The 223,751-nt window shown below is 69.5% G+C and carries 223 protein-coding genes, 1 tRNA gene, 7 pseudogenes and 3 riboswitches (2 of these 234 running past the window's edge); of the genes and pseudogenes, 85 read left to right on the top strand and 146 right to left on the bottom strand.

Annotated features, from left to right (window positions below; translation table 11 throughout):
• From atpD to argS, 20 genes and pseudogenes are all read right to left on the bottom strand, one after another.
• On the bottom strand, positions 1-1,333 hold the 5' portion of the coding sequence (gene atpD, locus G7071_RS11130; RefSeq protein ID WP_166318600.1) for a F0F1 ATP synthase subunit beta. 125 nt of this gene lie to the left of the window's left edge; 1,333 of the gene's 1,458 nt are visible here — the first part of the coding sequence; the start codon lies at positions 1,331-1,333; its stop codon lies beyond the left edge, outside the window.
• Positions 1,334-1,335: 2 nt separating this feature from the next.
• Entirely contained in the window at positions 1,336-2,268 is a 933-nt protein-coding gene (locus G7071_RS11125; protein WP_166318597.1) for a F0F1 ATP synthase subunit gamma, read from the bottom strand.
• A 3-nt stretch (positions 2,269-2,271) separates the two neighbouring features.
• The gene (atpA, locus tag G7071_RS11120) at positions 2,272-3,912 is read right to left on the bottom strand and encodes a F0F1 ATP synthase subunit alpha (protein ID WP_166318594.1); all 1,641 of its coding nucleotides are present in this window, start codon (positions 3,910-3,912) and stop codon (positions 2,272-2,274) included.
• Between the two features lie 56 nt (positions 3,913-3,968).
• Complete coding sequence (locus G7071_RS11115; protein ID WP_166318591.1) at positions 3,969-4,778, bottom strand: F0F1 ATP synthase subunit delta; 810 nt, start codon at positions 4,776-4,778, stop codon at positions 3,969-3,971.
• Positions 4,778-5,314 carry a F0F1 ATP synthase subunit B gene (locus tag G7071_RS11110; RefSeq protein WP_246210638.1) on the bottom strand — a complete coding sequence of 179 codons (537 nt, stop codon included), beginning with the start codon at positions 5,312-5,314 and terminating at the stop codon, positions 4,778-4,780. The genes G7071_RS11115 and G7071_RS11110 overlap by 1 nt, the downstream gene beginning before the upstream one ends.
• 41 nt (positions 5,315-5,355) lie before the next feature.
• Entirely contained in the window at positions 5,356-5,547 is a 192-nt protein-coding gene (gene atpE, locus G7071_RS11105) for an ATP synthase F0 subunit C (RefSeq protein ID WP_166318585.1), read from the bottom strand.
• 80 nt (positions 5,548-5,627) lie between these two features.
• Positions 5,628-6,449, bottom strand: a complete 822-nt coding sequence (gene atpB, locus G7071_RS11100; RefSeq protein ID WP_246209955.1) for a F0F1 ATP synthase subunit A — start codon at positions 6,447-6,449, stop codon at positions 5,628-5,630.
• On the bottom strand, positions 6,424-6,726 hold the full coding sequence (locus tag G7071_RS11095) for an AtpZ/AtpI family protein (RefSeq protein ID WP_166313525.1): 303 nt from the start codon (positions 6,724-6,726) through the stop codon (positions 6,424-6,426). Before G7071_RS11095 ends, atpB begins: the two co-directional genes overlap by 26 nt.
• 30 nt (positions 6,727-6,756) lie before the next feature.
• A complete protein-coding gene (locus G7071_RS11090; protein ID WP_166318582.1) occupies positions 6,757-7,200 on the bottom strand; it encodes a hypothetical protein in 444 nt (147 codons plus the stop codon).
• An 89-nt stretch (positions 7,201-7,289) separates the two neighbouring features.
• Positions 7,290-8,435, bottom strand: a complete 1,146-nt coding sequence (locus tag G7071_RS11085) for an MraY family glycosyltransferase (RefSeq protein WP_166318579.1) — start codon at positions 8,433-8,435, stop codon at positions 7,290-7,292.
• 9 nt (positions 8,436-8,444) lie between these two features.
• A pseudogene (locus G7071_RS11080) lies at positions 8,445-9,040 on the bottom strand (L-threonylcarbamoyladenylate synthase).
• A 64-nt stretch (positions 9,041-9,104) separates the two neighbouring features.
• Entirely contained in the window at positions 9,105-9,950 is an 846-nt protein-coding gene (prmC, locus tag G7071_RS11075; RefSeq protein ID WP_166321054.1) for a peptide chain release factor N(5)-glutamine methyltransferase, read from the bottom strand.
• Entirely contained in the window at positions 9,950-11,023 is a 1,074-nt protein-coding gene (gene prfA, locus G7071_RS11070) for a peptide chain release factor 1 (RefSeq protein ID WP_166318576.1), read from the bottom strand. Before prfA ends, prmC begins: the two co-directional genes overlap by 1 nt.
• Positions 11,024-11,107: 84 nt before the next feature.
• Positions 11,108-11,350: a 50S ribosomal protein L31 gene (gene rpmE, locus G7071_RS11065; protein WP_166318573.1), complete on the bottom strand. Its 243-nt coding sequence runs from the start codon at positions 11,348-11,350 to the stop codon at positions 11,108-11,110.
• Between the two features lie 91 nt (positions 11,351-11,441).
• On the bottom strand, positions 11,442-13,343 hold the full coding sequence (rho, locus tag G7071_RS11060; protein WP_166318566.1) for a transcription termination factor Rho: 1,902 nt from the start codon (positions 13,341-13,343) through the stop codon (positions 11,442-11,444).
• Positions 13,344-13,464: 121 nt separating this feature from the next.
• The gene (gene thrB, locus G7071_RS11055) at positions 13,465-14,376 is read right to left on the bottom strand and encodes a homoserine kinase (protein ID WP_166318563.1); all 912 of its coding nucleotides are present in this window, start codon (positions 14,374-14,376) and stop codon (positions 13,465-13,467) included.
• Between the two features lie 2 nt (positions 14,377-14,378).
• The gene (thrC, locus tag G7071_RS11050; protein WP_166318560.1) at positions 14,379-15,467 is read right to left on the bottom strand and encodes a threonine synthase; all 1,089 of its coding nucleotides are present in this window, start codon (positions 15,465-15,467) and stop codon (positions 14,379-14,381) included.
• Complete coding sequence (locus G7071_RS11045; RefSeq protein WP_166318557.1) at positions 15,464-16,756, bottom strand: homoserine dehydrogenase; 1,293 nt, start codon at positions 16,754-16,756, stop codon at positions 15,464-15,466. The genes thrC and G7071_RS11045 overlap by 4 nt, the downstream gene beginning before the upstream one ends.
• Positions 16,756-18,156: a diaminopimelate decarboxylase gene (gene lysA / locus G7071_RS11040; RefSeq protein ID WP_166318554.1), complete on the bottom strand. Its 1,401-nt coding sequence runs from the start codon at positions 18,154-18,156 to the stop codon at positions 16,756-16,758. The genes G7071_RS11045 and lysA overlap by 1 nt, the downstream gene beginning before the upstream one ends.
• 4 nt (positions 18,157-18,160) lie before the next feature.
• Positions 18,161-19,816, bottom strand: coding sequence for an arginine--tRNA ligase (gene argS / locus G7071_RS11035; RefSeq protein ID WP_166318551.1), 1,656 nt, complete (start codon positions 19,814-19,816; stop codon positions 18,161-18,163).
• An 85-nt stretch (positions 19,817-19,901) separates the two neighbouring features.
• On the opposite strand from argS, the gene G7071_RS11030 reads away from it, so the two are divergent.
• Positions 19,902-19,974: transfer RNA gene (locus tag G7071_RS11030), tRNA-Arg, on the top strand.
• A gap of 60 nt (positions 19,975-20,034) precedes the next feature.
• Here G7071_RS11030 and G7071_RS11025 read toward each other — a convergent pair.
• Both G7071_RS11025 and G7071_RS11020 read right to left on the bottom strand, forming a co-directional pair.
• Positions 20,035-20,952 carry an LCP family protein gene (locus tag G7071_RS11025; RefSeq protein ID WP_166318548.1) on the bottom strand — a complete coding sequence of 306 codons (918 nt, stop codon included), beginning with the start codon at positions 20,950-20,952 and terminating at the stop codon, positions 20,035-20,037.
• Positions 20,952-21,584, bottom strand: a complete 633-nt coding sequence (locus G7071_RS11020; RefSeq protein WP_166318545.1) for a hypothetical protein — start codon at positions 21,582-21,584, stop codon at positions 20,952-20,954. The genes G7071_RS11025 and G7071_RS11020 overlap by 1 nt, the downstream gene beginning before the upstream one ends.
• A 148-nt stretch (positions 21,585-21,732) precedes the next feature.
• On the opposite strand from G7071_RS11020, the gene G7071_RS11015 reads away from it, so the two are divergent.
• Together G7071_RS11015 and G7071_RS11010 are read left to right on the top strand one after the other, a co-directional pair.
• Complete coding sequence (locus G7071_RS11015; RefSeq protein WP_166318542.1) at positions 21,733-25,560, top strand: multifunctional oxoglutarate decarboxylase/oxoglutarate dehydrogenase thiamine pyrophosphate-binding subunit/dihydrolipoyllysine-residue succinyltransferase subunit; 3,828 nt, start codon at positions 21,733-21,735, stop codon at positions 25,558-25,560.
• 9 nt (positions 25,561-25,569) lie between these two features.
• Complete coding sequence (locus G7071_RS11010; RefSeq protein WP_166318522.1) at positions 25,570-25,746, top strand: DUF6104 family protein; 177 nt, start codon at positions 25,570-25,572, stop codon at positions 25,744-25,746.
• Between the two features lie 9 nt (positions 25,747-25,755).
• Here the strand turns inward: G7071_RS11010 and G7071_RS11005 are convergent, their stop codons facing one another.
• Positions 25,756-25,953 (bottom strand): hypothetical protein, encoded by a 198-nt coding sequence (locus tag G7071_RS11005; RefSeq protein WP_166318519.1) that lies wholly within the window; start codon positions 25,951-25,953, stop codon positions 25,756-25,758.
• Positions 25,954-26,031: 78 nt separating this feature from the next.
• On the opposite strand from G7071_RS11005, the gene G7071_RS11000 reads away from it, so the two are divergent.
• Complete coding sequence (locus G7071_RS11000; protein ID WP_166321053.1) at positions 26,032-26,643, top strand: TetR family transcriptional regulator; 612 nt, start codon at positions 26,032-26,034, stop codon at positions 26,641-26,643.
• A 51-nt stretch (positions 26,644-26,694) separates the two neighbouring features.
• On the top strand, positions 26,695-27,213 hold the full coding sequence (locus G7071_RS10995) for a nitroreductase family deazaflavin-dependent oxidoreductase (protein ID WP_166318516.1): 519 nt from the start codon (positions 26,695-26,697) through the stop codon (positions 27,211-27,213).
• Here G7071_RS10995 and G7071_RS10990 read toward each other — a convergent pair.
• From G7071_RS10990 to G7071_RS10970, 5 genes are read right to left on the bottom strand one after another with little or no spacing between them, the layout of a single operon-like run.
• Positions 27,185-27,889 (bottom strand): SDR family oxidoreductase, encoded by a 705-nt coding sequence (locus tag G7071_RS10990; RefSeq protein WP_166318513.1) that lies wholly within the window; start codon positions 27,887-27,889, stop codon positions 27,185-27,187. The genes G7071_RS10995 and G7071_RS10990 overlap by 29 nt on opposite strands.
• Positions 27,886-28,854, bottom strand: coding sequence for a zinc-binding dehydrogenase (locus G7071_RS10985; RefSeq protein ID WP_166318510.1), 969 nt, complete (start codon positions 28,852-28,854; stop codon positions 27,886-27,888). Before G7071_RS10985 ends, G7071_RS10990 begins: the two co-directional genes overlap by 4 nt.
• Before the next feature lie 9 nt (positions 28,855-28,863).
• Entirely contained in the window at positions 28,864-29,877 is a 1,014-nt protein-coding gene (locus G7071_RS10980; protein WP_166318507.1) for a serine hydrolase domain-containing protein, read from the bottom strand.
• A 25-nt stretch (positions 29,878-29,902) separates the two neighbouring features.
• On the bottom strand, positions 29,903-31,081 hold the full coding sequence (locus G7071_RS10975; protein WP_166318504.1) for an NAD(P)-dependent malic enzyme: 1,179 nt from the start codon (positions 31,079-31,081) through the stop codon (positions 29,903-29,905).
• Between the two features lie 19 nt (positions 31,082-31,100).
• The gene (locus tag G7071_RS10970) at positions 31,101-31,469 is read right to left on the bottom strand and encodes a S24 family peptidase (protein WP_246209954.1); all 369 of its coding nucleotides are present in this window, start codon (positions 31,467-31,469) and stop codon (positions 31,101-31,103) included.
• Positions 31,470-31,522: 53 nt separating this feature from the next.
• On the opposite strand from G7071_RS10970, the gene sodN reads away from it, so the two are divergent.
• Entirely contained in the window at positions 31,523-31,924 is a 402-nt protein-coding gene (gene sodN, locus G7071_RS10965) for a superoxide dismutase, Ni (RefSeq protein ID WP_166318501.1), read from the top strand.
• Between the two features lie 137 nt (positions 31,925-32,061).
• On the opposite strand, the gene G7071_RS10960 is transcribed toward sodN, so the two are convergent.
• The gene (locus tag G7071_RS10960; protein WP_166318498.1) at positions 32,062-33,174 is read right to left on the bottom strand and encodes a cysteine--tRNA ligase; all 1,113 of its coding nucleotides are present in this window, start codon (positions 33,172-33,174) and stop codon (positions 32,062-32,064) included.
• 238 nt (positions 33,175-33,412) lie between these two features.
• Here G7071_RS10960 and G7071_RS10955 point away from each other — a divergent pair, with 238 nt between their 5' ends.
• The 5 genes from G7071_RS10955 to G7071_RS10935 all read left to right on the top strand — a co-directional run bounded on the left by G7071_RS10955 (position 33,413) and on the right by G7071_RS10935 (position 37,998).
• Positions 33,413-34,057: a DUF2238 domain-containing protein gene (locus tag G7071_RS10955; RefSeq protein ID WP_166318495.1), complete on the top strand. Its 645-nt coding sequence runs from the start codon at positions 33,413-33,415 to the stop codon at positions 34,055-34,057.
• A gap of 126 nt (positions 34,058-34,183) precedes the next feature.
• Entirely contained in the window at positions 34,184-35,530 is a 1,347-nt protein-coding gene (locus tag G7071_RS10950; protein WP_166318492.1) for a hemolysin family protein, read from the top strand.
• A complete protein-coding gene (locus G7071_RS10945; RefSeq protein ID WP_166318489.1) occupies positions 35,527-36,561 on the top strand; it encodes a hemolysin family protein in 1,035 nt (344 codons plus the stop codon). Before G7071_RS10950 ends, G7071_RS10945 begins: the two co-directional genes overlap by 4 nt.
• Positions 36,562-36,704: 143 nt before the next feature.
• Positions 36,705-37,157, top strand: a complete 453-nt coding sequence (locus G7071_RS10940; protein ID WP_166318486.1) for an ATP-binding protein — start codon at positions 36,705-36,707, stop codon at positions 37,155-37,157.
• Between the two features lies 1 nt (position 37,158).
• Positions 37,159-37,998: an RNA polymerase sigma factor SigF gene (locus tag G7071_RS10935; protein ID WP_166318483.1), complete on the top strand. Its 840-nt coding sequence runs from the start codon at positions 37,159-37,161 to the stop codon at positions 37,996-37,998.
• On the opposite strand, the gene G7071_RS10930 is transcribed toward G7071_RS10935, so the two are convergent.
• Positions 37,995-38,387 carry a hypothetical protein gene (locus G7071_RS10930; protein ID WP_166318480.1) on the bottom strand — a complete coding sequence of 131 codons (393 nt, stop codon included), beginning with the start codon at positions 38,385-38,387 and terminating at the stop codon, positions 37,995-37,997. The genes G7071_RS10935 and G7071_RS10930 overlap by 4 nt on opposite strands.
• Positions 38,388-38,586: 199 nt before the next feature.
• On the opposite strand from G7071_RS10930, the gene G7071_RS10925 reads away from it, so the two are divergent.
• Positions 38,587-38,838, top strand: coding sequence for a WhiB family transcriptional regulator (locus tag G7071_RS10925; protein ID WP_010832364.1), 252 nt, complete (start codon positions 38,587-38,589; stop codon positions 38,836-38,838).
• 27 nt (positions 38,839-38,865) lie between these two features.
• On the opposite strand, the gene G7071_RS10920 is transcribed toward G7071_RS10925, so the two are convergent.
• Positions 38,866-40,347, bottom strand: a complete 1,482-nt coding sequence (locus tag G7071_RS10920) for a sensor histidine kinase (RefSeq protein WP_166318477.1) — start codon at positions 40,345-40,347, stop codon at positions 38,866-38,868.
• Positions 40,348-40,380: 33 nt separating this feature from the next.
• On the opposite strand from G7071_RS10920, the gene G7071_RS10915 reads away from it, so the two are divergent.
• From G7071_RS10915 to G7071_RS10905, 3 genes are all read left to right on the top strand, one after another.
• A complete protein-coding gene (locus tag G7071_RS10915) occupies positions 40,381-41,238 on the top strand; it encodes a DUF2785 domain-containing protein (protein WP_166318474.1) in 858 nt (285 codons plus the stop codon).
• Positions 41,239-41,421: 183 nt separating this feature from the next.
• Positions 41,422-42,939, top strand: a complete 1,518-nt coding sequence (locus tag G7071_RS10910; RefSeq protein ID WP_246209952.1) for an acetolactate synthase — start codon at positions 41,422-41,424, stop codon at positions 42,937-42,939.
• Between the two features lie 53 nt (positions 42,940-42,992).
• Positions 42,993-43,427: a GNAT family N-acetyltransferase gene (locus tag G7071_RS10905; protein WP_246209950.1), complete on the top strand. Its 435-nt coding sequence runs from the start codon at positions 42,993-42,995 to the stop codon at positions 43,425-43,427.
• Between the two features lie 13 nt (positions 43,428-43,440).
• On the opposite strand, the gene G7071_RS10900 is transcribed toward G7071_RS10905, so the two are convergent.
• Positions 43,441-44,883 (bottom strand): hypothetical protein, encoded by a 1,443-nt coding sequence (locus G7071_RS10900; protein ID WP_166318471.1) that lies wholly within the window; start codon positions 44,881-44,883, stop codon positions 43,441-43,443.
• Positions 44,880-45,401: a SigE family RNA polymerase sigma factor gene (locus tag G7071_RS10895; RefSeq protein ID WP_246209949.1), complete on the bottom strand. Its 522-nt coding sequence runs from the start codon at positions 45,399-45,401 to the stop codon at positions 44,880-44,882. Before G7071_RS10895 ends, G7071_RS10900 begins: the two co-directional genes overlap by 4 nt.
• A gap of 74 nt (positions 45,402-45,475) precedes the next feature.
• On the opposite strand from G7071_RS10895, the gene G7071_RS10890 reads away from it, so the two are divergent.
• A complete protein-coding gene (locus tag G7071_RS10890) occupies positions 45,476-45,859 on the top strand; it encodes a thioesterase family protein (protein WP_166318465.1) in 384 nt (127 codons plus the stop codon).
• A gap of 108 nt (positions 45,860-45,967) precedes the next feature.
• On the opposite strand, the gene G7071_RS20025 is transcribed toward G7071_RS10890, so the two are convergent.
• The 5 genes from G7071_RS20025 to G7071_RS10870 all read right to left on the bottom strand — a co-directional run bounded on the left by G7071_RS20025 (position 45,968) and on the right by G7071_RS10870 (position 48,559).
• On the bottom strand, positions 45,968-46,042 hold the full coding sequence (locus G7071_RS20025; RefSeq protein ID WP_369759046.1) for a 50S ribosomal protein bL37: 75 nt from the start codon (positions 46,040-46,042) through the stop codon (positions 45,968-45,970).
• Between the two features lie 102 nt (positions 46,043-46,144).
• Positions 46,145-46,405, bottom strand: coding sequence for a mycothiol system anti-sigma-R factor (rsrA, locus tag G7071_RS10885; RefSeq protein ID WP_166318462.1), 261 nt, complete (start codon positions 46,403-46,405; stop codon positions 46,145-46,147).
• Positions 46,405-47,034 carry a sigma-70 family RNA polymerase sigma factor gene (locus G7071_RS10880; protein ID WP_206063016.1) on the bottom strand — a complete coding sequence of 210 codons (630 nt, stop codon included), beginning with the start codon at positions 47,032-47,034 and terminating at the stop codon, positions 46,405-46,407. The genes rsrA and G7071_RS10880 overlap by 1 nt, the downstream gene beginning before the upstream one ends.
• Positions 47,035-47,145: 111 nt before the next feature.
• Positions 47,146-47,799: an alpha/beta hydrolase family protein gene (locus G7071_RS10875; RefSeq protein ID WP_166318456.1), complete on the bottom strand. Its 654-nt coding sequence runs from the start codon at positions 47,797-47,799 to the stop codon at positions 47,146-47,148.
• Between the two features lie 13 nt (positions 47,800-47,812).
• Positions 47,813-48,559 (bottom strand): SOS response-associated peptidase, encoded by a 747-nt coding sequence (locus G7071_RS10870; RefSeq protein ID WP_166318453.1) that lies wholly within the window; start codon positions 48,557-48,559, stop codon positions 47,813-47,815.
• Between the two features lie 114 nt (positions 48,560-48,673).
• Here G7071_RS10870 and G7071_RS10865 point away from each other — a divergent pair, with 114 nt between their 5' ends.
• From G7071_RS10865 to rsgA, 3 genes are read left to right on the top strand one after another with little or no spacing between them, the layout of a single operon-like run.
• On the top strand, positions 48,674-49,204 hold the full coding sequence (locus G7071_RS10865; RefSeq protein ID WP_166318450.1) for a DoxX family protein: 531 nt from the start codon (positions 48,674-48,676) through the stop codon (positions 49,202-49,204).
• A complete protein-coding gene (aroA, locus tag G7071_RS10860) occupies positions 49,204-50,505 on the top strand; it encodes a 3-phosphoshikimate 1-carboxyvinyltransferase (protein ID WP_166318447.1) in 1,302 nt (433 codons plus the stop codon). The genes G7071_RS10865 and aroA overlap by 1 nt, the downstream gene beginning before the upstream one ends.
• Positions 50,502-51,506: a ribosome small subunit-dependent GTPase A gene (rsgA, locus tag G7071_RS10855; RefSeq protein WP_166318444.1), complete on the top strand. Its 1,005-nt coding sequence runs from the start codon at positions 50,502-50,504 to the stop codon at positions 51,504-51,506. Before aroA ends, rsgA begins: the two co-directional genes overlap by 4 nt.
• A 3-nt stretch (positions 51,507-51,509) precedes the next feature.
• Here the strand turns inward: rsgA and G7071_RS10850 are convergent, their stop codons facing one another.
• Positions 51,510-51,977 (bottom strand): DUF2231 domain-containing protein, encoded by a 468-nt coding sequence (locus G7071_RS10850; protein ID WP_166318441.1) that lies wholly within the window; start codon positions 51,975-51,977, stop codon positions 51,510-51,512.
• 43 nt (positions 51,978-52,020) lie between these two features.
• Between G7071_RS10850 and hisN the strand changes: the two genes are divergently transcribed.
• The 3 genes from hisN to G7071_RS10835 all read left to right on the top strand — a co-directional run bounded on the left by hisN (position 52,021) and on the right by G7071_RS10835 (position 53,822).
• Positions 52,021-52,926, top strand: a complete 906-nt coding sequence (gene hisN, locus G7071_RS10845) for a histidinol-phosphatase (RefSeq protein WP_166318438.1) — start codon at positions 52,021-52,023, stop codon at positions 52,924-52,926.
• Between the two features lie 74 nt (positions 52,927-53,000).
• Entirely contained in the window at positions 53,001-53,432 is a 432-nt protein-coding gene (locus G7071_RS10840) for a CBS domain-containing protein (protein WP_166318435.1), read from the top strand.
• A 21-nt stretch (positions 53,433-53,453) separates the two neighbouring features.
• Entirely contained in the window at positions 53,454-53,822 is a 369-nt protein-coding gene (locus G7071_RS10835) for an FKBP-type peptidyl-prolyl cis-trans isomerase (RefSeq protein ID WP_166318432.1), read from the top strand.
• A 9-nt stretch (positions 53,823-53,831) separates the two neighbouring features.
• Here G7071_RS10835 and G7071_RS10830 read toward each other — a convergent pair whose 3' ends face one another.
• Entirely contained in the window at positions 53,832-54,077 is a 246-nt protein-coding gene (locus tag G7071_RS10830; RefSeq protein WP_246209948.1) for an RNA-binding S4 domain-containing protein, read from the bottom strand.
• An 11-nt stretch (positions 54,078-54,088) separates the two neighbouring features.
• Positions 54,089-55,360, bottom strand: coding sequence for a DUF445 domain-containing protein (locus G7071_RS10825; RefSeq protein WP_246209947.1), 1,272 nt, complete (start codon positions 55,358-55,360; stop codon positions 54,089-54,091).
• Positions 55,361-55,401: 41 nt separating this feature from the next.
• On the opposite strand from G7071_RS10825, the gene G7071_RS10820 reads away from it, so the two are divergent.
• Genes G7071_RS10820 through G7071_RS10810 form a run of 3 tightly spaced genes read left to right on the top strand, consistent with a single transcriptional unit; the run spans position 55,402 to position 58,854 of the window.
• A complete protein-coding gene (locus G7071_RS10820) occupies positions 55,402-55,797 on the top strand; it encodes an FAD synthase family protein (protein ID WP_166318429.1) in 396 nt (131 codons plus the stop codon).
• Positions 55,797-57,281: an MXAN_6640 family putative metalloprotease gene (locus G7071_RS10815; RefSeq protein ID WP_166318426.1), complete on the top strand. Its 1,485-nt coding sequence runs from the start codon at positions 55,797-55,799 to the stop codon at positions 57,279-57,281. The genes G7071_RS10820 and G7071_RS10815 overlap by 1 nt, the downstream gene beginning before the upstream one ends.
• A 49-nt stretch (positions 57,282-57,330) precedes the next feature.
• Positions 57,331-58,854 (top strand): MXAN_6640 family putative metalloprotease, encoded by a 1,524-nt coding sequence (locus G7071_RS10810; RefSeq protein ID WP_166318423.1) that lies wholly within the window; start codon positions 57,331-57,333, stop codon positions 58,852-58,854.
• Here the strand turns inward: G7071_RS10810 and G7071_RS10805 are convergent.
• A complete protein-coding gene (locus G7071_RS10805; RefSeq protein WP_206062769.1) occupies positions 58,832-59,428 on the bottom strand; it encodes a TetR/AcrR family transcriptional regulator in 597 nt (198 codons plus the stop codon). The genes G7071_RS10810 and G7071_RS10805 overlap by 23 nt on opposite strands.
• A 40-nt stretch (positions 59,429-59,468) precedes the next feature.
• On the opposite strand from G7071_RS10805, the gene G7071_RS10800 reads away from it, so the two are divergent.
• The 6 genes and pseudogenes from G7071_RS10800 (at position 59,469) to G7071_RS10775 (ending at position 63,977) form a co-directional block, all read left to right on the top strand.
• The gene (locus G7071_RS10800; protein WP_166318420.1) at positions 59,469-60,734 is read left to right on the top strand and encodes an acyl-CoA dehydrogenase family protein; all 1,266 of its coding nucleotides are present in this window, start codon (positions 59,469-59,471) and stop codon (positions 60,732-60,734) included.
• Positions 60,731-61,501 (top strand): SDR family NAD(P)-dependent oxidoreductase, encoded by a 771-nt coding sequence (locus G7071_RS10795; RefSeq protein WP_166318417.1) that lies wholly within the window; start codon positions 60,731-60,733, stop codon positions 61,499-61,501. Before G7071_RS10800 ends, G7071_RS10795 begins: the two co-directional genes overlap by 4 nt.
• Positions 61,498-62,574 carry a phosphotransferase family protein gene (locus G7071_RS10790; RefSeq protein WP_166318414.1) on the top strand — a complete coding sequence of 359 codons (1,077 nt, stop codon included), beginning with the start codon at positions 61,498-61,500 and terminating at the stop codon, positions 62,572-62,574. The genes G7071_RS10795 and G7071_RS10790 overlap by 4 nt, the downstream gene beginning before the upstream one ends.
• Positions 62,571-62,762: pseudogene (locus tag G7071_RS20020) on the top strand (histidine phosphatase family protein); the annotation flags it as partial. The gene G7071_RS10790 and the pseudogene G7071_RS20020, both read left to right, overlap by 4 nt.
• A 98-nt stretch (positions 62,763-62,860) precedes the next feature.
• Positions 62,861-63,235, top strand: coding sequence for a histidine phosphatase family protein (locus G7071_RS19675; protein ID WP_166318411.1), 375 nt, complete (start codon positions 62,861-62,863; stop codon positions 63,233-63,235).
• A gap of 7 nt (positions 63,236-63,242) precedes the next feature.
• Complete coding sequence (locus G7071_RS10775) at positions 63,243-63,977, top strand: SDR family oxidoreductase (RefSeq protein WP_166318408.1); 735 nt, start codon at positions 63,243-63,245, stop codon at positions 63,975-63,977.
• Positions 63,978-64,051: 74 nt separating this feature from the next.
• Here G7071_RS10775 and G7071_RS10770 read toward each other — a convergent pair whose 3' ends face one another.
• Positions 64,052-66,166 (bottom strand): DEAD/DEAH box helicase, encoded by a 2,115-nt coding sequence (locus G7071_RS10770; protein WP_166318405.1) that lies wholly within the window; start codon positions 66,164-66,166, stop codon positions 64,052-64,054.
• Between the two features lie 251 nt (positions 66,167-66,417).
• On the opposite strand from G7071_RS10770, the gene G7071_RS10765 reads away from it, so the two are divergent.
• Positions 66,418-67,035, top strand: a complete 618-nt coding sequence (locus G7071_RS10765; protein ID WP_166318402.1) for a TetR/AcrR family transcriptional regulator — start codon at positions 66,418-66,420, stop codon at positions 67,033-67,035.
• A 3-nt stretch (positions 67,036-67,038) separates the two neighbouring features.
• On the opposite strand, the gene G7071_RS10760 is transcribed toward G7071_RS10765, so the two are convergent.
• From G7071_RS10760 to paaA, 7 genes are all read right to left on the bottom strand, one after another.
• Positions 67,039-67,944, bottom strand: a complete 906-nt coding sequence (locus tag G7071_RS10760; RefSeq protein WP_166318399.1) for an AMIN-like domain-containing (lipo)protein — start codon at positions 67,942-67,944, stop codon at positions 67,039-67,041.
• Positions 67,945-68,069: 125 nt separating this feature from the next.
• Positions 68,070-68,336, bottom strand: coding sequence for a 2Fe-2S iron-sulfur cluster-binding protein (locus tag G7071_RS19265; RefSeq protein ID WP_246209946.1), 267 nt, complete (start codon positions 68,334-68,336; stop codon positions 68,070-68,072).
• Positions 68,337-68,341: 5 nt separating this feature from the next.
• Positions 68,342-69,133, bottom strand: coding sequence for an FAD-binding oxidoreductase (locus tag G7071_RS10755; RefSeq protein ID WP_246209945.1), 792 nt, complete (start codon positions 69,131-69,133; stop codon positions 68,342-68,344).
• 4 nt (positions 69,134-69,137) lie between these two features.
• Positions 69,138-69,635, bottom strand: coding sequence for a 1,2-phenylacetyl-CoA epoxidase subunit PaaD (gene paaD / locus G7071_RS10750; protein WP_246209944.1), 498 nt, complete (start codon positions 69,633-69,635; stop codon positions 69,138-69,140).
• Positions 69,632-70,558 carry a 1,2-phenylacetyl-CoA epoxidase subunit PaaC gene (gene paaC / locus G7071_RS10745; protein ID WP_166318393.1) on the bottom strand — a complete coding sequence of 309 codons (927 nt, stop codon included), beginning with the start codon at positions 70,556-70,558 and terminating at the stop codon, positions 69,632-69,634. Before paaC ends, paaD begins: the two co-directional genes overlap by 4 nt.
• Complete coding sequence (paaB, locus tag G7071_RS10740; RefSeq protein WP_166318390.1) at positions 70,558-70,851, bottom strand: 1,2-phenylacetyl-CoA epoxidase subunit PaaB; 294 nt, start codon at positions 70,849-70,851, stop codon at positions 70,558-70,560. The genes paaC and paaB overlap by 1 nt, the downstream gene beginning before the upstream one ends.
• The gene (gene paaA / locus G7071_RS10735) at positions 70,848-71,798 is read right to left on the bottom strand and encodes a 1,2-phenylacetyl-CoA epoxidase subunit PaaA (RefSeq protein ID WP_166318387.1); all 951 of its coding nucleotides are present in this window, start codon (positions 71,796-71,798) and stop codon (positions 70,848-70,850) included. The genes paaB and paaA overlap by 4 nt, the downstream gene beginning before the upstream one ends.
• A 60-nt stretch (positions 71,799-71,858) precedes the next feature.
• Here paaA and paaZ point away from each other — a divergent pair, with 60 nt between their 5' ends.
• Genes paaZ through G7071_RS19670 form a run of 3 tightly spaced genes read left to right on the top strand, consistent with a single transcriptional unit; the run spans position 71,859 to position 74,260 of the window.
• Positions 71,859-73,907, top strand: a complete 2,049-nt coding sequence (gene paaZ, locus G7071_RS10730; protein WP_215727620.1) for a phenylacetic acid degradation bifunctional protein PaaZ — start codon at positions 71,859-71,861, stop codon at positions 73,905-73,907.
• 24 nt (positions 73,908-73,931) lie between these two features.
• Entirely contained in the window at positions 73,932-74,147 is a 216-nt protein-coding gene (locus tag G7071_RS10725; RefSeq protein ID WP_166318384.1) for a PLDc N-terminal domain-containing protein, read from the top strand.
• Complete coding sequence (locus G7071_RS19670) at positions 74,129-74,260, top strand: hypothetical protein (RefSeq protein ID WP_281351655.1); 132 nt, start codon at positions 74,129-74,131, stop codon at positions 74,258-74,260. The genes G7071_RS10725 and G7071_RS19670 overlap by 19 nt, the downstream gene beginning before the upstream one ends.
• A gap of 29 nt (positions 74,261-74,289) precedes the next feature.
• Here the strand turns inward: G7071_RS19670 and G7071_RS10720 are convergent, their stop codons facing one another.
• From G7071_RS10720 to G7071_RS10640, 19 genes are all read right to left on the bottom strand, one after another.
• Positions 74,290-74,952 (bottom strand): cation efflux transmembrane domain-containing protein, encoded by a 663-nt coding sequence (locus G7071_RS10720; protein ID WP_166318381.1) that lies wholly within the window; start codon positions 74,950-74,952, stop codon positions 74,290-74,292.
• Complete coding sequence (locus tag G7071_RS10715; protein ID WP_166318378.1) at positions 74,949-75,287, bottom strand: ArsR/SmtB family transcription factor; 339 nt, start codon at positions 75,285-75,287, stop codon at positions 74,949-74,951. Before G7071_RS10715 ends, G7071_RS10720 begins: the two co-directional genes overlap by 4 nt.
• 86 nt (positions 75,288-75,373) lie before the next feature.
• Positions 75,374-75,619 (bottom strand): hypothetical protein, encoded by a 246-nt coding sequence (locus G7071_RS10710; protein ID WP_166318375.1) that lies wholly within the window; start codon positions 75,617-75,619, stop codon positions 75,374-75,376.
• The gene (locus G7071_RS10705) at positions 75,612-76,166 is read right to left on the bottom strand and encodes a VanZ family protein (protein ID WP_166318372.1); all 555 of its coding nucleotides are present in this window, start codon (positions 76,164-76,166) and stop codon (positions 75,612-75,614) included. The genes G7071_RS10710 and G7071_RS10705 overlap by 8 nt, the downstream gene beginning before the upstream one ends.
• 30 nt (positions 76,167-76,196) lie before the next feature.
• Complete coding sequence (locus G7071_RS19260) at positions 76,197-76,514, bottom strand: beta/alpha barrel domain-containing protein (RefSeq protein ID WP_246209943.1); 318 nt, start codon at positions 76,512-76,514, stop codon at positions 76,197-76,199.
• Positions 76,511-77,371: an NADH:flavin oxidoreductase gene (locus G7071_RS10700; RefSeq protein WP_246209942.1), complete on the bottom strand. Its 861-nt coding sequence runs from the start codon at positions 77,369-77,371 to the stop codon at positions 76,511-76,513. Before G7071_RS10700 ends, G7071_RS19260 begins: the two co-directional genes overlap by 4 nt.
• On the bottom strand, positions 77,368-78,033 hold the full coding sequence (locus G7071_RS10695) for a YdeI/OmpD-associated family protein (RefSeq protein ID WP_206062768.1): 666 nt from the start codon (positions 78,031-78,033) through the stop codon (positions 77,368-77,370). The genes G7071_RS10700 and G7071_RS10695 overlap by 4 nt, the downstream gene beginning before the upstream one ends.
• A 29-nt stretch (positions 78,034-78,062) precedes the next feature.
• A complete protein-coding gene (locus G7071_RS19255; RefSeq protein WP_246209941.1) occupies positions 78,063-78,785 on the bottom strand; it encodes a hypothetical protein in 723 nt (240 codons plus the stop codon).
• Positions 78,782-79,294, bottom strand: a complete 513-nt coding sequence (locus G7071_RS19250) for a hypothetical protein (RefSeq protein WP_246209940.1) — start codon at positions 79,292-79,294, stop codon at positions 78,782-78,784. Before G7071_RS19250 ends, G7071_RS19255 begins: the two co-directional genes overlap by 4 nt.
• Before the next feature lies 1 nt (position 79,295).
• Entirely contained in the window at positions 79,296-79,676 is a 381-nt protein-coding gene (locus G7071_RS10685) for a carboxymuconolactone decarboxylase family protein (RefSeq protein WP_166318366.1), read from the bottom strand.
• Positions 79,676-80,566 (bottom strand): NAD(P)-dependent oxidoreductase, encoded by an 891-nt coding sequence (locus G7071_RS10680; protein WP_166318363.1) that lies wholly within the window; start codon positions 80,564-80,566, stop codon positions 79,676-79,678. Before G7071_RS10680 ends, G7071_RS10685 begins: the two co-directional genes overlap by 1 nt.
• On the bottom strand, positions 80,563-81,321 hold the full coding sequence (locus G7071_RS10675) for an SDR family oxidoreductase (RefSeq protein WP_166318360.1): 759 nt from the start codon (positions 81,319-81,321) through the stop codon (positions 80,563-80,565). The genes G7071_RS10680 and G7071_RS10675 overlap by 4 nt, the downstream gene beginning before the upstream one ends.
• A complete protein-coding gene (locus G7071_RS10670; RefSeq protein ID WP_166318357.1) occupies positions 81,318-82,793 on the bottom strand; it encodes an aldehyde dehydrogenase in 1,476 nt (491 codons plus the stop codon). Before G7071_RS10670 ends, G7071_RS10675 begins: the two co-directional genes overlap by 4 nt.
• Complete coding sequence (locus tag G7071_RS10665; protein WP_166318354.1) at positions 82,786-83,388, bottom strand: nuclear transport factor 2-like protein; 603 nt, start codon at positions 83,386-83,388, stop codon at positions 82,786-82,788. Before G7071_RS10665 ends, G7071_RS10670 begins: the two co-directional genes overlap by 8 nt.
• Positions 83,385-83,597 (bottom strand): ferredoxin, encoded by a 213-nt coding sequence (locus tag G7071_RS10660; protein WP_166318351.1) that lies wholly within the window; start codon positions 83,595-83,597, stop codon positions 83,385-83,387. The genes G7071_RS10665 and G7071_RS10660 overlap by 4 nt, the downstream gene beginning before the upstream one ends.
• The gene (locus G7071_RS10655) at positions 83,594-84,931 is read right to left on the bottom strand and encodes a cytochrome P450 (RefSeq protein ID WP_166318348.1); all 1,338 of its coding nucleotides are present in this window, start codon (positions 84,929-84,931) and stop codon (positions 83,594-83,596) included. Before G7071_RS10655 ends, G7071_RS10660 begins: the two co-directional genes overlap by 4 nt.
• Entirely contained in the window at positions 84,928-85,707 is a 780-nt protein-coding gene (locus tag G7071_RS10650) for an SDR family oxidoreductase (RefSeq protein ID WP_166318345.1), read from the bottom strand. The genes G7071_RS10655 and G7071_RS10650 overlap by 4 nt, the downstream gene beginning before the upstream one ends.
• A complete protein-coding gene (locus tag G7071_RS10645) occupies positions 85,704-86,900 on the bottom strand; it encodes a cytochrome P450 (RefSeq protein ID WP_166318341.1) in 1,197 nt (398 codons plus the stop codon). Before G7071_RS10645 ends, G7071_RS10650 begins: the two co-directional genes overlap by 4 nt.
• Positions 86,897-87,469 (bottom strand): TetR/AcrR family transcriptional regulator, encoded by a 573-nt coding sequence (locus tag G7071_RS10640; RefSeq protein WP_166318338.1) that lies wholly within the window; start codon positions 87,467-87,469, stop codon positions 86,897-86,899. The genes G7071_RS10645 and G7071_RS10640 overlap by 4 nt, the downstream gene beginning before the upstream one ends.
• A gap of 56 nt (positions 87,470-87,525) precedes the next feature.
• On the opposite strand from G7071_RS10640, the gene G7071_RS10635 reads away from it, so the two are divergent.
• From G7071_RS10635 to icmF, 3 genes are read left to right on the top strand one after another with little or no spacing between them, the layout of a single operon-like run.
• Positions 87,526-88,275: a helical backbone metal receptor gene (locus G7071_RS10635; protein ID WP_166318335.1), complete on the top strand. Its 750-nt coding sequence runs from the start codon at positions 87,526-87,528 to the stop codon at positions 88,273-88,275.
• Positions 88,272-88,763 (top strand): MarR family winged helix-turn-helix transcriptional regulator, encoded by a 492-nt coding sequence (locus G7071_RS10630; protein WP_166318332.1) that lies wholly within the window; start codon positions 88,272-88,274, stop codon positions 88,761-88,763. Before G7071_RS10635 ends, G7071_RS10630 begins: the two co-directional genes overlap by 4 nt.
• A 45-nt stretch (positions 88,764-88,808) precedes the next feature.
• Positions 88,809-92,033, top strand: coding sequence for a fused isobutyryl-CoA mutase/GTPase IcmF (gene icmF, locus G7071_RS10625; RefSeq protein WP_166318330.1), 3,225 nt, complete (start codon positions 88,809-88,811; stop codon positions 92,031-92,033).
• 26 nt (positions 92,034-92,059) lie between these two features.
• Here icmF and G7071_RS10620 read toward each other — a convergent pair whose 3' ends face one another.
• The 8 genes and pseudogenes from G7071_RS10620 to G7071_RS10590 all read right to left on the bottom strand — a co-directional run bounded on the left by G7071_RS10620 (position 92,060) and on the right by G7071_RS10590 (position 100,672).
• A complete protein-coding gene (locus G7071_RS10620; protein ID WP_166318327.1) occupies positions 92,060-93,319 on the bottom strand; it encodes a saccharopine dehydrogenase family protein in 1,260 nt (419 codons plus the stop codon).
• Positions 93,320-93,323: 4 nt separating this feature from the next.
• Positions 93,324-94,760 (bottom strand): gamma-aminobutyraldehyde dehydrogenase, encoded by a 1,437-nt coding sequence (locus G7071_RS10615; RefSeq protein ID WP_166318323.1) that lies wholly within the window; start codon positions 94,758-94,760, stop codon positions 93,324-93,326.
• A 104-nt stretch (positions 94,761-94,864) separates the two neighbouring features.
• Positions 94,865-96,547 carry an amidohydrolase gene (locus G7071_RS10610; RefSeq protein WP_166318320.1) on the bottom strand — a complete coding sequence of 561 codons (1,683 nt, stop codon included), beginning with the start codon at positions 96,545-96,547 and terminating at the stop codon, positions 94,865-94,867.
• Positions 96,548-96,552: 5 nt separating this feature from the next.
• Positions 96,553-97,365, bottom strand: a complete 813-nt coding sequence (locus G7071_RS10605) for an ABC transporter permease (protein WP_166318317.1) — start codon at positions 97,363-97,365, stop codon at positions 96,553-96,555.
• Positions 97,362-98,276, bottom strand: a complete 915-nt coding sequence (locus tag G7071_RS10600; RefSeq protein ID WP_246209939.1) for an ABC transporter permease — start codon at positions 98,274-98,276, stop codon at positions 97,362-97,364. Before G7071_RS10600 ends, G7071_RS10605 begins: the two co-directional genes overlap by 4 nt.
• On the bottom strand, positions 98,273-98,983 hold the full coding sequence (locus G7071_RS19245) for an ABC transporter ATP-binding protein (protein ID WP_246210637.1): 711 nt from the start codon (positions 98,981-98,983) through the stop codon (positions 98,273-98,275). The genes G7071_RS10600 and G7071_RS19245 overlap by 4 nt, the downstream gene beginning before the upstream one ends.
• A pseudogene (locus G7071_RS19240) lies at positions 98,984-99,405 on the bottom strand (ABC transporter ATP-binding protein); the annotation flags it as partial.
• Between the two features lie 4 nt (positions 99,406-99,409).
• On the bottom strand, positions 99,410-100,672 hold the full coding sequence (locus G7071_RS10590; protein WP_246209937.1) for an ABC transporter substrate-binding protein: 1,263 nt from the start codon (positions 100,670-100,672) through the stop codon (positions 99,410-99,412).
• 158 nt (positions 100,673-100,830) lie between these two features.
• Between G7071_RS10590 and G7071_RS10585 the strand changes: the two genes are divergently transcribed.
• On the top strand, positions 100,831-101,307 hold the full coding sequence (locus G7071_RS10585) for an Lrp/AsnC family transcriptional regulator (protein ID WP_166318314.1): 477 nt from the start codon (positions 100,831-100,833) through the stop codon (positions 101,305-101,307).
• Complete coding sequence (locus tag G7071_RS10580; RefSeq protein WP_166318311.1) at positions 101,292-102,668, top strand: NAD(P)/FAD-dependent oxidoreductase; 1,377 nt, start codon at positions 101,292-101,294, stop codon at positions 102,666-102,668. Before G7071_RS10585 ends, G7071_RS10580 begins: the two co-directional genes overlap by 16 nt.
• A 175-nt stretch (positions 102,669-102,843) precedes the next feature.
• Here the strand turns inward: G7071_RS10580 and G7071_RS10575 are convergent, their stop codons facing one another.
• Positions 102,844-104,130, bottom strand: coding sequence for an HNH endonuclease signature motif containing protein (locus G7071_RS10575; RefSeq protein ID WP_166318308.1), 1,287 nt, complete (start codon positions 104,128-104,130; stop codon positions 102,844-102,846).
• A gap of 304 nt (positions 104,131-104,434) precedes the next feature.
• Here G7071_RS10575 and G7071_RS10570 point away from each other — a divergent pair, with 304 nt between their 5' ends.
• Both G7071_RS10570 and G7071_RS10565 read left to right on the top strand, forming a co-directional pair.
• A complete protein-coding gene (locus G7071_RS10570; protein WP_166318305.1) occupies positions 104,435-104,683 on the top strand; it encodes a hypothetical protein in 249 nt (82 codons plus the stop codon).
• A 147-nt stretch (positions 104,684-104,830) separates the two neighbouring features.
• Entirely contained in the window at positions 104,831-105,847 is a 1,017-nt protein-coding gene (locus tag G7071_RS10565) for an Atu2307/SP_0267 family LLM class monooxygenase (RefSeq protein ID WP_206062767.1), read from the top strand.
• A 119-nt stretch (positions 105,848-105,966) separates the two neighbouring features.
• Here G7071_RS10565 and G7071_RS10560 read toward each other — a convergent pair whose 3' ends face one another.
• Both G7071_RS10560 and G7071_RS10555 read right to left on the bottom strand, forming a co-directional pair.
• On the bottom strand, positions 105,967-106,821 hold the full coding sequence (locus G7071_RS10560) for an SCO6745 family protein (RefSeq protein ID WP_166318299.1): 855 nt from the start codon (positions 106,819-106,821) through the stop codon (positions 105,967-105,969).
• A 19-nt stretch (positions 106,822-106,840) separates the two neighbouring features.
• On the bottom strand, positions 106,841-107,092 hold the full coding sequence (locus tag G7071_RS10555; RefSeq protein ID WP_166318296.1) for a hypothetical protein: 252 nt from the start codon (positions 107,090-107,092) through the stop codon (positions 106,841-106,843).
• Positions 107,093-107,228: 136 nt separating this feature from the next.
• Here G7071_RS10555 and G7071_RS10550 point away from each other — a divergent pair, with 136 nt between their 5' ends.
• Complete coding sequence (locus tag G7071_RS10550) at positions 107,229-107,369, top strand: hypothetical protein (protein ID WP_166318293.1); 141 nt, start codon at positions 107,229-107,231, stop codon at positions 107,367-107,369.
• A gap of 34 nt (positions 107,370-107,403) precedes the next feature.
• On the opposite strand, the gene G7071_RS10545 is transcribed toward G7071_RS10550, so the two are convergent.
• The 3 genes from G7071_RS10545 to G7071_RS10535 all read right to left on the bottom strand — a co-directional run bounded on the left by G7071_RS10545 (position 107,404) and on the right by G7071_RS10535 (position 111,461).
• Positions 107,404-108,291 carry an alpha/beta fold hydrolase gene (locus G7071_RS10545; RefSeq protein ID WP_206062766.1) on the bottom strand — a complete coding sequence of 296 codons (888 nt, stop codon included), beginning with the start codon at positions 108,289-108,291 and terminating at the stop codon, positions 107,404-107,406.
• 192 nt (positions 108,292-108,483) lie between these two features.
• The gene (locus tag G7071_RS10540) at positions 108,484-109,908 is read right to left on the bottom strand and encodes an NAD(P)/FAD-dependent oxidoreductase (RefSeq protein ID WP_166318290.1); all 1,425 of its coding nucleotides are present in this window, start codon (positions 109,906-109,908) and stop codon (positions 108,484-108,486) included.
• An 8-nt stretch (positions 109,909-109,916) separates the two neighbouring features.
• Positions 109,917-111,461 carry a CoA-acylating methylmalonate-semialdehyde dehydrogenase gene (locus G7071_RS10535; RefSeq protein WP_166318287.1) on the bottom strand — a complete coding sequence of 515 codons (1,545 nt, stop codon included), beginning with the start codon at positions 111,459-111,461 and terminating at the stop codon, positions 109,917-109,919.
• A gap of 165 nt (positions 111,462-111,626) precedes the next feature.
• Between G7071_RS10535 and G7071_RS10530 the strand changes: the two genes are divergently transcribed.
• Positions 111,627-113,009 (top strand): aspartate aminotransferase family protein, encoded by a 1,383-nt coding sequence (locus G7071_RS10530; RefSeq protein ID WP_166318284.1) that lies wholly within the window; start codon positions 111,627-111,629, stop codon positions 113,007-113,009.
• Positions 113,010-113,022: 13 nt separating this feature from the next.
• Here the strand turns inward: G7071_RS10530 and G7071_RS10525 are convergent, their stop codons facing one another.
• Together G7071_RS10525 and G7071_RS10520 are read right to left on the bottom strand one after the other, a co-directional pair.
• On the bottom strand, positions 113,023-115,269 hold the full coding sequence (locus G7071_RS10525; protein WP_166318281.1) for an aminotransferase class III-fold pyridoxal phosphate-dependent enzyme: 2,247 nt from the start codon (positions 115,267-115,269) through the stop codon (positions 113,023-113,025).
• A gap of 30 nt (positions 115,270-115,299) precedes the next feature.
• On the bottom strand, positions 115,300-116,181 hold the full coding sequence (locus G7071_RS10520; protein ID WP_166318278.1) for a LysR family transcriptional regulator: 882 nt from the start codon (positions 116,179-116,181) through the stop codon (positions 115,300-115,302).
• A gap of 95 nt (positions 116,182-116,276) precedes the next feature.
• Here G7071_RS10520 and gabT point away from each other — a divergent pair, with 95 nt between their 5' ends.
• A complete protein-coding gene (gene gabT, locus G7071_RS10515; RefSeq protein WP_166318275.1) occupies positions 116,277-117,647 on the top strand; it encodes a 4-aminobutyrate--2-oxoglutarate transaminase in 1,371 nt (456 codons plus the stop codon).
• 35 nt (positions 117,648-117,682) lie between these two features.
• Positions 117,683-119,137, top strand: a complete 1,455-nt coding sequence (locus tag G7071_RS10510) for an NAD-dependent succinate-semialdehyde dehydrogenase (protein WP_206062765.1) — start codon at positions 117,683-117,685, stop codon at positions 119,135-119,137.
• Between the two features lie 14 nt (positions 119,138-119,151).
• On the opposite strand, the gene G7071_RS10505 is transcribed toward G7071_RS10510, so the two are convergent.
• Both G7071_RS10505 and G7071_RS10500 read right to left on the bottom strand, forming a co-directional pair.
• On the bottom strand, positions 119,152-119,535 hold the full coding sequence (locus G7071_RS10505; RefSeq protein ID WP_166318272.1) for a hypothetical protein: 384 nt from the start codon (positions 119,533-119,535) through the stop codon (positions 119,152-119,154).
• Between the two features lie 50 nt (positions 119,536-119,585).
• On the bottom strand, positions 119,586-120,773 hold the full coding sequence (locus tag G7071_RS10500; protein WP_206062764.1) for a YibE/F family protein: 1,188 nt from the start codon (positions 120,771-120,773) through the stop codon (positions 119,586-119,588).
• 180 nt (positions 120,774-120,953) lie between these two features.
• On the opposite strand from G7071_RS10500, the gene G7071_RS10495 reads away from it, so the two are divergent.
• Positions 120,954-121,382, top strand: coding sequence for a CBS domain-containing protein (locus G7071_RS10495; RefSeq protein WP_166318269.1), 429 nt, complete (start codon positions 120,954-120,956; stop codon positions 121,380-121,382).
• Between the two features lie 65 nt (positions 121,383-121,447).
• Here the strand turns inward: G7071_RS10495 and G7071_RS10490 are convergent, their stop codons facing one another.
• On the bottom strand, positions 121,448-122,683 hold the full coding sequence (locus G7071_RS10490) for a beta propeller repeat protein (protein ID WP_166318266.1): 1,236 nt from the start codon (positions 122,681-122,683) through the stop codon (positions 121,448-121,450).
• Between the two features lie 283 nt (positions 122,684-122,966).
• Here G7071_RS10490 and G7071_RS10485 point away from each other — a divergent pair, with 283 nt between their 5' ends.
• The 3 genes from G7071_RS10485 (at position 122,967) to G7071_RS10475 (ending at position 124,690) form a co-directional block, all read left to right on the top strand.
• Positions 122,967-123,464 carry a MarR family winged helix-turn-helix transcriptional regulator gene (locus G7071_RS10485; RefSeq protein WP_166318263.1) on the top strand — a complete coding sequence of 166 codons (498 nt, stop codon included), beginning with the start codon at positions 122,967-122,969 and terminating at the stop codon, positions 123,462-123,464.
• Positions 123,465-123,525: 61 nt separating this feature from the next.
• Positions 123,526-124,428, top strand: a complete 903-nt coding sequence (locus G7071_RS10480; protein WP_166318260.1) for a DMT family transporter — start codon at positions 123,526-123,528, stop codon at positions 124,426-124,428.
• A 76-nt stretch (positions 124,429-124,504) separates the two neighbouring features.
• The gene (locus G7071_RS10475; RefSeq protein WP_166318257.1) at positions 124,505-124,690 is read left to right on the top strand and encodes a hypothetical protein; all 186 of its coding nucleotides are present in this window, start codon (positions 124,505-124,507) and stop codon (positions 124,688-124,690) included.
• On the opposite strand, the gene G7071_RS10470 is transcribed toward G7071_RS10475, so the two are convergent.
• The 4 genes from G7071_RS10470 to G7071_RS10455 all read right to left on the bottom strand — a co-directional run bounded on the left by G7071_RS10470 (position 124,679) and on the right by G7071_RS10455 (position 128,707).
• Positions 124,679-125,524 carry a DUF72 domain-containing protein gene (locus G7071_RS10470; RefSeq protein WP_166318254.1) on the bottom strand — a complete coding sequence of 282 codons (846 nt, stop codon included), beginning with the start codon at positions 125,522-125,524 and terminating at the stop codon, positions 124,679-124,681. The two genes, G7071_RS10475 and G7071_RS10470, sit on opposite strands and share 12 nt — an antisense overlap.
• 109 nt (positions 125,525-125,633) lie before the next feature.
• Positions 125,634-127,439, bottom strand: a complete 1,806-nt coding sequence (locus G7071_RS10465; RefSeq protein WP_166318251.1) for an Ig-like domain-containing protein — start codon at positions 127,437-127,439, stop codon at positions 125,634-125,636.
• A 5-nt stretch (positions 127,440-127,444) separates the two neighbouring features.
• On the bottom strand, positions 127,445-128,035 hold the full coding sequence (locus tag G7071_RS10460; RefSeq protein ID WP_166318248.1) for a signal peptidase I: 591 nt from the start codon (positions 128,033-128,035) through the stop codon (positions 127,445-127,447).
• A 93-nt stretch (positions 128,036-128,128) separates the two neighbouring features.
• Entirely contained in the window at positions 128,129-128,707 is a 579-nt protein-coding gene (locus G7071_RS10455) for a TasA family protein (RefSeq protein ID WP_166318236.1), read from the bottom strand.
• Between the two features lie 185 nt (positions 128,708-128,892).
• On the opposite strand from G7071_RS10455, the gene G7071_RS10450 reads away from it, so the two are divergent.
• From G7071_RS10450 to G7071_RS10430, 5 genes are all read left to right on the top strand, one after another.
• A complete protein-coding gene (locus tag G7071_RS10450) occupies positions 128,893-129,615 on the top strand; it encodes a response regulator transcription factor (protein ID WP_166318245.1) in 723 nt (240 codons plus the stop codon).
• Positions 129,608-130,846 carry an ATP-binding protein gene (locus tag G7071_RS10445; protein WP_166318242.1) on the top strand — a complete coding sequence of 413 codons (1,239 nt, stop codon included), beginning with the start codon at positions 129,608-129,610 and terminating at the stop codon, positions 130,844-130,846. Before G7071_RS10450 ends, G7071_RS10445 begins: the two co-directional genes overlap by 8 nt.
• A complete protein-coding gene (locus G7071_RS10440) occupies positions 130,843-132,111 on the top strand; it encodes a GAF domain-containing sensor histidine kinase (protein ID WP_166318239.1) in 1,269 nt (422 codons plus the stop codon). Before G7071_RS10445 ends, G7071_RS10440 begins: the two co-directional genes overlap by 4 nt.
• Before the next feature lie 105 nt (positions 132,112-132,216).
• On the top strand, positions 132,217-132,795 hold the full coding sequence (locus G7071_RS10435; RefSeq protein ID WP_166318236.1) for a TasA family protein: 579 nt from the start codon (positions 132,217-132,219) through the stop codon (positions 132,793-132,795).
• A gap of 141 nt (positions 132,796-132,936) precedes the next feature.
• Positions 132,937-133,299: a response regulator transcription factor gene (locus G7071_RS10430; protein WP_166318233.1), complete on the top strand. Its 363-nt coding sequence runs from the start codon at positions 132,937-132,939 to the stop codon at positions 133,297-133,299.
• A 103-nt stretch (positions 133,300-133,402) separates the two neighbouring features.
• Here the strand turns inward: G7071_RS10430 and G7071_RS10425 are convergent, their stop codons facing one another.
• Positions 133,403-133,738 (bottom strand): cupin domain-containing protein, encoded by a 336-nt coding sequence (locus tag G7071_RS10425; protein WP_166318230.1) that lies wholly within the window; start codon positions 133,736-133,738, stop codon positions 133,403-133,405.
• A gap of 129 nt (positions 133,739-133,867) precedes the next feature.
• Here G7071_RS10425 and G7071_RS10420 point away from each other — a divergent pair, with 129 nt between their 5' ends.
• Positions 133,868-134,737 (top strand): F510_1955 family glycosylhydrolase, encoded by an 870-nt coding sequence (locus tag G7071_RS10420; RefSeq protein ID WP_166318227.1) that lies wholly within the window; start codon positions 133,868-133,870, stop codon positions 134,735-134,737.
• A 53-nt stretch (positions 134,738-134,790) separates the two neighbouring features.
• Here the strand turns inward: G7071_RS10420 and G7071_RS10415 are convergent, their stop codons facing one another.
• From G7071_RS10415 to G7071_RS10405, 3 genes are all read right to left on the bottom strand, one after another.
• Positions 134,791-135,384 (bottom strand): hypothetical protein, encoded by a 594-nt coding sequence (locus G7071_RS10415; RefSeq protein WP_166318224.1) that lies wholly within the window; start codon positions 135,382-135,384, stop codon positions 134,791-134,793.
• A 95-nt stretch (positions 135,385-135,479) separates the two neighbouring features.
• Positions 135,480-136,274 (bottom strand): phosphoadenylyl-sulfate reductase, encoded by a 795-nt coding sequence (locus tag G7071_RS10410; RefSeq protein ID WP_166318221.1) that lies wholly within the window; start codon positions 136,272-136,274, stop codon positions 135,480-135,482.
• A gap of 49 nt (positions 136,275-136,323) precedes the next feature.
• On the bottom strand, positions 136,324-138,288 hold the full coding sequence (locus tag G7071_RS10405) for a MoaD/ThiS family protein (RefSeq protein WP_166318218.1): 1,965 nt from the start codon (positions 138,286-138,288) through the stop codon (positions 136,324-136,326).
• A gap of 358 nt (positions 138,289-138,646) precedes the next feature.
• On the opposite strand from G7071_RS10405, the gene hemG reads away from it, so the two are divergent.
• Together hemG and G7071_RS10395 are read left to right on the top strand one after the other, a co-directional pair.
• The gene (hemG, locus tag G7071_RS10400; protein ID WP_166318215.1) at positions 138,647-140,020 is read left to right on the top strand and encodes a protoporphyrinogen oxidase; all 1,374 of its coding nucleotides are present in this window, start codon (positions 138,647-138,649) and stop codon (positions 140,018-140,020) included.
• Positions 140,017-141,168: a TIGR04053 family radical SAM/SPASM domain-containing protein gene (locus tag G7071_RS10395; RefSeq protein WP_166318212.1), complete on the top strand. Its 1,152-nt coding sequence runs from the start codon at positions 140,017-140,019 to the stop codon at positions 141,166-141,168. Before hemG ends, G7071_RS10395 begins: the two co-directional genes overlap by 4 nt.
• Here G7071_RS10395 and G7071_RS10390 read toward each other — a convergent pair.
• From G7071_RS10390 to G7071_RS10345, 11 genes and pseudogenes are all read right to left on the bottom strand, one after another.
• Positions 141,165-142,709: an alpha/beta hydrolase family protein gene (locus G7071_RS10390; RefSeq protein ID WP_166318209.1), complete on the bottom strand. Its 1,545-nt coding sequence runs from the start codon at positions 142,707-142,709 to the stop codon at positions 141,165-141,167. The genes G7071_RS10395 and G7071_RS10390 overlap by 4 nt on opposite strands.
• A 107-nt stretch (positions 142,710-142,816) precedes the next feature.
• Positions 142,817-145,024 carry a S8 family serine peptidase gene (locus G7071_RS10385; RefSeq protein ID WP_246210636.1) on the bottom strand — a complete coding sequence of 736 codons (2,208 nt, stop codon included), beginning with the start codon at positions 145,022-145,024 and terminating at the stop codon, positions 142,817-142,819.
• A complete protein-coding gene (locus G7071_RS19235; protein WP_246209935.1) occupies positions 144,946-145,779 on the bottom strand; it encodes a protease inhibitor I9 family protein in 834 nt (277 codons plus the stop codon). Before G7071_RS19235 ends, G7071_RS10385 begins: the two co-directional genes overlap by 79 nt.
• Positions 145,780-146,072: 293 nt before the next feature.
• Positions 146,073-146,504, bottom strand: coding sequence for a class F sortase (locus tag G7071_RS10380; protein WP_166318202.1), 432 nt, complete (start codon positions 146,502-146,504; stop codon positions 146,073-146,075).
• 34 nt (positions 146,505-146,538) lie between these two features.
• Complete coding sequence (locus tag G7071_RS18710) at positions 146,539-147,351, bottom strand: hypothetical protein (RefSeq protein WP_206062762.1); 813 nt, start codon at positions 147,349-147,351, stop codon at positions 146,539-146,541.
• A 335-nt stretch (positions 147,352-147,686) separates the two neighbouring features.
• Positions 147,687-149,657 (bottom strand): CBM96 family carbohydrate-binding protein, encoded by a 1,971-nt coding sequence (locus tag G7071_RS10370; RefSeq protein ID WP_166318199.1) that lies wholly within the window; start codon positions 149,655-149,657, stop codon positions 147,687-147,689.
• Between the two features lie 341 nt (positions 149,658-149,998).
• Positions 149,999-150,328, bottom strand: coding sequence for a PepSY domain-containing protein (locus G7071_RS10365; protein WP_166318196.1), 330 nt, complete (start codon positions 150,326-150,328; stop codon positions 149,999-150,001).
• 65 nt (positions 150,329-150,393) lie between these two features.
• Complete coding sequence (locus G7071_RS10360) at positions 150,394-150,978, bottom strand: DapH/DapD/GlmU-related protein (protein ID WP_166318193.1); 585 nt, start codon at positions 150,976-150,978, stop codon at positions 150,394-150,396.
• A 2-nt stretch (positions 150,979-150,980) separates the two neighbouring features.
• Complete coding sequence (locus G7071_RS10355; protein WP_246209932.1) at positions 150,981-151,394, bottom strand: cyclophilin-like fold protein; 414 nt, start codon at positions 151,392-151,394, stop codon at positions 150,981-150,983.
• Positions 151,395-151,565: 171 nt separating this feature from the next.
• Positions 151,566-152,567 (bottom strand): annotated as a pseudogene (locus G7071_RS10350) (NAD(P)-dependent alcohol dehydrogenase); the annotation flags it as partial.
• A gap of 149 nt (positions 152,568-152,716) precedes the next feature.
• Positions 152,717-153,175 (bottom strand): MerR family transcriptional regulator, encoded by a 459-nt coding sequence (locus G7071_RS10345; RefSeq protein ID WP_166318187.1) that lies wholly within the window; start codon positions 153,173-153,175, stop codon positions 152,717-152,719.
• Between the two features lie 195 nt (positions 153,176-153,370).
• Between G7071_RS10345 and G7071_RS10340 the strand changes: the two genes are divergently transcribed.
• A complete protein-coding gene (locus tag G7071_RS10340) occupies positions 153,371-154,579 on the top strand; it encodes an IS481 family transposase (RefSeq protein WP_166318184.1) in 1,209 nt (402 codons plus the stop codon).
• A 648-nt stretch (positions 154,580-155,227) separates the two neighbouring features.
• Here G7071_RS10340 and G7071_RS10335 read toward each other — a convergent pair.
• The 5 genes from G7071_RS10335 to G7071_RS10315 form a co-directional block, all read right to left on the bottom strand.
• Entirely contained in the window at positions 155,228-155,890 is a 663-nt protein-coding gene (locus tag G7071_RS10335) for a VldE C-terminal domain-containing protein (protein ID WP_010832281.1), read from the bottom strand.
• 563 nt (positions 155,891-156,453) lie between these two features.
• Positions 156,454-157,581: a CHAP domain-containing protein gene (locus G7071_RS10330; RefSeq protein ID WP_166318181.1), complete on the bottom strand. Its 1,128-nt coding sequence runs from the start codon at positions 157,579-157,581 to the stop codon at positions 156,454-156,456.
• Positions 157,582-158,210: 629 nt separating this feature from the next.
• Positions 158,211-159,800 carry an apolipoprotein N-acyltransferase gene (gene lnt, locus G7071_RS10325; RefSeq protein WP_246209931.1) on the bottom strand — a complete coding sequence of 530 codons (1,590 nt, stop codon included), beginning with the start codon at positions 159,798-159,800 and terminating at the stop codon, positions 158,211-158,213.
• Between the two features lie 121 nt (positions 159,801-159,921).
• Positions 159,922-160,347, bottom strand: a complete 426-nt coding sequence (locus G7071_RS20015; protein ID WP_425489428.1) for a GNAT family N-acetyltransferase — start codon at positions 160,345-160,347, stop codon at positions 159,922-159,924.
• Positions 160,348-160,858: 511 nt separating this feature from the next.
• Positions 160,859-162,349, bottom strand: coding sequence for an N-acetylmuramoyl-L-alanine amidase (locus G7071_RS10315; protein WP_166318172.1), 1,491 nt, complete (start codon positions 162,347-162,349; stop codon positions 160,859-160,861).
• Positions 162,350-162,794: 445 nt separating this feature from the next.
• Here G7071_RS10315 and G7071_RS10310 point away from each other — a divergent pair, with 445 nt between their 5' ends.
• The 3 genes from G7071_RS10310 (at position 162,795) to murJ (ending at position 166,051) form a co-directional block, all read left to right on the top strand.
• On the top strand, positions 162,795-163,229 hold the full coding sequence (locus G7071_RS10310) for a BlaI/MecI/CopY family transcriptional regulator (RefSeq protein WP_051204135.1): 435 nt from the start codon (positions 162,795-162,797) through the stop codon (positions 163,227-163,229).
• Entirely contained in the window at positions 163,226-164,173 is a 948-nt protein-coding gene (locus tag G7071_RS10305; RefSeq protein WP_051204134.1) for a M56 family metallopeptidase, read from the top strand. The genes G7071_RS10310 and G7071_RS10305 overlap by 4 nt, the downstream gene beginning before the upstream one ends.
• A gap of 237 nt (positions 164,174-164,410) precedes the next feature.
• Positions 164,411-166,051, top strand: a complete 1,641-nt coding sequence (gene murJ, locus G7071_RS10300) for a murein biosynthesis integral membrane protein MurJ (RefSeq protein ID WP_010832275.1) — start codon at positions 164,411-164,413, stop codon at positions 166,049-166,051.
• A 78-nt stretch (positions 166,052-166,129) separates the two neighbouring features.
• Here murJ and G7071_RS10295 read toward each other — a convergent pair whose 3' ends face one another.
• Both G7071_RS10295 and G7071_RS10290 read right to left on the bottom strand, forming a co-directional pair.
• Positions 166,130-166,858 (bottom strand): M15 family metallopeptidase, encoded by a 729-nt coding sequence (locus G7071_RS10295; RefSeq protein WP_232211584.1) that lies wholly within the window; start codon positions 166,856-166,858, stop codon positions 166,130-166,132.
• A 52-nt stretch (positions 166,859-166,910) separates the two neighbouring features.
• Entirely contained in the window at positions 166,911-167,534 is a 624-nt protein-coding gene (locus G7071_RS10290; RefSeq protein WP_051204131.1) for a GNAT family N-acetyltransferase, read from the bottom strand.
• Positions 167,535-167,823: 289 nt separating this feature from the next.
• Here G7071_RS10290 and G7071_RS20010 point away from each other — a divergent pair, with 289 nt between their 5' ends.
• Positions 167,824-168,678: a M23 family metallopeptidase gene (locus tag G7071_RS20010; RefSeq protein WP_084622800.1), complete on the top strand. Its 855-nt coding sequence runs from the start codon at positions 167,824-167,826 to the stop codon at positions 168,676-168,678.
• 57 nt (positions 168,679-168,735) lie between these two features.
• Here G7071_RS20010 and G7071_RS10280 read toward each other — a convergent pair whose 3' ends face one another.
• From G7071_RS10280 to G7071_RS10270, 3 genes are read right to left on the bottom strand one after another with little or no spacing between them, the layout of a single operon-like run.
• Positions 168,736-169,581 (bottom strand): F510_1955 family glycosylhydrolase, encoded by an 846-nt coding sequence (locus G7071_RS10280; RefSeq protein ID WP_156887163.1) that lies wholly within the window; start codon positions 169,579-169,581, stop codon positions 168,736-168,738.
• 41 nt (positions 169,582-169,622) lie between these two features.
• Complete coding sequence (locus tag G7071_RS10275) at positions 169,623-170,174, bottom strand: hypothetical protein (RefSeq protein WP_010832271.1); 552 nt, start codon at positions 170,172-170,174, stop codon at positions 169,623-169,625.
• The gene (locus G7071_RS10270) at positions 170,171-170,398 is read right to left on the bottom strand and encodes a hypothetical protein (protein ID WP_036490395.1); all 228 of its coding nucleotides are present in this window, start codon (positions 170,396-170,398) and stop codon (positions 170,171-170,173) included. Before G7071_RS10270 ends, G7071_RS10275 begins: the two co-directional genes overlap by 4 nt.
• A 357-nt stretch (positions 170,399-170,755) precedes the next feature.
• Between G7071_RS10270 and G7071_RS10265 the strand changes: the two genes are divergently transcribed.
• Both G7071_RS10265 and G7071_RS10260 read left to right on the top strand, forming a co-directional pair.
• Positions 170,756-171,010 carry a DUF2933 domain-containing protein gene (locus tag G7071_RS10265; RefSeq protein ID WP_166318169.1) on the top strand — a complete coding sequence of 85 codons (255 nt, stop codon included), beginning with the start codon at positions 170,756-170,758 and terminating at the stop codon, positions 171,008-171,010.
• A gap of 155 nt (positions 171,011-171,165) precedes the next feature.
• Positions 171,166-172,722: an MFS transporter gene (locus G7071_RS10260; RefSeq protein WP_281351651.1), complete on the top strand. Its 1,557-nt coding sequence runs from the start codon at positions 171,166-171,168 to the stop codon at positions 172,720-172,722.
• Positions 172,723-172,916: 194 nt separating this feature from the next.
• Here the strand turns inward: G7071_RS10260 and G7071_RS10255 are convergent, their stop codons facing one another.
• The 10 genes from G7071_RS10255 to G7071_RS10210 form a co-directional block, all read right to left on the bottom strand.
• A complete protein-coding gene (locus G7071_RS10255) occupies positions 172,917-173,363 on the bottom strand; it encodes a class I SAM-dependent methyltransferase (RefSeq protein ID WP_246209930.1) in 447 nt (148 codons plus the stop codon).
• 352 nt (positions 173,364-173,715) lie between these two features.
• Positions 173,716-174,318, bottom strand: a complete 603-nt coding sequence (locus G7071_RS10250; protein WP_036493841.1) for a DUF305 domain-containing protein — start codon at positions 174,316-174,318, stop codon at positions 173,716-173,718.
• A gap of 167 nt (positions 174,319-174,485) precedes the next feature.
• On the bottom strand, positions 174,486-177,260 hold the full coding sequence (locus G7071_RS10245) for a heavy metal translocating P-type ATPase (RefSeq protein WP_010834719.1): 2,775 nt from the start codon (positions 177,258-177,260) through the stop codon (positions 174,486-174,488).
• Positions 177,261-177,557: 297 nt separating this feature from the next.
• Positions 177,558-180,017, bottom strand: coding sequence for a heavy metal translocating P-type ATPase (locus G7071_RS10240; protein ID WP_206062761.1), 2,460 nt, complete (start codon positions 180,015-180,017; stop codon positions 177,558-177,560).
• Positions 180,014-182,362 (bottom strand): heavy metal translocating P-type ATPase, encoded by a 2,349-nt coding sequence (locus tag G7071_RS10235; protein WP_206062760.1) that lies wholly within the window; start codon positions 182,360-182,362, stop codon positions 180,014-180,016. Before G7071_RS10235 ends, G7071_RS10240 begins: the two co-directional genes overlap by 4 nt.
• Positions 182,363-182,422: 60 nt before the next feature.
• The gene (locus G7071_RS19665) at positions 182,423-182,812 is read right to left on the bottom strand and encodes a heavy-metal-associated domain-containing protein (protein ID WP_281351650.1); all 390 of its coding nucleotides are present in this window, start codon (positions 182,810-182,812) and stop codon (positions 182,423-182,425) included.
• A gap of 29 nt (positions 182,813-182,841) precedes the next feature.
• The gene (locus G7071_RS10225; RefSeq protein WP_010834715.1) at positions 182,842-183,126 is read right to left on the bottom strand and encodes a metal-sensitive transcriptional regulator; all 285 of its coding nucleotides are present in this window, start codon (positions 183,124-183,126) and stop codon (positions 182,842-182,844) included.
• Between the two features lie 150 nt (positions 183,127-183,276).
• The gene (locus tag G7071_RS10220; protein ID WP_010834714.1) at positions 183,277-184,473 is read right to left on the bottom strand and encodes a YVTN family beta-propeller repeat protein; all 1,197 of its coding nucleotides are present in this window, start codon (positions 184,471-184,473) and stop codon (positions 183,277-183,279) included.
• Positions 184,474-184,623: 150 nt separating this feature from the next.
• Positions 184,624-185,733 carry a sensor histidine kinase gene (locus G7071_RS10215; RefSeq protein WP_107706271.1) on the bottom strand — a complete coding sequence of 370 codons (1,110 nt, stop codon included), beginning with the start codon at positions 185,731-185,733 and terminating at the stop codon, positions 184,624-184,626.
• A complete protein-coding gene (locus tag G7071_RS10210) occupies positions 185,730-186,494 on the bottom strand; it encodes a response regulator transcription factor (protein WP_010834855.1) in 765 nt (254 codons plus the stop codon). The genes G7071_RS10215 and G7071_RS10210 overlap by 4 nt, the downstream gene beginning before the upstream one ends.
• A gap of 140 nt (positions 186,495-186,634) precedes the next feature.
• On the opposite strand from G7071_RS10210, the gene G7071_RS10205 reads away from it, so the two are divergent.
• The 9 genes and pseudogenes from G7071_RS10205 to G7071_RS10165 all read left to right on the top strand — a co-directional run bounded on the left by G7071_RS10205 (position 186,635) and on the right by G7071_RS10165 (position 193,528).
• Positions 186,635-186,895, top strand: a complete 261-nt coding sequence (locus G7071_RS10205; protein WP_166318163.1) for an SHOCT domain-containing protein — start codon at positions 186,635-186,637, stop codon at positions 186,893-186,895.
• A 22-nt stretch (positions 186,896-186,917) separates the two neighbouring features.
• Complete coding sequence (locus tag G7071_RS10200) at positions 186,918-188,465, top strand: multicopper oxidase family protein (RefSeq protein ID WP_010834853.1); 1,548 nt, start codon at positions 186,918-186,920, stop codon at positions 188,463-188,465.
• A gap of 2 nt (positions 188,466-188,467) precedes the next feature.
• Positions 188,468-188,911, top strand: coding sequence for a hypothetical protein (locus G7071_RS10195; RefSeq protein WP_198016896.1), 444 nt, complete (start codon positions 188,468-188,470; stop codon positions 188,909-188,911).
• Between the two features lie 169 nt (positions 188,912-189,080).
• On the top strand, positions 189,081-189,326 hold the full coding sequence (locus G7071_RS10190) for a YgaP family membrane protein (RefSeq protein WP_010834851.1): 246 nt from the start codon (positions 189,081-189,083) through the stop codon (positions 189,324-189,326).
• A complete protein-coding gene (locus G7071_RS10185) occupies positions 189,323-189,601 on the top strand; it encodes a hypothetical protein (protein ID WP_156887283.1) in 279 nt (92 codons plus the stop codon). The genes G7071_RS10190 and G7071_RS10185 overlap by 4 nt, the downstream gene beginning before the upstream one ends.
• Positions 189,602-189,650: 49 nt before the next feature.
• Positions 189,651-190,372, top strand: a pseudogene (locus G7071_RS19230) (ATP-binding cassette domain-containing protein).
• Entirely contained in the window at positions 190,369-191,895 is a 1,527-nt protein-coding gene (locus G7071_RS10175; RefSeq protein ID WP_166318158.1) for an ABC transporter permease, read from the top strand. Before G7071_RS19230 ends, G7071_RS10175 begins: the two are co-directional and overlap by 4 nt.
• Positions 191,896-192,347: 452 nt before the next feature.
• Positions 192,348-192,764, top strand: coding sequence for a DUF6153 family protein (locus G7071_RS10170; RefSeq protein ID WP_036491578.1), 417 nt, complete (start codon positions 192,348-192,350; stop codon positions 192,762-192,764).
• 125 nt (positions 192,765-192,889) lie between these two features.
• Complete coding sequence (locus G7071_RS10165; protein ID WP_166318155.1) at positions 192,890-193,528, top strand: hypothetical protein; 639 nt, start codon at positions 192,890-192,892, stop codon at positions 193,526-193,528.
• 184 nt (positions 193,529-193,712) lie between these two features.
• Here G7071_RS10165 and G7071_RS10160 read toward each other — a convergent pair whose 3' ends face one another.
• The 3 genes from G7071_RS10160 to G7071_RS10150 all read right to left on the bottom strand — a co-directional run bounded on the left by G7071_RS10160 (position 193,713) and on the right by G7071_RS10150 (position 195,751).
• Positions 193,713-194,726, bottom strand: coding sequence for a site-specific integrase (locus G7071_RS10160; protein ID WP_010834846.1), 1,014 nt, complete (start codon positions 194,724-194,726; stop codon positions 193,713-193,715).
• Positions 194,727-195,152: 426 nt separating this feature from the next.
• The gene (locus tag G7071_RS20005; RefSeq protein WP_166318152.1) at positions 195,153-195,368 is read right to left on the bottom strand and encodes a histidine phosphatase family protein; all 216 of its coding nucleotides are present in this window, start codon (positions 195,366-195,368) and stop codon (positions 195,153-195,155) included.
• Positions 195,308-195,751, bottom strand: coding sequence for a histidine phosphatase family protein (locus tag G7071_RS10150; protein ID WP_166318149.1), 444 nt, complete (start codon positions 195,749-195,751; stop codon positions 195,308-195,310). Before G7071_RS10150 ends, G7071_RS20005 begins: the two co-directional genes overlap by 61 nt.
• A 16-nt stretch (positions 195,752-195,767) precedes the next feature.
• Positions 195,768-195,896: riboswitch (cobalamin riboswitch) on the top strand.
• Positions 195,897-196,037: 141 nt separating this feature from the next.
• On the opposite strand from G7071_RS10150, the pseudogene cobN reads away from it, so the two are divergent.
• The 6 genes and pseudogenes from cobN (at position 196,038) to G7071_RS10120 (ending at position 203,662) form a co-directional block, all read left to right on the top strand.
• Positions 196,038-199,537, top strand: a pseudogene (gene cobN / locus G7071_RS20000) (cobaltochelatase subunit CobN).
• Positions 199,534-200,265 carry a precorrin-6A synthase (deacetylating) gene (cobF, locus tag G7071_RS10140; RefSeq protein WP_246209928.1) on the top strand — a complete coding sequence of 244 codons (732 nt, stop codon included), beginning with the start codon at positions 199,534-199,536 and terminating at the stop codon, positions 200,263-200,265. Before cobN ends, cobF begins: the two are co-directional and overlap by 4 nt.
• Positions 200,266-200,272: 7 nt before the next feature.
• Positions 200,273-201,751 carry a cobyric acid synthase gene (locus tag G7071_RS10135; RefSeq protein WP_166318146.1) on the top strand — a complete coding sequence of 493 codons (1,479 nt, stop codon included), beginning with the start codon at positions 200,273-200,275 and terminating at the stop codon, positions 201,749-201,751.
• Positions 201,748-202,467, top strand: coding sequence for a cobalt-precorrin-6A reductase (locus tag G7071_RS10130; RefSeq protein ID WP_166318143.1), 720 nt, complete (start codon positions 201,748-201,750; stop codon positions 202,465-202,467). Before G7071_RS10135 ends, G7071_RS10130 begins: the two co-directional genes overlap by 4 nt.
• Positions 202,464-202,988 (top strand): bifunctional adenosylcobinamide kinase/adenosylcobinamide-phosphate guanylyltransferase, encoded by a 525-nt coding sequence (locus G7071_RS10125; protein ID WP_166318140.1) that lies wholly within the window; start codon positions 202,464-202,466, stop codon positions 202,986-202,988. Before G7071_RS10130 ends, G7071_RS10125 begins: the two co-directional genes overlap by 4 nt.
• Complete coding sequence (locus tag G7071_RS10120; RefSeq protein ID WP_246209927.1) at positions 202,985-203,662, top strand: (2Fe-2S) ferredoxin domain-containing protein; 678 nt, start codon at positions 202,985-202,987, stop codon at positions 203,660-203,662. The genes G7071_RS10125 and G7071_RS10120 overlap by 4 nt, the downstream gene beginning before the upstream one ends.
• 4 nt (positions 203,663-203,666) lie before the next feature.
• Here the strand turns inward: G7071_RS10120 and G7071_RS10115 are convergent, their stop codons facing one another.
• From G7071_RS10115 to G7071_RS10080, 8 genes are all read right to left on the bottom strand, one after another.
• Positions 203,667-204,479, bottom strand: a complete 813-nt coding sequence (locus G7071_RS10115; RefSeq protein WP_246209925.1) for a CbtA family protein — start codon at positions 204,477-204,479, stop codon at positions 203,667-203,669.
• Between the two features lie 75 nt (positions 204,480-204,554).
• A complete protein-coding gene (locus G7071_RS10110; protein ID WP_166318137.1) occupies positions 204,555-204,773 on the bottom strand; it encodes a CbtB domain-containing protein in 219 nt (72 codons plus the stop codon).
• Between the two features lie 149 nt (positions 204,774-204,922).
• Positions 204,923-205,864: a cobalamin biosynthesis protein gene (locus G7071_RS10105; RefSeq protein WP_166318134.1), complete on the bottom strand. Its 942-nt coding sequence runs from the start codon at positions 205,862-205,864 to the stop codon at positions 204,923-204,925.
• Entirely contained in the window at positions 205,861-206,625 is a 765-nt protein-coding gene (locus G7071_RS10100) for an adenosylcobinamide-GDP ribazoletransferase (RefSeq protein ID WP_166318131.1), read from the bottom strand. The genes G7071_RS10105 and G7071_RS10100 overlap by 4 nt, the downstream gene beginning before the upstream one ends.
• Positions 206,625-207,665: a nicotinate-nucleotide--dimethylbenzimidazole phosphoribosyltransferase gene (gene cobT / locus G7071_RS10095; RefSeq protein ID WP_166318128.1), complete on the bottom strand. Its 1,041-nt coding sequence runs from the start codon at positions 207,663-207,665 to the stop codon at positions 206,625-206,627. Before cobT ends, G7071_RS10100 begins: the two co-directional genes overlap by 1 nt.
• An 11-nt stretch (positions 207,666-207,676) precedes the next feature.
• On the bottom strand, positions 207,677-210,031 hold the full coding sequence (cobBC, locus tag G7071_RS10090; protein WP_206062758.1) for a bifunctional hydrogenobyrinic acid a,c-diamide synthase/histidinol phosphate aminotransferase CobBC: 2,355 nt from the start codon (positions 210,029-210,031) through the stop codon (positions 207,677-207,679).
• On the bottom strand, positions 210,028-210,642 hold the full coding sequence (gene cobO, locus G7071_RS10085; protein ID WP_166318125.1) for a cob(I)yrinic acid a,c-diamide adenosyltransferase: 615 nt from the start codon (positions 210,640-210,642) through the stop codon (positions 210,028-210,030). The genes cobBC and cobO overlap by 4 nt, the downstream gene beginning before the upstream one ends.
• Entirely contained in the window at positions 210,642-212,720 is a 2,079-nt protein-coding gene (locus tag G7071_RS10080) for a VWA domain-containing protein (protein WP_166318122.1), read from the bottom strand. Before G7071_RS10080 ends, cobO begins: the two co-directional genes overlap by 1 nt.
• A 40-nt stretch (positions 212,721-212,760) precedes the next feature.
• Positions 212,761-212,900, bottom strand: a riboswitch (cobalamin riboswitch).
• A gap of 53 nt (positions 212,901-212,953) precedes the next feature.
• Between G7071_RS10080 and cbiE the strand changes: the two genes are divergently transcribed.
• Positions 212,954-214,186 (top strand): precorrin-6y C5,15-methyltransferase (decarboxylating) subunit CbiE, encoded by a 1,233-nt coding sequence (cbiE, locus tag G7071_RS10075; RefSeq protein ID WP_246209923.1) that lies wholly within the window; start codon positions 212,954-212,956, stop codon positions 214,184-214,186.
• On the opposite strand, the gene bluB is transcribed toward cbiE, so the two are convergent.
• The 7 genes from bluB to G7071_RS10040 all read right to left on the bottom strand — a co-directional run bounded on the left by bluB (position 214,171) and on the right by G7071_RS10040 (position 220,550).
• Positions 214,171-214,800, bottom strand: coding sequence for a 5,6-dimethylbenzimidazole synthase (gene bluB / locus G7071_RS10070; protein WP_166318116.1), 630 nt, complete (start codon positions 214,798-214,800; stop codon positions 214,171-214,173). The two genes, cbiE and bluB, sit on opposite strands and share 16 nt — an antisense overlap.
• The gene (cobM, locus tag G7071_RS10065; protein WP_166318113.1) at positions 214,797-215,549 is read right to left on the bottom strand and encodes a precorrin-4 C(11)-methyltransferase; all 753 of its coding nucleotides are present in this window, start codon (positions 215,547-215,549) and stop codon (positions 214,797-214,799) included. Before cobM ends, bluB begins: the two co-directional genes overlap by 4 nt.
• On the bottom strand, positions 215,549-217,063 hold the full coding sequence (locus G7071_RS10060; protein ID WP_166318110.1) for a precorrin-2 C(20)-methyltransferase: 1,515 nt from the start codon (positions 217,061-217,063) through the stop codon (positions 215,549-215,551). The genes cobM and G7071_RS10060 overlap by 1 nt, the downstream gene beginning before the upstream one ends.
• Entirely contained in the window at positions 217,060-217,737 is a 678-nt protein-coding gene (locus G7071_RS10055; protein WP_166318107.1) for a precorrin-8X methylmutase, read from the bottom strand. The genes G7071_RS10060 and G7071_RS10055 overlap by 4 nt, the downstream gene beginning before the upstream one ends.
• Positions 217,734-218,534 carry a nitrite reductase gene (locus G7071_RS10050; RefSeq protein WP_166318104.1) on the bottom strand — a complete coding sequence of 267 codons (801 nt, stop codon included), beginning with the start codon at positions 218,532-218,534 and terminating at the stop codon, positions 217,734-217,736. The genes G7071_RS10055 and G7071_RS10050 overlap by 4 nt, the downstream gene beginning before the upstream one ends.
• Before the next feature lie 96 nt (positions 218,535-218,630).
• Positions 218,631-218,836, bottom strand: a riboswitch (cobalamin riboswitch).
• A 147-nt stretch (positions 218,837-218,983) separates the two neighbouring features.
• A complete protein-coding gene (locus G7071_RS10045; RefSeq protein WP_246209922.1) occupies positions 218,984-219,994 on the bottom strand; it encodes a tyrosine-type recombinase/integrase in 1,011 nt (336 codons plus the stop codon).
• A 361-nt stretch (positions 219,995-220,355) separates the two neighbouring features.
• Entirely contained in the window at positions 220,356-220,550 is a 195-nt protein-coding gene (locus tag G7071_RS10040; protein WP_135268400.1) for a hypothetical protein, read from the bottom strand.
• A gap of 305 nt (positions 220,551-220,855) precedes the next feature.
• Here G7071_RS10040 and G7071_RS19215 point away from each other — a divergent pair.
• Both G7071_RS19215 and G7071_RS19210 read left to right on the top strand, forming a co-directional pair.
• Positions 220,856-221,269 (top strand): annotated as a pseudogene (locus G7071_RS19215) (transglutaminase-like domain-containing protein); the annotation flags it as partial.
• 169 nt (positions 221,270-221,438) lie between these two features.
• On the top strand, positions 221,439-221,627 hold the full coding sequence (locus G7071_RS19210; protein ID WP_227492395.1) for a hypothetical protein: 189 nt from the start codon (positions 221,439-221,441) through the stop codon (positions 221,625-221,627).
• A gap of 11 nt (positions 221,628-221,638) precedes the next feature.
• On the opposite strand, the gene G7071_RS10030 is transcribed toward G7071_RS19210, so the two are convergent.
• Complete coding sequence (locus tag G7071_RS10030) at positions 221,639-222,649, bottom strand: AraC family transcriptional regulator (RefSeq protein WP_068111730.1); 1,011 nt, start codon at positions 222,647-222,649, stop codon at positions 221,639-221,641.
• A 125-nt stretch (positions 222,650-222,774) separates the two neighbouring features.
• On the opposite strand from G7071_RS10030, the gene G7071_RS10025 reads away from it, so the two are divergent.
• Positions 222,775-223,095, top strand: coding sequence for a 2Fe-2S iron-sulfur cluster-binding protein (locus G7071_RS10025; protein ID WP_068111727.1), 321 nt, complete (start codon positions 222,775-222,777; stop codon positions 223,093-223,095).
• 17 nt (positions 223,096-223,112) lie between these two features.
• On the top strand, positions 223,113-223,751 hold the 5' end (the start) of the coding sequence (locus G7071_RS10020; RefSeq protein WP_068111724.1) for a cytochrome P450. Its footprint extends 768 nt past the window's final position; only the first 639 of its 1,407 coding nucleotides appear in the window; it begins with the start codon at positions 223,113-223,115; its stop codon lies beyond the right edge, outside the window.

Genomic DNA, 223,751 nt, shown 5'->3' with positions numbered 1-223,751 from the left:
TGTCGGCCACCGGGACGGTCGAACCCTCGATGCCGGTGAACTGCTTGGCGACGTAGGTGTTCTGCGACAGGAAGCGCTGGATACGACGGGCGCGGGACACGATGATCTTGTCCTCTTCGGAGAGCTCGTCGACACCGAGGATCGCGATGATGTCCTGGAGCTCCTTGTTGCGCTGCAGGATCTGCTTGATCCGCACGGCGCAGCGGTAGTGCTCCTCGCCGATGTACTGCGGGTCGAGGATGCGCGAGGTCGAGGTCAGCGGGTCGACGGCCGGGTAGATGCCGAGCGACGCGATCTCACGCGACAGCTCGGTCGTGGCGTCGAGGTGGGCGAACGTCGTGGCCGGCGCGGGGTCGGTGTAGTCGTCGGCCGGGACGTAGATCGCCTGCATCGAGGTGATCGAGTGACCACGCGTCGAGGTGATGCGCTCCTGGAGCTGACCCATCTCGTCGGCCAGGTTGGGCTGGTAGCCCACCGCGGACGGCATGCGACCGAGCAGGGTGGAGACCTCGGAGCCCGCCTGGGTGAAGCGGAAGATGTTGTCGATGAACAGGAGCACGTCCTGCTGCTGGACGTCGCGGAAGTATTCCGCCATCGTCAGCGCAGCGAGGGCGACGCGCAGACGCGTGCCCGGCGGCTCGTCCATCTGGCCGAAGACCAGGGCGGTCTGGCCGATGACGCCGGCCTCCTCCATCTCGACGATGAGGTCGTTGCCCTCACGGGTGCGCTCGCCGACACCGGCGAACACCGACACACCACCGTGGTCCTTGGCGACGCGCGCGATCATCTCCTGGATGAGCACGGTCTTGCCGACGCCGGCACCACCGAACAGGCCGATCTTGCCGCCCTGGACGTAGGGGGTGAGCAGGTCGATGACCTTGATGCCGGTCTCGAACATCTGCGTCTTCGACTCGAGCTGGTCGAACGCGGGCGCCTTGCGGTGGATGCCCCAGCGCTCGGTCACCTCGAGGGTCTCGCCCTCGGCGAGGTTGAGGCAGTCACCCGTGGTGTTGAACACCTTGCCCAGGGTGATGTCGCCGACGGGGACCGTGATCGGGCCGCCGGTGTCGCGCACCTGGGCACCGCGGACGAGTCCGTCGGTGGGCTTCATCGAGATGGCGCGGACCATGCCGTCGCCGATGTGCTGGGCGACCTCGAGGGTGATCTCGTTGGTCTCGCCCATCAGGGTCAGCTCGACCTTGAGGGCGTTGTAGATCGCGGGCATGCCGTCGGACGGGAACTCGATGTCCACGACCGGGCCGATGATCCGCGCGATGCGGCCCACCGAGCCGCCTTCGCTCTTGGTCTTCGTCTCTTCAACAGTGGCAGTCATGTTCACTCACTCCCGGCTTGTGCGTCGGCAAGGGCATTGACGCCACCGACGATCTCGCTGATTTCCTGGGTAATGCCAGCCTGGCGTGCCTGGTTGGCGATGCGCTTGTACTTCTTGATGAGCTCGTCGGCGTTGTCCGTCGCGGACTTCATCGCCTTCTGTCGTGCGGCCAGCTCGGAGGCGGCCGCCTGCAGGAGGGCGAAGAAGATCCGGCTCTGGACGTAGCGCGGAAGCAGCGAGTCCAGCACCTCGGAGGGTGACGGCTCGAACTCGTAGAGCGGCAGGAGGTCGGCCTCTGCAGGCTTCTCCTCGCCCTCCACGACCTCCAACGGCAGCAGGCGAACGGCGGTCGGCTCCTGGCTGAGCATCGACTTGAACCGCGTGTAGATCACGTGGACCTCGTCGACGCCTGGCGCCGTGCCTTCCTCGGGCTCCTCGTCGGTCTCGTTGAGGAACGCCGAGATCAGCGTCGCCCCGATGTCGGAGGCGACGTCGTAGGTGGGCTGGTCGGAGAACCCGGTCCAGCTCTGCACGACGGGGCGCTGACGGAACTTGAAGTAGGCCTCGGCCTTGCGCCCGGAGGCGTAGAGGTCGACCTGCTTCCCCTCGCCCTTCAGCTTCTCGACGAGGCGCTCGGCCTCCTTGAGAACGTTGGAGGAGTAGGCGCCCGCGAGCCCGCGGTCGGAGGTGATCACCAGGATCGCCGCCTTCTTCGGGTCCTCGGGCTCCACCGTCAACGCGTGGTCGACGTTGGAGAAGGTCGCGACCGCCGAGACCGCGCGGGTGAGCTCGCGGGCATACGGCGCGGCCGCCTGGGCCCGCTGCTGCGCCTTGATGATCCGGGACGCGGCAATGAGCTCCATGGCACGCGTGATCTTCTTCATCGACTCCGTCGACTTGATCCGCGCGCGGTACTCACGTACCGAGAGAGCCATGCTTCAGCCCCGCTTCTGCTTGACGATCTGCTCCTGCTCGACGTCCTCGTCCTCGAGAGCGACGTGCTCTTCCCTGCCGGCCTTGATGCTCTGGCCGTCAGAGGTCTCGAACTGGTCGAGGAAGGAGTTGTAGGCGCTCTCCATCTCCGTGGCGGTCGAGTCCTCGAACTTCTGCGTCTCGCGGATGCCGGCGAGGATGCCTTCGTGGCTGCGGCGCAGGTAGTCGAGGAACTCGTGCTCGAAGCGAAGCACGTCGTCGGTCGGGACCTTGTCGAGGCGGCCGGTGGTGCCGAGCCACAGCGAGGCGGTCATCTCCTCGAGCGGGTACGGCGAGTACTGCGGCTGCTTCAGCAGGGCCATCAGGCGCTGACCGCGGTCGAGCTGCTGGCGCGACGCGGCGTCGAGGTCGGAGGCGAACATCGCGAACGCCTCCATGGCGCGGAACTGGGCCAGGTCGACCTTGAGCGAACCGGTCACGGCCTTCATCGCCTTGGTCATCGCCGAACCACCCACGCGCGAGACCGAGACACCCACGTCGATGGCGGGGCGCTGGTTGGCCGCGAACAGGTCGGACTGCAAGAAGATCTGACCGTCGGTGATCGAGATGACGTTGGTCGGGATGAACGCCGAGACGTCGTTGGCCTTGGTCTCGATGATCGGCAGGCCCGTCATCGAGCCCTTGCCCATCTCGTCGGAGAGCTTGGCGCACCGCTCGAGCAGCCGGCTGTGGAGGTAGAAGACGTCACCCGGGTAGGCCTCACGCCCCGGCGGGCGGCGCAGCAGCAGCGACACGGCGCGGTAGGCCTCGGCCTGCTTGGTCAGGTCGTCGAAGACGATCAGGACGTGCTTGCCGCCGTACATCCAGTGCTGGCCGATGGCCGAACCGGTGTAGGGGGCGAGGTACTTGAAGCCGGCGGAGTCGGAGGCGGGAGACGCGACGATGGTCGTGTATTCCAGCGCACCCGCCTCTTCCAGGGCGCCCCGCACGGCGGCGATGGTCGAGCCCTTCTGGCCGATCGCGACATAGATGCAGCGCACCTGCTTGTCCGGGTCTCCGGACTCCCAGTTGGCCTTCTGGTTGATGATCGTGTCGATGGCGATCGTGGTCTTGCCGGTCGAGCGGTCGCCGATGATCAGCTGGCGCTGTCCACGACCGATCGGCGTCAACGCGTCGATCGCCTTGATGCCGGTCGCGAGGGGCTCGTGCACCGACTTGCGCACCATGACGCCGGGCGCCTGGAGCTCGAGGGCGCGACGCTCGTCCGACTGGATCTCGCCGAGGCCGTCGATCGGGGTGCCGAGCGGGTCGACCACGCGGCCGAGGTAGTTGTCCCCCACAGGAACCGAGAGGATCTCCCCCGTACGGCGGACGGTCTGGCCCTCTTCGATCTTGTCGAAGTCACCGAGGACCACGACACCGACCTCGCGGGTGTCGAGGTTGAGGGCGATGCCCAGGGTGCCGTCCTCGAACTCGAGCAGCTCGTTGGCCATCACGGAGGGCAGGCCGCTGACGCGGGCGATGCCGTCAGCCGCCTCGGCGACCGTGCCGACCTCTTCCTTGCTGGCCGACTCGGGCTTGTAGTCGGACACGAAGCGCTGGAGCGCGTCGCGGATCTCGTCTGGACGAATCGAAAGCTCCGTCATTTTCCTTGTCCTCTGCTTCTGTGCTGCTCGAAAGTTCTCGGGTTGGTTGGGACGACTCAGCCGGCCAGCTTGCGGCGCGCCTCGTCGAGACGGTTGGCCACGGTGCCGTCGATGACGTCGTCGCCGATCTCCACGCGGATCCCGCCGATGACGTCGGGGTCGATCACCACGTTGAGGTGCAGCTGGCGGTCGTACTGACGCGACAGGGCGTCGGTCAGTCGCTGCCGATCGGCCTCGGCGAGCGGGTGCGCGACCCGGACCGTGGCGACCCGCTGGCCGTGCACGGTGGCGGCGACCTGCTGATAGGTCGTCAGCGCAGTCGACACGGTGCGATAGGTGCCGGCCAGGGACTGCTGGGCGAGCCGGACGGTGGCGGGAAGTGCCTTGTCCTCCAGCAACGACGCCACGAGGGCGGCCTTGTCGTCGCGCGACCGGGCCGGGTCCGACAGCGCGTCACGCAACGACGGGTTGTCGCTGACGACGGAGGCGAACGCGAACAGCTCGTCGGACAGGCGCGATGAGTCGCTGCCTGCGGACTTCACGATCGACACCTCGCTGAGGTGCTCGAGCGAGTCGGGCAGGTCGCGAGACACGGTCCAGCGTCGGGCGACCGCCTCGGTGAGGATGTCCAGCGAGGCCGCGTCGACCTTGTCCGCGAAGATCTCGCGAATCAGGCCCTGCTTGGCACTCGCGTCGACCGACACGTCGGTGGCGACCCGGCGCAGACCGGGCTCGGCCCGGAGCAGACCGGCCACGGTGAACAGGTCGTCACCGACCCGGGCCGCGTCCGTGCCGCCCTGGAGCTTGCTCTCCAAGACCTCGGAGAGGGCTGCCAGGGCGTCAGCGGAAGCACCACGCAACTGCATCAGTTGACCCCGCTCGTCTGGCCGTCGGCCTCGAGGTCAGCCAGGAAGCGCTCGACGACGCGGCTCTGACGAGCCTCGTCGTCCAGGCTCTCCCCGACGATCCGACCGGCGAGACCGGTCGCCAGGGCGCCGACCTCGGCACGCAGGGAAGTGACCGCCTGCTGGCGCTCCGCCTCGATCTGGGTCTTGCCGTGCTCGACGATGCGCGAGGACTCGGCCTGGGCCTGCTCGCGCATCTCGGCGACGATCTGGGCGCCCTGCTCACGCGCTTCCTCACGGATGCGCGCAGCCTCGTGCCGGGCGTCGGCCAGCTGCTTCTCGAGCTCGGCGAGCTTGGCGTCTGCCTCCGCCTGCTTGCTCTCGGCCGCGCTGAGGCCTCCCTCGATCGCCTGGGTGCGCTCGGCGAACGTCTTCTCGAAGTTCGGCACGACGAACTTCTTGATCGCGAAGAACAAGATGGCGAAGACGATCAGCGCCAGCACGATCTCCGACACGATCGGGACCAGAGGATTGTGTGCTTCCTCGGCCGCCCGGATAGCGGTTGTCACAGGTGAACTCCCTACTGCGGGGACGGTCGTCAGATGGGCAGGACGAACGCGAGCGCGACGGTGATGATGAAGAGCGCCTCAGCAAGAACGAAGCCAAGGATGGCGATCGACTGCAGGCGGCTCTGAGCCTCGGGCTGACGGGCAACGCCACTGATGAACGCGGCGAAGATCAGACCGATACCGACACCGGGACCGATGGCGGAGAGGCCGAGGCCGATCATGTTGATAGAGCCTTCCACGGCTTTTCCTTTCGTCGGCGACGCGATTCTCGCGCCGCTGTTTGGCGAAACTAGGGGTTGGGTCAGTGCTCGTCTGCGAGCGCTTCGCCGATGTACATCGAGCTGAGCAGGGTGAAGACGTAGGCCTGGAGGAACATCACCAGCATCTCCAGGAAGCTGACACCGATGCCGAGGACGAAGGAGAGGACTCCCACACCGGCATAGAGGAGGTTTCCGCTCTGGAGGAGCGCTGCACCACCGGTGGCGAACAGGATGAGCAGCAGGTGGCCGGCGAACATGTTGCCGAACAGACGCAAGGTGAGCGTGACCGGGCGGACCAGGATGTTGGAGAAGAACTCCAGCGGGACCAGGAGCAGCAGGATCGGCCCGTTGACCCCCGCGGGCATCGTCGCGTGCTTGAGGTATCCGAGCGGGCCGTGCTTCCAGATGCCGGTGCCGACGTAGATGAGCCACGAGATGATCGCCAGCGGGATCACGAAGCCGATGCGCGACATCGTCGGGAACTGGAGCAGCGGGAAGATGCCGTAGTAGTTGTTGACGAGGATGAACATGAACAGCGAGAAGAGGTAGGGCACGAACTTCATGAAGTGCTCGCTGCCGATGTTGTCGCGCGCCAGCGTGTTGCGGACGAAGCCGTAGACGGCCTCACCGGTGTACTGGAGCCGACCCGGCACCATCGCGCGCTTGCGGGAGGCCGCGATCGTGTAGGCCAGGATCAGCGCCGCCGAGAGGACCAGGAGCAGCATCGGCTTGGTGACCCCGAAGCCAGCCACCTCGAACACGGGGGGAAGCTCGAAGCTGCCCGGTCCGGGAGCGTGGAACTCGCCGCCCTCGGCCCTGATCGCACCTTCGGTGACCTCACTCAGGTTCACGTGGAAGCTCACTCTCTCTCCTGCCTTGGCTCTTCTTGTCGGGCTTGTCGCATCGCTTGTCCTGACGCGCAGCAAGCCCGCCGAACCGACCAAAAGTCATGTAGATCGCCAGTGCGACCCCGGTGAGGATTCCGATCACGACCAGGAACTTCGTTCCCAGCCACTGGTCGAGACCCCAGCCGAGGAGCCCGTAGATCGTTGCACCCGAGACGAGGTAAGAGAACGCCAACCAGGGGTCGCCGTAGGGGGGTCCGTCTGAATGCTCCGAGGGGGGCTGCTGCTGAGCCATCGCGTCCCGGACAATAGCAGGCTGGATCGGTCATCGCGCACCCGCCTCGGGGAGGTCGTAGAGCGGGATGCGGGCACGCATGGCGCCGACGATCTGGGCGATCATCCAGACCAGCGCGGCGAGCGCGACTCCCCCGCCGAGCCAGCGGCGGTCGAGGCTGCCGTCGAGCATTCCGCTGCGGGCCAGCCCGAGGACCACGGCGGCCATGACGACCAGCTGGAGGGCGTAGGTCACGAGGGCGACCAGCACGGTGGCGCTGGGCATGATCGAGGCGACCGTGTTGACGACGAACACCCCGAAGCTGACGACGGACACGACCAGCCCCACGCCGATGGCAGCGCTCAGCGCCGCGGTCGCCCCGGCCAGCACGGCTGCGACTCCGACGAGCACCAGCCCCACGGCGACTGTGGCGGCGGCCGACCAGAGGAGCACTGCGACACCCTGGCGGGTGGCCTGCTTCGACTCGGTCGTCATGATGGCGGCCGTCCTGTGGAGGGGCTGTCAGTGGGTGGATCGGCGTCCGGGAACGCTCGTGAAAACTATCACAAGGTCCTCGTGTCGCTCTAACCCGGAGGATCCGCGGGCGGCGCGAGCGCCGGGGCGGGCACCCCGGGCCGGTGGAGCTTGGGGACGACGAACGTCATCACCACGGCGAACACGAAGAGCACCCCCAGGCCGACCCAGGTGGTGTCACCGCCGTACAGGCTGACCAGCACCGATCCCCCGGCGACCAGCGCGGCCCACATCCACATGATGTAGACGGCCCGGCGCTGTGAGTGACCGATCTCCAGGAGTCGGTGGTGGAGGTGCTGCTTGTCGGGGGCGAACGGAGAGCGGCCCGCTCGTGTTCGGCGTACGACCGCGAGCACCAGGTCGGCCACCGGCACCATCAGCAGCGAGACCGGCAGCAGGACCGGGAGCACGGCGACCAGGATGCTGCCGCCACCGTCGATCTCGTGCCCGGCGAACTGGCCGCTGAGCGTCAGCGCACTCGCCGAGAGCACCAGGCCGATCAGCATGGAGCCGGAGTCGCCCATGAAGAGCCGGGCAGGGTGGAAGTTGTGGGGCAGGAAGCCGGCGCAGGCTCCTGCGAGGCCCGCACTGAGCAGAGCCCCGGTGGTCGCCAGCGTGAGGTTGTTCTGACTGGCCTGGAAGTAACAGAAGAGGAAGTAGGCGACCGCCCCGATGCCGACGACTCCCGCCGCCAGCCCGTCCAGCCCGTCGACGAAGTTGACGGCGTTGATCGTCGCGATGACCACCAGGACGCTGAGCAGGGCACCTTGGGCGTTGTCGAGGATGAACTGCTCGCCGTCGCCGATCGGGAAGTAGTAGAACCGCAGCCCGAAGACGACGAGCAGCGCGGCGGCCAGCACCTGCCCGCCCAGCTTGGTCAGGGCATCGATGTCGAAGATGTCGTCGAGCACCCCGACCGCACACACCAGCGCCCCGGCGAGCAGGACCACGCCGGCATCGCGGAAGACGAATCCCTCGCTGCGAGAGAGGAACGGCAGCTCGCGCGCCACGACATAGGCGGCCGTCAGCCCGCCGAGCATCGCGATTCCTCCGAGGTAGGGGATCGGCTCGGTGTGGACGTCGCGGTCCCGGACCTGGGCGACAGCGCCAGTGCGCAGGGCGATCTCGCGGGCGATGACGGTCAGCAGGTAGCTGACGACGGCGGCAACGAGGAAGACCAGCAGGTATTCGCGCACCGGGTCCTCTCAGCCCTCGTCGGTGAGGCTTGCCCCGAGCGGCTCCAGCACAGCGTTGAGCTGGGTCAGCGAGAGGGCTCCGGTCCGCAGGATGCGGCCCTGGCTGCCGGTGCAGTCGACGATGGTCGAGGCCTCGCCACCGGCGCAGGGACCGGCGTCGACGATGACCTCGACGCTGGCCGCCAGCATCCCCTCGGCAGCGTCGGCGTCGCGGGCAGCAGGGCGACCGGACAGGTTGGCGGAGCTGACGGCCAGCGGGCCGGTCCGCTCGAGGATCGCGAGCGCGACCTCGTCGTCGGGCATGCGCACCGCCACGGTGCCGCGCGTCTCACCCAGGTCCCACTGCAGCGAGTTCTGCTGGCGGCACACGATCGTCAGTGGCCCGGGCCAGAACTCCTCGACCAGGGCGCGCGCATATCCGGGTATGCCGACGGCCAGCGCATCGAGGGTCGTCGCGCTGCTGACCAGGACCGGCGGAGGCATCTCACGACCACGCCCTTGGCCGCCAGCAGGGCCGAGACGGCCTCCGGGGAGAAGGCGTCGGCGGCGATCCCGTAGACGGTGTCGGTGGGCAGCACGACCAGCTGACCACTGCGGATCGCCATCGTCGCGGCCTCGATCGTCGCGTTCCGCTCGTCCTCGGTCGTCACTGCCAGCCGTTGCACCCGCCTATCGTGCCAGTCGGGCCGTCGTGAAGCGCGGCCGACCTGCCAGATCCCGGTGGTCGAGGATCTCCACCCAGTGGCCGGTGACGGCAAACACCTCCGGCGCCGACGCGCCCTGGAGGTCGGCGTGCTCGGCTCCCACGACTCCCCCGGGCTTGAGCAGCCTGCTGGCGCGCTGTGCGAGGACCCGCATCGCGTCGAGGCCGTCGTCGCCGGAGAACAGAGCCAGGTGCGGGTCGTGGTCGCGCGCCTCGACGGCGACCGACTCCCAGGCCTCGAGCGGGATGTATGGCGGGTTGCAGACCACGACGTCGACGGTGCCGAGCAGGTCGTCGAACGCGTCCGCCATGTCGCCCTGCCGCAGGTCGACACCCGTGCCCGCCAGGTTGCGCTCTGCCCACGTGTGGGCGTCCACGTCGAGCTCGACGGCGTGCACGTCCGCGCCCGGGACCTCGTCCGCGATCGCCTTGGCGATGGCACCCGAGCCCGTGCACAGGTCGACCACGACCGGCCGCGTCAGCGACGAGGCGTGCTCGATGGCCCAGCCTGCGAGCAGCTCGGTCTCCGGGCGCGGGGTGAACACGCCGGGGCCCACCGCCAGCTCGACGTGCCGGAAGAACGCGGACCCGGTCAGGTGCTGCAGCGGCTCGCGCGCCGCCCGGCGGGCCACCAGGGCCTCGAAGCGGACTCCGAGCTCCTCGGTCACGGTCTCGACGCGGAAGAGGTCGCGGCGCTCGATGCCGTGCACGTGCGCCAGCAGCTGCGCTGCGTCGTGCTCCGGACTGGCGACACCGGCGTCGCGGAGACGCTCGACCGCAGTGGCCAGGGCGACGCTGCGGCGTACGCCGATCACGACTCGAGGGCCTCGAGCCGTGCCGCGAGATCGGCGTCGACACAGGACTGGAGGACGGGCCCGAGGGCGCCGTCGAGGACGGTGTCGAGGTTGTAGGACTTGTAGCCGGTCCGGTGGTCGGAGATCCGGTTCTCTGCGTAGTTGTAGGTGCGGATCCGCTCGGAGCGGTCGACGGTGCGGATCTGGCTCTTGCGCGCGGCACTGGCCTGGGCGTTGGCCTCCTCCTCGGCCGCCGCCAGCAGCCGGGCGCGCAGGATCCGCATCGCGGACTCCTTGTTCTGCAGCTGGCTCTTCTCGTTCTGGCAGCTCGCCACGATGCCCGTCGGCACGTGGGTGATGCGCACGGCCGAGTCGGTCGTGTTGACGCTCTGCCCACCGGGCCCTGAGGACCGATAGACGTCGATGCGAAGGTCAGCGTCGTGGATCTCGACGTCGACGTCCTCCGCCTCGGGCATGACCAGGACACCCGCGGCGCTGGTGTGGACCCGCCCCTGCGACTCGGTCACCGGGACCCGCTGGACGCGGTGCACGCCACCTTCGAACTTCAGCAGTGCGTAGGGCGCCTCACCGGGCTCACTCACCCCGCGGGCCTTCACCGCGACCGTCACCGACTTGTAGCCGCCGAGGTCGGACTCGGTGGCGTCGAGGACCTCGGTCTGCCAGCCACGCTGCTCGGCGAAGCGGGTGTACATCCGCAGCAGGTCGCCCGCGAACAGCGCGGACTCCTCACCGCCCTCCCCCGACTTGACCTCCAGCAACGCATCTGAACTGTCGGTCTCCTCGCGCGGGACCAACAGGTGCCGGAGCCGCTCCTGGGTCTTGTCCCGCTGTGCTGCAAGCTCGTCGGCCTCGGCGGCGAAGGCAGCATCCTCGGCGGCCAGCTCACGCGCGGCCTCGATGTCCTCGCCCAGCTGGATCCAGGCGCGCCACGTGTTGACGATGGCCGTCAGCTCGGCGTAGCGCTGGTTGAGGCGCTTCGCCAGACGCTGGTCGGCGTGCGTCTCCGGCTCGCCGAGCCGGCTCTCGAGTGCAGCATGCTCCGCGACGAGCCCTTCGACAGCCTCGAACACAGCGTCTCCTAGGTAGAACCGTTGCCGGGACAGACGACGAGGCGCCGGCCGCTCGCAGTGCGAGCAACCGGCGCCTCGGTCTGACTACTTGGTCTCGGCGCTCTCAGCCGGCTTGGCGGCCGACTTCTTGGCGTAGCGAGCCTCGAAGCGGGCGACGCGGCCGCCGGTGTCGAGGATCTTCTGCTTGCCGGTGTAGAACGGGTGGCACTGCGAGCAGACGTCGGCCTTCAGCGTGCCGGAGGTCGCAGTGCTGCGCGTGGTGAAGCTTGCACCGCAGGTGCAGGTGACCTGGGTCTCCACGTATGCGGGGTGGATGTCCTTCTTCATGGGGTGTCGTCCTTTCAAACGATGCACCGGGTCGCCGTCGCGTGGATGCGCAGGCGTGAACCGGGGCCAGCACTCAAGTGTGCCACTGCGGTCAACGGCGGCGCGAATCCAGACTGCTCAGGAACGAGATGTTGTTCTGGGCCTTGCCGAGCCGGGTGAGGACGTCGCGAACGGCGGCCACCCGGTCCCCGGACATGCTGGCCCGCAGCGATGCGACGATCCCGACCTCCTGCTCGCTGGAGAGGAGCGCATCGTGCCGGGTGCCCGAGGCGACGAAGTCGATCGCCGGGAAGACCCCCTGCTCGGCCAGCTCCCGGCTCAGGCGCAGCTCCATGTTCGCCGTACCCCCGAACTCCTCGAAGATGGCGGCGTCGGTGGCCGAGCCCGTCTCGACGAGCAGGGTCGCCAGGACGGTCAGCGAGCCCCCGCCCTCGACGTTGCGCGCGGCGCCGAAGAGTCGCTTGGGCGGGTGTACGGCGGCGGCGTCGACGCCCCCGGCCAGGGTCCGGCCGCTGGGCGGCACCGACAGGTTGTAGGCACGCCCCAGGCTGGTCAGCGAGTCGAGCAGCAGGACCACGTCGTGCCCGAGCTCCACGAGGCGCTTGGCCCGCTCGATGGCCAGCTCGGCCACCATCGTGTGGTCGCCGGCGGGTCGGTCGAAGGTGGAGGCGATCACCTCGCCCTTGATCTCGCGCTGGAAGTCGGTGACCTCCTCGGGGCGCGCGTCGAGCAGGACCACCATCAGGTGGGCGTCGGGGTCGTTGCGCGAGATGGACTGGGCGATGGAGCGGAGCACGGTGGTGCGGCCCGTCTTCGGCGGCGCGATCAGCAGGCCGCGCTGGCCCTTGCCGATCGGGGCGGCGATGTCGATGGCACGCCCCACCAGCTCGGTCGTCGTGGTCTCCTGGCGCAGCCGCTCGGTGGGGTGCACCGGTGTGAACGTCTCGAAGTCGAGCCGCTCGCGAGCGGCCTCCGGGTCGGTGCCGTTGACGCTGTCGATGCGCACCATGGGGTTGAACTTCTCCTTGCGCTCGCCCTCCCTGGGCTGGCGCACCTGCCCCACGACGGCGTCGCCGCGACGGAGCCCGAACTTGCGCACCATCGACAGCGAGAGATAGACGTCATCGGTCCCGGGCAGATAGCCCGAGGTCCGGACGAACGCGTAGTTGTCGAGGACGTCGAGGATGCCGGCTGCGGGCACCAGGACGTCGTCCTCCAGCACCGTGGTGTCCGGCTCGTTGCGATCGCCGCCCAGCGGACGGACCCCCTGACGGTCGCGGTCGCGATCACGGCCCCGGCGGCGGCGGTTGCGGCGGCTGCCGCCCTCACCGTCGTCGTCGTGGTCGGCCGGCCGCTGCTCGGTCCTGCCCTGCTGGCCCTGCTGCTTGTCGCCCTGCTTGCCCTGCTGGTCCGGCTGCTTGTCGCCCTGCTTGCCCTGTTGCTCCGGCTGCGACTTGCCCTGTTGCTCCGGCTGCGACTTGCCCTGCTGCTTGTCAGCCTGCTGACCCTGCTGGCGGTTCCGGGTCCGCTGTCGCGACTGACCCTCGTCCGAGGTGTCCCCACCCGGCCCGCCGTCGCCCCCACGATCGGGCTCGGTCCTGGACTCCGACTCAGGTTTGGCCGTGGCCTCGCTGGCCGAGGACTCGGCCTTGGGCTGGTTGCGGGTCCTGGTCCGGACCACCGGCGCGGACTGCGCGGCCTGCGGCTGGCCGTCGCGCTGGGTCTCGCGCTCGGTCTCGCGCGCCGTCTCGGTCCGGGCCTCGCGCGGTGCAGTGGGCTCGGTCCTGGGCTCCGGGGTGGCCTCGGCCTTGGCCGGCCTGGCCCCGCCCTGCGCGCTCTTGATCGCGTCGACGAGCTGGGCCTTCTTCATCGATCCCGCGCCAGCAATGCCCAGCCCACCGGCCATCGACTTGAGGTCGGCGAGCAGCATGGAGCTGAGACCGCCCTTCTTGGCGGGCTTCTTGGCGGTCGGGGAGTCAGTTGATTCAGTCACGTGGGTCCAAGTCGGGTTGTGGCGCCGACGCCATGGAGTCGGGCGGCGCGTGTCGTCAGGACAAAGATCCGGCCACCAACGGGTGAGAGCGCGAGAGGTGCCCGCACCGGAGGGCCTGAGCCTAGCGGCTGTCTTCTGGGCCGAGGACGACGCCCGCGGCCTCGATGTCGAGCTCGTGGCAGGCCCAGCCCGCGGGCACCCGCCCGGCCAGGTCCAGATGGTTGCCGCCCGAGAAGGCCAGCACCGTCGGACCCGCGCCGCTGATCACCGCGGCGATGCCCTCGGCGCGCAGCGCATGCATCAGGGCGAGCGACTCCGGCATGGCGGGCGTCCGCTGCTCCTGGTGCAGGAAGTCGCGAGTGGCGGCGAACAGGTGTTCCGGGCGTCCGGCCAGGGCTGCGACGAGCAGCGCGGCCCGACCTGAGTTGGCAGCCGCCTCGGCATGTGGAACGGCGTCGGGGAGCAGTCCCCGCGCGACCTCGGTCGCCACCGGCGTGGGCGGCACGAAGACCACGGCGCGCACGCGGGGATCGACACCGGCCGGCACGGCGTACCACTGCCCTCCCTCCTGCCCGGAGATGACGAAGCCGCCGTAGAACGCGGGCGCCACGTTGTCGGGGTGCCCCTCGAGCTCTGCAGCCAGACGGAACAGCGCATCGTCGTCGAGCAGCAGCTGGCCGCCCGCGACCAGCGCACGCGCGAGCGCGAGGCCCGCCACGATCGCCGCAGACGACGAGCCCAGACCGCGGCTGTGCGGGATGACGTTGTGGCAGCGCAGCCTGAGGCCCGGAGGATCGGCCTCCATCTCCGCGAACGCAGCTCGCATCGCGCGAACCACGAGGTGCGACTCGTCGCGCGGCACGTCGTCCGCACCGGCCCCCTCGACCTCGACGACCAGTCCGGCGGCGGTCACCTGCGCCTCGAGCGAGTCGCGCAGCGACAGGGCCAGGCCCAGGGAGTCGAAGCCCGGACCGAGGTTGGCCGAGGTGGCGGGAACGGTGACGTGCACCCGGCCACTGACGAACGTGGCCATCCTCAGGCGAGACCGGCCGCGGCCGCGGCCGCTTCCACGTCGGCATCGACGACCGTGTCGACGATGTCGGTGAAGGACTCGAGCGCCGTCGCAGTGTCCTTGAGCCCGTGCCCGGTGACGGTGATCGCCACCGTCCTGCCGGCATAGCTCTCCCCGGCAGCGAGCTCGGCGAGCAGTCCGGCGACGCCGGCCGCCGACGCCGGCTCGACGAAGACACCGTCGCGCCTGGCCAGCTCGGCCTGGGCGGCGAGGATCTGCGCGTCCGAGACCGCCGCGAAACGACCCTCCGATTCCTTGGCCGCCATCTCGGCCAGGTGCCACGAGGCCGGGTTGCCCACCCGGATCGCGGTGGCCTTCGTCTCGGGGTCGGGGAACGGCTCGCCCGTCACGAGGGGTGCGGCGCCCTCCGCCTGGAAGCCGCGCATGACCGGCAGCCGGCTGCTGCGTCCGAGGCCGGAGTACTGCTGGTAGCCCATCCAGTAGGCGGCGATGTTGCCGGCGTTGCCGACCGGCAGCAGGTGGTAGTCCGGGGCGTCGCCCAGGAAGTCGCAGATCTCGAACGAGGCCGTCTTCTGCCCCTGCAGCCGGACCGGGTTGACGGAGTTGACCAGCGCGACGGGGTAGTCGCGGGCCAGCCCGCGCGCGATGTCGAGGCAGTGGTCGAAGTTGCCGCGCACCATGATGATCTGCGCCCCGTGCACGACTGCCTGCGCCATCTTGCCCGCCGCGATCTTGCCCTCCGGGATGAGCACGAGCGGCTTCAGGCCGGCCTTGGCGGCGTATGCCGCCATCGACGCGGAGGTGTTGCCGGTCGACGCGCACACCACGGCCTGGTCGCCCTCGTGCTTGGCGACGGAGATGGCTGCGGTCATCCCCCGGTCCTTGAAGGAGCCGGTGGGGTTGTTGGCCTCGACCTTGAGCCACACCTCGGCACCCGTCAGGCCGCTCAGCCACTCCGAGTGCACCAGCGGGGTCCCGCCCTCGCGCAGCGTGACGGCCTGCAGCCCCTCGGGGAGGTCGAGCAGGTCGCGGTATTCCTCGATGACCCCCAACCATTGACGGCGCGGCCACTGTCCGTGGGTCGTGCTCATTCGTCGCCCCCTTCGACACGCATCACCGAGGTGACGTCACGCACGATGTCCATCCCGCGCAGCTGCTGCACGGTCGAGCTCAGCGCGGCATCCGTGGCGCCGTGGCTGACCACGACGAGCTGGGCATCGGCGCCACGGCCCTCCTGGCGGACGGTCTGGATCGAGACACCGTTGTCGGCGAAGGTCGTCGCGACCGCGGCGAGCACCCCTGAGCGGTCGTCGACGTCGAGCGCGACGTGGTAGCGGGTCCGGGTCTCCCCCATCGGCAGCACCGCACGATCGGCGTATGCCGACTCGCCGGCCCCGCGGGTGTCGGCGAGCCGGTTGCGCGCGACCGTGACCAGGTCACCGAGCACGGCGCTGGCAGTCGGCGAACCACCGGCGCCGGGACCGTAGAACATCAGCTGGCCGGCGGCCTCGGACTCCACGAAGACGGCGTTGTAGGCGCCGTGCACGCTGGCGAGCGGGTGGCTGCGCGGGATCATCGCAGGATGCACCCTCGCCGCGACCTGGTCGCCGCGGAGCTCGCAGATGGCCAGCAGCTTCACGACCGCGCCCATCTCGCGCGCGGACTGGACGTCGGCAGCGGTGACCTCGGAGATGCCTTCGCGATAGACGTCGGAGGCAGTCACCCGGGAGTGGAAGGCCAGGCTGGCCAGGATCGCGGCCTTGGCCGCGGCGTCGAAGCCCTCGACGTCGGCCGTGGGGTCCGCCTCGGCATACCCGAGGGCCTGGGCCTCCTCCAGCGCCTCGGAGAAGCCGCTGCCCGCGGTGTCCATCTTGTCGAGGATGAAGTTGGTGGTGCCGTTGACGATGCCGAGCACGCGGGTGACCTTGTCGCCGGCCAGGGACTCCCGCAGCGGACGCAGGATGGGGATGGCGCCGGCGACGGCCGCCTCGTAGTAGAGGTCGCGCTCGGCCTTGGTCGCAGCCTCGAACAGCGTCGGACCGTCCTCGGCGAGCAGCGCCTTGTTGGCCGTGACGACGCTGGCGCCGTTCTCCAGGGCGCTGAGGATCAGCGACCGGGCCGGCTCGATGCCGCCGATCACCTCGACCACCACGTCGACGTCGTCGCGGGCGACGAGCCCGGCCGCGTCCGTGGTCAGGAGGCCCTCGGGGACCTCGATGTCGCGGGGTGCGTCGAGTCGGCGTACGGCGACGCCCACGAGCTCGACCGGAGCTCCGACGCGTGCCGCCAGGTCGTCAGCCTGCTCGGTCAGCAGCCGGACGACCTGCGAACCGACGGACCCACAACCCAGCACTGCGACGTTCAGTCGCTTCTCTTCCATCACGCACCCACGTCTGTAGCCAACAGGTCGTCCTCAGTCTCCCTGCGCAGGACGACGGAAATCTTCCCGTCCCGCACAGCGATCACCGCAGGGCGCAGGACGTGGTTGTAGTTGGAGGCCATCGAGCGGCAGTAGGCACCTGTTCCGGGCACGGCCAGGAGGTCGCCAGGGGCCACGTCGGCGGGGAGGAACTCGTCCTTCACGACGATGTCGCCGGCCTCGCAGTGCTTGCCGACGACCCGGGACAGGACAGCCGGCGCGTCCGAGCGCCGCGACGCCAAGGTCGCGGAGTAGTCCGCGTCATACAGGGCGGTGCGGATGTTGTCGCTCATCCCGCCGTCGACCGAGACGTAGGCCCTCACCTGCCCGCCGTCCAGTGCGACCTCCTTGACGGTGCCGACGGTGTAGACGGTGCACATGGACGGGCCGACGATGGCACGACCGGGCTCGATGCTCAGCCGGGGCTCGGCGATGCCGAGCGCCTTGCACTCGTGCTCGACGATCTTGGACATCTCTCCGGCCAGCTGCGCGGGGTCACTGGGGTCGTCCTGCGTCGTGTAGGCGATGCCGAAACCCCCGCCGAGGTCCATCTCCGGCATGTCGACGCCGATCTCCTCGCTCACCCGGGCGTGCAGGGCCAGCACCCGACGAGCGGCGACCTCGAAGCCCGAGGAGTCGAAGATCTGGCTGCCGATGTGGCTGTGCAGCCCGAGGAGCTCCAGTCCGGCGGCATCATGCACCCGGCGTGCGGCCTCGAAGGCGTCACCGCTCGTGATCGAGAACCCGAACTTCTGGTCCTCGTGCGCGGTGGCGATGTATTCGTGGGTGTGGGCCTCGACGCCGGCAGTGACGCGGATCATCACCCGGGCGGTCCGGCCGCCGGCGGCGGTGAGTCGCTCGAGCCGCTCGATCTCGTGGAACGAGTCGACGATGATCCTGCCGACACCGAGGTGGAGGGCCCGGGCCAGCTCGGACTCGGTCTTGTTGTTGCCGTGATAGCCCACACGCTCCATCGGGAACCCCGCGCGCTGCGCCACGCTGAGCTCCCCGCCGGAGCAGACGTCGAGGTGCAGGCCCTCCTCGTCGAGCCAGCGCACCGTGGTGGTGGACAGGAAGGCCTTGCCGGCATAGAAGACGTCGTAGGTGTCGAAGGCCTGCTTGAACGCCCGGGCTCGGGACCGGAAGTCCACCTCGTCCAGGACATAGGCCGGGCTGCCCTCCTGGCGGACGAGGTCGGTCACCGCCACTCCGCCGACACTGAGGACTCCCCCGTCCTTCTCGGCCGTCGTCGACCACAGCAGCGGCACGATCTCGTTGGCATCGGTGGGCTGGCGCAGCCAGGACGGTCCCCGCAGCGCGCCGTCCGCGTGCGCCCAGCCGGACGGGTGCGACGTGGGCACGTCCTCACATCCTCTCGGGAGCGGTCACGCCGAGCAGCCCGAGCCCGTTGGCCAGGACGATGCGTGTCGCGTCCACCAGTAGGAGACGGGCCCGGTGCAGGTCGCTCGTCTCCTCGTCGCCGCGGGGCAGGACCCGGCAGCTGTCGTAGAAGCGGTGGTAGGTGCCGGCCAGGCCCTCGAGGTAGCGGGCGACGCGGTGGGGCTCACGCAGCTCGGCGGCCGCCTTGACCACCCGCGGGAACTCCGCCAGCGACCGGAGCAGCTCGCCCTCCTTCTCGTGGGCGAGCAGGGCGGGGTGGGAGGTCGCCTCGACGCCGAGGTCGGCCGCGTTGCGCATCAGGCTCGACACCCGGGCGTGGGCGTATTGCACGGTGTAGACCGGGTTGTCGTTGCTGGCCCTGGACCAGAGGTCCAGGTCGATGTCGATCGGGCTGTCGGAGTGGTAGCGGGCCAGGGCGTAGCGGGAGGCATCCACGCCGATGGCCTCGACCAGGTCGTCGATCGTGACCACGGTCCCGGCGCGCTTCGACATCCGCAGCGGCTCGCCGTCTCGCAGGAGGTTGACCATCTGGCCGATCAGGATCTCGAGGTTGACGTGGGGCTGGTCGCCGAACGCCGCACACATCGCCATCATCCGGGCGACGTAGCCGTGGTGGTCGGCCCCGAGCATGATGAAGCAGCGGTCGAAGCCGCGCTCCCTCTTGTCGAGGTAGTAGGCCAGGTCTCCCGACAGGTAGGCACCCTTGCCGTCGGACTTGATGATGACCCGGTCCTTGTCGTCGCCGAACTTCTCGGTCGCCAGCCAGGTGGCGCCGTCCTCGACATAGGTGTTGCCGAGCTCGGTGAGCCGCTCGATCGCTCGACCGACGGCTCCGCTCCGGTGCAGGTCGTCCTCGTGGAAGAAGACGTCGAAGTCCACGCCGAAGTCGTGGAGCGACTGCTTGATCTCGGCGAACATCATGTCCACGCCGACCTCGCGGAAGACCTCCCTGGCCGCCTCGTCGTCGAGCTCGAGCACCTCCGGCCGCTTCTCGACGACCGCAGCAGCGATGTCGTGGATGTACTGCCCGCCGTACCCGTCCTCGGGGACCGGCCGCTGACGAGCGCTCGCCAGCAGCGAGCCGCTGAACCGGTCGATCTGGGCCCCGTGGTCGTTGAAGTAGTACTCCCGGGTGACGTCGGCGCCGGTCATCGTGAAGATGCGACCGAGGGCGTCGCCGACGGCCGCCCACCTGACGCCACCCAGGTGCAGGGGGCCGGTCGGGTTGGCCGAGACGAACTCGAGGTTGATCCTCTCCCCGGCGAAGGCGTCCGAGGCGCCATACGTCTCGCCTGCGCTGACGATGTCGGCGGCAACCGTCCCTTGGGCTCCCGCGTCGACGGTGATGTTGAGGAAGCCGGGCCCGGCGACCTCCACCCCCGCCACACCTTCGGCGTCGCCCAGCCGCGCCGCCACCAGCTCGGCGAAGGCCCGCGGGTTGGAGCCCGCCTTCTTCGCCAGCTGCAGGGCGACGTTGGTGGCGTAGTCGCCGTGACCCTTCTGGCGGGGTCGCTCCACCGTCACCGTGCTGGGCAGGCCGTCGGCGAGCGACAGCGCCCCCTCGGCCTGCAGGGCCGCCAGGGTGTCGACGATGATGCGCGATAGATCCTCAGGAGTCACCGGCGAAGCCTATCCGCGGGCACCGGTTTCACTCGCGTCGATATCAGCGGCTAGTCTTCCCACGCTGCGTCGCTGTGCGGGGCATGCCTCCGTAGCTCAGGGGATAGAGCACTGGTTTCCGGTACCAGGTGCCGCAGGTTCGAATCCTGCCGGAGGCACACTCGTTCTTTCCGGTCCACCGACCAGGACGTTTGCGTCCTGGTGTGAGGATCGTGCTCCTAGCAGCCCTTCAGGGTGGCGTCGCGACGCGCGTCGTCACCGAGCCGTCGCGCCTGGGCGACGTCCGGGAAGACCACGCTCTGGCCGGCCGCTGATCCGATCCGGCCACGGATCACGCAGGTGGTGATCCGGGCGGGCTCGACCTGGGCCACCGCCTGGGCCAGGACGTAGAGGTCGGCCGGTCCGACGTTGGTCGACATGTGCTTGAGCACGGTCATCACCCCCCGCTCGATGAAGCCGGGCCGGTCGGCCTGCGACCTGATGCGCGCGTGGATGCCGCGCAGCGTCCGCTGCTGGTTGGCCGAGCGGTCGAAGTCGCCCCCGGCCAGGCCCTTGCGGATGCGGGAGAACGCCATCGCGTCATAGCCACCGAGGCGGATCCGGCCCGGCCGGAACCCGTCCTTCTTGAGGTAGGGGTCGCTGAAGGCCCGCGGGTTGTCGACCTCGATGCCGCCGATCGAGTCCACCATGTCCTCGAAGAACGGGAAGCGGGTGACCATGACGTATTCGGGGCGGATGCCGATCAGGCGGGTCATCGCCTCCGCCATGGCCTTGGGACCGCCGAAGTAGAGGGCGGAGTTGATCTTCTGCCGTCCGTGGCCGGGGAGGTCGACCCACGAGTCGCGCGGCACCCCGATCGCCGTGGCTGCGCGCGTGCGGGTGTTGATGCCGACGAGCTGGAGCGCGTCACCGCGGCTGCGCAGCATGTCCTGGCCGCGCCGGGCATCCGAGCCGACGGCCAGGATCCAGACGACGTCGGGTCCCACCGAGACCCCGCCTGCCTGCTGGATCTTGACCAGCTCGACGTCAGCAGGCTGGACCGATGCGTCGGGCACGACGAGTGCGGTCGCCGCCAGGACGCAGCCGAGCAGGCCGGTGCGCAGCCTGCGTCCGATGTGCAGGGGCAGGGGCCTCATCACATCCACCCCTTCGCGACGTCGTAGCCGAAGACCCGCCAGCCGGCCGGCCTGTGGACGAGGAACAGTCGACCGTTCATCCGCAGCCGCCCCTCCCGCTCGCCCGAGGTGCGCAGGCGCAGGTCGAACCGCGCCGTGACCGACCGCGCGCGGCCGTTCACGGCCAGCAGGTCGAGCCGCACCTTGCGCATGAGGGGGGTCACCGACTCGGCGCGCAGGTCGGCGCTGGTCATCAGGGCCCGGTCGAAGCGAGCACGACGCTGGGCTCCGGGGGTGAATCCCGCGAACACCCTGGTGGCATCGATGCGCGCGTGCCCGGTCGTGAGATAGGCCCGCTGCCACCAACGGTCGATGACCGCTTCCACCTGCTGGCGGACGGCCTTGCGCCGGGTGCCCGGCAGCCGGCCGATGACGTGGGCGACCTTGGCGTCGGTCTTCACCTCGGAGGGTATGGCGGCGCTCACCTGGCTCGCGCTGGCAGCGCCCGCGCGGGGCGTCCTGCCCGAGCGCGGCTCCTCGTCGCTGCTGCAGCCCGCGAGCAGCGCGCCGGGGACGACCAGGACGAGGAACGCGACCAGGGTGCGGGCGCGCGCCCGGGTCGGCAGGGGGCGACCCGAGGGGGAAGTAGGCATTGAGTCTCCAGAGGTGCGCATGTGGTGCTCGTGACACCTTCTCCCAAAGACCCCCTCCCGCCCTGCATTTGCGCGCGTGTGCGACTAGCCTTGACGACTGATCGCACATCCATCCCCCGTGCCCCATCCGGAAGAGGCGAAGCAAGCCGTGCCGCAGTCCCCCACCGATCAGTCCGGCAACTCAGGGGTTGCCCCGTCCTCCGACCTGGGAGCCAACGCCTGGCTCGTGGACGAGATGCGCGAGAGGTTCGCCGCGGATCCCGGCAGCGTGGGTGCCGAGTGGGCCGCCTACTTCAAGGGCTCGGAGAAGTCCTCGTCGACCGAACCGGCCAAGGATTCCGTCACGGATTCCGCCAAGGCCCCGGCCAAGGGGCCCGCGAAGGCCCCGGCCCAGGCGCCCGCGAAGTCATCGGCCGCGGAGCCTACCAAGGCACCGGCGACCAGTGACAACGGTTCGTCCCCCAACGCGGACACCACCAAGGCACCGGCCGCCCAGGCCAAGCCTCAGCCCGCCGCCGCGGCCGCGGAGCCGGCCCAGGGCACCAGCAGCCCGGTGGCCAAGGACCCGAAGCCGGCTGCTCCCGCCGAGGCCGGCGACGAGCCGACCTACACCGTGCTGCGCGGCATCCCGGCTGCGACCGCCAAGAACATGGACCTGTCCCTCAGCGTCCCCACCGCGACCTCGGTCCGCTCGCTGCCGGTCAAGCTGCTCTGGGACAACCGCACCGTCATCAACAACCACCTCGCTCGTGCGCGCGGCGGCAAGGTCTCCTTCACCCACCTGATCGGCTATGCGCTCGTCCAGGCACTCAAGGCGATGCCGGAGATGAACAACTCCTTCGCCGAGAAGGACGGCAAGCCCACCATGGTGGCGCCGGCGCACATCAACCTCGGCCTCGCCGTGGACCAGCAGAAGAAGGACGGCACCCGCCAGCTCGTCGTGCCCTCGATCAAGGGCTGCGAGTCGATGGACTTCGCCGGGTTCTGGACGGCCTACGAAGAGGTCATCCGCCGGGCCCGCGACAACAAGCTGACGATGGATGACTACTCCGGCACCACCATCAGCCTCACCAACGTGGGCGGCCTCGGCACCAGCCACTCGGTCCCGCGGCTGATGCCCGGTCAGGCCGCCATCATCGGCGTCGGAGCCATGGAATACCCCGCCGAGTGGCAGGGCGCCTCGGAGGAGGCACTCAACCGCAACGGCATCAGCAAGGTCATGACCATCACCTCGACGTACGACCACCGGGTCATCCAGGGTGCGCAGTCGGGTGAATACCTCAAGCGCGTGCATGCCCTGCTGCTCGGCGCCGACGACTTCTACGACGACATCTTCCGGTCGCTGCGCATCCCCTACGAGCCCATCCGCTGGGCCAAGGACGTCGTGGCCTCCCACGACGACGACATCGTCAAGCAGGCGCGCATCCTCGAGCTCATCCACGCCTACCGGGTGCGCGGTCACATGATGGCCGACACCGACCCGCTCGAATACCGCCAGCGCAGCCACCCCGACCTGGAGGTCGAGTCCCACGGCCTGACGTTGTGGGACCTCGACCGCGAGTTCGCGACCGGCTCCTTCGGTGGCGAGGGCCGCCGGTTCATGAAGCTGCGCAACATCCTGGGGATCCTCCGCGACTCCTACTGCCGCACCACCGGCATCGAATACATGCACATCATGGATCCCGACCAGCGCAAGTGGATCCAGCAGCGCGTGGAGCAGCCGCACACCAAGCCCCCGCGCGAGGAGCAGCTGCGCATCCTGCTCAAGCTCAACCAGGCCGAGGCGTTCGAGACGTTCCTGCAGACCAAGTTCGTCGGCCAGAAGCGCTTCTCCCTCGAGGGCGGCGAGACCACGATCCCGCTGATCGACGAGATCTGTGAGGCGGCAGCCGAGATCGGCCTCGACGAGGTCACGATCGGGATGGCCCACCGCGGCCGGCTCAACGTCCTGGCCAACATCGTCGGCAAGAAGTACAGCCAGATCTTCCGCGAGTTCGAGGGCAACATCGACCCGCGCACCGTGCAGGGCTCGGGCGACGTGAAGTACCACCTCGGCGCCGAGGGCGAGTTCGTCGCCGGCTCCGGCGACAAGATCAAGGTCTCCGTCGCTGCCAACCCCTCGCACCTCGAGGCGGTCGACCCGGTCCTGGAGGGCATCGCGCGCGCCAAGCAGGACGTGCTCAACCGGGGCGCCGAATACCCCGTCCTCCCGCTGCTCGTCCACGGTGACGCTGCCTTCGCCGGCCAGGGCGTCGTGGCCGAGACGCTCAACCTCTCGCAGCTGCGCGGCTATCGCACCGGCGGCACGATCCACGTCGTGGTCAACAACCAGGTCGGCTTCACCACCTCCCCCGGCTCCTCGCGGTCCTCGCTCTACTGCACCGACGTGGCCCGGATGGTCCAGGCTCCGATCTTCCACGTCAACGGCGACGACCCCGAAGCCTGCATCCGGGTGGCGCGCCTCGCCTTCGAATACCGCCAGGCATTCAACAAGGACGTGGTCATCGACCTGGTCTGCTACCGACGCCGCGGGCACAACGAGGGCGACGACCCCTCCTACACCCAGCCGTTGATGTATGACCTGATCGAGCAGAAGCGCTCGGTGCGCAAGCTCTACACCGAGTCCCTGATCGGCCGTGGCGACATCACCGTCGAGGAGGCCGAGCAGGTCCTCAAGGACTACCAGCAGCAGCTGGAGCGGGTCTTCACCGAGGTCCGCGAGGCCAGCAACGACACGGTCTCGGAGTGGACCACCGTCCCTGACTACCCCGACAAGCCGGCGGGTGAGTTCAGCACCGCTGTCGTCCCCGAGGTGCTCAAGCGGATCGCGGACGCCTACGTCACCCCACCCGACGGTTTCACCGTGCACCCGAAGGTGATGCCGCAGCTGCAGCGCCGGGCCAACGCCATCACCAGCGGACCGATCGACTGGGGCACGGGCGAGATCCTGGCGTTCGGCTCCCTGCTGATGGACGGTCGTCCCGTCCGGCTCGCCGGTCAGGACTCGCGGCGTGGCACCTTCGTGCAGCGGTTCGCCACCATCATCGACCGCACCAACGCCGACGAGTGGACCCCGCTGACCAACCTCACCGAGGACCAGGCGAAGTTCCACATCTATGACTCGCTGCTGTCCGAATATGCGGCGCTGGGCTTCGAATACGGCTACTCCGTGGCCCGGCCGGAGGCCCTGGTGCTGTGGGAGGCGCAGTTCGGCGACTTCGTCAACGGCGCCCAGACGATCATCGACGAGTTCATCTCCGCCGGTGAGACCAAGTGGCGCCAGCAGTCCGGTGTGGTGCTCCTGCTTCCGCACGGCTACGAGGGCCAGGGCCCCGACCACAGCTCGGCCCGCATCGAGCGGTTCCTCACGATGGCCGCCGAGGACGCGATGGTGGTCGCCCAGCCGTCGACCCCGGCCTCCTACTTCCACCTGCTGCGCCGGCACTCGCTCGGTGAGGAGCACCGTCCGTTGGTGGTCTTCACCCCCAAGTCGATGCTCAAGCGCAAGGAGGCCGCCTCCCAGCCGGACGACTTCGTCGGCGACACCACCTTCCGCTCGTTCATCGGCGACGAGTTGACCGACGCGTCGAAGGTCGAGACCCTCCTGCTCTGCTCGGGTCGCGTCACCTGGGACCTGATGGTGGAGCGCTCCAAGCGCGAGGACGGCGACAGCTTCGCCATCGGGCGGATCGAGTGCCTCTATCCACGACCGGTGGCGGACATCAAGGCGGAGATCGCGAAGTACCCCAACCTCAAGGCGATCCGCTGGGTGCAGGACGAGCCCCGCAACATGGGCCCGTGGCCGCACTACCAGCTCAACGTGTGGCCCGACCTCGACATCACGGTCGAGCCCGTCACCCGCACCGCCTCGGCGTCCCCGTCGGTCGGCACCATCAAGCGACACACCGAGGAGCAGAAGTCGCTCCTCGACCTCGCCTTCAGCCCACCCGCGTCCGCGACCGGGCGAGACTACTGAGCCACGGCGATGTATTTCACCGATCGGGGCCTGGAGGAGCTCGAGAGGCGGCGAGGTGACGAGGAGGTCACCTTGGCCTGGCTCGCCGAGCAGCTCCAGGCCTTCGTCGACACCTATCCCGAGTTCGAGACACCGGTCGAGCGCTTCGCCACCTGGCTGGCGCGCCTCGACGACCCGGAGGACTGAGCCGGGAGCTCAGGCGTCGTCCTCGCTGGCGCGACGGACCGAGTCACCGATCTCGAAGAGCTCGGTGGCCAGGCCACCGACGACTCCGGCGATGTCCCGCACGGCGTGGGTGAGGATGGTGGACACCTGCCCGACGGTGGTGGCGGTGGCGACCACGGTGTCCTGGACTGCGTCCTTGCCGATCTCGAGCTTGCTCAACCGCGTCATGCCCTCAGTCTCACGTGGCCGCAGGTCCCTCGGCAACCGGCCCGAACCGGGCTGGATACGATCGACGGCGTGAGCGAGATGGCGCCGTCGCGCGCCGAGCGCAAGGAGCAGACCCGGACGGCCATCCTCGAAGCCGCCCTGCGGCTGACCGTCGACTCGAGCCTGGTCGCGATCTCGCTGCGCCAGGTCGCCAAGGAGGTCGGCATCGTCCCGACCGCGTTCTATCGTCACTTCGACTCCATCGAGTCACTCGGCGTGGCGCTGGTCGACGAGAGCTTCATCCCGCTCCGGGCGCTGCTCCGCGACGTATGGCGACAGGCACCCCAGCTCACCGACCTCGTCGACGGCTCGCTGTCCGTGGTCGCGGTCGACGTGCGCAGGCACGCAGCGAGCTATGCGTTCATCGTCCGCGAGCGCTCGGCAGGACCGCCGCGGGTGCGGGCAGCGGTCCGCCACGAGATCGAGCTGATCAGCCAGGAGCTCGCTGCGGACGTCAGTGGGCTGCAGGGCAGCGAGGCACTCTCGGCCAAGGACCTCGAGCTCGTCGCCGACCTGATCGTGTCGTTCGTGGTGACCACGGTCGAGCGCCTGACCGAGGATCCCGCAGCCGAGGTGCAGATCCTGGCCAGGACCCGCACACAGATCCTGATGCTCCTCGTCGGGGCACTCAACTGGCGTTCGCGCGACTGAGTCCCGAAGAGTCCGCGACTCGCTCACGACGCCGTGTGCCAGAGTCTGCCCATGGGACTCGCTGCCGACCTCGGCTATCAGCACGGCCGGGCCAATCCGCTGCGACGCGGGGTGAGATGGCTGGGCGGCACCAAGGCGGGTGGCTGGCTCTTCTCACGCACCCTGCGGCACCTCGACACGGCCATCGCCCGGCTCTCGCGCGGGCGGCACAGCGCGCCCGGGCTGCTCACCGGGCTTGCGGTGCTCCAGGTGACGACGACCGGCCGCAAGTCCGGGCAACCTCGAAGCAGCCACCTCATCGCGACGCCGTACGGCGACACCCTGGCGCTGCTCGGCACCAACTTCGGACAGGCCGGCACCCCCGCGTGGGTCCTCAACCTCGAGGCCGACCCGCGAGCAGTCGTCACCTACCGCGGCGCGCGGGTGGACGCGGTGGCGCGACCGGCGACCCCCTCGGAGGCGGCTGAGATCTTCGAGATCGCGACCGGCTTCTATGCCGGCTACCGCAACTACCGCGAGCGGGTCGGCGCCCAGCGGCGGATCAGGGTGTTCGTGCTCGAAAGGGCCTGACCGTCACGTCGGGGAGCGTGGCGTCGGCGGGCAGGTCGAGCACGTGCAGGATCGTGCCGGCCACTGTCTGGGGACTGATCCACTCAGAAGCGTCGTAGTGGCGGCCCTCCTGCTCGTGGACCTTCTCCTGCATCGGGGTCGCCGTGCGGCTCGGGAAGAGCGACGTGACCCGGACGCCGTGCTCGGCCTCCTCCGCCCGGAGAGCGTCCGCGAAGGCTCGCAGCCCGGCCTTGGAGGCGGCATAGGCCGACCAGTCGGCGCTCGCCGAGAGACCGGAGGTGGAGTTGACGAAGACGACGCTGCCTCCGCCCTGCCGCAGGTGGGGCAGCAGCTCACGCGTCAGGACGGCCGGTGCGGTCAGGTTGACCGCGAGCTGCTCCTCGAGGTCGACGAGCCTCAGCCTCGAGACGGGCGCGAGCTCGACAACGCCTGCCGCGTGCACGAGCGAGTGCACGGGTCCGTCGACCTGGCGGCCCAGGCCGTTGAGGGTCCCGGGCTCCGCGAGGTCGGCGACGAGGACCTGCGCCTGCGGAAGCTCGACACACAGCGTCGCCGCCTTCTCCTCGTCGCGGGCGAGGAGCACCAACGCGTCGCCCCGCTCGGCCAGGGCTCGCGCCAGGGCCGCACCGATCCCCGAGGTGGCCCCCGTCAGGACGTGCGTCCGGACGGTGCTCATCGGGTCAGGACGAGCTTGCCGAAGACGTCACCTGCGGCCATGGCAGCGAAGGCGTCGTGTGCCTGCTCCATCGGCACGACCCGGTCGATCAGGGGACGCAGGCCGGATGCGTCGAGCAGGGTGACCAGCGAGGCGAGCTCGGAACGCGTGCCCATGGTGGACCCGATGACCTGCAGCTGGAGGAAGAAGATGCGGGTCAGCTCGGCGTCCTGGAGGTCGGGGCCACTGGTCGCGCCGCTGATGACGATCTTGCCGCCGGGGCGCAGGGCCCGGATCGAGTGCGACCAGGTCGCCCGGCCCACCGTCTCCATCACGGCATCCACCTTGACCGGAAGTCGTGCGCCCGACTCGAACACCTCGTGCGCGCCGATCTCCAGCGCCCGGTGGCGCTTGGACTCGTCGCGGCTGGTGGCGAACACCTTGAGGCCACCGGCGCGGGCGAGGGTGATCAGGGCGGTCGCGACGCCGCCACCGGCGCCCTGCACCAGGACCGTGTCGCCGGCCTTGAGCCCGCCCTGGGTGAACAGCATCCGGTAGGCGGTGAGCCATGCCGTCGGCAGGCAGGCTGCCTCCTCGAAGCTCATCGACGCAGGCTTCGCGATCACGTTGCTCCGGGGCACCACGACCTTGTCGGCGAAGGTGCCCTGGTGGCGCTCCGAGAGGAGCGACCGCTTGGGGTCGAGGGTCTCGTCACCCGACCAGGCGGGGTCGCTGATCACGGCGTGGACGACGACCTCGTTGCCCTCCTCGTCGAGACCCGCTGCGTCGCAACCCAGGATCATCGGGAGTGACTCCTGCTTGAGACCGACCCCGCGCAGCGACCACAGGTCGTGGTGGTTGAGGCTCGCAGCCTTGACCGTGACCGTGGTCCAGCCATCAGGCGCGACCGGGTCGGGTCGCTCGCCCACCACCAGGCCGGAGAGCGGGTCGTCGGAGGAGAAGGCGTCGGCATACACGGCGAACATGTGCCGACCCTAGCGAGCACCCCCGTCGAGCGCGCGAAGCACCCGGAGACCGACGAGGTCGACGCTGCGCGCCTGGTTGCTCAGCACGACGACCGCATCACCGCGCTCGGGCCGGAACCCGGCGAATGACCTGTAGCCGCCCGTCCCACCGTTGTGCCACCAGAGCAGGTGCGGCTTGTCGACGCGCATCCAGCCCAGGCCGACGGCGGGCGCACCATCAGCGCGACGGACCTGGGTGAGGCGGATCGTCTCACCGAGCGGGGTGTCGTCCGGACGCAGCTGGGCGGCGAGGAAGCGCAGGAGGTCGTCGGCGGTCGACCGGAGGGCGCCGGCGCCGGGCATTCCCGCCAGCGGCCAGGCCGGCGCCGCCCTGCCGCGCGCGCGGACGCCGGGCACCAGCCGCGAGCGCTGGACGGCGTCGAGACGCGCGTCGACGGTGGTGTCGACGAGGCCGAGGGGTTCACAGATGCGTACGGCGACGAGGTCCTCCCACGACCGGCCCGCGGCGTGCGCCATCGCAGCCCCGAGCACGCCAGCCCCCAGGTTGGAGTAGTGCATCTTGCCGGTGCCCGGCGTGCGCTTGAGCCTTGCGGCGCCGAGGGCCGTCAGGAGGGCTTCGGAGGTCAGGGCGGCGTAGGGGTCGCGGCCGCGCATCATGGCGATGGAACCGCCCACGATCGGCAACGGAGCGTTGGGGAGACCGGACGTGTGGGTCGCGAGGTGCTCCAGGGTGATCTCGACGCCGCTGAGCGTGGGCACCGTTGTCCCGGCCGGCAGCAGCTCGCGCACCGGGGTCGTCAGGGACCAGTCACCACGCACGACGCCGTCGGCGAGCAGGATCGCGTTGAAGGTCTTGGTGATCGAGCCGATCTCGAAGAGGCTCCGACCGTCGAGCGCCCCACCGTCGACCGAGCGACCCCGGACGAGGCTCTCTGTGCCGCGGCGCACCCCGACGACCAGACCGGCGCGTCGCCGTACGCCGCGTTCGACCTCGGCCTGGACATTCGATTCCCACTCCCCCATGGGGCCAAGCGTAGGAAACGGCCGGTCAGCGGCGCGCGACCCCGTCGGCGCGGGCCGCCGCTGCCACCGCGGAGCTGACGGCGCCGGGCACGCGCGGATCGAACGGCGAGGGGATGATCAGGTCCTCGGACAGGTCGTCGCCGACGAGGTCGGCCAGCGCTGTGGCTGCGGCCAGCTTCATGTTCTCGGTGATCGCCGTCGCGTGCACGTCGAAGGCACCGCGGAAGATGCCCGGGAACGCCAGGACGTTGTTGATCTGGTTGGGGAAGTCGGAGCGTCCGGTCGCGACCACGCGAGCATATTTGTGTGCGACGTCGGGGTGGACCTCGGGCGTGGGGTTGGCCAGGCCGAAGATGATCGCGTCCGGGGCCATCGTGGCCACGATCTCCTCAGGCACCGTGCCACCGGACACGCCGATGTAGACATCGGCGCCGGCCATGGCATCTGCCAGCGTCCCGCGGCGACCGAAGTTGTCGGCCGTCGCCGCGGCCAACGCAGCCTTGACGGGGGTGAGGTCGGACCGCTCGGAGTTGACGACGCCCTGGCGGTCGATGACGGCGAGGTCGCGGACACCCGCACCGAGGAGGATCTTCGCCACGGCGACGCCGGCAGCGCCTGCGCCGGAGATGACCACGCGGGTGCCGTCGGCGGTGCGGCCCGTGAGGCGCAGCGCATTGGTCAGGGCAGCCAGCGCGACCACCGCAGTGCCGTGCTGGTCGTCGTGGAAGACGGGGATGTCGAGGCTCGCCTTGAGACGCTCCTCGATCTCGAAGCACCGGGGCGCGGAGATGTCCTCGAGGTTGATGCCGCCGAAGCTGGGAGCGAGCCGCTGGACGGTCTCGATGATCTCCTCGACGTCGGTGGTGGCCAGGCAGATCGGCACCGCGTCCACGCCACCGAACTGCTTGAACAGCACGGCCTTGCCCTCCATCACTGGCATGGCGGCTGCGGGGCCGATGTCGCCGAGCCCCAGCACGGCGGTCCCGTCGGTGACGACGGCGACGGTGTTGGGCACCCAGGTGTAGTGCTGGGTCATGCTCGGGTCGGCCGCGATCGCCTCGCAGACGCGGGCGACGCCGGGCGTGTATGCCAGTGACAACTCGTCCCGGCCGGTCAGTGCGACCGTCGAGACCGTCTCCATCTTTCCGCCGACGTGCAGGTCGAAGACGGGGTCACCGGCGTGCGGGTGCAGCTCCGGTTCCATGACTCGATCCTTCCACAGCTCAGCGCCCGGCCAGCATTCGTCCCGGGCGTGGGGAAGGCCACATTCGCAGGAGCACGACGCCGAGGACCGCGTCGCTGTCCACCGGCCCACGGTGTCTGGAGTCGACGCCCTCGCTCGGGTTGTCGCTCAGCAGCCACCAGCCGGGCGCTCCTGAGCGCAGCAGGCGCTGCTCGGTGGCCCGCTTGACTGCGACCGTGCCGTCGACGAACCGGGCGACCACCAGCGATCCGGGTGCCGGCCGCGCCCGGTAGGAGCCCAGCAGGCGATCCCCGTCGGACAAGGTGGGCTCCATCGACTGCCCGCGCACGACGGCCACCCCGAAACGGCCGGTCGCGTGCGCGGGACCCCGCTCCATGCCCCTCTTCACGCGGAGTAGTGTCGCAGTGATCCACGAGACATCACCTACCCGAGAGGACTGCGATGTTCTTGCAGCTCATTGCTCCCACCATCGACGTATCGGCGCACTGCGACCTCCCCTGCGGTGTCTATGACCCCGCTCAGGCGCGCATCGAGGCCGAGTCGATCAAGGCGCTCATCGCCAAGGTCGCCGACAACGACGACGCCGACTTCCGCACCCGTGCCATCGTGATCAAGGAGCAGCGCTCCGAGCTGGTCAAGCACCACCTGTGGGTGCTGTGGACCGACTACTTCAAGCGCCCGCACTTCGAGAAGTACCCGCAGCTCCACACCCTGGTCAACGAGGCCACCAAGCTGGCCGGCGCCGCCGGCACGAAGGGTGAGTTCGACGCCGCCAAGGCCGACGAGCTGCTGGCGAAGATCGACGAGATCGCCGAGATCTTCTGGGAGACCAAGAAGGCCTAACCAGAGCGGCGAAGCCTGACGACCTCCCCGGGCTGCTGCCTGCCAGCGCGATCACTGGACGCCGCCTCGGTCCGCACAGCCCGCAAGGGCGGCGGGACCGAGCGCGGCGTCCGGTGCGCCGGGGTGTTCATCGACGCTCAGGACACAGCAACATCGCGCAGCTTGAGGGTCTGGATCAAGAAGCGGGCCGCCTGACCGCCCTCGTCGAGCGCCAGGGCCAGTGCACCGGGGACGTCGAGCTCGTTCACGAGCAGGCCCAGGACCTCCTCGATCGCTGCGGTCGTGTCGGCCGTCGACCCCGCAGCCGCGTGGAGCCGGTCCAGGACCGCCGCCGCACCCGCGAACTCGTTGTCGGCGCACTCCCAGGGTTGGTCCCAAGGGCGGTTCAACAGGGCCAGCCGCACGGCGGCGCCGGGGTGGCGCTCAAGCAGATCGCTGACCAGCACGAGGTTCTGTGTCGACTTGGCCATCTTCACCCCGTCGAGACGGACCTCCCCGATGTGGACGGCGGTCCGGGCGAACGGGACCACCCCGGAGGCGGTCTCGGCGATCGCCGACTGGTATTCGTGATGGGGGAAGGCCAGGTCCACGCCGCCGAGCAGCACGTCCACCGAGTTGCCCACACAGGCCATCGCCATCGCGGCGCACTCTGCGTGCCATCCCGGCCGGCCCCATCCCCAGGGACTTGGCCACGCCGGGTGCCCGTCCGGGGAGGGCCTCCAGATGGCGACGTCGAAGGGTGAGTCGCGATCAGGCGCATCGGTCTGGTCACCGAACTGACGCGACGCCTCGAGTGCAGCCTCGTCCGAGAGGCCTGCGCGCGCGGGCAGCCCCTCTCCGCGGAAGTAGACGAACCCGCTGCGCTCGTAGGCGGCACCGGACGCGAGCAGGGCCGCGGCCAGCCGCTGGACGTCCCTGATGTGCCCCCTGGCATGCGGGCCCATGTCCGGCCTCGCGACGCCGAGGGCGCGCATGTCGCGGTCGAACAGGAACTCCTGGGTCAGCGCGAAGTCGTCGTAGGGCTCGCCCCGTCGTCGGGCTGCGGCCGTCAGGACATCGTCGACGTCCGTCACGTTGCGGCACACGATCGCGTCCACGCCGGTCGCGTGAGCGAGCGAGGCGATCAGGTCCGCCCACACGAACGTGGAGGCGTGGCCCACGTGCGTGACGTCGTACGGCGTTATCCCGCAGGTGTAGATACGAAGCGGACCTGGAGTGAGGACCCGACGCCCGGCGAGAACGAGAGGCATCGCCAACGGGACTTCGACTGGAAAGCGGCCGGCCGCTCCAACGACGCCGGGCAGATAGGTGGCAGATCGAGTCGTTGCGGGGTCCACGGTCCAAGTCTGCCCTACGAGGGGGCCCAGAGGCCTTCGCGCCAGTCGCCCGGTAAGGCCGAACGAATCGCGCCGACATGGCACACTGACGCCTCGATGCGCTTGACCGACCGCCGGGGCGCCAGGGTCCTCGAGAGGTGTGGAGGAGCGAATGAGTGAAGTCATTGCCGTCACCCATCCGGTCACCCCTCCCCTCGCCAAGACGGCGAACGTGGCGGCCAAGGCCTCGCTCGTGGTGCTTCTGCTCCTGGCGCTGCTCTATCCCGACCAGGGAAACCTGCGCGACAAGGCGGCCGGGATGCGCGCAGTCGGCTATCCGCTGGTGTCGTTCACGCTGCCGCTCCTGTGGTGGACGATGTGGCGAGAGCGGATGTCGTTTCCCTGGCTGGCGGACCTGCTGATCACCATCACGTGCTTCACCGACATCCTGGGCAACCGGTTGGACCTCTACGACCACGTGGTCTGGTTCGACGACTGGATGCACTTCATGAACACCGGCCTGCTCGCCGTCGCCTTCATCCTCCTCACCCTGCCTCGCAGCAGCGGGCTGCTGCGAACCGTGGAGCGGGCCCTGGCCTTCGGCGCCACGTCGGCCATCGCCTGGGAGCTGGCCGAATACTTCGCTTTCATCAGCCGGACGTCGGCGCGGGCCTTCGCCTACGGAGACACCCTGGGCGACCTTGCCCTCGGCACCCTCGGCGCCGTGGTCGGCGCCGTCATCGTGTACCGCCTCTGGCAGCGCGACCGGCTCTGTGATTCCACCGTGACCCTGCCTCGCGAGCGTGTCCGGGCCTGACGTCACCCGTGGGGTCGCTTCTGGGGCCGTGGCTAGGGTTGGGGGCACCATGGATGACCTCCCCCGAAGTCCGATCCCTCCTGACACACACGTCCTCGATCCCAGGACAGTCAGGAGGTGGATCCGATGAACGAGTTCGTCATGCTGGGCATCGGCCTGGTCCTCACCGTCGGGACCGGGCTCTTCGTCGCTTCCGAGTTCGCGCTGGTCAATCTGGACCGACACGACCTGGAGACCCGCGAAGCGGGCGGGGAGAAGCGCCTGGGTCCCACGATCAAGGCGCTGCGGATCACGTCCACCCACTTGTCCAGTGCCCAGCTCGGGATCACGCTGACGACCCTGCTGACGGGTTACACCTTCGAGCCGGCCGTGAGCTCGATGCTCGCGGAGCCACTGGCCGGTGCCGGGATCTCCGGGGGTGCCGCCACCGCCATCGGGTCGGTCGTGGGCATCCTCCTCGCCACGTTGTTCTCGATGGTGATCGGCGAGCTGGTCCCCAAGAACTTTGCCCTCGCCGTCCCGCTGGCGACCGCCAAGCTCGTCATCCCGTTCCAGGCGATGTTCACGGCCGTCTTCAAGCCGGTGGTGCTCCTGCTCAACAACACCGCCAACTCACTGATCCGTGCCATGGGTGTCGAGCCCAAGGAAGAGATCACCGCAGCCCGGAGCGCGGACGAGCTGACCTACTTGATCCGTCACTCCGCACTGGCCGGCCTCCTGGAGCAGGACGACGCGACACTGCTCGACCGCACTCTTCGCTTCACGCAGCGTGACGCCTCGGAGGTCATGACTCCCCGCATCCGGATGACGTCGGTGCAGCAGCACGACACCGCTGACGCCGTCATCGCCGCTGCCGCAGCCAGCGGTCACTCGCGGCTCCCCGTCGTCGACGACGGTCCCGATGACATCGTGGGTCTCGTCCACGTCAAGCAGGCCTTCGCCGTCCCCCTGAGCGAGCGCACGAAGACGACTGCGGCCGACCTGATGATCGATCCCATGCGCGTGCCCGAGACCATCGGCGCGTCCGCGCTCCTCGACCAGCTGCGTGGTGTTGGTCTGCAGATCGCCGTGGTCACCGACGAATACGGGGGCACGGCCGGCATCGTGACCCTCGAGGACCTCGTCGAGGAGATCATCGGCGAGCTCGAGGACGAGCACGACAGATACCACTCGGCCCTCACCCGGCGAGGCAGGTCGATCTCGTTCGACGCCACCTGGCGGCCCGACGAGGCCCGTGACCGCACCGGCGTCGACGTGCCGGAGGACGATGACTGGGACACGGTCGCCGGCTACCTGTCCACCCAGCTGGGTCGTATCCCCGAGGTCGGTGACGAGCTGTCCGTGCCGGGCGGACGGTTGCGCGTCGAGCGCACCGAGGGTCACAGCGTGAGCCGTGTGCAGTTCATCCCTGAGGACCCCGCCAGCACGCATCCTGACTCGAGCACTCCGGCGGCGAGGAGGAGCAACGCATGAGCGAGTATCTTCCCGGGCTGGTGTGGCTGGTCGTCCTGCTCGCCGCAAACGCGTTCTTCGTGGGCGCAGAGTTTGCCGTGATCTCGGCACGCCGGTCCCAGATCGAGCCTCGGGCCGCGCAGGGCAGCCGGGCCGCCAGGACGACGCTCTGGGCGATGGAGCACGCCACCCTGATGCTGGCCACGAGCCAGCTCGGCATCACGATCTGTTCCCTGCTGATCCTCAATGTCTCCGAGCCGGCCATCCATCACCTGTTGGAATATCCGCTCGGACTCACCCCGCTGAGCGCCGACATGATCAGTGTCCTGGCCTTCGTGGTGGCGCTGCTGCTGGTGACCTACCTGCACGTCGTGTTCGGCGAGATGGTCCCCAAGAACATGGCTTTCTCGGTGCCCGACCGGGCCGCACTGCTCCTCGCGCCGCCCCTTGTCCTCGTCTCGCGCGCCTTCAAGCCGGTGATCTGGGTCCTCAACGGGATGGCCAACGCCGTCCTGCGGGTCTTCGGGGTGCAGCCGAAGGAAGAAGCCACCAGCACCTACACCCTTGAACAGGTCGCCGGCATCGTGGAGCAGTCCCGCCGTGAGGGCACCCTGGGTGACTCCGGCCCGCTGACCGGGGCCTTCGAGTTCACCGACCGGGTCGCCCAGGACATCGAGGTCGCCCTGGGCGAGGTCGTGCTCCTGGCGGCGGGGGCGACCCCTGCCGACGTCCAGCGCGCGGTCGTCGAACACGGCTTCTCCCGACACGTGATCGCCGACGAGGAGGGTGAGCCGGTCGGCTACGTCCACATGAAGGACGTGATGGAGCTGACCGGTGACGACTTCCTGCGCCCACTGCCCGCCAAGCGGATCCGCCGCCTCATCGCCATTCCGCGCACGCTGGAGCTCGAGGACAGTCTCGCCCGCATGCGTCAGCACGGCTCGCACGTGGCGAAGTCGGTGGACGAGGCAGGAGCCACCCGGGGACTGCTGTTCCTGGAGGACGCCATCGAGGTGCTCGTCGGCGAGATCCATGACGCCACAGGCGCCTGACCACCCCCGTCCTGACTCGCGCACCCCGTCCACGACCGACGAGTTGATCGCGGTGCCGCACGCGAGAAGGACGACGCAGTCCGACCCGGCTAGTGTGTGCACGGCCATCTGGCTCCGACGCACACGAGGACGGGACGCACGCGATGAGTGCCGCTAGCAGTGACGAGAGCGTGATCGGCGAGCCCGCCCGTGCCGACGTCGAGCTGAGGCTGCCGTGCGACCGGGCCTACGCGTCCGTCCTGCGCACCACCACCGCGGGACTGGCCGCGCGCCTCGACTTCACCATCGATGACATCGAGGACCTGCGCATCGCCGTCGCGGAGGCCAGCGCACTGGTGCTGCCGGTGGCCGACCCCGGAGCCGACCTGCGGGCCAGGTTCTACCTGGGGGCGGGTCGGATGACGGTCGAGGTCGAGGCCGCCGCGATGGACGGACCGGCCCCGGATCGCGAGAGCTTCGCCTGGCAGGTGCTGGACACGCTCGCCATCAACGCCGCCGTGGAGTCCGAGCAAGGGGTCTTCCGGGTGCGGTTCACGATCGCATCCCCACTCGCTGTGGGGGCCAGCGACACCGACCCACCAGGTGCAGAGCTCTGAGATGACTCAGGACGCCACGGGGGACGGCGCGATCACGGACGACACGGACGACACCGACGACGCGCTGGCGGCACCGACCAGGACCGAGGTCACGCGCAGGCGCAGCGCGGCGCTCTTCGTCGCCCTGCGCGACGCGGATGGCTCCGCGGTCGCTCAGGGCACGGCTCGCGACGACCTCGTGCACCTCCATCTGCCGCTGGTGGAGCACTGCGCTCGCCGGTTCCGCCACCGGGGCGAGCCCTACGAAGACCTGGTCCAGGTCGGGACGATCGGCCTGATCAAGGCGATCGACCGGTTCGAGACCGACCGCGAGGTGGAGTTCTCGACCTTTGCCACCCCGACGATCATCGGCGAGATCAAGCGCCACTTCAGGGACAAGGGCTGGGCCATCCGGGTGCCGCGCCGCCTGCAGGAGCTGAGGATGCAGATCACCGCGGCCACGGCTGACCTCAACCAGAAGCTCGGCCGCTCCCCCACTCCCCGCGAGCTGGCAGAGCTGATCGGCTGCAGCGTCGAGGAGATCATCGAGGGGATGGAGTCGAGCAACGCCTACTCCACGCTGAGTCTCGACGCCAGCGACGGCTCCGAGGACGGTCCGCCCAGCATGCTCGACATGCTCGGGGTGGACGACCACAACCTCGAGCACGTCGAGCTCCGCGAATCGCTCAAGCCACTGCTCGACGTGCTCGATCCCCGCGAGAAGCGCATCCTGCTGCTGCGCTTCTTCAAGAACATGACCCAGTCGCAGATCGCGGACGAGATCGGGGTCTCCCAGATGCACGTGTCGCGCCTGCTCACCAAGACCCTCAAGCAGCTGCGGGTCTCGCTCGAGCAGGACTAGGACCGCGAGTCGGGGTCGAGCGCCTCGATGCTCGTGGGGTGCAGCAGGCCAGCGATGACGATGAGTGCCACCACCGCCAGTCCGGCTGCCAGCACCACGGTCTCCCCGGTCCTCATGTTCCACGCCAGGCCGAGCGCGATGAGCTGGGCGAGCAGGATCGGACCTCTCGGCCAGGTCTGCCCGTGGGTGATGAGCCAGGCGCTGACCAGAAGCAGCCCCCCGAAGGCGGCGAAGAAGACGGCCGTCGTCAGCCCCATGGTCAGCCGGCCACCCGTCACGTCAGCGAGCTCGAGCACGGCGAGCGCGAGCAGGAGCACTCCTTCGACGGCGCTGAGGGAAGCCGCGGTCACCAGCGGAGGCGGGACGGAGCCGCCGATGTCGTTGTCCACGAGGCCCAGCCTATGCGTGGTGCAGGAAGGGCGTTTGTGACGGAAGTGACCCTGTCGGGGGGTTGTTTATCGACCGACTTCTTGCGACTCTTGGCAGGCGCTCGTGAATGCGTTCACGTGTCTGCTCTCTGAGCACAGCGCCCGGGCTCCGCTGACTGCCCGCACACAGCCCGTAGAACTGAAAGAGGACCCCCCAGCCATGGATTGGCGCTCACGCTCTGCTTGCCTCGACGAGGACCCGGAGCTGTTCTTCCCGATCGGCAACACCGGTCCGGCCATCCTCCAGATAGAGGAGGCCAAGCAGGTGTGCCGACGCTGCGAGGTGCGCGAACAGTGCCTCGCGTGGGCACTGGAGGCCGGGCAGGACCACGGCGTCTGGGGTGGACTGAGCGAGGACGAGCGCCGTTCGCTCAAGAGGCGCAACGCCAGGGCCCGCGTCCGCACCGCCTGACCCATCATCCAGGGCGGACTCGGGCCATCAGTCCAGCGGGACGTCGACCTGGACCCGCGCCCCGTCGCCGCTCCTGGCGGCGCCCATCTCGAGGATGCCTGCGAGCTCTGACTCGACCAGGGTTCGCACGATCGACAGTCCGAGACTGGTCGTCGAGTCCAGCTCGAACCCCGGGGGCAGGCCCACCCCGTCGTCCTCGACGCTGACATGGAGCCGACCGACGATCCGGTTGGCGGTGACCAGGATGCGACCTGCACTCTCCCCGGAGTCGTCCGCCTGGGGATAGCCGTGCTCGACGGCGTTCTGCACGATCTCGGTCAGGACCATCGACAGGGCGGTCGCGGTCTCCGAGGAGAGCACGCCGAACGACCCCTCGCGCACGATCTGCACCCGACCACCCACAGCACCCACGTCGGTGACCATCCGGCACAGGCGGTCGGCGACGTCGTCGAACTCGACGTTCTCCTCGACCGCCTGACTGAGCGTCTCGTGCACGATCGCGATGGATCCCACGCGACGGACCGCTTCCTCGAGCGCCGCCCGGGCCTCCGGCTGCCCGATCCGGCGTGCCTGGAGGCGCAGCAGGGCAGCCACGGTCTGGAGGTTGTTCTTGACCCGGTGGTGGATCTCGCGGATGGTCGCGTCCTTCGTGACCAGCTCCCGGTCCCGGCGCCGCAGGTCGGTGACGTCCCTCAGCAGCACGACCGCCCCGATCCGCTCGCCGTGCGGGCGCAACGGGATGCTGCGGACGATGAGAGCGGCCTCCTCGGTCGCGATCTCGGTGTCGCGATCCGTGCGGCCACCCAGGACGGCGCTGAGGGTCTCCTCGTCGGGCCGCCGGCGCGGCGGGACGAGCTCGCGGGTCAGGTCGGCGAGGACGAGATTGGTCATGTCCCCGTGCAGCCCCAGCCGTCGATAGACCGAGAGCGCGTTGGGGCTTGCGTAGGCCACGCGCCCGGCGAGGTCGAGGCGCAGGAACCCGTCACCGACGCGTGGCGAATCGGCGTGATCACTGCGCTGACCCTCGTAGGGGAACCAGCCGCCGGCGATCATCTGGGTGAGATCGGCGGCCGTCTGCAGGTAGGACAGCTCCAGCCGGCTCGGTGTGCGCACCCCGAGAAGGTTGGTGTTGCGGGCCACCAGCGCGATGATCCGGCCTGCTCGGCGTACGGGAATGACCTCCACCCGCACCGGGACGTCGTCTCGCCACTCCGGGTCACCTTCGCGGACCAGTCGGCCCGTCGCGTGTGCCTCGTCCAGCATCCGGCGCCGTCCGCTCGGCACGAAGGTCCCGACCAGGTCGTCCGCCAGGGCCGTCGGGCCGGTGGTGGGGCGCATCTGGCCCCCGGCCCAGAACCCGCCACCGTCCCGGTCGGGCAACCAGAGCACGAGGTCCGCGAAGGACAGGTCGGCGATGATCTGCCAGTCGGCCATCAATCGGTGCAGCCAGGCGAGGTCGTGGTCGTCGAGGTCGGTGTGCGCGCGGACGAGCTCGATGAGGGACGGCACGAGGCCCACCCTAGAGTCTGGCAAGATGCCCCCATGGTCATCGGGTATTGGCGGGGGGTCCTCAAGACGGGTCTCGAGGTTCCCGTCGACAGACCTCTGGACGACCTCACGGCCGAGCTGACCACCATGCTCGGTTCCCCCGACCCCGAGCAGCGCGACGGCACCGCGTTCCCGGCCCTCTCGACCTGGATCGAGCGAGGGGTGTACGACGACCTGCTGGCCGGCCTGGGCGACGGCATGGCCGCCGGCCTCGCCGTCGGGATCGGCGAGCGTGACACCGACACCGTGTTCCGACGCAGCTTCTCGGTCCTGGCGCTGGCGGAGTGCCTCGCGCGCGACAACCAGCAATACCTCCTGCCGGGCACGAAGATCTTCGAGTGGGGTGACCGCATCGCCTCCTGGTTCCTGCGTGAGCAGGACACCCGCGGCTACGTCCCCGGGAAGGGCTGGGCCCACGCCCTCGCCCACGGGTCGGACGCGATCGGGACGCTCGCACACTCCCCGCACTTCGCCACCAATGAGCTGACCGTGCTGCTCGACGTGCTGGCCGACCGGCTCCTGATGCAGGAGTCCGAGCTGCTGGTGGCCGGCGAGACCGACCGCATGGCCGCGGCGACGATGCAGATCCTGCGGCGCAACGTCGTCAGCCTCAAGGTGCTGGAGCCATGGGTCATGCGGATCGCCCAGGCGGCCAACCCGTTCGCCCACAGCGGCGACCTCGACCCCTACCTCGTGACGGGCAACGCGCAGGCCTTCCTCCGCTCGCTGCACCTGCAGCTCCAGCTGGCGGCAAGTCCACCCCAGGTGCGGCCCGACCTGATCCTGGTCCTGGTCGAAGCGCTCAAAGAAACCAATTCACCGTTTCTTACGTCACAGGGCACCCACAACTGATCGAAGGCCCCGTCACAGCCTTTCGCCATGCTCTAGCGTTCGCCGCATGACTGAGGACATCAAAGGGCACAGCGGCGAGCTCGCCGTCTCCGTAGCCCGCGCTCACGGAGTCGAGACCATGTTCACCCTCTCGGGAGCGCATGTCTTCCCCATGTACGACGGCGCCGTGAAGGCCGACCCCCGATGCGGCTCCTCGACGTCCGCCACGAGCAGACGGCTGCCTTCGCTGCAGAGGCCACCGGCAAGCTGACCCGGGTGCCGGGACTTGCTGTGCTCACAGCGGGCCCCGGTGTCACCAACGGTCTCTCGGCGATCGCCCAGGCGCAGTTCGCCGGCTCGCCGATGGTGGTCGTCGGGGGGCGCGCCCCGAGCAACCGCTGGGGCACCGGCGCCCTGCAGGAGATCGACCACCTGCCGATCGTCGCCCCGGTGTCCAAGCAGGCCCGCACCCTCCACACGCCCGACGACGTGGCGGCCGGCTTCGACGACGCGTTCACCGTCGCGCGCTCATCGCACCGCGGACCAGTGTTCGTCGACGTACCCATGGACGCGTTCTTCGGCGTCGGCTCCGGTTCTGCAGGCGCTGGGGTGGCCGTCGCGGCCGTCGAGCCCGACGGCGACGACATCTCGCGCATCGCCGACCTGCTCGCGCAGTCACGGCACCCGCTGATGGTGCTCGGGACCGACGTGTGGGGCGACCACGCCGAGGAGGCGGCCCTGCGGATGGTGGAGTCCCTCGGCATCCCGGCGCTCACCAACGGCATGGGCCGCGGGATCCTGCCGGGTGGACACCCGCTCCTGGTCACCAAGGCGCGAGGCGTCGCGCTCAACAGCGCCGACCTCGTCATCGTCGTCGGCACGCCCCTCGACTTCCGCCTCGGCTACGGCGCCTTCGGCGGCAAGGACGGGGCCACGCCCGCCAAGGTCGTGCACGTCGCCGACTCACCCGGCCAGCTGGCCCAGCACGCCCAGCTCGAGGCCACGGCGGCAGGCGACCTCACGTCGGTCTTCGACGGTCTGGTCACGGCCGTCCAGGGCGGGCGCAGCACTCCCGACTGGTCGGGCTGGACAGCTGAGCTGGCCGACGTGGTCAAGGCCAACGCCGCCAAGGACAACGAGCTCCTCACCGCCGAGGCCGACCCGATCCACCCCGCCCGCATCTATGGCGAGCTGGTCCCCCGGTTGGCCGACGACGCTGTCGTCATCGGCGACGGTGGCGACTTCGTCAGCTTCGCCGGGAAGTTCGTCGAGCCCAAGCGGCCCGGCAGCTGGCTCGACCCCGGCCCCTACGGCTGCCTCGGTGCCGGCCTGGGCGCTGCGATCGCGGCGCGGGTCGCTCGACCTTCCGCCCAGGTGACGCTGCTGCTCGGCGACGGCGCGGCAGGGTTCTCGCTGATGGACGTCGACACGCTCGTCCGCCACAACCTGCCGGTCGTCATGGTGATGGGCAACAACTCGGCCTGGGGCCTGGAGAAGGGACCCATGCAGATGATCTATGGCTACGACGTCATCGCCGACCTGGCCCAGCAGACTCCCTACCACCAGGTCGTCACCGCGCTGGGCGGCGCCGGCGAGCAGGTCACCGACCCCAAGGAGATCGGTCCGGCCCTGGACCGGGCCTATGCCTCGGGCGTGCCCTACCTCGTCAACGTGATCACCGACGTCGAGGCGGCCTACCCACGCAACACCCTGGGCATCTGAAGAGCCTGCGGATCCGCCGCATCCGCCCCGGGGAGCACCTCGGGGCGGGAGCGGTGTGCCTGGCGGCATACGAACCCTTCTTCACCGGGGCCGAGGACTTCTATCGCGAGCGGGTGGGCGACGTGGCGCGCCGCGACGCCGAGGCGGAGGTCTGGGTCGCGGTCGACGGCGACGAGGTGCTCGGTTGCGTGACCTACTGTCCGCCGGGCTCGGTGTGGCGGGAGATCAGCAGGGACGACGAGGGCGAGTTCCGGATGCTGTCGGTGGCCCCGAGCGCCCGGGGCAGGGGCGTCGGTATGGCGCTGGCCCGCACCTGCGAGGAGCGGGCGCGGTCGCACGGTGCCGTGGCGATGGTGCTCTCGTCGCTGGCCGTGATGACCGCGGCGCACGCCGTCTATGCGCGACTGGGCTACGAGCGCCTGCCGGAGCGCGACTGGAGTCCTGCCCCTGACGTGCACCTGATCGCGTTCGGGAAGCAGCTCGACTGAGCTCCGCTGCCGATCAGCAGGTGCGCGCCGTGTCCGGGTCCGCGATGTCGTCGAAGCACACGGTGCCGCGGGGTATCGCGCCCATCTTGTGACCGCGGAAGCCGGTCCAGGTGAAGACGTCCCACGCATCGCCGTCCCCGGTGTGGACCGCGGTGACCAGGCTCCCGCCGGTGGTCAGCCAGGTCCGCAGACCAGCGCCTCCGGCGGTCACACCGGAGCCGAGCTCGATGTCACCGACGACCTCGTAGGGCACCATCCGGTCGCGGTCCTGACCGAACACCGTCATCCTCGAGCTCACCGCGTCGTCGGCGGCGGCGACCACGGACGCCCCGTCGGAGAGCACACCGAGTGGCTGCTGGGTGAAGACCACCGGATCGGGACCCAGGTCGAGCGGCTGTTCGACACGTCGGCCGTCCTCGTTCGCGACCACGAGGGTGGGGTCGCCGCCGCCGGCCTCGACCCGGACGTCGTAGCGGTAGCCGACCCGCGAGGAGAAGGTCCCGCCCACGCGGACGACCTCGTCGGCGACCGGCGCGACCCTGGGCGGGGCGTCCCGCTCCCCCGGCTCACAGGCGCGCCCCTTCGCCGGGCCGCCGAGCTCGACGACCCGGCACGGCTCGTCGGCCGGCATCGGCTCGAGGACCCCGTCGTCGCGCAGGACCCACTCGACGAGACTGACGACCAGGCGCTCCGGGCGTGCCACGTTCATGCCGCCCATGTATTCGGCGAAGGCGTTGTGCGAGCTGCTGGAGAACAGCCGGCCGTCCTCGATCCAGTAGTCGCGGATCTGGACCAGCTGGTAGTAGTCGCCGACCGGGGCGTCGTCGGGGACCGGCGCGGTGCCGCGCATCAGCAGCCCCGGGGAGCTCTGTGGCGCCTCGACCAGCAGGCCGTCGCGCAGGTCCAGCACGACCACCAGCTGGTCCATCACGTCGTCGGTCGCCTCGTGGTAGATCACCAGCTCCTGGTCGCCGTCGCGGTCGGCGTCGATCGGCGCCAGCGCATCGACCCCGATCGAGGTGCCGATGTCGATCACGCCGAAGGCACGGTCCCCCGACCCGCTCAGCGTGGTCTGCAGCCGCACACGACCGTCGAAGTCCTCGCTCGGCTCAGCCAGGAGCTGCACCGTCTCGACGGTGCCGTCGCCGTCGAGGTCGAGTCGAGGCCGGGCGGACGCCTTCGCCCGGGGCCAGTCGACGCCCACGTCGGTCGGCAGCACGACCTGGGGCGTCGGGCCAGCCGGCCGGGGCCCCTCGTGCCTCTGGGGCAGGCCGGCCAGCACGACCGCGGAGGTCGCGACGACGGCCAGACAGGCGGCAGCAGCCATCAGGACAGGGGTCCGCCGCCACAACGGCACGATCGACGCGGGCAGGGGCCGGTCGGACAGGTCCTCGGACTGGACCGAGCCGGCGCGCGCCGAGAACGCCTCGGCGAGACGGGCTTCGAGATCGTTCATGACCTGTCCTCCTTGTCCCCGAGGATTCGTTCGAGCACGTCGAGCGCGCGACTGGCGGTCGACTTCACCGTCCCGGGGCTGATGCCGAGAGCGTGGGCGATCTCCGCCTCGGAGAGCCCCGACCAGTAGCGCAGCACCAGCACCTCGCGCTGTCGCGGCGCGAGAGCCTTGACCGCGTCGAGCAGCTCGCGGTGCTCCTCCGCCACGACGGCACGGTCTTCTGGTCCTTCCGGTTCGAGCGGCCTGGGCGGCACGTAACCGCGGACGGTGCGCCGCCGGCGCAGCATCGACCGCGCTCCGTTGACCACCGAGACCCGCAGGTAGCCGACCGCCGCGGACGGGTCCCGCAGTCCCCCACTGCGCCGGGCGAGCGCGGTGAAGGCGTCCTGGACGACGTCCTCGGCGCTGGCGAGGTCATCGACCAGGAGCACGGCCAGGCGAACCAGACCGAGCCGGTGCGCGGCATACAGCTCCGCGAGCTCCACCTGCCGTACCGGCTCCTGCACCTCGATCGTCACACCCCCTATGACGTCGCAGCCACCCCGAGGTTGCTCGACGCGCCCGACTTCTCGGCCCAACCTAGGATCTGCCCATGACCGAGCAGCACGCGACACTCACGTTCACCGTGACCGACGACGACACCGCCCTGGCCGTGGGGAGCGGCTCGTTGCCGGTCCTGGGCACTCCGCGGGTGCTCGCGTGGTGCGAGGCAGCGACCTGCGCAGCGATCGAGTCGGCGCTGCCCGACGGGTCCACGAGCGTCGGCACCCGTGTCTCGCTCGAGCACGTCGGCGCCAGTCCCGTGGGCGCCGTGCTCGAGGTCACCGCGACGAGCGTCCACGTCGATGGCCGCCTCCACCGGTTCTCCGTCGCCGCCCGGCACGCCGGCGGGACCGCCAAGGACACCAAGGTGGTGGCCACCGGGGAGGTCACCCGGGTGGTCGTCGACGCGGAGCGGTTCCTCTCCCGGGTCTGACCCGGGCCGGCGGCGACGTCCCCGCTCAGGCGGGGAAGTCGCCGCTTCGTGCCTGCACAAAGCGAAGGAGTCCCCGCCTGGGCGGGGACTCCGACAGAAAAACTTCGCTCAGGCGTTGGGGCGCTTGCCGTGGTTCGCGCCCTTCTTCTTGCGAGCGCGGCGCTTGCGTCCGGTCTTGCCCATAATGACCTCCGTGGATCGATGTGCCCTGGACTGAGTGCCCGTACAGGGCATCGGTCATCCTCCCAGACGCGAGCGCCAAGAGCGAATCAGACCGCTCGCCGATCAGCTCTCGTTGAGGCGGAACTGCACCTGGCGGATCTGGACCCGCACCCGGTCGCGCAGCTCGTCGGGGGCCCGCTCGGAGCAGGACCGGGCGACGATCTGCTTGACGGTGCGCTGGAGGTCGTACTTCTCCAGGCAGGGGCCGCACTCGTCGAGGTGCACCTGCACCTGGGCGCAGTCGGCGTCGTCGAGCTCGTTGTCGAGGAAGAAGACGATCCGCTCGAGGTAGTCGGCGCAACCGTCGCCGGAGTCGTGGGTCATCAGCTGACCTCCGTCGGTGCGGAGTCGGTGCGGGGTAGCAGGTCGTTGGCTCGCACGTGGTCGGCGAGCATGTCGCGCAGCTGGCGTCGTCCGCGGTGCAGGCGGGACATCACGGTGCCGATGGGGGTGTTCATGATCTCGGCGATCTCCTTGTAGGGAAAACCCTCGACGTCGGCGAGATAGACCGCCAGGCGGAACTCCTCGGGCAACCGCTGCAGGGCGCTCTTGACCTCGGAGTCGGGCAGGTGCTCCAACGCCTCCATCTCCGCCGACTTCAGACCGGTGGAGCTGTGGGACTCGGCCCGCGCGAGCTGCCAGTCCTCGACGTCCTCGGCCATCGACTGCTGCGGCTCGCGCTGCTTCTTGCGATAGGAGTTGATGTAGGTGTTGGTCAGGATGCGATAGAGCCAGGCCTTGAGGTTGGTCCCCGGCTTGAACTGGTGGAACGCCGAGAACGCCTTGGCGAACGTCTCCTGCACCAGGTCCTCGGCATCGGCGGGGTTGCGCGTCATCCGCATCGCCGCGCCATAGAGCTGGTCGAGGAAGGGCAGCGCATCGCGCTCGAACCGGGCCGAGCGCTCGTCGGCGTTCTCGGTCTCGCGCAGGTCGTCAGCAAGGGATTCAGTCATCGCCTGCCACACTACCGCCGCCCGGGCATCGTCGAGCAGCTCGTCCTCGAAGTCGATGGTTGCCATCACGACAGGCACAACAAGAGGCGTACGGCGACCATTCCCCGCGTCTCAGCCGACACCGGCGATGTCGCGCACCAACCACTCCAGCGTGGACTCCACGACGATCCCGAGCGCCTCGGCCTGCGAGATCTCCGCCCGCTTGGGGACCTTGAGCCCGTGGTCGGCCTCGGGGATCACGGTCAGGTCGAGGCCGGCGACATCGTCGGGGAACTCGTCGGGCCGGCCCATGGCGTCGCGCTCGCCCTGCACCACCAGGATCGGCAGCCCGGCGGACCGCAGCTCCTCGACCCGGCTCTTCTCGGGCCTCCCGGGCGGGTGCAGCGGGAAGGACAGGGCGAGCACGCCGCGAGCGCCCAGGGACTTCGCGCAGCGCGCTCCCGACCTGGCCCCGGCGGAGCGCCCCCCGACCACGAGCGGGGTCCGGCCGCGCATGGCGTCGGCGGCTGCGGTGAGCCCGGCGTCCAGGGTGGCGGGCGGGGTCGCGATCTTGCGCCCCGCGACGTGCCAGGGCTGCTCGAAGAGCATCACGCTCACGCCGTTGCCCGGCAGCGCCTGGGCCAGCGCCTCCAGGTCGGGCGCGTCGATCCCGCGCCCGGCGCCGTGGCTCAGCAGCAGGGTCGCGACCGGGCTGGTCGCCCGCCGGACGTGGAGCCGGCCCTCGCCGTACGGCGTGTTGATGCTGCGCACCTCGGCCTTCCTCATGGCGTGCCCTCTCTCATGCAAGTGCCTCCTCGAGGGGAAGTGGCTGGACGAGCTCGGGGCCGTTGTTGCGCACGTTGCTGACCAGGGGTGCGACGGGATAGGCCTCGAGGTTTCCCGGGGCGGCGGGGACCAGCAGCTCGGTCCGGCCAGCGGTGCGTGGGTCGAGCCACTCGGCCCAGCGGTCGCGCTCGACCATCAGCGGCATCCGGTCGTGGATGTGGCCGAGCGAGTCCTCCGCCTCGGTGGTCAGGACCGTGCAGGTCCAGCGGAACCGGTCGGGGTCGCCGTCGGCGCGGGCGGGGTCGCGCCAGATCTCGTAGAGCCCGGCCATCGCGAGGACACCGCCGTCAGCGGGGCGGATGAAGTAGGGCTGCTTGACCGGCTTGCCCTTCGCATTGGTCTGCGAGGTGGGATACCACTCGTAGTAGCCGTCGGCCGGGAGCAGGCAGCGCCGGACGGCGAAGGCCCGCTTGAAGGCCGGCTTCTCGGCGACCGTCTCCATCCGGGCGTTGATCATCCGGTTGCCGATGCTCGGGTCCTTGGCCCACGACGGGACCAGCCCCCAGGTCAGCACCCGCAGCTGGCGCTCGGGCGGCTCGGGGCTGTCCTTGCTCGGGGGGCGCTCGACGACTGCATAGACCTGCTTGGTGGGCGCGATGTTGTAGTCGGCTGCGAGCGGGACGGGGGTGCGATCCTCGACGACCTCGAACTCATCGATCAGGTCCTCCGGCCGGCGGGAGGAGGCGTAGCGACCACACATGGCAGCCAGACTAGTGAGATCCGCGAGATGAGCCAGTGCCCGACCAGAGGGGCCGAGCAGACCAGTGCCCCATCAGGTGGGGCACCCTGCCAGCAGATCGTGTAGGAAAGAGCCATGACCGTCACCAGACTGCTCGCTCGTCCGATGCTTGCCTCGATGTTCGTCGTCGGTGGCATCAACTCGCTCAAGAACGCCACCTCGTTGGCGCCGGCAGCGCAACCTGTCACCGACAAGGTGGTGCCGATGATGCAGAAGGCCGTGCCGCAGGCACCCATCCCGACCGACCCGGTCACGCTGGTCCGGCTCAACGCGGCGGTCCACATCCTCGCCGGCGCTGCCCTCGCGACCGGACGGGCGCCCCGGCTGTCCTCGGCGGTCCTCGCTGCCTCGCTCGTCCCCACGACGATGGCTGCCCACCGCTTCTGGGAGGAGTCCGACCCGGCCGCGAAGGGCAACCAGAAGGTCCACTTCTTCAAGAACGTCTCGATGATGGGCGGCCTGCTGCTCGCCGGTGTCGACACCGACGGCAAGCCCGGCCTGCCCTGGCGCGCCCGCCGGCTCGCCAAGGACGCCAAGCGCGAGGCGGGTCAGCTGGCCAAGGACGCACGTCGCGAGGCGAAGCTGGCGAAGGCTCAGCTGACCTGATGGTCGGCAGCCCCCTCGCCGACCCCTGGCCCGCACCGCGCCCCACCTCGCCGGTCACCAGCACGATCTCGTTGCCGGGCAGCAAGTCGCTGACCAACCGCGCGCTGATCCTGGCGGCGCTGGCCGACGGACCCAGCGTCGTACGCCGACCGCTCCGCTCGCGCGACACCTTGTTGATGACCGCCGCGCTGGCCGCGATGGGCATCGGTGTGGTCGACGAGGGGGACGACTGGCGCATCACCCCCGCCGACCTGACCCACGACGCTGACGTCGACTGCGGGCTGGCCGGGACGGTGATGCGGTTCGTGCCGCCGGTGGCCGGTTTGTCGACGGGGCGCATCAGCTTCGACGGCGACCCGCACATGCGCAACCGGCCCGTCGGCGAGGTGCTCGCCGCGCTGGGGGGTCTCGGGGTCGACATCGACGACGGCGGCCGCGGTTCGCTCCCGTTCACCGTCCGCGGCCACGGGTCGGTGCGCGGTGGGACGGTCGTGATCGACGCCAGCGCGTCCTCGCAGTTCATCTCCGCGCTCCTGCTGGCCGGCGCGCGATATGACGAGGGCGTCGACGTGCGCCACGACGGCAAGCCCGTGCCGTCGCTCCCCCACATCGACATGACGATCTCGATGCTCCGAGCCCGCGGCGTCGAGGTCGACGACACGGACGCCAACCGCTGGGCCGTCGCGCCGGGACCGATCGGGGCCGTCGACGAGGCGATCGAGCCCGACCTGTCCAACGCGGCCCCCTTCCTCGCGCTGGCGGCCACGACCGGCGGGGAGATCACCATCCGCGACTGGCCGTCGAGCACCACGCAGCCGGGAGACGAGCTGCGCGAGGTGCTGACCCGGATGGGCTGCGAGGTCTCGCTGGACGACGTCGGCCTGACCGTGCGCGGCGCCGGTCAGCTCCACGGTGTCGACCTCGACCTCCACGACGTGGGCGAGCTGACCCCGGCGATCGCGGCGCTGTGTGCCCTGGCCGACTCGCCCTCCCACCTGCGCGGCATCGGCCACATCCGGGGCCACGAGACCGACCGCCTCGCGGCCCTGGCCCGCGAGCTCGGCAACCTCGGCGCCGACGTCACCGAGCACGCCGACGGGCTCTCGATCCGGCCCGCGACCCTGCACGGCGGCGTCTTCCGCACCTATGCCGACCACCGGATGGCCCACGCCGGGGTCATCATCGGCTCGGCCGTCGGCGGCGTGCTCGTCGAGGACATCGAGACGACGGCCAAGACGTTCCCCGACTTCGCGGGCGCGTGGCTCGACCTGACCGGGCCGGCCCTCGTGGAGCATCGGTGAGCAACCGCTACACCGACCACGACGCCGAGCACTACGAGCGGCCACGCCGTCGCACCCGCCCCCGCACCAAGGACCGCCCGTCCTACGACGACGCCGTCGACGGGGTCGTCGTCACCGTCGACCGCGGACGGTTCACGCTGCTGATCGACGGCGTCACGGTGATGGCGATGAAGTCGCGACCGCTGGGCCGCAAGGGCGTGGTGGTCGGCGACCGGGTGCGGGTGGTCGGAGACGTGTCGGGGGTCGACGGCTCGCTCGCCCGGATCGTGGAGGTCGTGCCGAGGACGACCACGCTGCGGCGTACGGCGGATGACGACGACCCCGTCGAGCGGGTGATCGTCTCCAACGCCGACCAGCTCGTCGTGGTCGCGGCCCTGGCCGACCCCGAGCCACGCCCGCGCCTCATCGACCGGGCGCTGGTGGCGGCATACGACGCCGGCATGGCCCCGCTCCTGTGCCTGACCAAGGCCGACCTCGCCGACCCGGAGGTGCTGCTGTCGACCTATCGCTCGCTGGGCGTGCCGTGGGTGGTGACCGAGCGCGGCGGCGACCTGGCCGAGGTCCGAGACCGGTTGCGCGGACGCACGAGCGTGCTGGTGGGCCACAGCGGTGTCGGCAAGTCGACGCTGGTCAACGCGCTGGTGCCGGAGGCCCACCGCAGCGTCGGCATCGTCAACGCCGTCACCGGCCGCGGCCGGCACACCTCCACCTCGGCCTATCTGCTCGAGCTGCCCGGTCCCGACGGCAGGGGCGAGGGCTGGATCATCGACACCCCCGGCATCCGCTCGTTCGGGCTGGCGCACGTGAAGCCCGAGGACCTGATCGGCACCTTCCCCGACCTGGAGGAGATGACCGAGGACTGCCCGCGCGGCTGCAGCCACGGCACCGGCGAGCCCGAGTGTGGCCTCGACGTGGCCATCGAGTCCGGCGAGACGGATCCCGACCGCGTCGAGTCGTTCCGGCGGCTGCTGGCCGCGCGCGAGGGTGCAGCGGACTGGTAGGGGTCAGCCCCAGACCGCGCGAGAACCGGAGTCACCGGCGAGGAAGACCAGCACCATCAGCCCGATCGAGCCCGCGACGAGCAGGACCAGCGCGACCCAGCCGAGGGCACCCTTGGACTCCCGGGCCCCTCGACCCGACGCCAGCGCGGACGGGCCGCCGAGCGCCCAGGCCGCGAGCACCGCGTCGACGACGAACGTCAGGGCCCAGGTGCGCAGCAGCTCGCCGTACTCCTCGTGCTCCTCCACCAGGGGCTCGAGCTCGGGGCGGGCGTCGAGCAGCGACTCCCCCGCCGCCACGGCGACCAGGGCCGCGGTCGCCACCACCAGCGACAGCGCGACGAGCGGCCAGCGCAGCAGCCAGCGCCACTTCGGCACGAACGCGTAGGCGAGGCCGACCAGGCCCGCGAGCGGGGCGAGGACGACGACCGCGTGGACGACCAGGGGGTGCAACGGCAGGCCGAAGATCTCCATGGCGGACACCGTAGACCGACGCGGTGGCAATAGCCTGTCGGCCATGCCCATCTCCGGCCCCAGCGACGCGAGCCAGTTCAACTACATCGACGACCTGCGCCTGGCGCACGTCCTGGCCGACGACGCCGACTCGACGACCATGGCCCGCTTCAAGTCGCTCGACCTGCACGTCATGAGCAAGCCCGACCTGACGCCGGTCACCGACGCCGACCAGACCGTCGAGGAGGGCATCCGCCGGACGCTCTCGCGCGCTCGCTCACGCGACGCGGTCCTCGGCGAGGAGCAGGGCTCCAGCGGGCACAGCCAGCGACGCTGGATCATCGACCCGATCGACGGCACCAAGAACTACGTCCGCGGGGTCCCTGTCTGGGCCACCCTGATCTCGCTGGCGGTCGACGACGAGGTCGTCCTGGGCGTCGTGTCCGCGCCGGCGCTGCAGCGACGCTGGTGGGCGTCGAAGGGCAACGGCGCGTGGACCGGTCGTTCGCTGCTCAAGGCCACCCCGTGCGAGGTCTCCGACGTCCGGGCCCTCGAGGACGCGTCCCTGTCCTACAGCTCGCTCTCGGGCTGGGACGAGCGCGACCGCCTGCAGGACTTCATCTCACTCTCGCGGCGCTGCTGGCGCACCCGGGCGTATGGCGACTTCTGGTCCTACATGCTCCTCGCGGAGGGGACCGTGGACCTCGCGGCCGAGCCCGAGCTCGAGGTCTATGACATGGCGGCGCTCGACGTCATCGTCCGCGAGGCCGGCGGGCGCTTCACGTCCCTCGACGGCGTCGACGGCCCGTACGGCGGCAACGCGATCGCCAGCAACGGCCACCTCCACGACGCGGCGCTGTCCTTCCTGGGCTCGATGCGCCATGACGACTCCGACCCCGACTCGACCCAGCAGGGGCGCGGCTCGGTGCACGACCTGAGGTCACGCCAGTCCCCCTCGTCCGAGGACTGAGACCGACCTCCTTCCACTGCCGCCTGCGCGAGCGCTAGCGTGGCAAGCAAGCACGATCCACCCAGGAGGCAGCCATGCGCATCAAGGACGTTCTCAGCGCCAAGTCCAGCCACGACGTCATCACGATCAGCCCCGACGCAGGAGTCCGGGAGCTGATCCGCCTCCTCGCCGAGCACAACATCGGCGCCCTGATCGTGAGCGCCGACGGTGAGGGTGTCGACGGCATCGTCAGCGAGCGCGACGTCGTGCGCCGTCTCGGCGACGACACCAGCGTCCTCGACTCCACGGTGCGCGACATCATGACCGCGGAGGTGCGCACCTGTGAGGGCGACGAGGCGCTCACCGACCTGATGCAGGTGATGACCGAGCACCGCATCCGGCACGTCCCGGTGCTCACCGACGGCAAGCTGACCGGCATCATCAGCATCGGCGACGTGGTGAAGACTCGCATCGGCGAGCTCGAGTTCGAGCGCGACCAGCTCGACAGCTACGTCCACCAGACCTGACCGCCACAGAAAGGCCCGACCATGCAGAAGCCTGACGTCGACCCGCACATGGGAGATGCCCCCGCCGACCTCGAGGTCACCGACCTCGTCGAGGGTGACGGCGCCGAAGCCACCTCCGGCTCGACCGTCTCCGTCCACTACGTCGGGGTCGCACACTCGAGTGGCGAGGAGTTCGACGCCTCCTACAACCGCGGCGCCCCGCTCGACTTCCGCCTCGGCATCGGCCAGGTGATCCAGGGCTGGGACACCGGCGTGCAGGGCATGAAGGTCGGCGGCCGGCGTCGCCTCGTCATCCCCCCGCACCTCGGGTATGGCGACCGCGGGGCCGGCGGCGCGATCAAGCCCGGCGAGACGCTGATCTTCGTGGTGGACCTGCTCGAGGTCCGCTGACCCATCAGCTCACCAGGGGACGTCGATGCCGGCGTCCCCTGAGTCGTCTCCGGCCACGACGCGGGCACTCTGGCCCGCCAGGTCGACCTCGTCGCCGACGACCAGCTGCCGGCCACGCCGGGTCTCCACCTCGCCGTTCACCTTGACCTGCCCGTCGGCGATCACCGGCTTGGCCTCGGCGCCGCTCTCGACCAGGTTGGCCAGCTTGAGGAACTGCCCGAGTCGGATCGACTCGTCGCGGATCGGGACGTCCATGGGGTCCTCCATCAGTGCACGGCCAGGCTGATTGCGTGGATGAGGACGCCGACGAGCCCGCCGACGATCGTGCCGTTGATCCGGATGAACTGCAGGTCGCGCCCCACGTGGAGCTCGATGCGGCGCGCGGCCTCCTTGCCGTCCCAGCGCTCGATGGTGTGGGTGATGACGGCGGTCAGCTCAGCGCCATACCTCGACACGGCGAAGACGGCGACGTCGGCGGCGGCCTTGTCGAGCTTCTCCCGCAGCGCGGCGTCGGTGGCGATGCGTCCGGAGAACGCGTCGAGCTCCTGCTGCAGTCGCTGGCGCACCGCCCCGTTGCGGTCGCGCATCGAGCTCAACAGCGCCGAGCGCATCGCCTTCCACAGCGAGATGGCCGTGGTGACGACCTGCGGGTGGTCGAGCAGGCGCTCCTTGAAGCGCTCGGCCCGGTCCTGGGTCTGCGGGTCGGTCAGCAGGTCCTGGCCGAGCTGCCGCAGCATCGAGTCCATCGCAGCGCGTGCGTGGTGGTCGGGGTCCTCACGGATGTCGGAGATCCAGCGGATCGCCTCGACGTGCAGCCGCTGGGTCACTGCCTCGTTGAGACGCGGCGGCGCCCACCAGGGGGCGCGCTCCCCGAGGACCTCGACGAAGGTGTCGCCGTTGTGCACCAGCCAGCGGTGCATCTCGTCGAGCGCAAGGTCGACCAGGCCGTGGTGCAGGTCGTCGCGGACCAGCTCGGTGAGCATGCTGCCGAGCAGCGGCGCGATCGGCTCCTCGCGGAACCGCGGCACGAACGCCTCGCTGACCAGGTCGGCGATGTGCTCGTCGCGCACCTTGCCCAGCGCGATCGCCGCCACGTCGGACACCTCGTCGACCACCCGACGGGTGTTGGCCGGGTCGGAGAGCCAGTCGCCGACCCGCGCCGAGATCCCTGCCGCGCCCACCCGGTCGCGGATGATGTCCTCCTGGAGGAAGTTCTCCCCCACGAACTCCTCGAGCCCCTTGCCGAGCTCGTCCTTGCGCTTGGGGATCAGCGCGGTGTGCGGGATCGGCAGCCCGAGGGGGTGCTTGAACAGTGCAGTCACCGCGAACCAGTCTGCGATGGCGCCGACCATCGACGCCTCGGCGCCGGCGTTGACGAAACCCCAGAACCCGTCCTGGTCGAGCGTGGCGACGTAGACGACGGCAGCGAGGACCAGCAACGCGACCGCGACGGTCCGCATCTGGCGCAGCCCGCGGCGGCGCGCCTCGTCAGCGCCCGGGTCGGGCGTGATCAACGAGATCGGTGTCAAGGTGGTCACTGCGTGATCCTCTCAGCCAGCCGGCGGATACATTGACGCGCATGTCCCGCACCGTGGTCACCTTCGGCACTTTCGACGTCTTCCACGTCGGCCACCTGCGCGTGCTGGAGCGGGCCGCTGAGCTCGGGGACAGGCTGGTCGTGGGCGTCTCCGCCGATGCCCTCAACGAGCGGAAGAAGGGTCGGGTGCCGGTGTTCAGCCAGCGCGAGCGGCTGGCGATCGTCGCGGCGCTGAGGGTCGTCGACGAGGTGTTCGTCGAGGAGAGCCTGGAGGCCAAGCGCGACTACCTCGTCGAGCACGGCGCCGACGTGCTCGTGATGGGCGACGACTGGGCCGGCAAGTTCGACGAGTTCTCCGACGTCTGCGAGGTCGTCTACCTGACCCGCACCCCTGCGATCTCCACCACGGCGATCATCGAGCACATCGCGGAGATGTAGTGCGCACCTTCCTCACCATGCTCGTCGGTCTGACGGCCGTCCTCGCGCCCCTTGCTCCTGCGCAGGCGTCCGGGGACGACCCGGGTCTGCCTGCCCCGACGCGCGAGCTGACGCTGGACCTGCGCGACGCCTACCTCGGCCTCGACCAGGGCGTCACGCAGGATCCCGACCTCGACCTGGCCTTCAGCGCTCGCCGCGGCCACACGGTGCTCGCCCGACCCAGCGATCCGCCCAGCGGTTCGTCCGACTTCACCTGGGACCCGGCCGCTCCGCAGGAACGGGCGTGCGGGGCTTGGGTGTGCGTGCACTACGTCACGACGACCGCCGACGCCCCGCCGATGACCGCGAGCGACGGGGTGACACCCGACTGGGTGCGCCGAAACATCGAGGTGGCCGAGCTCTCGCTGGCCAAGATGGCCGAGCTCGGCTATCCGGCACCGCCCAGCGACGGCGGTCGCGGGGACAGCACGCAGTTCGACATCTATCTCGCCGACATCTCCCGCGCCGGGCTCTACGGCTATTGCACGCCGGAGGCCTCGGTGGCCGGCACGCGTGACCACGCCTCCTCCTACTGCGTCCTCGACGACGACTTCGTCGGTTTCCCGATGCCCCCGGACGAGAGCCTGCGTGTCACTGCGGCCCACGAGCTCTTCCACGCCGTCCAGTTCGGCATGGACGTGCGTGAGGACAAGTGGTTCCTGGAGTCCACCGCCACCTGGATGGAGGAGCAGGTCGCCGACGACGTCAACGACAACCGGCAGTTCCTCGCCGACGGCCAGTTCGGCACGCGCCGCACGCCCCTCGACAGCGGGCAGGCGGGGCTCGGCAGCTATGGCAACTGGCTGTTCTTCCAGTTCCTCTCCCAGCGCTACGGCGTCGATGCGGTCCGCCGCATCTGGCGGCTCGCCGACGCCGGAGCCGGTCGGCGAAACGACTATTCCGTCGAGGCCCTGCGCCACTTCACACGCAGCCGGGGCGAGGCGTTCGCCAAGGTCTATGCCGCCTTCAACCTCGCCAACCTCCAGCCCCGCAAGGCCTATGACGAGGGCTCGGCCTATCGCGCGGCCCGACCCGACCGGACGATGCGTCTGGGTGGACGCCGCCAGGCCTGGCAGGACCGAGCCATCGGCGTCCCGCACCTGGCCTCGCACGTCGTGGCCCTCAGGCCGGGCGCACGGCTGGCACGCCGGGCACGGCTGCGCATCGCCGTCGATGCCCGCCGCACCAGTGGGGCGGTGGCCTCGACGATGGTCTTCCTCAAGTCCGGAAAGGTCGCCCGGGCGAACGTCCGTCTCGACCGGCGCGGCACCGGCCGGCGAGTGGTGACCTTCTCCCCCGCCCGCGTGCGCAAGGTCGTCGTCGTCCTGACCAACGCCTCGACCCGCTATGACTGCGGGCGTCGGACCCCCTACGCCTGCCACGGAGTGCCCCGCGACGACGACCAGCGCTTCCGGCTGACGACCACGACGATCAACCGGCGCTGACGTAACCTCGTCCGGACGACTTGTTCGAGCCCGCGACGAAGGGAAACCTGTGCGTAGGACAACCCGGTCCGCCGTGCTCTTCGGCGCCCTGCTCGTGGTGGTCCTCTCCTCCTTGCCGGTCGCCACGGCAGATCCTGCGGCCGACCTCCCCGACCCCGCGGCGCGTCGGTCGATGGCGGCGCTCGACACGGCCGAGCGGGTCCTCGCCGGCGAGGCACGCCCCACCGACCCCTCCGCCACCTTGGCACTGCGAGACCTGTGGCTCTCGAGACCCGACCTGGCCGAGGGCGAGGAGGACGAGGCCGACGCCTTGTTGGCCCGGCCCACCGACGGCGCGGCCGACCCGCACGGCAACGGCTACACCGTGCCCGCGACGAGCACGTGCGGGCCGACGACCTGCATCCACCACGTGGCCACCACCGCCGACGCCCCACCGAGCGCGGACTGGGTGTCGCTGACGCTCGCGACCATGGAGCGGGTCCATGACCGCGAGGTCGAGCAGCTGGGCTTCCGCCCGCCCGTCTCCGACGGGACAGCGGGAGGCGACGCCCGCGTCGACGTCTATCTCAAGGACCTCGGCACGGGCCTGTATGGCTACTGCGCTGCCGAGAAGCGCGTGTCGGGGCGCACTGCGAGTGGCTTCTGCGTGCTCGACAACGACTACTCGAACGAGCAGTTCCCGAGCCCGACCACACCCGAGCAGGACCTCGCTGTCACCGCAGCCCACGAGTTCTTCCACGCCGTGCAGTTCGCCTACGACTACACCGAGGACCCGTGGATGCTCGAGTCCACGGCCACCTGGATGGAGGAGCAGGTCGCCGACGACGTCAACGACAACCGGCAATACCTGCGCTACAGCCAGCTGCGAGCGCCCTTCGTCCCCCTCGACGCGGTGAGCTCGACCTACGGCTTCCAGTACGGCAACTGGATCTTCTGGGAATACCTCAGCCAGCGGTTCGGTCCCGGCATCGTCAAGCGGGTGTGGCGGGCCGCGCCCCGCCGCTACTCCCTCGCGGCGATCAACAACGCCCTGAGCCGCAAGCGACAGACCCTGCCCGAGGTGTATGCCGACTTCGCGGCCGCCAACACGCACCCGCTCGACTCCTATGCCGAGGCGCCGGGGGTGCCCGAGTTCGCCCCCGCCCCGGCCCTGGCCGACGTCACCTTGACCAGGGCGACGCGGCGGCACAAGGAGCGGGCCAGCATCGACCACCTCGCCTCGGAGACCGTGCACGTGCGGCCCGCCGCCGAGCTCACCGGCCGACGATGGCGACTGCGCGTCGCCGTCCGCGGGCCACGCTCGCCGGTCGTGGGGGCCGCACGCCTCGTGCTCCACCGCGTCGACGGCACGGTCGCGACGCGCCGGCTGCGCTTCAACAAGCGCGGCCGGGCCGTGCAGCGCGCGCCCTTCGCCGCGTCCAAGGTCGTGGCGGTCACGATCTCGATCGTCAACGCCTCGACCCGTTTCCGGTGTGGCCGCCAGACCGACTTCGCCTGTCGCGGGATCGCCCGCGACGACGACGAGCGGTTCACCGTCGTCGCGACAGCGATCAGGACGAGGAAGCGGCGCTGACGTCGAGCACGGCCACCAGCACCCGCTCGCAGTGGCCGACCAGCTCGTCGAGCGTCTCCGCACGCTCCTGTGGCGGTCCGGCCGACCAGCTCAGCGCCCGGTCCTCGACGTAGGCCCACCAGGCGTGCACGAGCGGCCCGCTGGTCGCCGGGAGCTCCAGGGCCGCGATCACCCGGTCGGTCGAGACCGAGCGCACCGAGTCATAGACCTCGCTGACCCGCGGGTCCGCCACTCCGCTGCCGTGGACGAGGGTGAGATAGAAGCTGCGCCGCCGGTCGATCTGCTCGACCATCGCCGTCACCATCGTCCGCACCTGGACCGGCCCGGGGTCCATGGGCTCGGGGGCCGTGTTGCGCAGGATCCGTCGGCCGGCGGCGGCGATGCAGGCGAGGTAGAAGTCGGTCTTGGTCGGGAAGTAGTGGAACAGCAGCCCACGCGAGATCCCGGCCTCGGCGGCCACCTGGTCGAGCGACAGGTCCTGGATCGGCACGTCGACGAGCCGGCCCAGACCGATCGCCACGAGCTGGCGGCGACGGTCGTCGGCGCTCAGCCGTCGCCGTACAGGATCTGACACGCTATTGAGCATTGCTCAACAAAGGGTCTAGGGTCAATCCATGGACTTCTCCCTCTCCCCCCGCGCCGCCGATCTCGCCGCCCGGATCCGCGCGTTCATGGACGCCGAGATCGAGCCGATCGAGGCCGAGCTGCACGAACGGATCAGGCGCGCGCGCGAGAGCGGCGGCGACAACTGGACGCCCGACCCGCAGATCAAGCAGCTCCAGGCAAAGGCCCGGGAGCAGGGCCTGTGGAACCTCTTCCTGCCGGCCGAGCACGCGGGCCGCTATGCCGCCGACTTCGGCACCGACGGTGGTGAGGGCCTCACCAACAGCGACTACGCCCCCCTCGCCGAGGTCATGGGGCGCTCGTTCCTCGCCCCGCTGGTCTTCAACTCCAACGCGCCCGACACGGGCAACATGGAGGTGCTGCTGCGCTACGGCAGCGAGGAGCAGAAGGCGCAGTGGCTCGAGCCACTGCTGCGCTCCGAGATCCGCAGCGCCTTCTGCATGACCGAGCCCGACGTCGCCTCCTCCGACGCGACCAACATGGAGGCCACCGCCGTGGTCGACGGCGACGAGGTCGTCATCAACGGCCGCAAGTGGTTCTCGACCGGCATCGGCAACCCCGACTGCAAGATCCTGGTCTTCATGGGCCTCACCAACCCCGACGCCGACCGACACTCGCGTCACACCATGGTGCTGGTGCCGCGCGACTCTCCCGGCGTGACCGTCGAGCGGATGCTGACGACGATGGGCTACTACGACGAGCCCCTCGGTCACGGTGAGGTGTCCTTCGACGACGTGCGGGTGCCGGTCGCCAACATCCTGCTCGGCGAGGGACGCGCCTTCGAGATCGCCCAGGGCCGCCTCGGCCCGGGACGCGTCCACCACTGCATGCGCGCGATCGGGCTGGCCGAGCGCGCGCTCGAGCTCGCCTGTGACCGCGCGCTGAGCCGCACCGCCTTCGGCAAGCCGCTGGCCAACCTCGGCGGCAACCGCGAACGCATCGCCGACGCCCGGATCGCGATCAACCGCTCGCGCCTGCTCGTCATGCACGCCGCGTGGCTGCTCGACCAGGGGATGTCGATGGAGGCCCTCTCGGCCGTCAGCGAGATCAAGGTCGAGGTCCCCAACATGGCCCTCGACGTCATCGACATGGCCATGCAGCTGCACGGTGGCGCGGGCATGACCGACGACTTCCCGCTCGCTGCTGCCTACGTCGGGGCTCGCTCGCTGCGGCTGGCCGACGGCCCCGACGAGGTGCACCGCAACGTGATCGCCAAGATCGAGCTCGGCCGCTCCAAGGCCCGGAGCGGCCAGTGAGCGCCCCCGGCAAGCGTCGCGTCCTGGTCACCGGCGCGGCCTCCGGGCTCGGCGAGGCCCTCACCGCCGCCTTCCGCGCCCGGGGCGACGAGGTGCTGGCCACCGACGTCGCAGCAGGCGACGGCATCCACCAGCTCGACATCACGTCCGAGGACGACTGGGCGTCAGCCCTCGCGCTCGTGGCGGAGAAGTGGGGCGGGCTCGACGTCCTGGTCAACAACGCGGGCGTGGCCGGCGGCGGCCGCATCGAGCTGTGCTCGATGGCCGACTGGCGCTGGATCTTCGACGTCAACCTGTTCGGGCTCGTGCAGGGCGTGCAGACCTTCACGCCGATGCTCAAGGCCCAGCAGTCCGGACACATCGTCAACGTGGCCTCGCTGGCCGGCCTCGTGCACCCCGCCGGCATGGGTTCCTACAACGCCGTGAAGGCGGCGGTCGTGGCGTTCACCGAGACCTGCGGACACGAGCTCGCCGCCCACGGCGTGCGCGCCAGCGCGGTCTGCCCGTCCTACTTCAAGACCAACCTGATGGACTCCATGCGCGGCTCCGATGAGGTGGTCGGGACCGTGATCGGCTCCCTGGTGGAGAGCTCGCAGGTCACGGCCGAGGAGATCGCAGCAGCCGTGCTGGCGGGAATCGATGCCGGGGACGACGTGATCGTGCCCGACGAGGCCGCGCGCCAGGCGTACTTCCTCAAGTGGGCCGACCGCTCGGCATACGACGAAGTCATGCGACAGCAGGCCCGGCGACTCGAGTCGCTCTCGTGAGCGCCGACCCCGTCCGCGGAGCGCGGCCGGTCCGCGACGAGGACTCCTTCGACGTCGCCGCCGTGGCGTCCTGGCTGCGAGCGCACGCCACGGATGCCGAGGGCCTCGACGGCGAGCCCGAGGTCCAGCAGTTCTCCGGCGGCGCCTCCAACCTGACCTATCTCCTCCGGTGGCCCACCCGCGACCTGATCCTGCGACGGGCACCGAAGGGCACCAAGGCCAAGGGCGCGCACGACATGCGCCGCGAGTTCCGGATCCAGCAGGCCCTGGCACCCGTCTTCCCGTATGTCGCTGCGATGGTCGCCTTCTGCGACGACGCCGCGGTCCTGGGCGGCGACTTCTATGTCATGGAGCGCATCGAGGGCGTCATCCCGCGCAGCGAGTGGCCCCAGGACGTCCCGCTGTCGCCCGAGCAGGCCCGCGCCCTGTGTCTCGGCGCCGTCGAGCGACTGGTCGAGCTCCACTCGGTCGACCCCGAGGCGGCGGGCCTGGGCGACCTCGGCAAGGGCGCGGGCTACGTCCGACGCCAGGTCGACGGCTGGTCGGTGCGCTATCGCAACGCCCGCACCGGCGACGTGCCCGACTACGAGCAGGTGATGGCCTGGCTCGCCGAGCGCCAGCCCGACGACGTCGCGACGTGCGTCATCCACAACGACTACAAGCTCGACAACCTCGTCCTCGACCCCGACGACCCGACCCGGGTGGTCGGGATCCTCGACTGGGAGATGGCCACCCTCGGCGACCCGCTGATGGACCTCGCCGGGTCGATGGCCTACTGGGTCCAGGCTGACGACAGCGACGCCTTCCAGATGATGCGCCGGGTGCCGACCCACCTGCCCGGGATGCTGACCCGCGCCGAGATCGTCGAGCGCTACTGCGCCCGGATGGGCTTCGAGGTCACCCCTGAGCAATGGCGCTTCTATGAGGTCTTCGGGCTGTTCCGGCTGGCCGTGATCGCCCAGCAGATCTACTACCGCTACGTCCTGGGCCAGACCACCAACGAGATCTATGCCCTCTTCGGTGAGGCCGTGCGGATGGTGGAGGCCCGGATCGCCGAAGTGATCGACACGTGAGCCGCATCCTGCTGGTGCGCCACGGGCAGGCCTCGTGGGGCGCGGACGACTACGACCAGCTCTCGGAGCTCGGCGTGGCGCAGTCACGCGTGCTGGGTGCCGCTCTCGCTGCTCAGGGCATCACCCCCGACGTGATCGTCGCCGGCGCGATGAAGCGCCACGGCCAGACCGCCGCCGCAGCCAGTGAAGCGGCCGGTTGGGAGGTGCCGACCTCGATCGACGAGGGCTGGAACGAGTTCGACCACCTCCAGGTCCTCGAACGCCACCCTGCCCCGAGGACGTCGACGTGCTGTCCGACAAGCGCGCCTTCCAGGGCTGGTTCGAGGCGGCGACGCTGCGCTGGACCGGCGGCGAGCACGACGACTACGACGAGTCGTTCGCGGCTTTCTCGGCTCGGGTGTCGGACGCCCTCGACCGGACCATCGCCTCGTTGGAGCCCAGGGGCACCGCGGTCGTCTTCACCAGTGGCGGTCCCGTCTCGTGGGCCGCCAGCGCACGCCTGGGTGGTTCCCCGGACCTGCAGGCGTACCTGTGGCTTCGGCTCAACCAGGTCACCATCAACGCCGGCGTGACCAGCTTCGTCGTCGGCTCCCGCGGCGCCACGATGCTCGCCTTCAACGAGCACACCCACCTCACCCCCGACCACCAGACCTACCGATAGGACCACCATGCCCACGATCCTGATCACCGGCGCCTCGTCCGGCCTCGGCGCCGAGATGGCGCGACAGTTCGCCGCGCTCGGCTATGACCTCGCGCTCTGCGCACGCCGGACCGATCGCCTCGAGTCGCTGGCCGCCACGCTCGGATCCGTCAAGGTCTCGGTCAAGGCGCTCGACGTCAACGACCACGACGCGGTCTTCCGCGTGTTCGAGGAGTTCCGGGCGGAGTTCGGCACCCTGGACAAGATCATCGTCAACGCCGGCCTTGGCAAGGGCCAGCCGCTCGGCACCGGGCGCTTCGACGCCAACCTGGCGACCGCGCAGACCAACTTCATCGGCGCCCTGGCCCAGACCGAGGCTGCCGCCCAGATCTTCCGCGAGCAGAACGCCGGCCAGCTGGTCATGGTCTCGTCGGTCTCGGCGCTGCGCGGGATGCCCAAGAACATCACGACGTATGCCGCCACCAAGGCCGCCGTCGCCCACCTCGCCGAGGGCTTCCGTGCCGACGTGATGGGGACGCCGATCAAGGTGACCGTGCTCTATCCCGGCTACATCGTCTCGGAGATGTCCGCGACGTCGAAGACCACTCCCCTGGTCGCCTCCACCGAGAAGGGCGTCCGCGCCATGGTGGCCGCGATCGAGAAGGAGAAGGACTCCGCCCGGGTGCCGGCGTGGCCCTGGGTGCCGGTCGGGTTCGCGCTGAAGCACCTGCCGCTGCCGATGGCCCGGAAGCTGATGGGCTGACCCGACGAAGCTGGGTCGTGTGCGGTTGCAGTCATCAGTTGGCTGCAACCGCCCACAGCTGACGGCAGCGCGACTCAGCGGCCGCCGCGGGCGGTGAGCGCGTCGGTGAGCAGGCCGACGAGGGCTTCGAGCTGTACGTCGACGGAGGAGGCGATCTCGTCGGCGCCGTCCAGCGCGCGGGCAGCCAGCCCGGCCTTGGAGTCGATCAGCTCGGCGATCTTGGAGTCGATGGTCTGCGCGGCGATGATCCGCCACGCGGTGACCGGCTCGGACTGGCCGATGCGGTGGATCCGGTCGATCGCCTGGGTCTGCTCGGCGTCGGTCCACGACAGCTCCGCGAGCACCATGTTGGAGGCGATCTGGAGGTTGAGCCCCACGCCGGCCGCGGTGAGCGAGCAGACGATGACCGCGGTCTCCGGGTCCTTGGTGAACGACTCGATGGCAGCCGCGCGGGCCTTGGCGGTCTGGTCGCCACGGATGGAGACGTAGGGGATGCCGCGCTTGGCGAAGACGGCCTGGGCCTCGTCCATCACGTCGATGTGCTTGGCGAAGAAGACGACCTTGCCGACGTTGCGTGCCAGCTGGGCGGTGTAGTCGGCGGCCAGGCCGGCCTTGGCGTGGCCGATGCGGCGCATCATCGAGAAGACGTTCTCGCCGTCCTTGGCCGACTCCATGTCCTCGCGCTCCCACTTGGCCACGCGGCGCACGAGGTCGGTGTCGATGCCGTCGACGACGACCTTGCTGGTCCGCGCCTCCAGCGCAGCGTCGTAGCGCTGCACGAGCCTGCGCGACAGCTCGCGCTCGGCGTCGCGGATGGAGCGGCCCTCGGCGCCCTCGAGCTCGACCGGGAGGTCGGCCACGCGGCGGGCCGGGATGTCGGCGGCGACGTCGATCTTCTTGCGGCGCACGATGCCCATCTCGATCACCGAGCGGCGCGCGTTGGGATAGAAACCGGGCTCCCCGGGCATCAGGCCGGTGTCCTCGAGCTTGCGCATCAGCTCGCCCAGCGGCTTGTGGTCGTCGATCCACCCGAGGAACTGCCAGATCGCGCGGAAGTCCTCGATGTCGTTGATCAGCGGCGTGCCGGTCAGCGCCATCAGCAGCGGCCGGGCGATGCGGCCGCGGATCCGCTCCGAGAGCTCGAGGACGTGCTGGGAGCGCTGGGAGGACTTGTTCTTGATGAAGTGGGCCTCGTCGACCACCATGCCGCGGAAGCCGTGGTCGCCGAGCCAGCCGACGTGGCGGTCGAGGACCTCGTAGTTGACGACGATGATGTCGGCGAACCCGTCGACGTCCTCGCCGTCACCGTGGATGACGGTGACCGAGCGGTTGGGCACCCACAGGCTGGCCTCGTGGGCCCAGTTGGCCTTGACGACGTTGGGCACGACGCACAGGAGCGGCCACGCGTTGGCAGCCTGCGCGGCGAGCAGCGCCTGGGCGGTCTTGCCGAGGCCGGGCTCGTCGGCGAGCAGGAAGGTGCGGTGACCGGCAGCGGCAGCCGCCACGAGCTGGGCCTGGTGGGGCATCAGGGCCACCCCCGGGACGGGTGTGGCGCTGGGCAGCCGCATGCAGGCCGATGCTCCGCCGCCGACATATTCGAAGGACTTGAAGAGCGGCTCGAGCAGCTCCCAGTTGGCCAGCCGTCGGGCCTCGACCCGTCGCGACTCGACGCCCGAGAAGTCAGGGACGAGGAAGGGGTTTGCCAGCTGTCGCGAGATCACCGACTGGGGGATCACCCGACGGCTGGAGGTCGAGGCGGAGGTCTTGGGCTTGAGCGGCTCGACCTCCTCGACCACGTCGATGCCGGCAGCCTTGAGCATCTGTCGCTTGAGCGCCCGGGCGCCCTCGGAGATCTCGGCGTCCTCGGCCAGCAGCTGCAGCAGCGAGGTGTCGCGGGCAGCGGTCTTGGCCAGGATGGTGGCGATGCCGTCGAGGCGCTTGAGCTGTTCGGCCTTGCGGCCCTCGGCGAGCTCGGTGTCGGCGTTGAGCCGGTTGCGCTCGTCGCGCACGAGCAGCGCCACGACCTGGAAGGTCGCACGCCCGTGCGGGGCGACCTTGCCGCGCTCGGCAGCCTGCTCCACCTCGCGCACGGACCGCGCAAGGACGGGGATGATCCCCTCGTTGTCCTTGCGGATCACCTTGGTCCCACCGCGCCGGGCGGTGGATGTGCGTCGGCCTCGCTGAGCCACTCATTTCCTCCTCGAGATGCCCGCCGCGCCCCGCGACGGACAGCACTACCTGCGTCGACCGCGGATTGTGTGGCGAAGCGGCGACGCAGAACCCGACAGTGTCTCGCGTCAGAACGACACGGTGGACACCCGACTGATCGGGGCCCCGCAGCCGGATCGGGATGATCAAGCAACGAAGGCGAACGCCATGCTACCCCGCGGCCGTGACAATCCCCGCACCCGCGAGTCCCGGCGCGTGCGAGGCTGGGCGCATGTCCGCCGAACCTGCATCCGGGAGCGTCCCTGCGAGACGGGGTCGCCCCGGCTATGACCAGGCGACGGTGCTCCGGCGCGCCATCGACGTGTTCAACCGGCAGGGATATGACGCCACCAGCATGGGCGACCTCGCCCGCGAGCTCGGCCTGACCAAGTCGGCGATCTATCACCACGTGCCGAGCAAGGAGCACCTGCTGGCCGCTGCGCTCGACGAGGCCCTCGACGCGCTCGACAGCACCGTCACCGCGATCGCCGCCACCAGCCGGCAGCCGGCGGAGGCGCGACTGCGCGCCGCGATCCACTCGTCGGTCGAGATCCTGGTCGACCACCTCCCCGCCGTCACCCTGCTGCTGCGCGCCCGCGGCAACAGCGAGGTCGAGCAGGCAGCCCTCGAACGGCGGCGGGCGATCGACGGCGTGCTCGCCGACCTGGTCCGCGACGCCTGCCGCGAGGGCACGCTGCGCGACGACATCGACCCCGAGCTGATCAGCCGCCTGCTCTTCGGGATGGTCAACAGCTCGGTCGAGTGGTTCCACCCCGGCGGGTCGGTCGACGCCCGGGTGCTCGCCGACGCCATCACCGGGATCGCCTTCGACGGGCTGACCCGGGGCTGAGGGTCAGGGCTCGAGGCACTCCGGGGTGGAGTCGCCTGGCCCGTCGGCGCCCAGGGTGGCCCCGGCAGGGTCGCGGAGGACGACCCGGTCCACCGAGTCGAACTGGTGGAGGCTGGGCAGGATCGCGCCGGCGATGCTGACCGTCGAGCCGCCGCTGCTGCACCCGCCGGTCAGACGCAGGCGTGCCACACCGCCGGTGATCGCGAGACCGGCGTAGCCCGTGGCCCGCGACCGCAGGAGACGCAGTCCGCGTGCCTGCTCACGGGGCAGGGGTCCGGCGAACAGCCGGTCCATGACCCCGGTGGCCAGTGAGCCCGGTGGGACCGGGCGCAGGACGGGCACGAAGAAGGGCTCTCGGTTGTCGGTGTAGCGGTCGCGGTGGAAGAACCACACGCGCCGCTGGACGGTCGGGAAGCGGGCGCCCACCTCGACGACGACCCGGTCGGGACTGCGCAGCGTCTCCACCCGCACGGGCGTACGGCGGGCCACCCCCAGCCCGTAGGTCACGACGGCCTCGAAGTCGCCTGATCGGACGGCAGTCATCACGTTGGGCAGGGCGAACGCCACCCGTCGCGGTGCGGCCGTGGCCACCCCGGCGTCGGTGTGGGCCTGCGCCGCCTCGAAGCGGAGCCGGAGCAGCGCCTGCCCTGCCACGCGCACCCGGCGTCCGGAGCCGTCGGCGAACAAGCGGTCGACGTAGACGACCTCACGCTGCTCGGGCAGGCCACCGCGGAACTCGAAGACCACCCGGTCGACCCCGGCGCGGTGCGCGGCTCGGACGGCGACCAGGACAGGTGTCGAGGCGGCTTCCGACACGGCGTCGGACGCGGCCTGACCACTCGAGGGTGCGACGAGCGACGGTGCGAGCACCGCCGCGAGCAGAGCAGAAAGGAGCCTCTTGGTCTTCATGACATGTCTCCCGACGGGTCGCACTGCACCTGCTCCGAGGCTAAGGGCCCACAGCTCGGAGGGGGAAGGGTCCTTCGGCCGTTGCGGCAGGACCGTCGGTCCTGTGAGCCTCTGGCAGCGGAGCCTCAGGCGTCGAAGTCGACGGTGACCTCGGCGGAGACGGGATGGGTCTGGCAGGTGAGCACGAATCCGCGGTCCACCTCGTCGTCGTCGAGTGCATAGTTGCGGCGCATCTCGACCTCACCGCTCGTGACGTGGGCGCGGCAGGTGCCGCAGACCCCTCCCTTGCAGGCGTATGGCAGGTCGCTGCGTGACGCCGCGGCGCCGTCGAGGATCGTGGAGCTCCGGGGGATGGCAGCCGTCGTCGTCCGGCCGTCGAGCGTGATCGTCACGTCGCTCACGTCGCCGGTGACGACTGCCTCGGGACGCGACAGCTCCGGCGGCGGCTCGTCGACGTAGAACAGCTCGAAGTGCACGCGGTCCCTGGGCACCCCCAGCTCGGTGAGCACGGCGCGCGCGTCGGCGATGAGCCCGAACGGCCCGCACAACCAGACGTGGTCCATTCCCCGACCGGCACCAGGGTGGTGAGGAGTCGTCGCAGCCGGTCGGCGTCGAGGCGTCCGGAGAAGAGCTCCACGTCCCGCGGCTCGCGGGAGAGGACATGGACCAGGTCGAGGCGGTGGCGATAGGTGTTCTTGAGGTCGGCGAGCTCCTCGGCGAACATCACCGTCGTGGTGCGACGGTTGCCATAGACCAGCGTCACCTGCGACTCCGGGTGTCGCAGCACGGTCGAGGCGATGGAGATCATCGGCGTGATGCCCGATCCGGCCGCGATGCACAGGTGGCGTCCGGGCAGCTCGTCGCTGGCCGCGAAGGAGCCTGTCGGCGTCTGCACCTCGATCACGTCGCCGGGACGCACCTCGTGCACGAGCCAGCGCGAGAACAACCCGCCGGGAATCTCTCGTACGCCGATGCGCGGCGCGGCTCCCGCAGGGGCGCAGATCGAGTAGGAGCGCCGGTGCTCGACGCCGTCGATCGTCCGGCGCAGGGTCAGCGACTGCCCGGCAGCGAAGTCGAACTCGGCGCGCAGCTCCTCGGGGACAGCGAAGGTGACTGCCGCTGAGTCGTCGGTGAGGGGCTCGACCCCAGAGACCGTCAGGGGGTGGAAGGCACCGCGGACCTTGAGCATCTCGTCAGATCTCCTTGACGTGCTCGAACGGCTCGAGGCAGTCCTCGCACCGATAGAGCGCCTTGCAGGCGGTCGGCCCGAACTCGGAGGTGAGCGCGACCGCCGCGCTCCCACAACGAGGGCAGTCGATCGCGCGGCGTACGGGAGCCAGCGTCAGCGGGACCGGTCCGCCGTCGCCGACCGGCGCCGGCCCGGGGACCGACAGTCCGTGCTCGTGGAGCTTGCGGCGGCCGCTCTCGGTGATCCAGTCGCTCGACCAGGCCGGGCTCAGGCTGATCCGAACGTCGACGTCGGCATAGCCCGCGTCGGTGAGCGCGTGCACGAGGTCGTCGCGCATCGTCGCCATCGCCGGGCAGCCGGAGTAGGTGGGCGTGATGGTGACCGTCACGTGCTCACCGTCCTCGGCGACGTCGCGGAGCACACCGAGGTCGACCAGCGTCAGCATCGGCATCTCGGGGTCGGTGACGGTGGCGGCCACCGCGAGCGCGCTCGGTGGCGTCACCACTTCCCCTTCGGGTGGGCGCGGGCCACGACCTGCATGACGGCGAGCAGCGGGCCCATGGCCTCGGAGTGCTGCCCGACGCGACCGAGCGGTCCGGTGCCGGACGGGGCCACGTCGGGTCGGTCGACGCCAGCGGTGGCAAGGACGTGCTCGACCACCGCATCGACCTCGTCGGCCAGGGTGGCCGGGTCGACGCCGAAGCCCTGCGCGGCGGCAGCGACCTCGACCTCGCACGGGCGGGAGAGCTCGGCATACATCGGCCACACGGTGCCGAGGCCGGCGACCAGCCTGCGCCGCGACTCCTCGGTGCCGCGGGCCAGCGTGACGAACCAGCGGCCGGCGTAGTCACGGTGATAGGTCACCTCCTTGACGCCCTTGGCGGCCACGGCGGCGAGCACCGGGTCGACGCTCGTCGTCAGCCGCTGGAGCAGGGCGAGCCGGTGGGTCGCGAAGAGCAGGAGCCGGGCGATCGTCACGGCGAAGTCGCCGTTGTCCGCCTCGACGAAGCGGACGTTGCGGAAGGCAGCCTCGTCGCGGAAGAACGCCAGCGCGTCCTCGGCCGGGACCGGCGATCCCTCGGGCATCGTCGGGACGACACCGGGATCGGCCGCCGCCGCGCGCGCGAGCAGCAGCCGCGCCTGTCCGAGGAGGTCGAGGGAGATGTTGGCGAGCGCGATGTCGTCCTCGAGGTCGGGCGCGTTGCTCGTCCACTCCGAGAGGCGGTGGGCATAGATCAGCGCGTCGTCACCGAGCATCAGGCAGTACGCCGCCAACGCGCCCGGGTCGACGCCCGCGGGGACGGTCGTGTCGACGCCGGCGAGGGGATCCTCGAAGTCCGTGCCGAACGCCCACTGGGAGGCGTCACCGCCGAGCAACCCGTCATAGACGGAGTCGTGGTCGAGGTCCAGGTCGTGGCTGTCCATCACATGTGTGGGACGTCGTCGGGGATGGAGTAGAAGGTCGGGTGGCGATAGACCTTGTCGCCGGCGGGGGCGAAGAGCGGGTCCTTCTCGTCGGGGCTCGAGGCGACGATCTGGTCTGCGCGCACGGCCCAGATGCTGACCCCCTCGTTGCGCCGGGTGTAGACATCGCGCGCGTGCCGCACCGCCATCTCGTCGTCGGCGGCGTGCAGCGAGCCGACGTGGACGTGGTTGAGTCCGCGCTTGCCGCGCACGAAGATCTCGTAGAGGGGCCATTCGGGCTGTATGGCGCTCATCGGTCCTCCTCGACCACTGACCGGGCCGCGAAGGCGGTCGCGGCCTCGCGCACCCAGGCGCCCTCGTCGTGGGCACGCTTGCGGTGGGCGATCCGTTGGGCGTTGCAGGGTCCGGAGCCGGCGATCACGGCCGCGAACTCCTCCCAGTCGGGCTGGCCGAAGTCGTAGTGGCCGCGCTCGGCGTTCCACGTCAGGGCCGGGTCGGGCAGCGTGACCCCGAGTGCCTCGGCCTGCGGCACGGACATGTCCACGAACTTCTGCCGCAAGTCGTCGTTGGTGTCGCGCTTGATCCCCCACGCCATCGACTGGGCTGTATGCCCAGTGGGCGAGGCCATGTCTCCAGTGTCGGGCGGACCGAACATCATCAGCGCCGGCCACCAGAACCGGTCGACCGACTCCTGCACCATCGCGCGCTGCTCGTCGGTCCCTCCCATCATCGTCATCAGCAGCTCGTAGCCCTGGCGCTGGTGGAAGGACTCCTCCTTGCAGATGCGGATCATCGCCCGGCCGTAGGGACCGTAGGAGGTGCGGCACAGCGGCACCTGGTTGCAGATCGCCGCGCCGTCGACGAGCCAGCCGATGGTGCCGACGTCGGCATACGACAGCGTGGGGTAGTTGAAGATGGAGGAGTACTTCTGCTTGCCCGAGATCAGCTTCTCGGTCAGCTCAGCGCGGGTGACACCGAGCGTCTCGCAGGCTGAGTAGAGATAGAGCCCGTGGCCGGCCTCGTCCTGCACCTTGGCCAGCAGGATCGCCTTGCGGCGCAGGCTCGGCGCACGGGTGAGCCAGTTGCCCTCCGGCTGCATGCCGATGATCTCGGAGTGGGCGTGCTGCGCGACCTGGCGCACGACGGTGGCGCGATAGCGCTCCGGCATCCAGTCGCGCGGCTCGATGCGTTCATGCCGCTCGATGATGTGCTCGAAGTCCGCTTCGAGGGTGTCGCCCACGGTTGCTCCCTGCTCGACGCGCGCATTTACAGACCGATCGGTCAGGAATAGTCTGACACGGTGACCGACATCACGGCAACCGCCGCGCCCCTGCTCGAGAGCTATGCCTGTGGCACCTGGTTCAGCGCCAGCGACGAGGGCGAACCGCTCCTCGACGCCACGACCGGTGAGGAGGTGGCCCGCATCTCTGCGACCGGGCTCGACCTCGCCGCGATGACGGCCCACGCCCGCGAGGTCGGCGGCCCGGCGCTGCGCAGCCTGACCTTCCACGAACGGTCGGCGGCCCTCAAGGCGATGGCCAAGATGCTGGGCGAGCACAAGGACGAGCTCTATGCGCTCTCCGCCCGCACCGGGGCAACGGCGCGCGACTCGATGGTCGACATCGACGGCGGGATCGGGACCGTCTTCTCGATGGCGTCCAAGGGCACCCGAGAGCTGCCCAACGACGTCGTCGTGCTCGACGGGCAGCCGGAGCGGCTCGGTCGGGAGGGCACCTTCCTCGGCCAGCACCTCTACACCTCACGGCCCGGCGTCGCCGTCCAGATCAACGCCTTCAACTTCCCCGTCTGGGGCATGCTGGAGAAGCTCGCGCCGGCGTTCATCGCCGGGCTGCCGACCATCGTCAAGCCGGCCAGCCAGACCGCCTATGTCACCGAGGCGGTCGTTCGCCGGATCATCGAGTCCGACCTACTGCCCGAGGGCAGCCTCCAGCTGCTCTGCGGGTCGCCGGCCGGGTTGCTCGACGAGCTCGGCGCCCAGGACTCGGTGGCGTTCACCGGCTCGGCGGCGACGGCGGCCCACCTGCGCCAGCACCCCTCGGTGCTGCACGGCGGGGTGCGGCTCGGCGTCGAGGCCGACTCCCTCAACTGCTCGATCCTCGGCACCGACGTCGGCGTCGACGACCCCGAGCTCGAGCTCTTCGTCAAGGGCGTCGTCACCGAGATGACCGTCAAGGCAGGGCAGAAGTGCACGGCGATCCGGCGGGTGCTCGTCCCCGAGCCGATGGCCGACGTCGTGGTGGAGGCGATCTCCCAGCGACTGGCCAAGATCACCGTCGGCAACCCGACCAGTGACGGTGTGCGGATGGGCGCCCTGGCGTCCCTGGCCCAGCGCGACGAGGTCCGCAAGGCAGTCCAGGCGCTGCGCGCATCCGCCGAGATCGTCTTCGGCAACCCCGACGTCGTCGACGTGGTCGATGCGGACGCGGAGACCGGCGCCTTCATGTCACCGGTGCTGCTGCGTGCTCACCCCGGTGCCAGCGAGCCGCACGACATCGAGCCGTTCGGGCCGGTGGCGACCGTCATCACCTACACCGACCTCGACGACGCGGTCCGCCTCGCCGCTCGCGGCCAGGGCAGCCTGGCGGGCTCGATCGTCAGCCACGACCCGGCCGTCGCGCGTGCCCTCACCCTCGGCCTGGCGCCGTGGCACGGGCGCCTGCTGGTCCTCGACCGGACGAGCGCGGCCGAGTCGACCGGTCACGGGTCGCCGTTGCCGGTGCTGGTGCACGGCGGTCCCGGGCGCGCCGGTGGCGGCGAGGAGCTCGGCGGGGTCCGGGCGGTCCTGCACCACATGCAGCGCTCGGCGATCCAGGGCTCCCCCGACATGCTCAGCGCCATCAGCGGCCAGTGGATCACCGGTTCGGCGCGCACCGAGACTCCCGTCCACCCGTTCCGCAAGAGCCTGGCGGAGCTCGCGGTCGGCGACACCATCAGCACGAGCACGCGCACGGTGACGCTCGCGGACATCGAGCACTTCGCGGAGTTCACCGGCGACACGTTCTATGCCCACACCGACGAGGCTGCGGCCCAGAAGAACCCGCTCTTCGGCGGCATCGTCGCGCACGGCTATCTGGTCGTCTCGCTGGCCGCGGGGCTCTTCGTCGACCCCGACCCGGGGCCGGTGCTGGCCAACTTCGGGGTCGACCGGCTGCGCTTCCTCACCCCGGTCAAGGCCGGCGACACCATCCAGGTCACGTTGACGGTCAAGCAGATCACCCCTCGCACCAACGCCGACTACGGCGAGGTGCGCTGGGACGCCACGGTCGTCAACGGCTCGGGCGAGCCGGTGGCGACGTACGACGTGCTGACGCTGGTCGCGAAGCAGTAGCTCGCCGCCATCTACGGTGGGGTCATGGCAAAGAAGTCCTGGGCCGACATGACGCCCACCCAGAAGAAGCTCGTCGTCGTGGCCGGCGTCCTCGAGGTCGCGGCAACCGCGTGGTGCGCGAACGACCTGCGCCATCGGCCGGCGTCGCTGGTCCGCGGCCCCAAGGCGCTGTGGGGTCCGGCCCTGTCCGTGCAGCCCTTCGGCCCGATCGCCTACGTCGTGTGGGGTCGCAAGCGCTGATCGCCATCGCGACATCGCGCGACGACGGTGGCCGGCGAGCCCTGCGCCTGCACGACGGCATGCTCGCATGGCGACTCGCAGACCGCCCGGTGAGCGTCGAGGCGACCGGCTGAACCGCGATCCTCGTGGCGAGATGCCCGACTCAGGCGCTCTCGAACAGTGCCTCCGCCGAGCAGCAGGCGTCGCCGTTCCACGCATTGATTCCTTCGCGTACGGCGAGGGCGGCGATCCCGAGGGCGGCGACCGGGTCGGCCCACCACCAGTCCAGGAGGCTGTTGGCCACGAGGCCGACGAGCAGCACCGTCGACATGACCGCGCACAGCAGGGTCTGGCGCGAGTCGGCCACCGCGGAGTGCGAGCCGAGCTGGTGACCGGTCCGGCGCTGGACGAGCGAGACCGTCGGCATGATCAGCAGGCTCAGCGCGGCGATGACGATCCCCAGCGTGGAGTGAGCGGGCGCCTCCTGCCGGACGAGGCTGCTGATGGCGTCGTAGGACACGAAGGCCGCCAGGCCGAAGAACGAGAACGCGATGACGCGCAGTGCCGTCCTCTCGCGGTCCTCGGGCCGGGGGCCGGCGAACTGCCACGCGACCGCCGCCGCGGACGACACCTCGATCACCGAGCCGAGGCCGAAGCCGATCAACGCACTCGAGTCGGCGACCGCGCCCGCGAACAGGGCGGCCACGGACTCGATGAGGTTGTAGGAGATCGTGAAGACGACCAGCAGCCGGATGCGTCGACTCAAGGCCGCGCGCTGCTCGGCGGTGATGACCGGGTGGGCGTGGTCGTGGTCCTGCGTCGTCATGTCAGCACCGCTCCCTCGCTCGACTCGGCGCAGGCCTCGGGGTCGGTCAGCAGCACCAGGTCCTGGAGGTCACCCAGGGCGTGGCCCAGCCGGTCGTCGGCCAGCCGGTAGCGCGTCCGTCGCCCCTGCGGCTCGGCGACGACGAGGCCGCACCCGCGCAGGCACGCCAGGTGGTTGGACATCGACTGGCGCGTCACACCGAGGTCGTCAGCGAGGTCGGCAGGATAGGCCGGCGCCGTCCGCAGTGTCATCAGGATGCTGGCCCGCGTGGGGTCGGAGAGCGCGTGGCCGAAGCGGGCCAGGGCGCCGAGGGAGGTGGCGCCGGTGCTGATCATTGGTCAACCATACATCGTCGACTGTATTCACGAATCGCTGAACCAGGGGTGGGCTGAGCAGCATGCAGCCGATGGCCGGTCCCGGCTCAGCGGTCGATGTCATCCGATCCACTCAACCGGTCCCATGCGAGTCCGACGGCCAAGAAGGCACACCCGGCGAGCAACGGGACAACTGCGTAGGCGACCCACCCGCCCGGCGAGCAGCCGTCCCCGACGCAGGCGGCGGCCTGATAGATCCCCTGGATGATGCCGCCCACACCCAGCACCACGGCGGTCCACGACCACAGGCTGCGGTTCAGCAACACCCCCTGGTGGCGCAGGAGCTCACGCACGGTCGTGCCGCCACGGCCGGAGGACGAGCCCCAGCACCAGGCCGATCGCACCGCCGAGCACGGCCCCGGTGATGTTGTCGACGACATCGGTGACGTCGCACGCGCGATCGATGCGCGCAAGGGCGAGCTGGAGCGTCTCGATGGCCACGCTGTAGAGACCGAGGGCGACGAGGCCGAGGGGCGCCAGCAGCCAGCCGGCGCGCCAGCGCATCACCCCGAGGACCCACAACGCTCCGGCGGGGACGAAGACGGCGACGTTGAGCATGCGCTGGCTGCCGGACAGGATCCAGAATCCGTCGGGCGCCGGGCCGCCGTAGTCCATCGAGCACGTCTCGGGACGCGAGTCGGCCGGCACGACGCCGGGATCCCACTGAGCCGGCAACAGGGTGAGGACGCCGAGCACGACGACGGTCCACGTGAAGCCGGACAGCGCGATCGCGGTGACCCTGCCCAAACGGCCACTCAGGGCTCGGGCGACCAGCGCGAACACGGCGAGGGTGACCAACGAGGCCAGCAACATCACGCCTGTCCCGCCGATGGTCACCACCGGGCGAGGGTATCGACCCGGGGGCGACGCCTAACCGACCTCGGTGCAGCGCGTCCCGCCGTCGGCATAGATCGTCGGCATGCACCGGTTGCAGTGGGTGCAGAGGCCGGTCGTGGTCTCCCCCGCCGACAGCCGCGCGACCAGGTCGGGCTCGATGAGGAGCGCGCGGCCCATCGCGACATAGTCGAAGCCGTCGACCATTGCCTGCTGCATCGTCTCGAGCCGGTTGATCCCACCCAGCAGCATGAGCGGCATCGACAACCCCTCGCGGAATGCCAAAGCCTTGTCGCGGAAGTAGCCCTCCTCGAAGGCGTAGTCCTTGAGGAAGTGGCCACCCGTGGCCCTCATCCCCAGCGCACGAGCGGCGGCATCACCGCCGCGAACTCCGCGCGCGGGGGGTCCCCGCGGAAGAGATACATCGGGTTCATCAGCGACGACCCGCCACTGAGCTGCAGCGCGTCCAGGTGCCCGTCGCTCTCGAGCAGCTGCGCCAGCTCCAGCCCGGCCTGCGTCGTCACCCCGCCCTTGAAGCCGTCCGACAACGACACCTTCGCCGTCACCGCGGCCGCGTCCCCCACTTCTTCGCGTACGGCGCGCGCCACCTCCCTCGCCAGCCTGGCCCGATTGGCGAGCGGCCCACCCCACTCGTCCTTGCGACGGTTGAGCCCCGGCGCGAGGAACGAGGAGATGAGATAGCTGTGGGCCATGTGCAGCTCCAGCACGTCGAACCCGGCGTCGACGAGGACGCGGGCAGCGTCGACATAGGCGCGGGTGACCCGCGAGATGTCGGCCCGGGTTGCCGTGCGCACCATCTGCATCGACAGCGGGCTCGGCATCCGGCTCGCAGCGACGGCACGGACCCCGTTGGAGCGGCCGTTGGCCACCGGCCCGGCGTGGCCGACCTGACCGGCGATCGCGCCACCTTCGGCGTGCACGGCGCCGGCGAGGCGGGCCAGGCCGTCACGGGTGTGGGGCCCCACGACGAGGACGTCGCGGTGGGTGCGGCCCTCGGGGGAGACCGCGAGATAGGCGACCGTCGTCAGACCGACCTGCCCGCGGGCGAGGCGCGCGTGGAAGTCGATCAGCTCGTCGCTCACGCGACCGTCCGGCGTCCGGCCCTCGAAGGTGGCAGCCTTGACCACGCGGTTGCGCAACGACACCGGGCCCAGCGTCGCCGGGGCCAGGACGTCCGGAACCGATGTCATTCGAGCGTCCTTCCCGCCGCGTCGTCGGCGGCGCGGGCTGCCCGCTCGACCCAGCGCGGCGCCTCGCCATACCGCTGCGAGGGGATCAGCCGTCCGTGCGAGCAGTCCTCGATCAGCTGGACAAGCCGCTTCTCCCGGGTCTCCTCCCGCTTGGCCGAGACCACCCAGTTCTCCGCGACCTTGCGATAGGACGGGGTCGCCACCTCCCAGAAGGCCGCGGCACCTGCGTCGGCCAGCAGCCGGGCCCGCTGCTCGTCGTCGAGGGCGGCGGGCGCCTCATAGGCATAGATGCCCGACTTCTCCGGCTTGCGTCGCTCGAAGGCAGCCAGCCCGGCCGGATGCATCAGCCCCTCGGCGGTGAGGCGCTCGACGTGGGCGATGTTGACCTCGCTCCACACCGAGCTGGGCTTGCGGGGGGTCCACCGCTGGCGCCGGCAGTCGTCGTCGATGCCCTGGGAGACCGAGTCGATCCAGCCGAAGCACAAGGCCACCGGCACCGCCTCGGCCCAGGTGAGCCCCCGATCGGAGACGTGTCGCTTGCGCAGCCCCATCCAGATCTCGCTGGCGCTCTCGTGGTTGGCCTCGAGCCAGGCGCGCCACTCGTCGGCGTCGGCGAAGAAGATCGCCGGCCGCTCCTCGCTGCCCCCCGGAGTCCCGATCACCGAACCCACACTAGGCGCCCGGTGGATCCTCATACCGGCCAGATCGGCAGTGAGGGCCGGGTCTCGAACTGCCAGTCGGCGCCGGTGGAGAAGCGCGTCACCGCGACCTCGTCCGCCACCCTCGCCGGCTGGTCGCGGCGCACGACCCGCAGCGACCACTCCTCGTCCGTCCCGGACACCTCGACGTCGAGGTGCGGGTCGAGCGCCTGCACGGCCGCGGCCAGCGCACGGGTCTCGTCGGGACCGACGAGGTCGATCCACGCCCCGTCCTCGTGGGCGTCCCCCCGGCGCACGGTGACGGTGTCCGACCCGGTCTCGGCGGTGACGTAGGCGGCCGGGTTGAGCAGCGGGTGGAGGGCCAGCATCCGGCACGCTCGGACCTGAGTCCTCTCCGGACCCAGGTCCGAGTCGAGCGCCGAGGCGAGCCGCGACGCGGCCACGCCGGCGATCCCGATGAGCTGGCGGGTGGCGATCTCGCGCTCCTGAGCGGCGTCAGCCCGTCGGCGTACGGCGTTGCGGAACCCCAGCACCAGCAGGTGCATCTGGAGGCAGACCTCGTCGGCCATCCGCACCAGGGCCGCGTGGGAGAAGGCGCCGAAGTCGAGGTCGACGAGGAGCGGTCCGCTGTAGTCGACCGCACCCGCGTCGGAGTGCTCGATCGGGTCGAGCTCGACGGCTGCGGCCCTGGAGGCCGCGACCGCAGCGAGCCCGAAGTGGGCTTGTGCGGGTGGGTGCTCGTCGGCGATCTTCACCGTCCAGGCGCAGTGGGGGACCTGCCTGCCGGGACCCGCGGGGGCCGGTGGAGCGGCCGGACCTGGGCGCGCGCGTTGGTCGCGATGGCCGTGGCGTCGAAGGTGGGGTCCTCGATGTCGTGGCACATCGAGCGGACGTAGTCGGGTCCCATCGGTTCGACGTCCATCAGGGCGCCGCAGTGGTCGAGGTGGAACTCCCCGGACCACTTGTCGTGCACCGTGTAGCGAAAGTCCATGAACTGCGGTGGGGCACCGATGTCGAGCTGGAGCCCCTTGAAGATGGTCACCACGTCGTCGCCCTCGAAACCCAGGGCCCGCTGCATGCGCCGGGTGTAGACCGGGGAGGCGCTCGCCCACTCCTCGATCGCGATCTGGGCCATCTCCTCGCGGCCGAACGCCTGGATGCACCAGGCCATCCCGGAGCGGTCGATCAGCTGACCGATCAGCAGCAGCTCCGGCACGAGCCGCGCGAGCTCGTCCCGTGACAGGGAGGCATAGCGCGACGACACCTCAGCCCTGCTTCCGCTTGGCCCTGGCGATGGTCTCCTCGACCACGGTGCTGATCCTCGCCCCCTGCGGCCAGCCGGCGTAGTGGGACAGGAAGACGACGATCTCGCGCAACGCCTCGTCGTCGAGCTCGCCCTTGGCGTGGGCGGCAGGGATCTGGATGCCGAGCACGTCGGCCGCCCCCTGGCCCGCCAGCATGCCGATCAGCAGCAGCCGCCGGTCGCGGTCACTCAGACCGGGGCGCTGCCAGATGTCGCCGAAGAGGTGGTCGGCGGTCAGGGCGAAGAAGTCGCCCTCCCCGTCGGTCATCTCGAAGCCATAGACCTCTTCCATCTTCTCGAGCCCGCGGCGGCGGGCCTCGGGCAGATCGTCGAACTTGCCCATCACTTCTCCTTCGGTGGTCGAGGAGGCGCGCCAGCGCCGTCACGAAACCCGAGTCCGGGTCCGAGTCGCTCGAGCGCGAGCCGGGCGAGCGGGGTGTCGACGTCGAGGGACTCGGCCAGCTCCACCGCGAACGCCAGGTCCTTCTCCCCCAGGGCCCGCACGTGGCTGAACACGCCGTGCCAGAAGTCGTCCTCGGCCAGTGGGGCAGTCGTCTCCCGGTGCATGATCGCGCCCACGCCGCCGGTGATCGAGTCCGTATGGCGCACGACCTCCCCGAGCGCCCTGAGGTCGAGCCCCGCAGCCTCGGCCAGCCGCTGGGCCTCGGTGGCCGCGGTGAAGGCCACGAAGTGGAGCATGTTGCGCGCCAGCTTGAACCGGGTGCCGGCACCCACGGGTCCGGCGTGCACGACCTTGCTCCCCATCAGCTCGAGCACCGGCCGCACGCGGGCCACCGCATCGTCAGGACCGCCGACCAGGATGGCCAGGGTGCCGTCGGCCGCCCCGATGGCGCCGCCGCTGACGGGTGCGTCGAGGACGACGACGCCGTGGCCCTCGGCGATTCCTGCCAGCTGACCCGGCGTCTGCGGCGCGATCGTCGAGTGGACGACGACCACGGTCCCCGCCTGGGCCGAGCCGACGACGTGCGCGAGCACCTCCCGCACCTGCTCGTCGTCGCGCACCATCACGCACACCACCTCCACCCGGCTCGCGAGCTCGGCGACGGACCCGGCCACCTCGGCCCCGGCGTCGGCCAGCTCACGCAGTGGCTCCGGCGCGACGTCATGGACGACCAGGGACACGTCGGCGGCGGCAGCCAGGCGCAGCGCCATCGGCTTGCCGATCTGGCCCAGTCCGACGAAGCCGACCCTCAGCACGGCGGCCGGGGTCACGGGCGCCACGTCTGTCCGCCGTCGACGGCAAGGATCTGCCCGGTGATCCAGGCCGCCTCGTCGGAGAGCAGGAACAGGCAGGCCCCGACCATGTCCTCCGGCTGGCCCATCCGCTTGAGCGCGAGGTTCTTGACCAGCTCCTTGGCGGCGTCGCCGGCCTGGGTGCGGGTGGCCTCGGTGTCCGTGGGGCCGGGCGCGATCGCGTTGACCCGGATCCCCATGCCGCCGACCTCGTGGGCCAGCTGCTGGGTCAGCCCGTTGACACCCGTCTTCGCGAGACCGTAGAAGCCGGAGTAGAGATAGGCCGCGGTGCTGGACTGGTTGACGATCGAGCCGCCGCCGCGCGCCTGCATGGAGCGATAGACCGCGCGGGTCATCACCAGCGCTCCGTCCATGTTCACGCCCATGAACTTCTTGTAGTAGTCCCAGTCGACGGTGACGAGCAGATCGAACTGCATCGCGCCATAGATCGCGGCGTTGTTGACCAGGCCGTCGATCCCGCCCCACTCCTCGCTCACGCGCTCCACCATCGCCTGCGCCGACTCCTGCGAGGAGACGTCGGTGCGGACGAAGATCGCACTCCCGCCCGACTCGTTGATCGAGGCAGCGACCTTCTCGCCGGCCTCCTCGCTCACATCGGCGACCACCACGTCGGCGTCCTCCGCCGCGAGCGCCCGGGCATAGGCCTCGCCGATGCCCTGGGCCGCCCCCGTGACGACGACGACCTTGTCGGTGAACCTTTTCCCGGTGCTCACGAGCCGACTCCCTCGGCGATCGTCTTGGTCTCGAGGTACTCCTCGAAGCCGGCGACACCCATCTCACGGCCGATGCCGGACTGCTTGTAGCCCCCGAACGGCGCGTCGGGGCTGAACCACACGCCGCCGTTGACGGCCAGGGTGCCGGTGCGGACCCTGCGCGCGACCGCACGGGCACGCTCGATGTCGCCCGAGTCGACGGAGCCGGAGAGGCCGTACGGCGAGTCGTTGGCGATCCGCACCGCGTCGTCGTCGCCGTCGTGGGCCAGCACGACGAGCACCGGCCCGAAGATCTCCTCCTGCGCCACCCGCGACTCGTTGGTCAGGCCGGCGATGACGGTCGGTTCGATCCACCAGCCGCCGCCCCCGCGCTCGGCGACCTTGCCGCCGGTGGCGAAGGTGCCGCCGTCGGCCTTCGCGAGGTCGAGGTAGCGCACGATCCGGTCCCGCTGCACCCTGCTGATCACCGGACCACAGATGGTGCCTGGGTCGGTGGGGTCGCCGACCCCGATGGAGGACATGGTCGCGGCGGCGATCTCGACCGCCTCGTCATAGCGCTCGCGCGGCACGACCAGCCGCGTCGTGAGCGCGCAGCCCTGGCCCGCGTGCATGCACACCGAGAAGGCCGCGGTGCCGACCGCTCCGGCGAGGTCGGCGTCGTCGAGCACGATCGCCGCCGACTTGCCGCCCAGCTCGAGGAAGACCCTCTTGAGCGACGACGCGGCCGTCGACATGATCCGCTTGCCGGTCTCGGTCGAACCGGTGAAGGAGACCAGGTCGACACGGGGGTCGGTCGTCAGCGAGATCGCGACGTCGACGTCCCGGGTGGACACGACGTTGAGGACGCCCGGAGGCAGGATCTCGGCGGCGATCCGTCCGAGCTCGCACGCCACCCACGGGGTGTCGGGTGCCGGCTTGAGGACGACGGTGCAGCCGGCCGCCAGCGCCGGCCCGATCTTGGAGAGGTTGATCTGGTTGGGGAAGTTCCACGGCGTGATCGCCGCGACCACGCCGACCGGCTCCTTGCGCACGGTGCGGTGGGTGCGGATGCCCATCGGGGCCGCCTCACCGAGATCGGTCTCCCACTCGTAGGTCGCGGCCATGTCGGCCACCCACTTCAACCCCTCCACCGGCACGTCATATTGCGGGCCGGCGGTGAGGAAGGCGGGCGCTCCCACCTCCGCGGTGGTCAGCGCGCGCATCGACTCGCCCTGCTCGACCAGGGCCGCGTACAGCTCGAGCAGGCACCTCATGCGCAGGTCGTGGTCGGTGGACCAGTCGGTCTCGTCGAAGGCCCGGCGCGCGGCCCCGATCGCGGCCTCCATGTCGGCCTGGCCGGCGTCGGGCGCCTCGCCGATCTGCTCACCGGTGGCAGGGTTGTGGATCGGGTATGTCGATCCGTCGGCCGCCGGGGTCAGCTGGCCGTCGATCAGCAGCTGGGCGGGAGCCCAGTCGAACGTCGTGTCACTCATCGCCCACCACCGGCGGCCAGACGGTGCTCGGCAGGTCGGCGCGGCGGTAGTGCCCCGGCTGGTCCATGCCCTTGAGGCCCATCCGGTCGAGCAGCGGCTGCGGCGCCTTTCCGGAGCCGGCGAGCGTGAGGAAGGTATGTGCGGTGGAGCCGAGGTCGAACCAGTCGCGCTGCCACCCGATCTTGAGCTGACCGGAGTCGGCGCCGTCGCCCACCCTGACGATGCCGAACCAGGAGCCACCCAGTCCCAGGATCTGGTACTCCTTGCCGGTCTCGTCGTCGGTGATGCCGGCCTTCTGCTTCCAGAAGCCCACCACCATCCCGGTCGTCTCGTCGGTGACGGTGGCGACGTAGTCGTAGTGCCAGCCGTCCAGCCCCTGCATCTCGGTGCCGAGGGCCCAGTCGCGGATCTGCTCGCGACCCACTGCCATGAAGTGCTCGTCGGGGGTGTACATCCAGCCGTAGGTCGCGTCCTCGGCGTAGTGCTCGGCCAGGACGCCCCAGTCGTTCGACGCTTCGGCCTTCCGGTTGGCCTCGAGCCACGTCTGCCAGAACTGGTCGATCTCTGCACGACTGAAGTCGGTGCTGGTGCTCATGCCTGTTCCTCTTCCTCGATCGCCAATGCCATCGCCGGGCAATATCTGAGTGCCGACGCGACCTGCTCGCGCAGGGAAACATCTGGGTCGTCCTGCAGCACGACGACCTTGTCGGCGTCCTCGTCGAAGCCGAAGACGTCAGGCGCCTCGTGCTGGCACACCTGGTGGGCCTGGCACAGGTCGAGGTCGGCCACGACCCGGAAGCTCATGACCGCCTCCGGCGGTAGTAGGCCCGGCAGGGCTGCTGCAGCTGGATCACCATCTTGGACGTGTCGTCGCGGTAGCTCTCCGACGGCTGGACCAACTCGAACTCGAACTCGCGCAGCACCACCGAGAAGATCGCCTTGAGCTGCATCATCGCGAAGGCGTTGCCGACGCAGCGGTGACGCCCGGCGCCGAAGGGGATCCAGGTCCAGCGGTTGGCCAGGTCCTCCTGGCGCGGGTCGAGGTAGCGAGAGGGGTCGAAGCGCTCCGGGTCGGGGAAGTGCTCGGGGATGCGGTTGGAGACCCGCGGGCTCGCAGCCACCATCGTCCCGGGCGCGATGACGTGACCGGCCAGCTCGACCTCCTCCTGCACCAGGCGCAGCAGCACGATCAGCGGCGGGTGCAGTCGAAGCGTCTCCTTGAGCACCGCCTCCAGGCGCGGGATGGCGCGCAGCGCCTGGAAGGAGACCTCGGAGCCGTCGGCATAGAGGTCGTCGAGCTCTGCGGTCACGTCCTTGGTGATCTCGGGGTGGCGCATCATCTCGATCAGCGCCCAGGCGGCGGTGCCGGACGAGGTGTGGTGACCGGCGAACATCATCGAGATGAAGATGCCGGTCACCATGTCGGCGTCGTAGCCCACCGAGATCAGCACGTCGAGCAGGTCGCGCTCCTCCTTGGGGATGTGGCCCTTGGCCACCCGCCGCTCGATGATCGCCTGGATCTTCTCGACCAGCTCCTCACGGGAGGCGTCGCGGACCCGGAACGACTCGATGTCGGCGTAGGGATCGACGTACGCCAAGGCGTCGGTGCCGCGCTCGAGGCCGTGATAGATCTCGGCGAAGCTGCCGTCGAGCTCCTCGCGGAAGGGCTTGCCGATCAGGCACGCCGAGGTGGTGTAGATCGTCAGCTCGGCGAAGAAGTCGAGGAGGTCGATCTCTCCCTCGTCGCCCCACTCGCCGACCATGCGACGGATCTCGGCCTCGATCGTGGTGGCGTGGCCGCGCATCATGTCGCCCCGCAGTGCCTGGTTCTTCAGCATCTGCTGGCGCTCCTCGGGGCTGGCGTCGAAGACGACGCCCTTGCCGAAGATCGGGGTCATGAACGGATAGGCCGCCGCCTGGTCGAGGGTGGAGTCGGGTGCGCGGAAGAACGCCTCGTTGGCCTCGGCGCCGGAGACCATCACGACGTCCTTGTCGGCCAGCCGGAAGCGGCCGATGTCGCCGCACTCGGCCCGGACCCGCTCCAGCAAGGCGATCGGGTCGACACGCAGCTCGGCGAGGTGGCCGTGGCCGTCGTCGGGGACGGCGAAGGAGACCTCGGGGACGTCGGTGAGGGTCATCGTTCCTCCAGGGGCGCTTCGGGGGTGACTTCGATCAGGTTGAGGTGCACCCCGCGGGGCGCGGTGACCACGGTGGTGATGGCATCGGCGATCGCGGTGGTCGGCAGGAAGCCGCCGTGCCGGGCCTGGCCGAAGCGCACCCAGGCGTCGAGCGTGCGAGCGCCCTCGGCTGCGTCCCAGTCGCTCCCCATCTCGCTGGCCGTGGGGCCGGGACGGACGAGCGACGCGCGGACGCCGGTGCCCTCGAGCTCCATCTGCAGGGCGTGGGCCATGCCCTCGAGACCCCACTTGCCGGCGGCATACGACGCGACGAACGGCCGGGCGCGGACCGCGACGTCGGAGGACACGAAGAGGATGTCGCCGCGGCGGCGCTCGATCATCCCGGGCACCAACGCCCGGACGACGCGGTGGGCGCCGAGCACGTTGAGGTCGATCTCGGTCTCGAAGCGGCTCGTGTCCATCTCGGCGATCGCGCCGGGCCACACGCCGCCCGCGTTGCAGACGGCGATCTCGATCTCGCCGAGGTCGGCCGTCGCGGCCGCGACGAACTCGGCGACCGAGCCCTCGTCGGAGACGTCGAGGGGGTGCACGACAGCCTGGCCGCCTGCAGCACGGATCCGCTCGGCGACCTCGTCGAGCCGGTCGGTGCGGCGCGCGCCCAGCGCGACCGGGCAGCCGGCGGCGGCGAGCGCCTCGGCGGTCGCCGCACCGATGCCGGCGGAGGCGCCGGTCACGATCGCAGGCCTGCGCCGGGGGTGATCGGGATGCGGGGTCATCGCAGGGTCACCTTCATCGGGACGTGGGTGAAACCGCGCACGTTGGCTGAGTAGAAGCGGGCGCACGCGTCGTGGTCGATGTCGAAGTCGCTCACCCTGGCCACCAGCGACTCGAGCGCGATGCGGCTCTCCATCCGCGCGAGGTTGGCGCCCAGGCAGAAGTGGCGGCCACCGCCGAAGCTCAGGATCTGGCCGAGCTCGTCGGGGTCACGGTGCAGGTCGAAGGTCTCCGGCGTGGTGAAGACGCGGTCGTCGTGGTTGGCGGCGCCGAGGGCGAGCAGGAGCTTGGAGCCGGCCGGCGCCGTCCGGCCGTGCAGGGTGAGGTCCTTGACGAGCAGCCGGGCGACGAACTGGCTGGAGGTGTCGTGGCGCAGCGTCTCCTCGATCCACGGCGAGACCAGGGCCGGGTCGGCGAGCACCTCGGCCTGTTGCTCGCGGTGCTGGCTGAGGTGGAAGACGGCGTTGCCGAGCAGCTTGGTCGTGGTCTCGTTGCCGGCGACCACCATCAGGAAGAGGAACGCGTTGATCTCGTCCTCGGTCATCCGCTTGCCCTCGTCCTCGGCGTTGAGCAGCGCGGAGGTCAGGTCGTCTGCGGGGTTCCTGCGCTTCTCCGCGACGAAGGTCTTGTAGTAGTCGAAGAGGCTCATCGCAGCCTCCATCCCCGCCGCCGGCACGTCGCGGAGCCCGTCCTCGCGGTGGACGACCAGGTCGGCCAGCCGGCGGACCTCGTCGCGGTCGGCCACTGGGACCCCCATCATCTCGGAGATGACGTCCATGGGCAGCCGGCCGGCGAAGTCCATGACCCAGTCGAGCGATCCGCTCGCCAGCGCCTGGTCGAGGTAGTCGTCGGTGAGCTGCTGCACCCGTGGCCCCAGGTCACGCACCCGGCGCGGGGTGAAGCCCTTGGAGACCAGCCGCCGGAGCCGGACCTGCTCCGGCGGGTCCATCGCCAGGAACGACATCACCGTGTGCGCGTGCTCGTTCCAGGCGCTGGGGTCGAGCGAGACGCCCATGCGGTTGGAGAGGGTCTCGTCGTCGCGGGTGGCGGCGTGGACGTCGGCGTGGCGCGAGATCACCCAGTAGTCGTGCTCGACCTGGTGGAACAGCGGCGCCTCGTCGCGCAGCCGGGCATAGACCGGATAGGGGTCGTCCTGGATCGCGTGGTCATAGAGGTCGAAGTCGATCGCGGTCATGGGTGGTTCCTCATCAACAGGTCGACGACGTGGTCGAGCCGGTCGGCCATCTGGTCGGCGTCGAGGAGTCCCATCCCCGCCTGCAGGAGGGCGCCGGAGAACGCAAAGGTGAGCGCGTCGAGCAGGGCTGGGTCGGGTGAGCCACCGAGCGCCTCGGAGAACGCGCCGACGAACTCCGCACCGATGCGGATCCGCAGGCGCTCGACGTCCGGGTCAGCACTCAGCAGCGCCAGGTTGGCGGCGGCCGCGAGGTGGGGACTGTCCAACAGGGTCCTCGAGTAGTGCCGGACCACCACCTTGAGCTGCTCGGCCGGGGTGCCGGTCAGCTCCGGGGCCGGGTGTCGCGCGATGTGGCGCAGGTAGATCTCGGCGAAGAGATGGTTCTTGCTTGCGAGATAGGTGTAGGCCGTCGCCGGGCTGACGCCGGCATGGCTCGCCACCATCCGGATCGTCAGGTCGTCGGGCCCGACGTCCTCGAGCACGGCCTGCCCAGCCACCAGGAGCCGGTCGACGGTCTCGACCTGGCGCGCGTTGAGCCCGCGCCGTACGTTGGACACCTGACTGGACACCTGTCCACCATAGGTGGGCGACCAGCGTCCGCGCAAGAGGCACCTAGGCTCGCCCCATGCTGCGCGACGACCTGGGTGCTGACGTCCACCTCACCGCCCCCGCACGCCGGGTCGTCTCCCTGGTCCCTTCCCTCTCGGAGGCGATCGCGGCCACCGCGCCCGAGGTGCTCGTCGGCGCGACCGACTGGTGCACCCACCCCGCCGACCTGGACGTCCGCCGGGTCCGCGGCACCAAGAACCCCGACCTGACCGCCATCCGCGACCTGACCCCCGACCTCGTGATCGCCAACCAGGAGGAGAACCGAGAGCTCGACGTGTGCCGACTGCGTGACTCCGGCGTCGCGGTGTGGGTCACCCGGATCGAGACCGTCACCGAGGCGCTCGACTCGATGGAACGACTCCTCGTCGAGGCGCTGGGCGTCGCCGTCCCCGACTGGCTCGGGCGGGCGCGCGAGCTGTGGGGTGGGCCGCCGGCGCCGCCACGGGCACGCACTGCCGTACCCATCTGGCGCGATCCGTGGATGGTCGTCGGCTCCTCGAACTACACCGGCGACCTCCTCGAGCGGGCCGGCCTCCCCCACGTCTTCGCCGACCACCCGGGGCGCTATCCGGCAGTGTCGGTCGACGAGATCGAGGCGGCAGGACCCGACGTGGTGCTGCTTCCGGACGAGCCCTACGAGTTCACGGCCGATGACGGGCCCGAGGCCTTCACGTGTCCGACGCAGCTCGTCTCGGGACGACTGCTGACCTGGTACGGCCCAGCGATGGTCGAGGCCCACGCCGTCCTCGCTAACCTCCGGCCATGAGCCGCGACCCGATCACCGACGCCCACCGCCAGTGGGTCGCCCACGGCTGGGACGACGCCGCCGACGGGATGGCGATGGTGACGTCGGTGGTGCGAGTCCAGCAGCTGCTGATGGAGCGCATCGACGCGGCCCTGCGCCCGCTCGACCTGACCTTCGCCCGCTACGAGGTCCTTCGGCTGCTGTCGTTCGTCCGCAGCGGCGAGCTGCCGATGGCGCGGCTGGGCTCGTTGCTCCAGGTGCACCCGACCAGCGTCACCAGCGCCGTCACGCGCCTCGAGCGCCAGGGACACGTCGAGCGCCGTCGCGGCCAGGACGACGGCCGGGTGGTGCTGGCGACCATCACGACGTCGGGACGCGACGTCGTGGAGCGGGCCACAGACGCCCTCAACGCGCACGTCTTCACCGAGCCGGGACTGCCCGCCGACGAGGTGCGCCGCCTGACCGAGGCGCTGACCTCGCTGCGCGCCGGCCTGGGCGAGCAGCTGTAGGTCGACTACTTCCAAGTAATACTTGGATGTCCTAGTATTGCCCGCATGGCTGACCTTCACACCCCCACGCATCCGATCCGCCTCGTCACCGCCTCGGCGCTTTTCGACGGCCACGACGCGTCGATCAACATCATGCGACGGATCTTCATGAGCCAGGGTTGCGAGGTCATCCACCTCGGGCACAACCGCTCGGTGCAGGAGGTCGTCGACGCGGCCCTCGAGGAGGACGTGCAGGGCGTCGCGGTCTCGTCCTACCAGGGCGGGCACGTCGAATACTTCGAATACCTCGTCGAGTCGCTGCGCGCAGCCGGCGCCGACCACGTCAAGGTCGTGGGCGGCGGGGGCGGCGTGATCGTGCCCAAGGAGATCAACCGCCTGCGCGAGTCGGGGGTCACGATCTTCTCGCCCGAGGACGGCCAGAAGCTCGGGCTCGTCGGGATGATCAACTCCGTCGTCGAGTCCTGCGACTTCGACCTGTGGGAGAAGCAGCCTGTGAGCGCCGAGCAGGTGCTCTCCGGCGACCGGTTCGCGATCGCGCGCGCCATCACCGGCGCCGAGGCAGGCATGCTCGACGAGACGATGATGCGAGAGCTCCGCGAGGCGGGGGCGCGCCGCGCCATACCCGTGCTCGGGATCACCGGCACCGGCGGCTCGGGCAAGTCGTCGCTGACCGACGAGCTGATCCGGCGCTTCCGCGTGGACCAGCAGGACAAGCTGCGGATCGCCGTGATCGCTGTGGACCCGACCCGGCGCAAGGGTGGCGGCGCCCTGCTGGGTGACCGGATTCGCGCCAACTCCCTCGACGGCGACCGGATCTTCTTCCGCTCGCTCGCCACCCGCGGCGCCCACGAGGTGCCCGACCACCTCGGCGACGTCGTCGACGTGATGAAGGCCGCCGACTTCGACCTCGTCGTGATCGAGACACCCGGCATCGGCCAGGGCGACGCCGGCATCGTGCCGCTCGTCGACCACTCGCTCTATGTCATGACGCCCGAGTTCGGGGCGGCCTCCCAGCTGGAGAAGATCGACATGCTCGACTTCGCCGACACCGTCGCGATCAACAAGTTCGAGCGCCGCGGCGCCAAGGACGCCCTGCGCGACGTCGGCCGCCAGCTGGTGCGCAACAAGGAGGCCTTCGGCAAGCAGCCGCACGAGATGCCGGTCTTCGGCACCAGCGCGGCGACCTTCAACGACGACGGCGTGACCGCCCTCTACCAGCACCTGCGCGGCGCCCTCGCCGGCGACGGCCTCGAGGTGGGCGAAGGCACTCTCCACACCGTCGACGTGCGGCACTCCTCCGGCATCCGCCAGGTCGTTCCGGCGGACCGGGTGCGCTATCTCGCCGAGATCACCGAGACTGTCCGCGGCTATCACGCCGAGACCGAGCGGCTGGCCGAGGCCGCGCGCAACCTCCAGCGCGTGCAGTACGTCGCCGACCAGCTCGCCGACGACGACCTGGGCGCCGTGCCCCTGCTGCTCGAGAAGGTGACCAAGGCGGTGCCGGCGGAGGTTGCCGACCAGATCGCCGCCTGGCCGGCCGTCGTGGAGTCCTACTCCGGCGACGAGCAGGTCGTGAAGGTCCGCGACCGCGAGCTCCACACCAAGCTGACCCGTGAGTCGCTCTCGGGCAACAAGATCCCTCGCGTCTCGCTCCCCCGCACCACCGACCACGGCGAGCTCGTCCGCTTCTGGCGCGCGGAGAACCTGCCTGGGTTCTTCCCGTTCACCGCGGGCGTCTTCCCGTTCAAGCGCGACAACGAGGACCCGGCGCGGATGTTCGCGGGCGAAGGCGACCCGGCGCGCACCAACCGCCGGTTCAAGATCCTGTCGGCCGGCAACGACGCCACCCGCCTGTCCACCGCCTTCGACTCCGTCACGCTCTACGGCCGCGACCCCGACCCGCGCCCCGACGTCTATGGCAAGGTCGGCACGTCCGGCGTGTCCGTGGCGACGCTCGACGACATGAAGGTGCTCTACGGCGGCTTCGACCTCGTCGCACCGACCACGAGCGTCTCGATGACGATCAACGGCCCCGCCCCGACCGTCCTGGCGTTCTTCCTCAACACCGTGATCGACCAGCAGGTCGATGCCTTCGTCGAGCGGGAGGGCCGCCAACCCGACGACGAGGAGCGCGCCAGCCTGTCGGCATACGCCCTGTCCAACGTCCGCGGCACGGTGCAGGCCGACATCCTCAAGGAGGACCAGGGCCAGAACACCTGCCTGTTCTCCACCGAGTTCAGCCTGCGGATGATGGCCGACATCCAGGAGTGGTTCATCGCCCAGGAGGTGCGCAACTTCTACTCCGTGTCGATCTCCGGCTATCACATCGCCGAGGCCGGGGCGAACCCCATCAGCCAGCTCGCGTTCACCCTCGCGAACGGCTTCACCTATGTCGAGGCCTACCTCGCCCGGGGCATGGACATCGACGACTTCGCGCCCAACCTGTCGTTCTTCTTCTCCAACGGGATGGATCCCGAATACACCGTGCTCGGCCGCGTCGCCCGACGCATCTGGGCGGTGGCGATGAAGGAGAAGTACGGCGCCGGCGAGCGCTCGCAGAAGCTGAAGTACCACGTCCAGACGAGCGGCCGCTCCCTGCACGCGCAGGAGATGGACTTCAACGACATCCGCACCACGCTGCAGGCGCTGATCGCGATCTATGACAACGCCAACAGCCTGCACACCAACGCCTATGACGAGGCCGTGACGACCCCGACCGAGGAGTCGGTGCGCCGGGCACTGGCGATCCAACTGATCATCAACCGCGAGTGGGGCCTGGCGATGAACGAGAACCCGCTCCAGGGCGCCTTCATCGTCGACGAGCTCACCGACCTCGTCGAGGCGGCGGTGCTCGCTGAGTTCGACAGCATCAACGAGCGCGGCGGAGTGCTGGGCGCCATGGAGACCGGCTACCAGCGCGGCCGGATCCAGGACGAGTCGATGCTCTACGAGCACCGCAAGCACGACGGCTCACTGCCCATCGTCGGGGTCAACACCTTCGTCAAGGAGTCGGCCGCCGACGCGCAGCCCCAGGAGATCGAGCTGGCTCGCGCGACCGAGGAGGAGAAGTCCTCCCAGCTCGCCCGGGTCAGGGCGTTCCAGCAGGAGCACTCGACCGAGGCAGCCGAGGCGATCGCCCGGCTCAAGGACGCCGCCGTGTCCGGGGACAACGTGTTCGCCGTCCTGATGGACGCGGCTCGTGTGTGCTCGCTCCAGCAGGTGACCGAGGCGTTCTTCGAGGTGGGCGGGCAGTACCGCCGCAACGTCTGAGGTCGCGCGACCGGGGACTGCCGGACTCACACCTCGTCGTCGCGCATCCCCCACGGGCTGCCGTAGTCGTCGAGCAGGTCGAGGAAGGGCACGGCGTCGAAGGCCTCCGGGCCGAGGACGCCCACCCCCGACCAGTCGCCGCGAGCCAGCAGCTCGAGCGCGACGACCGGGTTGACGGCCGTTTGCCAGACGACGCACTGGTGGCCGTACTCCTTCATCGCCCAGTCGTTGTCGACGACGTGGAAGAGGTATGTCGAGCGCGGCCCTGTCGGATTTCCCTGGCCGTCCTTGCCGGTGCCCGTCACCCACAGCCCCGCACACGTCTTGCCCGTCATCCGCGGGCCGACGCTCGCCGGGTCGGGCAGCACGGCCGCGACGACGTCGCGCGGTGAGATCTCCACCGGGCCGCCGGTCGACGGCACCCGCACCGGGTCGGTGCGGTCCAGTCCCAGGGCGTTGAGCGTCCGCAGGACGCCGATGAACTCCTCGCCCAGGCCGTACTTGAACGTCACCCGCTGGGCGTCGACCCACCTCGGCATCAGGAGCACCTCCTCGTGCTCCACGTTGACGCACTCGACGGGGCCGATCCCCTCGGGGAACTCGAAGACCTCCGGCTCGCTGAAGGGTGGGGTCGTGAACCAGCCGCCGTCGACGTCGCGCCGCGACTTCTCCCAGACCACGGGCGGGTTGAGGCACTCCTCGATCGTCGTCCAGATGGAGAAGGACGGCGCGAAGATCTCGTTGCCCTCGTCGTCACGCACGACCAGGTTGGCTCCGTCGCGGACGCCGAGCTCGTCGATCTGCGAGAAGAGGTGGTCAGCGGCATAGCGCGCGAACACGTCGGAGAGTCCCGGCTCCACGCCGATCCCGCACAGCGCGAGGCGGCCCGCGGCCTCCCACTCCCCTGCCTGCGCGAACTGCTCGTCGCCCAGCTTGACCCCGACCTTGGAGTACGGCGCCTCCGGGTGCCGCTGGGACAGCGACATCGCCATGTCGAGATAGTCGGCACCGGCGGCGAACGCGCCCTCGAAGATCGGCATCACGAAGCGGGGGTCGACCGCGTTCATCACATGGGTGATGGCGTGCTCGCGGCACAGCGCGGCCACCGCGTCGGCCGAGGAGGCGTCCACCTGGGCGCCGGCGAACCTCGGGTCTGCCTCGGCTGCTCGACCGGCCCGGGCCTCGTCGTGATCGGCCACCACGATCGTCTCGAAGAAGTCGCGGCGTGCGGCGATGGCACAGAAGGCCGAGCCGACGCCGCCCGCGCCGACCAACAGGATCCGCATCGGCTCAGTCCCGGCCGATGTAGGACATCACGTGCTTGATGCGGGTGTAGTCCTCCAGGCCGTACATCGACAGGTCCTTGCCGTAGCCGGAGTGCTTGAACCCGCCGTGCGGCATCTCGGAGACGAACGGGATGTGGGTGTTGATCCACACCACGCCGAAGTCGAGACGCTTGGACATCCGCAGCGCACGTCCGTGGTCCTTGGTCCAGACGCTGGAGGCCAGGCCGTATTCCACGCCGTTGGCCCAGCGCAGCGCCTCGTCCTCGTCGCCGAACTTCTGGACGGTGATCACGGGGCCGAAGATCTCGTTCTGGATCTGCTCGTCGTCCTGCCGCAGGCCGGTGAGCACGGTCGGCTCGTAGAAGAAGCCCGCGTCCCCCTGCCTGCGCCCGCCCGTGGTGACCTCGGCGTGGTCGGGCAGCCGTTCGACCAGGCCCGATACGCGGGCGAGCTGGTCGGGGTTGTTGAGAGGGCCGTAGAGCACGTCCTCGTCGTCGGGCATCCCGGTCCGGGTCGCCTTGGCCGCCTCGGTCAGGGCAGCGGCGAAGTCGTCGTGGGCGCCGGCCTGGACAAGCACCCGGGTCGCAGCGGTGCAGTCCTGGCCCGCGTTGAAATAGCCCGCCTCGGCGATCGCCTGGGCCGCGGACGCGATGTCGGCGTCGTCGAAGACAACCACGGGCGCCTTGCCACCCAGCTCGAGGTGGACGCGCTTGAGGTCTGTGGCCGCCGACCCGGCGACCTCCATCCCCGCGCGGACCGAGCCCGTGATCGAGACCATCTGCGGGGTCTTGTGCGCCACCAGTGCCCGACCTGTGTCGCGGTCACCGCAGACGACGTTGAGCACGCCCGGCGGCAGGAACTCACTCGCCAGCTCGGCCAGCAGCGTGGAGCTGGCCGGGGTGGTGTCGCTCGGCTTCAGCACGACGGTGTTCCCAGCAGCCAGCGCCGGTGCGATCTTCCAGATCATCATCATCAGCGGGTAGTTCCACGGCGTCACCTGGCCGACCACGCCGATGGGCTCGCGGCGGACCCAGGAGGTGTGGTCTGCCATGTATTCGCCCGCCGACTTGCCCTCGAGCACGCGGGCGGCGCCGGCGAAGAAGCGGAAGTGGTCGGAGGCGTAGGGCATCTCCTCCGACATCGTCAGGCCGAGGGGCTTGCCGGTGTCCTTGCTCTCCACCGCGTTGATCTCCTCGACCCGAGCCTCGATGGCGTCGGCGATCTTCAACAACGCGTTGCTCCGGTCCTGCGGAGTCGTCTCACCCCACGTCTCGAACGCGGTCTCGGCCGCGGCGTAGGCCCTGTCCACGTCCTCGGCGCCGGACCTCTGGGCCTGCGCATAGACCTCGCCGGTCGTGGGGTCGAGCACGTCGTAGGTCTCCCCCGACACCGACCCGACCAGCTCGCCGTTGACTACGTTGTGGAACGTCGTGTCTGCCATGTCGGGAGCCTAGCCATCAGGATGCGGATTCTGTAGGTGTGAACGATAAATGATGTCGAGATCGTCTGTAGCGCCGTCATTCATCCCCGGAAACGGTGACGAGATCAGCTCAGTGGTTCCGCCACGACCCGGCCGTCGATCCAGGTCGACCGCACCCGCACGGCACCGATGTCCCCCGCGGGACCCGCGAACGGGTCGCGGTCGAGGACCACGAGGTCGGCCACGGCACCGGGAGCCAGGACACCGGCCCGGGGCCCAGGCTCCGAGCCGTCGCGATGGTTGATCCACGCCGACCCGGAGGTGTAGGCGGCGAACGCCCGCTCGAGGCTCAGCGCCTGGTCGGGCAGGAACGGCTCCTCCCCCTCCGGACCGCTCGCCCCGTGGGCCGTGCGGGTGACGGCGACGTGGATGGCCGCCAGCGGATCGGGACTGCTCACCGGCCAGTCGCTGCCGCAGACCAGCCTCGCCCCGGCCCGGTCGAGGTCACCGAAGGGATATTGCCAACGCGCGCGCTCGGCACCGAGGAACGGGATGGTCAGCTCGACCATCTGCTGGTCGAGGCAGGCCCACAGCATCTGCAGGTTGGCGCTGACCCCCAGCTCGGCGAAGCGCGCGACGTCGTCGGGATGGACCAGCTGCACGTGGGCGAGGTGGTGCCGCGGCTCGACGTGGCCCAGGCCAGACGCTCCTGGGTCGGGCCTCACTCGCCGGGTCTCGGCGATCGCGTCGAGCGCCTCGCGGACGCCCCGGTCCCCGATGGTGTGCACGTGCACCTGGAAGCCTCGCTCGTGCAGGGCCACCACGGCCTCGCGCAGCAGCTCGGCCGACAGGAAGCTGTGACCCCGGTTGTGGGTGGGGTGCCCGCAACGGTCGAGGTAGGGCGTCAACATCGCCGCCGTGCCGTTCTCGGCGACCCCGTCCTGCATGATCTTCACCGACGTCGCCCGCAGCCGGCCATGGGTGTATGCCGCCCGCCGCTGCACGAGGTCCTCGACCTGCTCGAGCCCCGCCTCCCGGTCCCACCACAGCGCCCCGACCACGGTGCCGGTGAGGTCACCGGAGCGGGCGGCGCGCAGGTAGGTCTGCGACGGGTCGTCCATCCCGGCGTAGGCGCCGAGGATGGCGTCCTGCCAGCCGGTCACCCCCGACTCGTGGAGGTGGGCCTGGCCGGCGAGGAGTCCCTGGCGCAGCTCCTCGTCGGTGGTCGGCGGGAGCAGGCGGGACACCATGCCCATCGCGCCCTCGTGCAAGGTTCCGGTCGGCTGCCCGTCGGCGTCGCGCTCGATCCGGCCGTCGGCGGGGTCGGGCGTACCGGCGTGGATGCCGGCCAGCTCGAGCGCCCGGCTGTTCACCCAGGCGCCGTGGTGGTCGCGGTTGGGCAGGAAGACCGGCCGGTCGCGCACCACCCGGTCGAGGTCGGCTGCCGTCGGCGTACCACCCGGAAAGGCCGCCATCTCCCAGCCGCCACCCAGGATCCACTCGACGTCCGGGCGGGAGGCGGCGTGGTCGGCGACGGTGGCCAGGTAGGCCTCGCGCGTGGAGACGCCGGACAGGTCGCAGCGGATGCGCTCCAGCCCGCCCTGCACGACGTGGACATGGGCGTCGACGAAGCCGGGTGCGAGGAGTCCCCCCTCGAGGTCGACGACCCGGTCGACAGCGGCTGCGACGTCCGACGCCTCGGCCTCGGTGACCAGGGCCGCGACCAGGTCGTCCTCGACGACCAGGGCGCGGCCGGGCTGGTGCCGGTGGCCGTCGAACAGGCCGCCGCCCCGGAACAGGGTGCGCAACGGCGTCAGCCCTTCGGCAGGCGTGACCGGCGCCGGTTGTTGAGCTCGCCGATCACCACCAGCGACAGGGCGGCGAAGAACATGATCGTCCCGACCACGTTGATCTGGGGCGGCACCCCGCGCTGCGCGGCACCCCAGACATACATCGGGAAGGTGACCTCCTGCCCGGCGTTGAGGTTGGTGATGATGAAGTCGTCGAAGGACAGCGAGAAGCTCAGCAGGGCAGCAGCCAGGATGCCGGGGAAGACCAGCGGGAGGGTCACCTTGCGGAAGGTCTGCCACTCGTTGGCATACAGGTCCATGGCTGCCTGCTCCAGCCGCGGGTCGAGGCCCGCCAGCCGCGCCTTGATCGTCACCACGGCGAAGCTGAGGCAGAACAGGATGTGGGCGACCAGGATCGTCCAGAATCCGAGCGAGCCGGCCATGCCGGCGGTGACGAAGAGCGCCAGCAGCGAGGACCCCATGACGATCTCCGGGGAGGCCATCGGCAGGAAGGTCAGCACGTTGACGCCCGCCCGGCCGCGGAAGCGGTGGCGGGCGAGCGCGAACGCCATCAGCGTGGCCAGCCCCGTGGCGGCCAGGGTCGCGAGCAGGGCGATCCGGATGGACAGCGACACCGACTCGCACAGGCCGTTGGGCTCACAGGGCGATCGCCAGTTGTCGAGCGTGAAGCCGTCGAACTGATAGCTGATCCGCGAGGCCTGGTCGTTGAACGACATCAGGACGACGACGAAGACGGGAGTGAGGAGATAGAGCAGGACCAGCACCCCGATCCCCAGCACGAGGTGGTCGCTGAGACACCTGCCCAGCCTGGTCACACCAGCTCCTCGGTGCCGGCACGCCGGATGTAGACGAGCACCATCGCGGTGATGAGCAGCATCAGCGTCACCGAGAGGGCCGCAGCCTCGGGATAGGAGCCGCCCTCGAACAGGTTCTGGATGACGTTGCCGATCATCTGGGTGCTCGGGTTGCCCAGCAGCTCGGCGTTGATGTAGTCACCCGCAGCCGGGATGAAGGTGAGCAGGGTGCCCGCGACCAGGCCGGGGAGCGACAGCGGCAGCGTCACCTTGCGGAAGGTCGTGAACGGCGAGGCATACAGGTCGGCACCGGCCTCCATGAGTCGCGGGTCGACCTTCTCCAAGGAGGCGTAGAGCGGCAGGACCATGAACGGCAGGAAGTTGTAGGTCAGCCCGGTGACGACCGCGAACGGCGTCGAGAGCAGGCGTCCGTCCGCGTCGAGGACCTGGAGCCACCGCAGGCCGTCCGCGATCCAGGCCTGGTCACCCAGGATCAGCTGCCACGACAGGGTGCGGATCAGGAAGGAGGTGAAGAACGGCGCGATCACCGCGACCAGCATCAGGTTTCGCCACCGGCCCGCCTTGAACGCGATCGCGTAGGCGAGCGGATAGGCCAGTGCGATGCACGCGACGGTGGCGATCCCTGCATAGACGAGCGACCTGACCAGCTGTTCGCGGTAGTCGCCCAGGACGACGAGATAGTTGCGCACCTCGCCCGTCATCGCATAGCCGCTCTCGAGGGACCCGGTCGGGTCGTAGAGCGAGGTGCTGACGAGGGAGACGAGCGGCACGACGAAGAAGACGAACAGCCAGGTCAGCGGCAGTGCGAGCAACAGCAGCGCCGTGCGCGTACGTCGCCTGCCGCCCGGCCCCGGTGGAGCAGCCGGCGCCCCGGCAGCCCCGCCCGGCGCGATGCCGTGGGCCAGGCTCACCGGTCCTCCTCGTGCTCGACTCCCGCATTGGCGTCCTGGGACGCGTCGAGCAGGAACGTGTGGCCCGGCATCCAGTGGAGGTCGACCGTGTCCCCGACGCGGAACCGGTCGCGAGCCCCGGTGTTCTGCTCGAAGACCGTCAGCTGCTGCCCCCACGGCATCCGCACGAGGTACTGGGTGCTGACCCCGATGAAGCTGACGTCCACCACCGCGCCGTCGCGCAGGGTGTTGGAGTCGTCACCGGTGTCGTCACCGCCGGCCGCGAGATAGATCTTCTCGGGACGTATCCCCACCCACACCTCTCCGACATCGGCGCCCTGTGCGGTGTCGGCATCGCGCGGCGCGTGCAGCCGCGCCCCTTCGACCTCGATCCCGACGCTGGTGGCGTCCGAGCCGTGCACCGTCCCGCGCAGCAGGTTGGACTGTCCGAGGAAGTTGGCGACGAACGTGGTCCGGGGCCTCTCGTAGAGCTCGACCGGCGACCCCAGCTGCTCGATCACCCCGGCGTTCATCACCGCGACCGTGTCGGCCATGGTCATGGCCTCCTCCTGGTCGTGGGTGACGTGCACGAACGTCAGTCCGACCTCGGTCTGGATGCGCTTGAGCTCGAGCTGCATCTGGCGCCGCAGCTTCAGGTCGAGAGCGCCCAGGGGCTCGTCGAGGAGCAGCACCTGGGGGTTGTTGATGAGCGCTCGCGCCAGGGCCACCCGCTGCTGCTGGCCCCCGAGAGCTGGGCGGGCTTGCGATCGGCATACGACGACAGCTCGACGAGCTCGAGCATCTCGTCGACCGGTCCCTTGACGTCCTTGCGCTTCTGCCGCCGCAGGCCGAAGGCGACGTTCTCGAAGATCGTCAGGTGCGGGAACAGCGCATAGCTCTGGAACACCGTGTTGACGGGTCGGCGGTAGGGCTTGCGGTGGGTGATGTCGTCGTCGCCCAGGCGGATGGTGCCGCCCGTGGGGTCCTCGAGGCCTGCGACCATGCGCAGCGTCGTCGTCTTGCCACAGCCCGAGGGGCCCAGCAGGGCGAAGAACTGCCCCGGCGCCACGGTCAGGTCGAGGTCGTCGACGGCGACGAACGAGCCGAAGCGCTTGGTCAGCCCCTGGAGGACGAGGTCGCCACCGGCCATCGCCTCAGGCACCGATCACCTGGTTGAACTCCTTGTCGTACTGCTCGCGGACCTTGGTGTCGAGGTTGGCGAACTGGAACGCCGTCGACAGGTCGTCCTGGGTCGGGAAGATCAGCGGGTTGCCGACGAGCGAGTCGTCGATCTTGGCCATCTCCTCCTCGGCCCCCTGGACCGGGCAGATGTAGTTGACCCACGCTGCGAGGCGCGCCGCGATCTCCGGGTCGTAGTAGTAGTCCATCAGCTTCATCGCGTTGGCACGGTGGTCTGCCTTGTTGGGCACCATCATGTTGTCGCTCCAGAGGCTGACGCCCTCGTCGGGCACGACGAACTTAATGTCGGGGTTGTCGTACTGCATGATGATCACGTCGCCCGACCACGCCTCGGCTGCGACGAGGTCGCCCTTGTTGAGCGGCCCGGTGTAGTCGTTGCCCGTGAAGCGTCGCACCTGTCCGGAGTCGACGACCTCCTTGAGCCGGTCGAGCGCGGTGGCCCACTCGTCCTCGGTGAAGTCCTCGGGGTCGGCGCCGGTCGTCTTGAGGAAGAAGCCCATGGTGTCGCCCATCTCGGAGAGCATGCTGACCTTGCCCTTGAGGTCGGCGCGGGTGCACAGCTCCTCCCAGCTGGAGATCTCGCCGGTGTACTTGGAGTTGTAGGCAATCCCGGTCAGGCCGCTCTGCCACGGCACGGAGTGCTTGCGCTCGGAGTCCCACGAGGGGCTGCGCAGGGAGTCGACCATGTTGGCCTCGACGTTGGGCATCTCCGACATGTCGAGCTCCTGGATCCATCCCAGTCCGATCATCCGGGCGGCCATCCAGTCGGTCAGCACGATGATGTCGCGGTCGATCGACTCGCAGGCGCCGAGCTGGTTGCGGACCTTGGCGAAGAACTGGTTGTTGTCGTTGACGTCGGTGTTGTAGGTGACGTCGATGCCGGACTGCTTCTCGAAGTCCTCGAGGGTCGGCAGCCGCTTGCCCTTCTCGTCGATGTAGAGCGGCCAGTTGGAGAACACCAGCTTCTTCTCGGTGTCGCTGATGTCCTTGCTCTCGCACGTGTCCGCGCTCTGCTTGGTGCCACTGGTCCCGCACGCAGCGAGGAAGTTGGCGGAGGCGAGTCCCATCGCGCCATACCCCACACCCCGGAGCACGCTGCGTCGGCTGGGTCCGACGCCGCGGCCGCCCATCGAGCCTGCCCTGAGCCCGGCGAAGACCTCCCGCGCCAGCCGGTCGGCGGCAGTGTCGCCACCAGGTCCTCTCGTCAACCTGCTCATGGGTCCTCCTCGACTGGCACCAAACGGGTGATCGGATCGTGCCACGCCGCGCACCGTCGAAACAAGGGATTCCGTCGGCCGAACGCTGTCCGAACGACGGATTTCAAAGCAATCGACGAATTGTTGTGCGGGATCGCCGCCAGTGGGACGATGCGGCCGTGACTTCTCGGCAACCGAATACCAGCCCCATCCACCTCGACGAGGTGTCCAAGGCGATCATCGAGCAGCTCCAGCAGGACGGACGGCGCAGCTATGCCGCGATCGGCAAGGTCGTGGGCCTCTCGGAGGCGGCCGTGCGCCAGCGCGTGCAGCGACTGACCGAGGCAGGCGTGATGCAGGTCGTGGCGGTCACCGATCCGCTCCAGCTCGGCTTCGCCCGGCAGGCGATGATCGGCATCCGGGTGACCGGTCCGCTCCAGGAGGTCGCCGACCGGCTGGCCGACCTCGACGAGGTCGACTACGTCGTGGTCACGGCGGGCTCGTTCGACCTGCTGGCCGAGGCGGTGTGCGCCAGCGACGAGGAGCTGCTCGAGCTGGTCTCGGGCAAGATCCGCACCATCGACGGCGTCGTCAGCACCGAGACCTTCATGTATCTCCAGCTGCGCAAGCAGACCTACTCGTGGGGTGTGCGCTGAAGCACCTCTCCTTCTGGCACGAGACGGCCGGCGACGACTGGGCTCCGCGTCCCTCCCTGCCCGGGACCACAGCCGCGGACGTGGTCGTCGTGGGCGCGGGCTACACCGGGCTGTGGGCGGCCTACTACCTGGCCGCGGCAGACCCCGGACTGCGCGTCGTCGTCCTGGAGGCCGAGATGGCGGGGTACGGCGCCTCCGGCCGCAACGGCGGGTGGTGCTCGGCCCTCTTCCCGGCGTCCCTGCCGACCCTGGCCGCGATGTCGGACCGGACTGCGGCGCTGGCCCAGCACCAGGCGATGCGCGACACCGTCGACGAGGTCGTGCGCGTCTGCGCGCGCGAGGGGATCGAGGCCGACGTGGCCAAGGGCGGCACGATCGCACTGGCGCGGACGCCCGCCCAGCTGCGCCGGGCGCGGGCGGAGGTCGAGGAGGCACGACGCTGGGGTCGCGGCGAGGACGACCTCGCACTGCTGGACGCCGGCGCAGCGGCGGCCGTGCTCCGGGCCGGCGACACCCTGGGCGCGACCTACACCCCCGACTGCGCCGCGATCCACCCCGCACGGCTCGTCCGCGGCCTCGCCCGGGCGGTCGAGCGACGTGGCGTCGTCATCCACGAGCACACGCGGGCGCGCGCGATCAGTCCCCATCACGTCGAGACCGACCACGGCAGCGTGAGCGCCGACGTCGTCATCCGCGCGACCGAGGGCTACACACCCCGGCTGGCCGGCCACGCACGCACGATCGCACCCGTGCACTCCCTGGTCCTGGCGACCGAGCCGATCGCTGCTCACCTGTGGGAGGAGATCGGGCTGCGTCGGCGCGAGACCTTCACCGACCACCGCCACCTGATCATCTATGGCCAGCGCACGGCCGACGACCGTCTGGTGTTCGGGGGCCGCGGCGCGCCCTACAGGTATGGCGCCCGGATCAGCACCGACTTCACCCGCGACGCCGAGGTCTTCAAACACCTGCGGGCGACGTACGTCGACCTGTTCGCACCGCTCCGCGACGTCGCCGTGACGCACACCTGGGGCGGCGTCCTGGGGATTCCTCGTGACTGGTGCGCGTCCGTCGGGCTGGACCGCGACACCGGCCTGGCATGGGCGGGCGGCTATGTCGGCGACGGGGTGAGCACCACCAACCTCGCCGGCCGCACCCTGCGCGACCTGGTGCTGGGTCGCACCACCGACCTCACCGCGCTGCCGTGGGTGAACCACCGATCCCCCGCCTGGGAACCCGAACCCCTCCGCTGGGCCGGCATCAACGCCGGGCTGCGTGCCGCGTCGCTCGCCGACGTCGAGGAACGCCTCACCAGGCGGCCGAGCATCGTGGGCAGGGCGCTGGAGCGGGTCGTGCACTGAGTTCAGCCGCACCGGGTGACCCCCTCAGGCTGGTCCGCCGCAGGACGCCGCTCGACTGGCGCGCAGGCGGCTGGTCTCGGTGAGGCGGAGGGTCAGATGGCACACATTCCAAGTGCGGACGCGCCGATCTCGTCCGCCCCACCCAAGTTGCGCGTCGCCGCCTGTCCCGCCGCTCCTAGGTCCGCCGACTGAACCTGACGTCACCGTCGGGCATCCGTTGGGTGACCCAGGCGGGGTCATGGACGCGATGGTGGTGATGGGAGCAGAGCAGGACCCCGTTCTCGAGGTCGGTGGCACCGCCGGCGCTCCACGGAGTCCAGTGATGGGCCTCGGCCCAGGTGCCTGGAATGTCGCATCCTGCTGCGCGGCAGGTCCTGTCGCGCAGGAGGAGGGCCTTGCGTTGGGCGGCGGTGAACAGGCGTCGGGCCCGTCCCAGGTCCAGGACCTCCGAGGCGCCACCGAGGACGACGGGAATGATCTTGGCGGCGCAGGCCAGCCGCCTGGCCTCCGCGGCACTGAGACCACCGGCCGTGGCGTCGTCGCCGGGGACGGACCCGCGACCATCGAGCAGGGCAGCGACACCGAGGTCGGCGCGCAGGCTCTCGAGCGGGATCGTGACGAAGACGGTGGTCGCGTCGCCGCCGTGGACCGGGAGGCGGGTCGGGTCGATCGCTTCGAGCAGGTGACAGAACGCCTGCCCCAGTCGGCGCGGGTAGGGCAACCGAGCCACTGGGTCTGTCTGGTCGGGACGCGTCTCACCGTCGGGTTGCTTGCGGGGGTTGGCGAACGCTTCGAGACAGGTCGCCAAGCGACTGGCTGCGGCATCAGGGAGGCGGGCCGAGAGCCTGGTGGTGCCGTCACCGAGGCGGCGCATCTGCAGCCGGGTGCGACGCTGGGCCTCCGATTCGAGGTCTGCCAGACGGCGGGCCTCGGCCTCCTCGGCGACCTCGGGAGCGACGACCTCCAGGATCCGGCGGCCCAGCCGGCCCAGCTCCTCAGGACCGAACACCTCGGCCTGCGCGACCAGGTGTTGCTCGGCTGCGGCCACCGTCTCGGGCGTCACGACACCGGCGACCGGCTTGTCATCGAGGGCGTCGAGACACGTGACGATCGTCCGGGCCTGGGCGAGGTTGACCCGACCCTCGCGGACTGCGAGTGCCAGCATCAGCCACCGGCGGTCCAGCGCCTCGGCCAGCCGCTCGTCTGCTCGGCCTTCCTCGCGACGACACAGGGTGCGCCTGGCCAGCCAGGCGCCGCGGCTCCGGTCGGCCGACTCGGCCGCCACGTCGTCCGCGGCTGCCAGCAGCCGCAGCTTCAGCTCACCCACTCGCGCTTCGAGTCGGGCCACCTCCGTCAACGCGGTGGCCTTCTCGTCGGTCGTCATGAAGATGGGGTTGGCATCAGCGACGCTCTTGAGCGCCTCGCCCATCGAGTCGGCAGCAGCCAGGATCGGATGAACCACCACAGCCTCCCTCTCGACGACGACTCACGACCACGCGCACGTGGAACTGACTGGTCGTCGCTTCGGGGGCCCACTGGGAGGCGATCAAGCAACCTCGCGACTGTCTCTCCCGCTGCACCCTCCGCCACCCACGCTGCTCGTGGATGAAACGAATCTGGGAGCTGGTGCCTCGTTCGAGCTGCGCCCAGTCTAGGCGTTCAGTTCCTCTATTCGCAAGCACGTTCGAAGAAATGTGGAAGAGATCTTTACGGCCGCCACACGTGGTGACCCCATCCGTTCGCTGCACCGGTGTCGAACCCAGGGCATGAGCCAGCCCGACACCATGTTCGCCAGCCGCAGCGTCTCCCGGCACCTCGTGCGGGGAGCACTGGGCCTGCCCATGATGGTGGCGGCCTTCGTGCTGGTGCCGTGGCTGGGACCCATCGCGCTCTCGCTTCTCGTGCCGGCCGCGGTGCTGCTGCGCGGATGCCCGACGTGCTGGGCCCTCGGCCTCGCTCAGACCTGTGCGCTCAGCCCACCAGCGGCAGCGGGTGGAGCGCGATCTCGCCGCTGACCCACCCGCAGCGGCCGTGAACGCGGCAGCGACGTGCGGCGCCCGTTCTTGCGGCGCTATGACGCGTCCAGGACTGGGGCTTCGCGAGCGTGGAACGATGGGTCGAACCGACCCGATCAGCAAGGAGAGGGAACGATGCATCTAGGCGTGGACAGCTTTGTCTCCACCGTGACGGATCCCGCCACCGGCCACGTCATCGGGCCTGCGGAGCGGATGGAGCACCTGCTGGAGGAGATCATGCTCGCGGACCGCGTCGGGCTCTACTCCTTCGGCATCGGCGAGCATCACCGCAGCGAGTACTTCGATTCGGCCCCAGCGATCATCCTTGCGGCCGCAGCCGCCCGCACGGAGCGCATCCGGCTTGGCAGCGCGGTGACGGTGCTGAGTGCGGCCGACCCGGTGCGGGTATTCCAACAGTTCGCGACCTTGGACATCATTTCGAAGGGACGGATTGACCTGGTGGTGGGCCGCGGCTCGTTCACGGAGGCTTTCCCTCTCTTCGGACTGGACCTCGCCGACTACGACTCGCTCTTCACCGAGAAGCTCGATCTGCTGCTGCGGATCCGCGATGCTGACGAGGTGACCTGGTCGGGGCGGCATCGTCCGGCCCTGGTCCGTCAGAGCGTCTATCCGCGCCCGCTACAGGACCCGCTCCCGATCTGGGTCGGTGTCGGCGGGACCCCCGAGTCATTCGCCCGCGCCGGACTGCTTGGTCTGCCGTTGATGGTGGCGATCATCGGCGGCGAGCCGCGACAGTTCGCTCCGCTTGTGGAGCTCTATCGGCGCGCGGGCGCTCAGGCCGGTCACCCGCCGGACAAGCTTCAGGTGGGGTTGCACGTTTTCGGGTTCGTCGCCGGTAGCACCCAGGAAGCGGCGGACACCATCTACCCGGGATGGGAGGAGATGTTCACCAAGGTCTCCAGGGAGCGTGGTTTCCCCCGGCCGACCCGGCAACAGTTCGACGCCACGTCGGGCCCGAACGGCGCATTCTTCATGGGCGACCCGAAGACGGTCGCCGACAAGATCCATCGCGTCTCTGAACAGCTGGGCGGGGTGGACCGGCTGTCTCTGCAAATGACCAACCCGCGGCTGGCCCACAGCGACCTTCTCCGCGGTATCGAGCTCCTCGGCAACGAAGTTGCCCCGCTCGTGGCGACTGCGTAGAGGCGGTCACCGGTTCGAGATGCTTGCCGCCGGGAAGCCTGTTCGAGGCCGCGTTTTTGCGTGGTGCTGTAGCCGGGTAGACGCAGCTGAGCCGCGGCGGGCAGGGAGAGCCGCTGCCGTCAGCCCGCGGAGAACACACCGTCGGGGAACGCGCCGTTCTCCAGGGCACGGGCGACCAGCGGCTGACCAAGCTCGGCGAGCCGCAGCGCCCCTTCGTCGCCCAGGTGCACCCACGGCTCCGCGGCCATCTGGTCGGTCGCGGCCTCCACCTCACGACGCAGGTCGCGACCCGCGTCGGTGAGCCCACCCTCCGGCGCGAGGAGACCGCGCTCAACCAGCGCACCCGTCGCAGCGGCCCACTCGTCGTCGGACCAGCCGCGGGTGAACTGGGCCACGACCGGCACGAAGCCCTTGCCGGTCGCGCAGTGCGTCACCAATGCTTCCAGGCCACTCAGTCCCGCGGCCAGCAGCGCCGCGACGTGGCCGTCGCCTCGGTGCTCGCGCAGCAACGTCAACGCGTGGAAGAGGACGAGGTGGGGCTCGGTCGGCCAGGCCAGGTCTGCGTGCCCCGCGTACAACGGGCGGCCGGGTGCCGTGCAGCCCTCGCTTGCCTGGCGCGCGAGCTCGGCAGCCTCCGCGACCTCCGGGGACGCCAGCACCTCGGCGCCGAGCAGGCGGTGGTACGACGCGTCGATGCCCCGATATCGGGCCGCGACAGCGTCCTCGGGCGCGATCTGGTCCCACGCGGTGGGGACGCACTTCGCGACGAGCGCCGGGTGGAAGTTGTAGAACGTCGCCGCGATCACGCCGGCACCGACCCGACCCATCGCTGCGGAGCGCGAGGCAAAGTACGCCGTGCGCCCCTTGCGGAGCCCGGCTCCGACCAGCGCCTCCTCAACGTCAGGGGAGAAGTAACCCAACGCGTGCAGAGGCTCCAGGGAGCGAGCGATCCGACCGTAATCTCGAGGTTCCATGCCCTCTGTCTACCCCAGGTCAGACAGGCAGCCATGCCCCGATCGTCCGCACTGCGGCGCGGTTCGAGCTCACGGCTGCCGCGGATAGTCGCCCAGGATGTCCGTGCCATACGCCGCAAGCCAGTGCGGCGAGCCGCTCCGGGTCGGCGAGCAGCTCCTCCTCACCGATCTCGGCCACGGCGGAGTGGGCGCCGTCGGTCTTCACGTCACAGGTGGAGCCCAGGGCGGTCACCGACTCACCCCCACCACGGAGCATGAACACCGAGGACACGACACGAGGGTGCCCGGGTGAGCGCGCACTGTCACCCCACTCCGAAGGGCCTGGGCCGTGGGCTCCGAGACGCTCGCGGTGTTGCCGCAAGAGGCTCAGTCCTCCCAGGCATCGCAGCGTCGAAGTCGGTCCCCGTGTGGTCATCGGTGATCTCGGCCAGGACATCGGCAACCTGCTGGCTGTGGTGGCCCTGCTGATCAGTGGCCATGGATACTTCAAGGATTCTCATCGAGCGGCACTCGTGTGGGCACTCTCCTACGGCCCGGCACGCGAGTAGCCGCGCGCGGAACGTTGAGCGGCGTTGCTGAGCGTCAGGCGAGGCCGCCGAGCTGGCGGAGCTCCTGGAGAATCGTTGGGGCCTTCTGCATGAGGGACAGGTGCCCCTCCCCCTCGACCAGGTGTGCCCGCGCACCCGCGACGTTTGCGGCCAGCCACTCCGCGTGGGCGAAGGGCACCATCGCGTCCAGACGGCCCTGCCACACCGAGACCGGGACTCGGATGTCTCCCAGGTCGAACCCCCAGGGACGCGTGTGGCTCAGGTCGTCGTCGCGCCACCCCACGATGCCCTGACGCCCGGCCGCGTTGACCGAGGCGGCGAGGTATTCGGCCAGCTCCCCCGTCAGTGCGGCGCGGTCCACCGGCGGCGCCAACGCGCCCAGCGCCTCGGCGACCTCCTCGGCACTGACGGTGAAGAGCCCGGTCTGGGTCTCCAGGAACGCCTCGAGCGCCTCGGCCCCGGCGAAGACGGCCGTGTACTCCGCCACGTTCTCCTCGGCCATGCCATCTCGGATGTCACCGTCGTACTCGTCGGCCGGCGCGATGCCGACGCAGCAGGCCGCCGCCAGGCACCGGTCCGGCAGCAGCGCGGCGCAGGCCAGCGCGCGCGGTCCGCCACCGGACCATCCGATCGTCAGGAAGTCGCCGACACCGAGGTGGTCGAGCACGGTCGCGGTGTCCGCAGCGTCGTCGGCGACCTGCGCCGTGGTTGCTCCGTCGGGGCGCGGCGACGAGGCGCCATACCCCGGGCGTGAGTAGGAGATGACCCGGAGCCCGTGCTCCGCGGCGGCGCGCTCCAAGGTCGGAAACGGCACCGCTCCCTGCGGCGTACCGTGGTGGTAGACGAGCGGGAACCCGTCCTCGGGCCCCGCGTCGAGCACCTCGAGGGTGCGGCCGTCGTCGGTCGCGATGATGGCAGTCACGACTCCATGTTCTCCTTCCTGCGCGTGAACGTCAGGTGCGTTACCCCGCTGGGGGACAAGACGGCTTCGAAGCCGTCGAGGGACATGGACACGTTGTGGATCCGGGTCAGCGACATCTGCCCTCCTCCATTGATGATGGCGGCAGACGATCGTCCTGGGAAGGGGGTGCGCTGACCGCCGGGCCCGGACAGCTCAACACCGACCGCAGGGGGTCAGCGGTCGATCGTGCAACGGCACCACGAGCTCAGAAGTCGAATCCCACCCGAACCGGTCGAGCACCCGCAGCCAGACGTTGCGCCGCCCGGTGCGGTCCTCCTGAGCGAGTGACCAACGGGTCAGGTTGATCCCGACCCAGCCGAAGGGCTCGGGCGGGAACGGCAGCGGCCTCTCGCGCACCATCCGCAGCCGGGTCCGTTCGGTCTCCTCTCCCGAGAGCAGGTCGAGCAGCACGTCCGCGGCGAACCGGGAGGCGCCGACCCCGAGCCCGGTGAACCCCAGCGCATAGACGGTCCGGCCGCGGTGCACCGAGCCCCAGAACGCGCAGAAGCGCGTGGACGTGTCGATCACGCCGGACCAGCGGTGGGTGAAGCGGATGCCGTCCAGCTGCGGGAAGGTCGCGGCGAAGTGACGTGCCAGCAGGTCGAAGGTCTCGGGGCGGTCGTAGTGGTCGGCCGCGACGGAGCGGCCGTAGTGGTAGACCGCGTCGTAGCCGCCCCACAGGATCCGCCGGTCGGGGGTGATGCGGTAGTAGTGGAACTGGTTGCCCGAGTCGGCGAGTCCGATCGCGGGGTCCCAGCGCAGGGCCGCGAGCTGGTCGTCGGTCAGCGGCTCGGTCGCCAGGACGTAGTCGTAGACCGGCACCACCGACCATCGAAGACGAGGCACCAGGTCCTGGAACACGTTGGTCGCCACGACCACCGAACGCGCCCGCACCACCGAGCGCGTCCCGGCCCCGTTGACCCGGGCCTCGACGCCGGCCGACGACTCGCGCAGCGCCTCGACCCGGGTGTGCTCCGCGATCCGTGCGCCGAGGCCCTCGGCTGCAGCCGCCAGGCCCCACGCCAGCCGGGCGGGGTCGAGGAGAGCGCACCCGTCCGGATCGAAGCGGCCGGCGAGATAGGTCGGCGAGTCCACCATCGCGCGCACGGTCGCCGCGTCGAGGAAGCCCGGCTCGTCGGGCCCGAGCTCCGCCACCTCGTGCGGACGGGTCACCACGGTCAGGGCGCCACCACGGACGAAGCCGCAGTCGATGTCGTAGCGCGCGACCGTCTCCTCGATCCCGTCCAGGTTGCCCAGGCCGAGCGCGTGGAGCGCGTCCGCCTCCTCCGGCCAGTGCGCGCGGGCGTTGGCCTCACCGTGGGTGAGGCTGGCCTCGCAGAAGCCACCGTTGCGGCCGGTGGCGTGCTCGGCGATGCGGTCGGCCTCGACGAGCAGCACCAGGGCGCCGGGGTCTCTCTCGAGGGCGCGCAGCGCGGTCCACAGCCCCGTGAAGCCCCCACCGATCACGAGCAGGTCCACCTCGCACCCGACCGTCACCGCAGGCCGCGGCTCGGGGCGTATGGCGCTGTCGAGCCACAGCGGCGCGAGGACGGACCCGGCCCAGCTGGCGTCAGGCATCGCTCTGCTCACGCATTGCGGGGGAACCCGAGCTCGAGCCCGCCCTCGGGTCGGTTGGCCGGGTCGATCCAGCGAGAGGTGACGACCTTGCCGCGAGTGAAGAAGTGGACGCCCTCGACGCCGTGGGCGTGGGTGTCGCCGTACAGCGAGTCCTTCCACCCGCCGAACGAGTAGTAGGCCACGGGGACCGGGATCGGCACGTTGACCCCGACCATCCCGACCGAGACGTCACTCTCGAAGCGACGGGCCGCGCCGCCGTCGTTGGTGAAGACCGCGGTGCCGTTGCCATAGGGGTTGGCATTGACGAGGTCGATCGCGGCGTCGTAGTCGTCGACCCGGACGACCGAGAGAAGGGGGCCGAAGACCTCTTCGGTGTAGACCTCCATGTCTGGCGTCACCCGGTCGAGCAGGGTCGGGCCCAGCCAGAAGCCGTCGGTGTCGCCCTGCGCATCGACGTCGCGACCGTCGACCACGACCGCTGCCCCCGCGCGCTCCCCCGACTCGACGAACGACGCGACGCGGTCGCGATGGGCCCGGGTGACCAGCGGTCCCATGTCCGGCTCGCCGGCGGGGCACGCCCCCACCGCACCCGCCCCGATCACCAGGGTGCGCGTGCGCTCGGCCACGCGTGCGACCAGGTCGTCAGCGATGTCGCCGACCGCGACCAGCACGCTGATGGCCATGCACCGCTCTCCCGCGCTGCCGTAGCCCGCGTTGACGGCTGCGTCGGCGGCCAGGTCGAGGTCGGCGTCGGGCAGCACGACCATGTGGTTCTTGGCGCCACCCAGCGCCTGCACCCGCTTGCCGTGGCTGGCGGCCCGCTCATAGACGTAGCGCGCGATCGGCGTCGATCCCACGAAGCTGATCGACCGCACGTCCGGGCTGTCGAGGACCGCGTCGACGGCTTCCTTGTCGCCGTGGAGGACGTTGAACACCCCGTCGGGGAGGCCGGCCTCCTGCCACAGCTCCGCCATCCAGTTGGCAGCCGAGGGGTCCTTCTCACTCGGCTTGAGGACCACGGTGTTGCCGGCTGCGATGGCCACCGGGAAGAACCACATCGGCACCATGGCGGGGAAGTTGAAGGGCGAGATGATCCCCACGACACCGAGCGGCTCACGCGAGGAATGGACGTCGACGCCGGTGGCGGCGTTGACGGTGCGACTCCCCTTGAGCAGGTGCGCGATGCCACAGGCGAACTCCACGACGTCCTGGCCGCGGGCGACCTCACCGAGCGCGTCGGAGTGGACCTTGCCGTGCTCGGCGGTGATCAGCGCCGCCAGCTCGTCACGGCGGGCGTTGAGCAGCTCGCGGAAGGCGAAGACGATCTGGACGCGACGAGCCAGCGACGTACGCCCCCACTCGTGCGCGGCCCCCCGCGCGGCGGCGATCACCTCGTCGGCGTCGGCACGCGAGGCGAGGGCCACCCGCCCCGTGACGGAGCCGGTCGCCGGGTCGGTCACTTCTCCCCACCGGTCGCTGCTGCCCTCGAACGGCTTGCCGCCGGCCCAGTGGCTGATCGTGCGGGGCGTGCTCGTGCCGGGCGTCGTGGTCATCGTCTGCTCCTCCTCGCGGGTCCTTCGGACCCTAGTCCACTGCCTACGCATCCCGTTGAGCAAGTGGGGCCCCTGCTCCGTTTTCAGCAGCTGTGAGTCCATTATGGCGACGAAATCCGATGTCAATGGCTTGCCAGCGGGCGAATCCCTCACCATCATGGGTCCATGGCCCTCGATCATGACCAGCAACAGCGTGCCGCCAAGGACCACCTGTGGATGCACTTCACCCGCCACGGGGGCTACGAGGACCACGACGTCCCCGTGATGGTGAAGGGCGAGGGCGCCTACCTCTGGGACGCCCGCGGTCGTCGCTACCTCGACGGCCTGGCCGGCCTCTTCGTCTCCCAGCTCGGCCACGGCCGCACCGAGCTGGCTGAGGCAGCCGCGCGCCAGGCCAAGGAGCTGGCGTTCATGCCGCTGTGGTCCTACGCCCACCCGCCGGCCATCGAGCTGGCCGAGAAGGTGGCGTCCCACGCGCCGGGCGACCTCAACCGGGTCTTCTTCACCAGCGGCGGCGGCGAGGCGGTCGAGACGGCCTGGAAGCTCGCCAAGAACTACTTCAAGCTCACCGGGAAGCCGATGAAGCACAAGGTGATCAGTCGCGCCATCGCCTACCACGGGACCACCCAGGGGGCGTTGTCGATCACCGGCCTGCCACTGCTCAAGCAGCAGTTCGAGCCGCTCGTGCCCTCGACCTTCCGGGTGCCCAACACCAACATCTATCGCGCCACCGAGCACGGTGCCCCGGAGGGGCTCACGCCCGAGCAGTTCGGCCGCTGGGCCGCCGACCAGATCGCCGTCGCGATCGAGAACGAGGGCCCCGACACCGTGGCCGCGGTCTTCCTCGAGCCGGTGCAGAACGCCGGCGGCTGCTTCCCCCCGCCGCCCGGATACTTCGACCGGGTGCGAGAGATCTGCGACCAGTACGACGTGCTGCTGGTCTCCGACGAGGTGATCTGCGCCTTCGGCCGGCTCGGTCACATGTTCGGCGCCGAGCGGTTCGGCTACCAGCCCGACATGATCACCTGCGCCAAGGGCATCACCTCGGGCTACGCCCCCCTGGGCGCGATGATCGCCTCCGACCGGCTGATGGAGCCGTTCCTCGCGCACGGCGAGATGTTCGCCCACGGCTACACCTTCGGCGGCCACCCCGTCTCGACCGCCGTAGCCCTGGAGAACCTCGACATCTTTGAGCGCGAGAACATCCTGGGCCACGTGCGCGACAACGCGGGCGCCTTCCGCTCGACGCTCGAGCGGCTCAACGACCTGCCGATCGTCGGCGACGTCCGCGGTGACGGCTTCTTCTATGGCATCGAGCTGGTCAAGGACAAGGCGACCAAGGAGTCCTTCACCGACGAGGAGTGCGAGCGGATCCTGTTCGGTGCCGTCTCCAAGGGCCTCTTCGAGGAGGGTCTCTACTGCCGCGCCGACGACCGTGGCGACCCGGTCGTGCAGCTCGCGCCGCCCCTGATCTGCGACCAGACGCACTTCGACGAGATGGAGCAGATCCTGCGGGTCGTGCTCGACAAGGCCCACAGCCTGCTCTGAGCGCGCGCTCGACTCAGCGCAGCTCCCGGAGGGTCTCGGCGAGCGCGTCACCGAGGCGCGCCACGTGCTCGGGCCCGAAGACGAGGGGCGGGCGGATCTTCAGGGTGGAACGGTCCGGACCGGTGCTCCCGATCAGCACCCCCCGTGACCGCATCCCCTCGATCGCCGCGCGCGTGCGTGCGGGCGCAGGCTCGCCGGTCGCGGGGTCGACCAGATCGATGGCCAGTGCCAGTCCCCACCCGCGGACGTCGACCACGTCGTCGCTGTCAGCGGTGACGTCGCCCAGGGCCTGCAGCAGCAGGGCACCGACCGACGAGACCCGGCGCAGGACGTCCTCCTCCTCGAAGACGTCCAGCACGGCGATCGCGGCCGCGCAGGCCGCCGTCCCGCCTCCGAAGGTCGAGAAGTAGTCGGTGCCCTCGACGAAGGGGTCGACCAGCGCCGCCGGTCCCAGCACGGCCGCGATCGGATAGCCGTTGCCCATGGGCTTGCCGAGCGTCACCAGGTCCGCGGGCAGCTCGTCGCGACCGCTGCAGAAGCTCCACAGGTGCTCCCCCGTCCGGCCGTGACCGGCCTGCACCTCGTCGGCGACATAGAGTCCGCCGACGGCGTGGACCGCCGAGGCGGCGGCGCGCGTCCAGTCGTGCGAGGGTCCCTGCACGCCGTCGCTGGTGAAGACCCCGTCGACCAGCATCGCCGCGACCGGGTGCCCTGCGGCCGCGAGCCCGTCGACGGCGGCGGCCACCTCGCAGTGTCCCGGCGGCGGGTCGACGAGCCGGATGTGGGCGGGCGGTTCCTGGCCGGCATACGACTCGGGGGAGAACGCAGCGATCGCCTCGGTGATGCCGTGGTAGGCGAAGGAGGTCGCCACCCCGCCGCTGCCGCCCGTGGCGTGGCGCGCGATCCGCCACGCGAGGTCGTTGGCCTCGCTCCCGGAGTTGACGAACAGCACGCGGTCGAAGCGGTCCGGGACGCTCGCCAGCAGCCGTTCGGCCAGGGCGACCGGGGCGTCCTGCAGATAGCGGCTGTTGGTGTTGAGCCTGGCCAGCTGTGCCGCGGCCGCCGCGGCGACCGCCGGGTGGGAGTGCCCGAGCACGGGGACGTTGTTGTAGGCGTCGAGATAGCGCTGCCCGTCTGCGGACCGCAGCCAGACCCCGTCGCCGGCCACCAGGTGGAGCGGGCTGGCATAGCTGAGCTCCTGACCTCCGAAGGTCCGGGCGCGGGCGGCGAGCAGCCCGGAGGTCGAGCGTGTGGCGTACGGCGGTCGCTCCCACCGCGCAGCAAGCTCCGCCACCCCGATCGCGAGCATCCGCTCCAGCAGGGCGAAGGCGTCGTCGTCGATCGGCGGCGCCCACCCCTGCTCCCGGGTGCGCCAGGCGGTGATCAGAACGGTCGCGGCGCAGCGGGCAGCGACCAGGTCGGCGAGCAGGCCACGCTCCTCCGGCTCCAGGGGAGTCACCGTCTCGTAGCCCGCGACGACGAGCGGGACCGCGTCGAGGTCACCCGTCTCGACCACCAGGTCGGCGCAGGTGACGGCAAGGTCGCAGACCAGCGCGGTGTGGGTCAGGTCGCCGAAGTCGGTGACCCCGCTCAGCCGTCCGTCGGGGCCGACCAGCACGTTGGTCGGGGCGAGGTCGTTGTGCACCACCTGGGCGCGCAGCCGCAGCAGCAGCGGGGCGACCTCGGCGTCGAAGCGGTCGAGGACGGCCGTGACGGCCGGGCGCCGCTGCGGCGCGACCGCGTCCAGCCATCCGCGCAGCTGCGGCAGCCGGGCGATGTCCCAGGCGAGAGGGGTGGCCGCGGCGGGGTGGGTGAACCCGCGAAGCGCACGGCCGACCCGGGCGGCGTCTCGTCCCCACCACCGCAGCCGGGCCGCGGTCATCGTGGACGGGTCGAGATGGCTGCCGTCCAACCAGGTCATCACCCAGGCCAGCGACGAGCGGCCGTCGCGCCCGATGAGCTCGGCCCAGCGCTCGCCGGTCCGGGTGGGCACCACGGCTGGCACCGGCAGCCCGGCGTCGACGCGGCGCAGGTGCGCCAGCGCTGACGCCTGCAGGTCGAGGACGTCCGTCCCGTCCGCCGGGTTGTGCACCTTCAGGAGGAACCGGCCCTGCGCAGAGTCGATCCGGAAGTTGCGATCACGCTCGCCGTGCAGCGGCGTCAGGACGCCGGTCAGCCCCCAGACCTCGGAGAGCCCAGCGGCGAGCGCGTCGGGATCGACATCGGGGGCAGGGGTGTCCAGCGGGTCCTGGGCGTGCACGCCCCCATTGTGGCCGTGCTGTCCACCCGTTCAGACGTCGACGGCGTAGCGCGACTCGCAGAAGGCGTTGAGCCGCCGCGCCAGCGACGCCAGCGAGTCCGAGGCGTGGTGGTCGGCCAGCCAGGCCGCGTGCAGCCGGATGACGAGGTCCCGGCGCTCGTGACGCACGCGCAGCGCCACCAGGCCGAACCTGGGGTCGTCGGAGACGATGGCGACCCCGCGTCCTGCCGCCGCAACCGCCTGGGCCACTTCGGCCGTGGCGAACTCGGTGGTGTCGCCCAGTCCCACGCCGGCGCCGAGGATCGCTGCGTCCAGGGCCTGCCGGGAGTGCTGCTCGGGGCCGAGGAGCAGCAGCGGCTGGTCCGCGAGGTCCGCGAGCCGCACGGAGCCGCGCGTCGCCCAGGGGTGGTCGGGCCGGACGTAGGCCCACACCGGGAGCGAGGCCAGCGGCAGGCTGGTCAGGCTCGACGGCGGAGGTGCGGTGCCGACCGCGAGGTCGGCCCCGGACGTCAGCGAGGGATAGATCTGGGCAGGCAGCCTCTGCCACACGCGCGGCATGGGGTCGTCAGCGGTCCAGGTGGCCAGGAACGGGGCGATGACATCGGTCAGGGTCGTCGCCGGGCAGCTGATGGTGAGGTCGGTCAGGGCGCCGTCGCGGATCGCTGCGGCAGCGCGTCCCGCCAGGTCGGCGCGAGCGAGCAGGTCGCGAGCCACCGGCAAGAAGCGCTGCCCCGCCGACGACAGCGTCAGGCGGCCCTCGACACGGTCGAACAGCACCAGGCCCAGCTGGCGCTCGAGGCTGCGCACCTGGCGCGAGAGCGACGGCTGGGCCACGCGGACATGGCGGGCCGCCGCCGTCACCGATCCGGTGTCGACCACCGCCACGAAGTAGCGCAGCAACCTCAGGTCCACGGCTTCCTCCTCTCCCCGGCGCCATGCCTCACAGGCATGGCGCAGCGCTCTGACAGGTATTGGACAGCATGCCATCGCGGGGACAACCTGAGTCCATGGAGATGCTGGAGCACGCACCGGAGGTGGAGCAGGTCCGCCGCCTCGTCACCGAGGTCCCCGGCCCCCGCTCACGCGAGCTCGATGCCCGACGCGCGTCGTCGGTCGCGAGCGGCGTCGGCGTCGGGTTGCCGGCCTATGTCGCTCGCGCCGGCGGCGGCATCCTGGTCGACGTCGACGGCAACCACCTCATCGACTTCGGGTCGGGAATCGCGGTCACGAGCGTAGGCAACGCCGCCCCCGCAGTCGTCGAACGAGTGCAGGCGCAGGTCGCCGAGCTGACCCACACCTGCTTCATGGTCACCCCCTACGAGGGCTACGTCGCCGTGTGCGAGGCGCTGGCCGAGCTGACACCCGGCGACCACGACAAGCGCAGCGCACTGTTCAACTCCGGGGCGGAGGCCGTGGAGAACGCCGTCAAGATCGCTCGCACCTTCACCGGCCGACAGGCGGTGGTCGCCCTCGACCACGCCTATCACGGGCGCACCAACCTCACGATGGCGTTGACCGCGAAGAACATGCCCTACAAGCACGGCTTCGGGCCGTTCGCCGGCGAGGTCTATCGCGCACCGATGGCCTACCCGCTGCGTTGGCCGGGCGGTGGCACGAAGACCCGCGAGCAGATCGCCGAGGAGGCCTTCGACGCCTTCGTGAGCATGCTGCACACCCAGGTCGGGGAGTCGAACACCGCCGCGGTGATCGTGGAGCCGATCCAGGGCGAGGGCGGTTTCGTGGTCCCGCCCCACGGCTGGCTGCAGTCGCTCTCCCACTACTGCTCCGAGCACGGCATCCTGCTGATCGCCGACGAGATCCAGACCGGCTTCTGCCGCACCGGCGACTGGTTCGCCTGCGAGCACGAGGACGTCGTGCCTGACCTCATCACCACCGCCAAGGGCATGGCGGGCGGTCTCCCCCTCGCCGCCGTCACCGGCCGCGCCGAGGTGATGGACTCCGTGCACACCGGTGGCCTGGGAGGCACGTATGGCGGCAACCCGCTCGCCTGCGCGGCGGCGCTCGGAGCGATCGAGACGATGCGCACCGAGGACCTCAACGCTCGGGCCCGGCAGATCGAGAAGCTCTTCAGGTCCCGGTTGGACCGGCTGCGCGACAAGCACCCCGAGATCGCGGAGGTCCGTGGTCGTGGCGCCATGATGGCCGTCGAGCTCACCGCCGGGCCCGATGACCTCACTCCCGAGCCCGTCGCCACGGCCGCGATCAACAAGCGCTGCCACAGCCAGGGCCTGGTCACCCTCACCGCGGGTACCTTCGGCAATGTCTTGCGCTTTCTCCCGCCGCTGGTCAGTCCCGACCACCTGCTCGAGGAGGGGCTCGACATCGTCGAGGACGCCTTCGCACACGTCCTCGGCTGACCACCAGACCCGGCGCGCACGACAAGGACGAACCCATGAACGAGCACGACGTGCTGGCGGCAGTCCCCACCGGGCTGTTCATCGACGGCGAGTGGCGCGACGCCTCGACAAGCGCCAGCACCGACGTGGAGGACCCCGCCACCGGACGGACACTGGCGACGGTCGCGTCCGCATCGGCCGCCGACGGCCGGTCCGCGCTCGACGCCGCCGTCTCCGCGCAGGCCGGATGGGCCGCAACCGCACCCCGGGAGCGTGCCGAGCTGCTGCGCGCCGCCTATGAGCTCCTCACCGAACGCGCCGACCAGTTCGCCATGCTGATGACCCTCGAGATGGGCAAGCCACTGGCCCAGTCCAAGGGCGAGGTGGCCTATGGCGCGGAGTTCTTCCGCTGGTTCTCCGAGGAGGTCGTGAGGATCGCGGGTCGCTGGTCGACGAGTCCCGACGGCAACACCCGGCTGCTCACCATGAAGCAACCGGTGGGGCCGACCCTGATGATCACGCCGTGGAACTTCCCGCTGGCGATGGGAACCCGCAAGATCGGCCCGGCCATCGCCGCCGGCTGCACCATGGTCGTCAAGCCGGCCCAGCAGACGCCGCTGACGATGCTGGCACTGGCCGATCTGTTGCGCGAGGTGGGCGTGCCGCCGGGGGTCGTCAACGTCGTCTCCACCCATGACACCTCGCAGGTCATGGAGCCGCTCATCGCGGACCCGCGGCTGCGCAAGCTCACCTTCACCGGCTCGACGCCCGTGGGCCAGTCGCTGGTGCGCCAGTCGGCCGACCAGTTGCTGCGCGTCTCGATGGAGCTGGGCGGCAACGCGCCGTTCCTGGTCTTCTCCGACGCCGACCTCGACCGGGCGGTCGACGGGGCGATGCTGGCCAAGATGCGCAACATGGGCGAGGCCTGCACGGCCGCCAACCGCTTCCTCGTGCACGAGGACGTCGCCGACGAGTTCGCCCGCCGGTTCGCCGACCGGATGGCCGCCGAGACAGTTGGCCGCGGCACCGACGACGGGGTGACCGTGGGGCCGCTGATCGACGCGAAGGCCCGGGACAAGGTCACCGAGCTGGTCGACGACGCAGTCCGCCAGGGAGCCTCGGTCGTCACCGGCGGGTCGGCCACGGGCGAGGCGGGCTATTTCTTCGAGCCGACGGTGCTGACCGACGTGCCGGCCGGGGCAGACCTCAACCAGGAGGAGATCTTCGGGCCGGTCGCGCCGATCACGACCTTCCGCGAGGACGACGAGGCACTGCGCCTGGCCAGCTCCACGCCATACGGCCTGGTGGCCTATGCCTTCACCCGCGACCTGTCGAGGACGCTGCGGGTCAGCGAGGCACTCGAGTTCGGCATGGTCGGGATCAACCAGGGCATCGTCTCCAACCCGGCTGCGCCCTTCGGCGGGGTCAAGCACTCCGGCTTCGGCCGCGAGGGCGGGCCGGAGGGGATCGATGAATACCTCTCGGTCAAGTACGTCGGCATCGCACCCTGACCTCGTCCGAGCCCCTAGTCACTCGTGGTCAGGGCGTCCGGATCCATCCGTGGCGGAAGCTCTGCCAGCGCGGCCCTGACCAGCGCCACGCGTGCCGCCACGGTGACCTTGCGCCGCAGGCGTCCCCCGCCGTCGGCCAGCGTCGACTCGACCGCGGCGACGATCTGCGCATCGGTGAAGGTGGGGCGCGTGCCCGGAGCGACCTCGACGTCGGGCAGGGCGATGAGCACCGGCAGCACCTGGCTGCCCACCCCGTCGAGCAGGTAGTAGCGCTCGATCCGGGTCAGCGCCTCCCAGGCCGCGTCCGCCCCGCCGGCACGCTTGCGGGCCTTGGCCCTGGCGACGGTCCTGGCGGCCGCCTCGACGGCTCGGGTCAGCTCGTGCTCGGTGAAGCGCATGGCACCAGCATGCCGCGCTGGTGCCCGAGTCGCGATGACGGGATCCCCGCTCAGGCGGTGACCTCGTCAGCCGGCGTGGGACCGCCCTTGCGGACAGTGAACGCGGCAAGAGCCGTCGTGAGGGGTACGGCGGCGATCAACCCGAGGGTCGCCACGACGCTGCGCACGATCTCCTGCGCGATGATCTGGTCGCTCACGACGCCGCCGAGCGACTGGTTGTTGGCCACGATCAGGATCAGCAGCGGCAGCGACGAGCCGGCGTAGGCGAGGATGATCGTGTTGACCACCGACGCGATGTGGGAGCGGCCGACGCGACCGGCGGCGCGATAGAGCTGGGCGAAGCCATAGGTCGGGTTGGCGTGCGCGAGCTCGGTGACGGTCGCGGACTGGGTCACGGTGACGTCGTCGAGCACGCCCAGCGAGCCGATGACGATGCCCGCCAGCAGCAGGCCCTCGGTGTTGACCCCCTGGGTCATCCCGACCGACGCGGACAGGTCGTCGGTGACACCGGTCAGGTGCAGCGCGCCCACCGCCGCGGCCGACAGCAGGCCGGTGAGCGTGAGGCTCGCCAGGGTGCCGATCACCGCCACCGTCGTCGAGAGGGCGAGGCCGTGGGTGAGGTAGAGGACCGTGAGCATGATCGCGCAGGAGCCGACGATCGCGACCAGCAGCGGCGGCTCGCCGGCGAGGATCGCGGGCACCACGAACAGGAGCAGGAGCGCGAACGTCACCACGAGCCCGGCCAGGGCGGTGAGCCCGCGCCATCGACCGAAGGCGACGAGGGCCAGGGCGAAGGTGACAAGGAGGACCCAGAGGCCGGTGCTGCGCTGGTGGTCGACGATCGTGAAGATCTCGCCGTCGGGGGTGGGGCTGCTGATCAGCACCACCTCGTCGCCGTCGGCGATCACCGGAGCGCCCGTGCCACGCGGCAGCATCACCTCGAGCTCTTCGCCGGTGTCCTCGAAGGTCACCAGCGCCGACCCGCAGCCGTTGGCCTCCTCGGCCTGACCTTCCGGGCACTGCTCCCGTTCCACGGCGGTGACGGTCGCGGCATACTGCTCGGCCGCCGACTGCTGCCCGGCGGTCTCGACGTCCCCGGAGGGCCACAGCCAGGCCATCGCCGCCAGGGTCAGTACGGCGATGGGCACGATCAACGCCCAGGCCAGCCGCGGCGTCCGGGTCGCCTCCGGACCCGCGTGACGCCCGTGGTGTCCGTGATGTGCGTGGTGCGCGCCCACTTGGTGACGTCCTCCCGGAATCGGATGGGCAGCCGTAGGGACCTGCCGCGAGCGCGATGCTATCCGCCGCGCCACCGCTTCGGTGTCGTGCATACCGGGTCTGATGTGGGGCACCGGCCAGCAAGGGGAGCGGCGTCCTCGACGCAGACCTGCGTCCGTCAATCCCGAGAGGAGCACGACATGACCTCAGCACGCGAGATCATGAGCGGCGACGCCGAGTGCGTGCGCACCGGTGACACCCTGACCCAGGCAGCACAGAAGATGAAGCAGCTCCAGGTCGGCGCACTGCCCATCTGCGGCGACGACGACCGGCTCCACGGCATGCTCACCGACCGCGACATCGTCGTCGACTGCATCGCCGACGGAGGTGACCCGTCCTCGACGAAGGTCTCCGACCTGGCCGGCGGCGAGACCGTCACGATCGGTGCGGACGACTCCATCGAAGAGGCGCTGCGCACGATGGTGCGAGCAGGCGTCCGACGTCTCCCGGTCATCGACGGGCACGAGCTGGTCGGGATGCTGAGCCAGGCCGACATCGCGAAGAACTGCCCCGACGAGCTCGTCGCCGAGCTCGTGGAGTCGTTGTCGGCGGCCCCCGCCAACAACTGACACCGAGCCCGGACGAGCGGGACGCTGGGCAGCGTCCCGCTCGCCGGGCTCACCCAGCTCGTTGCTCAGGCCAGCGGCGTGGAGCACACCTGAGCGGTCCCGGCAGCGGCCGCGGCCCAGACGTTGCCACCGGCGACGGTGAAGGAGGCGGCGTCCGGAGCGATGGTGGCGACGCGGGTCAGGGCGTAGGCGGTCGAGGTGCTGTCGACGCGATACACAGCGCCGTTCACCCAGTCGTGGCCATAGAGCTTCCCGTCGTCGCCGATCGAGAGGGTCCGCAGGTTCGCGCCACCGCCGGCGACACCGATCGCGCCCGTCTTGGCGCCGTCGAACCAGACGAGGGCACCCTGGGCGGTCCAGAGCCGGTTCTGCCAGGACACCACCCTGCTGGCCTCATAGATGCTGGTCCCGAAGGTCATGCCCGACTCGGGCACGGTGCTCCACGTGTCCGTGGTCGTGTCGAGCACGCGCAGGGGCGGGACGGCGGGGTAGGTGTTGAGGGCCGCACGGGCGTAGACCTTGTCGCCGATGACACCCATCCAGTAGTACCGCTCGAAGCCGTCGCGCTTGGTGACGTCCTCCTCGGTCTCCGACTGGGCCACGGTCCAGGTCGCACCGGCGTCGGTGGAGCGCCAGATGGTCGCCGCCCCGTGGGTGGTCCCCGCGGGCGACGCGATCGGCTCAGCACCGGCGACGAACAGCTCCCCGCCGGCCTTCGCGACGTCGAAGACGTGGACCGGGTTCGGGGCACCCGCGTTCTCCGTCCAGGTCTGGCCGGCGTCGGAGGCGAAGGAGTTGGAGCCGTCAGCACCGCGCGAGGGGTCGATGTTCGGTGCATAGATGTCACCGTCGAAGGAGCGGAACGTGTTCACCTCCTCGGTCTTGAACCCCGGCAGGTGCACCGCGGCCACGCCGGTGGCGGCGTCGAAGGAGGAGACGTTGGTGCCGTAGGGGTCGATCATCGAACCGGTGTTGGCGGTGTAGTCGCCATACCCGTAGAAGACCCTGCCGTCGTGCGGGAAGAGGGTGTTGACGGTCCGGCCGCGCACGGTCGTCAGCGCGGCGGCGTCCGCCAGGGTGTGGCAGACCTGTGGGGCAGCTGTGGGGGTGGGCGTGGCCGTCGTCGTCGCCGTGGGCTTGCCGCCCTTGCCCTTGGTGGTCGTCGTCGTGGTCGTGCTGTCGCTGCCGCCCTTGGAGGGGGGCGCTGCGTCGGCTGGGCCGGTGAGCGCGGCGCCCAAGGCCGCCGAGACCATCAGGGAGGAGGCGGTGACGGAGAAGACGGCGAGTCGAAGAGGACGCATGATGGCCTGCCTTGGGCGAGGGGATCGCCCCCCGAGCGGCGACCGGATCCGGACTGTGGTGTTACTCACCACGTGCCAAACCAACCACTGGCATAACCGTTATGTTGCCGTTCTGTGGAATTCCCTCCTTGTTATCAACCGAACTGACACAAGCGACCTAGCCCATTGGAGGCGACGTAGTCCGGACGGGTCACGCCATCTACTCGGCCGGCAGGTCTCGACTCGTCCACCGGCCCCCTCGGCGCTTTGATTGTCATGTCAACCAACGAGCTAGGATGCAGGTATGGCGACCCGCTGGCTCGACGAGGCAGAGCGCGCAGCCTGGCTGCGCCTCATCGCCGTGGCGGAGCTGTTGCCGGCCACGCTGGACACGCACCTGCGGCGCGACTCCGGCCTGACCCACTTCGAATACTTCGTGCTCGCCATGCTCTCCGAGGCCCCCGACCGGACGCTGCGGATGAGTGCGCTCGCTCGGCGTACGAACTCGACCCTGCCCCGGCTCTCGCACGTCGTCCGCCGACTCGAGGAGCGTGGCTTCGTCGAGCGGACGCCGTCTCCCGATGACGGACGGGCCACCGACGCCCGGCTGACCGCCGCCGGTTGGGACGCCATCGTGGCCGCCGCACCTGGCCACGTGGAGACCGTGCGCCGCCTGGTCCTCGACCCGCTGACGCCGACGCAGGTCGAACAGCTCAGCACGATCGGCGAGGCGTTGTTGACCCAGCTCGACCCCAAGGGCCACATGACCCGTGAGCTCAGTGAGAAGGAAGCTCCCCAGTGAGGCCGGGGACCGGCCGACACCCGGTTTCGACCTGACCGCCTGCAGCACCCACACTTGGCGGATGGGCGCCCTCGCATGCTTGCTCTCCGCCGTCGCGTTCGGAGTGATGGCGGTGTTCGCCAAGCTCGCCTACGACGACGGCGTCGACCTGGACGCCCTCCTCCTGGTGCGGTTCGGGATCGCCGGGGCCCTGTTGCTCGTCGTCGCCCAGGCCCGCGGCAGGTTGCGCGGCCTCACTCGGCGCGCTGTCATCACGGGGCTGCTGATGGGCGGGGTCGGCTATGCCGCCCAGGCCGGCCTCTACTTCTCCGCGCTCACCCGGGTGGACGCCTCCCAGGTCGCCCTCGTCTTCTGCGTCTATCCGCTGCTGGTGATGGTGGGCGCTGTGCTGATCGGGCGGGACCGGCCGTCGCTGAGGCGGGCCGGGGCCCTGGTGCTCGCCCTCGTCGGCGTTGCGATGGTCCTCGGTGGAGCCGAGACAGGGAGCTTCGATGCCGTCGGATCGACGTTGGCCTTCGGTGCCGCAGTCGTCTACGCCGTCTACATCCTCGTCGGAGACCGGGTCGCAGGTCCCGATCCCCTCGCCTTCACCGCCCTGATCTGCTGTGGTGCATTCGTCACCTTCACCGGGTGGTCCTTGTTCAACGGTGCCCCCGACCTGGGCTTCGCGGCGAGCGGGTGGATCTGGCTCGTCCTGATCGCCCTCGTCTCCACCGTCGCCGCCATCCTGCTCTTCTTCTCCGGCCTGGCCCGTGTCGGACCGACGGTGGCGTCGCTGCTGTCCATCCTCGAGCCGGTGGTGACGGTGCTCAGCGCGGCCCTCGTCTTCGGGGAGTCGCTGACGGCGCAACAGGCGGTGGGTGGCGTGCTGGTGCTGGCGACCATCGCCCTGGTCCAGTGGCCGACCGACGCCGGGAGCCGGGCAGAGGCCCACGAACCGGCACCCATGGCGACGTCGCACTGAGGGTGCGCGCGACGCAGAGGCATGTGCCGGCGACCGCGGGGGTATCGGATCACCCACGACACGAAGGAGCTGCACCATGAGTGAGTCACAGCAGGGCGAGGTCTCAGAGGTCTCCGGCATGGACCCCGCAGACGCCGAGACGCCCATCTCCCCCGGTGACGCGACCTCGGGGGCTCCCGAGGGTGAGTCGGGTCAGCCGGACTCCGGTCCCGCAGGCCCCAACGCGATCCCTGACGAGAACGAGGAAGACTCACACCTCTGACGCGAGCCGGGCCCTCAGCGACAACGCGTCGTGGGGGGCCCGGCCTCGCGCATCGTTGTCGAAGTAGACGAAGACCGGCCCGTGGGTGGCCCACCCTCGACACCTCTGCGCCCAGGCGTCGAGACTGCGGCTGCTGTAGCCGCTCGCATACAGTTCGGTGTGGCCATGCAGCCGGACATAGGTGTGACCGGCAGTGGAGTGGTCGAGCAGCGGCCACGTGGGGCTGTCGGAGACCACGCACGCCACGTCGTGGTCGCGCAGCAGCTGATGGAAGCGCTCGTCGTCGTACGACGCGTGCCTGACCTCCAGCGCATGCAGCACCGGCCGCTCGGCGTCGACCTCGAGGTGGGACCGACCCTCGAGCTGTGGCCCGTGCTGACGAGCCAGCTCACCCACTTCGGTCGTCGTGCGGGGCAGCAGCGCCAGGAAGCCGGAGATGAGCGCCTCGTCGAAGACGAGGCTGGCGGGCAGCTGCCACAGGACCGGACCGAGCTTCTCCCGCAGGGCCAGCGGACCCGAGGCGAAGAAGTTCGCCAGCCCCTGCAGCGGGTCGCGCAGCCGCTTCATGTGGGTCACGAAGCGGCCGCCCTTGAGCGCGAACGTGAAGCCGGGCGGCGTCTCGTCATACCAGCGCACGTATGACGACGGGCGTTGCAGCGAATAGAACGACCCGTTCAGCTCGACGGTGTCGAAGCGCTCACCGACATAGCCCAGACGGGCCCGCGCCGGCAGCCGCTCAGGATAGAAGTCGCCGCGCCAGCCGTCGTAGTCCCAGCCGGAGACCCCGATCCGGAGCTGCTGCCCGCCCAGGGGTGCCGACGAAGGGGCTCTCATGCACCGTCCTTACCCCGCAGCCGGGTGGTTCAGCCGGTTGCCGGATCGTCTTCGCCCGGCGTACGTCGCCGCAGCCACTCCGCTGTCGTGCTCGAGATGTCGGGGGCCATCAGAACTCCCTGTCCGCTGCGCCGGTCTCGGTGGCCGGAGCAGTGGAGCACGCGACGCCATAGAGGTCGGTCACCGCGGAGGAGGGGCTCCAGACCATCGCAGATGCGAGGCTGACGGTGCGCAGTCCGCCGCCGCTGGCGAGGGTGCCGAGCCGCAGGGTGACGACGCTGACGGTGGTCCCGTTGACGGTCGTGGTGCTTGCGGTCATGGTGGCGTTGAACGTCGCGGTCTTGTTGGACTTGAGGTAGTCCTCCTTGAGGTTCACCGCGCCGAGGTTGACGGCGCCGCCGGTGCGCAGGACGTCGAGGGTGTCGCCCTTGTTGCCGAGACCGAGGAGGTTGCCGTCGCGGACCCGGAGGGTGACGGCCGTGGCAGCGCCGGTCCAGCCCGGTGTCACCGTGGCCGGGTTGACCTGATCGGTGTAGGTGAAGGTGACGGTGTCGCCGTTCTCCAGCTTGCCGGCCGTCGCTCCGCCGTTCGCGGACTGCACATCCATGCCGCGCAGCGGGCTGTTGTCGACCCTGCGGGCTGCCACGGTGGCGGAGGTCGTGACCTTCCCGGACCCGTCGACAAGGATTGCGCGGAAGTCGTAGAGCCCGTCGGTGACCGTGGTGGTGTTCCAGGAGCAGGTGTACGGCGACGTGGAGTCGGTGCACACGTCGGTCCAGGTGGTGGTCCCGCTGGTGGCCCGCTGGATCCGCACCGAGGTGACACCCGCGCTGGAGTTGGCGGCGGCGGTCAGGTCGACCGTCCCGCTGAGGAACGCGCCCGGGTCGGTCATGGAGACCGAGGAGACCGTGTTGTCGACGACCCTGCCGGTCACGGTGGAGGAAACGGCGACGTTGCCCGCGACGTCCGTGGCGACCGCCCGGAGGTTGTAGGTGCCGTCCAGGACCTGGGTGGTGTCGTAGCGACAGGAGAACGGCGGCGACGTGACCGTGCACAGGTCCCGCCAGGTGCTGCTCCCGTTCACAGCGGTCTGCAGGACGACCTGGGCAACGCCTGAGTCAGCATCGGTGGCCGTCGCCTCGAAGGTCACCAGGCCGGCGAGAGGCGACCCGGGGTTGAGCATCGTCACCGATGGGGCCGCGTTGTCGACCAGGACGCCGGAGATGACGGCGGAGAAAGTCGTCGTCGCACCCGAGGTGGCCACCGCCCGCAGGTCGTAGTCACCGTTGGCGAAGCCGGTCGAGGTCACCCAGCTGCAGGCGTAGGGCGAGGAGAGGTTGGTGCAGATCGACTTCCAGCTCGTGGTGCCGGCGGGGGCATATTCGACGCGGACGGTGTAGGTGGTCGCGCCGGCGCCGTAGAGCACGGTCGGCAGGCTGACCGTCCCGCGGACGATCTCGCCCGGGTCGCCCAGGACGACCAGGAGGTTGTTGGCGACGGTGGTGCTCAGCGATGCTGACGTCGTTGAGTAGCCGGCGTTGTCCGTCGCGACCGCGCGGAGCTCATAGATCCCGTCGGCGAGGGACGTGGTGTTCCACGAGCACGAGTAGGGCGCCGTGACGGCGGTGCAGATGGTGACCCAGCTGGACGCGTTGGCAGGCAGGAACTGCATCCGCACGGTGGCGACCCCGGTCTCGACGTCGGATGCCGAGGCACTGACGGAGACTGTCCCCTTGAGCGGCGACCCGGGGTTCTGGAGGCTCACGGTGGGCGGGGTCCAGTCCGCGGCTGCGGTGATGGTGCCGCCGTTGGTGGTCCGGGCGGTGAAGGATGCGGAGGAGAAGCCGGGCATGCCACAGCCCACCGCGCCCACACACAGTGTGGTCGCGATGAGCAGCAGCAGGCGGCGGGTCATGGCGCTCAGGCTCCCTGGAGGGTGAGGCTGGAGTGCGGTGCGTGCTGGCGGCGGCGGAGACCGACGAGGAGCCGGGCGAGGTCGCCCAGGCCCCACAGGCACACGAGCCCGGCCGGGACGCCGACGAGCAGCATCCGGGTCTCACGGTCGGCGATCGCCATGAAGGCGTGGCCGACGAGGGGCACCGTGAAGTCGACGCGGGGCTGCTGGCCCTCGGGGAGGGAGAACGTCCAGGGGTCCGCCTGGGCGTTCGCGTCGCCCTGGGTGCGGAAGAGGTGCTCACCGCGACGGGTCTCCCTGACCGCGACGATGCGGTGGGTGACCAGGGTGGTCAGGCCCGACTCGGCCGGTGGCTGGTAGGTGATGATGTCGCCGACCTCGAGGTCGGCGACGGGGACCAGGCGCTCGAAGGCGACCGAACCGCGCTCGAAGGTGCCGGACATCGAGCCGCCGACGATGACGTAGCGCTCGAAGCCCAGGAGGCCGGGGACGACGAAGCTGGCGGCGACGAGGACCACCACGCCCAGCGCGAGGTTGACCACGAGGCGAGAGGCACGGGTGACGAGCCGGACGGGGCGGGACTGGTGCACGACCATGGGACTCTCCTTCGCGTGGGGTGGGGGGCCCGTGGGGGGCGAGGACTTGGGGGCTCGCACACCCCCCACGGGGTCAGGGGTGGATCAGGCAGATCAGAAGTGCTGGTTGACCACGACGGCGGTGTCCTGGACCGAGTCCCAGGTGTAGGTCGCGTCCGCGCGGTCGCCCTGGTTGGTGTTGTCGGCAGCGGCGTCGATGGTCACGCTGAAGACGTAGGTACGTGACTCGCCGGCCGCCCACTTGCCGAGCTCGATCGCACCGACGGTGCCGAAGGTCCGCTTGCTGGCCACGACCACCGGGGCCGCGGCGGTGGTCACGTCGGTGACCGTGATCGAGAGCATCGCGGGCTGGCCGAAGCCGTTGGCCACACCGCTCTCGGTGAGCTTGAGGTTGGCGGCCAGGGTGCCGCTGTTGGTGACGGTGACCTTGCCGTTGACGGTGTCGCCGGGCTTCATGTTCGAGAGGTTGAAGATGCTCGACCCCGCGAGGCTGTTGGTCTGCTCGAGGGTGCCGGCCACTGCACTGTTGCCGGGGTTCTGAGTCTGGGCGGTGAAGCTGGCGCCGGAGCCGACGGCCAGCGCTCCAGCGGTCAGCACCGAGGCGGTGGTGAAGAGGATCCGGCGACGGAGGCTGGAGCCGGCGGTGGCCTTGGTGTTCATCGTGGTGTTCATCGCGAATCTCCTGAAGTCTGGGTGAGCAGGGTGCTCAGTGGGGATGACCAGAACGCTAGGCAGCGACGGACCACGCGAAGGAAACCCAGATCTTTCAGCGATCTCTCACTTCGGCAACACCTGCACCCCTGGGTGTGTTGCCAACTCCGGAGTCGTCTATCCGCGACCCACCTATGCTCATCGGCATGTCGACACGCCTGCTGCTCGTCGAGGACGACAACGGCATCGCCGTTCCCTTGATCCGGACCCTTGAGCGGGACGGCTATGCCGTGGAGCGAGCCGCGACCGGTGCCGACGCTGTCGAGCGCGTGCGCCGCGACGACCTGGAGCCGCCGGCCATTGTCCTGCTGGACCTCGGCCTGCCCGACATGGACGGGCTCGACGTGTGCCAACGCATGCGTGAGTCGGGCTACGCCGGTGGCGTCATGATCGTCACTGCGCGCGGTGGAGAGCTGGACCGCGTCCTGGGCCTCGACGTGGGAGCCGATGACTACTTGATCAAGCCGTTCCTCCTCAGCGAGCTCCTCGCACGGGTCCGCGCACTGCTCCGCCGCACCCATGCCGCCGCGGCTGTGGAGGAGTCGGCGGGAGCGTCCGCCGAGAGCGCACCGGCGCCCTTCCGTATAGATCGCGATCGACGCCAGGTCTGGGTGGGGGCCGACGAGGTGCCGCTCAACACCAAGGAGTTCGACCTCCTGGCCGGACTGCAGGACGGCGAAGGCGGCGTGGTCAAGCGGGAGCAGCTGATGGCAGAGGTCTGGGACGAGAACTGGTTCGGCTCGACGAAGGTGCTCGACGTCACGATGGCGCGGTTGCGTCAGAAGCTCGAGGCGCACCACGCCCCTGTCCACGTCGTGACCCTGCGAGGTGTGGGCTTCCGTCTCGAGCAGGGTCGCGCGGATGCGTAGACGGCTGGTCGTAGCCTTCGTCGCCCTCACCGTGCTGGTGGTGACGCTCTATGGCGTCCCCCGCGCCCTCATCCGGGCCGACCAGATCGAGGAGCGCGAGCAGGAGCAGGTCGAGAAGTCCGCGCAGCTGCTGTCAGCCCTCGTCGAGTCGGAGTTCGACTCCGGCCGTCCGGTCACCGACGCCTTGCTCGCCCCCATGCTGCGCTCGGGTGAACGGCTCGAGTACGTCGCATCGGACGGCGCCACGGTCGCGGCAGGCGACCCCGCCGGACGAGACGTCGCCGTCACGTCGACGGTGTCGGTGCCGGGAGGAGGGTCGTTGACCCTGGACTACTCCGAGGAGGCGATCGACGAGCGGGTGCAGGACGCACTTCTCCCACTGCTCTACATCGGCCTGATGCTGATCGCGCTCGCGTGGTTCGCGGCCCGAGCGCTCGCTCGTCGCCTGTCGACGCCCTTCCAGGACCTCGCGGAGCATGCGCGGACCCTGGGATCGGGCCGGTTCGACCTCGACATACCCCACTACGACATCCCCGAGGCCGAGGCCGTCGGACAGGCCCTGTCCAGGAGTGCGCACGACCTCGACGTGCTCGTGAGGCGGGAGAGGGAGTTCGCGGTCAACGCCTCCCACGAGCTGCGCACGCCGTTGACCGCCGCTCGCCTTCGTCTGGAAGGCCTCGTGATGTGGGACGCGACCCCACCAGAGGTCACCGCAGAGCTCGAGGAGACGCTCGAGGAGCTCACACGGCTGGACTGCGCCGTCGCGAGCCTGCTGGAGCAGGACCGCGTAGGTCGCAGTGCAGGTGGCGTCGACATGGACATCGACGCGCTGGTGACTGCCGTCGCGGGTCGTTGGCAGTCGAAGCTCGAGAGCAAGGGGCGATCGATGACCATCCACTCGGGCGAGGACTGCCACACGCGGCTGCTGCGCAAGCCGGTCGAGGAGGTGCTGGACCTCCTCTTCGGCTGCACCGTCGACCAGGGAGCGGGCGACGTGGTCGTGGAGACCACGCCCAGCCCTGCCTACGTGGAGGTGCGCTTCGCCGACCAGAGCCCGAGTCCGCCGGACACGGCCGCCGCCGGCTCCCAGACTTCGTCCGACCTGTCGCGCGCTGTCGAGCTGGCCGCCTCGGTCGGAGGCCACTTGGCCCGCGGGCCCGGCCCGTCGACTTCCTACGTGCTCAGGCTTCCCGTGGTGGCCACCCGGCTGGAGCAGGCGGAGCAGGCATGATCATCGATGCCGACCTCCTGCGGCAGTCCCGGATCGACACCTACCACCTGGTGGACGATGTCTCCCCCGAAGACCTGCAGGCCGTGGCCGACCTCACCGCGAGGGTCTGCGGGGTTCCGTCGGCCGCGATCAACCTGATCACCCTCTCCGAGCAGCACCAGATCGCCGCTGCCGGGTTCGAGCCGTCCATCTGTGCGCGCGAGGACTCGATGTGCGCCACAGTCCTCGAGGAGCCCACGCTCGCGGTTGCTGACGCGAGCCGCGACCACCGATTCGCCGACAACCCCTTCGTCACCGGAGAGATCGGTGACGTCCGCTTCTATGCCTCAGCGCCCTTGGTGACGCCTGACGGAGTGACGGTGGGAAGACTGTGCGTCTTCGACGAGGTGCCGCGGACCATGAGCCCGACGGATCAGAGCACGCTGGAGGTCCTGGCGCGCCACGTGAGCGAGCTTCTCGAGCTCAGGCGCAGGACGACGCAGCTCGAGTCGTCGCTCGTGGAGCTCACCCGGACCCGTGACGAGCTGCGCAGGTCCAACGACAACCTCGCCGCGTTCGCCGGGCAGGTCTCGCACGACCTCCGCAATCCCCTGACAGCGGTGCTGGCGAACGCGGAGCTGCTCAACGAGGAGCCATACATCGCCGCGGACCCGGTGCTGGCGCCACTCACCGCCGAGCTCATGGACGCCGGCCTTCGGATGGCAGGAATGATCGAGGAGGTGCTCGACTATGCCCGGGTTGCCGGACGGCTGCACCTCGTCGACACCGACCTCGAGGTGCTGGTGGCCAACGTGCTCAACGACCTGGGTCCGAGGTTGAAGGCGAGCGGTGCCGAGGTCACGGTGGGACCGCTGCCGACACTGCGCGCCGACGCCGGTCAGGTCTACGTCATCTTGTTGAACCTGATCGACAACGCCGTGAAGTACTCCGGAGACCAGCCTCCCCGGATCTCCCTCGGGTCCCGGCTCGAAGGAGACCACTGGCGCATCTGGGTCCGCGACAACGGGATCGGCATCGCTGCGGACCGGCTCGAGGACGTGTTCGATCCCTACGTCCGCGCCCATGACTCCACCGCCCATGTGGTCGAGGGACACGGGATCGGTCTGGACACCGTGCGCCGGATCATCGACGCCCACGGTGGCAGGGTCGGCATCGAGAGCACCCCGGGCGCGGGGTGCACCGTCTGGTTCGCGCTGCAGCGAGACCCCCACCCGACGTTGTCCGACACGGCAACACACCCAGGGGTGCAGGTGTTGCCGAAGTGAGAGATCGCTGAAAGATCTGGGTTTCCTTCGCGTGGTCCGTCGCTGCCTAGCGTTCTGGTCATCCCCACTGAGCACCCTGCTCACCCAGACTTCAGGAGATTCGCGATGAACACCACGATGAACACCAAGGCCACCGCCGGCTCCAGCCTCCGTCGCCGGATCCTCTTCACCACCGCCTCGGTGCTGACCGCTGGAGCGCTGGCCGTCGGCTCCGGCGCCAGCTTCACCGCCCAGACCCAGAACCCCGGCAACAGTGCAGTGGCCGGCACCCTCGAGCAGACCAACAGCCTCGCGGGGTCGAGCATCTTCAACCTCTCGAACATGAAGCCCGGCGACACCGTCAACGGCAAGGTGACCGTCACCAACAGCGGCACCCTGGCCGCCAACCTCAAGCTCACCGAGAGCGGTGTGGCCAACGGCTTCGGCCAGCCCGCGATGCTCTCGATCACGGTCACCGACGTGACCACCGCCGCGGCCCCGGTGGTCGTGGCCAGCAAGCGGACCTTCGGCACCGTCGGTGCGATCGAGCTCGGCAAGTGGGCGGCCGGCGAGTCCCGTACCTACGTCTTCAGCGTGACCATCGACGCCGCTGCCGACAACACCAACCAGGGCGACCGCGCGGACGCGACCTACACCTGGGACTCGGTCCAGGACACCGCCGTCGTGGTCAACCAGCACTTCTGATCTGCCTGATCCACCCCTGACCCCGTGGGGGGTGTGCGAGCCCCCAAGTCCTCGCCCCCCACGGGCCCCCCACCCCACGCGAAGGAGAGTCATGACGCAGAACCGCTCCCTGACCTTCGCCCGCGACGACCAGGGGCTCTGATGGATCGCGACATCCTGGTGGTCGAGGACGATGATTCTGTCTCCGCCGTCGTCAGTCGGGTCCTGCAGCGTCTCGGCGTCTCCGTGGAGTGTGTGGGCACAGGCGGCGAGGCGGTCGCCCGACTCGAAACCGGAGGGGTCGGGCTGATCGTGATGGATCTCGGTCTGCCCGACGTCGACGGGGAGGACCTGTGCCGCACCGTCCGGGCCAATGGCTTCGCAGGACGCATCCTGGTGTTGAGCGCTCGCTACGGTCACGACCTCGATGGCTTGGCGATGCGGGCGGGGGCCGACGACTTCATGGCCAAGCCGTTCACGATCCACGCCCTCGAGACCCGGGCCCGGGAGCTCCTCGCCCCGTGAGTCCAAGCGTCCGATCCGGATCTGTGTCCCGGCCCGTGTCGACTGGGGGTCGAGGACGGTGAGCGGTCATGACTCCCCACCCGGAGTCTGATGGCGATTCGCTTCACCTGGTGCGCAGGGCCACCGTCAGCAGGACCGCTGCGTCCTCGACCGCTTCGAGGGAGTGGCGGGCGTCGGGGATGACGAGGAGGTCACCTGCGGCTGCGTCGTGTCGATCATCGCCGGCGACGAGGGTCACCCGTCCGCGAAGGACCTGCAGCGTGGCCTCGCCCGGGCTCTCGTGCTCGTCGAGAGCACTCCCCGCGCGCAGGGCGATGAGCGTCTGGCGCAGGCTGTGCTCGTGGCCGCCATGGACGGTGTGGGCACTACGACCACTGGATGCCTCCCCGGCTGCGCGCAGGTGTTGCTCGGCCAGTTCCGTCAGCGATTCGTGCGTCATGGCTTCTCCTTGTTGCTGGGGCCTTCATCAGACCACGTCCGCCGTGCAGCGACGTTCGGAGCTGGGTGTGTGACGACGCCCACTGGCGATCCCAGCCCGGCGTCGGCAGGCCCGTGGCAGGGTGAGGACATGCTCCCGACCGGCCCCCGCGTCCTCGTCACAGCAGCCCTGGTCCTGACTTCACTGACCGGCTGCGGAACCGGCTCCGACGAGGAGACCGGCCAGGGCGCCGGCGGTCTGCCGGTGGTCCCCGCCGAGGCCGGACACGTGCACGGGATGGCGCTCAACGCGGCCGACGGGCTGCTCTACCTCGGCACCCACGGCGGCACGATGCTCGTCCAGGACGACTCGATCAGTCGCGTGGGCGACTCCACGATCGACCTGATGGGGTTCGCTGCTGCCGGGCCGGACCACTTCTATGCCAGCGGCCACCCAGGGCCCGGCGACGACCTGCCCAACCCGGTCGGCCTCATCGAGAGCACCGACGGCGGCGAGACCTGGAGCTCACTGTCACTGTCGGGCGAGGTGGACTTCCACACCCTCGGCGCGGCCGGCGACCAGGTGTACGGCTTCGGCGGCGAGCTCCTCACGTCCGCGAACGGCGAGGACTGGACCCCCGGCGCCGACGACGTCGCGCCCGCCTCTCTCGCCGTCGACCCCAGCGACGGCGATCGGGTCGTCGCCACCACCGAGCACGGCCCCACCCGTTCCGAGGACGCCGGCCAGACCTTCACCCACCTCGACGGTGCACCGCTGTTGCTGTTCGTCGCCTGGCCGACCGCGGACGCCCTGTGGGGTGTCGGGGTGGACGGGACGGTGCACCTCAGCTCTGACGCCGGGCAGACCTGGCAGGCCCGCGGGGCAGTCGACTCGCCTGCCGCGTTCGCGGCCGGGGAGGACGACACTCTCGCCGTCGCCACCGAGACCCAGATCGTGGTCTCCCGCGACGGTGGCGAGTCGTTCGAGGCGGTCGCCGAGATCACCGCCGCCGGCCACTGACCCGCGAGCGGGGCCACTGGAAAGCCCCGCCAGACGCGGCTCCGCCGAGACCCCTAGTCGCGAGCCGTCGGCTCGGTCCGCTCCCCCATGTCCGCACGCCTGATCAGGTCTGAGACCAGGTCCTGCGCCTGCACGATGGTCCGGTCGAGGATGTCCATGCCCCGATCCACGTCGCCGGCATCCAGGGACCACCGGGCCGCCGCCATACCCTGCACGAGGGAGTCATTGATCTCGATCGCCTCGCGATGGAGGAGCGCTGCAGCCTGCAACCGGCGTCGCTCCAGCTCGGCCCGGCGCTCGCGGTCCGTCGCGTGGCCCAGCAGCACGCCCAGCAGGAGCAGCGGAAGCACCCGCGAGGCCCACCCGGTCGGGGTGAGCGAGACGTCCTGCAGCGCTGCCCACACGACGGTCAGCCCCACGGCCACGACCCCGGCGACCGTTCCGGCCCGCAGGCCCGACGCTGTCGCGACGAGCGCGACCGGCAGGGCATAGAGCAGCGAGTAGGCGTCGACAGGCGTGCCGGTGAGCAGGCGCAGGGCCAGCACACCGACGAAGAGGACTCCCGCGACCGCCATGGCCAGGCCTGGACGTCGGCGGAACCACAGGTCCCCCGACGCCCAGGCAGCCGGCACAGGGAAAGCAGTCATGGTCACCAGCGTGTGCCCGCTCGCTCCACCTGCCTAGGGACCAAGGTCCCGCCGGGAGCGCCGAGATGCCCTGACCGCGCCGACCGGCAACCTCCTCAGGCTCCGGCCGAGCGCGCGATGATCTCCTCCGCCTCGTGCTCGAAGGCGCCGGTCTCGATCGGGCAGTGGATGCCGCACTCCTTGGGTGCGCCCTTCTCCCACCACCACCGGCCGGCGCGGTCGTCCTCGCCGGGCTGGATCGGTCGGGTGCACGGGGCGCAGCCGAAGCTGGTGTAGCCGTGGGAGTAGAGCGGGTGGACCGGGACGTGGTGCTCCTCGATGTAGTCCCACACGTCCTGCGACTCCCAGTCGGCCAGCGCGTTGACCTTCACGATGCCGCCGTGGTCGTGGTCGAGCTCGACCTTCTTGATCGCCGCCCGTGACGCCCACTGGTCGCGTCGCAACCCGGTGAACCAGCCGTCCAGGCCGCGCAGCGCCTCGGTCAGCGGACGCACCTTGCGGACCTGGCAGCACCGCATCCGGTCGGCGACGCTGGTGCGGAACAGGTCGTCGCCCCGCTCACGCACCATCGCCTCGACCTCGGCCGAGTCCGGGGCGAGCACGTCCCACCTGGTCCGGGGATAGTGCTTGCGTGCCGTCTCGATGAACTCCAGCGTCTGCTGCGGCAGCCGGCCGGTGTCGACGGTGACGACCCGCACGTCGGGGCGGATCCGGGCGGCCATGTCGAGCACGACCATGCCGTCGGCCTGCAGCGCAGTGACGACCGCGATCCGGTCGCCGAGCTCGTCGAGGGCCCACTCGACCACGTCCTCGGGCTCCTGGTCGTCGAGGTCGACGGCGATCTCGCCGATCTCGAGGTCGTCGAAGACGACGCTGTCGGTGATGGTCATTCGTCGGTTCCTCTGCTCTGGTCGTGGGTCCGGGGTCGCTCCGCGCTGCTCATCCGCCGGCCATCGCCATCACGACCGAGAGGACGTCGCCGGAGGAGACCGCGGTGTCGAGGCCATCGAGGTTGCGGATGTCGTCGTCCCCGTGGGTGACCAGGAAGGCACCGGCCACCCGCCCGTCCGGCGTGACCGTGCTGCCGAACTCCGGGTGCCGACGTGCGATCTCGGCCAGGACCGCGCCGACGGTGGCGCCGGCGACGGTCAGCTCGTCCGCCCCGTCGACGAAGCGCTGCAACGGCCCGGGCACGTGGACGACCACACCTCCCACCCCGGGCGGGGTCGGCTCGGGGGCGTGGCCGTGCGGCGCGACCTCGCCGGTCGCGATCGACAACAGCTCCTCGTCGGAGTGCCCGTCGCAGAAGTCGCCGAACGTCGCCGGGCCCGACGCGTCCGCCCCACCGGACTGCTGCTCGGCGAGCCAGGCGGACACCAGCCGGTCGAGCACGTCGGTCACCTCGCCGGTCGGGATCCGCCGCAGGAGCCGCCGGCCGATCGCCGTACGCCGACCGAGGCCGCCGCCGACGCTGAGGTCGTAGGCCTCGACCCGGTCGTCACCGACGTGCGTCGTCGTGCCCTGGAGCCCGATCTCGCCGACCCAGTGCTGCGCGCACGCATGCGGGCAGCCGTCGAGGTGGATGGCCAGCTCGCCGATCTCGTCGGTGCCGTGTCGATTGCCCAGGAGGGTGAGGATCTCGTCGAGCTTGTCCTTGGTCTCGGCGACCGAGTAGTTGCAGAACCTGTTGCTCGTGCACGCGATCGACCGGCCGACCGCGCGACCTCGCTCGACCGGTAGACCGACCTCGGCGAGCCCCGCCCTCAGCTCGTCGACGAGACGCGCGGGGACGTGGCCCAGCACGATGTTCTGCTGCCGGGTCAGCCTGACGTCACCCCCGAAGCCCTCGACCAGGTCGGCGATCCGCTCCAGGGCAGCGCCGGACACCCGACCCGAGGGCACCGGGATGCCGACATGGAGGAGACCCCCGCGCTTCTGCGGGTGGATCCCGAGGTGGTCCGCCTCCCCCAGCGGCAGCGGTGCCGACCCGTCCTCGAGACGACGCCCGAGCTGCTCCTCGACCCGGACGCGGAACGCCTCGGGGCCGAGGTCGTCCATCATGAACTTGATCCGCGCCCGTGCCCGTGACATCCGGTAGCGCAGGTCTCGCTGCCAGGCGTCCGTCACCGCGCGCAGCACCTCGACGGTCTCCTCGACTGGCACGAAGACCCCGAGGTCGCGAGAGATGCGCGGGGTGTTCGCCATCCCGCCTCCGACCCGCAGCGCGAACCCCCGACGCCCCTCACGGATGACTCCGACGAGGGCGACGTCTGCGATCTCGGGTGCGTTGCACTGCGCCGGGCAGGCCGAGATCGTGTACTTGTGCTTGCGCGGCAGGTTGGCGTAGTCGGGGTTGCCGTCGAAGAAGGCTGCGACCTCGCGCAGCACCGGGGTCACGTCGAAGAGGTCGTGCCCGCTCAGGCCGGCGACCGGGCAGCCGGTCACGTTGCGGACGGTGTCGCCCTCGGCGCCCGAGGTCGTCAGGCCGAGAGACTCCACCTCGGCGACGACGACCGGGAGGTCGTCCATCGGGACCCAGTGCAGCTGTGCGCCCTGGCGGGTGGTCAGCTCGACGCCGTCACGGCCGTGGGCGCGAGCGATCCGGCCCAGCCCGCGTGCCTGCGCGGGTGTGAGCAGCCCGCCCGGGATCTTGATGCGGACCATGAAGGTCCCGACCTTGGGCTTGTCGTGCGCGATCCCCCACCAGTGCAGTCGCACCATGTCCTCCTCCGCGACCGCCTCGTAGCCGCGGCCGATGAGGTCGGGGAGCTCCGCGCGTGACGCCACCGGAGGGCGGTCGCGCTTGAGCCGTTCGAGGAAGTTGCGTCGATACACCTGTTCCCAGTCGGGTGCGGGGCGGTCCGCGCGGGAGCGACGGACACGGGTGGTCGTGGGGTCGGACATGGGTCCTCCAGCCAGGAGAGATGAGAAGTCGTGGGGGTTGGGGCGCGCGCAGCAGCGACCCCGGGCGAGACCCCGGGTCGAGGCGCGACGGCGCCGTCAGACGAGCAGGTGCGTCGCGATCAGCGCATTCGACACACGGCGGCGAGCAGTGTCGGACGACACTCACTCAGGCTGGGAATCATCGTCCCGACCAGGCCGCGGCAACGCGTGCGAATCATGAGGACGAACCTAGCGACCGCCACTGCGCGGATGGGCGCCGTCCCACGATGCGTAGCGGGTCGGGACCTCTGGCCCGACGATTGAGGACCTTGGTCCCGGCAGGGACGAGAAGGCGGCGAAGCGGTCCTAGGGTCGGTCCGTGGAGTCAGATCGTAGGGCGTCGGTGGCGGTGGTGGGCGCCGGCGTGTCCGGCCTCGCAGCTGCCCGACTGCTCCAGCGCGCCGGGCTGTCGGTCACCGTCTTCGAGGCCGGCGACCACCCCGGTGGTCAGGTGCACACGCTCGAGATCGCGTCCGGGGTCCACGTCGACGTCGGCGCGGAGGCCCTGCACCTCGCGGCGCCGGGCGTGATCGACCTCCTCGAGGATCTCGGCCTCGCCAATTCGATGGTCGCCGCCCGGCCGCTGGACGGCCGGCTGCTCACGACCCGCGGTCTCCGACCGCTGCCCGCCGGGGTCGGGCCCGCAGGACCGAGTCGTCTGGGACCCGTGCTCCGCAGCGGGACGCTGGGCTGGGCGGCCCTGGCGCGGGCCGGCCTCGAGCCCGTCGTCGCCCGGGCGTCCAGGCCGTTGCCCGCCGGTCGCGACGTGTCGGTGGGCGACTTCGTCACGCGTCGCTTCGGGCGGCAGGTGACCGCGACGTTCGTCGACCCGCTGCTCGGCAGCCTGCACGCCGGCGACGTCGGCCGGTTGAGCCTCAGGGCCTGCGCGCCTGCGCTGGTGCCGGCCGCCACGGGCCGGCGTTCGCTGGTGCTGCGCAGGCCACCGAGGCATCCCGCCCTGGGTTTCGTGAGCTGGCCGGGCGGTCTGGGCGAGCTGGTCGCAGCCCTGGCCGGAGAGCTCGACATCCGCACCGGGTCGCCGGTCACCGCCGTCACTGCCCGGGGCGACCGTTTCGAGGTCAGCACCGGCGTCACCTCGACCACCGTCGACGCCGTGGTGCTCGCCCTTCCGGCTCACCCCGCCTCCAAGCTCCTCACCGACCTGTCGCCTGCTGCGGCAGGTGTCCTCGGCTCCGGCGAGGTGGCCAGCGTGGCAACGGTGCTGATCAGTGTCGACCCTGCCGCGGCTCGGGCCCATCTGCAGGGGACGGGAGTGTTGATGCCGTCGCGGCAGGGGCGGTTGCTCAAGGCCGCGACCCACCTGTCCGACAAGTGGCCGCACCTGGCCGGGCACGAGGGCTACTGGGTGCGCCTCTCCGCCGGCCGCGCGGGTGACGACAGGCTCGCAACCCTGTCCGACGACGAGCTCGTCTCCCACCTCCTGCGCGACCTCCACGAGGTGACCGGACTTGCGGCAGAGCCCACCCGCGTCGTCGTACGGCGCTGGCCGGCCGCGCTGCCTCAGCTCACCGTGGGCCACCTCGACCGCGTCTGCGCAGCCCGCGCGGCACTGCCCGACCGGGTGCTGCTCGCCGGAGCAGCCGTCGACGGCGTCGGGCTCGCCTCCGCCCTCAGGTCCGGATCCGCCGCCGCTGCGTCCCTGCTCCGAACCGAGCCCCAGGAGGTCACGTGACCAGACCCGACCGACCGGTGGTGCGCCAGCTGCGCCACGACGCCGGCGATCGTCCGTTCATCACCATCTGGGAGGTCACCCGTGCCTGCGCGCTGGTGTGCCAGCACTGCCGCGCCGACGCCCAGACCCGCGCCCACCCCCGCCAGCTGACCACGGCGCAGGGGAGGTCACTGCTCGACGACATCGCCGGCTTCGGCGCGCCGTACCCGATCGTCGTGCTCACCGGCGGCGACCCCTTCGAGCGACCCGACCTGCCCGAGCTGGTGCGCTACGGCACGTCGCTGGGGCTGCACGTCGCGCTGTCGCCCTCGGTGACTCCGCGGCTGACCCCGGCAGTCCTGACCGAGCTGCGGGAGGCGGGCGCGACCGCCGTGTCGCTCTCGCTCGACGGAGCCACCGCCGGCACCCACGACGACTTCCGCGGCGTGCCGGGCGTCTTCGACGACACGCTCCGCGCGGCGCGCTGGGTCAAGGACGCCGGCTTCAGGCTGCAGGTCAACACCACCGTCACGAGGTCCAACGTCCACGGGCTTCCCGAGGTGTTGCGCACGGTCCTAGACCTGGGCGCGTCGCTGTGGAGCATCTTCTTCCTCGTGCCGACAGGTCGCGGGGCGGCGCTGCAGGCCCTGTCGGCGCCCGAGGTGGAGGACGTCCTGCACTGGATGCACGACGTCTCCGACCTGGTCGCCGTCAAGGCGACCGAGGCTCCGCACTACCGCCGGGTGGCGATCCAGCGGGCTCGCGGAGACGTCGCCGAGCTGGGCACGCTGCACCAGATGCTGACCGCGGCCACGGTCGACCTGGCACAGGGTCGTCAGCGGCGCCGGGCGCCCCGACCGCCCATCGACGTCAACAGCGGCCGCGGGTTTGCGTTCATCGACCATCTCGGTGACGTCTACCCCTCGGGCTTCCTGCCCCAGCGCTGCGGCAACGTCGTCGAGCAGGGCTTCCGAGAGATCTACCGGGCCAGCCCCCTGCTGCGGGCGCTCCGCGACCCGGCCGGGTTCACCGGTCGCTGCGGGACCTGCGAGTTCGCGCAGGTCTGCGGCGGGTCGCGGTCCCACGCCTTCGCCGTCACCGGGGACGTGCTCGGTGACGACCCGACGTGCGTGCACGCGCGCGACGCGAGCACAGCGGTCTCGGGCTAGCGCAGCGGGAGGTTCACCCGCGCGTCGCGCAGCGTCATCGCTCCCACGACGCGGCTGCCGAACCCGGCCGACATGTCGGAGATGGGCGAGACGGTGAGGAACAGCGTCTGCCCGGCAGGGACGTCGACGGCGACCGACGGCAGCTCCATGCCCGTTCGCCGCTTGCCGAGGACAGTGCCGACCTGGCGGATCGGGAGCATGTTGTTCTGCACGATCCGGGCGTCCGCTGCGCTGGTCCCGACCGCCAACGCGACGAAGGCGCGGTTGTCGACGCCCACCGTCGACATCGTGGCGTCCAACGTGGGGCTGCCCGCGACGGTCAACGGGCCCTGGGCGATGGGGTAGGCCTGCGGCGCCCCGGCCCCGACCGTGGTGATCACGTCGCTGATCGGCTGGACCACGCTGGGAGCGACCGACTTGACGCTCACGCAACGCCCGGCCGCCGTGGTGAGGTGGTGCCTGCCGAACCCGGTGAGGCCGCTCTTCTCGCCCTGGAGGTTCTGCTGCAGGAAGCGCAGGCCGAGGTCGGCGAACGAGGGGCTGCCCAAGGCGGGCGAGCAGGCGTCCTCGGACGAGCTGGCCGATGGCGCACCCGTCCCGTTGGTGCCCGCCGGGAACACCGCCGGCAGCGTGTGACCACCGTTGTAGCCGACGAAGATGCTGCGCGCCCGCGCCTTCTCGGTCAGGGCGGTGGCGAAGTTCCTGAGCCCTTCCGCCAGCGGGAACAGGTTGTCGGTCGCGCCCTGACCGAAGAGCACGGGGATGTCCAGCTTCCGGCCCTGGGCGACGTGCCACGCGGGCCCGTTCTTGTCGAGGAAGTCATGGAGCGACTGCGGCACGTCGCCGGTGGCCGCGGCCTCCGCGAACCCGGTGTGGATCGCCGGCGGCAGCGCGTCGCTCGGCACGGCGGCGGCGGTCAACGCCGTGGCCCACTCGGTGCGGGGCACGCCCTGGGGGAAGAGGCTCTCGGTCAGGCTGTTCCAGGTGATCTCGGGGACGAGCGCGTCGAACCGCGTCGTGCCGGAGTCCCGCAGCTCGGTGAAGGCCCCGACGAACTGGTAGCCACCGCCGTAGGAGCCACCGATCGCCCCGAGCACAGGGTCGTTCGGAGCAGTCTTCTCCACCCAATCGAGGGAGGCGATGTGGTCCACGACCAGCTGGACGTCCTTGCCCTCGACGTCGGGGTTCTCGATGTGGGCCTGGCCACCGCTCTCGCCAAACCCGCGCTGGTCGAAGGACAGCACGCCGAAGCCTGCCTCGAGGAGGTAGTCGAACGACGCCGGGTCGGTCGTCCGGCTGCCGCCCCAACCGTGGCTGCTCATCACCATCGGGACCGGAGCGGTCGAGCTGGCGCCTTCCGGTCGGAACACCGTGAAGCAGATGTCGACCGGTGCGCTCTTCCCCGGATCGGGGACGCTCGTCACGCAGGCGTCAGTGACGTCCGTCGCCGCCTGGGCGGCTGGCACGACGGTCAGGGCGGCTGCCAGGGCCGCGCTGGTCGCCGCAGCGGCGAGGGCTGGGACACGGGTGGTACGACGCATGGGACGCCTCTTCCGGGAAGGGTTTCCGGTCAAGGGTTGAACGCCGCGACCCTCCCGGGGTTACGGGCCCTGTCCGGCTGGGACAGGGCCACGAGTGCCCCCGGGGGTCAGCCGACCGAGAAGAAGGTCACCGCCTCCGCGTCGGCGAACCTGATGACTCCGAACCACCGCTTGGCCGGGTCGAGCCCGCTCCAGCTGGCAGTCAGGGTGGTCGGTTGCCCGACCGTCACGGGCGCCGGGTTGGGCGTGATCGTCGCGTTGCCTGCAGAGGCGGCCGGCACCACGAAGTTGGCCAGGCCGTAGGACGTCGCGCCTCCCGGAGTCGCGAACCCGTTGACGTAGACGTCGTAGGTGCCCGCGCTCGGGGAGAGCATCGTCACCTGCTCGTCGGCAGCGCCGGAGGCCGAGAGGTCGACGAGGTCGCCGCCCTTGTAGACGAACAGGTCGAGGTCGGCCGTGTCGTCGACGGCGTCCAGCGAGAAGCGTGCCGCGGACGCGTCCGCAGGCACTGTGACGGTGTACTTCTTCGTGTCCGCGTCGACAACGGGTGCAGCGATGTCGAACTCACCGGTGGTCACGCTGCCGGCCTCGGGGGTCACACCGACCAGGCCGTCGACGGTCGACGTGAGTTCGCCGGTGAAGCCCGGGACCACGTCGAACTGCTTCGATCCGCTGGCACTCGCGTCCCCGTGGACCTCGTCGGGCGAGCTCACCGCCACCGGCTGGAGCGCGACGGGGCTGCGCACCGTGTGGCCGGCACCGGTCCAGGTGAGCGAGCCGATGGCCCAGCTGCCCAGCGCCGCGTCGGTCCTGGTGAACTCGACCTCGAAGGCGCCTGACGCCCCCGGCTCGAGGGTCAGGCTCGACGGAGTCACCACGGCATCGAACCCGGGCACGTTGACGGCGGCGCTGTAGGTCGCCGTGGACGAGCCGACGTTCTTGACCCTCCTGGTCACCGTCTCGACGCCCGCGAGCTTGCCGATCGCGATCGACGCCTGGTTCAGGTTCGAGGCGCTGACCGGAGTCAGTGTGTCGAACGGCGGGGAGAACCGGATGCCCAGGCTGACCATGTATTGGCGGTATTCGTTGGGCGTGGTCGGGTAGACGAGGCCGGGATCGGCTGCGGGGTTCGGGCTGACCTGCCCCGCCCCCTGCGCGAACGGGTCGTTCGCGCTGGAGACCGTGTCACCGGCAGCGGTCATCAGGGCCGACTTGATCTCCGACGGCAGCCAGCTCGGGTGCTTGGCCTTCATCAGGGCGCCGATGCCGGCGATGTGCGGCGAGGCCATCGACGTACCGGAGATGAGGTCCCAGTCCCTGCCGAAGTGGAAGGGCGGAGCCACAGCCGCCAGGACGTCGACACCGGGTGCGGCGATGTCCGGCTTGAGGATGTCGCCCTCGGTCGTGGTGGACGGGCCACGTGAGGAGAAGGCGGCGATCTCAGGCACCTGTGGTGCGGTTGCCTGCTCCTGCGCGGTCAACGGGACGATCTTGGCCGTGGCCGCGCTCCCGGCGCTCGCGATGTAGTCGAGGATCGGCTGCCGCGCGGGAGCGTCGACGTGCACCGACGGGATCGGGTGGTAGTCGCCGTTGATCGAGTTGGTCGACGTGTTCGTCATGACCATCCCGACTCCCCCGGCACGCTTGACCTCGAAGCTCTTCTCGATCCGGTCGACGACCCCGCGGTCGCACTGGACCACCTTGCCGGAGACCTTGGCCGGGTCGAGCGTGCCTGCCGCGCAGAGCTTCGCGCTGGCCTCGCTCGCGGAGGCGAGCTTGGCGCTGAGCGAGGTGATGAAGGGCGTGGCAGTCGTCAGTGACGGTGTGGTCGAGGCGCCGACATAGCGTGCGCCGTTGCCAAGCTCGACGGCCGCGAAGGCCTGCCGGTGGGTCGAGGCAGCGACCGTGGTCACCCAGGGGGCAGGGTGGTCGAGGGTGCTGGCGCCCGGACCACTGTTGCCGGCCGAGTTGGCGACGTAGACGCCGGCGTTGGAGGCACCCCGGAAGGCCTGGGCCACGGGGTCGAGGACGTCCGACTCGCTGCTGCCGCCGATCGAGTAGTTGATCACGTCGACACCGTCGGCGACGGCGGCGTTGATCGCGGCCACGCTGTCGGAGTTGTAGCAGCCGGGGTTGATGCCGGGCTTCCCGGTCCAGCAGACCTTGTAGGCCGCCACCTTGGCGCCGGGCGCCATCCCGGTGGCGGTGCCGTTGCTGAAGACGCTGCCGTCGATCGTCACGCCGGTGACCTTGTTGCCGGCGGCGGTGGAGGCGGTGTGGGAGCCGTGGCCGTCACCGTCGCGCGGGAGAGGTATTCCGTCTTGGCGATGTTGTGCTTGTTGAAGCCACGGACGAAGTAGCGCGCCCCGATGAGCTTGTCGTTGCAGTGCAGGTTCTTGTCGAACCGCTCGCCCGAGACGCACGCGCCGCGCCAGTCGGCCGGGACCGGGATGCCGGTCCCGCCGGCGAAGGCCCTGCTCTCGGGCCAGATGCCGGTGTCGAGGACACCGACCACGGTGCCGGCACCCGCGTTCGCCTGGCCACCGAGCTGCTGCCAAAGGCCACCCGCAGCGTCGAGGCCGAGGAACTGCGGAGAGTCGCTGGTGTCGGGGGTCGACTTCTCGTCCTTGCTGAGCGCGATCACGCCGGCGACCTTGTCAAGCTTGTAGGCCTGCTGCGCGCTCAGCCGCACAGCGACACCGTTGTTGACGACCGTGTAGTCGTAGAGCTTCGTCGCGCCGACCTTGGCCAGCGCACGGTCGTGCTTGGCGGTCAGGTAGCTCGTCCACCTCCTCACGGCGGTGGAGCTCGGGTTGATGTGCTTGCCGGGCTTGGGGCGCGTGGCGGCATATCCCTTGCGGTAGCCGTCATAGCTGGCGACCGGGTCGTCGGCGAAGGCGACGAGATAACGACCGGCGGTGTAGACGGTGTCGCCGCTGGCGCTGGCAGGAGCCGCGCTGCGCACGCTGCTCGACGTCGAGATTGGCGGAGCAGCGGCGGCTGCCCCGGTCAGGGCGGCCGCGACCGCCAGGGTTGAAAGAGCAGCGGTCAGACGGGCCTTGTTCCCCATGGTGCGCCTCTTGATGATCGGCTCACCGATAGGCGAGCGGCTAGAAGCCCGTAGTCGGGTGGGCGGGCAAGGCCATCCAATGACGTCTACGCCGTACACTTGTCGACTGTGCGCACAGCTTCATCATGATCGGGGATGAATCGCGCTCGAGGACCACGTGAGCGCGACCATCACACCTTGTCGGCGAAGACCAGGATCCGGGTCGCATAGACGCCGCTGGTCGCCGACCGGTCACCGCAGGTGATCAGGACCACGCGCGACGGGCCTCGATCGGAGAAGAGGTCGCGGACCTGCTAGGGCGGCAGGCTCCGTACCCTCCGGACCCGGTTGACCACGAAGCTCGCCCGACCCACAAAGAAGCGGTCCCCCACCCGCAGGTTGCCCAGGTCGTCGAACACGCCCTCCCCTCGGGACCACGTGTGTCCGGCGATCACGGAGCTGCCCGGTTGGCCGGGGCGCACGCCTCGGTTCCACGTGTAGACCGCCGACACGCTTTGGCCCACCGCGAGCTGCCCGCGCTCGTTGATGCCGACGGGGATGACCCGCGCTCCTTCGATACCGAGCTTCGGCACCCGGAGCGGCGCGACCGCGGCCTTCCGGACCTCCGGTGCGTCTGCCTCGCGCGACGCAGCCTGGACGGCACCGGCGGCACCGGCGGCACCGGCGACCCCGGCACCCTCCAGACAGAGCACGACGGCCAGCAACAGCGCTGCTCGTCGCTTCATGGACCCATCCTTCTCCGTGCGTCTGCGGTCTGGACTACGACTGACGTTTGCCCGTCGCAGGCAGCACCTCAGGACGCGAGCAGGCACCTGGCACCCGCTTCTCGGCGAGCACCTTGGTGCCCAGCATCAGCTTCGCGATCGAGCGGTGCTGTCCCCGGGTGGTGAACTGCCGCGTGCTGTCGGCCCTGACCCGCAGGGTCTTCGACTTCTTGCCCACGAGGAGCTTGTAGGCAACGGTGCGCGACGTGGAGTTGTTCATGGTGATCCGGACCGTCCGCTGGCAGCTGGTGTAGAGCCGCCCGGTGGCCCGACCGCGCTGCTCACCGAGAACCTCGACTGCGGGTGTGGTGACGGGAGCTGTCGCGGGAGCCGGCTCGGGAGCGGGGGCGGGTGCTGGCGCTGGTGGCAACGGCGGTGCCGGTACGGGCGTCGTGCACGTGGTGCCGGGAGGTTGCGTGCCGGGCATGTCGGGGCATGCGTCCGGCGGCGGAGGGGGTGTCTGTTGCGGGATCGAACAGAGGATGACGTGCGAGTAGCCGTTGTTCTGACCCTGCCAGAGGTAGGTCTGGCCGGCCACTGGCTTCTCGACCACGTCGTTCTGGTCGTTCCCGGAGCCCTTCTTGATGATGAGCGTGGACCAGTCGCGACCCGGCGGCTCGGCGGGGACCTGATAGCCGCCCCCGTCAGTGCCCCGGTCATCGACCTTGAGGCAGACCTCGCCCGGCTGGTCCTCCCAGTGGTCCGGGTCGTTGGTGCCGGTGGCGTGGGAGGGCGCTGGCGTCAGGGCCAGCACCGAGCCCGCCACCACGAGGGCCAAGAGGCCGCCCAGGGTGCGTTCGCGCTTCATGAAGCTCTCCTTGCAGGTGGAACCCGAATGATGTGCTGCGCCTCGAGGAGGCTGCAGTGCTACGACGTGCAGGCGCGAAGTCGGCAGGCGAGCGCGCCGACGAGCGCCCCGGTTGGCCACGGCGTCGATTCCCCCGTCAGCGAATGTCATTCGTGGTGTCCCAGCGGTGCCGCCCAAGCGGCACGCGCACATCTAATCCCGCTCAGAACAATATGGCTAGCCTGGACTATTGACATTACCCACTTGTGCATGTCATGTACCCAGACTGACGAAGTCGGCGACAATCGATGCCCGCAGCGCCACCTGAGGCGACGCCCTCGTCATCCAGGTGGTCCTCAGGAGCAGGTGCCCGTCCCCCGGTCCATGACCTCGCCGGTGACGCTGCGGAACTCCCAGGTGTACGAGCCCGGCCGCAGCACCAGGCGAAGTGCACCGAACTGGGTGTTCTGACGGTAGTCGGACCGGTTCGACGTGCCCCACTCCGTCAGGTTCTTGCCACCGGTGCCGACGACGAACGTGCGTACGCCGCGGTCGGAGTCGGCCCGCAGTTCCTTGTCGAGGCGGGGAAACCGCTGGTATTCGTGGTCGTGACCCGCGAGGTAGAGCTCCGCGCGACCGTCGTAGGCGTAGTCGAGCATCTGCCTGCCCGCCTCCGTGTCGGGGGCGTACGTCCCGTCGGTGACGGCAGGATGGTGCCCGGTCATGAGCGTGCACTCCGGGGACGATTGCAGGCGGTCCGCCATCCACACCCCCTGGGGGTCGGTCGGGTCACAGCCGCCGACCTCACCGCAGTTGGTGTTCGTGACGAGCAACCGCCAGGCACCGAGCGTCTGGGCGTAGTAGCCCGTGGACCGGCCTCCGGCGAGCTCACCGAAGAAGTCGAAGTATCCACTCGCACCCGCGGTGAGGTATTCGTGGTTGCCGGGTGCCGGCAGCGTCTTCGACTTCAGGCCCGGACCGGCGCCCATGGCCGGCTCGTAGTAGCGGCGGAAGTCGCTGAGGGAGCCGACCTCGTACTGCAGGTCGCCCAGCGCCAAGAAGTGATCGGTGGTGTGGTCCGCGGCGATCATCGCGCCGACGGCGCCGCACTCGGGTGCGTCGTGGTCGTCGCACAGGTCACCGGCCGCCCACACCACGACACCTTCGTCGTCGACGGGCGCCGCCCGGACCAGGAGGTGTGGCCGGCGTCGGCCGTGCTCGGTGGAGTTGAAGGCCGCCGCGCCGCCGCGGCTGGTCACCACGAAGGAGTGCCTCCCGGACCTGCGTATCGCATCGGTGACCTCGACAGTGGTCCAGGAGCGGGCCCGGACGGTGCCGGTCCGACCCCGGAGCCGCCCAGGGGCCGGTGCGTTGCGGTAGGTGATCGACTGCTCACGCCATCGCGACGAGGACGAGCGCACCGCGATCCCCTGCCGGTTCCTCCGGGGGGACCAGACCCGTAGCCATGCCCGCTGCGGGCGGTCAGCCAGGCGGAAACGTAGATAGCTGCGCTTCACGGGTCGTCGGTCAACCACCCACCTGCGGGCGCCCCCGAAGTTGGCGCGTGGATCAGCGGCGCTGACGTGCGCGTCGACCCGCGCAGGAACGCGGACCCCGGCGCGGTCGCGGGCGCCTTTCGCGCCGAGGTGGACCTCCCTCATCACATCGAGGTAGTCGCCTCGCTTGCTGGCGCTCTCCCACTCCACCGCGCTCTCGACGGCGGTGCCCTCGCCCCACTCGTTGTAGGAGGTCACGAGCTGCCACCGCGCACCGCTGGCCACCTGGGCCCGCAGGTCGGCCTCGAACCGCGCCAGGTCGCGCGCAAGCCGCGGCTGGGCCTCGCCGTGCTTGAAGAAGCCCGGTGAGACGTTCGAGGACCAGGGCAGGTGCTCGGACCTGCTCGTCGCTGGCCCGTACTGGTGCCAGGACTGCGGCTGATCGGCACAGTCGAGATAGCCCGAGAACACCTTCAGGTTGACGTAGAAGTCCGTCCACCCGTCGGTCGCCTGACGCCAGCGGGTCACGTCGGCACACCCGGTCGCCCCGGAGTTGTAGACGAAGATGACCGGCTTGCCGTCGACGTGCAGCCAACCGGGCCGGGACGACAACGGCTCCAGCCCGGCGAGATCGGCGCGGATCTCCTCCACGGTCGGATCCTGGTCTCCGTACTCCTTCTCGTAGTAGGGCACGACAGCGACCCCGTGCGCCTCGCCGGCCCTCATGACGCTCGCCAGGCGTTTCCCGGTCACGGAGTCGTGACCCCACCACGAGGAGATCGCCAGGTCCAGGCCGGCGTACGCCATGTCAGCGAACTGGGCGTCCAGCACCGCGGACGAGTCGTTGGAGTAACGGCCACGGCTCGGGGTGTACTGGTCGTCGTCGTGCCAGGTCTGCGGGAACCACGGATAGTAGAAGGTCGCTCGTATGGGCTCGGCAGCCGCCGCAGCGGTGAGGACGGCACCAGCGGCGGGCTCGCGTCCGGCCCCCGTGCGTCCAGGACGGAACCGGTGACCAGCAGGAGCATTGACGTGGTGACCGAGGCCAGGACGAGACGAGGGCGTCGCACGAGGTGATCTCCCCTCAATTCGCTTGGCTTGACACTTGTGGGCCTGCGTGGATGGCTCGTGGGTTGGTTTCGCCGTCCTGGCACGCGCAGGGGTGGCCTCGCTCAGTCGTCGTCCGCGCCGGAGTCGCCTTCGGTGCCAACGACCTGGAACTCCTCGTCGAGCTGCACGTCGACCTGGCTGCCGTCGTCGAGGGTGACCTCGACCTCGTACTTGCTCTCCTCGTCGTCGACCTCGGTCTCGGTGACAGTGCCTCCACCGGTCTCGGCGAGTGCTGCCTCCTCGGCCTTCTCCACCACTGAAGCAGGGATCGGGCGGTCCTCGGCGTCGTCATCACCCGACACCGCTGCCGCGGCGCCCACGGTCCCGGCCGTGACCACGGCCGCGCTCGCGGCGATCAGGGCGAAGCGCTGGCGGCTCAGCTTGGGCTTCATGCTGCCACGCTACGCCGGGCCGATCGGGAGTCAAGGAGTCCTCTGCAGATGAAGGCGACGCGCCCTCACTGCGTTGGAGACTCGAATCCTGTGGCGCGTACGAATCTCGCCGGGACTCCGGCGACGATCGTGTCAGGAGCCACGTCCTTGGTGACGACGGCGCCCGCGCCGACGATGGCCCCGTCGCCGATGATCACTCCCGGCACGACAGTCACGTTGGCTCCGAGCCAGACGTTGCGACCGATCACGATCGGCGACGGCAGCATGTCTGCTCGTCGGTCGGGATCGATGTGGTGGTTGAGCGTCGTCAACGTGCTTCCGTGACCGATCAGGGTGCCGTCGCCGATCGTGATCCCGCCGGTGTCCTGGAAGCGGCAGCCGATGTTGATGAACACGTTCTTGCCCAGGCGCAGGTTCTTGCCGAACTCGGTGTAGAAGGGCGGGAACACGGTGACCGACGCGTCCACCTCCCTGCCTGTGAGTCGCCTCATCAAGGTGAGCACCTCGGCCGGCGAGTGGTGTCCTGTGTTGATCTCGGCGGTGGTGCGGAACGCCTCCTGGGCGGCGTCGTGCATGAAGCCGTGAGGCTCTGATCCACCTTCGATCACGGCGCCGCTGTTCACGTGCTCGAGGAATTCCGACAGGTCCATCGTCACCTCGCCTCGACCTTCACGGTGACGCGACCGGCCACGTCGGCGATCCTGCGTACGGCGTTGTCCTCGAGCTTGCCGAGGACCACGATCCCCGGAAAGTAAGACTGGTCGCCGTAGTAGAGGACCAAGTCGTTTCCCGGGGCGTAGTAGCCAAGGTCCCCGACGTCTGGGTCGGCGCCAGCGGGTTGTCCGTCGAGGGAGAGCGGCGTTCGCAGCGGTCCGGTCTTCTCGACCCCGCCGTGGTCGGTCATCTCGACCGTCTGGGGCAGCTGGGCAAGCAGGTCGCGACTGGCCGGGCTGTCATCCAGGATGGCACGAATGCGTTGCCCATCCACCGTGATCTCGAGCGTCACTGCGTTCTCCTCGGTGGGTGCGACCGGGGTGGATTCACGTTGTCCCAGGGTGCGAGTCATGGTGTCGCCTGCCGGGCTGCTGGCGGACCCGGCGGGACCAGCCGATGAAGGCCCGCCGGATCCACACCCGGCCAGGAGCGCGACCCCGATCGCAGCGAGCGGTGCGGCGACTGCGCTGCCTGCGGTCCTCATCTAGGACTCCGTCCGTTGATCGGCGGCTGCCGAGCCGACTCAGAGGGTGGATGTGTCGATGACGAAGCGGTAGCGGACGTCAGATGCGAGGACGCGTTCGTACGCTTCGTTGACCTGGTCGGCGGCGATGACCTCGACATCGGAGGCGATGCCGTGCTCGGCGCAGAACTCAAGCATCTCCTGGGTCATGGCGATACCACCGATCATGGAGCCGGCGAACGAGCGGCGAGCCCCGATCAGGGACATGGCGTTGACGGGCAGAGGCTCCGGCGGTGCCCCGACGTTGACCAGGGTGCCGTCGACGGCGAGCAGCCCGAGGTAGGCGTTGACGTCGATGCTGGCGCTGACAGTGTTGATGATCAGGTCGAAGCTGCTGGCGAGTGCCTCGAAGGTGTCGGGATCTGAGGTGGCGTAGTAGTGGTCAGCCCCGAGACGGAGTCCGTCCTCCTGCTTCTTCAGCGACTGGGAGAGAACGGTGACCTCTGCCCCGAGGGCGTGGGCGATCTTGACCGCCATGTGGCCCAGGCCGCCGAGGCCGACGACCGCGACCCTGGTGCCCGGTCCGGCTTCCCAGTGCTTGAGCGGGGTGTACGTGGTGATGCCGGCACACAGCAGTGGAGCGGCAGCGGCAGGGTCCAGGCCTTCGGGGATCGACAGGACGAAGTTGGCGTCGACCACGACCGCTGTCGAGTATCCGCCCTGCGTGGTGGTGCCGTCGCGGTCGGTCGCTGCGTAGGTGCCGATCATGCCGTTGAGGCAGTACTGCTCGTCCCCTCGCAGGCAGTTGGCGCACTCACGGCAGGCATTGACCATGCAGCCGACGCCGACCCGGTCCCCGACCTTGTGTTTGGTGACCTCGGGGCCGACCTCGGCGACAGTGCCGACGATCTCGTGGCCCGGGACGACCGGGAATGGCTGGGGTCCCCAGTCGCCGTTGACGGTGTGGATGTCGGAGTGACAGATACCGGCGTACTCGATGCCGATGAGGACGTCGTTGGCTCCGACTGCTCGCCGTTCGACCGTGGTGAGGGCGAGGGGGCGCCGGCCTTGGGTGCGGCATAGGCGTTGACCTGCATGAGGGTTCTCTTTCTGGTGGTGGGAGCTGTGGTGTTCAGTGCGCTGGCACGGCGGTGTGTCCGTCGTCGGACACCGGTTCGAGCGACGTCCGGTTCAGTTGCCAGGGCACTGGGCTACTGGTGCTTGGCCTGCTTGAGCTTGTCGGCGAGGAGGCGCGCCTCCCCCGAGATGAGGTCGGCTCGTTCCTCGTCTCCCGCATCGATGGCCCGCCAGTAGTCGATCTTCAGACGGACGTAGCGCTGACGCAGGACCAGGTGCTCGGCCTCGATCGCAAGCCGCTGCTGCTGAGCCTTCAGCAGCTGAACCTGGTCCTGGGCGGCGTGCGGACCGAGTTGTCCGTTGGCCACGTATTGCCGCATGTCGCTCACCGACATGCCTGTCGCTGCCAAGCAGGCGATCCACATCACTTGGTCGAGGTCGGACTCGTCGTAGACCCGGTGCTTGCTGCTCACGCCCCGCGCAATCGGCGCGATCACGCCGATCGACTCGTAGTAACGCAGGGTGCTGGCCGGCAGCCCAGTCAGCGCTGCGGCCTCCTTGATCGTGTACTCGCGCCCCGTCGTTGCGTCCATGTCTACGACCGTAGGAACTTCAAGTACTTCAAGTCAAAGGTCAGTGCGTCAGACGATGACTCAGGCGGGGCACACATGCGAAAGGCCCTCACAGTCGCAACTGTGAGGGCCTTTAGGATTTGTAGCGGGGGCAGTGTTCTGGTTCAGGACATAGGAAACCCATGTCTCAAGACATAGGAAACTCGATGCTGTCTCGTGTCGAAAGCCAGACTGGTCATCACCGCGATCAAGACCGAGGGCATCACCCAGGCTGAGGCCGCCCGCCGCTATGGGGTGAGCAAGGGGTGGGTCAGCAAGCTGATGACCCGACGACGAACCGAGGGCGACGCCGCTTTCGAACCCAAGTCCCGTCGCCCTGCGACCTCCCCGAACGCAACACCGGCACCCGTCGTCGATCTCGTACTCAAGCTCCGCAAACAGCTCACCGAGGTTGGCCTGGATGCCGGCGCCGAGACCATCGGGTGGCACCTCGAACACCGTCACGCCATCACCTTGGCCCGCTCCACGATCAACCGGATCCTGGTCCGTGCCGGGACAGTCACCCCGGAACCGAAGAAACGACCCCGGTCGTCCTACATCCGCTTCGAAGCCGACATGCCGAACGAGACCTGGCAGTCCGACTTCACCCACTACCCACTGACCGACACCACGTCCTTCCCCAAGGGCATCGAGATCATCACCTGGCTCGACGACCACTCCCGCTACGTCCTGCACGCATCCGCCCACCACCGCATCACCGCCCGGACCGTGCTCGACACCTTCACCAAAGCCGCAGGTCAACACGGCTACCCCGCGTCCACACTGACCGACAACGGCATGGTCTACACCGTCAGATTCGCCGGCGGCCGCGGCGGGCGAAGCATGCTCGAGCACGAACTACGACGACTCGACATCGTCCAGAAGAACTCACGCCCGAACCATCCGACCACCTGCGGAAAGGTCGAAAGATTCCAACAGACCATGAAGAAGTGGCTGCGCGCGCAAACCGACCAACCCGCCACGATCGCTGAACTGCAGACACTCCTCGACGCCTTCATCGACGAATACAACCACCGACGACCACACCGATCACTGCCTCACCGCGCCACCCCGGCCACGACGTATGCCGCCCGTCCCAAAGCCACACCTGACGCGAGTCGTAGCGACGACACCCACGACAGGATCAGGTTCGACCGCATCGACAACGTCGGCACCGTCACCTTGCGAGTCAACGGCCGCCTGCACCACATCGGCATCGGACGAACCCACGCCCGAACCCACGTCATCCTGCTCGTCCAGGACCTCGACGTCCGCGTCATCGACGCCGCCACCGGCGAACTACTCCGCGAGCTCACCATCGACACCGCACGCGACTACCAACCCACCGGAGCACCCAAAGGACCCACCCGCAGACCCCCGAAATGACAACTCCCGGACCCACAGTCGTAGGTCCGGGAGTTTCCGATGTCCTGAGACATCACATTTGTAGCGGGGGCAGGATTTGAACCTGCGACCTCTGGGCAAGATCGGAGGGCCTGTCCCGGACTACTGCAACTCTCGGGTCCCCTTGGAAAACCTCGGTTTTTTGAGGAGATTCCCCTTAGGACTTCTCCAACTGTATCGGAACGTCTCGGAATGATTGCCCATCGTTTCTGATGATCTTCTGATGACGTGTTGAATCTCCGACGGGCTAGCGTGAGGCAAACCGCGGCGGCGGCTTCGTGGTCACGAAGGCCAGTGCGGGAAACGACGAGGTCGAGACCTGGGCGCCGAGCGATCCGGCGTACTTCATCGATCCGCCGAGGCCACGCGATGCGGCCGGCGGGAAGCCCTGTTTGGCGCAGCACGACGCCGAGTGCTTCACCCGCCAGTGACGTCTCTCGAGTTACACCGCAAGCTGAGCTCGGAGAGCTGATGCCGTAAGTAGTTCTGAGCCTGCTCTTGCTCGTCGTGGTAGCTACGGCGTGGTTCGCGTCCTGCCGCGGCCAGAGTGCGTCGGGCTGTTGCGCGCCAGCCGACCCGCGTGCCGACCTGCGAGCGAGCGGCGTACGACGAGGAGACGGACCCGGGCCGTTAGTAGGTGGTCACGTGAACGTGGTCGAAATGGTTGGCCGTCACAGAGCCTCGATCCTCCATGCCGCGCCAGCCCTCTCCCGCCCGCTCGACCGACCAGATGTTCTGAGCGTGGATCGCATACGACACTCCGAGCTCCGCATAGTTGGCCCGCACGAAATCGGCGACCTCCCACCCGCGGGCTCCGCTCACCATGATGTCGATCGCAATGCCTTGGGCATGTTCCCCGTCGCTACGCAACGTCCCGTAGGACGTGATCTCGGGAAACGCAGCGCACACAGCTTCGTGAACCGCGACGATGTTCGGGCTCACACCGGCGGGCACCGAGCTGCCGTTCGAGCAGGTGGGTGAGGCTTCCGCATCTGCTGCTTCGTTTAGAGGCTCGACTTCTTCCTCACGAGGTTTGTGCCGCGCCAGGAAACCACTGGTGACCCAGCGGGAGCGTCCATCCAGAACAATTTCGTCACGACCGAAGGCCGAACGTCCGGTCACCAAGACCCTGGTCAGCGGGTCCAGCAGCCCGACCTTGCGCCCAGTTTCCCCCGGTTGGCTCCACACGTTGAGTAGCTCGGAGGTCCAGCGCTTGGTGTTGGCCTCGCGTACGGCTTGAGCGGTTACGGCTGCGGTAAGCAGCCGGTTCCTTCGTGCGGGTAGCGCCTTCACGCGGGATTCCGACCGTGAGACAACTCGCTTACGCGCGATCGTAGGTACCGGTCGTCTCCCAAGTTGTGAACCGGTGACCGTCGCTTGGACTTCACTCGCGGCCGGCACAGCGCGGGGGTCTGCGCCGGCGATTCCGAGTACGACGGCCGAGCCGGTGACCACTCCGGCCAGGGACACGGCTGCAAAGGCGCCGCGTAGTCGTGGGCGGGCGGGGGTTTCCCGCCGGTGGCGAGATTCGGCCACGGCGTCAATCCTTTGCGGTTCGCGCACGACCCCAAGGCCATGCTGGTCGATCGCAAGCCAGCAACCGGTTCAGGTCGGGGCAACGTTCGGACTCGTCCATCACACGGCAGGACCCTCGAGTCGCCCGAGCGCGACGCGAACACTGCGTCCTGCCTGCGAGCGCCTACTATAGGACATAGGAGTTGAGGGGTGAACTCCTTGCTAGAATGCATCCGAGGGGCTGTGGTGGACGAGCGTGCCGTCGCGTGGACCGGTTCAGAGCGCCAGGCAGATCCCGTCGCGTGGCTACCGGGAGCGCACTTGGCGGCGAGGTGAGCGGTTCAGCGCGCCCTCCGTACGGGGGCGAGCCGGAAAGAGGTGGACTTGGTCTCGATGCGTCCTCCGGACAGCGCGATGGTGGAGACGGCGAGCGACTTCCCGACTAGAGACCGTCCAACGGTGATCGTCGCCCCTCGGGCGCCATGCAGGATCTTCCCGTTCGCACGCCACTGGAATCTCAGCCTTCGTGGTGCGGGGGCGAAGGTCGCGGGTGCCGCAGTGAGCGTCTTGCCGAGGATGGGCTGGCCCTTCACGGTGGTTGGTGTCACCACCGTGAAGGTGCCCTTGGCAGTGGGACCTACGGGCGCAGACGAGGCGCTTGCCGACGCCAGCCCCGGGCTGATGGCGGTGACCGTCAAGGAGATGGTGGCGTCGAGCTTGCGCACCGAGGGGATGTAGGTGCTTGACGTCGCCGCCGGTAGTGCAACACCGTTCGCGTACCACTGGAAAGCGAACTCCGTCGGGTTGCCCGTCCACTGTCCGACGTCCCCTACCAGCGGTTGTCCCACGCGCGCCTCTCCGACGACAGATGGCGGCGTGACGCTGGCAAGGCTCGGGGCAGCCGGAGGGAGAGGGGTGGTGGCGGGCGCGGCGATGAAGTGGATGAAACCTGTGGGCCAACCCCGCCCGTCGGTGGTGATGCTTCGCCAAGAGAAGTCTCCGCCCCAGCTGTCCTCCGACACCACGATCTCGGTGGGTGACACGACTTGCTCGACGTACGCGAGATGGCCACTCGAACTGACCCCTGCTGCGCCGCTGTTCCACCAAGCTATGGCTCCGACCTCGGGGACCTGGTCGGTGATGCTGGCGTTGACGAGTCCCCACTTGTAGGCGGTGCCGCTTCCTGACCACGGGCGCGTGTTGGCCATCCCGTTCTGCACCAGTCGATAGGCGACGTAGTTGGTGCAGTTGTGCCCTGCATACATCCCCCAGTACATCGTCCGTCCAGCCGTTGCGTAACCCGCCGACGAGTAGCCGGCGAGCTCGCACGCCGCGTAGCCCTTGCAGAGGTAGGAACTCGCCGCGGACGCCTGCGGAGCGGGTGCCATCGACGTCACTGAGGTGAGAAGCGTCAGTACGAAAGCGAGCGTCAGGGTGCGCCGCCATGTACGACCTTTCTTAGTAGCCATGAGGAGCACCTTGGGTCACACAAGCCACAGAAGCAACCAAAATGCCCAAAAATCTCGTGCGTTACGGCGTGTCGCGCTTGACCCACGCGAACTACACGCGTGCAACTTTCCCGCAACTGCCTAGTGTCGATGCGTTCACCTTGGTCGCCAGACTCGAGGCGTGGCAGCCTGTCGAGGCTGGCGGGCTCGCGGGACGGCAGGATGATGTTCCCCAGAGAGCTCTATCGGCAGTGTGCGGTCGCGACGGCATCAGTGCCGCGCAGGTGGTGTACGGCGACTGATCACCGCGCGAAGTTCGCTCTGCCCGCCCTCGGACTGTCCGCTGCGAGACGTCTCCATACGAAGGTGGCGAATCTAGGGGCCGCTGGCAACCGGCGCTATCTGGGCTTGCCGACCGTCACAATGACGAGCGCAACGCCGAAGCCCCCTAGAACCGGGCCCAGGGTCGCCCACGAGCGGGAAGTCTGCCTACTGTCGGCCCCACCAAGACCGTAGAAGGTCAAGAGCGCGCCCGCAGCGATGAGGAGGATGGCACATGCCAGCCCCACGATTCGAACTTTCATGTGCAGCCTCGCGTCCCTCTTGAACGGCAGTGCCAGCTCGCAACACCCGGCCATCTCTTATGCAGCCTAGTAGATGGTATCCGTCCGGGATGCGGAGTTCAGCGCGCCCTGGGAGGAGTTGCGCTCCGCGCTGTCTGCGCCGCAAGAACCCCAACCGGGTGAAGTCACCATCAGGAAGCGCCGAGTTCTCCTCCGGACTGACCGTCCGAAGGCCGCGGAACTGGCAGCTACCGCAATCACGGCAATCATCGAGTTGCGGGCACCGGCGAAACGGACGGCCGGCGTGAGTGCTGTGACAAGAGGGACTGTTGACGTCAGGGCTTGCGTATCCGGACTCTGACTTCGCGTTCTTACCGTTCCGTCAGGGAACACGATGCCGCTGACTCCGTTGAGGGACGCAACGACGACCGCCCGGCCCGTCTCCAGCGCTCGAGCCCGGGAGATGGTGAACTGCTGCTCCGGCTGACTGCTCCCGGTGAAGGCGGCGTTGCTGCTTTGTATTACCGCCAGATGCGCACCCGCACGCACCTGGTCGACGAGGACATCGGTGAATGCGACGTCGAAACAGATGGCACTCGCGACGAGGAGGCGACCCTGGTCCGTTGTCACATTCAAGGGAGGGGTTGGCTCACCTGGGAGCATGTCGCGCGGGATCTCGTCGAAGCGCGGCGAGAAGCCCGAAAGCCAGGGTCGGAACGGGATGTACTCGCCAAAGGGAACAGGGTGTCGTTTCGTGTAGCGCTCATCGGAAGGACCGTCGATGCTCCACACGAGTCCTTGGTTGAGAGCGGTCCCTTCGGAGGGTCCGTCGACGATGGCGCCAAGCAGGATGGGAGCATCACTCGCGGCGACGGCCCGTTCCACCTGCCTGCGTGCAACTTCGTCGGTTGTCGGATCGACGATCACCGAACTCTCCGGCCACACCAGCAGATCAACGGCCTCCTGATCGCCCGCGCGAATGCGATCGGACATCTTCACGGTTGCTGCGGCGTGGGCGCGGGTGATTTGTCGGTGCCTGGCCATGACGTCTGTGCTTCCGCCCGGTATACCGCCCTGGACTGCCGCGATGCGCAGGGTGCCGTCCGCACTCACCGAATAGGGGAACAGCACCGCGCCGACAGGCGCCGCGCAGACGATCGAGGCCAGGGCAGCAATGCGACCCATGCGCGGCCACTTCGGAGTCGTCCTCGCGGCCCAGGCGGCGGCTCCTGCGGTTCCTGCCAGCGCGATCAGGAAGCTCGTCCCCTCGACCCCGACGTACGGCAGAGTCCCAGCCCACGGCCCTCCAATGCTGGTGAATCCGAGTTGCCCCCAAGGGAACCCACCGAAGGGCCACTGGGATCGCGCCAGCTCAATCGCCGTCCAGCACGCGGGGATGCTGAGGACTCGCATCCGCTGGCGCCACAGAAGCCGTACTAGCGCGCCCAACCCGGCGAACCACAATCCTTGAGTCAGGCTCACCGCAATCCAGGCCGCGGGACTGATGGACGTGGCAAGCCACCAGATGTGAACAGCGAAGAAGACGGCTCCGAACGAGAACCCGGCCATGCCGGCTCTCCGCCAGGACTGGCGCCGCGGGCCGGTCGCAGTGACAAAGGCGGTCAGGGCGAAGGGAGCCAGCCAGGCCAGGCCAATCGGGTCAAAGGAAAACGCCAACCCGGCTCCGCCGACTGCAGCAAGGAGCTGGCTACGCCAGGGGGCGGAACCTCGCGCAGTGTGTTCTGCGTCCTGCGGCTCGAGCGCGATCCGCAGGCTGGTGGGGGACCGCTGGTGACCGTCATCCGCTGACGGGGCGGTATCTGCGCGAGGGGTAGCCGGTGTCGAAATGCATGTAGTCAGGTGCTCTCTCCCCCGACAGTCGGCGCGGACCGTCAAGACCTCGGCTGAAGGTGGTGAGCCAGTAGCCCTCGGGCGTGCAGCGCTCGCCTACGTAGCTCCATCCTGTTAGACGGCAATACGCGGGGGCGAGTCCGTCCGACCGCGTGACAAGCACCAAGCGGTCGCACCCTGCAGTCCGAGCCGCATCCTTCAGAGCTTGGATCAGGAGTGAACCGACCCCCTCTCCTTGATGTTCAGGGAGCACCGCGACGTGGTTGAGGACTCCCGTGGTGTCCGTGCGTGTCGCGACGCCTCGGACTCGGGCTCCACGCCTGTCTCGGATGACCGCCCGCAGGTACCTCCAACCGCGAGTCCGAAGGAACATGAGGATCAGGCTCGGTTGCCGAAGGAGAGCACCCAGTCCCAGCAGGCACAGCCGCCTTCCGTGCTGGCTCATCACATGATGCCGGTGTAGACCCGGGTTTGGAGTTCCCACCAAGTACCCGACGGGGCGCCCCGACTCCTCTGCAACCAGCACGCAGCTGGCCTGATCGGTCATGAAGGACCTGTAGTACTCCGAGAGGAAACTGCCGCCAAGGCGAACGAAGAAGCCGTCGGGGAAGAACGACTGGTGCTGAGCTACGACGAATGGCAAGTCTTCATGTCGGGCCGTCCGAATGCCTACGGCTGGTGAACTAGATGGCAAGACGGTTCCTTGCACTCGGAAATACTAAGTCGCATAGTACAGACGGGTGAAGCTTGCCGATCGCCCTGGCGTACCGCAGGCGTCCTGCTCGTGCGCACTTCCGTACAACAAGCCGACCCGGTCTCGAAGCTCCCAAGCGCCGAACACGGGCACAGTCGACCAACCCAGCGCGCGCCGGGTGATGCTCCACTCATGCGATTCTGAGCGTGGTGTTGCGTGTGGCTTCCGTGAAAATGTCGTCGCCGGCGTACACGACCCCTACCGCATAGGTGCCGGCGCGCAGGCGCCGGCGCCCACCGAACTTGGCCACCACTACGCCATCAAGCAGCGCGAACTTCGTGGTGCGCTTGCCAAGGGTCACCGCCACGACGCCGGTCGGCACCACTGGCGCGCCTGGCGGACCCGCAAGTTTAACGCGAATCTTGGCGATGCCCTTCTGGTTGTTGCTGGCGATCACGCGGAGCGTCGGTGCCGCGATCGTCGGTCCCGTTGCGGACGGCGTCTGTACGACCGGGCTCAGCCCCGCGCGGTTCAACGTGACCAGGCATGACAGCACGGCGCCAACATCCTGCGGCGTGACGGGATAGCTCTGGACGCTGGCTCCAACAATGGGTTGTCCTGCCCTCAACCACTGGTAGGTGACTGAGACGTCGCTAGGAGTGAAGCGTCCTGGGCTCGCGGACAGCGTGTTGCCCACACGGGGCTCACCAGTGACGGAGGCCGCTTCCTCGACGACGATGATTGGCGCCGGCGTACCTGCCGCTACGAGCTCCTGCCTACGGCGCCTCACCTCCGGTAGCGCTTCATATAGGTAGCGTCCAGGACAGGCCGTGTCGTTGGTGTCTCGGTGACCGTCAATGACTGGCAGGGCAACGTCCTGGCCACGAGCGAACTTGTCGCTGCCTTCGGACTCGACGCGAATCGACCCGACAGGATCACGCTCGAAAGGGGCGACCTTCCACGCGGCGATGGCCGCGATGGCCCCCAGCATGGCGCTGCTGGGCCGCTGGGTGTCGTAATTGCCAATCGCTGAGATGCCAGTGGACTCGGCATTGAAGCCGAGGGTATGGCTACCGCGCACAAGACGTCCGGCCCCACCCGCGCGACCGACCCAGCAGCGGCCGAAGCGGTCGACGAGGAAGTTGTAGCCGATGTCAGACCAGCCGAGGCTTTTCGTGTGATAGGCGTACATGCCCCGCAGCAGTGCTGGGACATCTTCTCGCGCATAGCTGTTGGAGTTCACGGTGTGATGGACGTGTACCTGCTTGATCGTGTGGATGTAGGCCGGATCGGTGTCTCGAAGCGACTCGTCGGCACCCCAGGCGCGTCGGCCGATCAGTCGAGGGCGTGCCGCGCCCAACGCGGCAGATTGGCGAGCGCGCGGCTCCAGCAAGCCGGTTCCAGATGAGCCCACTGACGTATCTCCCGGCCTGCGCTCGGGGTACAGAAGTACGAGGGTGAGGCCCGCTGGGCGGCGGCCCTGCACGCGTATCTGTACCCCGTCCGCCCGCCCGATCCAGGTCACGTCGGTGCCCGCGAGGCCCGACTTTTCGACTGAACCTGCGTCGGCCACATCGTGGAGCGTCGTAACCGATAGCCAGGACCCCCAGCCCGCAGCGGTGCGGGATCGGATATGCAGACGTGGGGCCGTCTGTCCGGCGTCCCAGAGGAACGCGACCATCGAGTGGGTGGATGTGGGGAGTCGCTGCGTCTCCCAGCGCTGTGGACCAAGTGGAAGGAGGTGCCTCTCATCCAATGGCAGGTGCAACGACTGCACGTCCGACCCGGCGTGCGTGGACAGCATCAAGGCGCCGGCCGACCCATCGTCGCCTGCTGGCGCGAGGCTCCGTCTCGTCACAGCCGCCACCGCGGTGAGACCCGCGCTGCCGGCGGCGATCTTCAACAGCGCGCGACGCCCGGTTGGCTTCTCAGTCACATCTTTAACACCAGTCACACTGGCATGCTATCCGAAGCGACTATGTAGGATAGTAGATCCCGGGTCGGTGAGTCTGGCGCCGCGGGCATGAACTCGTTGCCAGCAGTACAAGTGCGGCAGGGCTGGTGACCGTAGGCTTCGCTGCATACGTCAGCATTTCGGCTGGCTTGCCCGGTCGAATCCGGATGACATGTTCGTAGAGAAGGGGGCCGCCATCGTGAGCCACTTGGGTCAACTAGAAGCGGCGGTCATGGAGTGCCTGTGGGCGCACGATGAGGCCATGCCGGTGCGCGAGGTGCTCACTGAGCTCAACGGTAGTCGCGAACTTGCGTACACCACGGTCATGACGGTGTTGGACAACCTGCACCGCAAGGGAATGGTCGCCCGAAGCAAGGCTGGTCGCGCATGGGTGTACATCCCGGTGGGCTCTCGCTCCAGCTACACCGCCGAGTTGATGGAGGAGGCGTTGGCCGGCAATCCAGATCGGGGCGCGGCGTTGTTGCACTTCGTCGAGAAGCTACCGGCTGACGAACTGATGCAACTGCGTCAGCTCCTGGACCCCACCGGCCCGGACCCCAGTGTCACCAGTAAGTCGCCTGCGTCGGAGACGGCTCGGCAACTATGACGACAACGCTGGGACTGTTGCTCTTCGGGGTGGGGCTCGGCGTGCTGGGGCCCCGTCGCCTGGAACGGTCGAGCTGGCTCACGCGGTCGCCTCTGCTGGGCATCCTTGCTTGGCTGACGCTGTCGTTGACGGTTTTCGTGTCCTTCGTGTGGGCGGGCGTGACAGTTGCCGCTCATGCGATGCCCGATGGCGGGTGGCTCGGCAGTGCGGTTCACGCGTGCTCGGTGCTGTTGTCGGAAGAAGGGGTCTGGAAGCAGAGCCCGGTGATTCCAGCCTTGGGTGCCGCCCTGTCTTTTGGTGCCGTGGGCGCACTCTTTGGCGCCGTACAGATTGCTCGCCGTCGCGAGCGATCTCAGTTGCGGCGCAAGAGAGACCTCTTGGAGGTCGTGTGCGCACCTCACTCGGAGCCGGACGTGATGGTGCTGGAGCACCACGTGCCTTCCGTGTTTTGTCTTCCCGGGGGCCGAGGAGCCAGCGTTGTCGTCAGTCGAGGGGCTTTGGATTGCCTCTCGGAGTCTCAGCTGCAGCAGGTTCTCGCCCATGAGCGGGCGCACCTCGCCTCGCGCCATCACTTGATCTTGCGGTGGGCGGACGCGTTTGCGGTGGTCCTGCGGGGGCGTCTCGGCTCAGCCCAGGCACGGATCCGTATTGCGGAACTTGTAGAAATGCACGCCGATGATGCCGCCGGCCGGCACAACAGGAGAGACCTCGCCGAGGCAGTGATCGCGCTTGCCGGCGGAGCTCACCCCACCGGCGCCCTCGGCGCGGGCGGGTCAGCGTTGTCTCGCGTGCGCCGCCTCACTGCACCGGTCAAACCGATCTCACAAGTTGCCCGCGGAGGCATCCTGCTGTCCCTGTTGACGATGGTCCTGGCGCCCGGGATCATCGCGCTGACACCGGGCCTCTCCGCCATTTTCGTGGATGCTTGTCCGTTCTTCTTCTAACCCGCAGGACCACAAACGAACTTGCCTCACCAGAGATCGCGGGCGCAGGTCTCCACGGTCAGAGCATCTCCGTGTGCGTTGCGCGGCCACACACCGACGGATGGCGCGCGGTGGGGTTGGGCAGTTGGTTTGTGTTCCGTGGCCCATTGCGTGAGGCTGCGCGGCATGCCTAGTGGCCGTCGGACGCCCCCGGTCCCGGCCGTCGAGCAGGACCGTTTCGTTGCCTCGAGTGCCCTCATGGCGGCCGGCACCCTGTTCTCGCGCATCAGCGGTTTCGTCAGGGCGTTCCTGCTGGCGGCAGCGCTCGGGAACCTGTTGAGCGGCGACCTGTTCTCCATCGCGAACACCATCCCCAACATGTTGTACATCCTGCTGGCCGGGGGCATCTTCAACGCAGTTCTCGTCCCCCAACTGGTACGAGCGACAAAGACGGATGCCGACGGTGGCGAGGCCTTCACCAACCGGGTGATCACCCTGGCGGCGCTGTTCCTCGGCACCATCACTCTCTTATTGGTGGTCGCCGCACCTTGGGTGATGGGCGTGTTCCTAGATCCCGTCTTCGACGACCCGCAGCTCGCGACCCAGCGTGCCTCGGTCGTCGACTTCGCTCGATACTGTCTGCCACAGGTGTTCTTCTACGGCATGTTCGTGTTGGTCGGGCAGATCCTCAACGCCCACGGTCGTTTCGGGCCGATGATGTGGGCGCCGATTGCCAACAATGCCGTCTCGGTGTTGGTGCTTGCGGCGTACCTGCTCGTGTACGGACCTGCGCGCGGCGATGAACGGTGCCAGGGCTTCGAGCCAGGGCAGGAACTGTTGCTGGGGCTTGGGTCCACTCTGGGCATCGTGGTCCAGTGCCTCATCCTGCTCCCCTATTTGAGGCGCGCTGGAATCCGCTATCGGCCCCAGTTCGACTTCCGCGACTCAGGGTTGGGTCATACTCTTCGACTCGGGACGTGGACGATCCTGGTGGTGGCCGTCAACCAGATTGCCTACACAGTCGTGGTTCGTCTCGCCTCCGGCGGTACCGCTCAGTCAGCCACCGACGGATGCGGCGTCGGCATGACGGCGGAGGGCACGGGCTACACCGTCTACTCCACGGCGTTCCTGATCGTGATGGTGCCGCACTCGATCGTGACAGTGTCTATCGCGACAGCGGTTCTGCCCCGGTTGTCTAGGCTCGCGGCCGACCGGAACCTTCCTGATCTGGCCATCTCCGTGGCCGGGACCTTACGGGCGTCCTTGACGCTGATCGTGCCTTTCGCCTTCCTGATTCCCGTCATCGCCGCCGACGTCGCTAACGCTATCTCGTTCGGGGCCGCCCGATCGACCTCCGAAAACTACGGGCCGACGATCGCCCTCTTCGGACCGGGAATCCTGTTCTTCACCGTTCACTACTTGATGCTGCGGGGCTTCTTCGCCCTCGAGCGCACCCAGACGGTCTTCTGGGTGCAGTGCATCATCGCCGGCGTGAACGTCGCGGCCGCCATGGCTCTGGTTGGCGTCACAGAGGCTCGACTGACGGCCCCCTCGCTGGCGGCGGCGTACGGCGCCTCCTACGCCGTGGGTTCCGCACTGTCCTACTTGATATTGCGACGCGCTCTCGGCGGGCTGGACACCCGCCGACTCCTCGCATTCTTGGCCAGGATGCTGGTGCCAACAGTCGGCGCGACCGGTATGGCCTACCTGCTCGCGCACGTCCTTCACGCCACCGTGGAAGAGCCCACTCAACTGACTGCGGCTCTATGGGTGGCCGCAGTAGCGACCGCAGACGGGATCGTTTTTCTCGGCCTCGCCTGGCTGCTCCGGGTAGCCGAAATCACCCAGGTCGGCACGTTCGTCGTACGCCGCCTGCATGCCGCGGCCAGACACGGCTAGCTGGGACGCAGTCCGTCACGAGTGAGCCGTCGCGATGACGTGCCCGAGGGAACACGTAGCCGCACCGGTGCACAGGGGTCAGGAACCAGGCTGAGTGTACGGCGTCGAGGGATAACCGGTGTCGAAGTGCATGTAATCCGGGACAGGGATGTTCTGCCAGATCCAACCCTCGTCGATGAAGGTCTGCCAAACCACGTCACGGCGAAGGATCTTGCCCGGGCCGGGTGTGCGCGGTGCGTTCTCAGGTCCTGGTGACCAGCATTTGCAGCGTAGGTCCATCCATGGGTTCTCGCGTGGGTTGATGTCGATCGCGCGCCCGTTGGCGTGCGGGGACTCGAGCACGGGGGCGTTGATCTGGTCCGGGCGGCGGCAGTTGTATGCAGAGGTGTTGTCGGCTTGGAGGCTGCGCAGGGTGTCGCCGCCGTACTTCTCCACCCCTCGCATTCGCCGTATCGGAAAGCCTTCTTCGTAGAGCCGCGTGAAGATGCGCGCAGCCGTCTCGGCCGTGTCCGCGTTGACCACCAGGTGACCCCGGCGAAGGACGCCCTCGAAGTCGACGTGGTCCACCTCGACCCGTCGGAGCTGGGAACGTTCGGTCACCGGGCAGCCCTCTCGCACCATGCCAGCCTGGACCATCGCGTCCCATTGACGCTGCGGAACTCGGCGGATGACCGCGTCCTGGGGCTGACGCGGCGTGGGTGCGCCGGTCGGGGTTTCGATGCTCGCAACCTCGGTTCGTGATGGGCGACTGTCGTCAGCTGGGATGCTGCACGAGGCGAACAACAGCGCCAGCAGGGTGACTGGCACCGCATGAACCACGATGTGGGAGCACCTTGCGAGACTCCTTTTGACCCTAGTCTCAAGCATCGTCGTGCAGCTCCAGGTCGTAAAGGCGGATCCACCGACCGTCGAACGTCTGGCGGCGGGCTTTCAGCAGCCATCCTTGACGGTCATAGAACGGTCCTGCGCCGTTCGCTCCGTCGAGCGTAGCCAGACTGACCCGATCAGCTCCGGTCGCCTTCGCTGCTTGTACGAAGTCAGTCACCAACGCGCGTCCGACCCCGGCCCCTCGCCTGTTCTCAACCGTCGCAACATGCGAAAGCACCGCGACCTTCTTGGGCCCTGCCTGCGACTCCGTCTGATGGTGGCCTCGACATCGTCGCTGGAACCAGAGACTGAGGCGACGCGCGAAGAGCCGATAGGCCAACCGGGGGTGGCGCAGCGTCCCAAGCAGGACGGTGCCGGCTAGCGGCACGACGTGTCGCTGTAGGAGTAGTTTCCGGTGCGCCCGTGTGTCGAGGATGCCAACGAGGAAGCCGCACGGCCGTCCTTCGCTCTCTGCGAGGGTGGCAACGCCGTATGGCGTGTCAAGAAACGTTGCGTAGTAGCGGCGCAAGAAAGGGCGGCCGAGACGGCCCATGACGTTCTCCGGGAAGCACTTGAGGTGCTCCTCAGTGACGAAGGGGATGTCCGCCTTCACCATGGGACGGAGCGTCGCGGCTGCTTGTACTCCGGGCGACCTGGGGCTGGGTGAGGCGGCGGATGACATGCGTCGACACTACTACGTTGCATAGTAGTTCCGTGGTTTTTCCAGCGACGCGCGCCGGCCAAGGCAAGCAGAACCGCCGCGACCCGCCCCGTTGGCACTCAGACAGCCAGTGAACTATGGTGCATAGTAGTTGCCGGGCGGGTGCCCGGCTTCCCCTATCCGGGCACCCGCCGCTTCAAGACGTACGCGGCAGTCGTGCCCACAGAGCACACAAGGCCAATGCATGAGTCGACACAGCAGCAGGGCAGCGCCTGCACAGCCCAACTACGAGGGTGCGGGGAAGCGACGCGCTGTAAAGCCGGGCCGCCATGACAAGGATTCTTTGTCCAAGCATCCGCGGAGGCTGCCCCCCGCCAACGCGTTGCTAGGCGCCCTTGCGCTCATCGGTGCGGCCGGTGGAGCACTGTCTGGCGACCTGGATACAGATCCCGTCCCCGTGCGCGCGGAGTTCGCCACCACCGGCGGGTCCGTTAGCGATGCGTGGTCCGATGACCGACGCCAACCCGTGGTGAGCCGCTCCGCGCCACGCACAGCGTCGCCGCTGACTTCCAGAGCCCTGATCGCCGTCAAACGCCGCGAAGCGACCATGCAGCAACTTGAAGTAGCAGCCGATCGACGAGAGCAGCAGATCCAGCAACTGCAGGCAGCCGCCGAGCAGCGACGACGTGAGCAGCTAGCGCGACAGTGGACGCTGCCAGTGTCCTCGTACCGACTCACGGGCCTCTTCGGTCAGAGCAGCTACCTGTGGAGCACCGTCCACACCGGTCTGGACTTTGCAGCCCCGGAAGGCACTCCCATCTACTCCGTCGGTGCGGGCACGGTGACCGAAGCTGGGTACGCCGGGTCGTACGGTTACAGGACGATCGTGACTCTCGCGGACGGCACCGAGATCTGGTACTGCCACCAGTCGAGCATTTCTGTCACAGTTGGCTCCGCGGTGAGCCGAGGTCAGGTCGTCGGACTCGTCGGAAGCACCGGGAACGTGACCGGCCCACACCTTCACCTCGAAGTGCGTCCCGAGGGCGGAGACCCCGTCGACCCCTACACGGCCTTGGTCCAACGCGGGGCCCAACCCTAAAAGCACAGGCGCCGCTGGCGTACTGCGACTGTCATCATGGGCCCCAATGCCTGTCAGTCACATCCTGTGGCGAACGACGATTTTCCAGGTCTTTCCATCGTCGGTTGACTCGTACACGCCGGTGCTGGTGGCCGCGTGCCAACGACCATCGACAACATCGAGCGCTTCGGCCGGGCCGTCGACCTCACCGACTTTCGTCCAGTCGACGCCATCGGTGCTCGCCATGACTGCGCCGTCAGGTGCGATTCCGACGAGTGGTCCGTCCGGCTGCCAGTCGATCGCTGTGAGAACCGGTGCTGCCGTCACTGGTTGAGGGGCTGAACCGTTGGTGGAGGTAATCAAGAGCCCGCGGTCGGTAGTGGCGTACACGACGTCGGGGGTCTTGGGCTCCGCGGCGAGGTCGTACAACGGTTGCTGCGTGATCGTTCTCCAGTCCGTTCGGTTGTCCGTCATGACCAAGGCGCCTGCTGTCGAGTCGTAGGCGTAGATCCGGTCCCCCACTGCTTCGATGGCGTGCAGGTCGGCATCGCCGAGGAGGGACACTGGCTCCCACGTCTGGGCTGCGTCGGTGGACTCGATGAGGCCGAGGCTGGTCGGGAGGTCCTCCTCTTCCAAGTCTGGATGGCCGGAGCCGAGGAAGTGGCTGGGTCCGACAACGGCGAAGCCCATCGTGTCTTGCCACCGGTCAGCCACACGCTCGCTGGTCCCGTCGTCGCTCACCCGGAAGACACCGACATGCGAAGCCACATAAAGAGTTCCGTCGCCAGGGTCGACGCCGAGTCCGTGAATGTGCCCGAGCGCCAGGCCGGCATCTTGAGGAACGTCTCGGCGCCCGATCGTTGGAGTCTCCTCAACCGGGTCACTGCAGGCGGACACAAGGGCCACCGCCGAGAGTGCTGCCAAGCAAGCCGCAGTACGTCGCAGTGGGGCGCTTCGGAACATGTTCATGTCGTTGACCCGGCGCTCTGTGCCAGACGCGCCAGGCCGGCCTCGTGCCGGTATCGTTGCCCGCGCCGCGTCAGGCCCGCTGGTTTGTACATCGCCAACGCCGTCGTGATGAGCAACAACAGCAGGGCACCGCCCGAGTGCAGAACTACGGACGACCCTCGCAGGAGGGAGAGCTCTGCAGCTCCAAGCGCGTCGCGTCCCGCGACGTCAGCGAAGACAGCCAAGGTCTGCGTATACAAAAGCAACACCGCAGTCGCGATACCAGTGAGGGCGAGCTTCACGATCACCCAGTAGTGACGCCACAGGCCCCACGAGGAGACCAGTGACTGAGTGATGCCAGTGACCAGAGAGGCCAGAGCAAGAGGAACAAGCACGGTCCAGGAAGCCGCGTCCATCGCGAGGTAGACGGCGCTGAGCAGGGCGACGTCATCGCTTGTCACCGCTGTCAGGCCGAGACCGAGGTACATGAGAACGGCTCCGAGCCAACCGACTGAGGACACCACGTGCACGGTCAGACCCGCCTTGCGCGCGAGGGGGGTCGCGCTCATGGTTGGGAAACGGCCAACACGTGCACGTCGGGCGAGAGACCGTGCGACATGTGTCTTCCGGGCCCGTGTTCACCGCTACCGAGAAGCAGCCCGGCCAGCAGCACGATCACCAGTACGACGGCGCCCACAACGAACCACTTCACCCAGCCCGGCATGCCGGTGTAGGCCGGCAGTTCATTGACGGACGAGACGGAGCTGGGGTGCCCCTGCTGATCCTCGCTCATGATTGCTTCTCTCAGGGCTTGCAGGTAGGACGGATTGGACCGTTACTAGGCAGCGTAGTGGGGCTTTCCCAAGCCACAGACGATGCGTTGCCGTGATTGGTCGCCCAGCTCTCTGGGCCACGGCGCCACTACACATCCTTTCCGGCGAACCCCGCCCTCAGCGGTTGCCCTGCCGTCTCGTCGGACCCATTGGCAAGAGTCGTGCGGGATCCCCGGATCACGTCACGCAGCATCTGCCACCTGGGCGGCGCCGCACGCTTCAGGGAACCTTCACCATTCGCAACACCCGACCTCCATTTTCAAAGCTCACGCTGGTCATAACAGCCCCGGACAGACGGGCGCTGGTGATTTGAGGAGATGAGCACGATGGGTGGCAACCACTTAAAACACATGCTGCTTGGAGGCGCAGGCTTGTTCGGCGTCCTGCTGCTTGTCGGCGTACCGCTGACTAGCGCCCTGCTATACGCCGTCTTGCTGGCTTGCCCGCTGATGATGCTCGCCATGGGAGGGCACGGCGGTCACGCTGGTGCCGAACACGACCACACGTCGCGTCGCAGTGACGAACCCGACGAATCCATCGAGCCGGCCCGCCAGCAGCGGCATTGCCACTGATCTGCTGCAGCCCCCGCCATGGCCCGTAGACGACCACCCGATGACGCCCGAACACGGCGCCCCGGCGCTGATGCTCAAGCGACGCGCCTCCCGCGGCCGACGGCCCGCGACTCCGCGGCAACCGGCACTCGGGAGCGCTCGGTCGCCTTGTCGGCATGATCGGGTGGCGGGTCCGGGGAAGGACTGAGGACAAGGGCACCCCGGCATCGGCACCGTACGAGCCTCTTGAGCGACCCCCCGACTGCGCCAGCGTCGAGAGGGAGGAGCACACAAGCCGGCGCTGGCTCGCGCTGACGGGGCTGACAGCCGTGACTTTTCTGTTGCTGCTGGACGACACGGCCGTCGCGGTTGCCCAACCCGCGATCCAGCGTCAGCTCGGCCTGAACCTCGAGGGGCTGCAGTGGCTGGTCAACGTCTACACGTTGACGATTGCCGCCTTCATCCTCCTCGCCGGGCAGCTTGCCGATCGCTTCGGTCGGCGGCGGATGTACCTGACGGGTCTTGCGATCTTCACGCTCGCTTCGCTGGGTGCTGGACTCGCGTCTTCCGGAGCGTCACTGATCGTCATGCGTGCCGTCCAAGGCTTTGGCGCCGCGCTTGTGACTCCGACCGCTCTGGCGATCATCGCGGACGTGTTCCCGCGCAGCCAGCGCGCCACGGCGCTAGGTATCTGGGCCGGAGTCTCAGCCAGCGCGCTCGGCCTTGGTCCGCTGGTTGGCGCAGTCATCAACGACTCCCTTGGTTGGCGCTGGATCTTCCTGATCAACGCTCCCGTCGGCGTGGGTGTGTGGCTGCTGGCGCGCGCCGTCCTGCGTGACGATCACGCGCCGCGGCCGTCCCTGCGCCTCGACGCCCTCGGTGCCGTGATCTCGGGCGCGGGTCTGCTCGCATTGGTCCTCCGGCTCACCCAGGCCAACGGCGCCGGATGGCTCTCGGTGCGCAGCATTGCTCTCTTTCTCGGCGCTGGCCTTTGCCTCGCGCTCTTCATAAGGCACGAACGGCTGACAGCGGAGCCCCTGCTTCAACTGTCACTGTTCAAAGATCGCGCCTTCGCCGGAGCGAACATCCAAATCCTGCTCGCCACCTCGGTGATGTGCAGCCTCTTCTTCTTCCTGGCCTTGTACCTGCAAACCGTGCTCAGCTACTCGGCACTCGAGGCGGGCACCGGCCTGCTGCCTCTGACTATCACGATTGTCGTCGTCGGGCCGTACGCCGGCCGGCTCGCAGATCGCATCGGGCCCCGCATCCCGGTCGCCCTCGGAATGCTGCTTCTCGCCGGGGCGCTCCTGGGGCTGTCGGGGCTGCGCATGGACTCGAGTATCGGCAGCCTGGTGCCCTGGCTGACCCTGGCCGGCTTCGCGATCGGACTGGTCACGGCGCCGACCACCGCGACCGCCATGGGATCAACCGACGCTGACGGCCACGGTTCCGCGGCCGCCGTGTTCAGTACGTTCCAAACCACCGGGCTCACCCTCGGGATCGCGATCATGGGAGCAATCCTCGCTTCGTTCGGACCCGGCGCAGCCTTCGCTCGCACGATCAGCGACGAGCATCACGCGGCGTTCGTGCGCGGCTTCTCGACGGCTCTCACCGTCAACGCCGTCATCGCGCTCATCGCCGCCGGCATCGCCCTCACCATGCTGCGCCCGACGGCTGGGCGAACCGAAAGACCCAACGGGGCCGCCAAGGAGGAGCCCGATCGACGACCCTAGCGGGCAGGTTGGTGGCCACATCATCTGCCGAGAACACGTCGCCGGTCGCTCGAACATGGGCAACGTGCCGCTCTGCACTCGCGAGAGCGCAGCAGGTCAACCAGGCATCCACCCGTTTCCGCTTAGTGCACTCCCAAGCAAACGTCAGGGTGTCATTGACCCGAAGTGGAGAAGGGTCATTCGCGCGGATACACCTAGCCCACACTCCGCTTGGCTCCGAAACGCATGAGGTGGCCGGAAGCGGAAGGACGAACTTCGACATCGTCGAACCCCGCCTCAGCGAGGCCGATGCGGAGCCCGTCGGCGGACAGGAGGAGATGGGGGGATCTGTCAAGGCGATGGGTCAGGCGCGCCGCTCGAGTGTCGGTGAGGTCGTAGCCGAGGAACGCGCCGCCCGGGCGTAGCACTCGCGCTGCCTCACCGAGCGCCTCCCGCCACGCGGTGACGTGATGGAGCATCAGGTACGACGTGACGGCGTCGAAGCTGGCATCACCGAACGGCAGAGCAGTGACGTCGGCCTGTCGCACGGTCACATTTCCGCGATGGGCCAGGCGGTGCCGAGCAGATGTCACCATGGCGTCGTCGATGTCGGTGACCGTGAGGCGGACGTCGGGAAACAACTGGGCGATGCCGTCGGCCATGGCGCCGCTGCCGCCGCCGATCTCCAGGACGTCACCGGTCAGCTCCTCACCGCCAAGGGCCCAGGGCAGGACAACTCGGCGCGCGAGCACCCGCCAAGGCGCGCTCCGGCAGAACGCTACTTCGACGGCTGACATGACCGGCACAGTCGAACTTCCTTCCGTTCAGTTCGCGAGGACACCGACAGGCGCCGGATGGGGGCATGCCGCCGAACTCGCCTCGGGGGAAGGCGGTGCAGTCCGGCGGCACGCCGGTTTGGGGGGAGGCGCTACCCGACGACCGACACCGTCTGCCCCTGCTACCGATACGACGACGCCGGCTTCAGGGGATGAGCGCTCGTGCTCTGAACGTGGTCTAGGACTCGAGGAGCTGCTGCATCTGGGCGATCTCGGCCTGCTGATCACTGATGATCTTCTCCGCCAGGGCTACCGCGTCCGGGTTCTCGCCCTGATCGACCTCCACCTGGGCCATCTCGACGGCGCCTTCGTGGTGCTCGATCATCATCTCGAGGAACATGCGGTCCCAGTCGGCGCCCGAAGCCTCCATGAGGCCGTTCATCTCTTCCTCGTCCATCATGCCCGACATTGCGCCACCAGAGTCGTCACCCATATCGCCGTGATCCATCCCACCCATTCCGCCGGAGGTCACTTCCTCACCCCACGCCTCGAGCCAGCCCTCCAGGGTCTCGATCTCGGGACCTTGAGCCGCCTCAATGCTCTCGGCGAGCTCTAGCACCTCACCGTTGCTCGCCCGACCCTGCGCCATCTGCGCCATCTCGATCGCCTGCTCGTGGTGAGGGATCATCAGTTGGGCGAAGTTGACGTCGGCGTCGTTGAACGCGGCGGTGCTGTCGCTACCGGTGCTGCTCGTCGCGTCGCCGTCCGGGTCGTCTGCGCAAGCAGTCAGCGTCAGGCCAGCGGTGGCCAGTAGGGCGATCGCAGCCAGCGTCTTCCTCATCATCAAGTTCTCCATTCAAGGTTCATCATGGGCACGCTAGGGCGCCTCGTGTCCCTGCGATCTTGACCTCCCGAGATGGAGAGTCCAACCAGATCAGGTCAAGATTCGCTGAAGAAATCCGCCGGGTCGATCGACCAATCCGCGACAGGTCCGCACGTGGCAGTCGGTCAGGTACCGGTGCCGGCGTACATGCCTGGGTCCTTCTCGAAGCTGGCGGCGCAGTGCTCGGAGCAGAAGAGGTACGTCGTTTCGGCGTACTCAACGCTGCGAACAGCATCAGCGGGGTCGATTGCCATTCCGCAGACAGGGTCGACAACGGTTGCACTGGACATGGGTGATCCTCCTTGGTGAGTGCCTTTTGTGGTGTCCTTCGCTGTGGGCCCTACCTCTACGACCGGTTCCCCCTCGAGGGGTTGGACGGTGTCAGGAAAGGCCCGGGGGCGGAAGGTCTTGAGCCGGTTGGCATTGGCGACCACCGACAGAGAAGAGAGGGCCATTGCCGCGGCGGCGATCATGGGGCTCAAGGTGAGGCCCAGTGACGGGTAGAGGGCGCCCGCTGCGACGGGGATGCCGAGCCCGTTGTAGACGAAGGCGAACCCCAGGTTCTGCTTGATGTTGCGCATGGTGGCCCGGGACAGGTCGACTGCGGTCACCACACCGGCCAGGGCACCTGAGACCAAGGTGATATCAGAGGACTCGATGGCCACGTCGGTGCCGGTGCCGATGGCTGATCCGATGTCCGCCTGGGCCAGGGCCGGGGCGTCGTTGATGCCGTCGCCCACCATCCCGACGATGCGTCCCTCGGCTTGGAGGCGCTTGACCTCCGCGGCCTTGTGCTCGGGCAGGACCTCGGCGAGCACCCGGCGGATGCCGACCTGACGTGCGATCGCCGCGGCCGTGGTCCGGTTGTCGCCGGTCATCATGACGACGTCGATGCCGCGCGACTGCAGTGCCGCCACGGCGGCCGCCGAGCCATCCTTGACCGTGTCCGCGACGCCGATCACCCCGGCTGGGATACCAGCAACTGCCGCGAGGATGGGTGTCTTTCCGTCGACGGCCAGTGCCTCGACGTGAGCAAGCAGCGGGGTGGGGTCGATGCCAGCGCCCGCTAGGAGTCGTGGGCTGCCGACCAGCACTTCGCGGCCGGCGATCAGCGCGCGGACGCCCTGCCCCGTGACCGAGTCGAAGGCGGTGACTTCAGGGAGAGGCAGGTGTTGGCGCTTGGCCCCATCCACGATTGCGGAGGCCAGCGGGTGCTCGGAGGAGTTCTCGACCGCGGCCACTGTCGCGAGCAGGTCGTCGCCGGTGAAGCCTGCCAATGGAATCACATCGGTCAGGACGGGGGTGCCGTTGGTGATGGTGCCCGTCTTGTCCAGCACGACCGTGTCCAGTTTGTGCGCGGTCTCGAGTGCCTCTGCCGAGCGGATGAGGATGCCGTTGGTGGCGCCCTTTCCGGTACCCACCGTGATGGACATGGGCGTGGCGAGGCCGAGGGCGCAGGGGCAGGCGATGATGAGGACTGACACTGCGGCGACGAGCGCGAACACCAAGGCGGGGTCGGGGCCGGCGAGGGCCCAGACCACGAAGGTCCAGACTGCGATGGCGATGACCGCCGGGACGAAGTAGCTGGACACTGTGTCTACGAGTCGTTGGATCGGCGCCTTGGAGCCCTGCGCCTCCCGGACCAGCTTGATGATCCGGGCGAGCATGGTCTCCCCGCCGACCTTGGTCGCGGCATAGCGGAAGGTGCCGGTCTGGTTGATGGTCGCCCCGATGACGGTGTCACCTGGCGCCTTGGCGACCGGAATCGGCTCGCCCGTGACCATCGACTCGTCGACCGCGGAAGCTCCCTCGGTGACTTGTCCGTCGACTGGCAGTTTCTCGCCCGGGCGCACCACGACGATGTCGTTGACGACGACGTCGTCAATCTGGACCTCCACCTCGAGGCCATCACGCACGACGCGAGCCGTGCGCGGCTGCAGACCAATGAGGGTGCGGATCGCTTCACCCGTGCCTGCCTTTGCTCGGGTCTCGAGCAGGCGGCCGAGCAGGATCAGCGTGATGATCACCCCGACTGCCTCGTAGTACACCTCGCGCACGTCTTGCGGGAGCAAGCCGGGGGCGACAGTCACGACCAGGCTGTAGCCGAAGGCTGCGACCGTTCCGAGGGTGATGAGGGAGTTCATGTCCGCGGTCCGGTGGCTGAGAGCCAACCAACCTGTGCGGTGGATCGGCCAGCCCGTGTACACCATGACGGGCGCGATCAGGGCCAACTGGAACCACCTGTTCATCAGGAGCTCGGGCATCCAGGTCACAGCGAAGAACTCGGTCAGCATGACGGCGAAGAGCACCGGGGCGCTGAGGACCGCTCCCACGATCACCCGACGGGACAGATCCGAGATCTCCGCGGCACGCTCGGCGGCCTCCGGGTCCTCACCCTCGCGACCGTCTGGAGACACAGAATCGTTTGTGTCGGTCACCACCGGTGACTTGTTACTGTCGCGGTTCGTTTGAGAGTGGTCGCGACCCAGGTTGTCGTCAGTGGTCGGGGTCTGTCCCGAATCGTCTCCCCCGGCAACGCGAAGCGTCCCGCTGATCATGTTCATCCCGCAGGCGAAGCGGTAAGTCCCCTCCTCCGTCGGAGTGAACTCCACGGCAGTCGTGGCATGTGCCGGCAACAGCTCGTTGACCTTGAACTCCGGCATGACGACCCGCGAGGAGCAGTCGCCGGATTCCTGGCGGTCAAACACCATCCGCACTGGGGTACCTGGTCGCACCTCGAGCAGGTCAGGGTGGTAGCCGCCCTTCACCGTCACTCGAACCACCTGGAACCCGTCCTCGAGCTGCGCGTGGCTGGTCCTTCTTGGGCCGAAGAAGAACCACGCGAGCACGCTGGTGAGAATCAGTGCGGCCAAGATGACGAGTGCGTCATTGACGTTCATCGGACTTCTCCTCCGGTCACGGCGATCGAGCAGGCAACCGCGCAATGGCAATGCCTCGCTTGCGTACTTACTCAGGCAACCGGCTGCAGGTATCGGGTGTGCATTCCTGCCGTGAAGGTTCGATCAAGAAACCGGCCCTAGTCAGTCGGCGGTCTGACTCAGATCGGACGGTCCTCGAGCGACCCCTCGAGAGGGCCATCACTGCCCTGGCGGTGCTGCGCGCGGAGGTGCTCGACTGCCGCGTCTCCCATCGAATGCACGTGCTCCTGGAGTTGACCACGAGGGCCCTTGGGGGACCTAGTGCGCTGGCTGCAGGCTGTCAGCCTGAACTGGTTCGGGGTCAGCGGGCTGCGTGGGCAGCGGTAGGCGCTTGAGCATCAAGGCATTCACGGCAACCAGGAAGCTCGACCCGGACATTGACAGCGCGGCGATCTCGGGCCGCAGCACCAGGCCGAACGCGGGCTCGAAGACGCCGGCGGCGATCGGCAACGCGATTGCGTTGTAGCCCACTGCCCACCCGAGGTTCTGTCGCATCTTGCGCAGCGTGCCCCGTCCGATCGTCAGTGCCACCGGCACGTCGAGCGGGTCGGAGCGCATGAGGACGACATCGGCGGCCTCGATGGCGACGTCGGTGCCGGCGCCAACGGCGATACCGACGTCGGCCTGCACCAGCGAGGGCGAGTCGTTGACGCCGTCGCCGACCATCGCGACGACGCGTCCTTCGTCTTGCAGCTGCTGGACGTGACGTGCCTTGTCCTCGGGCAGCACCTCGGCAATGACGGTGTCGATTCCGAGTTCCTCCGCGATCCGCTCGGCGGTCGCGTGGTTGTCGCCGGTGAGCATGACGACCCGGATGCCGGCCTTGTGCATGGCCGTGACTGCGGCGGCGGAGGTCTCGCGGACCGCGTCGGCCATCCCGATCACGGCGACCACGTTGCCGTCGACGGCGACGAACACCGCGGTGCGTCCGCCTGAGGCGATTTCGTCGCGCTGCGCTCCGAGGTCGCCGACCGCGATGTCCTCTGATTCCATGAGCCGTCGGTTGCCGATCGCGACCTTGTGTCCGTCGACCTCGGCGAGCGCCCCGATGCCGGTGACGTTGCGGAAGCCGGTGGCGCGCAGGCGTGGGGCGTCTGTCGCGTCGACGTGACGCACGACTGCCTGAGCGAGTGGGTGCTCGGACTCGCGTTCGAGGGCACTGGCCAGGGCGAGGGCTCGTTGTTCGTCGACGCCGGGGGCGAGGACGACGTCGGTGACCTCGGGTTCGCCTTTGGTGAGGGTGCCGGTCTTGTCCATCACCACGGTGTCGATCCGGGCCGATGTCTCGATCGCGGTGGCGTTCTTGAACAGGATGCCCCGCTTGGCACCGAGCCCGGAACCGACCATGATCGCGGTCGGCGTGGCCAGGCCCAGCGCGTCGGGGCAGGTGATGACGACAACGGTGATCGCGAACAGCAGCGCGGTCTGCACGCTCGCGCCCGCCGCCAGCCAGACCAAGAAGGTTCCGGCCCCGCCGATTAGGGCGACAAGGACGAGCCAGAACGCGGCTTTGTCCGCGAGTCGCTGTCCGGGGGCCTTGGAGTTCTGCGCCTGCTGCACGAGCGCGACGATCTGGGCCAGGGCAGTGTCCGCGCCGACCTTGGTGGCACGGACGCGGAGGGTGCCGGTGGTGTTGACGGTGGCCCCGATGACCGGGTCGCCAGGTGACTTGTGCACCGGGAGGCTCTCGCCGGTGACCAACGCCTCGTCGACGTCGGAGTCACCTTCCTCCACGACCCCGTCGGTCGCGATCTTGGCGCCCGGGCGCACCAGGAGCAGGTCCCCGACGACGACCTCCGCTGTGGACACCTCGACCGGTTCGCCGTCGCGGATGACGAGACCCTGCGGAGGCGCCAGATCAAGGAGGGTTCGGATGGCGTCGTTGGCGCCGCCACGGGCGCGCATCTCGAACCAGTGCCCGAGCAGCACGAACGCGGTCAGCACCGTGGCCGCCTCGTAGAACACCTCACCGCCACCGGTGAGGGTGACCCCGAGCGAGTAGAGCCAGCCGGCCCCCACGGCGACGGCAACCAGCACCATCATGTCGAGCGTGCGAGCGCGCAGCGCCCGCCAGGCCCCGTCGAAGAAGATCCAGGCCGAGTAGAACACCACCGGCAGTGACAGCAACAGGCTGAACACGTCGTCGCGTAGGCCGAACGGCGCGACGGTCTCGAAACCCAACACCTCCCGGCCGATCGGTGACCACAACAGAATGGGCACGGAGAGCAGCGCAGCAACGAGGAACCGGTTGCGCATGTCGCGGACCATGTCGGCCATCGACATGGACCCGTGCCCGCCGTGGCCCATCGCGTCGTGCGGCGAGCTCACCGGAGACGCGGGTGCCGTCGGGTGCCCCGCGTGCGCGTCTTGGGTGATGTGGCCGTCGTGTCCAGTCGCGGACCTCGGCTCGGTCATCGGGTCGCACACGTGCTGCGGGACCGACTGGCCGGCGCAGTGGAAGCCGCACTGACGTACCCACGCCCGCAGCTCGCTCAGGTTCGTGCGGTTGCGGTCGTAGGTGACAGTGGCGGTCTGCGAGACCGGGTTGGCATCGACCGAAAGGACACCGGGCCGCCGGGCCAGAACGGCCTCGGCCACGTTCTTGCTGCTGGCCCATTGGACTCCCGAGACCTCCAGGACGGTGGTGGCGATGCCGTTGCTCTCGCCACCCTGATGCCCGGGATCGTGTTGGCCGTCGGAGTGTGAATGCGTGGTCATCGCTCTGCCTTCCTGGAAGAAACGCGGGTCACCGCGTGGTCCTGCCCTGCGTCCGGATGAGGTGAGGAGGATGTGGAGACGGCCTGGAACCGGCGCAGCCTCAGGCTGTTGGACACCACGAACACCGAAGAGAACGCCATCGCAGCGCCGGCGATGAGTGGGTTGAGCAACCCGAGTGCGGCGAGGGGAAGAGCGGCCACGTTGTAGGCGAAGGCCCAGAACAGGTTGCCCTTGATGGTCCGCAAGGTACGGCGCGAGAGTCGGATCGCGTCGACGGCCGCGCGCAGATCGCCACGCACCAGTGTGAGGTCAGAAGCCTCGATGGCCACGTCGGTGCCGGTGCCCATGGCGATGCCGAGGTCAGACGTGGCCAGTGCGGCGGCATCGTTGACGCCGTCGCCGACCATCGCCACGGTGCGGCCCTCGCGCTGGAGACGTTCGACGACGGCGACCTTTTCCGCCGGGAGAACTTCGGCGATCACCTCGTCGATGCCGACTGCCGCGGCGACGGCGCGGGCGGCGCGTTCGTTGTCGCCAGTGAGCAGCACCGGGCGCAACCCGAGCTGCTTGAGCTCGGCGACGGCCTGGGCGCTGGTGGGCTTGATCGTGTCGGAGACGACCACCACGCCACGGGCGGCGCCGTCCCACCCGATGGCAATCACGGTCCGGCCCTGCTGCTCCGCGATCTGGACCGCCTCGATGAGGTGCGCATCGAGGGGTTGGCTCCACTCCTGGGCGAGCCAGCCCGGCCGTCCGGCCACGACGGCGTGGCCGTCCACGACGCCCGCAACCCCGAGGCCCTGGGTTGAGGCGAACCCCTCGACGTCGGGCAGCCGTTCCCCGAGTCGGGCGCGGGCGCCGGCTGCGATCGCCTGACCAACCGGGTGTTCCGAGGCGTGCTCCACAGCCCCGACCAGCCGGAGCAGGTTCTCGGCGTCGACGCCGTCGGCGGGGATGGCCTCGGCCAGTTCCATCCTCCCGGTGGTCACGGTGCCGGTCTTGTCGAGCACGATGGTGTCGACCACCCGGGTGGACTCGAGGACCTCGGGGCCCTTGATCAACACGCCGAGCTGGGCGCCACGACCGGTCCCCACCAGCAGGGCGGTCGGTGTGGCCAGCCCCAGGGCGCACGGGCAGGCGATGATGAGCACCGCTACTGCGGCGGTGAAAGCCGCGGTCACGCTGTGTCCGGTCAACAGCCAGCCAGCCAGCGTCAGCAGGGACAGGCCGATGACGACGGGCACGAAGACCGCCGAGACCCGGTCGGCGAGGCGTTGGACCTGCGCCTTGCCGTTCTGGGCGTCCTCGACGAGTCGGGCCATCTGAGCCAGCTGGGTGTCGGCTCCGACCCGGGTGGCAGCGACGACCAGTCGACCGCCGGCGTTGATGGTGGCACCCACGACCGGATCACCAGGGCCGACTTCGACCGGGACTGGTTCTCCCGTGAGCATGGAGGCGTCGACGGCAGAGGTACCCGCCTCGACGACTCCGTCGGTGGCGACCTTCTCCCCCGGGCGTACGACGAACCGGTCGCCGACGGCGAGCTGGTGCGCGGGGATGCGCACCTCTCCCCCGTCCCGGAGGACCGCGACATCCTTGGCGCCCATGTCGAGCAGCGCTCGCAGCGCCGCGCCGGACTGTCGCTTGGCGCGGGCCTCGAAGTAGCGGCCGGCGATGATGAAGGTGGTGACGGCCGCGGCGACTTCGAGGTAGATGTGGACGCCCGCGTCTGCATCGGGGAAGAGGTCGAACGGCATCCGCATTCCGGTCATCCCGGCGTGGGTGAACAGCAGCGCCCACAGCGACCACAGCCAGGCGGCGGAGACTCCGACCGAGATCAGGGTGTCCATGGTGGCTGCGCCATGCCGGGCGTTGGTCACGGCGGCGCGGTGGAACGGCCAAGCACCCCAGACCACGACTGGTGAGGCCAGGGTCAGGGAGATCCACTGCCAGTTGTCGAACTGCACCGCCGGGATCATCGACAAGGCCAGCACCGGCACGGTCAGCACCGCTGAGATGACCAGTCGCTGCCACCAGCCCGCGGCCTCGATGTCCCGGTCGTCCGACGCGGTGGCAGTCGGTGGTTCCCCGTCGCTGTACGCCGGAGGCGGCACGGTTGCGGTGTAGCCGGTGGCCTCGACCACCCCCACGAGGTCATCGGGGGTGAGCGTGGCTGGGTAGCTGACCTTTGCCTTCTCGGTGGCATAGTTGACCGTGGCAGTGACCCCGTCCAGCCTGTTCAGCTTCTTCTCGATCCGAGCCGCGCAGGAGGCACAGGTCATCCCACCGATGCTCAGATCCAGCTCACGGCTGGACTGATCTGGGGTGGTGGTGGGCGTCGTCATCCGAGTTCATCTCCTCGCACAGCCGTGTATTGCGGCGGGTTGCGGTGGTCTGCCGGTGGGCTATCGCTGAGCGAGTTGGTAGTCGCCAGCCTCCTCGAGAGCGCCCGTGACATGGGTGTCGTCCAGGGTGGTAACGCTCACGACTGTCACCGTCGAGATGCCGCCGGCGACGAGCTCGATCTGCACATCGGTGACGCCAGCGAGGGACTTGAGCTCGCTGGTGACGGCTCCGGCGCAGTGGCCGCAGGTCATTCCGGAGACGGCGTAGCTGTGGGTGGTCATCGTGTTCTCCACGTCGATCGCCTTGGACGCCGCGGACGTGGTGGCCGAGCCGGTGTCAGCAGCACCGCAACCGCAACCGCCACATCCGCAGCTGCCGGCGTCGGCGCTCTGGTCTGCCAGCAGCGGCTGGCTGCGGGCCTGGTCATTGGTCTCGGTGGTCTCGGTCATCGGACTTCCTTAGGTCGGGTGCTGCTGGGTCAGGAGCGGACAAGCCGGGCAATGGCCTCGGATGCCTCGGTGAGCTTGCGTCGCGTGTCCTCGGGGCCTTCGACGTGCGTGAGGCAGTGCTTCAGATGCTGGTCAAGCAGCAGCAGTGCCACGCTCTCGAGGGCCTTGGTGGCAGCTGCGATCTGGGTGAGGATGTCAATGCAGTAGGTGTCTTCATCCACCAGGCGCTGGATCCCGCGGACTTGCCCCTCGACGCGTCGCAGACGGGTCTGAATGGCCTTTTTCTCGGTGATGTAGCCAGGCTCCGTGTGCATCGCCGGCCTCCTTGAGAGTCATGTCTGACTGCCGCTGTTCGTCACAAATCATAATACCCCTAGGGGGTATCAGCGCAAGTAGTGGCGGAATACCTTCACCGAACCTTCATGTCGCCGGCTCCGCCACCGGGAGTCCGCGGTCGCGGTGGGTCAGTGGGTGTCGCCGTCATGACCTTCGTCGTCCGAGTGCTGCGCTGGTTCCCCGGCGGTTCCGTCTGGGAGGCGGAGCATCGTGGTGGGCGCTGGCTCCACGGTGAGGGGTGAGTAGCTGATGCCGTTCGGCTTCCCTCCGACCGGGATCCTGGCCACCACGGTGAGGGTTGCGAGGTCGATCACGGCAACGTCGTTGCCATACAGGTTGGTGACGTAGGCATGCTTCCCCGAGGGCTCGACGACAATCCCATGGGCGCCTTGGCCGGTGTCCACGTTCTCGGTGAGCGTGAACGACCCGATGTCGATGAACGACACGGTGGTTCCCGGCGCCGTTTCGTCTCCCTGGTTGGCCACGAGCAGGAAGCGGTTGTCGGGGGTGACGAACGTCTGGATCGGACCGTCGCCGACCTTGATCTTGCCGACCAGGCGTCGGCGGGCGACGTCGACCTTGGCGACAGCGTCCTCACCGTTGAGGGAGACGTAGACGAAACGGCCGTCCGGAGAGAACGCGACCTGCGCAGGGCCTCGGCCCACAGCTATGTCGTCCACCAGCGTGTTGGTGGTGGTGTCGATGACACTCAAGGTGGTGCCGGACACGTTCGCTACGTAGATCCAGCGTCCGTCCGGACTCGGGCGGAGTCCGTGGGGTCCGGCCCCGGCGGGGATCGTCGCGACCCGACGCATGGTTGCGGTGTCGATGGCGGTGACGGTCCTGTCCTCGGCATTGGTGGTGTAGGCGGTCGCTCCATCTGGGGTGACCACGATGTGGGCCGGGGATCCCCCGGTGGGCACAGCACCGTGGACCTCCAGGGAGGTGGTGTCGAGCATCGCGGCGAACGAGTCATGGCCGCTGACTGTCCACAAGCTCGCCCCGTCCGGCCCCATCTGCACGTTGTGCGGGCCCTCGATGCCGTCCAGGGTGGTGGCCACCTGGTGGGTGGCTGCGTCGATGGCGGTGAGGGTGCCGCCTTCCTCGTTCGCGACCCACACAGTTCCGGTCACCATTCCGGTGTGGGCGGTGGGCACGGTGTCGGCCGTCTCTTCGTCCGGTCCAGTGAGCGCGATGACGCCGATGGCGGCAGCCAGCAGGCCTGCCAGTGGCGTGGCGAGAAATAGCATGAACTTTCGGCGTCCACGTGGTCGGCCGCTGGGACGCGAGGTCGGGTCTGCGCTGCGCGCGGCGGTCTGGTTCATGGGCGGAAGCTCCTGACAGGTGGGGGACGCGTCGCAGCGTGCCTGCGTCACGGGTTCCCCCTGAGACTCGGCGATCCGTCTCGTCGTTCAGCCGAGGTTTCGGTGAAGGTTCGGTGAAGGTGCCTTGGGACCAAAGTCCCTCGCCTGCCGTCAGGCTGCGGGGATGCGGACGGTGAAGGTGCTGCCGTGTCCGGGTCCGGCACTGGTGGCGGAGATGCCGCCGCGGTGGGCCTCGATGAGGGCCTTGGCGATGGCCAGTCCGATGCCGGAGCCGCCGTGGTGGCGGTCGCGGGCCGTGTCGACGCGGTAGAACCGGTCGAAGAGGTGGGGCAGGTGTTCTGCGGCGATACCGTCGCCGGTGTCGGCCACGGCGTACTCGACCCAGTCGTCCACCCGCCGGCAGGACACCGTGACGCGGCCGCCAGCCGGGGTGTGACGGAGCGCGTTGTCGATCAGGTTGCCCAGCACTTGTCCGATCCGGTCGGGGTCGACATCGACCCGGCCCGCTGGGTGCAGGTCGACGTCGAACCGGACACCCTTGGCCTCGTAGCGATCGCGAGCCGCGTCCACGGCCGTGGCAGCGACCTCGGTCGCATCCACGGAACGAGGATCGAGGCGCAGGTCTCCTTCCTCGGCGTGCGAGACCGCTCCGATGTCTTCGGCGAGCCGCCGCAACCGGTGGGTCGAGGAACGCAGCACCGTGACGGTGTCGGAGTCGAGATGGCGTACTCCGTCCTCGAGCGCCTCGAGGTGGGCGTCGATGGTCGCCAGGGGTGTGCGCATCTCGTGAGCGAGGTCGGCGAGCATCTGACGTCGCGTGGATTCAGTGGCCTCTAGTCGACCGGCCAGACGGTTGTACGTGGCCGCGAGGGTAGCGAACTCGGCGCCCAGACCCGGGTCGTCGACGTACGTGTCATAGCGGCCCGCGGCGATCTGGGACGAAGCCGCGGCGACGTTGCCGATCGAGCGTTGGATGCGGCGGCTGAAGTACCACGACACCGCGAGTGCCGCAGCGACCGCGGCGACCAGCGCGACGCCCACCGACACCAGCATGGCCGAGGCGAAGGCCTCCTCGAGGTGTTGGGTTTCCTCCGTGCTGTGCGTGTCGCCGGCGCGATCGAGGTGCTCGTGAAAGATGCTGGGCCCGACCGCGGAGGCGACCAGCCAGATGGTCAGAGCTCCGGCGACCAGGACAAGGGATTGTGCGAGGAGCAGCCGGGTGGAGAACCGCGGGCCCCGCCCCGCCGGACCCCGGGTCATGCGCCGGAGCCCATCCGGTAGCCGATACCTCGGACCGTGCGCACGAACCGGCCCACAGCAGCATCGTCGCCGAGCTTACGACGCAGGTGGCCGATGTGGACATCGACGAGATGCTCATCCCCCACCCACGTCTGACCCCACACGTGGTCGATGAGTTGACGCCGGCTGAAAGCCATCCGGGGACGCTGCGCCAGTGCCGCGAGCAGGTCGAACTCGGTGCGGGTGAGCGCGACCGGCTCACCGCCGAGCCACACGTCGCGGCCCTGCACGTCCACCTTCAGCTCTGCGAACCTCAGATCATGGTGCTGATCCTCCGCCTCCCTCGGTGTCCGGGGCCGGCGCAGCATCGCCTGGATGCGGGCCATCAGCTCGCGGGGACTGAACGGCTTTGTCATGTAGTCGTCGGCGCCGACCGACAGGCCGATGAGGGTGTCCACCTCTTCGCTGCGGGCAGTCAGCACCACGACGTACGCGTCACTGAACGTGCGGATCTGCCGGCAGACCTCGATCCCGTCCAGCGTCGGCAGCCCCAGGTCCAGGACGATTACGTCGGGGTCGACGTCACGGGCAATGAGGACCGCCTGCAGCCCGTCGTGGATGAGAGTGGTCTCGAATCCGTCGCGCTCCAAATAGCTGCCCAGGACTCCGGCGAGGCTGGTCTCGTCCTCGACCACGAGCGCCCGCAGCCCGGAGGGCGACTTGGGTGTGCCCGCAGCCGGACCGGGGGCGGTGGGGCCGGCGTCATTGTCCATGCCGCCCATCGTGACAGCCCTCATGCCTCGAGCTGTGCGAGCGGACGGTGCCGAGCGCCGATCTTCAGTGAACCTTCATCGAATGGTGACCGGAGGGCGCGGGTGCGGCACCGACAGTGAAGGCCAAAGACACGTAGGAGCTGAGGACCATGATGGGCTGGAACCACGACGGGCTGGGCTGGGGCGGTTGGCTGGTGATGCTGCTCGGCATGGTCGCATTCTGGGGCTTGGTGGTGTGGGCGGTCGTGGTGCTCTTCCGCGACACCCGCTCAGGCGACACCCGGCCAGCACACCGCGACCCCCTGGACATCCTCGGGGAGCGGTTCGCCCGCGGCGAGATCGACGAGACCGAGTACCTGGCCCGCGCCGAGGTGCTCCGCGCAGCCCACCGCTCACCCTTGCGCCACTGACTTTCCGCCAGGCACCATTTCTATGAAGGGCTCCACCTTGCCATCCGTCTCGCGCCGCACGCTCGTCCAGGCCGCCGCCGGCCTGGCCAGCGTCGCTGCCGTGGGCAGCCTGTCCGCCTGCAGCGACAGAGCCAGAACGCTCACGCTGGTCCGGCCCGGCTCCCCCGCCGTGGCGGCCGCCGAACTATCCCGCCGCGTCCCGGGTCGTCGGGTCGTCTCGGCGCGACTGACCCCCCGGCCGGTCACGGTCGACCTCGGGGCCCGGACCGTCGACACCTGGGCCTACGGCGAGCAGGTCCCAGGGCCGATGCTTCGAGCGCGCGCCGGCGACCTGCTGCGCGTCACGGTCGACAACCAGCTTCCGGTCGAGACGAGCGTGCACTGGCACGGCCTCGCGTTGCGCAACGACATGGACGGCGTCCCGCACCTGACCCAGGACCCCATCCCAGCCGGCAAATCGTTCGACTACGAGTTCACCGCCCCGCACCCAGGCACGTACTTCTACCACCCGCACTCCGGCGTCCAGCTGGACCGGGGCCTGTACGGCGTCCTGATCGTCGACGACCCCGCAGAGCCCGGCGGCTACGACGACGAGTGGATCGTCGTCCTCGACGACTGGGTCGATGGCACCGGCCGCACCCCCGACCAGATCCTCACCAAACTGCAGCAGGTCAGTGGCAGCGACGGATCCATGGGCGACATGGAGGGGATGGACCACGGCTCGATGATGGGCGGGTCGATGATGGGCGAGATGGGCGGCATGCAGTCCCCGCTGCTGGGTAGTGCGGGTGACATCGTCTACCCGCACTACCTTCTCAACGGACGGACCCCCACTGATCCAGTCACACTGTCGGCGAAGCCGGGTCAACGGGTCCGGATCCGGTTCGTCAACGCCGGCTCAGACACCGCGTTCCGGGTCGCCGTTGGTGGACACCGGATGACCGTCACGCACAGCGACGGCTTCCCGGTCGCGCCGGTGCTCACCGACGCGCTGCTGATCGGGATGGGCGAGCGTTTCGACGTGACCCTCACGCTGGGCGAGGGAGTGTTTCCCCTGGTCGCCTCGGCGGAGGGAAAACAGGGCCAGGGGCTCGCGGTGATCCGCACCGGGACTGGGCGCCCCCCTGTCGCGGGCGTGAAGGTTCGCGAGCTGTCGGGCCAGGTGCTGCTCGGCACCGGCCTGTCGGCGGCGGAGTCCGCCCGCTTGGACCGGCGGTCGATCGACCGACGTCACAACCTCGTCCTTGCGGGGACCATGGCGCCGTACCGGTGGACCATCAACGGCAAGACGTTCCCCGACGCCGAACCCCTGCCGCTGGTCCAGGGGGAGCGGGTCCGGCTGCGATTCGTCAACCAGTCGATGATGTTCCACCCCATGCACGTACACGGGCACACCTTCGCCTTGGCCAAGGGAGGGGCTCGCAAGGACACGGTCATCGTCCGCCCCATGGAGACCCTGGACGTGGACCTGCAGGCCGACAATCCCGGCCAGTGGGCGGCCCACTGCCACAACATCTACCACGCGGAGACCGGCATGATGACCACGCTTTCCTACCAGGCCCGGGAGTGACCGTGTCCGACCATCACCCTGCGACATCGGCCGACGCGGTCAAGGGCCTTCGTCACGAAGAGCCCGCCGTCGGCGAGCAGCCCCCACACCGTGGTGTCCTGGCCGCCGCCTGGAGCGCGGTGACCGCGCTCGTCGGCGGCATCATGGGCCTGCTCCCCCACCTACTGCACCACGTGGGACTGCTCGGAGGTGCGGTGCTGGTGACCGGCGTCACCGGCAACGTGGCGTTTGCCGTGCTGGGCCTGGTCTTCTCCCTCCCCCTGCTCCGGCGCCTGTACCGACGATTCGGCACGTGGAAAGCACCCGCCCTCGCGCTGGCCGTGTTCGCGCTGATGTTCTCGCTCTCGGCCCTCGTCATCGGTCCCGCCATCAGTGACGCCGACCCACAGCCAGCACCCGTACCCACCGAGCAGGTCGATCCCGACCACGACGAACACCACGACTGACAGCTCAGGCCAACCCCCACCTCCCGAAACGACGCGCCGCGTACCCCAACACCCCGGCGGGATCTTCAAAGAACCTTCACGGAACAGCCAGAGCGATCTTGACCCCCAGGGACGACGCTCAGAAGTGCAAGGACCCGGACACGCCGGGTCGGGGAAGGAGCTGAGAGTCATGGCAAGGAGTTGGAAGGTCAACATCACGCCGGCCGAGAGAATCGCACGAATCGTGGTCGGAGGTTTCGCCGCGGTTGCCGGAGTCGCCCTGCTCACGTCAGCCTCGGGTGCGCTCGTGGTCGTCCTCGAGTTGCTCCTCGTGCTCGCCGGCCTCGACCTGGTCGTCACCGGCGCGCTCGGGCACTGCCCGCTCTACGCCCGGCTCGGCCACGTGCCGACATCACTGAAGGAGAGGACATCATGACCACCCCGACCCCCGGCCCCCGCCGTCCGTTCCACGACCCGTCACCGACAGCTACCCCGGAGACCGGACACACCCACTCACCCGAATCCAGTCAAGGAGCACACGGGGCACACCGATGGATGATGATGATCTGCTGCATCCCGATGGTGGTGATCGTGGTGCTGTTGCTGGCCACAGGAGCAGCGGGCTCCGGTGCAGTGCTGTGGGCTCTGGGTTGCGTGGCGATGATGGCCGCGATGATGTTCATGATGCCCGGCGGCCACAACCACAAGTAGGTACTCAACGGGCTCCTCAGTCCCGGCGAGATGGCCCCTCGAAGAAGTGATGACGATGCAACGTCTGTTCAGCATCAAGGTAGCGGCGCCCGACCAAGCCGAAACCCTGGCAGCCGAGCCGAAGGGTGCCACTCACGAGGGGTCAGTTCTCACCGCACGAGGGATCGAGAAGTCCTACCGACACAACCTATGGTCACCCCAAAACCGCGTTCAGGTTCTTACCGGGGCCGACATCACCCTCGGGCAAGGCGAGGTCGTCGGCCTCGTCGGTGAGAACGGGTCCGGGAAGTCAACACTGATGAGGATCCTGGTGGGAGACCTGCGGGCCGACGCAGGCACCCTCACCAGGAGCGGCCTGGTCGGCTACTGCCCCAGGAGCCGTTGGTCTACCCGCGACTGACCTGCGACGAGCACTTCGAGCTGTTCGGCCACGCCTACGGTATGACCACTCAACATGAGCGGGAGAGCAGGGCGGCCATCTACGACTCGCTGGGTTTCGAGCGCTTCGCAGAGACCCGGGCGGAGCGACTCTCGGGCGGCACTCTGGCCAAGCTCAACCTGGGTCTGGCGCTGCTGCCCGATCCGGCGCTGCTGCTTCTGGACGAGCCGTACGCCGGGTTCGACTGGGACACCTACCTGAAGTTCTGGGACCTAGTGGACGAGCGGCGCGTCGCCGGTCGCACGGTCCTGATCGTCAGCCACTTCGTCGTCGACGAGGCGCGGTTCGACCGGATCGTCGAGATCCGCGATGGCAAGGCGTGGCCGCGATGACCACCACCGCTCTGCTTGTCCGACGCTTCCTGGCCGACTACACCAGGAACGGTCCCAACCTGGTCCTGCTCGCCGTCATCCCCGTCGTCTTCGTCGTGGTCGCGGCCCCGCCCATGGCTGACGCCGCCCGGCTGCTGGGCGGCACCGGAGGCGGCCCCGCCGTCGAAACCGTCACCGCAGGATGGGCGGCCGCCTTCCTGTCTGCGGTCGCGATGTACTTCCAGATCTCGACCGCTCGCACCACCGACCGCCGGCTCGCGCTCGCCGGACTGGCACGGCTGCGGCTGGCGACCGCTCGGCTGACGGCCGGCGCCGTCCTGGCCCTGATGGCCACCCTGGTAGCGGTGCTCGCACTCACCGCCCGAGGACCGGTCGACGACCCGTGGCGGGTCGCCACCGGCACAGTCATGTTCGCAGTGGTCTACCTCGGACTCGGGGCGGTGGTGGGTGCGCTCGTCCCGAACGCGGTCAACGGCACCGTGATCCTGATGTTCATCTGGATCCTCGACGCCTTCTTCGGCCCCACCCTCAGCGGCTCAGAGTCCGCTGTGCTGCGACTGCTGCCCACCCACTTCATCTCGCTGTGGACGGTGGCCCTGCCCTCGGGACACGGTGGACCCGAAGAGCTCGCGGTGTCGCTCGGATGGGTGATCACCGCACTTGCTCTCGCCCTGTGGGTCATTGCCAGCACCACAACCACGGGGCGCACCCGACGGGCAAGCCGCACGGGGCGGGTCGGCCAACTGCTCACGAGCCTGCGCATGGGCTGGCACGACTGGCGGCGTACCCCGGTGCTGTGGCTCCTGCTCGCGATCGTCCCGGCAGTCTTCATCCTCCTGTCCGACGCGGTCACCCCACACGGGCACACCCCGGTCGTACTCCGTGAGGCCGGCGCCAAGATCACGTCCATGGTCGACCCGGCCGAGATGCACGGCGGCACCATGGCACCGGTGGCCATCGCATCGTTGGCCGCCCTGGTCGGCGTCTTCGTCGTCCTCGACGCCCGCGCCGCCGACCGTCGCCTCGCCTTGGCAGGACAACGCCCGTCCGTGCTGCTGGCCACCCGGCTCACCATGGTGCTCACCGCCGCCGCCATCGCCACCGCGGTCTCACTCGCGGTCACCGCCACTGTGTTCGACGCCCGCAACTGGGGCGTCTACATCGGCGGCGTCGCCCTGCTCGCCGTCACCTACGCCCTGATCGGCGTCGTGCTCGGCCCGGTCTTCGGTCGGGTCAGCGGCACCTTCATGGCCTTCCTCATACCGTTTCTCGATCTGGGCATCGGCCAGAGCCCGATGCTGCGCGGCGAACCGGCGTCCTGGGCACACTGGCTGCCCGGGTACGGCGGAACCAGGGTGATGATCGACGGCGCACTCACCAGCGGCTTCGACGAGGCCGCCTCCCTCACGCTCGGACTCGGATGGATAGCCGTCCTCCTCCTCACCGCGACCGTGCTGCTACGCAGCATCGCCGGCACTCCCCTACCGAAACCATCACGTAGGGCGCACCCGGCGCACGCATGAAACGAAATTGAGGCGATACAAATGTTCAAGCACATGACTCAGTTCGCTGCCATCGGAACTGCTGTGGCGGCCGGGGTGCTCACCGTAGGTGCGACCACCCCGGCGGCGGCCGCAAGCGACTTCGGCCACCACGTCAGCACCTGCGCCCAGACCATGGGCTTCAGTGGCGACCACAACCCCGGAATTCATCAGGGCCGCCACGGTTGGGGCCCAACCCACCCCTGCTGAACACGGCCTGGATTGAGCCCGCTACCCCCCCCCGGGTAGTTGGTTGGGCTCAGAGCCCGAGGTCGCGGCTCGAGGTCGTGGCGCGGCCCCCTCCCACGGATCTAGCCAGCACGTAGGACGGTGACCGAGCACCCCCGTTCTGGGCCGTGACTCTCGACGCATTCCCGCGTGTTGACGCCTTCAGTTTGGTAATTCGCTACATGGCCTCCGTATGGTCTTCAAGCGTGACCGGGCACAGGAGGCAACGCAGCGCCCTGGTGCTGGCGACCCTCTTTGCGGTTATCTTCGGCGTCTTCGCCATGCACTCGCTCACATCGCACGAGCGAGGTCATGCCGGCCATGCGGCACTTCCGCTCGCTGCGGAAGCGGCCGACCGCGGGCACCACACCGAACCCGCTGGGACCAAAGCGCCACAGTCAGCAGACTCCGAGTCGCCCGCCGACGATGACAACGGCAGCGTCACCGAGTTGTGCATGGCGCTTCTCTGCCTCATGGCCGCGCTCATTGCACTCGCGCTGAGCCGTGGCATCTCGCGGGGAATCCTGTACATCGCACCCCGGTGGATCGGCCCACGCATCGCTGTTCTCTCGCGATCCGCAGACCCTCCCTGTCTGCATCGTCTGTCGATTCTGCGCTGCTGAGCAGACGACCGGCGCCACGCCGCACCATCACTCGGTGCCGGCGCCGCTTCCGCCTGCTCTCACACACCCAGATTTGAAAGGCACCATCAGACATGACAGTTCAGAATGACCTCTCCCCCGAAGACGTGACCGCCTACGAGGCGGAGCTCGCGAAACGAACTCCCGGGCTCTACTCGCGCTACATCGGCGCGATGCTCTATTTCATGGGCGCCGCCCTCATCGCCGGCGCCGTCGTCCACTACCCGATCGACCCGCTTCAGTACACCGTCATCTGCATCGTCGGCGCGTTCGTGTTCCTGCTCGGCACGATCGTGAACGAGTTCATCCTCGCCACCGAACGACCGAACGCCCGACAGGCCCTCGGCCTCGTCGCCTTCTCCCTGCTGCTCTCCTTCGGCGTTGGCATGGTTGGCGGCGGCATCCAGCACTTCACCCAGTTCCCTGAGCGCTCCGCGATGATGACGCCGATCGGCCTCGTGATGTCGTTCGCCGCGTTCATTGCCAAGGACAACGACGGCCGGTGGCGGCACGCGTTCAGCCTTTTTGGCGCCGGCGTACTCCTAGTCGCCGGACTTACCTGGGTGGGCATGACTGCAATCGGTACGACCATCGATTCCGAGGGCCACAGCCACGGCGGGGACTCGACGTCCAACGCGCCTGAAGCCCCGGCCGAGGCACCGGCAGGCGAGGACCACACGGGCCACGAGCCCAACCAGGCTCCGGCCGAGCCCGCCGACGACGGTCACACGTCGCACAGCCACTGACCCCGGGTCTGCGGCGGGCCGCGCGCCACGAGTGCGCGGTCCCTGCAGGTCAGCCACACGCCATGAGTTGCTGCGGGCACCCGGCCATTCATGTGATGAGGTTTGACAGCAGCGCCGCAAGGCAACCTGCGGGGGCTGCAGATCGACGCCCGGCGCATCGTCGCCGCGATCGCCCCGACGGCTACTACAGCCCGAGGTCCTTGCTCGAGGTTGTCGCGAGTGCCTCGAGGGGGCGGATGTAGCGGTTGAGGAGGACGGAGAGGTCCTTGTGTCGGGTCTGTGCCGCGATTCGGTCGAGTGGGACGCCGGCGAGAGCGGCAGTGGTGGCGTGGCCGGCGCGCATCGAGTGGGCGGTGATCCGGGTGCCGTCGAGTCCGGCGGCTTCGGCCCTAGCGCGGAGCATCCGCGCCGGAACATGTCCGCTGAGCGCCTGGAGACTGACGGTGCTCCCCCAGATGCGGGTGAAGACCGGTCCGGGGGCCGCGCCGCGGATCTCGCGCCAGGCGTTGAGGGCGGCGACGGGGTCGGTGGCGGCGTGCTGTCCGTGGGCGACGCCCACCACCTCGCCGTGGCCTTCGGGGTCCGTCTTGGACCGCCGGATGTGGAGCAGGAACCCAGCGGGCTTGTCCTCGACATCGGCCAGGGTGAGGGCAACGAGCTCGGAGCGTCGCAGGGCCGAGGCGTAGCCGAGCAGGATGATCGCGGCGTCGCGGACACCGATCGGGGTGCTGCGGTCGATGCCGTGGATGATCTGACGGATCTCTTCCACCGACAGGGGTCGGGCGAGACGCCGGGGGGCTGAGCCGTAGGTACGACGAAGCCCGCGCCGCACCTGGCGGACGGCGAGGGCGTCTGCGGGGTTGTGCAGGTCGCACGTGAGGTGGACATGGCGGATCACCGTGCAGATGAGGTCGAGGGTGCCCATGGCACGGCCGGCGGCGGCCTGCTCGGTCAGGTAGGCGCACACCGCTAGCGGGTCGCTCGGCAGGACCGTCACTCCGCGGCCGGCGCACCAGCGTTCCCATCGCGACCAGACGCCGGCGTAGACGCGGCGGGTCGACTCGGTGCGGGCCGCAGCGATCGCGGTGGCGATTCGCTCCCCATCGGTGTCGGTCAAGCCGCGCGGCATGATGCCGATCGGGTCGACGGGGTGGACAGGGGCGGTCGCCGGCAGCGCGGCGCTCATCATCGTGGTCATGGCCCTGTCGTAGCGGCGACCATGCCAGCCCCGCCCACCGGCCGGACGTCTCACCGCTGCACACCGCGGTGGTTCGTCAGAAAAGGCTGAGTTTCTGATGACATTTCGATGACATGTCGAATCCAGCTGCCGCCCAAGCGCGGTCGCGACTGCGGATGGTCGAGCGGTTGGCTCGATAGCTCATCCAGGCGTCGACCAAGTGCGCCGGGAACGGCTCGGCGTGGTTCCGAGCGAGTGCCTCCGCACTGACGGGCACGTCCTGGCCGTCGGCACCGACACGCGGAAATGGGGTCAATGTGAGAGCTCACCACACGTAAGAGAATCGTCAGGCGTCCGTGGCTAGCTGGTTTGATCATCAGCGGACCCGGAGCCACCCGATCTCTGCGACCTACCTTCGGGGATCGTCGCCTCCCGGGTGAGGGCACGCTAGCGGCCCTCTAACCCTAGTTGCGCGAGCCACCCGACCTCGCCACTGCCATACCTCGCGACGGCACCGTTTTGCACCTCGACCCAGGGCGTGTCCGTCATCGACTGCCCGAGGAGGTGCGCGAGCGCGGAGCGGATCGCGTCGCCGTGGCTGATCAGCACCGTGGGAGTCCCAGGAGCGAGGTCCGCCAGGACTGCGGCCAGGCGGCGGCGCACCTCCCCGACCGACTCACCCCCGCCAGCGGCAGCTCGGGGTCCGACCAGTCGTGCAGCTTGGCCCGCGCCCAGGAGTTCTCGTAGCTGCGACCCTCCAGTTCCCCGAGGTGCTGCTCGCGGAGGCGGGCGTCCAGCTCGGGGACGAGCCCGATCCTCTCCCCCACAATCTGGGCGGTCTCGACCGCCCGAACCAGATCACTGGTGACAAGGCGAGCAGCGGGCAGGCCGAGCCGCGCCAGGTCTGCCGCGATCGCCTCGGCGGCGCCAGCGGCCTGCTCGCGGCCGATTGCGGTCAATCGGGGATGCTTCGTCTGTCCTTGCGTCAGGCGCCGGACGTTCCACTCGGACTCTCCGTGCCTGACGAGGTAGACCGGCGGGTGCACGGGCCCCAGTCTCCACTACGCTGAGGGTGCCCATGGCGCAGGAACCCGGTGCGACTCCGGGGCGGTTCCGCCACTGTGACATCCCGGTCCCCGTTTTTTGGACGGTCGGGTGCAGCCAGACACTGGCCACGGGTATCCCACCGATGGACGGGGCGAGAACCCCGGAGGAGGAACGCCCGCTGTGCGCATCGCTCTGCTCTCGACTTCCGACACTGATCTGCTCAGCGCTCGGGCCTCCGGCGCCGACTACGTGTTGGCCAATCCCGCCCGACCGGGTCACCAGTCGATGGCTGAGGTGATCGAGGGCTGCGACCTGGTCGTCGGTCGGTTGCTCGGCTCGCCGCAGGACCTGTGCTCCGGCTTCACTCGGATCGCCGCGACCGGGATGCCCGTCGTCGTCCTCGGCGGTGAGCAGCAGCCCAGCGCCGAGCTGATGGAGCGCTCGTCGGTGCCGACCGGGATCGCCGCCGAGGCTCATCGCTATCTCGCCGAGGGCGGTCCGGAGAACCTGCGCCAGCTGCACGCCTTCCTCTCCGACACGATCCTGCTGACCGGCGAGGGGTTCGACCCGCCCGCCGTGCTGCCCATGTGGGGGTACGCCGCCCGACCGGTCGGCGACGCGTCGCTCCCGCGCATCGGCGTGCTCTACTACCGAGCCCACGAGGCGAGCGGCAACACCGCCTTCGCGCATGCCCTGGCCGATGCCGTCGACGCCACCGGTCAGGCCGTCGGCATACCCATCTTCGCGGGGTCCCTCCGTGCCGCACCCGATGAGCTCTACACCGAGCTCGGCACCCTCGACGCCCTCGTGGTGACCGTCCTGGCGGCCGGCGGCAGCGTGCCGTCGACCGCGAGCGCGGGCGGCGACGACGAGGCCTGGGACGTTGCGCGAATGGCGGCCCTGGACATCCCGGTGCTCCAGGGGCTCTGCCTGACGGGCAGTCGGGCCGACTGGGAGGCTTCCGACGACGGCGTCAGCCCGCTCGACTCTGCGACCCAGATCGCGATCCCGGAGTTCGACGGCCGGATCATCACCGCGCCCTTCTCCTTCAAAGAGATCGATGCCGACGGCCTGCCCCACTACGTCGCCGACCCCGAGCGCTGTGCGCGCGTCGCCGGCATCGCGGTCAGGCACGCCCGGCTGCGATCGGTGCCCAACGCCGAGAAGAAGCTCGCCCTGGTGCTGTCCGCCTATCCCACCAAGCACTCCCGCATCGGTAACGCCGTCGGCCTCGACACGCCAGTCTCGGCGATCCGGCTGCTTCGACGCTTGCGTGATGCTGGCTACGACCTCGGCAGTGACAACCGGGTGCTCGAGATCCTCGACGGGACCGACACCGACACCGAGGCAGGCGACGCGCTCATCCACGCGCTGATCTCGGCCGGCGGCCAGGACGAAGAGTGGCTGACGTCAGGGCAGCTGACCGACGCCCACGTGCGGATCAGCGCTGCGGCGTACGGCGCCTGGACCCAAGGCCTGCCGCCCGACCTGCGTGACGCGATGGCCGACGCCTGGGGGCCGGCGCCCGGCAGCCTCTTCGTCAACGTCGACGGCGAGCTCGTGCTCGCGACCCTGCAGGCCGGCAACGTGGTGCTGCTGATCCAGCCGCCCCGCGGCTTCGGGAGAACCCCGTCGCGATCTACCACGATCCCGACCTCGCACCGAGCCACCACTACGTCGGTGCATACCGCTGGCTGGAGAGCACCGTCGACGACGGCGGCTTCGGTGCCGACGCGGTCGTCCACCTCGGCAAGCACGGTTCGCTCGAGTGGCTGCCTGGCAAGAACGCGGCCCTCTCGGCCTCGTGCGGCACCGACGCCGTTCTGGGCAACCTGCCGCTGATCTACCCGTTCCTCGTCAACGACCCGGGCGAGGGCGCGCAAGCCAAGCGCCGCGCCCACGCCACGATCGTCGACCACCTCGTGCCACCGATGGCCAGGGCCGAGGCGTACGGCGACATCGCCCGTCTCGAGCAGCTGCTGGACGAGTACGCCAACATCGCGGCGATGGACCCGGCCAAGCTGCCAGCCGTCCGGGGCGAGATCTGGACCCTGATGCAGGCGGCCCAGCTCCACCGGGACCTCGGCCTCGAGGAGCGACCCGACGACGAGGACTTCGACAACTTCATTCTCCACGTCGACGGCTGGCTCTGCGAGATTAAGGACGCCCAGATCCGCGACGGGCTGCACATCCTCGGCGAAGCACCGGTGGGCGAGCCCCGGGTCAACCTGGTGCTAGCGATCCTGCGCGCCTCCCAGGTGTGGGGCGGGGTCGGCAACGCAGTCCCAGGACTTCGTTCGGCCCTCGGCCTCGTCGACGTGGAGCAGGCCACCTCTGCAGACGTCGACGTCTTCGAGGCGCAGGCCCGTGGCCTGGTGGAGCAGATGGAGAAGTCGGGCTGGGACCCGGCTGCTGCCCTCGACGTGCACGAGGACCCCGACGTCCAACGGGTGCTCGCCTTCGCGGCGACCGAGGTCGTGCCCCGACTAGCCGGCACGTCCGATGAGCTGACTGCTGTGCTGCACGCTCTCAACGGCGGCTTCGTGCCCGCCGGTCCGAGCGGCTCGCCGCTGCGCGGACTGGTCAACGTACTCCCGACCGGGCGCAACTTCTACACCGTGGACCCGCGCGCAGTGCCCTCCCGACTGGCGTGGCAGACCGGTCAGGCGATGGCCGACTCGCTGATCCAGCGCTACCTCGACGAGACCGGCTCCTACCCCACATCGGTGGGACTGTCTGTGTGGGGCACCTCCGCGATGCGCACGTCCGGTGACGACATCGCCGAGGTGCTCGCCCTCCTCGGCGTACGCCCCGAGTGGGACGCCGAGTCGCGGCGGGTGCGTGATCTGGTCGTCGTGCCCCTCGCCGAGCTCGGTCGGCCGCGCATCGACGTCACGGTGCGGATCTCGGGGTTCTTCCGGGACGCCTTCCCGCACGTGGTGGCGATGCTCGACGACGCCGTGCGGATGGTGGCCGAGCTCGACGAGCCGGACGAGGACAACTACGTCCGTGCCCACGCCCACGCTGACCTGGCGGAGCACGGTGACGAGCGCCGCGCCACGACGCGCATCTTCGGGTCCAAGCCCGGGTCCTACGGCGCCGGCATCCTGCAGGTCGTGGAGTCGGGTTCTTGGCGCGACGACAAGGACCTGGCGGAGGTGTACACGGCCTGGGGCGGCTTCGCCTACGGTCGCGACCTCGACGGTGCACCGGCTGCCGACGACATGCGCGCCAACTACCGGCGGATCAAGGTGGCGGCCAAGAACGTCGACAGCGTCGAGCACGACATCGCCGACTCCGACGACTACTTCCAGTACCACGGCGGCATGATCGCGACGGTGCGTGCGCTCACCGGCACAAACCCCAAGGCCTACGTCGGCGACTCGACCTCGCCCGACGCCGTCCGCACCCGCACCCTGGCCGAGGAGACCGCCCGGGTTTTCCGCTCCCGCGTGGTCAACCCGCGGTGGATCGCGGCGATGCAGCGACACGGCTACAAGGGTGCCTTCGAGCTGGCCGCAACCGTCGACTACCTCTTCGGCTTCGACGCCACCGCGGGGGTCGTGCACGACTGGATGTACGAGAAGCTGGCGAGTGAATACGTCCTCGACGAGACCAACCAGGCCTTCCTGCGCACCTCCAACCCGTGGGCGCTGCGCGGCATCGTCGAGCGCCTGCACGAAGCCGCCGAACGTGGACTGTGGGCGGAGCCGGACCCGGGCGTGATGGCGGCGATGCAGCAGGTATACCTCGAGGTCGAGGGTGACATCGAGGATCGTGAGTGACAGGCCGCAGCAGGGTCAGGATCTTGGGGATCGGGATGGGCCCGCAGCACGTGACGCCCGAGGTGGCTGACGTCCTTCGGGCGTGTGACTACGTCGTGGCTGCGGACAAAGGGGACAACGACGGCCTGCTCGCCGCCCGGCGGGTCGTCGCTGGGGCGTACGGCGTGGAGCTCGTCGCCGTCACGGACCCGGAGCGGGACCGCTCGGACCCGGTCGACTACCCCGCCGCGGTGCGCGAGTGGCACGAGGCCCGCGTTGCGGCATACGAGACAGTGCTGCGCGAGCGCGGTGGTGAGGCAGCCTTCCTCGTGTGGGGCGACCCGTCGCTCTACGACTCGACCATCCGCATCGTCGAGGAGCTCGCGACTCGGCTCCCCCTCGACTACGACGTGCTGCCCGGCATCAGCGCACCGCAGCTGCTCGCTGCACGGCACCGCATCGTGCTCCACCCTGTGGGTGCGCCCGTGCACATCACCACCGCGCGGCGGCTGCGCGACGACGTCTCGGCAGGACAGACCAACCTCCTGGTCATGCTGACCTCGTCCCTCGACCTCGCCGGGCTCGAGGACTGGACGATCTGGTGGGGCGCCAATCTCGGCACCCCCTCGGAGGAGCTCGTCGCCGGCCGCGTGGGCGAGGTGCTCAGCGAGCTCGGCGCTGCCCGCGCCCGGGCGAAGGAGTCAGCCGGCTGGGTGATGGACGTCCACCTGCTACGAGCACCGGCATGAGCACCCCATGACCGGACTGCTGGTGGCGGGGACCACTTCGGATGCCGGCAAGAGCGTGGTGACCACCGGCCTGTGCCGGGCCTTCGCTCGCCGCGGGATCAGCGTGGCGCCGTACAAGGCGCAGAACATGTCGAACAACTCGATGGTCTGCGTCGCGGCGGACGGCACTGCGTCCGAGATCGGGCGCGCCCAGTGGGTGCAAGCGCTTGCGGCTCGGGTGACGCCCGAGCCAGCGATGAACCCGGTGCTTCTCAAGCCCGGCTCCGACCGCCGCAGCCACGTCGTACTGATGGGGCACCCGGCGGGCGACGTCTCCTCGTGCGACTGGGAATCCGGGCGACGGCACTTGGCGCGGGCCGCGCACGCGGCGTACGACGACCTGTCGGCGCGCTTCGAGGTCGTCGTCGCGGAGGGAGCCGGCAGCCCGGCTGAGATCAACCTCCGCGCCGGGGACTACGTCAACATGGGGCTCGCCAGTCATGCCGGGCTGCCCACCGTCGTCGTCGGCGACATCGACCGCGGGGGTGTCTTCGCGGCGATGTTCGGGACCGTGGCACTGCTGTCCGCGGCCGATCAACAACTGATCGCCGGGTTCGTCGTCAACAAGTTCCGCGGCGACGTCGACCTGCTGTCGCCGGGACTGGACTCGCTGGAGAGGCTCACCGGTCGACCCGTCTTCGGCGTGCTGCCCTGGGACTCCTCGCTGTGGCTCGACTCGGAGGACGCCCTCGACCTCGACGGCCGGCGGGGAGTCCACGGCGGCGCACGCAAGGTGGCCGTGGTGAGGCTGCCCCGGATCAGCAACTTCACCGACCTCGACGCCCTTGGGCTCGAGCCCGACCTCGACGTCGTCTTCGCTGCGAGCCCACGCGACCTCGCCGATGCCGACCTGGTCGTCCTGCCGGGCACGCGGGCGACCATCAGCGACCTCGCGTGGCTGCATGCTCGCGGCCTGGGCCGCGCGATCATCGAGCACGCGAAGCGCGGTCGACCTGTGCTCGGCATCTGCGGCGGCTTCCAGATGCTGGGGCAGACCATCGCGGATCCGCATGGGGTCGAGGGCGAGCCGGGCATCTGTGTCAAAGGGCTCGGCCTGCTCGATGTCAGCACCGAATTCGCCGTCGACAAGGTTTTGCGACTTCCGGTTGGTACGGCGCTGGGCACGCCGGCCTCCGGCTACGAGATCCACCACGGGCGCATCACCGTAGGCGCCGGACAGCCCTTTCTGGGCGGGGCTCGAGACGGGCTGGTCTTCGGCACGATGTGGCACGGCAGTCTGGAAGGCGACGAGCTGCGCCGGTCCTTCCTCGCCGAGACACTCGACCTGCGTCCATCGGCCGTGTCCTTCCCTGATGCTCGGGAGCGCCGTCTCGACCTGCTCGGCGACCTCGTCGAGGAACACCTCGACGTCGAGGCCCTGCTCGACCTCGCCCACGGCGGTGCGCCGTCCGGACTTCCGGTCCTGCCGCCCGGGGGTGCATCGTGAGGCTGCTCCTGCTCGGCGGCACCAGCGAAGCCCGCGAGCTCGCCGCCGAGCTCGTGGCGGCGGGTCTCGACGTCACCTCCTCCCTGGCCGGTCGCGTGGCCCGGCCGCGGCTGCCGGTCGGCAAGGTGCGCATCGGCGGCTTCGGCGGCATACCCGGAATGCGGGCAGCGCTGGCCGACTACGACGCCGTGGTCGATGCCACCCACCCCTTCGCGCTCGGCATGACGACCAACGCGGCCGCCGCGTGCACTGACCTGCCGCTGCTCCGGCTGGAACGGCCCGGCTGGACGCCGGACCCGTCGTGGTACTACGTCGAGTCACACGCGGACGCGGCCACCACTGCCGCCGATCTGGGAGCGCGACCCTTCCTCACCGTCGGGCGACAGGAGCTCGCTCGGTTCGTCCCGGCGCTCGGCGACCTTCCGGCGCTGGCCCGCGTCGTCGACGTACCCGATCTGTGCCTGCCGCCCGCTTGGGAGCTGATCACCAGCCGCGGTCCCTACACGCTGCCGTCCGAGATTTCGCTGCTGCGCGAGCACGGCACCGATGTGCTCGTCACCAAGGACTCCGGCGGCAGCTACACCTGGCCGAAGCTGGAGGCGGCGGCCGTGCTCGGCGTTGCCGTCGTCGTCGTACGCCGCCCACCAGGACCCGAAGGTGTCCGCACCGTCCACGCCGTCGCCGAGGCCGTGGCCTGGGTCGAGGAGCTGGCATGAAGATCCTGGTCACCGGCGGAGTGCGCTCGGGAAAGTCGCAGCACGCTGAATCGTTGCTGGCCAACGCGCCGTCCGTCACGTACGTCGCCCCCGGGCCGAGCGTCGAGGAGGACTCCGACCCCGACTGGGTCGCCCGGATCGCCGCCCATCGGGCGCGACGCCCTGCCACGTGGGCCACGGTGGAGTCGCGCGACCTCGCATCAGCCCTGCGCCTGGATGGACCGGTCCTAGTGGACTGCCTAGGCACCTGGCTGGCAGGCGTCCTCGATTCGGGCGAACTCTGGGACGCCTCCGCCAAGACGGTCACCTCGACCGTCGACGCCCTGCTCGATGATGTAGTCGCGGCTGTGGCGCTTCGCGACGACGTCGTGCTCGTGACGAACGAGGTGGGGCTTGGGGTCGTCCCCACCCACCGGTCCGGCCGCCTCTTCCGCGACCTGCTGGGCATGGTCAACCAACGGGTAGCCACTGCTTGCGTCGAGGTACACCTCGTGGTCGCGGGTCGGGTGCTCCGGCTGTGACCGCCCTCGTGCTCGTCGGGATGTCGGTCACCGACGTCGACCGCCGCGACGATCTGCTGGCCGCCGCCCGTGACCGTGACGCGACGGTGGCGTTCCTGCAGATGGGCGACCCGCCCCTCTCGCTCGAGCTGACCCGGCTGGCCGATCTCGGGGTCGGCGACATCACTCTCGTCGGGGTCAACCTGGGCCCCCTCGCACCCGCACACTCCTGGCTGCGTCGGATCGCCGGGCACTGGTTTCGCGAACGGGCCGGGCTCCGGCCGACCCTCAACGTCGCCACCCGGCTGGTCAGCTTGTTGGGAGACTTGGACGCGACACTCACCGACTGCAAGCCGATCTCTGGCACCGAACCCGGGCTCACCTCGACTGCCTGGGAGGGCGTGACCGGCCACCGCCGGCAAGTGCTCGTCTGCCGCGGTCCGCGCTGCACCGCTCGGGGCGGTGATGAGACCATGCGCACGCTGATCCTCGCTCTGATGGAGGCCGGGGTCGGCGACAACGACGTCCTAGTCACGCACACCGGCTGCCAGTTCCCCTGCAATCAAGCGCCCGTCGTCAGCGTCCAGCCCGACGACGTCTGGTACGGCGACGTCGACCCCGCCGCCGCGCGCGCCATCGTTACCGGCCACCTCGTCGGTGGCTCTCCCATCGAGAGCCACCGGCTCCCCCGCTGAAGGTTCAGAGGCTGGCGGCGAGTTCCCGGCGATGGGCGAGGGCTGTCTCCCGCGCGTAAAGCCGCGACACCAGGCCGGTCAGCACCACGCCGAGCACGCCCCACATGGTGGCGAGCGTGAGCATCGAGGAGAGTCGGAAGGACCACAACGTGTCGGCCGGGAAGTCACCCAGCTCGCTGACCGGCGCGAACACGAGCGCGGCCACAATCACCACAAGGAGGTACGCCGCGATGCCGGCGACCACCCCGCCGTACGTGCCGATCCGCTCACGTAGTCGGCAGGCGAGGTACGTCGCAAGGACGGCCGAGGCGACGGAAAGCAGCAAGAAGCCGAAGTAGAGGGCGGTTCGGTCACCGATGGTGTCACCGCTGCCGACGGCCGGGGGGGTGGCGGGATACTTCAAGAACGGCACGAGGGCCACCGACACGAAGCCGATCAGCGAGATCACGGCTGTCGACTGACCGGGCAGGAACCGGCCGATCCGTCCGAGGGTGCCGGCGGCGACCAGCGCGACCAGGCCGCCCCACGCGAGACCGATGGTGAGGCTCCCGGTGAGCAGGCCCCAGGTGCGTTGGGTCTCACGGGAGACCTTGAAGACCTCCTCATCCCCGGCCTCGTCAGCCGCGGGACTGTGTGCCTCGGGCTCCTCGCCGTGCGAGTGAGAGTCGGCCGCTCCGGCTTCCTCGAGCGCGATGGCGGCCTCGACGTGAGGCTCACCGACCTGGTAGCCGACGAAGAAGGCTGCCAGGCCGGCAAGGAGGCCGGCGAGGAGGCCGCGGACCAGAAATGCACGTGCGTTCATCAAGATTCCGTTCATGGGGTCGCCAATACCTCACCGGGCGCACTCAAGCGCTCGCCGGACAGTGAGAGGAAAAGGGGTGCTACTCAAGGATCAGTGGCAGGGGTAGCCGAGCAGGTGACGCCCGTCGTGGACCCACTCGTGGATCGCAGTGCCCGCGGGGATCGAGACAGCGCCCTGGTCGGCGCTCACGAAGAAGATGACCAGCGTTCCCAGCAGTCCGTAGAAGAGCGCCCAAGGGGCGAGCTCCCGGAGCGGGATGGTGGGGAGAGCGGGGGCACCGGCGACCGGTGCCGCAACAGAGTGCGACATGTGTCCTCCTCAGGGATACGTGCGTCCCTGGTTGATGGGTTTGGACGACCAATCGGGTCTGACTCCACCGATCAACCCTGAGGCTGAAGCGATGTCACAGTAGCGCGACTGTGCCGGAATTCCACCGGCTTCCTAGTGATCGTTGGCACTCACCCTAGCGGACGGCGAGGGTGTCTGAGCAGCCCGCCGCGGAGCGAAATCAACACAGATGTCAGGGCCGCGAAAGCTCCTACTCGACGCGCCAGCACAGTGGATCGCACGATGTCGTCGGCCCGGGCATCGCGTCCATCCCCCATCACCGCGCGATCCTCGATCCGGTCGCCGTAGTAGGTGTTGGTGCCGCCCAGCCGGACGCCCAGCGCGCCCGCGAAAGCAGACTCCACCACTCCGCCGTTGGGGCTGGGATGGGCGGCCGCGTCCCGGCGCCACGTCGAGGCTGCGACCTTCGCGCGCGACGGCGCCGCCACCAAGGTGAGGAGGCCGGAGAGGCGCGATCCGGGCAGGTTGGCGAGGTCGTCCAGCTTCGCCGAGGCCCACCCATAACTCTGGTATCGAGCATTGCGGTGACCGACCATCGCGTCGAGGGTGTTGACCGCGCGATAGCCGAGGAGTCCCGGAACGCCGCACAGCGCCCCCCACACCAAAGGCGCGACGACGGCGTCGGACGTGTTCTCGGCGACTGACTCGATGACGGCGCGCGAGACCGCCGACTCGTCGAGGACTGCGGTGTCGCGGCCGACCAGGTGGGTGAGTCGCTGGCGCGCGGCCGGCAGGTCGCCGGCGATCAGATGACCGTGTACGGCGCCCGCCTCCCGTTCGAGGGAACGCCCGCCGAGCACGGCCCACGTCGCGATGGCCGTGGCGACGACCCGCGGCGGGCCTCGTCGCTCGAGCATCACCCCGAACGCGACCGCGCCACCGACGAGGAGCGCGGTGTGCGCGACGCCGTGCGTCCGCGAGTCGGCGTACAGGACGCGCTCGACCGCTGCCGCCGTGGTGCCGAAGCCAGCGACGGGGTGGAAGCGTCGCGGGTCACCAAGCATTCGGTCGGCGGTGTAGCCGAGCAGCAGGCCGACAGCGCGGGACTTCATGTGAGGGCCACCAGGATCGCGGCGAGCGCGACCTCGATGCTCGCGCCGAACACGTCGCCGGTGACGCCGCCGAAGCGACGGGTTGTTCGCGCGACTACAGCGAGAACTGCGGCGAGCGCGACGAAGGCAGCGAGCGCTCCGCGCCACCACTCGAGACCGGCCCACGCGCCGGTGACTGCAAGGACGACCGCGGAGAGGGCCCATACGGAGACGGTCACCGGGACGGGCACGGTCTGGGTGTATGTGCTCCCGAGCCCGTCCGCCCGGGCTGCCGGGACACCGCGCGCGCAGCAGACCACGAGAGCCGCGCGGGATGCGCACACCGCGATGCCGGCCAGGATCGCGGCCTGCCACCAGTCGGGCAGGGAGAGTAGGCTCGCCAACCCCGCGACCTGGATCCCGAGCACCAGGACGATCGCCACGACGCCGGCCGGCCCGGATGTGCCGGACTTCATGACGAGCAGCGACCGTTCACGGTCGTAGGAGGCAGCCAGTCCGTCGACGGTGTCCGAGAGCCCGTCTAGGTGGAAGGCACGGTTGCCGAGGGTCACAGCGCCGATGGCGAGCAGCGCGATGACCAGGACAGGAAGCTGTAGCCAGTGACCGGCCAGCGCCACGCAGGTGACCGCGGCACCGAGGGGCAGGACCGCGGCCGGCGCGAGCACCATCGCGGCCGAGGCGCGCCGCCGGTCGACGGTCGTCGGCGGTCGCGCCGGGATCGCGGTGAGCGTCCCGACGGCGAGCCGCCAGGCGTCGAGCATCAGGACACGAGCTCGGAGAGCAGGGCCACGTCGCGCAGCAGCGCGGCAGCGCTGCGAACCACGGGGACGGCCGCGACCGCGCCCGAGCCCTCGCCGAGACGCAGACCGAGGTCTAGGAGCGGCTCCAGTCCCATCTTGGCCAGGGCGAGCGACTGGGCGGGTTCAGTGGAGCGGTGGCCTGCGGCGTACCACCCGACAGCGCCGGGCTCGATGCGGTCGGCGGTGAGCGCGCACGCGACGCTCATCAATCCGTCGAGCAGCACGGGTCGGCCCTCTTGGGCGGCGGCGAGCAGGAAGCCGGTGCTCGCCGCGAGGTCGGCGCTGCCGAGCGCGGCCAGGGTCTCGATCGGGTCCCCGGTCCTGGCACCGGCCCGGGCCAGCGCGGCGTCGATCACGGCCGTCTTGTGGAGCAGCGCCGCGTCGTCGATCCCGGTGCCGCGGCCGACGACCTCGGAGGCGGGCAGGCCGAGGCCGGCGGCGACCATGGCCGCAGCGGGGGTGGTGTTGCCGATGCCCATGTCACCGCTGATCAGCAGCTGGGCACCGGCGGCGATCTCCTCGCGCGCGACGGCGGCTCCCGCAGCCAGCGCGGCGCGCGTCTCGTCGAGGGTGAGCGCGTCCTCGAGGTGGATGGCGCCGCTGCCGCGGCGGATCTTGTGCGCCGTCAGCGCCAACCTGACCCCCTCGTCGAGGTCGTCGAAGTCCTCGTCGACACCGAGGTCGAGCACGCGGACTGCGACGCCGTGGGCCGACGCCAAGGCGTTGACGCCCGCCTTGCCGAACAGGAACGTGCGGACCATCGCACCGGTGATCGCGGGCGAGAACGCCGACACTCCATGGGCTGCGACACCGTGGTCGCCCGCGAAGATGACGAGCCGGACGTTGTCGACGGGCACGGGCGGCACCTGGCCCTGGCAGGCCGCCACCCACACGGCGAGGTCACCGAGCCGGCCGAGAGCGCCGGGCGGTGTGGCGAGCGCGGCCAGCCGCTTGGTGGCGTGGTTGCGGGTGATGTCGGAGGGCGCGGAGACGTAGGCCATGGCGGGGTCCTTCACGAGGTGGGCTGGGGGGTCTGATCGATGGCAGTGAGCAGTCGGTCCGTCATGGGCTCGGGTCGCACGGCGATCCGCGCCCAGGTGGAGTCGAGGCCGGGGAACGTGTCCGCACGGCGTACGGCTATGCCGGCATCACGCAGGGACAGCCGAGCCCCTCCGAGGCGGGCGAGCACGAACGGGGCCGAGGAAGGGACGTGCTCGATGCCGCGCTCGGTCAGGCCGGCGATGAGGTGGTCGCGCCAGCGGCCGATCGCGAGCGCGCGGTCCGTGGCTTCGTCCGCGGCCCGAGCGGTCGAGCACGCGACGAGGGCTGCCACGGCGGGTCCGGCAGCCGACCACGGCGTTTGCAGGCGCGCGAGCTGGTCGACAACCTGCGGGTCGCCCGCGAGATAGCCCGCCCGGACTCCGGGGATCGACCAGTGCTTGGTGAGGCTGCGGATGACGATGACCCCGTCGAGGCGTTCGCGGACGAGCGACTCGACCTCGCCGGGGACGGCGTCCATGAAGGCCTCGTCGACCACGACGAGTCGACCCGGGCGTTGCAGGCTCCGGATCAGCGATGCCGGATGGAGGACTCCCGTCGGGTTGGTGGGATTACCGATCACGATGAGGTCCGCGCCGTCGGGGATCTCCGATGGATCGAGGGTGAGGTCGGACCGGCACAGGACGGTGTCGACGACGTGGCCCGCCTGCTCGAGTGCGGCATGCGGCTCGGTGAACTGCGGGTGCACCACGACCGGGTGCCGCCAGGGTTGCCGCGCGATCAGGGTGAACGCCTCGGCAGCGCCCGCAGTCGGCAACACCTCGCCTACGGGCCGGCCGAGGTGCCGGGCGACGGCGGCCCGTGCCGGCGCTGCGTCCGGATAGGCCGTGTCGTCGATCGCGGCGTGCAGTGCGCGGTCGAGCCAAACCGGTCGTTCCCCGACATACACATTGACCGCGAAGTCAAGGAGCCCGGCGCCGGCCTCGGCATCGCCGTGGTGGCGGAGCGGCTCGACGGGTGGCACGTCGACGACCATCGAGATGTGCGGGGAGGCGTTGTTCGCTGCGTCCGCAAAGCGTTGGGCGAGCACCGGGTGCCCTGCCCAGTGCACGTGCAGGTAGGACGCGTGCCACGTGTCGGTCGAGAAGCCGGTGGGCACTCCGTCGATCTCCCACGCGTCACCGTCACTGGCGACGGATGTCTTATGGAACTCGTGCCCGGTCACCTGCTCGCCAGCCCTGGTGAGCAGCGAGTCGGTGAGCGCCGTCGCGGTCGGGTAGCGGAGCGTCAGCCGATCGCTCATCTCGGCACTGACCGGGACGACACCAGCCATCTCGACGCCGTCAAGGGTCTCGGTGAGGTAGAGCAGCCCGGCACATTCGGCCACCGTCGGAATGCCGGCTGCGACTGCGACTCCCAGGTCGTCGATGAGGCTCCGGTTGGTGGCCAGCTCAGCGGCGTACACCTCGGGAAAGCCGCCACCGAGGTAGATCCCCTGCGTGCCCGCGGGCAGTGCGCGGTCCACCAGCGGGTCGAACGCCACGACCTCGCAGCCGGCTGCCGCCAGCAGCTCCTCGGTCTCGGGATAGCGGAAAGTGAAGGCCCGTCCGCCCGCGACCGCGATGACGGGTCGACCAGGCACCCGGCGAATCTCCGAGGCCGGATCCCACGGCACCCCGTCGAGCTCCGGTGCCAACCGCGCGACCGCCAGCAACCCGTCGAGGTCGAGGTACTTCGCCACTTGCTCGCCGAGCCGCCCGACCAGCGCGACCGAGTCGTGCCGCTCAGCGGCGGGCACAAGCCCAAGGTGCCGCGAGGGCGTAGCCAGGTCCTCGTCGCTGGGTAGCACGCCAAGCACGGGCATCGACAACGCACGTCGGATCTCCTCGACGTTGCGGTCGGAGCCCGCGCGGTTGAGGACGACGCCGGCGATGTCGATGTTCGGGTCGTACGCCGCCATACCCGCCGCGACCGCCGCCACCGAGCGCGACTGGCGGGCGATGTCGAGGACGAGCACCACCGGGGACCGTGTGAGGGCGGCGACGTGGGCGGTCGAGGCGAAACCGTCTGTGCCGAGCCGGCCGTCATGCAGGCCCATCACGCCCTCGATGACCGCGAGATCAGCACCCAGGGCTCCGTGCAGCAGCAACGGCACGATCCGCTCCTCGCCGACCAGGTGCGGGTCGAGGTTGCGGCCGGGGCGGCCCGAGGCGAGGGCGTGGTAGCCGGGGTCGATGTAGTCGGGCCCAACCTTGTGCCCGCTGACTTCGTGGCCGGCGGCGCGCAGCGCGGCCAACAACCCCGTCGCGATGGTGGTCTTGCCCTGCCCGGTCGAGGGGGCGGCGACCACGAGCCGCGGCAGGCTCACCACTCGATGCCCTTCTGTCCCTTCTGGCCGGCGTCCATCGGGTGCTTGACCTTGGTCATCTCGGTGACCAGGTCGGCGATCTCGATCAGCCGGGGGTCGGCGTTGCGGCCGGTGATGATGACGTGCTGGAAGCCGCTTCTCGTGCGCAGCGTCTCGACCACGTCGTCGACATCGACCCAGCCCCACTTCATCGGGTAGGTGAACTCGTCGAGGATCAGCAGGTCGTGCGTCTCCGCAGCGAGTCGTCGCTTGATCTCCTGCCAGCCCTCGACCGCCGCCGTTTGGTGGTCCTCGGCGTCGCCCTGCTTGCGGGTCCACGACCAGCCCGACCCCATCTTGTGCCACTCGACCGGACCACCCTCGCCGGTCTCCTCGTGAAGCCGGCCGAGCCGCTCGAGCACGGTCTGCTCGCCGATGCGCCACTTGGCGGACTTGACGAACTGGAAGACCCCGATCCGCCAGCCCTGGTTCCAGCCGCGAAGCCCGACCCCGAAAGCCGCGGTCGACTTCCCCTTGCCGTCGCCGGTGTGCACCATCACCAGCGGGCGGTTGCGGCGCTGACGGGTGGTGAGCCCGTCGTCGGGGATGACGGTCGGCTGACCCTGGGGCATCAGGCCACCCCCTGCCCGAAGAGGTTGAGCGCGGTGTGGCTGCGGACGGCGCCGGTCAGTGCCTCGGCGCTCACCTCGGCGACCGGCAGGTGCTCAGCGCTGAGCACCTCGGCGAGCCGCACAGCGAGCCCGAGCCGCAGCGGGCCGACCTCGGAGTCGATGACGACAGTGGTGATGCGCAGGCCAGCAACGTGCTCTGCGGCGCGCATCGAGCGGGCGACCGCATCGGCGCCGTCGGTGGCCCGACCGTCAGTGACCACGACCAGGAGCGGTCGCAGCCGTGGATCGCGCAGTCGCTCCCGGTGCAGCACCTTCACCGCCTCGAGGAGACCCGCCGCCAATGGTGTCCGGCCTCCGGCCGGCAGCTCTTCGAGCCGCGCCGCGGCGATCTCGACCGAGTGCGTGGGCGGCAGGACGAGCTCGGCGTCCTGCCCGCGGAAGGTGATCAGTCCGACCTTGTCGCGCCGGCGATAGGCGTCCATCAGCAGCGAGAGGACGGCGGTCTTGACCTGGGTCATCCGGCGACGCGCAGCCATCGACCCTGAGGCGTCCACGCAGAAGAGCACGAGGTTGGCCTCGCGTCCCTCCCGCACGGCGACCCGCAGGTCCTCCGCCCGCACGTCGACGCGACCGCTGGTCCGCCCCCGCGCCGGCTGCTGGCCGGCGGCCGCGAGCAGCGTCTCGACGAGGTGTAGTGAGCCGCTGTCGCCGCGGGTCGCACCGACGCGTCGACCCGTGCGTGCCAGCGCCCGGCTGCGCCGGCCGGCAGCCCCCTCCCCCAGCCCCTGGACGGTGAGCAACCTGGGGCGGTAGGCCGCTGCGGCGCCCACCACCGAGCCGGGACCCTGCTCGGGTGCGGGGGCCGGAGCAGGGCCCGGCCGCGGCAGCTCGGCGTCGGGGTCATCGGGGTCGCGCGACGGGTCGGACTCGCCCACAGGCGAGTCCGACCCGTCATCGGCGTCATCGGGCAGGCCACCCTCGGCTCCATCGTCGGTAGCCGGAGGCCGGGTCGGCTCGTCCGGTGCCCGCCCCTCGGGCGGTTCGGGCGGCAGCTCGTCGTCGCCGAGCACCTGGTCGAGCAGATCCTCGTCGAGTCCGGGGGCGTCGAACGGGTTGCGGCGCCGGCGGTGCGGAAGCGACAGGAGCGCGGCGCGACGGATGTCCTTGCGCGTCACCTCGTCGCGGCCGGCCCACGCGGCGTGCGCGACCGCGGTCCGGGCGGTGACGACGTCCGCGCGCAGACCGTCGACCTCGAAGGCCGCGCAGACCTCGGCGATCTTGAGCAGCGCGACATCGGTCAGCCGCACCTTGACGGCGCGCTCGCGCGCCGACTCGATGCGCTCGGTCAGCGACCGGTCGAGGTCGCGGTAGCGTTCGGTGAAGGCGGCCGGGTCGCCGTCGTAGGCCATCCGGCGGCGTACGACCTCAGCGCGCAGCGAGGGCTCGCGCGGCGCCGCCACCTCGACCGTCAGGCCGAACCGGTCGAGCAGCTGGGGGCGGAGCTCCCCCTCCTCGGGGTTCATGGTGCCGATGAGGACGAAGCGGGCGGCGTGCTCCACCGAGACCCCGTCGCGCTCGACGGTCACCTGGCCCATCGCCGCCGCGTCGAGCAGCAGGTCGACGAGGTGGTCGTGGAGCAGGTTGACCTCGTCGACGTACAAAATCCCGCGGTGCGCGCGAGCGAGCAGTCCGGGCTCGTACTCCACCTTGCCATGGGAGAGTGCTCGCTCCAGGTGCAGCGAGCCGAGCACGCGGTCCTCGGTGGCGCCCACCGGCAGCTCCACCAGCCGGACCGCTCGGGTGTGCACCTCCGCGTCGCCGGCGAACGGACCGTCGGGCGAGGTGGCCGCCGGGTCGTCGGGGTCGATTGAGAACCGGTCGGCGGCATAGACCTCGACCGGCGGGAGCACCGCGGCCAGAGCGCGCACGGTGGTCGACTTGGCCGTTCCCTTCTCGCCGCGCACCAGGACACCACCGATCTCGGGGGTGATCGTGGTGAGGACGAGAGCGAGGCCCATGTCGTCGAGGGCGTCGGCCTCGCAACCGAGGACGGCAGAAAATGGGTAGTGCTGTGGCATGTGAGGCTCCCGCTCGCTTCGCCATCGATCCTGTGCAATCGACATGGTCTGACGCGAGGCCGGTCTTCGGACTTGTCGGGTCCCAACTCGTTCAAGGGCCTGATTTACCGCAGCGGGCCTGTGCCGGTCTCTCACCGGCTTCCCAGATTCTCCCCGCCGACCATGGCTCACCGTTTCCGATGGACAGGCCGTTGGGGCACCTCGTGCCTGCGGTGACGATAGCGTGCTTTCTCGTGCCCGACTCGACTCCCCCACCGACGACGCCAACCGACAAGGTCGTCACGGTCGTCGGGATCGGCGCCGACGGCTGGTCGGGACTCCCCGATCCCCTCCGCGAGACCGTCCTGCAGGCTGCCGTCGTCGTGGGCGGCGAGCGCCACCTGGCATTGCTCCCCGACGTCGCCGGGCAGCGGCGACTGGCGTGGCCGGCCCCTCTGCGCGTGGGCCTGCCCGACTTCGTGGCGGACCTCGGCACATCGCCCGTGGTCGCCCTCGCGTCCGGCGACCCGCTCGTCTCCGGCATCGGCGCGACCCTGATCGAGGTCCTGGGTCGCGACCGCGTCCTCATCCATCCGGCCGTCTCGTCGGTCGCGCTGGCCCGAGCCCGGCTCGGCTGGCCCGCGGAGTCGTGCGCCGTGATCAGCCTCGTCGGTCGAGACATCGCACTGGTGCGCCGCGAGCTGGCGCCGGCACGCCGCGTCCTGGTGCTTTCGTCCGATGAGCACACACCCGCCCGGGTCGCGACCCTGCTGACGGAGGTGGGGTATGGCGGAAGCGTGCTCCACGTCCTGGGTCAACTCGGCGCCCCGGACGAGTCGCACATGAGCGGCACGGCGGCCGGCTGGTCCGCTACGTCACCTCGCCTGCACGTGCTGGCGCTCGAGCTGGCCGGCCCGTCCGTGGCCGGCTGGGCGACCGGCCTGTCCGACGACGCCTTCGAGCACGACGGCCAGCTCACCAAGCGCGACCTGCGGGCCGCCGCCCTGGCGAGGCTCGCACCGGTGCCCGGCGAGCACCTGTGGGACGTCGGCGCCGGCGCCGGCTCGATCGGCATCGAGTGGATGCGCGCCCACCCCACCTGCCGCGCGACCGCCGTCGAAGGCAACGACGAGCGCGCCGCTCGGATCGCCCGAAACGCGGCCCGGCTGGGCGTGCCCGGCCTCGCGGTGGTCACTGGGCGCGCCCCGGCCGCGCTCGACGGGCTCCGCCCGCCCGACGCGATCTTCGTCGGCGGCGGCGCCACGGCACCCGGCGTGCTCGACGCGTGCCTGGCCGCGCTGGCGCCCGGCGGCCGGTTGGTCGTGCACGGTGTCACGATCGAGACCGAGCAGCTGCTGGCACAGGCCTACTGCGAGCACGGCGGCGAGCTGACCCGGATCGCGGTAGAGACCGCGGCGCCGGTCGGCCGGTTCACCGGCTGGGCGCCGGCCCGCACGGTCACCCAGTGGGCCTACACCCGCGGCTGATATCGCTCCTCGTGCAGCACCTCGGCAAGCGGCGACCGGTGCCGCCAGCCGAACCGCTCCAGGTCCGGCACCTCGGGTAGGTGGCCGACCGCCCCGACGCACAACCAGGCCACGGGTCGGACGCGGGCCGGGAAGCCGACCAGCTCGCGCAGGAACTCCTCGCGGTAGAAGCTGACCCACCCGACGCCAAGCCCCTCGGCGGTCGCCGCGAGCCAGAGGTTCTGGATGGCGCAGACGACCGAGTAGAGCCCGGCGTCGGCGATGGCGTGGCGCCCCAGGACGTGGGACCCACCGCGGCTGGGGTCGTAGCCGACGACGACGCCGAGCCCGGACTCGACGATCCCCTCGACCTTGATCCGGGCGAAGGTCTCCGCCCGCTCACCCTCCAGTGACCCGGCGAAGACCTCGCGCTCGCGTGCCACGTGGGCGCGGAAGGCCGCAAGAGTCTGCGGAGACCGGACGAGCACGAAGTCCCACGGCTGGCTCATCCCGACGCTGGGCGCGCAGTGCGCCGCCGCCAGGACCCGCTCCAGCGCGTCCTGGTCCACCGGCTGCCCGGTGAACTCGCTGCGGGTGTCGCGCCGCCGGTTGATCACGTCGTAGAGGTCGTTCACTGCTTGCTGCTCCGCTCGCGCCCTGCGGCGTACAGGAAGGACTCGCCGCCCGGACGCGGATCGAGCGCCCGCCCGACGAGGATTACCGCGGCCATCCTCAATCCTGCCTCCTCGACCAGGTCGGCGATGGTGCCGACGGTCCCGCGCAGCACCTGCTCCCCGGGCTGGCTGGCACGGTGGACAACGGCGACCGGGCAGTCGGCGCCGTACTCGGCCTCGAGCTCGACCATCAGCTCACGTGTCCGGGTGATGGCGAGGTGCAGCACCAGGGTGGCGCCGGTCGCGGCGAACGCCGCCAGCGACTCGCCGACGGGCATAGCGGTGGACCTGGCCTGCGTGCGGGTCAGCACGACCGACTGGGAGATGAGCGGCACCGTCAGCTCCCGGCCGACGAGCGCGGCGGCCGCGGCGTAGGCCGGGACCCCGGGCGTGACGTCCCACGAGACCCCGGCAGCGTCGAGGCGCCGGGTCTGCTCGGCCAGGGCGGAGTAGACCGACAAGTCGCCCGACGCGAGGCGGACGACGTCCCGGCCCTCACGGTGGGCCTCGACGAGCCGCTCGGTGATCTGGTCGAGGTCGAGGTCCTGGGTGTCGACCAGGGCCGCGTCGGGACTGACGTGGCCGAGCACCTCGGGGTCGAGGTAGCTGCCCGGGAACAGGACCACGTCGGCGGTGGCGAGCAGCCGGGTTGCACGAACGGTCAGCAGGTCGGCGGCCCCGGGGCCGGCGCCCACGAAGTGAACGGTCATCAGGCCTCCACAAATCGGGGGGTCCAGACACCCGCGGGACTGACGCGGGTGCTCTCGGCGCCGACGATGAGCAGGCACTTCATGTCGATGCTCTCCGGGTCGAGCTCTGCGAGCGTGGTCACGGTGAGGGACTCCTCGTCCCGGCCGATGTCGCGGCCGACGACCACGACGGTCTCGGGCTTGCGGTGCTCCAGCAGCACGCGCTGCGCGGTCGCGACCTGCTCGGTGCGCGAGCGGGAGGCCGGGTTATAGATCGCGAGCACCAGGTCGGCCTCGGCGATCGCGCGCAGCCGGCGCTCGACCACCGGCCACGGCTTGAGCCGGTCGGAGAGCGAGACCACGGCGAAGTCGCCACCGATCGGGGCACCGGCCCGCGCCGCCACCGCCTGCACGGCGCTGACGCCCGGCAGGACGCGGATCGGAACGTCGGCGTACGCCGGGTCCTCGGCCGCCTCGAAGACGGCCGCGGCCATCCCGAAGACGCCCGCGTCGCCGCCCGAGACGACCGCGACCTTCTCCCCCGACCTCGCCAGGTCGAGGGCGAGCCTGGCCCGGTCAACCTCGACGGTGTTGCCCGAGGAGTGCCGGGTCAGCCCCGCACGCTGCGGTACCCGCTTGATGTACGGCCCGTAGCCGACGACGTGCGAGACCCTCGCCAGAGCCTCGCTCACTTCGGGTGTCAGCCAGGCGTCGGGGCCGGGGCCGAGACCGACGACGAGGAGCTCGGCAGCGCCGCTCGTCGCGAGAGTGAGTTCCTCGGCCACCGCCGAGGTGTGGCGCGAGCGGGACCCGTTGAGGGAGTCGCCGGTGACCACGATGAGGGAGAAGTACGGCACCGACTCGGGGTCCACCTCGGCCACGGGCAACCAGCGCTGCTCGGGCATCGACGCGCGCTCGACGTAGAGCGCGTGGTCCAGCCGACCGGCGGCCTCGAGCGCTCGGCGTACGGCGGGGAAGGTGCGGCCGAGCTTCATGATGATCGCGGCGTCGGTGTCGGCCAGGCGGCGCGCGAGCTCGGGCTCGGGCATCGTGCCCGGGAGCACCGTCAGGACGTCGGTCTGCCGGACCAGCGGGCTGGCGGCGGCGGCGGTCGCGGCCACGAACGCGGGCACGCCGGGGACGATCTCGGTCGGGAAACGCTCGGCCAGCCGATCGTGCATGTACATAAAGGAGCCGTAGAACAGGGGATCGCCCTCGGCGAGCAGGACCACATCGCGCCCGGCGTTGAGGTGGTCCGCGAGCCGGACCGCGGACTCCTCGTAGAAGTCCGCGAGCGCGCCGGCGTAGCCGCCCGGGTGGTCGGTAGCTCCGGTGGTCACGGGGTAGGTCAACTGCTCCTCGACCACGCCCGCGGGGAACAGTCCGCGAGCGATGCGGCGGGCGTTCGACTCCTTGCCGACGCCAGCGTGGAAGGCGATCACGTCGGCCCGCTCGATCAGCCGGGCGCCCTTACGGGTAATCAGTTCGGGGTCGCCGGGTCCGACGCCCACGCCGTAGAAGTGGCCGGTCTTCATTCCTTCTCCTGCGCGAGTGCGTTGAGCGCGGACGAGGTCATCGCCGAGCCGCCTCGGCGGCCGCGGACGGTGACGTAGGGGATGTCGATCCCGTGCTCGGTATTCAGGTCGATCAGTGCCTGCTTGGACTCGGCGGCGCCGATGAAGCCGACCGGGCAGCCGACGATCGCGGCCGGCCTGGGGCCGCCGTCGAGGATCAGCTCGAGCAGGTGGAACAGCGCCGTCGGGGCGTTGCCGATCGCCACCACGGCACCCTCGAGATGGGGCTCCCACAGCGAGACGGCCGCGGCGGTGCGGGTCGTGCGCCACGACCGCGCGAGGTCCAGGACTCGCTCATCGTTGAGGAAGCACAGCACGTCGTTGTCCCTCGGCAACCGGCTCCGGGTCACCCCGGTGGCGACCATCGTGGCATCGCACAACATCGGCGCCCCGGCCTCAAGCGCGGTCCGCGCGGCCGCAGTCAGTCCGGGGTGGACGACGAGATCCTGGGCCAGGTCCACCTGTCCGCTGCCGTGGATCATCCTGACCGCGAGCTTCTCGGCCTCGGCGGGCACCCCGGAGAGGTCGGCCTCGCGCCGGATCGTGGCGAACGAGTCGAGGTAGATGTCCGGCCCGACGTCGACGTAGTCGTAGTGCCGGCGCGGGCGTCGCAGCTCTGCCGTCGTCTCGTTCATGTGTTCTCCTGGGGGACGAGGACGCCACGCCATGGGGTGATCACGACGTCGGCGACACCGGCGGTCAGCCCGGCCACGGTCCGCCGGTCGAGGCCAGCAGTGACCTCGACGTGCCGGCCCCCCGGCACGTCGCCGAACGGCAGGGGTGGTGCGGCCTCCGGCAGACGTGGGTCGGGGTCGTCGGGACGCACGAGCGGTTCGACCAGCTCGACGACGTGCCATGGCGCCGTGGGGCCTTCGCCTCGGCGTACGGCGAACTCGTGGGCCAACGCCGCGACCCGCTGGGCGACGGTGTCGATGGGGACCACGGGGCCGAGCCCGTCGCCGACCCGGAGCTGGGCCGACTCCTTGTCGAGGACGATCAACCCGAGGTCACAACCCCGGTCGACCAGGTCGCCGCGGCCGTCGTCGAGCACGAACAGAAATCGGCCGGGCAGCATCGCGAGGCCCGGGTCTCCGCACAGCCGCGCGTCCAGGTCGGCGGCCACCGGTCGGAGATCGACGACACCACCAGCCAGACCGGTCTGCGGAGACATCATGACGTTGCGGGCCAGCTCGTGGGTGCGGGTCGGCAGCAGACCGGTCGCCTCGATCGCCGCGATCACCTCGGGTGCGAGGGCTCCGTCAGTGCCGGGCAGGGCGCGCACCTGAAGGTTGGCGCGAGACGTGACGTGGACCCGAGCGTCGCCGTACTGCTCCGCCACCTCGACCAAGGCACGCAGCGACGCCGACGACACCCGGCCGCCGATCAGGCGCAGGCGGACGAGCAGTCCGTCGTCGGCGGGCCACGGCCGCATCGCGCCCGGACAAAGGTCGCCTCGGCTGCGGGTGCTGGACACTGCTTTCGCCTGTCTGGTCAGGGCCCGTTCGCGGGACCACTCTCGACCTGGCGGCGATTGCCGCTAGGGCCAGCAGGTCTTCGGACTCGGGATCAATCGGGACGGCGCGCCTTCCCGGAGCCGGTGCTCCAGTGGCTGCCACCTCCGGAGAGGCAGCGTGCTCCGCCCGTCACCCTCACCGCTGCGCGTCAGCCCCGGATTCGCACCGGGTTCCCTGACTCCACGTTGCTCGGAGTACGACTGGCCCGACGAGGGTAGCGCGCCGGCGCCACACCACCTCGGGAGGTCCCACCTAGGAACCCGCGTCATCCTGCTCATCCAGGACCACGAGGTACGCGTCCTCAACGCCACCACCGGCGAACTCCTCCGAGCTCACCACCGACACCAACAAGACCTACCAACCCCAGTCATAGCCCGAGTTCCCTGCTCGACGTTGTCGCGAGCGCCTCAAGGGGGCGGATGTAACGGTTCACGAGCACGGTCAGGTCCCTGTGGCGGGTCTGGGCCGCGATCCGATCGAGAGGCACGCCTCCCAATGCTGCGGCGGTGGCGTGGCCGGCGCGTAGGGAGTGGGCGGCGATCCGGGTGCCGTCGAGGCCGGCGGCAACGGCTCGGGCGCGGAGCATACGGGCGACGACGTGCCCGGACAGCGGCTCAAGACTGACCGAGCTCGCCCAGATCCGAGTGAACAGCGCGCCCGGCGTCTCGCCCCTCATGGCCTGCCAGGCACCGAGTGCTGCGACGGGGTCGGTGAGCGCGTGTTGTCCGTGGGCGACCGCGACGACCTGGCCGTGGCCTTCCTGGTCCATCTTGGACTTGCGAATGTTGAGCAGCAGCCCGGCGGGCTTGGGCTCGACATCGGCGAGCGTGAGCGCGACGATCTCTGCGCGGCGCATGGCGGAGGCGTAGCCGAGCAGGATGATCGCGGTGTCGCGGATGCCGATGGGGGTGGTGCGGTCGATGCTCCCGAGGATCTGGCGGATCTCGTTCACGGCGAGAGGGCGAGCCAGGCGCCGTGGTGCCGCGCCGTAAATGCGCATCAGTCCGCGGCGTACTTGCCGGACGGCTTCGGAGGCGACGGGGTCCTCGGCGCCAGTCATGCGGTGGACGTGTCGAATGGCGGTGCAGGACATGTCGAGGGTGCCGGTCGCTTTGCCTGCTTCGGCACGTTCGGTCAGGTAGGCGCACAGCGCAAGTGGGTCGCCGGGCAGTGCCGGGATGCCGCGGGCGGCACACCAGCGTTCCCACTGGCTCCACACGTTGGCGTAGACGGTGCGAGTGGCCTCGGTGCGCGCGGCGCTTATGGCCACTGCGATGCGCGCGGCGTCAGCCTCGGTCAGACCGGACGGAAGGCCGGTGGCGGTCTCGAAGGAGGGGTGGGCATGGGAGCTGGCGCTGGCCGGAAGGGCGGCGCTCATCCAAGTGGTCATGCTGGGGTTGTAGCGGTCGGCTCGGTTACGCAAGCGCCACGGCCGGCGCGACGGAACCGGCGACGTCACACAAGGCTGACTTTGTGATGACCGAGTCAAGTTAGAAAGCTTTCAGGCTCGGTTCCCCAGAGGGAACCGAGCCTGAATTTTGTAGCGGGGGCAGGATTTGAACCTGCGACCTCTGGACGCCGTCGAGGGCGTCGCGACTACTTCGGTCCTGGATCGGAAGCTACCGATTCGCACGGTGTGGTGAGGGATGCGCCCTCGCGTCCGATCTCAGGATACCCGCCTGGCACCGAGTAGCGCGGGCCCAATGTGGACCGTAAGTGGTACCGGGTCGAATCCCCTGTCAGCCTTCGGCGGGCGCTCCGCGAGCATCGCGCTGGCCACGGTCGTAGGCCTCAATCCCGCCCTCGAACCAACAGTGCGTCGCTAACTGGATGAACGCGGCGTCTACGCCGAGAGCGTCGACGTTCTTGCCAGCGTCGTGCAGCAACGCGGCCAGCATCGGGTTGTCCGGGCTTGGCCACGGCGGCTCAGGCATCTTCGCCGCTCGCGGAGTCGGCCAACTCCCGTCGCATGTCCTGCTCCCAGGTGTAAGTCTCAGCCTCTACCCACGGATCCTGCTCGGTCACAGCTTCAGACTGCCACGACCCACCCACCTCGCGACCGCGACGGGCGAAGTCCGGGTGAGTGCGACCTTCGCGGCTACTAGACGATTCCCGTAGGGCCGGTGTCTGGCCAGACTCGGTCCAGGTGATCGGCGGGGAGCTCTCCACGCGGCTGCCCACCGGCTGTTCTGGTGTGGCTCACTATCGGTCTGCAGCCCGCCGATCACCGTGACGAGGCATGGCTCAAGAAGGGACTGCCCTGCTCGTAGTAGCAATGCCCACTGGCGGCGGCGATGACGCCGACCGCGGGACCGCACCTCGAGCGACCTTCTTCCTTGATCACGACAGCGCTTCGGTGCGCGACTTCACCGAGCAGGTGATCGCCGGCGCGTCGAGCCCTCGTGAGCGAGCGAGCCTCCTCTTCGCAGCGGTCCGGGACAGGGTCTGGTACGACCCCTACTCGGTGTCCCGAGATCCTGCGCACTACCGGGCGAGCTACGTGCTCGAGGCGGGCCGCGCCTACTGCGTTCCCAAGGCGGTGCTTCTGACCGCGGTGCTGCGGGCCGTGGGCATCCCCGCCCGGCTGGGCTTCGCTGACGTCCGCAACCACCTGCAGACCGACACCTTACGGGCCGTCATGGGTGGCACGGACCTGTTCGTGTACCACGGGTACTGCAGCGTCCACCTCGACGGGCGATGGATGAAGGCGACGCCGGCCTTCAATGTCGAGCTGTGCGAGCGCTTCGACGTGCCCCCGGTGGACTTCGACGGACAGAGCGACGCGCTCATGCACGCCTTCACCCTCCGACGGCACCCGGCACATGGAGTACGTGCGGGACCACGGCAGCTTCGACGACCTCCCGCTGGACCGGATCCAGACGGCCCTCGAGCAGACCTACGGCCGCATGGCCCCCGGCGTCGGGCTTGCCGACGACGCCTTCATTGGTCCTGGGAACGCCGGGGAGGCCGGCGAGCATGCACCCGTGGACCCGTCAGGAAGCTCGGACTGAGCACTCTCGCCTCAACGGACCTCGTGCTCACGTCGGAAGTGGCTCGGTGAGCTGCCGGTCCATTTCTTGAAGGCGTGCGAGAAGTTGGTGAGATCGCTGTAGCCCAGCTCGTTGGCGACCTCGCCGACCGACGTGGAGGGGTCGAGAAGCCGCTTCCTGGCGCGGTCGACCATCGACTGCTGCAGCAGCTCGCGGAAACTGGTCCCCTCAGCGGCGAGGCGCCGTTTCAGGGTGCTCGAGGACATCGAGAACTCGTCCGCGACGGACTGGATCGTCCTTGCCCCGGACCCGTCGTCGAGCAACGCCCAGACTCTGCGGGTGAACTCCGGGGTGTCGGCTCGGCACGCGAGCGCCTGCTGGAGCTCGGTGACGGCGAGTTCGTAGGAGATCGGGTCGGGGAAGCGGCAGGCAGCCTGAAGCGTCCTCGCGGGCATGTGCAGGTAGGAGAAGGGGGCGTCGAACTCGAGCCGGGACCGGCTCGCGGCCTCTCGGGGTAGCACGCTCGGCTCCGGCCAGTGGCTGTGCATGGTTGCCTCCGAGGCCTCGACGACCACCAGGTCGATCAGCCGTAGGAGTGCCAGTCCGCAGTAGGTGACGACCAGACAGTCGAGATCGGGGTCGCCTGCGTTCCCCGACAGCCGGATCGTCAGGTCGTCCTGCTGCGGTTGGAACTGCGTGGTGACCGCGTTGGTGATCAAGGGCAGATAGGTCAGCAGCTCCACGACTTCTTCGACGGTGCACGCGCTGACCAACGGGACACTCAACGGTCCGAAGGATGTGAGCTGCGCGTGTTCTGCGCAGGCGATCCCGAGCCGGGTGGCCTGCTCGATGTCGAGGTCGGGATAGACCTCGCGGAACCATCGCAGCGGTGCCTCGCCCTGGGTCCGGATGAGAGCCAGCTCACCGGTTCCCTCGCGCGCCATGATGACGCGAAAACGCTCGACGGCGTCCGCGTCGATCGCCGGACTGCTCAGCAGTTGCACGAAGGCCAGCGACGGGACGCCTGGCTCGTCTGTCCTCACAGGCAATCCTCACGTGATCCGAATTCACAACATACTGACACGATACGACATGGCTTTGCCGGGGACAGTCGACAACAATCATCATCGAAACGTCTATCCGGTAGGCAAAGGTAGGAGAATTGTCGATGGCAGTGGTCACCTTCATGTCGCACGATGGGGAGCAGCACGAGGCCCCGCTCGAGGAGGGCAGCTCGCTGATGCAGGTGGCGACGAACAACGCCATCCCGGGCATCGATGCCGACTGCGGCGGCGAGGCCGCATGCGGCACCTGCCACGTGATCGTTGATCGCGCCTGGGCCGACAAGGTCGGCCGGTCCGGTCCCGAGGAGGAGGAGATGCTGTCGATGAACCCCGAGCGACAGCCGACGTCTCGCCTGTCGTGCCAAGTCAAGGTCTGCAAATCGTGGGACGGCTTGACGGTGCAGTTGCCCGAGTTCCAGATGTAGCAGGAGGGTCAAGCCCGATGAAGTTCCCAGAAGTGAAGATCCCAGAAACAGTGAAAACGAAGGTGGAGTCCGCCATCCCCCTGGAGCGACAGATCCAGGGCGCGCGCCTCTACGACAAGGGCCGGCGTTGGGTCACCGGCGCGAACGGGCCGATGTTCGTCGAGGCCCGGATCCCGCCGGTCGAAGAGGTCCCCCTCGCCGAGATCGACCTCAGCAACCCGTTCCTCTACCGACAGGGGCGGTGGGCGTCCTACTTCGAACGTCTGCGCAACGAGGCTCCGGTCCACTACCAGCCCCACAGTCCCTTCGGCCCGTTCTGGTCGGTGACGCGTCACGCCGACATCATGGCGGTGGACAAGAACCACGAGGTCTTCTCCGCCGAGCCTCTCATCGTCATCGGAACACCCCCGCGGTTCATGGACGTCGCGATGTTCATCGCCATGGACCCGCCCAAGCACGACATACAGCGGCGCGCCGTACAAGGTGTCGTCGCACCGAAGAACCTCCACGAGATGGAGGACCTCATTCGCGAGCGCGTCAGGGACGTCCTGGACAACCTGCCCGTCAACGAACCGTTCGACTGGGTGAGCACGGTGTCGATCGAACTGACCGCCCGCATGCTGGCCACGCTGTTGGACTTCCCCTTCGAGGAGCGG

It is taken from the genome of Nocardioides piscis, from assembly GCF_011300215.1.
Lineage (GTDB): Bacteria > Actinomycetota > Actinomycetes > Propionibacteriales > Nocardioidaceae > Nocardioides > Nocardioides piscis.
Note: the sequence above shows the minus strand (reverse complement) of the source record. Positions and strands in the feature narration are given on the sequence as shown.

Excerpts from the sequence above, each read along its gene's own strand:
- G7071_RS10995 (WP_166318516.1), top strand. The coding sequence starts at position 26,695 with ATGGGACTCGCTGCCGACCTCGGCTATCAGCACGGCCGGGCCAATCCG.
- G7071_RS10635 (WP_166318335.1), top strand. The coding sequence starts at position 87,526 with ATGCTGCGCGACGACCTGGGTGCTGACGTCCACCTCACCGCCCCCGCA.
- thrB (WP_166318563.1), bottom strand. The coding sequence starts at position 14,376 with ATGGCCACGTTCGTCAGTGGCCGGGTGCACGTCACCGTTCCCGCCACC.
- G7071_RS10210 (WP_010834855.1), bottom strand. The coding sequence starts at position 186,494 with ATGGGCGGCATGGACAATGACGCCGGCCCCACCGCCCCCGGTCCGGCT.
- atpA (WP_166318594.1), bottom strand. The coding sequence starts at position 3,912 with ATGACGGAGCTTTCGATTCGTCCAGACGAGATCCGCGACGCGCTCCAG.
- G7071_RS10940 (WP_166318486.1), top strand. The coding sequence starts at position 36,705 with ATGAGTGCCGCTAGCAGTGACGAGAGCGTGATCGGCGAGCCCGCCCGT.
- G7071_RS10900 (WP_166318471.1), bottom strand. The coding sequence starts at position 44,883 with ATGAACGATCTCGAAGCCCGTCTCGCCGAGGCGTTCTCGGCGCGCGCC.
- G7071_RS10910 (WP_246209952.1), top strand. The coding sequence starts at position 41,422 with ATGCGGCTCCTCGACGTCCGCCACGAGCAGACGGCTGCCTTCGCTGCA.
- G7071_RS10310 (WP_051204135.1), top strand. The coding sequence starts at position 162,795 with ATGTTCGTAGAGAAGGGGGCCGCCATCGTGAGCCACTTGGGTCAACTA.
- G7071_RS10380 (WP_166318202.1), bottom strand. The coding sequence starts at position 146,504 with ATGAAGCGACGAGCAGCGCTGTTGCTGGCCGTCGTGCTCTGTCTGGAG.
- G7071_RS11090 (WP_166318582.1), bottom strand. The coding sequence starts at position 7,200 with ATGACGACCGAGTCGAAGCAGGCCACCCGCCAGGGTGTCGCAGTGCTC.
- G7071_RS10840 (WP_166318435.1), top strand. The coding sequence starts at position 53,001 with ATGCGCATCAAGGACGTTCTCAGCGCCAAGTCCAGCCACGACGTCATC.
- G7071_RS10460 (WP_166318248.1), bottom strand. The coding sequence starts at position 128,035 with ATGGTCGTGCACCAGTCCCGCCCCGTCCGGCTCGTCACCCGTGCCTCT.
- G7071_RS10135 (WP_166318146.1), top strand. The coding sequence starts at position 200,273 with ATGACCGGACTGCTGGTGGCGGGGACCACTTCGGATGCCGGCAAGAGC.
- thrC (WP_166318560.1), bottom strand. The coding sequence starts at position 15,467 with ATGAGCACGACCCACGGACAGTGGCCGCGCCGTCAATGGTTGGGGGTC.
- G7071_RS10505 (WP_166318272.1), bottom strand. The coding sequence starts at position 119,535 with ATGCGCTTCACCGAGCACGAGCTGACCCGAGCCGTCGAGGCGGCCGCC.
- G7071_RS10670 (WP_166318357.1), bottom strand. The coding sequence starts at position 82,793 with ATGAGTGACACGACGTTCGACTGGGCTCCCGCCCAGCTGCTGATCGAC.
- G7071_RS10435 (WP_166318236.1), top strand. The coding sequence starts at position 132,217 with ATGAACACCACGATGAACACCAAGGCCACCGCCGGCTCCAGCCTCCGT.
- G7071_RS10330 (WP_166318181.1), bottom strand. The coding sequence starts at position 157,581 with ATGGCTACTAAGAAAGGTCGTACATGGCGGCGCACCCTGACGCTCGCT.
- gabT (WP_166318275.1), top strand. The coding sequence starts at position 116,277 with ATGGAGATGCTGGAGCACGCACCGGAGGTGGAGCAGGTCCGCCGCCTC.
- G7071_RS11125 (WP_166318597.1), bottom strand. The coding sequence starts at position 2,268 with ATGGCTCTCTCGGTACGTGAGTACCGCGCGCGGATCAAGTCGACGGAG.
- G7071_RS10185 (WP_156887283.1), top strand. The coding sequence starts at position 189,323 with ATGACCACCCCGACCCCCGGCCCCCGCCGTCCGTTCCACGACCCGTCA.
- G7071_RS10950 (WP_166318492.1), top strand. The coding sequence starts at position 34,184 with ATGAACGAGTTCGTCATGCTGGGCATCGGCCTGGTCCTCACCGTCGGG.
- G7071_RS10315 (WP_166318172.1), bottom strand. The coding sequence starts at position 162,349 with ATGGTCGCGTTCCTCTGGGACGCCGGACAGACGGCCCCACGTCTGCAT.
- G7071_RS10425 (WP_166318230.1), bottom strand. The coding sequence starts at position 133,738 with ATGACGCACGAATCGCTGACGGAACTGGCCGAGCAACACCTGCGCGCA.
- G7071_RS10985 (WP_166318510.1), bottom strand. The coding sequence starts at position 28,854 with ATGTTCGCCGTGTATGCCGACGCCTTCTCCTCCGACGACCCGCTCTCC.
- G7071_RS10475 (WP_166318257.1), top strand. The coding sequence starts at position 124,505 with ATGAGTGAGTCACAGCAGGGCGAGGTCTCAGAGGTCTCCGGCATGGAC.
- G7071_RS10800 (WP_166318420.1), top strand. The coding sequence starts at position 59,469 with ATGGACTTCTCCCTCTCCCCCCGCGCCGCCGATCTCGCCGCCCGGATC.
- paaC (WP_166318393.1), bottom strand. The coding sequence starts at position 70,558 with ATGGACAGCCACGACCTGGACCTCGACCACGACTCCGTCTATGACGGG.
- hisN (WP_166318438.1), top strand. The coding sequence starts at position 52,021 with ATGCCCATCTCCGGCCCCAGCGACGCGAGCCAGTTCAACTACATCGAC.
- G7071_RS10560 (WP_166318299.1), bottom strand. The coding sequence starts at position 106,821 with ATGGAACCTCGAGATTACGGTCGGATCGCTCGCTCCCTGGAGCCTCTG.
- G7071_RS10455 (WP_166318236.1), bottom strand. The coding sequence starts at position 128,707 with ATGAACACCACGATGAACACCAAGGCCACCGCCGGCTCCAGCCTCCGT.
- G7071_RS10405 (WP_166318218.1), bottom strand. The coding sequence starts at position 138,288 with ATGTCCGACCCCACGACCACCCGTGTCCGTCGCTCCCGCGCGGACCGC.
- G7071_RS10630 (WP_166318332.1), top strand. The coding sequence starts at position 88,272 with ATGAGCCGCGACCCGATCACCGACGCCCACCGCCAGTGGGTCGCCCAC.
- G7071_RS10830 (WP_246209948.1), bottom strand. The coding sequence starts at position 54,077 with ATGGACGTCCCGATCCGCGACGAGTCGATCCGACTCGGGCAGTTCCTC.
- G7071_RS10290 (WP_051204131.1), bottom strand. The coding sequence starts at position 167,534 with ATGGTGAAGGCGGACATCCCCTTCGTCACTGAGGAGCACCTCAAGTGC.
- G7071_RS10915 (WP_166318474.1), top strand. The coding sequence starts at position 40,381 with ATGGTCATCGGGTATTGGCGGGGGGTCCTCAAGACGGGTCTCGAGGTT.
- cobM (WP_166318113.1), bottom strand. The coding sequence starts at position 215,549 with ATGACCGTTCACTTCGTGGGCGCCGGCCCCGGGGCCGCCGACCTGCTG.
- G7071_RS10430 (WP_166318233.1), top strand. The coding sequence starts at position 132,937 with ATGGATCGCGACATCCTGGTGGTCGAGGACGATGATTCTGTCTCCGCC.
- G7071_RS10125 (WP_166318140.1), top strand. The coding sequence starts at position 202,464 with ATGAAGATCCTGGTCACCGGCGGAGTGCGCTCGGGAAAGTCGCAGCAC.
- G7071_RS10685 (WP_166318366.1), bottom strand. The coding sequence starts at position 79,676 with ATGGGCAAGTTCGACGATCTGCCCGAGGCCCGCCGCCGCGGGCTCGAG.
- G7071_RS10540 (WP_166318290.1), bottom strand. The coding sequence starts at position 109,908 with ATGCCTGACGCCAGCTGGGCCGGGTCCGTCCTCGCGCCGCTGTGGCTC.
- G7071_RS10110 (WP_166318137.1), bottom strand. The coding sequence starts at position 204,773 with ATGTCGCACTCTGTTGCGGCACCGGTCGCCGGTGCCCCCGCTCTCCCC.
- G7071_RS10365 (WP_166318196.1), bottom strand. The coding sequence starts at position 150,328 with ATGAAGCCCAAGCTGAGCCGCCAGCGCTTCGCCCTGATCGCCGCGAGC.
- G7071_RS10275 (WP_010832271.1), bottom strand. The coding sequence starts at position 170,174 with ATGAGCGCGACCCCCCTCGCGCGCAAGGCGGGTCTGACCGTGCACGTG.
- G7071_RS19665 (WP_281351650.1), bottom strand. The coding sequence starts at position 182,812 with ATGACCGAGACCACCGAGACCAATGACCAGGCCCGCAGCCAGCCGCTG.
- G7071_RS10890 (WP_166318465.1), top strand. The coding sequence starts at position 45,476 with ATGACCGAGCAGCACGCGACACTCACGTTCACCGTGACCGACGACGAC.
- G7071_RS10245 (WP_010834719.1), bottom strand. The coding sequence starts at position 177,260 with ATGAACGTCAATGACGCACTCGTCATCTTGGCCGCACTGATTCTCACC.
- G7071_RS10270 (WP_036490395.1), bottom strand. The coding sequence starts at position 170,398 with ATGAGCGAGGATCAGCAGGGGCACCCCAGCTCCGTCTCGTCCGTCAAT.
- G7071_RS10200 (WP_010834853.1), top strand. The coding sequence starts at position 186,918 with ATGAAGGGCTCCACCTTGCCATCCGTCTCGCGCCGCACGCTCGTCCAG.
- G7071_RS11020 (WP_166318545.1), bottom strand. The coding sequence starts at position 21,584 with ATGCCTACTTCCCCCTCGGGTCGCCCCCTGCCGACCCGGGCGCGCGCC.
- G7071_RS10760 (WP_166318399.1), bottom strand. The coding sequence starts at position 67,944 with ATGAAGACCAAGAGGCTCCTTTCTGCTCTGCTCGCGGCGGTGCTCGCA.
- G7071_RS10235 (WP_206062760.1), bottom strand. The coding sequence starts at position 182,362 with ATGACGACGCCCACCACCACCCCAGATCAGTCCAGCCGTGAGCTGGAT.
- G7071_RS10880 (WP_206063016.1), bottom strand. The coding sequence starts at position 47,034 with ATGACTGAATCCCTTGCTGACGACCTGCGCGAGACCGAGAACGCCGAC.
- G7071_RS10485 (WP_166318263.1), top strand. The coding sequence starts at position 122,967 with ATGGCGACCCGCTGGCTCGACGAGGCAGAGCGCGCAGCCTGGCTGCGC.
- G7071_RS10530 (WP_166318284.1), top strand. The coding sequence starts at position 111,627 with ATGGCCCTCGATCATGACCAGCAACAGCGTGCCGCCAAGGACCACCTG.
- G7071_RS10725 (WP_166318384.1), top strand. The coding sequence starts at position 73,932 with ATGGCAAAGAAGTCCTGGGCCGACATGACGCCCACCCAGAAGAAGCTC.
- G7071_RS10655 (WP_166318348.1), bottom strand. The coding sequence starts at position 84,931 with ATGACCCTCACCGACGTCCCCGAGGTCTCCTTCGCCGTCCCCGACGAC.
- G7071_RS10765 (WP_166318402.1), top strand. The coding sequence starts at position 66,418 with ATGTCCGCCGAACCTGCATCCGGGAGCGTCCCTGCGAGACGGGGTCGC.
- G7071_RS10590 (WP_246209937.1), bottom strand. The coding sequence starts at position 100,672 with ATGAGCAGGTTGACGAGAGGACCTGGTGGCGACACTGCCGCCGACCGG.
- G7071_RS10620 (WP_166318327.1), bottom strand. The coding sequence starts at position 93,319 with ATGCGGATCCTGTTGGTCGGCGCGGGCGGCGTCGGCTCGGCCTTCTGT.
- G7071_RS10955 (WP_166318495.1), top strand. The coding sequence starts at position 33,413 with ATGAGTGAAGTCATTGCCGTCACCCATCCGGTCACCCCTCCCCTCGCC.
- G7071_RS10225 (WP_010834715.1), bottom strand. The coding sequence starts at position 183,126 with ATGCACACGGAGCCTGGCTACATCACCGAGAAAAAGGCCATTCAGACC.
- G7071_RS10570 (WP_166318305.1), top strand. The coding sequence starts at position 104,435 with ATGAGCCAGCCCGACACCATGTTCGCCAGCCGCAGCGTCTCCCGGCAC.
- G7071_RS11000 (WP_166321053.1), top strand. The coding sequence starts at position 26,032 with ATGGCGCCGTCGCGCGCCGAGCGCAAGGAGCAGACCCGGACGGCCATC.
- G7071_RS10445 (WP_166318242.1), top strand. The coding sequence starts at position 129,608 with ATGCGTAGACGGCTGGTCGTAGCCTTCGTCGCCCTCACCGTGCTGGTG.
- G7071_RS10865 (WP_166318450.1), top strand. The coding sequence starts at position 48,674 with ATGACCGTCACCAGACTGCTCGCTCGTCCGATGCTTGCCTCGATGTTC.
- G7071_RS10265 (WP_166318169.1), top strand. The coding sequence starts at position 170,756 with ATGAGCACGATGGGTGGCAACCACTTAAAACACATGCTGCTTGGAGGC.
- aroA (WP_166318447.1), top strand. The coding sequence starts at position 49,204 with ATGGTCGGCAGCCCCCTCGCCGACCCCTGGCCCGCACCGCGCCCCACC.
- G7071_RS10980 (WP_166318507.1), bottom strand. The coding sequence starts at position 29,877 with ATGGGGGAGTGGGAATCGAATGTCCAGGCCGAGGTCGAACGCGGCGTA.
- cobT (WP_166318128.1), bottom strand. The coding sequence starts at position 207,665 with ATGGCCTACGTCTCCGCGCCCTCCGACATCACCCGCAACCACGCCACC.
- G7071_RS10305 (WP_051204134.1), top strand. The coding sequence starts at position 163,226 with ATGACGACAACGCTGGGACTGTTGCTCTTCGGGGTGGGGCTCGGCGTG.
- G7071_RS10875 (WP_166318456.1), bottom strand. The coding sequence starts at position 47,799 with ATGAGGAAGGCCGAGGTGCGCAGCATCAACACGCCGTACGGCGAGGGC.
- G7071_RS10420 (WP_166318227.1), top strand. The coding sequence starts at position 133,868 with ATGCTCCCGACCGGCCCCCGCGTCCTCGTCACAGCAGCCCTGGTCCTG.
- G7071_RS10715 (WP_166318378.1), bottom strand. The coding sequence starts at position 75,287 with ATGATCAGCACCGGCGCCACCTCCCTCGGCGCCCTGGCCCGCTTCGGC.
- G7071_RS10975 (WP_166318504.1), bottom strand. The coding sequence starts at position 31,081 with ATGGAACCGGAGCTGCACCCGCACGCCGGTGACCCCGTCTTCGACCTG.
- G7071_RS11025 (WP_166318548.1), bottom strand. The coding sequence starts at position 20,952 with ATGAGGCCCCTGCCCCTGCACATCGGACGCAGGCTGCGCACCGGCCTG.
- G7071_RS10105 (WP_166318134.1), bottom strand. The coding sequence starts at position 205,864 with ATGAAGTCCCGCGCTGTCGGCCTGCTGCTCGGCTACACCGCCGACCGA.
- G7071_RS10535 (WP_166318287.1), bottom strand. The coding sequence starts at position 111,461 with ATGACCACGACGCCCGGCACGAGCACGCCCCGCACGATCAGCCACTGG.
- G7071_RS10115 (WP_246209925.1), bottom strand. The coding sequence starts at position 204,479 with ATGAACGGAATCTTGATGAACGCACGTGCATTTCTGGTCCGCGGCCTC.
- G7071_RS10175 (WP_166318158.1), top strand. The coding sequence starts at position 190,369 with ATGACCACCACCGCTCTGCTTGTCCGACGCTTCCTGGCCGACTACACC.
- G7071_RS10050 (WP_166318104.1), bottom strand. The coding sequence starts at position 218,534 with ATGCGGCCGTGGCCCGCCGACGACGGACTGCTCGTCCGCCTGCGCCTG.
- G7071_RS10480 (WP_166318260.1), top strand. The coding sequence starts at position 123,526 with ATGGGCGCCCTCGCATGCTTGCTCTCCGCCGTCGCGTTCGGAGTGATG.
- G7071_RS19235 (WP_246209935.1), bottom strand. The coding sequence starts at position 145,779 with ATGGGGAACAAGGCCCGTCTGACCGCTGCTCTTTCAACCCTGGCGGTC.
- G7071_RS10615 (WP_166318323.1), bottom strand. The coding sequence starts at position 94,760 with ATGGCAGACACGACGTTCCACAACGTAGTCAACGGCGAGCTGGTCGGG.
- G7071_RS10850 (WP_166318441.1), bottom strand. The coding sequence starts at position 51,977 with ATGGAGATCTTCGGCCTGCCGTTGCACCCCCTGGTCGTCCACGCGGTC.
- G7071_RS10490 (WP_166318266.1), bottom strand. The coding sequence starts at position 122,683 with ATGCGTCCTCTTCGACTCGCCGTCTTCTCCGTCACCGCCTCCTCCCTG.
- sodN (WP_166318501.1), top strand. The coding sequence starts at position 31,523 with ATGTTCTTGCAGCTCATTGCTCCCACCATCGACGTATCGGCGCACTGC.
- G7071_RS20010 (WP_084622800.1), top strand. The coding sequence starts at position 167,824 with ATGAGTCGACACAGCAGCAGGGCAGCGCCTGCACAGCCCAACTACGAG.
- G7071_RS19210 (WP_227492395.1), top strand. The coding sequence starts at position 221,439 with ATGGAGTACGTGCGGGACCACGGCAGCTTCGACGACCTCCCGCTGGAC.
- atpE (WP_166318585.1), bottom strand. The coding sequence starts at position 5,547 with ATGATCGGCCTCGGCCTCTCCGCCATCGGTCCCGGTGTCGGTATCGGT.
- G7071_RS10650 (WP_166318345.1), bottom strand. The coding sequence starts at position 85,707 with ATGACCCCGCATCCCGATCACCCCCGGCGCAGGCCTGCGATCGTGACC.
- G7071_RS10390 (WP_166318209.1), bottom strand. The coding sequence starts at position 142,709 with ATGCGTCGTACCACCCGTGTCCCAGCCCTCGCCGCTGCGGCGACCAGC.
- G7071_RS10215 (WP_107706271.1), bottom strand. The coding sequence starts at position 185,733 with ATGACCCGGGGTCCGGCGGGGCGGGGCCCGCGGTTCTCCACCCGGCTG.
- G7071_RS11005 (WP_166318519.1), bottom strand. The coding sequence starts at position 25,953 with ATGACGCGGTTGAGCAAGCTCGAGATCGGCAAGGACGCAGTCCAGGAC.
- G7071_RS10755 (WP_246209945.1), bottom strand. The coding sequence starts at position 69,133 with ATGCTCAAGGTCCGCGGTGCCTTCCACCCCCTGACGGTCTCTGGGGTC.
- G7071_RS11095 (WP_166313525.1), bottom strand. The coding sequence starts at position 6,726 with ATGGCTCAGCAGCAGCCCCCCTCGGAGCATTCAGACGGACCCCCCTAC.
- G7071_RS10935 (WP_166318483.1), top strand. The coding sequence starts at position 37,159 with ATGACTCAGGACGCCACGGGGGACGGCGCGATCACGGACGACACGGAC.
- G7071_RS10665 (WP_166318354.1), bottom strand. The coding sequence starts at position 83,388 with ATGAGCACCAGCACCGACTTCAGTCGTGCAGAGATCGACCAGTTCTGG.
- G7071_RS10470 (WP_166318254.1), bottom strand. The coding sequence starts at position 125,524 with ATGAGAGCCCCTTCGTCGGCACCCCTGGGCGGGCAGCAGCTCCGGATC.
- G7071_RS10415 (WP_166318224.1), bottom strand. The coding sequence starts at position 135,384 with ATGACTGCTTTCCCTGTGCCGGCTGCCTGGGCGTCGGGGGACCTGTGG.
- G7071_RS10465 (WP_166318251.1), bottom strand. The coding sequence starts at position 127,439 with ATGACCCGCCGCCTGCTGCTGCTCATCGCGACCACACTGTGTGTGGGC.
- G7071_RS10025 (WP_068111727.1), top strand. The coding sequence starts at position 222,775 with ATGGCAGTGGTCACCTTCATGTCGCACGATGGGGAGCAGCACGAGGCC.
- G7071_RS10775 (WP_166318408.1), top strand. The coding sequence starts at position 63,243 with ATGCCCACGATCCTGATCACCGGCGCCTCGTCCGGCCTCGGCGCCGAG.
- G7071_RS10450 (WP_166318245.1), top strand. The coding sequence starts at position 128,893 with ATGTCGACACGCCTGCTGCTCGTCGAGGACGACAACGGCATCGCCGTT.
- icmF (WP_166318330.1), top strand. The coding sequence starts at position 88,809 with ATGGCTGACCTTCACACCCCCACGCATCCGATCCGCCTCGTCACCGCC.
- G7071_RS10870 (WP_166318453.1), bottom strand. The coding sequence starts at position 48,559 with ATGTGTGGTCGCTACGCCTCCTCCCGCCGGCCGGAGGACCTGATCGAT.
- G7071_RS11045 (WP_166318557.1), bottom strand. The coding sequence starts at position 16,756 with ATGGAAGAGAAGCGACTGAACGTCGCAGTGCTGGGTTGTGGGTCCGTC.
- G7071_RS10925 (WP_010832364.1), top strand. The coding sequence starts at position 38,587 with ATGGATTGGCGCTCACGCTCTGCTTGCCTCGACGAGGACCCGGAGCTG.
- G7071_RS10260 (WP_281351651.1), top strand. The coding sequence starts at position 171,166 with ATGATCGGGTGGCGGGTCCGGGGAAGGACTGAGGACAAGGGCACCCCG.
- G7071_RS18710 (WP_206062762.1), bottom strand. The coding sequence starts at position 147,351 with ATGAAGCGCGAACGCACCCTGGGCGGCCTCTTGGCCCTCGTGGTGGCG.
- G7071_RS10205 (WP_166318163.1), top strand. The coding sequence starts at position 186,635 with ATGATGGGCTGGAACCACGACGGGCTGGGCTGGGGCGGTTGGCTGGTG.
- G7071_RS10100 (WP_166318131.1), bottom strand. The coding sequence starts at position 206,625 with ATGCTCGACGCCTGGCGGCTCGCCGTCGGGACGCTCACCGCGATCCCG.
- cobO (WP_166318125.1), bottom strand. The coding sequence starts at position 210,642 with ATGCCCCAGGGTCAGCCGACCGTCATCCCCGACGACGGGCTCACCACC.
- G7071_RS10360 (WP_166318193.1), bottom strand. The coding sequence starts at position 150,978 with ATGGACCTGTCGGAATTCCTCGAGCACGTGAACAGCGGCGCCGTGATC.
- G7071_RS10835 (WP_166318432.1), top strand. The coding sequence starts at position 53,454 with ATGCAGAAGCCTGACGTCGACCCGCACATGGGAGATGCCCCCGCCGAC.
- rpmE (WP_166318573.1), bottom strand. The coding sequence starts at position 11,350 with ATGAAGAAGGACATCCACCCCGCATACGTGGAGACCCAGGTCACCTGC.
- G7071_RS10255 (WP_246209930.1), bottom strand. The coding sequence starts at position 173,363 with ATGGCCGACGGCATCGCCCAGTTGTTTCCCGACGTCCGCCTCACGGTC.
- G7071_RS10960 (WP_166318498.1), bottom strand. The coding sequence starts at position 33,174 with ATGCCTCTCGTTCTCGCCGGGCGTCGGGTCCTCACTCCAGGTCCGCTT.
- G7071_RS10250 (WP_036493841.1), bottom strand. The coding sequence starts at position 174,318 with ATGAGGAAGACGCTGGCTGCGATCGCCCTACTGGCCACCGCTGGCCTG.
- murJ (WP_010832275.1), top strand. The coding sequence starts at position 164,411 with ATGGCGGCCGGCACCCTGTTCTCGCGCATCAGCGGTTTCGTCAGGGCG.
- G7071_RS10345 (WP_166318187.1), bottom strand. The coding sequence starts at position 153,175 with ATGGACGCAACGACGGGGCGCGAGTACACGATCAAGGAGGCCGCAGCG.
- G7071_RS10645 (WP_166318341.1), bottom strand. The coding sequence starts at position 86,900 with ATGACCGCGATCGACTTCGACCTCTATGACCACGCGATCCAGGACGAC.
- G7071_RS10510 (WP_206062765.1), top strand. The coding sequence starts at position 117,683 with ATGAACGAGCACGACGTGCTGGCGGCAGTCCCCACCGGGCTGTTCATC.
- G7071_RS10990 (WP_166318513.1), bottom strand. The coding sequence starts at position 27,889 with ATGAGCACCGTCCGGACGCACGTCCTGACGGGGGCCACCTCGGGGATC.
- G7071_RS10040 (WP_135268400.1), bottom strand. The coding sequence starts at position 220,550 with ATGCCTGAGCCGCCGTGGCCAAGCCCGGACAACCCGATGCTGGCCGCG.
- G7071_RS10240 (WP_206062761.1), bottom strand. The coding sequence starts at position 180,017 with ATGACCACGCATTCACACTCCGACGGCCAACACGATCCCGGGCATCAG.
- G7071_RS10060 (WP_166318110.1), bottom strand. The coding sequence starts at position 217,063 with ATGAAGACCGGCCACTTCTACGGCGTGGGCGTCGGACCCGGCGACCCC.
- G7071_RS10190 (WP_010834851.1), top strand. The coding sequence starts at position 189,081 with ATGGCAAGGAGTTGGAAGGTCAACATCACGCCGGCCGAGAGAATCGCA.
- G7071_RS10410 (WP_166318221.1), bottom strand. The coding sequence starts at position 136,274 with ATGACCATCACCGACAGCGTCGTCTTCGACGACCTCGAGATCGGCGAG.
- G7071_RS10055 (WP_166318107.1), bottom strand. The coding sequence starts at position 217,737 with ATGAACGAGACGACGGCAGAGCTGCGACGCCCGCGCCGGCACTACGAC.
- G7071_RS10700 (WP_246209942.1), bottom strand. The coding sequence starts at position 77,371 with ATGACATCGGTTCCGGACGTCCTGGCCCCGGCGACGCTGGGCCCGGTG.
- G7071_RS10440 (WP_166318239.1), top strand. The coding sequence starts at position 130,843 with ATGATCATCGATGCCGACCTCCTGCGGCAGTCCCGGATCGACACCTAC.
- G7071_RS10495 (WP_166318269.1), top strand. The coding sequence starts at position 120,954 with ATGACCTCAGCACGCGAGATCATGAGCGGCGACGCCGAGTGCGTGCGC.
- G7071_RS10355 (WP_246209932.1), bottom strand. The coding sequence starts at position 151,394 with ATGACTCGCACCCTGGGACAACGTGAATCCACCCCGGTCGCACCCACC.
- rsrA (WP_166318462.1), bottom strand. The coding sequence starts at position 46,405 with ATGACCCACGACTCCGGCGACGGTTGCGCCGACTACCTCGAGCGGATC.
- G7071_RS10160 (WP_010834846.1), bottom strand. The coding sequence starts at position 194,726 with ATGACCACGATGATGAGCGCCGCGCTGCCGGCGACCGCCCCTGTCCAC.
- G7071_RS10660 (WP_166318351.1), bottom strand. The coding sequence starts at position 83,597 with ATGAGCTTCCGGGTCGTGGCCGACCTCGACCTGTGCCAGGCCCACCAG.
- G7071_RS20015 (WP_425489428.1), bottom strand. The coding sequence starts at position 160,347 with ATGTTCCTTCGGACTCGCGGTTGGAGGTACCTGCGGGCGGTCATCCGA.
- G7071_RS10220 (WP_010834714.1), bottom strand. The coding sequence starts at position 184,473 with ATGAACCAGACCGCCGCGCGCAGCGCAGACCCGACCTCGCGTCCCAGC.
- G7071_RS10045 (WP_246209922.1), bottom strand. The coding sequence starts at position 219,994 with ATGAGCGCCGCCCTTCCGGCCAGCGCCAGCTCCCATGCCCACCCCTCC.
- G7071_RS10945 (WP_166318489.1), top strand. The coding sequence starts at position 35,527 with ATGAGCGAGTATCTTCCCGGGCTGGTGTGGCTGGTCGTCCTGCTCGCC.
- G7071_RS10080 (WP_166318122.1), bottom strand. The coding sequence starts at position 212,720 with ATGCCACAGCACTACCCATTTTCTGCCGTCCTCGGTTGCGAGGCCGAC.
- G7071_RS11010 (WP_166318522.1), top strand. The coding sequence starts at position 25,570 with ATGTATTTCACCGATCGGGGCCTGGAGGAGCTCGAGAGGCGGCGAGGT.
- G7071_RS11115 (WP_166318591.1), bottom strand. The coding sequence starts at position 4,778 with ATGCAGTTGCGTGGTGCTTCCGCTGACGCCCTGGCAGCCCTCTCCGAG.
- G7071_RS10820 (WP_166318429.1), top strand. The coding sequence starts at position 55,402 with ATGTCCCGCACCGTGGTCACCTTCGGCACTTTCGACGTCTTCCACGTC.
- paaB (WP_166318390.1), bottom strand. The coding sequence starts at position 70,851 with ATGAGCGCCATACAGCCCGAATGGCCCCTCTACGAGATCTTCGTGCGC.
- G7071_RS10720 (WP_166318381.1), bottom strand. The coding sequence starts at position 74,952 with ATGACGACGCAGGACCACGACCACGCCCACCCGGTCATCACCGCCGAG.
- G7071_RS19260 (WP_246209943.1), bottom strand. The coding sequence starts at position 76,514 with ATGAGGGCCACGGGTGGCCACTTCCTCAAGGACTACGCCTTCGAGGAG.